Below are 221526 nucleotides of genomic sequence, written 5' to 3' on the forward strand. Positions count from 1 at the left end.
GTCGCGGTCGTGGTCCCCTCACCCCACGAGTAGTTGGCCCACTTGCCCTTGGGCTTGGAGCAACTGACGCTGTCGCGCTCGACCGCAGCCCGGGCAGACGCCGAACCAGCCTGTGCGGAGGCGGCCGTTGCCGGCGCCAGCACCAGGGCGGCCGTGGCGGCGGAGCCGAGGAGAACGGATACGAGCTTGTTGCGAGTCATGCTTCAACCTCATGAAGGTAAATAGATCTTGACAAAATCACCTTACCGGTCATCCGAATCATGAGTGAAGTCGCCCTCTCACCATCCGTAGAACCGCTGGTTACGCAGTGCCGCCGCAAAAGGCGTAACTCTTGATGGCATCAAGAGTTGATGGTATAAAGAGATGTGCGTGAGGAGACGCCGGAGGACACGTTCTTCCGTGAGCTCGGAGGGGCCTGCGCGGAGCTGCGGCAGGCCTTCCCCCGGCATGTGGGCATGAGTCCCCACCGAGTGCAGCTGCTCGTCCGGCTGTGGCGTGACGGCGAGACCAGCCACAGCGACCTGCGCCGGACGCTCGGCATCGACGGCGCGAGCGTTACCCGGCTGGTCAAGGAGTTCGAGGCCGAAGGGCTGGTCGGTCGCCGCCTGGACCCGGCGGACAACCGCTACACCCTGGCCGCGCTGACCCCGGCCGGCGAGCGGGTCGCGGCCGACCTGGAGGGATCACACCAGGCATACCAGGAGCGGCTCCTCGACGGCATCACCCCACGACAACAGGAGATCGTGCTGGGCGTTCTACGCCACGTCCGCGCCAACATGATCGAGCAGGAGAGCCGATGACCGAAGACGTACGGGCCGCCGCCCGGCGCATGTACGCCGCGTTCAACGCCCACGACCACGCCGCCGCTGCGGAGATCTTCACCGCGGACTTCTACAGCCACCCCCTGGCCACGACCGGTTCTGAGAGCGTGACCCGGGCGTGGCAACGGTTCCACGAGGCGTTCCCGGATGCGCAGGTCGTCGTCGAGGACCTGATCGTCGAAGGGGACACGGTCGCCGTCCGTACGAGCGTGCACGGCATCCCCGGCCAGGAACCACCGACCATGCTGGAGATCTTCCGCGTGCGCGACGGACGTGTCGCCGAGCTGTGGGGGCTGTCGTCGCTGCGGCGCGACCCCTGACGGCCACGGCCCGCTCCATTCACTCAGGCGGGGAGCACCTTGAAGCGGCGGTTGGTCAGGCTCGGGTTCTTGGCGGGACCCGTCGTAGGCTGAATCCCGCGTGTGACGGACAGGAGGCTGAGGTGGCCGAGACGACGCTGACCGAGGTGATGGCCGAGCTGGCCGAGCTCGAGGACCCGAGGGCACGCGAGGTGAACGAGAGACACGGTGACGATCACGGTGTGAACCTCGGCAAGCTGCGCGCGCTCGCGAAGCGGCTGAAGACGCAGCAGGAACTCGCCCGTCAGCTCTGGACGACGGACGACACCGCGGCGAGACTGCTGGCGATCCTGGTCTGCCGCCCGAAGGCGTTCGAGCGTGCCGAGTTGGACGCCATGGTGCGCGAGGCCCGCGCCCCCAAGGTGCACGACTGGCTCGTGAACTACGTGGTGAAGAAGAACCCCCACTCCGAAGAACTGCGCCTGGCCTGGTCCGCCGATCCGGATCCGGTGGTCGCGAGCGCCGGCTGGGCGCTGACCACCGAACGCGTGGCGAAGCAGCCCGGCGACCTTGACCTCGCAGGACTGCTCGACGTCATCGAGGCGGAGATGAAAGACGCCCCGGATCGCCTGCAGTGGGCGATGAACCACTGCCTGGCGCAGATCGGGATCGAGCACGCCGAGCACCGAGCCCGGGCGATCGACATCGGCGAGCGCCTTCAGGTGCTCAAGGACTACCCGACTTCGCCGGGCTGCACGTCTCCGTTCGCGCCCGTCTGGATCACCGAGATGGTGCGCCGGCAGCAGGACAAGTAGTAAGGCCCGCGCTCGTGCCGCTGCCCCTCTGGACGCCCGGCCCGGCGACCACCTCCGTCTGATCGGGGAACGAGCGCCGAGGCACGTCAATCCAGATCCTGCTCGCGTGGGCTTGCGGCATGACGCGGCACTGCATATCGTCCGATGTATCAAGTCGATATATCGGAGCTGACGCTTCGCTGTCGGCCCGGCTGGCGCGGGGGAGCTGCGATGAGGCGGATCGACTACGACACGGAGCAGTACCAGGACTACGCACGCGGCCGGGCACTCAACGACCAGCAGCTGCAGACCTGGATCAGCGCCTTCGCAGCGGTGCTGCCCGAGCGGCGTCCGCTGGCGGGGCTGGACGTCGGCTCAGGGACCGGCAGGTTCACTCCCGCGCTGGCGCGAGCGTTCGGTCCGGTGACCGGCGTCGAGCCGTCGGTCCGCATGCGCGAGATAGCGCAGGAGCAGTCCCGGCATCCCGAGGCGCGGTATCTGCCAGGCTCCGCCGAGGACCTGCCGGTGCCGTCCGGCAGCGCCGACTACGCTCTCATGTTCTTGTCCTGGCACCACGTCCAGGACAAGCCGCGGGCGGTCCAGGAGCTGGCCAGAGTGCTCAAGCCCGGCGGGCGGCTGTTGCTGCGCGCGAATTTCAGCGACCACCATCCCAGGCCGTGGTGGCTGGAGCACTTTCCCCGCGGGCTCGAAGTGGACGCCTCGCTGTTTCAGCCGCTGCACGAGGTCATCGCGATGTTCACGTCGGCCGGGTGGCGCGTCGCCGGCTTCGGCACGGTCACCGAGCCGTCCTACGGCACCCGCGCTGACATGCTCGAACGGCTGCGCCTGCGTACCCTTTCGTTCTTCGCCCAGCTCGGCCCCGACGAGCTGGAGACCGGCTTCCGCAACCTGGAGCAGGCCGTCGCCGCGGATCCCGGCGCACCGGCGCCAGTGTTCTCCGAGCCGCTGCTGACGCTCGAACGGTGCCAGTGACGCCTGGGACGAGGAGAAGGACCGCGTCATCTACCTCGACAAGACCACATACGTCTCCGGCGCCCTCGTGGAGAGGCTCCTCGGCCGGCCTGGTCAGCAAGCTGTGGAGTTCGTTCACGGCCAAGGGCGTCCCGGCCGACTCCTCCGATGACGAGGGCAGCACCTTCATCGTCGGCACCCGCTACACCGGCTGGGGAAGCAAGGTGTCAGTCAAGGCGCCGAATCCCAAGACCGTCACCGACAAGCTGACCAGCTGAACAACGCCGGATCCCGCCCCCCATGGCGCGACCGTGTCAAGGGGCGGGCGTCAGCACACCACGAAGATGCTCTTCCAGCCGACACCCGTCGCCTGCTTCGCGTTGGCCCCGGCGGGCAGCTTGAAGTGCACCGCTCCTCTGGCGTTGATCTGGTTGTGCATGCGGCCGGCCTGGCCGGAGCCGTACCACTTGTACGACCCGCGGTAGTAAAGGTTGGTCACGCCGCACTTGTCGATGACCTGTGTCCGGCCGGTGAAGCCCGGCCCTTCGTAGGCCACGTACGTCGAGCCGGGGCCATCGGACGCCGAAGCATTGGCGGCACCGCCCATGACGGTGACCAGGGAGGCAGAGATGGCGGCGACGAGGGCGATCTTCTTGATGCTCTTCACGTCAATCCTCCGGATACGTCTCGACTGATTAGTAGAGAGGCCCCGGACCAGGACCGTCCCTTTCGTAGGTTTTCCTAACGAGAGGAACATATGGACCAGCCCTTGATCATCACTTACGCCCCACTTGCACCACACGTGCCACAAGATGCGTACGGCGACCGGTGAAACCTGGTCGAGGGCGCCGTGAAACCGGCACCGCCGAAAGTGAAGCCATGAGCATCACAGAACTCGGACGTACCGAGGGCGTCCCCGCCCTCGCCGGGGGCGCCGATCTGGCCGTAAGCGCGCAAGGGCTGGTGAAGACCTTCGGCGAGCACCGCGCCGTCGACGGGATCGACCTGCACGTGCGCCCCGGCGAGATCTTCGGCGTCCTCGGCCCGAACGGCGCCGGCAAGACCACCACGATACGGATGCTGGCCACGCTGCTGAGGATCGACGCCGGCCGCGCCGAGATCTTCGGGGTCGACGTGGCCGGCAACCCGCACGTGATCCGCCAGCTGGTCGGCGTCACCGGACAATACGCCTCCGTCGACGAGAACCTGACGGCCCGCGAGAACCTCTGGCTCTTCAGCCGCCTGCAGGGCATCGCCGCGCCGCGCGCCCGGCGCATCGCCACCGAGCTGCTGGGCCAGTTCGCCTTGGAAGAGGCCGCCGACAAACCGATCGCGCAGTTCTCCGGGGGCATGCGCCGGCGCCTCGACCTGGCGGCCAGCCTGATCACCAGGCCACCGCTGATCTTCCTCGACGAGCCGACCACCGGTCTCGATCCGCGTACCCGCGGCCAGATGTGGGACACCATCCGCGGTCTGGTCGCCGACGGCTGCACGGTGCTGCTGACCACGCAATATCTGGACGAGGCCGATCAGCTCGCCGATCGCGTCGCCGTCATCGACCACGGCCGCAAGGTCGCCGAGGGCACTCCCGACGAGCTGAAGAGCGAGGTCGGCAACTCCACGCTCCAGCTGCTGCTCGCCGAGCCGGGCGAGGTGCCCGCCGCCGTGGAGGTCGTACGGCGTGTCCTCGGCTCCGACCCGGTGCTCAGCCCGGAGCGGGGCCGGCTCAACGTCGCCCTCGACCAGGCCGACCTGGCCGCGGACGTCCTGATCGCGCTGCGCACCGCCGGGGTGTCGATCTCCTCGGTGAGCGTGGCCAAGCCCAGCTTGGACGAGGTGTTCCTCGCCCTCACCGGTCATGAGACGAATGAGGACGACGGGACCGCCACGGAGGAGGACCGATGAGCACCGTGATCGCACCGGCCCGCGAGGCGGTACGGGCCGCCGACCGGGTGGCGGCCGCCCGGCGTCGCGTCTCCATGGGGGAGACGATCGGTCAGACCCTGACGATGGCCTGGCGGGCGCTCAAGAAGATGCGCCGCAACCCGGAGCAGTTCTTCGACGTGGCGCTGCAGCCCATCCTGTTCACCGCGATGTTCGCCTTCATCTTCGGCGGCGCCATCGCCGGTGACGTGGACAGCTACCTCCCCTTGATGATCCCCGGCATCCTCGCCCAGACCGTGCTGACGACGTGCATGGCCACGGGCACGCAACTGCGCGAGGACATGGAGAAGGGCGTCTTCGACCGGTTCAAGTCGTTGCCGATCGCCCGGATCGCGCCGCTCGCCGGCCCCATGGTGGCCGACCTGCTGCGCTACACGATCGCGGCCACTCTGACCTTCGGCATGGGTCTGGTGATGGGCTACCGGCCGGGCGGTGGAGCGGGCGGCGTGCTCGCCGCGATCCTGCTGGCGATCTTCACGGGCTGGTCGCTGGCGTGGGTCTTCACCTGGATCGGCACCATAGCCCGCAGCGCCCAGGGGGTGCAGGGCATCTCCATGATGATCTTGTTCCCGCTGACGTTCCTGTCGAACGCGTTCGTCCCCGTCGAGACCCTGCCCGGCTGGCTGGCCGCGTTCGTCCGGTTCAACCCGGTCTCACACCTGGTCACGGCCACCCGCGACCTCGCCAACAGCGGCCTCGCCAGTGGGGAGGTGGCCTGGACGCTGCTGGCGTGCCTGGTCGTCATCGTGATCTTCGCGCCGCTGTCGGTACGCAGCTACAAGCGGCACATGTGACCCGTGCCCGTCACGGCCGGAGACCCGATCGAGGAGACTGCGCGCCTCGTCGAGCAGGTCGGAGCCGCGCCGATCGCCGTAGCCGGCCCGCACGGCGGCGATCATCCCGGGCGCGGCCCGCTCCGCGTACGGTTCGATCCGTTCGAAGGCCATGCTGGGAATGCTGGAGTTGTACGCGAACCGTTCGGCCAGCACCAGCAGCCCGATCGCGTCGCGGACGGCCATGGCTTCGCGCAGCAACCCCCACGCGCCGAGCGCGAAGAGCCTCGAGCCGCACAGCGGATAGTCGAGGATCGGGCTTTCCGCGGCCAGCAGGTCGTAGCCCCGGATGGTGAAGAACAGTTCCTCGCCGTACGGGGCGTCTTCCGGTGGGGCGTGGTACGCGTACGCCGTCAGGGTGACCGACTCCGCCATGATCGTCCACGGCGTGATCTCCGCGCGCAGCCCCCCGGGCAGACGCAGGTTGTGCGCCCGCCGAACGGCCAGGCGGTATTCCGCGAGCGCGGCGGCCGTCCTGCCGCGGGCGAGGGCGAGCTCGGCCGCGCACAAAGAGGCCATCGCCACCCCGCCGAGCACGGTCTCGTTGTCGTTGATCCGGATGATCTCGGCGAGTTCGGCCTCCGCGGCGTCGAGGTCGCCGTCGGCGAGAGAGGAGATCAGCAGCAGCGCGCGGAGCTGAACCTCGTCGTCGGCGGCGCCGATCCGGCTCAGCACCGGGATGGCGGTACGCGCGTGTCCGACCGCCCGCCGCCGGTCGCCGAGCTGCATGACCAAGTGAGCCAGCATGGCGTGCGTGATCGCGGCGAACCACGGCCCCTCGTCCTCGCGGAGCATCGTCAGGGTCCGCTCGGCGGCCTCGATCGCCCCGGTGACGTCTCCCGTGTTCTCCAGGACCTGGGCGCTCATCTGCGTCGCCGCCAGAACCACGTCACGGTCGGTGCTCCGGGACAACTCCTCCAGCCGGCGACACACGTCGGCGACGTCGTCAGCGTCGCACGCGAGCAGCACCGTGGCCATCGCCGCCAACAGGGGATCCGTCGCGTCACCGACGGGCAGCATACGCAGGAGGTCGCGCATCGGACCGCTGCCGCGGTCGGTGAAGTTCAGGCTGTTCATGAGCGTGATCAGCATGGCGGCCCTGGCCACCTCGAAGAGATGCGGCAGCGGCAGCCAGCCGCTGACCACCTGGGCGATCGCGTCCCGGTGAACGAGAATCCGGGAGTGGTCGCCGCGGATCGACCACAGCGCGCCGACGCCGGCCAGCAACTGGACCATCGTGGCGGGGTCGGGCTCGCCGAGAGCCTGCCGGAGCAGATCGGCGAGGTTGCTCTCTTCCGCGTGCAACGCGTCGGCCGCCGCGAACTGCGCCGGGCCGAACAGCTCGGAGCCGTGTTCGAGGGCGTACGCCGTCGCCCAGGCCCGCTGCGCCGCCCGAGCGGACGCCTCTTCGCCGGCCTCCTTCAGGCGCATCCGCCCGAACTCCCTGACGGTCTCCAGCATCCGGTAGCGCAGGCCGTACGCCGTCTCGCGGACGTTCAGCATCGACTGCTCGGTCAGCGCGTTCACCACGTGCAGGGCGTCCGAGCCCAGCACGTGCTCGGCCGCGGCCAGCGTGAAACCGTCGCCGAACAGCGACATCCACCGCAACGCCTGCCGTTCCGGCTCGTCCAGCAGATTCCACGACCACTCGATGACCGCGAGCAGCGTCTGGTGCCGATCGGGAGCCGTACGGTTCCCGCCGCGCAGCAGGGCGAACCGGTCCGCCAGGCGCCGGGCGATCTCCTCCACCGACATCACCCGCACCTTGGCCGCTGCCAGCTCGATCGCCAGTGGCAGCCCGTCGAGGCGGGCGACGATCTCCTCGGCCACACCCTCGCTGATCCGCACACCCGGGCGAGCGGCCGTGGCGCGCTGGCGGAACAACTCCACCGCGTCGCCCGTGGGCAGCTCGCCGAGCGGGTAGACACGTTCGGCCGGGATCGACAAGGGGGCGCGCGAGGTCGTGAGCACCCGCAGGTCGCGGGTCGTCACGGTCAGGAACGCCACCAGGTCGGCGACGGCCTCGATCACGTGCTCGCAGTTGTCCAGGATCAGCAGCGCCGGAGCCTGATCGAGATGCTGGGCGATCCGGGCGCGAACGTCTGAGCGCTGATCGGGGGTCAGGATCCGACGCCCGCTGACCGAATCCCGAACCCCGAGCGCGGAGCCCACCTCGCTCACCACGCCCTCGGGTGAGGACACGCCGACGAGCTCGACGAAGTGAGCCACCGGCTGCGCGACGTCCCTGCCGACGACATGAGCCAGCCGCGTCTTGCCCAGCCCGCCAGGACCGATGATGGAGACCACCCGGTTGGTCTGCAACAGGGCGTGCACCGCACGGATGTCGCCGTCGCGGCCGAGCAGCGAGGAGCCGTCGAACAGGATGCCCGCACGCACCGGCCGATCCGCGATGAGGAGTTCGGCGTACACGCGGGCGAGCTCAGGCCCCGGTTCGGTGCCGAGCCGCGCCACCAGACCCGCGCGATACCGCTCGTAGCGCTCCAGAGCGGCGGCGGCACCTCGTACGGCGGCCTCGCTCCGCAGCAGGCGGGCCAGCAGTTCCTCGTCGTGCGGCCAATCGGCCGCGGCCTCCTCCAGCAGCGGCAGCGCGGCCTCGTGAGCGCCGCTCCGGCCCCGCGCGATCGCCGCCACCCGCCGCGCCTCGGCCACCCACTTCGCCGCCATGCCCCTCAGCTCGGCGACCGCGCCCGTGGCACCGTCCGAGCCGCCGGGAACGAGACCCATGGCCTCTTCGGCGCGGCGACGCGCGAGCGCCACGTCGTCCTCGCCCAGTGCGGCCCGCGCCTCCTTCACCAGCGCGCCGACCAGCAGCGCGTCCACCTGATCGGCGGCCAGCCCGAGCCGGTAACCACGCGGGATCCGCACCACGACATCAGCATGGGTCGCCGCCCTGGTCCGCGAGACGACCACCTGCAGCGCCTTCGTCGGATGGGCCGGCGCCTCATCGGGCCACAGCTCCTCGACCAGGCGCTCGTCACTGATCCCGGCACGCCCGTGCAGGGCGAGCACGGACAGCAGGGTCTGCGCACGATCGCCGATCACACGCACACCCCGCCAGCGGACGCCGTCGAGCAGGACCAGAGCGGGGGACACACCCTCAGCTTACGGACGAGTCGGACGCGTGCGGCGTGACAGCTCAGTCCGAAGCGATCGAGTCGCGGAAGAGGAAGCTGTTCGAGCGATCCGTGTGCAGGTAGTGCTGGAACCGCGTGGCCTTCGCCTGGGCCGTCCTGTCGGCGGCGACGATCGTGAGGATGACGTACCTCTTGGTCGAGGTCACCCGCTGCCTGGCGTAGACGTACGTGTCGAGCATCTTGTCCCGGCGCCACTTCACGGCCCCGGAGGAGCTCGTCAGGCGCATGGCCGTGGCCTTGGCAGCCTTGACGGTGGGGAAGGACATGATGACCTGGACCGCCGTGAGATGCCCTCGGTAGGCCGCATAGGCCAGTTGAACGGCGCGCTCGCACTTGTTCCTGGCCAGCACGCCGTGCCTGTCCACCGGCGCACACGAGCCGTACGTCCAGCCGCCCACCTTCTTCGCCTTGAACGTCACGCTGCCCAACCGGAAGTTCCAGTCGCCGTATCCGTCGGCGTCGATCGGTGAGTCCTGGCGCTCGTTCTCGCCGGTGCTCGGCTCCTTGGGCTCGGGGGTGGGGTCTGCGGTCGGCGAAGCCGCGGCGGTGTTCGGGGCGGGGGCGCTGAGGTACTTGTGCAAGCTGAACGTGAAGCCGCCCGGCAGAAGCACTGCAAGGATCGCGACCAGAGCAGAAGCCACACCGGGGTATTCCCGCGGGCCGGGTTGCCGAGGGTATCCCATGCATTGATTGTGCTGTACTTCATTACCATCTGCCCCAAAACGCCCCGTCACTCGTGATTCGAGAGAGCCCGCATCAACACGACCCCGGTCGTGAACGCCAGCGCCACGCACAACGGGGTGTAGAGCAGCAGGTTGAGCCAGTGGAACGGGGTGCTGGTGTCCGTGCCCAGCCCGAAGGCCCAGGCGAGGCCGAGTTCCGCACGGGCGAGCAGCCCGCCGCCCAGAGCGACGGTGACCGCCTTGGCGAGCCGACCGCCCCGGCCGAGGGAGACGGCGATCACCGAGAGGGCGGCGACAGCGAGCATGACGATCAGGGGTGCGAGGACGCGTGCCGTGAAGGGCGTGTCGAAGTTGAGCAACGCCAGGGAGAGCGCTCGCGGGTCCGCGGCCGGCCATACCCACCAGGAAAGGTGAAGGAACGCGTCGAGCAGCAGGACGGCGGCGACGAAGGCCGCCGGCAGTGAGATTCTCATGCCCGGCAGGAGGAGCGGAAATCGCCGATGGTTCCATGGAACCTTCTCCCCGGTCGACGCCTCTGGATGGATATGACTTGGCCTGTTGCTGATCTGGACCCGGTACGGAGGCTGCGGGTGCTCGCCTCCGCCATCCCCGGGGCGTACATGGCGGAACGCGTCATCGCCGCCCCGTACGAGGACGTCTGGTCCGTGGTGAGCGCCCTGGAAGAGGAGTTCGGCACCTTCGAGCCGGACATGCGCCGCCTGACCATCGTGTCCGGGCACGGGAGCGAGCGCCTGGTGGCCAAGGCGCGAAGCAGGTACGGCATGCGTGCGAGGTTCGACATCGAGCTGCGGCCCGGCTGGTGCTGGATGCAGAGCAGGTTCCTGATCGTCGGCGTCGCGGCGGCCGCCGTACCGGGAGGAACCCTGGTCGCCCAGACGGGAGGTGTCCGCGTTCCCGGCCGGGCGGCGCTGGTGCCGCTGGGCGTGCGGACCGCGGGAGAGAAGGCGCTGGCCAGGCTCGAGGCGAGGGTCGTGCGTCGATGAGCGCCGACCTGGTGCGCGCCGCGCAAGGCGGCGACACGATGGCCATGAACGACCTGCTGAGCGAGCTGACCCCCTACCTCGGCCGGATCTGCGGGCCCATCGCGCTCGACAACGGGTCCGACGCCGTCCAGGAGGCGCTGATCGCGATCTTCCGGAATCTGGGGAGCCTGCGCGATCCGCAGGCGCTTTACGGCTGGGCCCGGGCGATAGCCGTACGGGAAGCAGTCAGGATCGCCAGGCGGCGGCACCACGCGGTGGAGCTCGCCGAACTGCCGTCAAGGCAGGACGTCGAGAGCGCGGTGGACATCCGTGACGTGCTCGAGCGGCTGTCCCCCGAACATCGGGCGGTGCTGGTCCTGCGTGACCTGGAGGGGTTGCCGGAGGAGGAGGCCGCACGGCTCCTGCACGTACCGGAGGGGACGGTCAAATCGCGCCTGCACCGCGCCCGCCGGAGCTTCCGCAGAGCGTGGCAGTCGTGAGGAACCTCCTGAGGCTCGCTCGCCTCCTTCTGGTGGAATCCCACAGAACGGAGAGCATCCATGAGGCCTCGTACGCTCGCGGTCCTGAGCCTGACCCTCACCCTGGCCGTCGGCGCCGCTCTTTACGGCGCGTACGGCTACCGGCCAGCGGTGGCCGGCTACCGGCCGCCGGCGAATGCGCGGTTCCTCGACACCCCGCTCGCTCGCTTCCACTACGTCAAGGAGGGCTCCGGCACACCCGTCGTGCTGCTGTCGCCCGGGGCTTCATGGACGTACGGCTGGCGCCGTCAGGTGCCGGAGCTCGCCCGCGACCACACGGTCTACGTAGTGGACCTCCCCGGTCAGGGATTCACCCGGCTGAAGGACCGCGACTTCACCTGGGACCTGGCGGGGATGACCGCGGCGATCGGCGTGTTCCTGAACGCGGCGGGTGTCGAGCGTCCCGCGCTCGGCGGGCTGTCGTGGAGCGGAGGCTGGGCGCTGGCCTACGCCCAGCGCCACCCCGAACGCGTCAGCAGCCTGCTCCTGCTGGCCCCCTCCGGCGCGAGCACCCGGGATACCTGGGTGTACGAACTCATGAAGTACCCGGTCGTCGGGGAGCTGTGGAACAACTGGTACTACGCCGACAGGTCCAGCTCCCGCGCCGCGCTCGACCGGATCCACGTCAACCGCGGCAGGATCCTCGAGGAGGACGTCGACGCGTTCTGGGCACCCGGCACCTTCCCCGACAACCTGGAGAGCCAGGTCCTGCTCGAACGCGGCCTGGACTGGCGTGAAACCCTGGCCGCCATGCCGTCCACCACCACGCCCACCCTGGTGATCTGGGGCCGCCAGGACACCGTCAACCCGGTGCGGCAGGCCCAGGAGTACGCTCGCCGGATGCCCGCCGTGCAGGTGCGCGAACTCGACGGCTGCGGCCACGCGCTGACCACCGACTGCCCGGAGAAGGTCGCACGCCTGATGACGGACTACCTGGCTTCAGGGCCCGCGGGCCCGCACGCTCGACGTCCTCACCCGTGAGGCACCCTGCGCACCCGGCCACGCGCCGCCACCCGGGAAGGCGACCCGCCCCGGGTTTCTCGGAGACGCGTCCCGGTGCCGGCAACTAATATGCGCGGCATGTCGTCTCTGCCCCGCCATGAGGTACCGGCTATTCGTCCTGCTGCCTGGCGTGTGCGGCCAACTTGGACGAGTCTGCTGCCGAAGGGCGTGAAGTCATGCCCGCCGCTGGGCGCCACCGACGGCCACACCAATTGGGTGTCGCCGGTGACGACCGCGGTCCTCGACGGCCGTGCCGTGGCGGTCACCGGGGGCGGCGACAGAACAGTACGGGTTTGGGACATGGCGACCGGCGAGCAGGTCGGCGCCCCATGGGCTGGTCACACGAACGCGGTGCGGGCGCTGGCGACGTCCGTTCTGGACGGTCGCCCCGTTGTGGTCAGCGGTGGTGACGACGACACCGTACGGGTGTGGGAACTCGCGTCCGGCAGGCCGGTGGGTGAGCCCTTCAACCTTCAGGCCGACAGCGTGGAGGCCCTCGCGATCGCGGAACGCCATGGCCGCCAGGTGGTGGTCACCGGTTGCTACGACACGACGGTACGGGTATGGGACCTGGAAACGCGGCAGGAGGTGATGGCACCGCTCCGCGGCCACACCGGCCCGGTGTACGCCGTGGCGACCGCGGTGCTGGACGGCCGCTGGGTGGCCGTCACGGGCGGCGACCGCGGTGCTGGACGGCCGCTGGGTGGCCGTCACGGGCGGCGACCGAACGGTCCGGGTATGGGACCTGGATACCGGTGATCCGGTGGGTAGCCCGTTCACCGGCCACGGTGGATACGTGGGCGCGGTTGCGGTCGCGGAGCTGGCTGCCGGCCATCTGGTGGTCGTCTCCGGTGGCTACCAGGCGACTACACGCGTATCGGACCTGGCCACCGGACTGCCGGTCGGTGACCTCCCCCGATCCGCGGACCTGGAGGCCGTGACGACCGCGGTCGTACACGGCCGGCTGATGGCGATCACCTGCAACTCCGATGAGCCGACCATCCAGGTGTGGGACCTGGAGACGGCCGAGCTGGTCGGTGAGCTGTCCCCTCAGCATCGCCGCACGCTGCATGGGGTGGCGACGGCGGTGGTGGACGGCCGGCAGGTGGTGGTGTCGAGCTGCGACGGTGGGACGGTCCGGGTGTCCGAGCTGGTCGTCGGCCGACCGGCCGACAAGCCAGTTCGCCACGACGCCGCGATCACGGCGGTGGCCACCACTTCAGTGGCCGGCCGACCGGTGGCGGTCACCGGCAGCGATGACGCAACCGTACGAGTATGGGATCTGGACACCGGTGATCAGGTGTGCCGGCCACTGACGGATCACACCGGCGCCGTCACCGCCGTGGCCGCGACCCAAGTGGACGGTCGCGCGGTGGCGATCACCGGCAGCGATGACGGCAATGTCCACCTCTGGGACCTCGCGCTGGGGAAGGCGGCCGGAGCGCCGTTGACCGCCCACCGCCGCCCGGTAACCGCGGTCGCGGCCGACAGCACGGACGACCCACCCCGGGCCATCACCGCCGGCGACGACAAGACCATCCGGGTATGGGATCTCCGCACCGGCGAAGAGACCGGAAACCCCCGCAAGAGCGACCATCGATGGGTACAAGACCTCACCACCACCACGCTCGACGACCGGCCCGTCGCAGTCCTCGGACGGTGGGGCGGCGGCTTCCGGGTCCGCGACCTCACCGTGAACCGCGACACCGGACTCCAGACCACCGGTGGCAACGGCAAACCGGTACGCCTCGTGGCCGCCACCGTCGTGGACGGACGACCCATCGCCATCACCACGAACGACGCCTGGCGCGAGCCACCGATGCAGGTGTGGGACGTCGCCACCGCTCAGCAGATCGGCCGGCTCGCCATGGGGAGCGTGGTCGCACTCGCCGCCACCACGATCGACGGCCACCCCATCGCCGTTGCCGCCGGCCACAGAACGGTGGCGGCATGGAGCCTCACCACCTTTGACAGGATCAGCCCTGACATCGAATTCCCCGACCCGGTCAACGCCGTCGCCGCCACCCCGCAGGGCCACATCATCGTCTGCTTCGACCGTGACATCGCCGTACTCACCGCAACCCGAACCGGGGCCCTCATCGGCTAGATCAGACTTCGGCGGAAGGCGAGAAAAGGCCGCTTCCCGATCACGGGAAGCGGCCTCTGACCTTGAGTGGAGCCTAGGAGATTCGAACTCCTGACTTCCTGCTTGCAAAACGGCCGGATCTTCAGGCGAAACAGCCCCGAGCTGGAGGACGGGCAGTCCCCGAGTGACCGTGATTGACCACTGTTGACCGCCCTTAATGGCACACTAATGGCATGCCGATCAAGGCTGTTAAATGGTCGCTTCTACACGGTGCGCATCCCGTCCGTCTGATCATCCCGTCTGCTGTCGACCTGCCTGTGCGTTAGAGGGCGTTAATGAAGCGGATGGCCTCATCCTGACCCATACCGGTCTCACCGCGTACGAGAAAGATCGCTTGTTCGATGCGGCCTGCCTGCTTGAGGAGGCGTACGCGGGTGGCGAGGTCGGGCGGGGCGGCGGCATACGTCTGACGACGGCCTGCTTTGCGACCCGGGATCCGATGGGGGGACGCCCAGGCGACGAAGAAGACGACTCCGGCGAAGACGAACATGATGATGATGACAAAAAGAATCTGTAACACCGTGTCCATCACGGGAATCATCGTAGATCACGGCCCCTCTGGTGACGGGCACTAAGTCACACGTTCATCCGGTACCGGATGGGCTGGTGTCATGAATCGCGGTCCGTGGGGGCTCGACCGATCAGGTCTGCGTCATGGCCATCAGATGATGGACAACGGCGGCCTCAAGTGGAAGTTCAAGAAGATCCGCATGGGGGCATGGTTCCTCGTCGATCCATGAGCGGTATGGGCACGTGACGGACGAGATGATCGCGGAGGCGATGGAGCTGTTCACGGTGTGGGAGACCTCGCTCCGGCGCCGGTTCGAGTCGACGCTCCTAGCCGCATCAGTCCCCTGACCTCCGGGGACGGCTCTCGCATGTTCGCTTCCAGGGAAGATCATCCGCGCATATCCCGCGAGGCGGAGGCAGGCGCGATCATCCGTCACGCCACCAGCCTCGACGCCGCCGACGCGTGATTTCAAGATCCAGTAGACGTCTTGAGCATTCTCACCTGCTGGTCTTACCGTCGTGGCCATGCGACAGATCGATGACCCGGACGTGCTCAGGGTCTTGACCAGCCGGTTTCGATGGAAGCTTTTCAGCCTCCTCTATCGGATCGGCCCGGTCACGGTGAGCGAGCTCGCCAGACGGATGGATGCCGACCCCGGCCAGGTGAGCTATCACCTGCGGCAGTTGCAGAAACATGACTTGATCGAGGACGTGCCGGAGCTCGCCCGCGACAGCCGGGAACGCTGGGTGCGGTCAGCCATGGGCGGGTTGGCGGTGGTGAAAGGCTTCGAAGCCCCGCAAGACAGAGCCGTGGTGCAGGCGTGGACTTCACAGTGGGTGATCGACCAGTTCGAGCGGCTGCGCGACTTCGAACGCACCCACATGACGCTTCCCGAGGACTGGCAGAACGCGGGCTTCGGAAGCAGCCGCCAACTACGGCTCACCAAGGATGAGCTCGCGCAGCTCGGCGACCAGCTCAATGCCGTGTTGCAGCCGTGGCGCGAGCTGACCAAATCGCGCGTCGAATCGAGCGAGGCTCCGCCGGACACCCGTCCGATCTTCCTCTTCTACCACGCATTCCCCGAGGAGCCCTGAGGAGCCTTCCATGCATCACATGTATGAAGAGCTCGTCCGTGCGGACCTGGCTGAGCAGCGAGCCGAGGCTGCACGGTTACGCATGGCCCCGCAGCGCTCGCGCCGCCCTGTTCTTCTGCGCCTCCGCGGCCGGTTCGCGATCACCCTCCGCCGCCTCGCCGACCACCTCGAACCTGCCTGATAATCCGTGCTCAGGAAAGGTTGTAAAGCCGCGCGGAATCAGTCTTTCTGCGCTGGTGACCGGTCGTGTTTGTCACCGGAAGGTCCGCAGACTCGCGCGTTCTCCGATCGCGCAGCGGTTACGGCTTGATGGCCCGGGTGGCAAAGTAACCAGGCATGTACCGGGCGGTGGCATCCGCGTGATGCGGGGCTTCGTCCAAGTGGGTCAGGGTGAAGCCTGCCGCGAGCTGGCCGCCGATCTGCCCGGCGAGTGAGTGGCTGTATTCGATCGGCCCGGTCCCGTACGAGCGCTGCCGCTCGGCTTCTGGGAGATCAAGGCTGCTGAACGGGAGCTGATGGCGCACTATGAGCTCACCCCGCTCCTCCAGCGCCGTGATGTCGAAAATGAAGATGTCAGGGTTCATGAATCCGGCCATCAAGATTCCGCCCGGACGCAGCACGCGGAATGACTCCCGCCAGACCGGTGCAAGATCGGGGCAGAACACGTTGGACACCGGGTTGAAGACGACATCGAAGCTGGCATCGGGGAACACGCTCAGGTCGCGCATGTCGCCGAGCACAGTACGGACGGCCAGTCCCTCGCGGGTGGCGACCTCCCGGTCGCGGCCCAGTTGCTGCGGCGAGTTGTCCAGTACCGTCACGGCCGCGCCCGCTGCCGAGAGCACCGGCCCCTGCTGCCCTCCCCCGGAAGCCAGGCACAGCACCTCGGCACCGACCAGTTCAGCCGGAAACCAGCCGCGCGGCACTGCCTGGTAGCCGATCAGGACGACGGACCAATCGCCGGCCCGTGCCCGGGCGATGACCTCCGGCCCGACCGGCCGGGTCCATTCGTTACTGTTCTCCACCTCGCGGTCCCAGGCGGCACGGTTATACGCCACGGGATCAAAGCTGTCCGTCACAACGGCAAAGCTTAGGGGCTGGCACAAGGGCACCCGATGCGGGCTGGGTACCGCAGACGGCGGTGTCCAAGTCGGCAAGATCACAACACAGATGATCCGCGCACGGTGGGCCGAACGCCTGGAGCAGGGCGCGTCGGTCTCGACGGTTGCCAAGGCGCACCGGTTCCTGCGGGCCATTTTGATGACCGCGCAGAAGAGGACAAGTTGATCAGCCGTAACCCGTGCAGGATCAAGGGCGCCGACAACAACACACACCCGAGCGTCCCGTGATCACGGTGTCTCAGGTGTTCGAGCTTGCCGACCGGATGGCGGACAGGCGGTTTCGAGCGCTGATCCTGCTGGCCACGTTCGCAAGCCTGCGGTGGGGCGAGGTGATCGCACTTCGACGGCATGACCTCGACCTGGCGGCGCGCACGGTCCGGGTCCGCGAACAGCTCATCGAACTGGACGGCGGTGAGATGCGTCTGTGCCCGGTCAAGTCCAAGGCCGGCCGCCGTACGGTCGGCATCGCTGCCGCGATCATCTCCACCCTCAGCGAACATCTTGCGTCCTACGTAGGTCCCGAAGAGGACGCGTTCGTGTTCCTCGGCAAGAACGGCGGGTTCCTGCGCGGGAGCAACTTCCGGCGTGCCGCGAAGTGGGCATATGCACTCAAGGAGATGGGGCTCACGGGCCTGCACTTCCACGATCTGCGGCACACCGGCAACACCCTGGCCGCCAGCACGGGCGGCGCGTCCACCCGGGAGCTGATGACCCGCATGGGGCACTCCAGCACCCGGGCAGCGCTCATCTACCAGCACTCCACCGACGAGCGCCAGCGCGAAGTGGCGCGCAAGCTTGACACCCTCGCCCGCGGCGCACTGGCCAAGAAGCCATCGGGCACGTAACGGGCACGGCCCCAAAACCAGCCCCCAGAAAGATCGAAAGCCCAGGCCATTGACCTGGGCTTTCATATGAGTGGAGCCTAGGAGATTCGAACTCCTGACTTCCTGCTTGCAAATGGGGGCCAGGTGCGACGCTGAGAGGTGTTCATCCTGGTCAAGCAGCAGGTGGTGGTTGTCGACGTGCGCTGCTGTACGTCGACGTTGCTGTACTTCTCTGCTGTACGGCGATGGGCGCATGACAGCGTTACTCGATCCATCCCGCTGTCAGATAGAGCGCAGTTTACTCAGTCTAATTTCAGCTCTTATGGTCACAATTGCGACATTTGGGCGAAATGGGCATGCGTCATCGACGCCCGAAGAGGCTGCTCGAGATTCGTTGAAGCAACAAGAGGCTGCTCGTGAGGGGCGGACAACGGCGCTTCAGTTACTCCGGCGCATAGAGGAGACATCGTAGACAGGGGGATAGTTTGGCGATGTTTGTGTCCTCCTGTCTGTGGCTGCAGGGGGTTGACGAGTTGTTGCGGTGGCGCTGGATCCATGGGGCAAGATCGTAAAGGGGGGATTGCAATGATCAACTGATTGGGGAGGGGTAGCGCCCCTGCCCGCGGTCTCCCCTCTCACCCTCCCTTTGCGATCTTGGAGGGGCCTCATAGATCCGGCTCCGAAACAATTCGGCGGCCCTCGGAACCCTTCGTTTTGCCGTGCGGCATCGCATCTTCGGGTATTCAGGCATCAAGGACACTCCCTCTTTTCGCTCCTTGCTGATTATTTGCCCGCTTATAAGCGTACGTGCGTCTTTCATGCTTGACGCTGGGGTATCTCCTTTGTCGCACTATCGCAGCGGTGCGGGCGGATAGGAAAAAGGAACAGATCCGGCATCCGAGCTACCGCGACACCATTCACGAGCTCGATCTGACACAGGTCAACGAGCCTCAGGAAATTATCTGACGTTCTCGCTAGGAACGCTTACCACGGAAAGGAATGCCCTATGCCATTCATTATGCGCAACACACTCCCCAAGCTGGCCGCAGGTACACTTGCCGCCGCCGTCCTCGCCGCAGCAGTCATGACGCCCGCCGTCGCGGCATCCTCTGTCCCCAACCCGGCCGAGGCATACATATCGAGCGTCAGTGCGAACGGAAACGGGTGCCCGCCCGGGACATGGGAGGCGGCGATCAGCCCCGACGGGAAGTCGTTCACCGTTACATTCAGCTCATACGAGACGCTCATCGAACCTGGTGGTGATGCTTCGGATAAGGAATGCACGCTCTCGTTGAACGTGCATACGCCGCCGGGGACCTCGCTTTCCACCGCCAAGTTCTCCTACCAGGGCTACGCGCTCATGGACCAAGCAGAGATGAGCGCGACGCAGAGCGCAAGCTACGACTTCCGCGGTGCTCCCGTCCCGGCTCAGTCGGTTCGCTCGCAGATCTTGGGGCCACACGACGACGCGTACCTCTTCTCCGACCGGATCTTGCTTCACGACGACGTGGCGTCGGCGCAGGGCGCAACCCGCGCGCTAAACGGGAAAACAGGCCTGGTCCTCACCAACAACCCGGCAAAGACCGGCAGCGGCTTCTTCAACACCAACAGTGTCGACGGAACGCTCCAAAACGGACCGGGTTGCACCATCGACCGGCGCACCGCCACCTCGGGGCAGACCATCATCGGCACCTCGGGCGCCGATGTCATCTGCGGGTCACCGTTCGCCGACCGTATCGCCGCGCTGGGCGGCGACGACGTCATCCTCTCCTTCGCGGGCAACGACCGGGTCACCGCCGGTGCCGGCAACGACACCGTCTTCGGCGGCAACGGCGACGACGACATCAGCGGCGACGACGGCAACGACACCCTCGACGGCGAAGCCGGCAACGACCGGATCCTGGGCGGGCCGGGCACCGACACCGCTAACGGCGGGCCGGGCACCGATTCCTGCATAGCCGAGACGACCACCTCCTGCTGAGTCAGGTCGACGCTCCGGTGATGTGGCTTCGGGACGAAGCAGTCGAGGTCGGAGCCGGGCGACCTGCTTTACCCACCTTGGCCGCGCCGGGTCCCGAAGCGAGGGGACCCAGGTCGGACACTTGCGGGCAGGGAGGAACCTGCGCGACCCGCCGGGCCAGCGTACGGGCCCCTCGCTCCCGGCCCGGCCAAGGACACCGGGCGAAAGCCGGCCGCCCTTCACCATCGCCCCGGGAGCCGATCCGGCGCAGGAGTGCCAACCGTGTGCGACCAGCGTGCGATCCGCCGCGGTCAGCTTCGGTGAGCAGTGGCGACCCAGAGTCCAACTTCTGAGCGGGGGCAAAGCCCCGATCAGGGCACTTCCCAAGCTGACATACCCATCACCCAGGTAGGAGGTTGTTCGCTTGCTGCACTACACGTGCATGGCTAGGCCATCGAGCACGCGACCATGGGGACGATGAGCGGCTCGCGGAGGACGATCGCTTCAGGACGGCGGTCACCACAGGCGACAGATGCGTGACCACCGGACGCGGTAGTCACGCAGTTTGTCACTCTCCCTCGCCTCACAGTGATCGGCGAGGGAGAGTCTTCCCAGGTGGAGCCTAGGAGATTCGAACTCCTGACTTCCTGCTTGCAAAGCAGGCGCTCTGCCAACTGAGCTAAGGCCCCTTCGACGAAGATAGCTTACCGGGCGGACGAAGCTACCTGCGTCGTACCAAGGTCATCGCTCAGTACCAAACTGGGGAAGTCGGCGATCGAGTCAAGGATGTGGGTCGCGCCGCCCTTCAGAAGGCGCTCCCGGCTGTGGACCCCGGTCATCACCCCCGCCACGATCGACGCCCCCGCGCGCGTGCCGCAGAGCATGTCGTTTTCGGAGTCGCCGATGACGGCCACCTGGCGGACGTCCTCCACCCCCAGGCGCAGCACCGAGTGCAGGACCATGTCGGGCCAGGGGCGGCCGCGGCCGCCGGCGTCTTCGGGGGAGATGGCGAGGTCGATCTTGTCGTGCCAGCCGAGGACGCTCAGGATGCGGCTCAGGGTGGTGCGGCTGAAGCCGGTGATCAGGGCGAGTTTGATGCCGGTGCCGCGGAGTTTGTCGAGGACCTCCAGAACTCCGGGCATGGGGACGAGACCCGCCCGCTCAAGAGTGCCCTCGTAGGAGCGCTCGAACGTCAGGTTCGCCGCTTGCGCCTGGGCCTCGTTTCCGGGGAAGATCCCACGGAAGACATCGATCTTGGGACAGCCCCGGGACCGGTGCACGTGAACCATGGCACGCGCGTACGCTCCGGTCCCGGGCACTATGCCCTGGGTCGCGATCGCCTCGGCAAAGGCGCGCTCGACCATGGCGATGTCACCGACTGTGGTGCCTGCCAGGTCCAGGCACACCAGCTTGATGGGGACGACGTCACTCATCGCCTCGCCGGTCGGTTAGTTCTCGCTGCCGGTCGCCTCGGTCCAGAGATCGAGCTCGGCGCGGTCGGCCTGCACCTTACGCCAGATCAGCAACCCCCCAAGGGCGATCAGCGCCAGAACGAGCAGCTTCTTCACGGTGTGACCCCACTTCTTCGACGGCCTCACCTGCCGGGGTGAGACCCAACGGTTGACATGCAGCCTAGCAAGGGATGGCTGCGCTCCCTGTGTTGCGCACAGACCAGATGCGCGGAATGTGCGGAGAACGAGTGGTCAGCCCCAGGTGAGGCGCGTTAACCCCATCCCCCACGACATCTCGGATTCCTCTCCGTGTCCATCCCCCTCCACTCAGGGGGCCACCCGTCAGGCAACAGCTCGATCATGCCAAATATCGCGCCCGGGTGCGCATGACTTCGAACTGGACATACCCCTAGGGGGTGTGTTACGTTCCTGGCCGTTCCCAGGGATACCCCCTAGGGGTAGCAAGGAAGGAAGGGGTCACGTCATGGCTGACGAAAGACGCTGGTGGGCGCTCCTCGTGCTCGCGGCGGCACAGTTCATGGTGATCATGGATACCTCCATCATCGGCGTCGCGCTCCCCGACATGCAGCGCGACTTAGGCTTCTCCGACGGCGGACTGCAGTGGGTGTTCAACGCCTACGTGGTCGCCTTCGGCGGGCTGTTGCTGCTCGGCGGGCGGCTGGCCGACCTGTTCGGGGCACGCAGGGTGTTCGTCACGGGGTGGGCGGTCCTGATCGCCGGATCCGTGGTCGCCGCCGCGGCCACCACCGCCTGGGTCGAGGTGGCCGGGCGTGCCGTGCAGGGCATCGGCGGGGCGCTGATCGCGCCCGCCGCCATGGCGCTGCTCATGATGCTCTTCGGCCACAACGCCCGCGAACTGGGCAAGGCCATGGCACTGTACGGCGCCGCCGCCCCGGCGGGTGGCACCGCGGGCGTGTTCCTCGGTGGCGTGATCACCGAATATCTGAGCTGGCCCTGGGTCTTCATCATCTACGTCCCGATCGGCCTGGCCACCCTGGCGGCCACCGGGTTGCTGCCCGCCGTGCGCGGGAAGCGCGGATCCGTCGACCTCGTCGGCGCCGTGTCCGTCACCGCGGGCATCGCGCTCGTCGTGTACGCCATCGTCGCCGCGAACTGGCCGGCCGGACTCGGTGGCGCGGCGCTGCTCGCCCTGTTCCTGGTCGTGCAGCGTACGGTCAGAGAGCCGCTCATGCCCCTGGCCATCTGGCGCACGCCCGGCCTGGCCACCGCCAACCTGGCCATGGCCCTGCTCGGCGCGGCCTGGATCCCCATGTGGTACTTCCTCAACCTCTACCTGCAGCAGGTCCTCGGGTACGGCGCGTTCGCCAGCGGCGCGGCGCTGCTGCCGATGACCGTGGCGATCATGATCTTCATGATCGGCATCACCGCCAGGCTGCTGGGCAGGTTCGGGGCCAAGCCGCTCATCGTGGTCGGGCTGGCGGTGCTGGCGGCCGGGGTGGCCGCGCTCGGGTTCACCGGCGAGTTCGCCACGAACGTGCTCCCCGCGAGCCTGGTCGCGGCGGTCGGTATGTCCCTGGCGTACATCCCGGCAATGATGTCGGCCATGTCGGGCGCCCGTCCGGAGGAGGCCGGGCTCGCCTCGGGCATCGTCAACACGACCTACCAGGTCGGCTCCGCACTCGGCCTGGCCGTCATGACCGCGCTGGCCACCTCCCAGGAGCAGCTCGGCTTCCAGGTCGCCTTCACGGGCGCCGCGGTGGTGGCCGTCCTGGGCGCGGCGCTCACGGCCGCTCTCATGCGCAGGCCGGCCGTACCTGTCAGCTGAAGCTTCAAAAACCCTTCTAGATACCCTAGGGGGGTAGGGTGTTAGACTGTAAAAGAGGAGACGTCATGAGCATCGCCGCCACTTACAGCGTCAAGGGCATGACCTGTGGCCACTGCGTGAGCTCGGTGAAGGAAGAGGTCAGCGGGGTCGCCGGGGTCACCTCCGTGGAGGTGGATCTGGCCGGCGGCCTGCTGACGATCGAAAGCGAAGGCCCGGTGGACCAGGCGGAGATCGCCGCCGCGGTCGAGGAGGCCGGATACGAGCTGGCGGGCCGGGCATGAACGCCGCCGCCAAGCTCGGCGCCTACGTCCTGGGGCTGACCGTCGTTTTCGGCGGCGCCCTGGGCGTGGGCCAGGTGGCCGGCCCGACGGCGGCCCCGGCGCAGGTCGAGGACCACGCCGCGATGGCCCCGGAAGGCAACCACGAACAGACGAAGGTCGATACCCCTAGGGGGCTTCAAGTGTCCGAGAACGGCTACACCCTGAACCCGTTGACCACCGCGAAGGCCGGCGAGCCGACCGATTTCCGCTTCACGGTGACGGGCCCCGACGGCAAGCCGGTGACCGATTACCAGGTTCAGCACGACAAGAAGCTGCATTTCATCGTGGTGCCGCGGGATCTGGCGAGCTTCCAGCACCTGCACCCGGTCCAGGACGGGGACGGGGTGTGGTCGGTGCGGCTGACGCTGGCGAATCCGGGCGCGTACCGGGCGTTCGCGGACTTCGCCCCTGTGGGTGGCGGTAGCCTGACGCTGGGTGCGGATCTGCTGGTGGCGGGGGATTACGCGCCACAGCCCCTTGCCCAGGTGACTCGTACGGCGACGGTGGACGGGTACACAGTGTCCCTGCAGGGCGACCTGGTGCCGGGGCAGGCGAGCAAGCTGACGCTGAGCGTGAGCAAGGACGGCGAACCGGTGACCGATCTCCAGCCGTATCTGGGGGCGTACGGGCATCTGGTGGCGTTGCGGGCCGGTGACCTGGCCTACCTGCACGTGCACCCGGAGGAGAGCGTCAAGGCGGGGCCGGAGATCACCTTCTACGCCGAAGTGCCCAGCGGCGGTGATTACCGGTTGTTCCTGGACTTCCAGCATGACGGCAAGGTCCGTACCGCGGACTTCACCGCCCGGGCGACCGGCGCCGGGCAGGCCCACCCGGGCACCAGCGGTCACGGGCACTGAATCAGGAAAAGGAGGGGTGATGACTTCCCTGGCCCAGGACAGATCCGTCGAGCTGTCGATCGGTGGCATGACGTGCGCGTCGTGCGCCAACCGGATCGAGCGCAAGCTGAACAAACTCGAGGGCGTGAGCGCGACCGTGAACTACGCGACGGAGAAGGCGAAGGTCACCTTCCCCGAAGGCGTGGACCCGAAGGACCTGATCAGCGAGGTGGAGAAGGCGGGCTACTCCGCCGCGCTGCCGGCTCCCCCGGCCCGCAGCGAGGCGCCCCCGGACGAGTTGCGGCCGCTGCGCCAGCGCCTGATCACCGCGGTGGTGCTGAGTGTGCCGGTGGTGGCGATGGCGATGGTGCCGGTGTTGCAGTTCACGAACTGGCAGTGGTTGTCGCTGGTGCTGGCGGCGCCGGTGGTGGTGTACGCGGGCTGGCCGTTCCACAAGGCGGCCTGGACCAACCTGCGGCACGGCGCGGCGACGATGGACACGCTGATCTCGGTCGGTACGCTGGCGGCTTTCGGCTGGTCGGTGTGGGCGTTGTTCTTCGGCAGCGCGGGCACGCCGGGGATGACGCATCCGTTCGTCTTCACGATCGAGCGCAGTGACGGGTCGGGCAACATCTATCTGGAGACCGCGGCGGCGGTGACGGCGTTCATTCTGGCCGGCCGGTATTTCGAGTCCCGTTCCAAGCGGCGGGCGGGGGCGGCGTTGCGGGCGTTGCTGGAGCTGGGTGCCAAGGAGGTGGAGCTGGCCGATGGCCGGCGTGTCCCCACCGGGCAGCTCGAGGTGGGTGACACGTTCGTGGTGCGGCCTGGTGAGAAGATCGCCACCGACGGCGTGATCGTCGAAGGTAGCTCGGCGGTGGACGCCTCGATGCTGACCGGGGAGTCGGTGCCGGTGGAGGTGCGGCCGGGGGACGCGGTGACCGGGGCGACGGTGAACGCGGGTGGCCGGTTGGTCGTCCGGGCCATCCGGGTGGGCGCGGATACGCAGCTGGCGCAGATGGCCAGGCTGGTGGAGGAGGCGCAGACCGGCAAGGCGGCGGTGCAGCGGCTGGCCGACCGGATTTCGGGGATCTTCGTGCCGATCGTGATCGCGCTCGCGGTCGGGACGCTGGGGTTCTGGCTGGGCAGTGGGGACGGGGTGGCGGCGGCGTTCACGGCGGCGGTGGCGGTGTTGATCATCGCGTGCCCGTGCGCGTTGGGGCTGGCCACGCCGACCGCGTTGCTGGTGGGTACCGGGCGGGGCGCCCAGCTGGGCATTTTGATCAAGGGTCCGGAGGTGCTGGAGTCCACGCGTAAGGTCGACACCGTGGTGCTGGACAAGACCGGCACGGTCACCGAGGGCAAGATGACGCTGGTGGCGGTGCATCTGGCCGAGGGGGAGACCCGTGAGGAGGTCCTCGCGCTGGCGGGTGCGCTGGAGCATGCCTCGGAGCACCCGATCGCCCAGGCCGTCGCCCGCGCGGCCCGGTCGGAGGCGAGCGTGGAGGATTTCGCCAACGTCGAGGGGCTGGGCGTGCAGGGGATCGTGGACGGTCACGCGGTGCTGGTCGGCCGCCCTCAGCTGCTGGCGGAGTGGTCGCAGCACCTGCCGGACAGCCTTCGAGATGCGCTGGAAACCGAGCAGGCCAAGGGCCGGACGGCGGTGGCGGTCGGCTGGGATGGCAAGGCGCGGGCCGTCCTGGTGGTGGCCGATGTCATCAAGGCCACCAGCAAGGAGGCGATCGAGCAGCTGCGGGGGCTCGGTCTGCGGCCGGTGCTGTTGACCGGGGACAACGAGGCGGTGGCCCGGACGGTGGCGGCCGAGGTGGGCATCGATGAGGTGATCGCCGAGGTGTTGCCCGCCGACAAGGTCGAGGTGGTCAAGAGGCTGCAGGCCGGGGGTCGGGTGGTGGCCATGGTGGGTGACGGGGTCAACGACGCCGCCGCGCTGGCGCAGGCTGATCTGGGGTTGGCGATGGGTACCGGTACGGACGCGGCGATCGAGGCTTCGGATCTGACGTTGGTGCGGGGTGATCTGCGGGTGGCCGCTGACGCGCTGCGGCTGTCGCGCCGCACGCTGAAGACCATCAAGGGGAATCTGTTCTGGGCGTTCGCCTACAACGTGGCCGCGTTGCCGCTGGCCGCGCTGGGGTTGCTCAACCCGATGATCGCGGGTGCGGCGATGGCGTTCTCAAGCGTGTTCGTGGTGAGCAACAGCCTGCGGCTGCGCCGCTTCAAGTGAGCGCTGCCCCCATCTGACGGCCGGCGCCATCGCGGCGCCGGCCACCGCGAACGCCGCGCCGAGCAGCAGCCAGCCGAGCGTGCCGCCGCCGAGCACCAGCGTGGTGAGCACGACGGGCCCGAGCATCCTGGCCACGGCCACGCCGGTGCCGAAGAAGCCCTGGTACTGGCCCTGCCTGTGGTCGGGGGCGAGCCCGAAGCTGATCTCCCAGGACCCGGAGGCCAGCAGCATCTCGCTGAGGACCTGCAGGCCGGCCGCCACGAGCAGGAACAGCCACCCGTACGGGCTCAGCGCGAACACCGCGCATGCCGCGAACATCACCAGGCCCGCGTAGCGCACCGCCCGGGCGGCGGACGGCAGCCCCTTCACGCGCCGGGCCACCCGCACCTGGAAGAGCAGCACGGCGACGGTGTTGAGCAGCAGCAGGACCGAGACCATCCAGGTGGGCGCACTCGTACGTGAGGCGATCCAGAGCGGCACGACCAGGCTGAGCAGCGGCATGTAGAAGAGCATCACCGCGTTGATCAGCGTGATCAACGCGTACGGCCGGTCTCTGAGCACCGCCAGCCGGGGGCCGGGCGCGGCCGGCGGGACCCGTACGGGAGGCAGCTTGAGCAGCAGCCCGGCGGCGATCAGGAAGCTCAGGGCGTCCAGCGCCAACACCGCCAGATAAGCCGGCCGCGTGCCGAGGTGCAGGGCGAGCCCGCCCAGGGCGGCGCCGACGGCCAGGCCGCCGTTGAGCGTGGACTGCAGGACCGCCCGCACGACCGTGCGCTCCGCGGGGGCGATCAGCCCGGCGAGCAGGGCCTGGCGAGCGGCCGACAGGCCCGTCTGCGCCGTCCCGTACAGGCACGCCACCAGCACGAAGAGTGCGAACGAGCGGACGAAGAGGAACGAGGCGACCGCCGCGGCGGTCGTGAGCGCGAGCAGGACCGCGACGCCGCGCGGCCCGCGCCGGTCGGCCAGGTGGCCGAGCGGCACGCCGGCCACCATGCCGACGGCCCAGCCGAGCGTGAGGCCGAGGCCGATCTCGGTGGCCGACAGGCCGACGATCCTGGCGAAGTAGAACGCTGAGGTGACGAGGTAGACGCCGTCGCCGATGGAGTTCGCGAGCTGGGCCTGAGCCAGGGTGCGCCGGGGTGCCATACCCTCATCTTCGAGCCCCCAATGTCCTGATATAAGCTCCAATTTCCGGCAAAGTGATTGGGCCAAGTTGGACGTTCACATCAGCCTTGAAGGCCGTGGTGACCTGGCCGCACAGGTCTACCGGCAACTGCTCGACGCCATCCTCGACGGACGGCTCAGATCGGGCGAGCGGCTGCCCCCGACCAGGGAGCTGGCACGCAGGCTGGAGATCTCCAGGAACACGGTCGCCGTGGCCTACGACCGCCTGGTCTCCGACGGCTTCCTGGTGGGGCGGGCGGGGGCGGGCACCTTCGTGTCGGGGGCGCCGGTGCGCGGCAGGGCGGCCCCGAAGGGCGTGGTGCGGCCGAGGGCGTTCTGGCAGGGGATCGAGGCCCCGCAGGCCATGCGGGGCGCCCGGTACGACTTCCGCGTCGGCATGCCGGACCCGTGCCTGTTCCCCATGGAGGCGTGGCGCCGGCTGGTGGCTCGCGAGCTGCGGGTGAGCGCCGCCGGGTACAGCAGTCCATCCGGATACGAGCCGCTGAGAGAGGCTATTTCACGTCATATAGGAATCAGCCGCTCGGTCCACGCCGGCCCCGACGACGTGCTGATCACGAACGGCGCCCAGCAGGCGCTCGACCTCATCGGCCGCGTCCTGATCGAGCCGGGCGCCTGCGTGGCCGTCGAGGAGCCCGGCTATCCGCCCGCCCGCCTGCTGTTCCGCTCGCTCGGCGCCCGCGTGGCCGGGGTGCCGGTGGACGCGGAGGGCATCGACGTCTCGGCCATCCCCGGCGCCGCCCGCGTCGTGTACGTCACCCCGTCGCACCAGTTCCCCCTCGGCACGCCCATGTCGCTGGCCCGCCGCGCCGCCCTGCTGGCCTGGGCCGAGCGCCGCAGGGCGGTGGTGATCGAGGACGACTACGACAGCGAGTTCCGCTTCGGCGAGCGCCCGCTCGAACCCCTCCAGAGCCTCGACCGCGCCGGCCGCGTCATCTACGTGGGCTCCTTCTCCAAGACCCTGCTCCCCATGCTCAGGCTCGGCTTCCTCGTCGCCCCGGCCTCGCTGGCCCCGGCGCTGCGCGCCGCCAAGCAGCTGTCCGACTGGCACAGCGACGTGCCCGCGCAGGCCGCTCTTGCCCGCTTCATCGACGAGGGGCTCCTGTCCAGGCACATCAGGAAGGCGACCCGCGAGTACGCCGCCAGGCACGCCATGATCGCCGAAACGCTGGCGGGCGACGAGCGGCTGCGAGTGGTCCCGTCCACCGCGGGCCTGCACCTGTGTGCCCGGCTCGCCCCGGATGTAGAGGTACGTGCCGTGCCGGATCTGGCCGTGGAGCCGCTGGAGGCATACTGCGGTGAGACCCCGGCCCAGCCCGGCGTGGTCCTCGGCTACGGCGGCATCACCAGGGACGACATCCCCGAGGGGCTGCGCCGCCTAAGGATGGCGACGGCTCCAGAACCGGCGGGCCCGCTCCCCTGACAGCTCGGGGTCGTCGGGCGGCGCCGGCTGCTGCACGATCACGACCGTGGTCCGCGCGTGGCGGGCGCAGTACATGCTGGTCGAGGGCAGGAAGATGCGGCTGAGCAGCCCGCGCCGGCTCCGCCCCAGCACCAGCAGGTCGCCCTCGCGGGCCAGGTCGACGAGGTGGTAGCCGGGATCACCGACCCGGCCGATCACCGCCGTCCTGATGTCGTCGGGCACGCCGCCCGCGACGTCGTCGAACACGCCGGCGATCACCTCGCCGCAGCGCGCCTCCTCGCCGGCTCGGAGCGCGTGCTGGACGGGCAGAGCCTCGGGGAATGGGTGGACGGGCGCGCGACTGACGTGTACGGCGATCAGGGCCATCCGGTGCAGCCTGGCCGCACCGATGGCCCAGGCAAGCGCCCAGCGCGAGGCCGGGGACTCGTCCACCCCCACGATCAGCCTCGCACCGCCGGGCAGTTCCTGTTCCACGGTGCCTCCTGTCAAGAAGTACGACCATAGTGCGCCCGCCGGTCTGTTACCGGGAGGTGGCACTTTTCGAACTATGGAGTCCCTCGCGAACCCCGGCGTAGCATGCGGGGGTGGAACGAGGGTGGGTGCGACCCCGTCCCGCCCTCGACCGGCGGCTGGACGGGGCGCTGACGTACAGGCTCACCTCGCTCGTCGCAACTACAGGCTACGGGAAGTCCACTGCTCTGGCGGGCTGGAGCCAGGCCGTCGGCGCGGTGCTGCACCGGCTCGGGCCCGCTGATCGTGATCTTCCCACGCTGGCGGGAGCGGTGGCATCGGCTCTGTCGGAGCGGGTGGCCGGGCTGCCCGCCGACCTGGTGACCGCCGCGGACGCGCCGCTCGGTCCGGACGCCGACGAGCTGTCCAGGGCCGCGGCGCTGGCGGGCGCGCTGGCCGAGGCGTTGGCCAGGCGGCTGCGGCGCGGCCTCGCGCTGGTCTTCGACGGCATCGACGCCATCGCGGGCGCCCCGGGCTCCGTGCGTTACGTGGAGACGCTGGTCCGCGTCGCCCCCAGGCACCTGCACCTGGTCACCGCGTCGCGGGCGCCGCTGCCGTTCCCGACCGCCCGGCTGCGCCAGGATCACGAGGTGCTCGACCTCGACGCGACCGATCTCGCCCTCACCCAAGACGAGACGGCCGCCTGGGCGCGCGACCGGCTGGGCGAGCAGGGTGCGGCCGTCGCCGCCACGCTCCACGACGCCTGCGGCGGCTGGCCCGCCGCCGTGCAGGCGGCGCTCGACGCGCTGGCCCGCGAGGACCCGTCCGGCTGGCCGCGCACGGCCGCCGGCCTGGCCGCCAACTCCGCCACGCTCGAACGCCTCACGCTGGCCGCGTTCAAGGACCTCCCGCCGGCGATGCGCGAGCTGCTGCGTGCCGCCACCGTCCTGCCCGTGCTGACCGCCGGGCTGGCCGCCACGCTCGGCGCGCCGCCCGACACGCTCGACTCGCTCACCAGCCGCGGCCTCTTCCTCGAGGCTGGTCAGGACGGTCACCGCCTGACCCTGACCAGCCGCCACGTGCTGGCCAAGCACGCGCCGCTCGACCGGCACGAGGCCCACGACGTGGCGGCGGTCGCGTCCCGCTGGTACGTCGAGCACGACCAGCCGGAGCTGGCCCTGCGCGCCGCCGTCGCGACCGAGCACCGGGTCCTGGCGGCCGCGCTCCTCGACTCGTACGGCCTGCGCCTGGCCGAGCGCGGGGACGTGGTCGCGGCGCTGGAGCTGCTGCCCGAGCCAGCCAGGAACGCGCCCACCATGATCAAGCTGGCCGGCGTCGCCGAGCAGAACCGCGGCCACTGGACCCGCGCCCGCGACCTGCTCGCCCAGGCGGCCGAGGGCCCGGCGTTCGACGCGTTCGTGGCCAGGCGGCTCGGCCTCATCGACCACCTGCGCGGCGACCTCGACGCGGCCCTGGCCGTGTACGCCAGGGGACACGAGTACGGCCTGCCGCCCGCCGACGCCGCCATGTGCGCCGCGTCCACGGCGTCGGTGCTCTGGCTGAAGGGCGACCGGGCGGGCTGCGCCGAGCTCGCCGACAAGGCGCTCGAGCAGGCCAGCAGCCTGGGCGACCCGAGCGCGCTGGCCATGGCCAACACGGTCCTGGCCATGCTCGCCGCGCTCGACGGCGACCGCCGCGCCAACGACGCCCACTACCTGCGCGCCCTGGAGTACGCGGAACGCGCGGGCGACATCGTGCAGCTCATCCGCATTCACGCCAACCGGGCCTCCCGCCACGTGGACGAGGGCGCCTACGCCGAGGCGCTGTCCGAGACGGAGATCGGGGGCCGGCTGTCCGACCTGGTGTCGTTCGCTCCCTACGCCGCCCTCAACGTCTCCAACCGCGCCAAGGCCCTGATCGGGCTCGGCCGCCTGGAGGAGGCGGCCACCGAGGCCGCCGACGCGGTGGCCAGATGGGAGGCGATGGGCTCCCGCCTGGTCAGCACCGGCCTGAACCGGCTCGCCGAGATCAACGTCCTGCGCGGCGACCGCAGGACGGCGGCGGCGATCTACCGGCGGATCATCGCCGACTCGGCGCCGTCGGGCGAGGTGCAGTCGCTGTCCAACGCGCTCAACGGCCTGGCCGAGCTGCTGGCCGACGACGATCCGGCCGAAGCCGCGCGCGTCGCCGAGCAGGCGCTCGAACACACCGAAGGCATCGCGGGGGTGACCGCCAGGGTCGTGGCCGCCCGCGTGGCGCTGGCGGGCGGGCGGCACGGCGACGCCAGGGCGCTGCTCGACGAGACCGAACCCGTCGCGGTGAGCCGCAGGGACCACGCCGCGCAGGCCGCCATCGCCGAGCTGCGGGCCGAGCTGGACGGCGACACGCGGCGGGCCGACGAGGCCGTGCGCACGTGGACGATGCTCGGCGACCCCGTGGGGCAGGCCAGGGCCGAGCTGGTCAGGGCGGCCCTGGCCGACCCGGCGACCGGCGGCGAGCTGGCGGCCGGGGTGCGCGAGCGCATGCACGCCATCGGCTGCCGGGCGCTCGACGGCCGGATCGACGCGCTGATCGCCCGCGCCGCTCCCGCGCCGGGCGCGAGGGTGATCGTCGAGACCATGGGAACGTTCCGGGTGCTGCGGGGCGGCGTGCCGGTCCCGCGTACGGCCTGGCAGTCGCGCAAGGCGCGTGACCTGCTGAAGATCCTGGTCAGCCGGAGGGGGAGCGGGATCGGCAGGGAGCGGCTGGTCGAGATCCTCTGGCCGGACCAGGAGGGCGAAGCGGTCGGGCTGCGCCGGCTGAACGTCATGGTGTCCACGCTGCGCGCGGTGCTGGATCCGGCGCACGAAAGGCCGGCGGACGAGATCGTGGTGTCGGACGAGGGCGCGTTACGGCTTGACCTGTCCAATGTCGACGTCGATGTCGAGAAATTTCTGGATCTGGTGGCTCAGGCCGTACGGCTGGATCAGGCGGGGCGTACGGCCGAGGCGCTGGAGTGGTGGGCGGCGGCCGAGAGCGCGTACGGCGGGGAGTTCTGCGAGGAGGACCCCTACGCGGACTGGGCCGTGGGGCTGCGCGAGCAGGCCCGGCTGGCCTACACGCAGGCGGCGGCCAGGCTCGCGGCGGCGCGGGCGGGCGAGCGGCGCTACGACGAGTCCGCCCGCTACTGGCTGCGGCTGCTGGAGCGCGACCGCTACGACGAGCGCGCCCACCTGGGCCTGGTGCGGGTGCTCGACCTGGCCGGCCGCCGCGGCGACGCCCGCAGGCGCTACCACCTCTACGCCGAACGCATGCGCGAGCTGGAGGTCGAGCCCGCCCCGTACCCCACCTGAACCAGACCTGAACCGCCCGGCGAGATGGTTTCCAGATGAGAACGGTCATCGTCCGGCTGGTCGAGCCCGAGCAATCCGGCGGCCAGCTCCGCGGGCTGCTCGAAGAGGTGGGAGGGGAGCCGGTGCCGTTCAGCGGCACGGAAGCGCTCCTCGATCTCCTCCGTTCCGCCGCCGGGCTGAGCACCAACCCCACTTGAACCTCGCGCGAACCTCCGTGACGACGATGGGTGTCGAGAGGAGGCGCGATGAGCGAGCAGGGGAGCTGTTGGCCGTTCGTCGGGCGAGGGGGGCCGCTCACGACCGTGCGGGCGGCGCTGCGGTCGGGAGCGGGCGTGATGATCGCCGGTGAGGCCGGGGTCGGGAAGAGCAGGCTGGCGGCGGAGACGCTGGCCGGGTTACCGGGGTATGCGGTGGTGCGCGCGCTCGGCACGGAGACCGCGTCGATGATGCCGTTCGGGGCGTTCGCGCACGTGCTGACGGGGCCGCCCGAGGGCGGGGAGAACCTGCTGCGCTGGGCCGCCCGCCACCTGCGCGACCGCGCGGCGCGCGGCGAGCTGCTGGTCAGCGTGGACGACGCGCACCGGCTGGACCCCGCCTCGGCGGCGCTGGTGCACTACCTGGCGGACAGCGGCGCGGCGCGCGTCCTGGTGACGGTGCGGTCCGGGGAGCCGCAGCCGGCGCCGGTGGCCGCGCTGTGGAAGGACGAGCTGCTCGACCGGATCGAGCTGCCGCCGCTGACGAGGGCCGAGGTCGGGCAGGTGCTCGCGGGCGCGCTCGGCGGCGAGGTGGCCGCGGAGACCGTACGGCACCTCGCGCGGGTCAGCGAGGGGAACGTGCTCTACCTGCGCGAGGTCGTGCAGGCGGGGCGCAACGCAGGCTGCCTGGCCGAGCGGGACGGGCAGTGGCGCTGGCGGGGCGAGCTGTCCATGACGACCAGGCTGCGCGAGCTGGTGGGCGACCGGATCGGCCACCTCGACGAGGACGAGCGCGAGGTGCTGGAGCTGGTGGCGTTCGGGGAGCCGCTGGGCACGGAGCTGCTGGTGTCGCTGACCTCGGCCCGGGCGGTCGAGCGGGTCGAGGACCGCGGCCTGGTCGTGGCCGTCAGCGAGGGCAGGCGCGAGCAGCTGCGGCTCGGCCACCCCCTCTACGGCGAGGTCGTCCGCGGCGGCTGCGGCACGCTGCGGACGCGGCGGCGGCTGCGGATGCTGGCCGACGCGCTGGAGGCCAGCGGGCTGCGGCGGCGCGAGGACGAGCTGCGCGCGGCCGTGTGGCGGCTGGACTCCGGCTCGGTCACGGCCCCCGGGATGCTGGTGTCGGCCGCCCGGCTGGCCTGGGGCAGGCAGGACCCCCACCTGGCCGAACGCCTGGCCAAGGCCGCGATCGACGCGGGTGGGGGCGTGGCCGCGGTCGCGGTGCTCGGCGAGGTGCTCATGGTGCTGGGCGACGCGGACGCGGCGCTGGCGGCGCTGCGGCGGGCGGCGCGCGACGCGGTCACCGAGGCCGATCGCGCCCAGCACTCCTTCAGCCTCGGGATCAACCTGGCGTGGGCGGGCGCGGACGCCGAGGCGTGCGAGGTGCTCGACCTGGCCGCCGCGACGCTGACCGAGCCGGCCTGGCTGCAGGAGGCGCACGTCTACCGCGCCGTGACGGACTGCTTCGCCGGGCGGCTGACCGGGGCGGCCCGCTCGCTGGCGCGCTCCCGTACGTACGGGCCGATGTCTCCCCGCGCCGACGCGCACGCGGCGGCTATGGAGGCGTGGGTCGCGGCGTACGCGGGGCGTACCGGGGAGAGCCTCGCCATCGCCGCGCGCACGCTGGAGAGCGTGGACAGCTGGCGGGACGAGGCGCCGCACGCGCTGCCGAGTTTCCTGGACGCGATGTGCGCCGCCCAGACGTTCGCGGGCCTGCTGGAGGCGGCGGATCGTTCGGCCGAGCAGGGGATGGAGCTGCCGGCCGCCGAGCTGTCGGTGTCGGGCTTCGCGGCGTACCGGGCGATGGTCGGCCGGCTGCGCGGGGACGTCGCGGGGGCGCTGCGCTGGTGCCGCGACGACCTGGCCAGGATGCCCGGGCGGGAGCCCTACCTGGGGCGGGTGCTGGCCGAGCAGGCGCACGCGCTGGCGCTGCTGGGCCGTACGGAACAGGCTCGGGAGGCCCTGGCGGAGGCCGGCGCGACGGCGTCCAGGTGGGCCTTCACCAGGCAGCACGTGCTGCAGGCCGAGGTGTGGGTGGCGGCTTCCGGCGGCGAGCTCGACGAGGCGGTACGGCTGTGCCTCGCGGCGGCCGACCACGCCGAACGGCACGAGCTGCACGCCGGCCTGATGTTCGCGCTGCACGACCTGGTACGGCTCGGCGCCCCGGACCAGTTCGCGAGACTGGCCGGGCGGGTGGACGGCCCCCTGGCCGGGCTCCTGGCCAGGCACGCCCACGCGATCGGCGACCCGGACGAGCTCCGGGCGGTGGCCGGGGAGTTCGAACGGCTCGGGATGCTCCTGTACGCGGCCGAGGCCACGGCCCAGGAGGCGGCGGCGCACCGGGACGCGGGCCGCGGCAGCCTGGCCAAGGGCGCGCAGACCAGGGCGTGGGCGCTGGCCAGGCGCTGCCCCGGCGTGTCGACCCCGGCCCTGGTGGAGCTGGCCACGCCCGAGCTGACGCCACGGCAGCGGGAGATCCTCCAGCTCGCGGCCGCCGGGCTGACGAACCGGCAGATCGCCGACCGGCTCACGCTGTCCACGCGGACGGCCGCCAATCACCTGCAGGCCGCCTACGACAAGCTCGGCGTGAACGACCGCACCCAGGTGGGCCGCCTGCTGGCGGCGCTTTAGATCAGTTTCAGCAGGCCGTCGTACAGCGCCTGCCGCTCGTCCTCGGCCAGGACCTGGTACGGCAGCGCGGCCCGCAGGTTGGTCTCCGCCTCGATCCGCGCGCGGACGGGCCCGTCCCGCAGGCCGACGATCTCGGCCGCGGCCAGGCCCTCCGCCTGCCAGGCCCGGGCGTGGGCGTCCGCCCGGTGGTAGCGCAGGACGGCGAGCCGGTTGAACAGGAGCAGGCCCGGCCCGCTCCCCTCGGGCTCGTAGGGGGGTGCGACGAGTTCCAGGGCGCCGCCCGGCAGCCGCTCGGCCCGGTCGAGCACGCTGCCGGCCAGGTGGGTCAGCCGGGGCAGGTCCTGCCCTGCCCAGACCCGCTCGGCCGTGGCGCCGTGCGCCTCGTACAGCTGCCGGATGAACGCCAGGCCCGAGGCCGTCGCCCTCAGCGCCCCGCCGCCGTCCTCGGCCAGGGTGCCCTCGCTCAGGTGCTCCCGGATCCCGGCCTCTCGCTCGGCCGCGTCGCGGTAGCGGTAGATCGCCGCCAGGCCGGCTCGGGTCAGCGGGCGCAGCGGCAGCACGAACCTCAGGTCGTACAGCAGCCCCGCGCTCACGCCGGCGGTCTCGGCCAGTGCGGTGATCGCTCTGCGGGCGGAGGCGTGCACGTTGACCTGGGCCGCGTCGATGACGGGCGCGATCGCCGCCGCATACTCAGATATTTCCCGCATTTCCGGCATCGGCCGCCATTATGCCCGCGTTCCGGCGATCAGACGGGTGTTCGCTGATCGCCGGTGCACGGCACCACGACCCGGGTCTTAGCCCTTGCTCCAGATCGCCGCGATGGTGCTGCCCTCGGTGTCCAGGACCTCGGGCCGGTAGCCCAGCGCCTTCAGCTCGGTGGCCTTGAGCGTGTAGGTCAGCTTGGACAGGTTCAGGTACTCCTTCAGGCCGGTCGAGCTGCCCTTGCTCCACACGGTGGTGTAGAGCTTGCCGGGCTCGACGGACATGAGGACGGGACGCAGCCCCTCCTTGGCCTTGGCCAGGAGCTCCTTGCCGCGCTGCTCGACCGTCTGGCCGGTGGTCACCTGGACGGTTCCCGCCGCGGCCCCGGCGACCCAGACGGCCGCGTAGAGGGGCTTCTCGACCGTGCCGTACACGTCCAGCGACGCGACGCGGAAGCCCGCGGTCGAGAGCTGGGCGTTGACGGACGCGAAGACGTCCTTGGTCATGTTGAGCTTGGACTGGACCTTCTCCGTGGTCTTCTCGAAGACCGCCGCGAAGATGGCGCCGGTGCCCGTGCCCGTGCCCGTGATCATGGTCGGCTGGAGGCCGTTCTTCGCCTGCTCGGTGATGCGCGTCGGCAGGTCGGTCGCCGACAGGCCCTGCAGGACACTCACCTTGCGGGTGGCGTCCTTGATCCAGACGGACGTGTACTGGGGGTTGGCGGCGTTGGTCACGCTCAACGCCTCGGGAACGTAGCCGGTGCCGAGCAGCTGCTTGACCTTCTTGAGCTGCTCGGCCGGGTTGAGGCTATCGAGGGAGAGCCAGTCCAGGCCGGGAATGCTCTGGACGCTCTTGGTGGTCTCGGTGGACTGCTGGGCGCTCGCCGGGGTCGCGATGGCCAGCAGGGGAGCGACTGTCGCCGCCACAGCCGCAGTGATGGCGACGGTCCTCGGGGTCCTCATGATCCTCCTCGGGTAAAGGGTGTCCGTTTCTGGACAGTGAGTGACCATAACAAAGGATGAGCGAGAGTTCACCAGGTGTGACCACATACGCCGCAATCTGCGTCAGAAAGCTGGAGGCCCAGGTGTCAGGGCGCCTGTCAACTTGGGGACGGCCGGTGGGACGCCCTTGTGCAGGTCCAGTACGGTGCCACGCATGAATGCGGGCATCTTCGGGCAAGCCGCCGGCCTGTTCGCCGTCACCAACATCGACGACATCGTCATCCTGGCGCTCTTCTTCGCCCAGGGGGCCGGGCACCTGCGGATCGTCCTCGGGCAGTACATCGGCTTCGCCGGGATCCTCGTGGTCGCCGTCGCGGCCGCCTTCGGGGCCACGTTCCTGCCCGAGTCCGCCGTCCCGTACCTCGGTCTGCTCCCCCTCGCCCTGGGCCTCAAGGCGGCCTGGCAGGTGTGGCGCGACCGCGACGGCGGCGATGACGACGACCCGCCCGCGCGGGGCGGCGGGCCGAAGGCGCTGGAGGTCGCCGCGGTCACCTTCGCCAACGGCGGCGACAACATCGGGGTCTACGTCCCCGTCTTCGCCACCTCCGGCACCTCGGGCATGACCGTGTACGTGGTCGTCTTCCTGATCCTGGTCGCCGTCTGGTGCCTGGCCGGGAGGTTCTTCGCCACCCGCCCGCTGGTCGCCAAGGCGCTCAGCCGATGGGGGCACATCCTGCTGCCCCTCGTCCTGATCGGGCTCGGCGTGGTCATCCTCGTGGAGGGCGGCGCCTTCGGCCTCTGAGAGGCGAGTCCGCCGAGAGCTGAAGATCGCGATCTCCGGCGGCCCTCGCGGCTACGCTCGCACCATGGCAGAGACCTGGGACCCCACGGCGGCGGGTGTGCTGCGGCTGCCCTCGGGCCGGCTCGTCCGCGGCCGAGGGCTGCGGCATCCGCTCCCCGAGGGCCCGCTCCCCACGTTCGCCCTCTACCTGCTGGGCCGCCGGCCCCCGGCCGTCGACTGGGAGCACCGGTGGGTGCGCTGGCCCGACTTCTGGCTGCCGTCCGACCGGGGCGCGGCCGCCGACGCGTTCCGCGAGGCGTGGGCGCGCGCCGAGTCGGAGCGCGTGGAGGTGGCGTGCGGTGGCGGCCGGGGCCGCACCGGCACGGCCCTGGCCTGCCTGGCCGTGCTCGACGGGGTGCCCGGCGACCGGGCCGTCGCCTACGTACGCGAGCACTACGACTCGCACGCCGTCGAGACCCCCTGGCAACGCCGCTTCGTCGCCCTATTCGACCGTTCTTAGGATCTGCTCGATCGACGTGGCGCGGGCGCGCAGCTCGGCGAGGTCGGCGGCCATCCGCTGCTGGGCGTCCATGGTGTTCTCGGCGAGTTGCTCATACCGGCGCACGAGCTGCCGCAGGTCGTCCGCCTGATGGGCGTCGAGCTTGGCCTTGCGCATCTCGAACATCCCCACGGCGAAAAGGGCGATCAGGAAGCCGACCACGAGCAGCACCCCTAAGGAGAAGATCGCCGCGGGCCAAGAATCGATCATCAGGAGTGCTCCTTGGGTCCTGGACCCTTCCCCGGGTCCGGCCTGGTGAGTGTCCTGGCCGCCTCGGCCAGCGACGACGCGGTCAGGTGCAGGCTGAAGTCGGTGACTTCGTAGTACTTCATGGCCTTGCCGTCGTCGGACAGCTCCAGCGTGCCGACGATCAGCCCGGCCGCTTCGAGCCGTTGCAGGTGCATGTGGAGGAGCGGGCGACTCACCCCGATCTCGCGGGCCAGGTGGCTGACGTAGTCACGCCCGTCGGCCAGCACCGCCATGATGCGCAGCCGCAGCGGGTTGGCCAGCGCCGCGAAGATCTCGACCAGGTCGTCACCTGTCGGCTCCGGCACTGTCATGGCTTCCCGTCACGTGTAATAATTTCCTTACACGTGACCCTAGCACTCAGGTGGTGGTCCGGGAAAGCTCAGGGCCGGGCGTCCCCGCGTGCTCCTGCCGGGACGGTGACCGGGCGCCGAGGGCCAGTCCCACGGCCAGGCAGACGAGCGGGATCGCCGGGATCACGTACCGCACGTCGTAGGCCGCCAGGAACGGCGGCGAGGCGACCAGTGCGAGCGCCGTGACCCCGGGCAGCAGCGCGTCCCACCGCCGCCGCACCAGCGCCGTCGCCAGCGCCCCGACCAGGGCCAGCATGAGCAGCGGGAAGGGCACGTACCCGAACCGCTGGTACGCCCGCAACCATCCCGCGAACGGCTCCACGACCCGGGTGGCGGCCGGTCCGGCCTCGTACGACTCGGCGATGCCCCGTACCGACTCGCTCAGCGGCCGCTCGGCGGCGGGGAACTTGTACGGCGTCTTCTCGTCCACGGCCGTACGCTCCCAGCGCAGCAGCTGCGTGAGATCGGTCGCGACCGCCGCGACGTACTCGCCGGGCTGCGCGAGGATGGCCGCCCTGGCGAACTCCCCGGCGAGCTGGTTGCGATTGGCCGTCCCCGGCACCTTGAGCAGGGGGGAGAAGCTCTCCCACAGCCAGTACGGCGGGTACGGGCGCTGCTCCACCGGCATGTTCGGGCAGAGCACGGCCAGCCGCTCCGAAGGCTTGATCACCGAGCAGTCGGCGAAGCTCATGGTCCTGGACCACAGGAAGTTCCCGTCCGCCTCGGTCAGCGCGAACTTCCCCTTCTCCACCTTCGCCCAGGTGGCGTACGCGCCCAGCGGGATCGCGCCCGCCACCAGCAGCGCCACGAGCGGGCGCCAGCCGTACCGCCTGATCAGCAGGTACGCGGCCGTGAGGATCAGCAGCGGCAGGCCGACCGTCCTGGTGATCCCGGCCAGGCCGAGCAGCAGGCCGCCGACGGCGGCCGTGGCGGGGGTGACGCGCCAGACCACGAGCAGGATCGCGACCGTGACCAGCACGACGAAGACCGCGTCCGCCATGATCATGTGTTCGAGCAGCACCAGGAACTCGTCGTACAGCAGCGGGGTGACCAGCAGCGCGGCTCCCCAGCCCGGCAGGCCGCGCCGCCTGAGCAGCGCGTACACCGCCACGGCCAGCGCCAGCATCAGCAGGTGCTGCAGGACCGTCACCAGCGTGAGGCTGTGCGCGGGGCGCAGCAGCGCCAGCAGCAGCGAGTATCCGGAGGGCCTGGTGGTGCCGGGGGTCAGCTCCTCGCGCAGGAAGGCGAACGAGTCGCCGTAGAAGAGGATCGACGGCGGATATCCGAGCACGGCGAGCGCCCGCAGCGCTATCGCGGGCAGCAGGGCGATGACCAGGGCGCGATGTGCCAAGGTGGATCCGCTTCCTCGTGTGTCCGGGCCCCCACAATAGTGGGTGAACCGGACATCAGCCTGGCCCGAGAGGTCAGTTCTGCTCAGGCAGCGGATCGACGAGGATCGCCGGGTCCAGATTGCGCAGGACGCCGGGGCGGTCGGTCAGGATCGGCCACTGGGTGGTCCGCGCGCATAAAATCACGTGGCCCGCGGTGACGTCGCTCGATCCGTCGAGGATCTCGGCGATGTCGGGGACCTTTCCCGCGGTGAGGTCGTCGACCTGGACGGCGGAGCTGCTGATCAAATCGAAGAGTTCGACCTTGGTGGCGAGCGGGACGATCGAATAGACGAGGGTGAGTGCGGTCGCGGGAATGCACAGACCGCCGCCCCGATAAAGGCACAGCGCCGCGATGCTGCGAGAATGATTCGTTTTCGCGACCGCTATGTCGACGAGCGCTCCCACATCGAGAACGCGCCCAGGAAGCATGGTCAGTCCTCTTGATTCCGATGCAGGCCGAGCCTGAGCATCACATCGTCCGAAATCCGGTCCACCTGAAGGGCGTCGGCCGCTCTGTCGAGGTCGTCGCACTGCAGGTTCCAGCGCTGGATCAAGATGGTCGCGTGCGTCATGTTGCCCACTTCGCGCTCCACCGCCGCGCGAATCACATCGGAAATCATACGGCCATCGGAGCGCGCTTTTTGATGAACCGCATCAAGTGTCGCCTTGTCTAAATTTACGATGATTGATGCTGTTTCCCCGGATTGTGTCTTGGGTTCGGCGGAAAGGCGGGGAGTCGACATCGGCCATGACGGTGGCGCGGGGGTGTCAGGGGTATTGTCGTTGTCCGCGGAATTCCGCCGTGATGGAATGGGGATCGCCATACGCACGACGGTAGTCCCATAACGCCGCCGCCGATAGTCACCCATCGAGATCGGGTGGTCACAAGGGCCTCCGGAGGAGTCACATGTACCGCGTCACGGCGAAAGACGGCACGTCCATCGCGTTCGACCGCCTGGGCGTCGGCCCCGCGATCGTCCTGGTCGGCGGCGCCGCGGTCGACCGCTCGGCGAACGCGCAGCTCGCGCGCGAGCTGGCGGAGCGGTTCACCGTCTACAACTACGACCGGCGCGGCCGGGGCGAGAGCGAGGACACCCTTCCGTACGAGGTCGAACGCGAGATCGAGGACATCGCCGCGCTCATCGCCGAGGCGGGCGGGGCGGCGCACCTGTTCGGGATCTCGTCGGGCGGCGCGCTCGCGCTCGAAGCCGCCGCGACGGGGTTGCCGATCGCGAGGCTGGCCGTGTACGAGGTCCCCTACGACATGGCGCCGGACGGGCCGCGGCGCTCGCGGGAGTACGCCGACCGGCTGCGCGCGCTGCTGGCCGAGGGCCGCCGCGGCGACGCGTTCGCGCTGTTCATGGTGACGGCGGGCGCCACCGAGGAGATGGTGGAGCAGGCCCGCGACTCGCCCATGTGGCCGGGCCTGGAAGCCATCGCGCCCACGCTCGCGTACGACGCCGCCTGCCTGGGCGACGGCCGCCCGCCCGCCGACCGCCTGGCCGGCATCGCCTGCCCCACGCTGGTGGCCACGGGCGGCGCCGGCGCCGACTCGTTCGTGGGCGGGGGCGGCGGGTTCTTCGCCCGGGCCGCCGACGCGATCGCGGAGCTCGTCCCGGGCGCCGTGCGGGAGGTCATCGAGGGCCAGACGCACATGGTGGACCCGAAGGCGCTGGCCCCGGTGCTCACCCGCTTCCTCGGACAGTAGACCCAGCACTACTGCTCAGCCCGCCAACCGGCGGATAGCGTCAGAAAGTGCTCAACCGGACCGCGCTGGAGGCGCTCACCCAGCGGCCGCTGCCTTTCCTGGGCTCCGCGTGGCCCTGGCGGTGCGCGGCGTACCTGCTGGCCAGTGCCGGCCCCGGCGTGGCCGTCGGGGCCGCGGTGTTCGCCACGATCCCGCTCGGCGTGGTCGCGGCCCCGGTCGTGCTGGCGCTGTGCCTGCCCCTCGTCGCCTGGTTCGAGCGGCGCAGGCTGCGGCTGGTGGACGGCGTGCCGCTGCCCGAGGTGCCCGGCGGGCGCGGGCGGGAGGCCGGGCTGGCCGTCATCACGGTGCTCGCGCTGTGGTGGATCGACCTGATCATGCTGGGGTTCACGGTGGGCGGGCCGGTGGTCCTGATGCTGTCGCCGGTCGTGCAGCCCGAGGCGGAGCCCGGGGTCGCCGTCGTGGGCTCGGTGGCGGGCGTGCTGCTGCTGCCCGTCGCCGCGTACACGATCACCGCCTGGGGCGGCGCCCGAGGCGCGATGGTACGCGCGATGCTCGCGCCGCAGGACTCCGAGCTGAACGAGGTGCTGCGGTCGCGGGCGCGGCTGGTGGACGCGTTCGAGATGGAGCGCCGCAGGATCGAAAGAGATCTGCACGACGGCGCGCAGCAGCGGCTGGTCTCCCTGGCGATGGCGCTCGGCATGGCGCGGCTGGACCTGCCGCACGACTCGCCCGCGGGCCGGATGGTCGGGCAGGCCCACGAGGAGGCCAAGCGGGCGCTCGCCGAGCTGCGCGAGCTGATCAGGGGAGTGCACTCGCAGGTGCTCACCGACCGCGGGCTGGGTGCGGCGGTCCGCGACGTCGCCGGGCGCTCGCCCGTGCCGGTGGACGTGGACGTGGAGCCGGTCGGACGGTTGCCCGCGGCCGTGGAGGTGACCGCGTACTACGTGGTCAGCGAGGCTCTCGCGAACCTGGCCAAGCACAGCCGGGCCACCACGGGCGCCGTCACCGGGCGGGTCGAGGGCGGCACGCTGGTCGTGGAGGTGCGCGACGACGGCGTGGGCGGGGCCGACCCGGCCAAGGGCACCGGGCTGACCGGGCTGGCCGACCGGCTGGCCGTGGTGGGCGGGAGACTGTCCCTGTCCAGCCCGATGGGCGGTCCGACCCTGGTGAGAGTGGAGATACCGTGCGCGTAGTGATCGCCGAGGACGCCGTCCTGCTCCGGGAGGGCCTGGTCGGGCTGCTCGAACGCTTCGGCCACACCGTGGCCGCCGCGGTCGGCGACGCGCCCGCCCTGCTCGCCGCCGTCGCCGAGCACCGCCCCGACGCCGTGGTGACCGACGTGCGGATGCCGCCCGGCTTCGCCGACGAGGGGCTGCGGGCGGCGCTGGAGCTGCGCGGGCGGCATCCGGACCTGGCCGTCCTGGTGCTCAGCCAGTACGTCGAGCAGACCTACGCCGCCGAGCTGCTGGAGCCGGGCGCCGGCGCCGGGATCGGCTACCTGCTGAAGGACCGCATCGGCGACGTACGCGAGTTCGTCGACGCGCTCGACCGGGTGGCCGCCGGGGGCACGGTCGTGGACCCGGAGGTGGTCCGCCAGCTGCTGAGGCGGCGGCGCGACCCCCTGGCCCGGCTCACCCCGCGCGAGCAGGAGGTGCTCGCCTTGATCGCCGAGGGGCGGACGAACGCGTCGATCGCCAAGGAGCTGTTCGTCACCGAGGCGGCCGTGGCCAAGCACATCGCGAACATCTTCGCCAAGCTCGACCTCCCGCCCGCCGCGGACGGGCACAGAAGGGTGCTGGCAGTGCTCGAATACCTCAAATGACGCGGCTTAAAAGTAGGGTTCGTTGGCATGAACGAGCAGTGGCAGGAGGTCGGCGACCGGGTCTATGTCCGGCGCCACAAGTCGTACGACATGAACGTGGGTCTGGTCGTGGGCGACGGGCACTGCCTGGTCCTCGACACGCGCAGCTCGCACCGGGAGGCCGCTGACCTGGTCGAGGCGGTCAGGAGCATCACCGCCGGCCCGTGGACGGTCGTCAACAGCCATTCCCACTTCGACCACTACTTCGGCAACGCGATCTTCCGCCCGGCCGAGATCTGGGGTCACGTCAGGTGCGCCGAGGAGATCGAGCAGTACGGCGCGCAGCAGCGCGCCGTGATGATCGAGGGGCGGCCCGAGCGGCGTGAGGAGTTCGAGGAGGTCGCGATCGTGCCGCCGGACCACACGTTCACGAGCGCGGCCAGCCTCGACATCGGCGGCCGGATCGTGCACCTGCAGCATTTCGGGCTCGGGCACAGCAGCAACGACGTGGTCGTGCACGTGCCGGACGCGGGCGTGGTGTTCGCGGGCGACCTGGTGGAGGAGGGGGCGCCGCCGGCGTTCAGCGACTCGTACCCGCTCGACTGGCCGCTCACCATGGCGGCGATGCTGGACGAGCTGACCGACCAGGTGATCGTGCCGGGGCACGGCGCGGTCGTGGACCGGGCGTACGCGCAGGCGCAGCAGGCCGAGCTGGCCCTCGTGGCGGAGCTGGCCAGGCGGGCCCACGTGGAGGGCCTGCGTGACCTGATCAAGCTCTTCCCCTATCCGGAGGACGTGGCCAGGGAGGCGATCGACAGGGCCTTTCTCCAGCTGGATGTCTGAGCTATATTGCAAGTTGCAATATAGCGGGAGGCATCATGGCGCAACGCCACAGCTTGGTCGGCGTGACCGTGCTGGCCCTGCTCACGGTGCGCCCGAGCCACCCGTACGAGCTGCACCGGTTCATCATCGACACGCACAAGGACTACATCACCGGCCTGCCGCGCAGCCTCTACCACGCGGTGGAGCGGCTGGCCAAGGACGAGCTGATCGTCCCCTCGAAGACCGACCGCGAGGGCCGCAGGCCCGAGCGCACGGTCTACGAGATCACCGACGAGGGTCGCAAGGAGCTGGTCACCCGGCTGCGGCAGCTCCTGGAGAAACCCGACCCCGACCGGCGAGCCTTCGTCGCGGCCGTCTCGCTCATGGGCTGCATGCCGCTGCCCGAGGCGCAGCGGGCGCTGCGCGGGCGCGCGGCCACGATCGAGGGTGCCCTCGCCGGAATGGAGGCCCACCTGCGAGCCATGGCCGACAGCGGCCTGCCCGCGATCCTCATGCTGGAGGTGGAGTGCGAGCAGGCGCTCTACACCGCCGAGCTCGGCTGGATCAAGGGGCTGCTCGACCGGCTCGACAGGGGAGAGCTCGACTGGCAGACCACAGTCGAGATGTGAGAAGGCCGCCGAGGTGCGCCAACACCCCGGCGGCCGGAAATCCGAACAAGGCGCCTGCCCTGCCCGAACTCGCATTCACAGGATAGGCGCCGCGACAGAGGGAGCAGTGCCATGTCCACAGAGATCGTTCGGCTGCTCGTGCGGATCGCGGAGACCTGGAACTCCGGGGACGCAGAGGGTTACGCCGGGCTCTTCACCGAGGACGCCGACTACATCACGTTCTTCGGACAGCACCTTGAGGGCCGGCAGGCCATCGAGGAGGCCCACCGCGAGCTGTTCAGGCTCGACATCAAGCTCGAAGGGGGCGGTGTCGAGCCGCTGATCAAGCCGCTCACCGACGACGTCGCGCTCGTGATCGTGGGCGGCGGCTCGTCCGTGAACGGCGCGGCCGACCCGAGCCGCCGGTCCGTCGTCACGCTGACCGCGCTGCGCACGCCCGAGGGCTGGCGTTTCGCCTCCTTCCAGAACACGAGGGTGAGCGCGCAGTGAGCAGGCGGCTCATCACCGAGGTCGCCGGAGTGATCGAGGCTCCGGTCGAGCGGGTGTGGCCGGAGCTCGTACGGGCCATCCCGAGGACGGAGCTGGGCGAGCACGTCCTGGCCTACCAGGGCGGCTGGTGGTACCGCGGCGAGTGGTCGGTCACCCCCGTCCCCGAGGGCACGCGCCTAATCCACCGCGTCTACAACGTGGCCGGCAACCACTGGGCCGTCGCCCTGGCCAACCGGCTGTTCATCGGGTTCCGCGAACGTACGCGCCGGTCGTTCGCCGAGGGCCTGGCCCACATGGGAAACCGGTTGGGGTGCTCCACCAGGCTCGCCTAGGCTGCCGGGCATGGAATGGGGACCGCTGACCGCGGATGACGCCGAGGCTCTGGCCGAGCTCTGGGCCGCCATGGAGGCCGAGGACACGACCGGTGAGGCCCACGGCGTCGAAGAGGCGGCGCAGCAACTCTCCAGCCATCTCATCGATCTGGCCACGGGCACGCTCGCGGCCAGGGACGGCGACCGGCTCGTGGCCTTCGGCTACCTCCCCGTCAGGCAGACCGCCGACGACCTGCACATGATGCGCCTGTCGGGCGGCGTGCACCCCGCCTACCGCAGGCAGGGGCTCGGCAGGCGCATCGTGGACTGGAGCATCCGGACGGCGCCGGGCGTGACCGAGCGGGCTCACCCCGGCGTCCCTCTGGAGCTCCACGTCGACGTCCTCGACGGCCGGCCCGACCTCGCCGCGCTGGTGGAGGGGGCCGGGTTCACGGCCGTACGGTGGTTCGCCCGCATGGAACGCAGCCTGTCGGGCGGCCTGCCCGCGGTGCGGCCGCCGGAGGGCGTCTCCATCGCCGCCTGGTCGCCCGAGCTCGACGAAGGCGCCCGCCAGGTGCGCAACGAGTCGTTCCGCGACCATTGGGGCAGCGTGCGGCACACGTCCGAGAGCTGGCGCGCCATGATCAGCGGCTCCAGGAACTTCCGTCCCGAGTCATCGTTCGTGGCCCTGGCCGGCGGCCGCCCGGTCGGGGTGCTGATCACGCACTTCTTCGAGGCCGGCTCCGCCCGGCGCGGCGAGCGCCAGGCGTGGATCCAGATCATCGGCACGCTGCGGGGGTGGCGCGGAAAGGGCGTGGCGAGCACGCTGATCGGGCACGCCCTTGCCACGTTCGGAGATCAGGGCTATGAGAGTGCCGGGCTCGGGGTGGACGCCGACAACCCCACGGGGGCCGTGAGCGTGTACGCCCGCGCCGGCTTCGAGATCACCAAGCGCAGCACCACCTACGCCTTGCCGATCAAGCCAGCCTGATCTTCCCCTTCGACACCTTGATCTTCTTGCCGGCGAGCGGCTTCTTGGCGGGGCCGTTCACCACCGCGCCCGTCGAGGCGCTGAACTTGCTGCCGTGGCACGGGCAGTTGATCGTGCCACGGCTGACGCTCGCCACGGTGCAGCCCTGGTGGGTGCACTTGGCGCTGAAGCACTTGTAGACGCCCTTCCTCGGCTGGGTGATCACGTACTTGCCCTGGACGATCTTCCCGCCCCCTACCGGGATGCTCTTGGTGGTGGCGAGGACGGGCTTGGCCGCCTCCGCTTCCGCCTCTGCCGGGCGCGGCCACAGGAACACGACTCCTGCGCCCACGGCGCTGCTTCTGGTGATCAATGCGCGGCGTGTGAGCATTGTTGCCTCCTTCAACCACTCACACGTTTGCAGATCATGAGTGGTTCAGAGGAAATTTGGCGATAAATCCTGAATCTTCGTACATGAGGGTGCCGCCGTGCAGGTGCGCGATGTCCCGCGCGATCGGCAGCCCCAGCCCGGCTCCGCCCGCGTCCCTGGCGCGCGCCTCGTCCAGCCTGGTGAACCGGGCGAACACCGCCTCCCGCTGCTCCCGCGGGATCCCGGGCCCGTCGTCCTGCACCTCCAGCACGGCCTGGTCCTCCTCGGCGCGTACGCGTACCCGCACGGCGGAGGCGGCGTGCCGGACCGCGTTGTCGGCCAGGTTCGTCACCAGGCGGTCGAGGTGGGCGCGGGAGCCCTTCATCACCACGTCCGGCTCGATGTCCAGCTCCAGCCGCACCTCGGGCCGGCGCCTGGCGCGTACCGACTCCTCGGCGGCCACCTGGCCCAGGTCCAGCTCGGCCGCGCGCAGCGGCTCGCCCGCGTCCAGCTTGGCCAGGATGAGCAGGTCGGCGGCCAGGGACTGCAGGCGTTCGACGTCGGCCAGCGCCTCCCTGGTCAGCTCGCTGGGCTCGGCCAGCTCCAGGCGGGCGCGCAGGGTGGCGATGGGGCTGCGCAGCTCGTGCGCCGCGTCCGCGACGAACCGCTTGTGGGTGTCCACGGCCGTCTCCAGGCGGTCGAGGGTGCCGTTCACGGTGGAGGCCAGTGCGGCGATCTCGTCCTTCGAGCCGGGTACGGGCACGCGCTGGTGCAAGTCGCGGGCCGTGATGTCGGCGACCTTGGCCCGGATGGCGGCCACCGGGGCCAGCGCGCGGCCCACCGAGAACCACGTCATCCCGGCCACCACGAGCAGCACGGCGGGCACGCCGGGCAGCAGCGCGCCGTAGAGCGTCTGCAGCGCCTTCTCGGTGCCTTCCAGGGGGACCCGCGACCAGACCATGGCGGGGCCGCCCGCGGTGGCCACCTTGACGCCGGCGACGGCGTACTTCCGCGGCGCCGCCCACTCGGTGGTGGAGGCGCTCTTGTCGTCGGTCAGCAGGACGTCGGGGTCGGCGACCGTGGCCGTCGTGCCGTCGCGCAGCTGGACCGTGCCGCTCTTCCCCACGATCGCGAGCGGCTCGCCTTGGGCCTGCTTGGTCAAGGCGACCGAGCCCTCGCCGAGAGCCTCCTCGGGCGCCTTGACGCCGGGCGAGAGCGGCGTGGCGGGTATGAGGTCCAGCCTCTCCGCGTACGGCGCCGCCGCCACGGCCTTCCTGGTGGCCTCGGCGTCGGCGTTGCTCTCCAGCGTGCCGCGCAGCACCGTCACCAGCGCCAGCGCGGCCAGGCCCAGGGCGAGGGCCACCACCAGGGTCGCGGCGGCCGTCGCCCGCAGCCGCACGGACGACAGCGCGGCCGACGCCTTCCACAGGGGGATCATGCCGCCTCCAGCCGGTAGCCGGCGCCGCGGACCGTCATGAGCGTCGTCCGCCCGAAAGGCATGTCGATCTTGCGGCGCAGGGCGCTGATGTAGACCTCGACGATGTTCGGGTCGCCGTCGTAGGAGAAGTCCCAGGCCTGGGCCAGCAGCTCGCTCTTGGACACCACCTCGCCGGCCCGGCGGGCCAGCGCGTGCAGCACCGCGAACTCCTTGGGCGTCAACCCGATCTCCACCTCGCCCCGGCGGCACTTCAGCGCCGCCGGGTCGATCACCAGGTCGCCCACCGTGATCGACACGGGCCGCTCCCGCCCGCCCCGCCGCACCAGCGCCCGTAACCTGGCCAGCAGCACCACGTACGAGAACGGCTTGGCCAGATAGTCGTCGGCCCCGTTGTCGAGCGCCTCGGCCTCGTCGTAGATGCCGTCCTTGGCCGTGAGCATCATGATCGGCGTCCAGTCGCCCGCCTCGCGCAGCTTGGCGCAGACGGCGTAGCCGTTCAGCCTGGGCAGCATCACGTCCAGGACGATCACGTCGTACGTGTTCTCGGTGGCCATCCACAGGCCGTCACGCCCGTCGTGGGCCACGTCCACGGCGAAGCCCTCACCCGCCAGGCCGCCCTTCACCAGGTCGGCCAGCCGCTCCTCGTCCTCCACCAGTAGCACTCGCACACCGACCAGGGTGCCTCAGGGCACCTAAAGCCAACCTGAAGATCATTTAGGGCCTCTTCAGGATCGCTTCAGGTACGCCGGGCCAGTCTCGGAGGCGTTCGACCGATCCCAGTGAGGAGAACCCATGTTCAAGCGACGTCTCGCGCTGCTCGGCGCGGTCGCCGTACTGGCCATCACCGGTCTGACCGGCTCCGCCATGGCCGACGAGACCCCGGGAGCCGCCGGCGCCAAGGTGACCTGCAAGACGGCCGACGGCAAGATCGTCCAGCTGGCCGAGGCCGCGCCGAGAGCCTTTGGCAAGATCGTCGGGCCTGACGGCAAGGTGCGCGAGTTCAAGCCCGGAGACACGGTGAAGGTCGACGCCCTTCCCGACGGCGAAGTCCCGCCGCCGGGCGTGGCCAAGGCCGTGCCCGTCCCGCCGGACGGCGCGGAAGGGACGAAGACGGTGCCCGACCCGTCGGACGGCGTGGAGGTGACCAAGGCCGTGCCCGTCCCCTCGGACGGCGCGGAGGTGGCCGAGGCCGTGCCCCTTCCGGAGGGCGAGCTCCCTGACGCCGTGCGGGCCGTGCCCGCCCAGCCGGCCAAGCCCGGCGAGAAGGTGGACGCGCCGTCGCTCGCCATCAAGGCGATGAAAATCATCTGCGAGAAGGCCGACTAGGTCATTCCGGGAAGGACGGGTGCGGTCCGAGCGCCCAGTACTCGTAGAGGCCGTGGCCGACGAGCCCGTCGTACTCGAAGCGCCCGACGGCGTCCACCATGCCCCACATCCTGGCGGCGTCGTCGGGCAGCCGGTACGTCACGCCCTGCACGACCGGCTCCTCGCCCTGGTACATGCCGTGCTTCCAGTCCGGCTCCAGGCCGTACCCGGTGCCGACCATGAGGTGCACCGGCAGGATCGGGGAGCAGCGCACGTCGAACGGCTTGCCGCCGGGAGGCGAGAAGGTGATCGTGGCCTCCACGACGTCGCGGGTGCCGGGGGCGTAGACCGGGCGGTACTCCGGTCTGCCGAGGTATTCCTCCTCGCGGCCGTCGGACCAGACGCGTACGGCCTCCTCCAGCATCCGGCGGCCGCGCTCGTCCTCCTGGATGATGCAGTGGATGGCGTGGTCGTCGAACTGCATGGGCGTGTAGAGCCAGTAGAACGTGCCTGCGTTCTTGGTCTGGATGCCGGGTGGCTCGGGCTCGCCGACCGGCCTGATGCCCCAGGAGCGGTCCCTGGTCCCCTGCCAGCGGTCGGGTGTGACCGGGATGTCGTCCTCGCCGATCCTGATATTTCCTGACCAGCGCCCCGTCTGTGCCAGGCGTACCGAGTCGAACATGACCCGCTCCTGCCACCGCAGGAAGTGCCGTGGCTCCAGCGTGGCCGGGATCGTGCCCTCCCAGAGCAGGTCGAAGGACAGGCCGTGCTCGTTCGGCTCCAGGACCACCCTGAGGCGCTTGAGCCCTTCGAGCACCTCGACGCGGAACGGGCCGATCTCGGTGTTCATCCGGTCGGTTCCCAGCTCGCGGGAGGCCCGTACGACGCGGTGCAGGTCTCCGTGGCGTACGCAGGCGAAGGCGTCGGTGACGCCCAGGTTGGGGTACTGGCCGAGGCCGACGATCAGCATGAGCTCGTCGGTGCCGGGATGGCAGTTGAAGTAGTAGCGGTCGTAGAAGTTGCGGTCGGAGGTGGCGACGTGCCGCATGACCTGGGCGGCCTGGTGGACGGGATAGTCGTCTAATGGAGACAGCGCCATGCCCGGGTTTGTAGCAAGCGCTTGGTGGACCGTCAATGGGCCCTGGAAAAGGGGAGCGCGCCCTCGGTGTCAACCGAGGACGCGCTCCCCTTCCGGCAGCACCGGATCAGGACATCTTGCGAGATGCCTCATCTGCCTTGTCGGACACCCGGCCCGCCATCCGGTCCGTGGACTCGGCGGTCCTGTCCGCCTTCTCGCTGACCCAGCGTGACGCGTCGGAGGCGGAATCCTTCATGTGCTCGGTCCACTGCTGGGCATTGCGGCGGTAGAACATGTAACCGATCGCCCCCACCGCGAGGCCGCTCAGCAGAACGAGCGTCGGCCATCGACGTGACCGCGTGGGCGTGGGGTCGATCTTGTTGGCCGCCGCGGTCAGCATGGAGCTGACCATGGGAGCGACCTGATCCTCGAACCCGTGCGCCGCGGAGTGGATCCGTGGCGCCGCCCAGTAGCGGGCGTCCTCGATGCGCTGGGCGGCGGCCATCTTGGCCTGGTCCGCCACGGGCGCCATCAGGTGGCCGGTTCGCACGGCCCGGGCCTTCATGCGGCCCGTCCACGTGGTGGGTACCTCTATGACCACGCGGCGTCTCTTCATTGTCAGGGACACGACAACCTCCCCTGTCGTTGGGGCCCCGAGCCTGACCTTCCCTGGACAAGGCGGCTCAATCATGGCCACCGTGGGAGGATGGCCCTGGAGGCCTAGCGGCCATAGTCCTCAAAACATCACAGAACCAACCCTGTACATAGAGGGGGCGGCTGTCTCGTGGCTGAGAAGCTGATCGCAAACCTGCAGACCAACCGTGGAAATATCAAGGTGGAGCTCTTCCCCAACAGAGCCCCGAAAACGGTGCGCAACTTCGTCGAGCTCGCGGAGGGCTCGAAAGAGTGGACGCACCCGGGCACCGGTGAGAAGAGCACCGCACGCTACTACGACGGGACGATCTTCCACCGGGTGATCTCCGGATTCATGATCCAGGGCGGCGACCCGCTCGGCCAGGGCATCGGCGGCCCGGGCTACGAGTTCGACGACGAGATCCACCCGGAGCTGTACTTCAACCGCCCGTACCTGCTGGCCATGGCCAACGCGGGCGTCCGCTTCGGCAAGGGGACCAACGGGTCCCAGTTCTTCATCACGGTCGTGCCGACGCCGCACCTGAACGGCCGGCACACGATCTTCGGTGAGGTGATCGAGGGCCAGGAGGTCGTGGACGCCATCGCCAAGACCCGCACCGACCGCCGGGACCGGCCGGCGGAGGACGTCGTCCTGGAGTCCGTCACCATCGACCGCGTCCCCGCCTGACCCACCACCCACCCCCGCCCCAGCCCACCCACAAGGCCCTGGGGCGGCCCCACCCATGCCCCATCGGCCCCCGGCTCGGGCCACACCACGCCGGGCGCTCCAGAAGCGACTCAGGGCCGCTCCCGCACCCGGGCACTCCGAAGCGGCTCGGGGTCGCCTCCCCACAGGGCCGCTTTCCGGGCGGCTCGGGGTCGCCTCCCCACCGGGCGCTCTGGAGCGGCTCAGAGTCGTCTCCACCACCGGGCCGCTTTCCGGGCGGCTCGGAGAGTCGCCCGTACCGGGTGCTCCCGGAGCGGCACGGGATCGCCGCCTGCGCGGGTGTCCTGGCGGGCGCCCCCACGACTTACGCGGCGCCATGACCGAGCCGGCCCGCTGGCCGCCGCACGAGGGCGCCGCTGCGTCCCACCGACCGCTCTCCACCGCCCGCCGGCCGTCGCCCGCGTTCCGTCGGCTTCGTTCGCCGCCCGCCGACAGTCGCCCGCGTTCCGTCGGCGGCCAGTCGCTGGCCGGCGCGCGTTTCGCCGTCGGTGGGTGCGGTTTCGAGGGGAGGGGTAGGGACACGCGGACAGGGCGTGCAAGCCATAGGCTTTCGGTCATGACCAGCCAGCCGCCCAGCCCGCCCCCGCAGCCCGAGCAGCCCGCTGAGGCGGTGCCCAGGTGCTACCGGCACCCCGAGAAGGAGACCTGGGTCCGGTGTCAGCGGTGTGAGCGCCCCATCTGCCCCGACTGCATGCGCGACGCCGCCGTAGGCTTCCAGTGCCCTGAGTGCGTGGCCGAGGGCAACAGGGACATCCGCCAGGCCAAGTCCACCTTCGGCGGAAGCGTCGTCCGCACGCCGATCGTGACGTACACCATCCTGGTCCTCAACGTCCTGGTCTTCGGCGCCCAGTACCTCACCGGCGAGCGCGTCACCGCGGAGCTGGAGATGTTCCCGGCGCGGGTGGCCGTGCTCGGCGAGTTCTACCGGCTGATCACCGCCGCGTTCGTGCACGGCGGCCTTTTCCACATCCTGTTCAACTGCTGGGCGCTCTACGTCGTCGGCCCCTACCTGGAGCGCGCCTTCGGCCATGTCCGCTACATCGCGATCTACGTCATCAGCGCGCTCGGCGGCTCGGTGCTGAGCCTGTGGGTCGACGCGCCCAACCAGACCACGGTCGGCGCGTCAGGGGCCATCTTCGGCCTGTTCGGCGCCGTGTTCGTGGTCGGGCGCAAGCTCAACATGGACGTGCGCGGCATCGCCGCGCTCATCGCGATCAACCTCGCGATCACCTTCATCGTGCCCGGCATCAGCTGGACGGGCCACATCGGCGGCCTGATCACGGGGTCGGTGCTGGCGGGCGCGCTGGCCTACGCCCCCAAGAACAGCAAGACCCTGTGGCAGGTGCTGGCGATCGCGGGAGCGCTGGCCGTGCTGGCCGTGCTCGTGATGGTCAGGGTGTCGGCCATCATGAGCGCGGTCTGACTTCCCCAGGCTGTGGAAAAGGCTGTGGAAAGAACTAACGCCAGCGGGTGGAAAGAACCACTCCGAAGATGATGAAAACAAACCCGATCAGCAGGTTCCAGTTCTGGAGGTCGCTGAAGAAGGGCGCCCGTGGCGCGACGTAGTAGATCGCGATCCACAGAATGCCGATGATCCATGCCGCGACCATCGTGGGGGCCAGCCAGCGTGGGCTGATCTTGACCTGCTGTGATCTCTGCGGCGGGGTGTAGACCGCCTTCTTGCGAGCCTTGGACTTGGGCACTGGTAACTCCTGCTCAGGGCCTGGGCTTCCGGATCGTCCACAGGCTCTTCGGTAAGCCTAATTGAAGTGTGGCCAAGGATAGCCGCCACGCGCGGGACATGGCGATCCCCGATTGCCGCATCTGACCCGAATACGCTGATCGCATGCGGGCCACGCTGCGGGCCGTGGGAGAGACGAGCATCACCGCGGGCCTGATCATGATGCTGTTCTGCGCGTACCTGCTCTGGGGCACCGGCGCGTACACCCAGAGCCAGCAGCGGCTGCTCCAGCGCGAGCTGGCGGCGCGGAAGGCGGTCAGGCCCGAGCCGGGCAGGCCGATGGCGCTGCTGCGCATCCCCAAGCTGGGCCGCGACTACGAGTACGCCGTGATCGAGGGCGTGGACACCGAGCACCTGAAGAAGGGCCCCGGACACTACCCGGACAGCGCCATGCCGGGCCAGGTCGGCAACTTCGTGGTGTCGGGGCACCGCACCACGTACGCGGCCCCGTTCAACGAGATCGACGAGCTCGAACGCGACGACGAGATCGTGGTGCAGGCCGGCGGCACCACGTACACGTACCGGGTGACCTCTCAGGACATCGTGAAGCCCGACGAGGTGGACGTGTTCGCCCCCGTGCCCGGCAAACCAGACATCCGCCCCATCCGGGCCTTCATCACGCTGTCCACCTGCCACCCCGAATACTCGGCCGCCGAGCGCCTGATCGTCTACGGGGTGCTCAAGGACGCCGTCAAGGACGAGGAGTGACATGTACGCCTGGCTCTGGAGCAAGCTGCCCGGCACCGCCCGGACCAAGCTGCTGACGGCCGCCGTGATGGTCGCCGTCGCGGGGGTCGTACTCTGGTATGTCGTGTTTCCGCTACTCGAGCCCATGGTGACGCTCGACGAGGTGAGCGTGAGGAAATGAGCCGCGTGCTGGTCGTGGACAACCACGACAGCTTCGTCCACACCATCGTGCAGTACCTGCGCGGGCTGGGCGCCGACTGTGACGTACGGCCGCGCGACGACGTACGCGTGAGCGACGCCGACGGCTTCGACGGCGTGCTCATCAGCCCGGGCCCGGGCACCCCCGAGGCGGCCGGGGTGAGCGTGCCCCTGGTCCACCACGCGGCCGAGAGCCGCCGGCCGCTGCTCGGCGTCTGTCTCGGCCACCAGGCCATCGCCGTCGCGTACGGCGCCACCGTGTCCCGCGCGCCCGAGCTCGTCCACGGCATGACCAGCCCTGTCACCCACGACGGCAAGGGCGTGTTCGAGACGCTGCCCTCGCCGGTGCGGATGACCCGCTACCACTCGCTCGCCGTGCTGCCCGAGACCGTCCCCGACGTGCTCGACGTGACGGCCCGCACCGGCGACGGCGTCATCATGGGCCTGCGCCACCGTGCGGCGCCCATCGAGGGCATCCAGTTCCATCCCGAGTCCGTGCTGTCGGAGCACGGTCACCGGCTGCTCCAGAATTGGCTGCGAGGAATCTTGTAACAAATGTCCCCCGGCGAGCGACTACCAAGTGAACGTCCCCGCCGTTGCCCCCGAGCGGCGGGGGCGTTCTCTGTCAGCGACGACATGAAGAAGGGCCGCCCGGGAACGGGCGGCCCTTCTTCATGTCTCAGTTGCCGGGGCCTCCGAGGCCGTCGTCGCCGATCGGGTTGTCGTCGGTCGGCGGGTCGTCGTCGGACGGGAAGTCCGTCTGGTCGTCCGACGGCGTGTCCGTCGGCACCTCCGTGGTGGGCTGCGGGTTGTTCGTTTCCAGGCCGGGACCCGTGGACACCACGATCGTGATGGTCGTGCCCGGTGCCTGCTTGGCGCCCTCACCCGGATTCTGCTGGATGACCGTGCCCTCGGGCTGCTCGTTCGCCTGCTCGACGACCTTGGGCCTGAAGCCGGCGGCCTTGATCTGGGCCGAGGCGTCCTCCTTGGTGAGCCCGATCACGCTGGGCACCTCACCGAGCTCCTTGGGCACGTAGAGGGTGACCGTGCCGCCCTTCTCGATCTCGTCGCCCGCCTTGGGCTTGGTCTCGATGACCGTGCCCTGCGACTTGCTGGAGATCTTGGTCTTGACCGTGCCGCGCAGGCCCGCGTCCTCCAGCGCCTTCATGGCGTCGGCCTGCGACTGGCCGACGAGGCCGTCGGGCACCTTGACCTTCTCCGGGCCCTTCGAGATGACCAGCTTGACCGGGGAGCCCTTGTCGACCTTGGTGCCCTCGGCGGGGTCGGTCTTGATGACGCTGCCCTTGTCGACGTCGTCGCTGGACTCCTGGACCACCTGGACGGTGAGCCCGAGGTTCTTGAGCTGCTCTTCCGCGTACGCGCGTTCCTGGCTGGCCAGCGACGGGATCGTGACCTGCGTGTTGGTCGGCGTGTTCTTCGACCCGAACACCGAGTAGCCGACCCCGACGAACGCACCGATGATCAGCAGCGGGACGATGATCCACAACGCGGTCTTGACGGCGTTGTTGCCGCCGCCGCCGCTCGCCCTGCGCCGCCCGCCGCGACCGCCGCCGTCACCGCCCTCGTACTCGTACGGGGGGACCGCCGTGGTGCGCTGCGTGGCCGGACCCTGCGCCGCCTGGGTCGCGGTCATCATCCGCGTGCCCTGGTTGAAGTTGCCGGTCATGGCCATCGTCTGGGCGTCGGTCGGCATCCCGGACATCGCCCGCTGGATGTCGGCCCGCATCTCGCCCGCGCTCTGGTAGCGGTGGGCCGGGTCCTTGGCCATGGCCTTGAGCACGATCGCGTCGGCCCACGGGGGGATGTCGCGGTCGATCTGCGACGGCGGGATCGGGTCCTCGCGGACGTGCTGGTAGGCGATCGCGACGGGAGAGTCGCCGGTGAAGGGCGGCTGCCCGGTCAGCAGCTCGTAGAGCAGGCAGCCGGTGGAGTAGATGTCGCTGCGCGCGTCGACCCGCTCGCCCCGGGCCTGCTCGGGGGACAGGTACTGGGCGGTGCCGATCACCTGCGCCGTCTGCGTCATCGTGGCCGCGGAGTCGGCCATCGCGCGCGCGATGCCGAAGTCCATCACCTTGACGTCGCCGGCGCGCGTGATCATCACGTTGGCCGGCTTGATGTCGCGGTGCACGATCCCGCCGCGGTGGCTGTAGTCGAGCGCCCGCAGGATGCCGTCGACCAGCTCGACCGCGCGCTCCGGCAGCAACCGCCGGTCCTGGCGCAGCAGGTCGCGCAGCGTCCGGCCGTCGACGTACTCCATCACGATGTACGGCACGGGGGTGCCTTCGGTACCGTCTTCGCCGGTGTCGTAGACAGCGACGACGGCCGGGTGGTTCAGGGAGGCGGCCGATTGCGCCTCGCGGCGGAAGCGGGCCTGGAAGGTGTGGTCGCGCGCCAGGTCGGACCGGAGGGTCTTGATCGCGACTATGCGGTCCAGCCGGATGTCTCGGGCACGATACACCTCGGCCATGCCGCCGCGCCCGACGACACCGTCGAGCTCGTAGCGACCTCCGAGTAGCCGAGGCTGAGTCATTTCCTGCACTGTCCCTTACCGTTCATCTTGGGTACCGGCCTGCTCGGGGGGCCGCCGGTGTCCATCATCGACCCCATGGCGCATCACGTCTCCTCCTTGGGCGGGTTTGTATCACCCGGGTCCGGCGAGGCGGTAGGTGTCGGAGTTTTGGGTGTAGTGGTGGGCGTTGGGGTCGGTGTGGGTGTAGGGGTACGGGTGGTCGGGGTCGGTTTCGGTGTCGGCTTCTTGGTGGGAGTTGCCGACTTGCTTACCGTAGCCGACCGTGAGGGTATAGGCCTCGGTGACTTGACCGGAACCACGGAAGGCCGCTTGGTGCGTCTCTTCGTGGGCGAGGGCGTCGCCCGGTCCGGCGGCGACACCGCCGACTTGGTCGGCTCGGCCACGTCCGGCGTCGGCTGCGTCGGCTGCCGATCGGCGAACGTGATGGCGCTGAGCCCCACCGCGGCCGCGCAGCCCGCGGTCGCGACCAGGGCCAGGGTCTTCCTGTGACGCTTTCGTACGGCCGGCTCCTGCGGCGTGGTGGCCGAGTGGAGGTGGTCCGTCTCCTGCTCGTCCTCCGGAGCCGGCTCGCGTACCCGGAAGCCTCCCGGGTCGGTGAGCATGCTGAGGTCGGCGCTCTGCTCGGCGCTGGCCAGCGACTCGCGCAGGAGGTAGGCCCGGTCGGCCACCTCCAGAGCCGAGGCCGGGCGCCGCTCGGGGTCCTTCGACAGCAGCGACATGACCAGCTCGCGCACCGGCGCGGGCACGTCCACCCCGAGGGGCGGCGGGTGCTCGTTGAGGTGCTGCAGCGCGATCGCCACCTGGCTGTCGCCGCGGAACGGCGTGCGCCCGGCCAGGCACTCGTAGGCCACCACGCCCAGCGAGTAGAGGTCGGTCGCGGGAGTGAGCGGGAATCCCTGGGCCTGCTCGGGGCTGACGTACTGGGCGGTGCCCAGCACGGTGCCCGTCTGCGTGACCGGAGCCGCCTCCAGGGCCCGCGCGATGCCGAAGTCCGTGACCTTGATGGTCCCCTCTGAGGTGACCAGCAGGTTTCCCGGCTTGATGTCGCGGTGGATGATCCCGGAGGTGTGCGCGGCGTGCAGCGCCTTGGCCGTCTGGCCCACCACGTCGAGCGTCACCTCGGGCCCGATGGAGCCGTTGCGCGCCAGGATCGCCGACAGCGGCTCGCCGTGCACCAGCTCCATCACGAGATAGGCCAGGTCGCTCTGCTCGCCGTAGTCGAAGATCTGCGCCACTCCCGGGTCGGCCAGGGCCGCGGTGATGCGCGCCTCGTTCCTGAACCGCTCACGGAAGGTGGGGTCGGCGTAGATGTGGCTGCGCAGGATCTTCACCGCCACCTCGCGCCCGAGCAACTCGTCACGGGCACGCCAGACCTCTCCCATACCGCCTGTGGCGATGCGGGAGATCAGGAGGTAGCGGTTACGGAGCCGCATGACCCAGCAGGTTACCGTCACTCACTTGTTCAGCACCGCCTCCAGCACGGCCTTTGCGATCGGCGCGGCGGTGTGGCCGCCGGTCGCCTCCGCGCCGACGTTGGCAGCACCGGACTCGACGATGACCGCGAGGGCCACCTTCGGGTCCTCGGCGGGCGCGAAGGAGATGAACCAGGCATGCGGGGGCTGGCCGTCGGCCGTCTCCGCGGTGCCCGTCTTACCCGCTACTTGGACGCCTGGGACCTGCGCCAGGTTTGCGGTGCCGTTCTGGACGACGCTGACCATCATCTCACGCAGCTTGCCCGCCGTCTCGGAGCTGACCGCTTCCGACAGCTCCTCGGGGTCGGCCTGCTTGAGTGCGTCGCCCTTGGCGTCGCTGATCTTGTTGACCAGGTACGGCTTCATCACCTTGCCGTCATTGGCGATGCCCGCGGCGATCATGGCCATCTGCATCGGGGTCATGCGGTTGCTGCGCTGCCCGATCGAGGCCATGGCCAGGGCCGCCTTGTCCTCTTCCGGGCCGAAGTCGCTGGCGGTGACCGACATCGGCACGGCGAGCGGCTGGCCCATGCCGAACTTCTCGGTCTGCTCCTTCATCTTGTCGTAGCCCAGCTCCATGCCCATCTTGCCGAACGGCGTGTTGCAGGACTTCTCCAGCGCGAACGTCAGTGTGACCGAGCCGGAGCCGCAGGCCGCGCCGCCGTAGTTGGGCAGGCTGATGTTGGTGTTGGGCAGCGGCAGCCGCTGCGGCGCGTCCACGGTGGTCTGCGGGCCGGCCGAGGAGTTGTCCTCGAGGTAGGCCGCCATGGTCACGACCTTGAACGTCGAGCCGGGCGGGTAGGTCTGCGCGATCGTACGGTTGAGCAGCGGCTGGCTCTTCTCCTTGGCCAGCTCCTCGTACCGGGGGAAGACCTTGCCCTTGTCGGTGGTGGACAGCTCGGTCGGGTCGTAGGTGGGCAGCGAGACCATCGCCAGGATCGCGCCCGTCTTCGGGTCGAGGGCGACGAGGGCGCCGCGCTTGCCGCTCTGCCGCAGCGCGTCGTAGGCCGCCTTCTGCGCCTTGGGGTTGATCGTGAGATCGACGTTGGCGCCCCTGGTCGGCTCGCCGGTGAACAGGTCGATGCTCCGCCGCAGCAGCAGGTCGGCACTGGAGCCGTTGAGCAGCTGGTTCTCGGACCTCTCGATGGCGCTCTCGCTCTCCGGCGAGAAGAAGCCGGTGACGTGAGCGTAGAGCTTGGCATCGGGGTATTGCCTGACGAACTTGAACCGGGGGTCCTTGGTCTCGACGGACTGCGCGAGCACCTTGCCGCCCGCCGTGATCCGGCCGCGCTCGATGGCGTAGCGCTCGTAGAAGTTGCGGGTGTTGCGGGAGTCGCCGCGCAGGCCCTCCGCTTTCACGGCCTGCAGGTAGTTCACGTTGATCATCAGGAGCGCGAACATGGCCAGGCAGGCCACCGCCACGCGCTTCAGAGTGCTGTTCATCGCTGGAACACCTGCGTCAGTCCTTCGTTCTGGATCGCCTGGGGCGGAGGCCGCCGCGCCGCGTCTGACATGCGTACCAATAGCGCGATAAGGATCCAGTTAGCCAGCAACGCCGAGCCACCCTGGGACATGAACGGGGTGACCAGGCCGGTCAGCGGGATGAGATTCGTCACACCGCCGACGATGATGAAGACCTGCCAGGCCAGGATGAACGACAGGCCGCCCGCCAGGAGCTTGGAGAACGGGTCGCGGGCCGCCAGCGAGGTGCGCAGGCCGCGCTCGACCAGCAGGGCGTACATCATGAGCAGTGCCATCAGGCCGGTCAGGCCCAGCTCCTCGCCGGTCGCGGCGAAGATGAAGTCGGAGAACGACAGCGGGATCAGCTGGGGGTTGCCCTCGCCGAGCCCCGTGCCCAGGATGCCCCCCGCGCCGAACCCGAACAGGCCCTGCATGATCTGGAAGCTCTTGCTGCACATCGAGTTGCCCGGCGGATCCTGCAGGCAGACGGGGTCGTTGCCGTAGTAGATCGGGTTGCTCGGATCGAGCCAGGCGTCGAAGCGGGCGCTGACGTGGTCGAAGACCTGCCCGGCGAGGAAGGCGCCGCCGACGAAGAGGAGCACGCCGATCAGCACCCACGAGGTGCGCTGGGTCGCGATGTAGAGCATCGCGATGAACGTGCCGAACAGCAGCAGCGAGGTGCCCAGGTCCTTCTCGAAGACCAGGACGAGCAGGCTGAACCCCCAGGTGATGAGGACGGGACCGAGGTCCCTGGCCCGGGGCAGGTCGATGAAGAGCAGCCGCCGCCCGGCCAGCGCGAGGACGTCGCGCTTGGCCACCAGATAGCCGGCGAAGAAGACGACCAGCGCCAGCTTGGCGAACTCGCCCGGCTGGATGGAGAAGCCGCCGATGCGGATCCAGATCTTGGCGCCCTGCACCTCGCTGAGGCTGCCGGGCAGCACCGCGGGGATGGCGAGCAGGACCAGGCCGACGGCGCCCGCGGTGTAGGTCAGGCGCTGGAGCATGCGGTGGTCACGCAGCACGATCAGCGTGATCGAGAACATGACCACGCCGAGACCCGTCCACATGATCTGGTTGGCGGCGGACGCGCCGCCCATCTTGGCGGCCTCCAGCCGGTAGATCATCACCAGGCCGAGACCGTTGATCAGAGTCACCAGCGGCAGGATCAGCGGGTCCGCCCAGGGGGCGAACTTCGCCAGAACGAGGTAGGCGGCCAGCATCAGGCCGCCCAGACCCAGTCCGTACGCCAGCATGCCCGCGGGGATCTCGCCGTTCACCGCGAGGCCCACGTTGGCGTAGGCGCCCATGATGATCACCACCGCGAGGGCCAGCATGACGAGCTGGGCCACGCGGCGCTTGGCCGGCATCGGGACGGGGGATTCTGCGACTTCGCTCATTTACCGTTGCTTCGTCTTGGTCGCGCTCACGGATGGCGTGGGCGACGAGCTGGCGGTCGTGGCGGGGGTGTCGCCGTCCTTCTCGTCCTCCTGAGCGAACTTCAAAGCGTTGATTTTCGTGATGCCTTCGTCGACGTTGGTGACCGGAATGCCGCTCTTGATCAGCGCCTGGTCGGCATCGGACAGTTTGGAGAGCTGCCGGCCCGTGGCTTTGGAGACCTTGAAGAGCTGGAAGGGACCCAGCTCTTTCTGGACCCCCTGGAACACGACCACTTCGTCGCCCCTAGCACCGACGAAGAACTGGTCCTGGGTCCACTGATATCCAAAATAACCGCCGACGCCGACGGCGACGACGCCTATGCCGAACACGGTGACCAGCACGGGCCACACCCGGCGACGCCTGCGCCGGGGCGCCTCGGCCACCGGCTCATCGAAGTCGTCGTCAGTGAGGACCGGCTGGGGCGCGGTCACCGCGTGGGCTCGCCCCGGCTGGGTGTCCTGGGGATTGCCGCGCAGCCGGTTCATGCCCGCGGCGCCGACGACGGCGGCCTCGGCGGGCACCTGCTGCCCATCGGTGATCTCCAGCACGTCGGCCAGCACACACGTGATGTTGTCCGGCCCGCCGCCTCTGTTCGCCAGGTCGATGAGCTGGCGAACGACCTCTTCCGGGTCGTCGATGTTGGTGAGCGTGGCGTGCAGCGTCTCCGCACTCACCACACCCGACAGGCCGTCGGAACACAGCAGGTAGCGGTCGCCGATCTGCGCCTCCCGGAGGGTCAGGTCGGGATCGACCTCACCGCTGCCGTCGAGCGCGCGCAGCAGGATCGAGCGCTGCGGATGCGTGGCCGCCTCTTCCGGCGTGATGCGCCCGTCGTCGACGAGCTGCTGCACCAGCGTGTGGTCATGGGTGATCTGGTAGAGCTCCCCGCGCCTGAGCAGGTAGGCGCGCGAGTCGCCGACGTGCACCAGAGCGACCTGGGTGCCGTGCCAGAGCATGGCCGTGAGAGTCGTGCCCATGCCTTTGAGGCTGGGATCCCGCCCCACCATTTCGTGCAGCTTGCGGTTGGCGTCGCGTACCGCTGCCTCGATGGTGTTGAGCAGGTCACCCCCCTGTTGGGCCTCTTCCAGAGAGGCCATGGCGGCGATGGCGACTGAGCTCGCCACCTCGCCGTGTGCGTGCCCGCCCATACCGTCTGCGACGGCGAGCAGGCGACCGCTAGCGTACGCCGAGTCCTCGTTCCCTTCGCGGAGGAGGCCGACGTCCGAGCGGGCGGCGTAGCGGAGTGCGATGGTCATTTGCGCAATTCAATGACTGTCTTGCCGACGCGGATCGGAACACCGAGCGGCACCGGGGTCGGGCGGGTGACTTTCGAGCGGTCGAGATACGTGCCGTTGGTGGACCCAAGATCTTCCACGATCCATTGACCGTCCTGGGGAAAGAGCCGGGCATGCCGGCTGGAAGCGTAGTCGTCGGTGACTACCAGCGTGGCGTCATTGGCCCGGCCAATGGTGATGGGCGTCTCCGTGAGATTAATGGTGGTGCCCTGCAAGGGGCCACCGGTAACGATGAGCTGGCGGGGCTCGCCCTTTTTGCTCTTGGGCTTGGCCACCGCTTTGGCGGGTTTCACGCCTTTGCGTGGACCCGCGGGAGCCGTGCGTGAACCGAACAAGTCAGTCCGGATCACGCCGACTGCGGCAATGACGAAGAACCACAGCACCGCCAGGAAGGCGAGCCGGATCAGCAGCAGCGTGAGCTCGGACATGGACCGTTTGTCTACCCCTAATCGCGCCGGAACACCAGGGTCGTACGCCCCAACGTCACTCGCGTGCCGTTCTGGAGCTCGATCCTGCGTACCGGCTGGCCGTTGACGAAAGTGCCGTTGGTGGATCCGAGATCGACGAGGACCACCAACTGGCCCTCGACCCGCAACTCCGCGTGGTGTCGCGAGACACCCGGATCGACCAGACGAAGATCGCAGTCGGTGCCCCTGCCGAGCAAGGTCACCGGAGTGGTGAGCTCGTAGGAACGGTCGCCCTGCGGGTCGTCCTGGGTGGAGACGAGCAGCCTGGGCCGCCCGTTGAACGCGTTCGGCCTCGACGGAGGCAGGTCGCTCGCCGGCTGGCGAATCTCGTCCTGCTCGACCGTCGCGCCGCGGATGACGCCGGACCTGATGCGGAACAGCCCCACAGCCAGATCGCCGGCGGTCTCGAAGCGGACCCGGACCGGTCCCACAAAGGAGTAGCCCTGTTCCTTGGCGTACTCCCTGGCGAGGTTGGCCAGCTCGTGACTGATGCTGTCGGCGTAGACCTCAAGCCGTTCGCTGTCGGTCGTGGACAGCTCAACCACGAAGTCGTTGGGCACGAGCGTGCGACCTTGAGCGACGATCGCCGCACGCTCATCCATCTCCCGCTGAACCGCGCTGGCGACCTCGACCGGCTGAAGGTCAGATTTGAACGCCCGCGCAAAGGCCCCCTCAACCAAGCCTTCGAGCCTTCGCTCGAAGCGCTGAAGGACTCCCACCGGGTACCTCCCTTCCTCCGTGCATATGATCGCGGCCCCCAGACGCGTCCGGCGCCCGGTTTCCGCTCGTTCCACGTGACGGCATCCCTGGCGCTCGTCGGCTGTCGCGCCCAGCTCCTCCGCTCCCGTGTCTTATGCGATCGTATCCGGGTTCAGTACCAGTGGCTGTTCCGTGCTAGTGTTCTTTCCGCACCCACAAGGGCGGGTGGCGGAACGGCAGACGCGCACGGTTCAGGTCCGTGTGTCCGAAAGGACGTGAGGGTTCAAATCCCTCCTCGCCCACCTCGGTGACTGGGGACTCCTGGTCGCAAGCCTTTCAGGCTTGCTCCCTCGGGTCCCCTCGTCATTTCTCCCGGGGGATGACCCCCAGACCCCCAGCGTTTTCCGGGGGAGGTCCCCCGGACCCCCCTATCCGGGAGTGGGCTCCCGGACCCTCCATCGTCGCGCCTGCGGTCTTCTGTCATGGCAGACCCACATTGGCGAAGTGTTTGCTGGATCGCAAGAGGGGCTGTCTCTCTTTTCAAGAACCTGTTGGTAACGGGCGTGCCGTGTTTTGACGGTACGCCCGTTTGGTTGCAACCTGCTTTCGGGTGGCTTGTCGGTGTGTTTTACGTCACAGTCGCCAAGGTTCTGGTGTCCAGGAGTTCGCCCAGGAGGTCTGTGAGGCTCACCATGCCGATGACCTCACCGGCCTGAGCAGTCACCAGGACCAGGTGGGCTCTGGCCTCCTGCAGGGCCGTCACCGCCTCTGGGACCTGGGTCACGCAGGGGAGCTTCGGCAGCGGGCGGCACAGGTCTTCCGCCTTGCTTGCCGGCCGCAGGAGGGCGTCTCTGGCGTGGAGGGCGCCTCTTACGTCGCCCGGGGTGCCTACCAGGAGTCTGAGGTGGCCGCTTCTTGCCGCTGCTTCCTTGATCTCTGCCGCGTTCGCCTGGGGTGGGACCATCACCGCCTTGCTTATCGGGATCATCAGGCGTTCTATGCCTTCGTCGTCCAGGCGGAGGGCGCGGGTCAGGAGGTCGTGTTCGTCGCGGTCCAGGAGGCCCATGCGGCCCGACTCTCCCACCAGCATGGCCAGCTGGCGGGGGGTTCGGGTCGTGGCCAGCTCGTCCCTGGGCTGGACGCCGAACAGGCGCAGGATGAGGTTGGTCAGGCCGTTCAGGGTCGACAGGAGCGGGCGCATGACCCAGGTGAAGGCGCGGAAGGGGACGGTCAGCAGCAGGGCCGAGCGTTCCGGGTGGGTCAGGGCCCACGACTTCGGCGCCATCTCGCCCACCACCATGTGGAGGAAGGTCACCAGGGCCAGGGCGATCGTCAGCGCGATGGGCATGCGCAGGCCCTCCGGGACGCCGAGGGCGGCGAAGACCGGCTCCAGGGTGTGCTCGATCGCGGGCTCCGTCACCTGGCCGAGGCCCAGCGTGCACAGCGTGATGCCCAGCTGGGCGCCCGCCAGCATGAGAGAAAGCTGCTTGGTGCCTCCGACCGCCGACCTGGCCGCCAGCCGGATGAGGCGGTTGTTGCGGGAGGCGATCTCCTCCAGGCGGTGGCGCCGGGCAGAGACGAAGGCGAATTCCGCGGCCACGAAGAGCGCGTTGAAGGCCAGCAGCGCGAGGCTGACGACGATCATGGTCATCGGGCCACCTCCGCGTGCTGGACGGGGGCCACACGGACCCACTCGGGCACTCTGCGGTTGAGAGATATCACGGTCAGTTCTGCCAGGTGTTCCTGTTCGTCCTCTGCGAAGGGGTCGGTGTCCTGTTCGATCGGCACCGTCACGGTGTCGCCCTCGTCGGGCATCCGGCCCAGCTTGGCCAGGACGAGGCCCGCGAGGGTGTCGTAGTCGTCGCTCTCCGGGAGCGCGACGCCCGTGGCGCGCTCGACCTCGTCCAGCCGAAGCCTGCCCGGGACCTCCCAGATGCCGCCCGGGTGCTCCACCACGCCGGCCGGCTCCGGGTCGTTCTCGTCGACCAGCTCGCCGACCAGCTCCTCGGCCAGGTCCTCGACCGTGATCACGCCGGCCAGGCCGCCGTACTCGTCGATGACGCAGGCGATGTCGTCCTTGGCCACGCGCATCCGGTCGAGCACGTTGGAAAGCGGGACCGAGTCCGGGACCAGCAGGGCCGGGCGGGTGATGCTCGCTATCTCGCCCTCCTGCAGACCCGATGAGAGGAACTCTCGTACGCCCGTCACGCCTGTGACGTCGCCGTCCTCGTTGATGACCGGGTAGCGGGAGTGGCCGCAGCTGCGCATGACCTCGATCAGGTCCGAGATGGGCTGTTCGGATCGCAGCACGACGACGCGCGGGCGGGGGACCATGATCTCCTCCGCCGTGCGGTCGCCGAACTCCAGGGCCCGTTCGAGCAGGTCGGAGAGTCTCGGCGGGAGTTCGCCCGCCATGGTGGACTCCTCGATGATGCGGGAGAGCTCCTCCGGAGTCGCGCCGTGCTCCACTTCCTCCACCGGCTCGATGCCCACGCGCCTGAGCAGGCCGGTCGCCGCCGAGTCGAACAGCTTGACCACCGGGCCCACCACGGCCAGGTAGACCAGGGTCGAGCCCGCCAGGAACTTGGCCACCGGCTCCGGTCTGGCGATGCCCAGGTTCTTGGGCGCGAGCTCGCCCAGGACCATCTGGACCACGGCCGCCACGAAGACGCCGATGGCGACCGAGAGTCCGGTGATCACGGTGTCGGACAGTCCGGTGTCCGCCAGCCATGGTCGTACGATCCTGGCGATCGCGGGCTCGGCCAGGAAGCCGACCAGCAGTGCGGTCACGGTGATGCCGAGCTGGGCGCCGGAGAGCATGAAGGAGAGGCGGGACGTCACCTGGAGCGCTTTTTCGGCGGCCTGGTCACCCGCCGCCGCCTGCTCGCGGAGCAGGGCGCGGTCGGCGGCTACGAAGGCGAACTCCTGAGCGACGAAGTAGCCGGTCGCCGCCGTGAGGAGGATGAGGGCCAGCAGGCCCAGATAGGCGCTCACCATGGTGAGCTCTCAGAGGAACCCGTGCCAGCGCACGGGCAAAGACTCCACGGGTCCGGAGCGGACACGATCTTCCCTTCGATAGAGGTCGTCCATAACCGTAACGATGCTGGTGGCATCTATGTTTCCGCGGTGACTCTTCCCTGGTTCCGCGTACTTTTCCATGGGAAAACCTTGGCCGAGTGTCTTCACTGGTGGGGGGTTCGACGTAGCGTTTATGACAAATCGAAGGGAAGAAGGCGAAGTGTCTGAGGACAACCGGACGCGGGCCATGCGCTCGCCGGGCGACGGCCGCCCGCTGCCGCCGAGGCCAGGTGACGGCCTGCGCGCCGGGGGTGCGCCCGCTCACCAGGTCCCGTCCGCGCCCGCCGGGGGGCCGGGTGCGCCCACGCACAAGCTGCCTGTGGCCCCGCAGTACCCCGAGCAGGGGTCAGGCGCCGCCTCTCCCGGGTCCGCCCCCGGCGAGCCGCCCCAGGGCCGTTCGCGCGTGTACGGCCGGGCTCGCTCCGGCAGCAGCCCGGCGGAGCCGCTGCGGTCGAGGCGCGGGCCCTCCGACCCGGACAAGCCCCGCAGGCGGGTGTCCGGCAGGACGATTCTGAAGATCGTCGCCGGGCTCCTGGTCGTGCTGCTGGTGGCGGCCGTGGGCATGTTCTTCTGGATCAACTCCCGGATCGCCGGCATCGACGGCGTGCTCGAGGACTATCAGGGCCGTCCCGCCGACACTCCCGGCACCAACTGGCTGCTCGTCGGCTCCGACAGCCGCAAGGGCCTGTCGGCCGCCGAGCGCAAGAAGCTCGCCACGGGCAGGGCGACCGGCGGGAACCGTACGGACTCGATGATGCTGCTGCACATCCCCGAGGGCAGCGACAAGCCGACGCTGGTCAGCCTTCCCCGCGACCTGGCCGTCGACATCCCGGGCAAGAAGCGCGACAAGCTCAACGCCGCCTACAACGGCGGGCCGCAGCTGCTGGCCCGCACCGTGGAGTCGGTCACGGGCGTGCACATCGACCACTACATGGAGATCGGGTTCGCCGGGTTCGTCGGCATCGTGGACGCCATCGGAGGCGTCGAGATCAACGTACGGGCCGCCGTGGACGACCCGAAGGCCGGGCTCAAGCTGAAGAAGGGCACGCAGGTGCTCAACGGCGCCCAGGCCCTGGGTTACGTACGGACCAGAAAGGGCGGCGCGCTGCCCGACTTCGAGCGGACCAAGCGGCAGCGGCAGTTCCTGGGCGCGGTCGTGAAGAAGGCGGCCAGCCCCGGAGTGCTGATCAACCCGTTCACGTCGATCCCGCTGGCGATGAGCGCCACCGACGCGGTCTCCGTCGACGGCGGCACGGGCGCCTTCGACCTGCTGTCGCTGGGGCTGGCGATGGGCGACAGCCCCGTGACGACGGTGGTGCCGTTCGGCGGCACCGAACGGCTCTCGGACGGCGGCGAGGCGATCAAGTCGGACCGGCCCAAGGCGCTGGCCCTCTTCAACGCCCTGAAGGAGGACAAGCCGGTGCCGAAGGACGTCATCGACACCGGCAACTAGGAGCGGCTCACCCGGTCGTGGAGGTCGTCGCGGCGACGGTCGCCGCGGTGACCGCCGCGATCATGGCCGAGTTGATGGCGGCGATGGTCTGGGCGACCGCGTCGGCCGTCCAGGCGCCCTCCGCGATCTCCTTGACGCGCTGCTTGCTCGCCTCGGGGAAGGCCTTGCGGTCGAGCTTGGCCGCGTGCGCGATGGCGATCAGGACGGCCGTGCGGGCGTCGGGGTCGGCGCCCGCCAGCGCGCTGATCACCCGGTCCCTGACCTCGGCCTCCACGTCAGGGTCGGCCTCCGGCCAGCGCGTCGTGGGGAAGATGCCGAGCACCTTGCCGCGCTGCTCGGTCAGCACGCCCGACTCCGCCAGCCTCGTGAGCAGGCGCTTGCGCAGCTTGGCCGACTGCAGCCGCTGGACCCACCAGGCCGGCTTGCGCTCCTTGCCCTCCTCTGCGATGCGGGCCAGCGTGGCGTCCAGCTCGGCGTCGCCGAGCGGGGACGCGTCCTTGACCGTCACCTTCTTGTCCGACAGCTCCAGCCGGTCGTTGACGGCCAGTTCGGCGAGGAGCGCGCCGGCGAGGGCCGGGTCCAGCTGGGTTCCGGCGACGAGCTGCGTGCCCTTCTCGTCGTTGTAGGCGAGCAGGAGGAGCTCCTCGGCGATCGTCACAGTCATGCTTCGACACTAACCTCCCAGCCATGACTGTCTCGGAGAAGTTGCACGCCGTCGGCCGCCCGCTGCTGCGGGCGCAGCTCGACCATCCGACCGTGGCCGGCATCGCGCGTGGCGACCTGCCCGAGCCGGTGTTCAGGTCGTGGCTGGAGCAGGACTACCTGTTCCTGCTCGACTACGTACGGGTGTTCGCGCGGCTGGCTTGGCAGGCGCCCGACGGGCATCTGGGTGACCTGGTGGACCTGGCGCACACCACGTACCACGACGAGTTGAGCCTGCACAGGTCGCTGTCGGCCGAGTTCGGCGCCGATCTGGAGGGGGCGGTGAAAGGGCCGGCGTGCGCGGCTTACACGGCGTTCCTGCTGGAGTCGGCGGCGTCGTATGGGGAGGGGTTGGCGGCGCTTTATCCGTGTATGTGGGGATATTCGAGTCTCGGGCAGATATTGGCGGAGAATCCGCCCGCTGAGCCGAGATATCGGGCGTGGGTGGACACGTACGCGGATCCGGCGTTCGCGGCGCTCACCGCCCGGATCGGACAGATGATCGACGAGGTCGGACCGGACCCGGCGCGGGCCGAGGAGCTGTTCGCCGAGGGGATGGCGCACGAGCTGGCCTTCTGGAGCGTGCCGTAGCCGTCCACAGGCTGTGGACGGCCGGACGCGCACGTACCCTGGGGACATGCCGGAACTTCCCGAAGTGGAGTCGCTCACCCATTTCCTGCGCGAGCGGGCCGTGGGCCGCACGGTCCTGGGGGTCGACGTGGTGGCCATCCAGGCGCTCAAGACGTTCGATCCGCCGGTGACCGCGCTCGGCGGGCTGACCATCACCGCCGTGGCGCGCCACGGCAAGTTCCTCGACCTCGACTGCGACGGCCTCCACCTGGTCATCCACCTGGCCCGGGCGGGGTGGCTGCGCTGGCGCGACGACCTGTCGGGAGCCAAGCCCGTACGTCCGGGCAAGAGCCCGCTCGCGGTACGGGTCCGGCTGGCGCCCGACGAGGAGGGGCTGGCGCCCGGCTTCGAGCTGACGGAGGCGGGGACGCAGAAGCGCCTGGCCGTCTATGTCACCAAAAATCCGGACGAGGTCCCCGGCATCGCCGCCCTCGGCCCCGACCCCCTCGACGAGTCCTTCACCGTCGAGGCGCTCAAGCGCATCGTGGGCGGCAACCGCATCCAGATCAAGGGGCTGCTGCGCGACCAGAAGATCGTCGCCGGCATCGGGAACGCGTACTCGGACGAGGTGCTGCACGCGGCGAAGATGTCCCCGTTCAAGATCGCGGCCACGCTGACGGACGCGCAGATCGCCGACCTGCACGAGGCCATCGTCACCACCCTGCAGGAGGCAGTGGAGCGGGCGCACGGGCTGGCGGCCAAGGACCTCAAGGCGGAGAAGAAGTCGGGACTGCGGGTCCACAACCGGGCCGGGCAGCCGTGCGACGTCTGCGGCGACACCATCCGCGAGGTGTCCTTCGCGGACTCCTCGCTGCAGTACTGCCCCACCTGCCAGACCGGCGGCAAGCCCCTCGCCGACCGCCGGCTGTCCCGCCTTCTCAAATGAGCCCGATGGAAGAAGACACCGTGGAACCGCTCGACGACTACGACGTGCGCCAGTGGGACACGCGCGAGGACTGCGAAGTGCGCCAGATCCTCGACCGCATCGCCGACAAGTGGTCGCTGCTCGTGATCGCCCTGCTCGACTGCCAGAGCCTGCGCTTCACCCAGCTCCGCCGTGAGATCGACGGTGTCAGCCAGCGCATGCTCAGCGTGACCCTGCGCCAGCTGGAGCGCGACGGCCTGGTCAGCCGCACGGTCCACCCCGTCGTGCCGCCCAGGGTGGACTACGCGCTCACGCCGCTCGGCCGTACTCTGCACGAGACCATCAAGTCCCTGGTCACCTGGACGGAGGCGCACCAGGAGGAGATCGCCGCGGCGCGTGCGGCCTACGACGCCAGGCGCGAGATGATGGAGTCATGACCGTTCCTGAGATAGAGGCCAGTGCCGTTCCCGCAGACGCTTACCTGCTCGACGTCCGCGAGCAGGACGAATGGGTCGCAGGGCACGCCCCGGAGGCCGTGCACATCCCCATGACGCAGATCCAGGGGCGGGTCGACGAGGTGCCCGGCGACCGCACGGTCTACGTCGTCTGCCGGGTGGGCGGCCGGTCCCTGCAGGTCGCGGCCTGGCTCAACCAGCTCGGGCGCGACGCCGTCAACGTGGGCGGCGGCATGCAGTCGTGGGAGTTCGCGCGCCGCCCGATGGTCAGCGAGACCGGGCAGCAGCCGTTCGTGGCGTAGCGGCCGGGCGCGCGACCGGTTGGGGGATGCTTCCGCTACTGCGTTCGGGAACGCACATCGCCCTGTGGGCAGACCTGTGGACAGCCTGTGTGAACTTGCGCCGGGGACCTGCCCGTGCTGTGGATGACGTGTGGACAAGCTGTGGATACAGCGCGGCGACATCTCACGTGCTGGAATGCGGCTCGGGAAGAAGCTGCAGGTCAGGGCGTCGGGTGAGGAGATTCCCGTAAGACACAGGCTGTGGACGGCGAGAAGCCTGATGTCGTGGACGCCCGCGAACGCCTCTCGTCCTCCGTGGTCGCGCCGGCCGGTCTGGCAATTTGGCGTGGGAGTAGGGCATCATGGGGTCGCAAGCTGGGTTGATCCCAGCTTTGCCATACCTGTCAACGCGGGAGCTTGGGGCAACCAGGCTGAGAGGGCGACTGAGGCCGTCGCCGACCGCACGAACCTGTCCGGGTAATGCCGGCGTAGGGAGTGTGCGATGACGCATGTCGTCGACGAAGTTCCGCTGACCCTCGAAGGCAGGCCGCCGAAGACCCTGGGCGTGCTCGACCAGGGTGCGCTCTGGGCGAACCTCGGAGTCAGCCTCCTGGGCTTCTCCGGAGCGTTGCTCCTGCTCAATCCCCTGGGCAACGCTCCGCTCAGCCTGACCGCCGCGCTCCTGGCCACCGTGGTCGGCAGCCTGATCGGCACCGCCATGGTGGGCCTGTCGGCCGTCCCGGGCACCCAGACGGGACAGCCCGCGATGGTGCTGCTGCGGGGCCTGTTCGGGGCGCGGATCTCGTACGTTCCCACGGTGCTGAACATCGTCCAGATGCTCGGCTGGGCCGCGTTCGAGCTGTGGGTGATCGCCAAGGCGGCCAGCGCGATCTTCGGCGCCGTGCCGTACCAGGTGTGGGTGATCGCGGCGGGGGTGCTGACCACCGCGCTCACGATCTGGCCGCTCGGGTCGGTCAGGTTGCTGCGGCGGTACGTCACCATCGGCGTGATCGTGTCGATGGTGTGGTTCGCCTGGTTCTTCCTGACCAGGGCGCCCGCGCACACCGGGGGGTCCTGGACGGCGTTCGCCCCGGCGGTGGACTACGTGATCGCGCTGTCGGTGTCGTGGGTGCCGATGGCGGCCGACTTCGCCCGGCACTCCAGGTCGAGCAGGGCCGCGTTCACCGGCGTGGTCGGGGGCTACACGCTGGCGCAGGTGGCCTGCCTGGGCCTGGGCGTGTTCGCGGTGGCCATGGCGGGGGCGGACAGGGTGGCGGCCGACGGGACGTCGGTGTTCGGCCCGTTCGTGGCGGTGCCGCTGGGCGCGCTGTTCTTCGCGATCCTGGTGCTGCGCGAGACCGACCAGTCGTTCGCCAACGTCTACTCCACCACGGTCTCGCTGCAGAACCTGATGCCGCGGGTCGACCGGCGCCTGTTCTCCGTCGCCATCGGCGTGCTGAGCGTGACGATCGCCCTGGTCGTGGACGTCAACTCGTACGGGGCGTTCCTGGGGGTGATCGGGGCGGTGTTCGTGCCGATGTTCGCGGTGCTGGCCGTGGACTACTTCGTGCTCGGCGGCTCGCGGAGCTGGAACACCGCGGAGAACGCGCCCTCGCGCTGGTCGAGGCTGGTGCCGTGGGCCCTCGGCTTCGTGGCGTACTGGCTGACGACCTCCACGCCCACGGTCAAGCCATGGGACGACTTCTGGCAGGGGATCCGCGACGCCATCGGCTTCACCCGGCAGCCGTGGATGAACGGAGCGCTCGGCGCGGCCATCGCCGCCGCGCTGATCACCCTGCTGATCGGCTGGTCGACGCGCGCTTTTCGACGTTGAGCAGGTGCTGCTTGGCGAGCGCGCCGCCCGCGTAGTCGCCGAGCGCGCCGTCCTCACGCACCACCCGGTGGCACGGCACGATCACGCACACGGGGTTGGAGGCCAGCGCGTTGCCGATCGCCCGCAGCGCGCGCGGCCTGCCGATGCTCGCGCCGATCTCCTCCAGCGTCGTGGTGGTGCCGTACTGGACCGCCATCGTCTTCTGCAGCACCGTGCGGGCGAAGGAGGTCGCCAGGGTCAGGTCGACGGGCGTGGTGAACGCGCGCAGGCGGCCGGAGAAGTAGGCGTCCAGCTCCCTGCGCACCGGGTCGAGCCGGCGCGGGTCCGGCCCGATGAACGTGCCCACGTGCCTCGTGACCAGCTCGAACACGGCGTTTTCCGGCTCGAAGCTGCACGCCGCGATGCCCTTGCCGGTGACCGCGAGCACCAGCCGGCCGACGGCCCCGTCATAGGTGCCGAACGCGATGTCAGGATGGGTTTCACCTCGATAGGTGCTGGAGGTCACGCGCAACAGGGCATCGAGGTCGCCGCTCGACATGCCACCAGCCTCCCGCAGCCGAGAATCACCGTGCCCGCAGCGTATCGGACGGATCGCCCGACGCACTCACCACGCCACGTGCACTATGGAGGAGTGGGGGACGAATGGGCCGGTAGTGACGACGAGATAGCTCGCGCTGCCCTCGCCGGTTCGCCCAACGCCGTCGTGGTCGTCGACCGTGATCAGAGCGTTCTGGTCTGGAACGAGGCGGCAGAGCGGCTGTTCGGGTGGACGGCGGAGGAGATGCTCGGGCGCCGGGCGCCGATCGTGCCGGGCGAGCTGACCGCTGAGCACAACGCCGTGCTCGAACGCGTGCGCACCGGCGGCCAGGTGTCGGTCCGCACCAAGCGCTTACGCGACGACGGGACCCTGCTCGACGTGCGCGTCGACATCAGCGCGCTGCGCCTGGGCAGCGCCGTGGCCGGATATGTCTGCGTGCACCACCTCGCGCGGGCCGACCAGGTGGCCAAGGACCGCATGGCGCGCCGGGCCAGGCTGGTGCGCCGGCTCACCGACGTGGTCGGCGACATCAACTCCGAGCTGGAGCTGTCGGCCGTGCTCGACCGGATCTCGGCCAGCCTCACGGAGCTCACCGGGGCGGACGCGGGCGGGTTCGTGCTGATCGAGGGTGACCGGTTACGGCTGGTCAGCACGTACCAGCTGCCGGAGGCCATCAGGGGCACCACCACGGACCTGCGCACGAGCCTCGTCGACAAGCTCTTACGCACCGGCAAGACCGTCATGCTGGAGTCGAATGGGCTCGAGGACCTGGTGTGGGCCCGGCTGAAGGGGCTGCACACGATCGCGCTGGGCCTGGCCGCCGTCGGAGGGCGCCCGTACGGGGCCCTGTACGCGCTGTTCGCCCAGAGCACACCCGGACACCTCGAACTGGAGCTGCTGGAGCTCCTGGCGGGCCACGCGGGCATCGCCGTCGGCAACGCGGTTGCCTACCAGGAGGCGGTGCGGCAGCGGGCGCACGAGCAGGCCGTCTTCGACGCCAGCGCCGACGGCATCGCCGTGCTCGACGGGTCGGGGCGGGTCGTCCGCTGGAACCCCGCCGCCGCCGAGCTCACCGCGTTCCCGGCCGAGGCCGTCATCGGCGGGCCGCCGCCGTTCCCGCTGCCCAAGCCGGGCGAGAAGGTCACGTTCCAGATGGAGACCGGGCGGTGGCTGGACGTGGTGAGCGCGCAGATCGAGGAGACCGGCGAGGTGGTCATCGACTTCCGCGACGTGACCACGGCCAAGGAACTCGAGGAGGCCAAGGACCTGTTCCTGGCCACGACCAGCCACGAACTGCGGACGCCGATCACGATCGTGCGCGGGTTCGCCAGCACGCTCGACCGGCGTTGGGACAAGATGAGCGACCCCGAACGCCGCTCTGCCGTGCACACGATCGCCGAGCGGTCCAGGTCGCTGGGCGAGCTCATGGACCACCTGCTGCTCGGGGCCAGGGCGGGCGCCGACGAGCTCAAGGTGCGGATCGAGGAGTTCGACCTGGCGGAGCGGATCGACGCGGCCACGCTCGGGCTGCCGGCGCTGTCGGACAAGCACCGGGTCGAGGTGGTCATCCAGGACGGGCTGCCGAACGTCCTGGGGGACGCGCTGGCCACGGACATCGTGCTGGGGCAGCTGCTGGAGAACGCGTTCAAGTACTCGCCCAAGGGCGGCTTGATCAGCGTGGAGGCCTGGCCCGAGGCCGACAACGTCGTCGTGGTGGTGGACGATGAAGGGGTCGGTATCGCACCGACTGACCGAGAACGGATCTTTGAGAGGTTCGTCCAGGTGGACAGCGGCGACCGGAGACGGTTTGGTGGAGTGGGGCTCGGTCTCTACATAGTCCGCAGCCTCGCCAGAGCCCAAGGCGGAGACGTGAGCGCGCATCCGAGACCCGGAGGCGGCACACGAATGCGCCTCGAGTTGAGAGCATCCGGGGGCTAGTTTCACTATCGGATCCGACACACCGAGGCGGTAACGAGGTGGTCACAGTTGAGCTGATCTATCGTCCAATGTGTACAAGCTGTGATCGAGATGCGGTTTCTGGGATCGAGTAACGGGGCATTTCGGTCGTACCGGGGAGTGTTCCCGCGGGGGGCACAGGGAACGGGGAGGTGGGTGTGTCAAGCGTGGTGCTGCTGCCGTACGCGCCGTCCAGCGTCGCCGTCGCCCGCCAGCGCCTCAGCACTGAGCTGCAGGACAGCGGGGTTTTTTCGGCGGCGATCGACGACGCGGTGCTCGTGGTGAGCGAGCTGCTGAGCAACGCGCTGAGGCACGCGCATCCCCTTCCGTCGGGGATGGTGAGAGTGGCGTGGCTGCGGAGTGACGATCACATCGAAGTGGCGGTGAGCGACGGGGGTGCGGCGACCGAGCCGCGCGCGGGCCGCCCGACCCTGTCGTCGCTCGGGGGCCGGGGACTCGGCATCGTGGAGTATGTGGCGGAGAGCTGGGGGGTCCGGCACGACGGCGACACGACCACGGTGTGGGCCATCCTGCCCGCCCCTCGTGCGTCGATGAACGGGCAGGTCACAGCCCTCAGAGAGGCCGGCTAGCCAGCACCGCCCGCTCGGTCGTGGCCCATGCCGTCGACACGAGCAGGTAGAGCCCGGCCGCGAGCGGCATCACCAGCGTGGCCAGCACGGAGCCGTACGGCATCAACGGCAGGAGCCGTCTCATCCAGTCCGGCTGGTCGTCGGTCACCTTGACGTTCCTGGCGGAGAACCAGGCCACCACCACGGCCAGCGCGATGACCAATACAAAGACCAAAACCGGCACGCTGACCAGACCGAAATTGGCCACTACCCCGGCGACCTGCTGGCCCAGCGGAGCGCCGAAAAGGGTCTGGCCGGCCAGGGCGGTCGGATGCGTGGCCACCCGGAACATCAGCCACATGAACGGAAGCTGCGCCAGCATCGGCAAGAACCCGGCGAACGGCGAAGTGCCCTCCTTGGCGAAGAGCGCGGAGGTCTCCCTGGCCAGGCGCTCGGGGTTGCGCGCGTGGCGCTTCTGCAACTCCTGCAGCTTGGGGGCGAGCCGCTGGCGGATCTTCATGGTCCGGGACTGGCGGACGTTCAGGGGCAGCAGCAGGAGGCGTACGGCCAGGGTGAACAGCACGATGCCCAGCGCGGCGCTGCCCCCGGACATGCTGACGACGAACGTGACAAGAGAATCGATCATGAGCCCTACTTGGAGTGAGATGAGGGAAAGGGCTCACTCGTACGAGGAGCCCCGCTTGACGATGAAGCGGGGCTTGCCTAAGGGGCTCGTGGACGCGAGCGACCCGCCGCGTCAGGGTCGCGCTGCCGCTGGAAGGCCGTACGGCGCGCATAACTCAGCGGAAAGCTCGGCGGCTCCCCACTGAGGATGGGCAGGAGCGTGGCTGCCCACGTGGCCAGCAGCAGGATCGCCAGCATGGTGATCCCGACCAGCCACGGGTCGAACAGGAAGAACGTCAATGCGATCGGGAGGACTTGCCCACCACGGCGACCGCGACGAAGACGAGCAGAGCGATCACCCCGATGATCAGAGCGATCTTGATCAGGCCGACCAGCATCGGCAACAGGAAATTGAACAGCACGAAGAGACCCAGCAGGGTCCCCAGCACGAGCATCACAACTCTACCCATGCAGCCACCGTACGTCCTCCGGACATGATCCGCGAGGCTTACGAAGCAATGACGTACATGACACTTACCTGTTCCTCGGCCGTACCGTGAAGTCGTGAACACGCGCATCCTGGTGGTCGATGATGATCCGACCGTTTCCGAGGTCGTCGCTCGCTATCTGGAGCGCGACGGTCACGAGGTCGAGTGCGTCGGCGACGGGGTGGAGGCGCTGCGCCGGGCGCTGGCCCATCCGCCCGACCTCATGGTGCTGGACCTGATGCTGCCCAAGCTCGACGGGCTGCAGGTGTGCAGGAAGCTCAGGGAGCGCTGGCCCGTACCGGTGATCATGCTGACCGCACTCGGTGAGGAGATCGACCGGGTGGTCGGGTTGGAGACGGGGGCCGACGACTACGTCACCAAGCCGTTCAGCCCGCGGGAGCTCGCGCTGCGCGTGCAGTCGGTGCTGCGGCGGGCGCGGGGGGCGTCCGTGACCGGCGGCACCGGGGTGCTGCGCGACGGGGATCTGGTGGTGGACGTGGGGGCTCACGAGGTTCGGTTGCGGGGGGACGAGGTGCTGCTGACGGCGCGGGAGTTCGATCTGCTGGCGCACCTCATGCGCAATCCGCGGCAGGCCTTCAGCCGCTCCGCGCTGCTGAACCAGGTGTGGGGGTGGTCGTTCGGCGACTCCTCCACCGTGACCGTGCATGTCAGGCGGCTGCGGGAGAAGATCGAACCGGATCCGACCGAGCCCCGGAGGATTGTCACGGTGTGGGGGGTCGGATACCGGTATGAGCCGATGGAGGGCGGTTCCTGATGCCACAGCCCGGTGATCTGCCCATGGTCGTGGCGGTGGCGGCCGGGCTCGGGCTCGTGGCGGCGCTGCTGGGCATCGGGGCGATGTGGCGGCTGCGCACCAGGTCCATCGGAGTGATGATGGCCGTGGTCGTGGTGGTCGCCGTGGCGGCCACGCTGGCCGGGGTCGTGGCGATCATCATGAAGATGATCATCGAGGGTCCGGTCAAGGACTTCGTCCTGAGTGTGGTGGCCGTGGGCGGGCTGGTGGGGCTCGGGGTGGCGTTCGTGCTGGCCAGGCGGGTGGTCGCGGAGAGCCGGCGGCTGGTGGCCGCCGTGCGCGCCGTGCCGTTCACCGCGCCCCGGGGGCTGCCGGCCGAGCTCCAGACCATCGCGAACACCCTGGAGGAGGCGTACGCGCGGGAACGGGCCCTCGAAGGGGCGCGGCGGGAGCTCGTCGCCTGGGTGAGCCACGATCTCCGTACGCCGCTGGCCGGGATGCGGGCCATGGTCGAGGCGCTGGAGGACGGGGTGGTGGCCGATCCGGTCACGGTCGCGCGCTACCACGGGCAGATCAAGCTGGAGGTGGAGCGGCTCTCGGCGATGGTGGACGACCTGTTCGAGCTGTCACGGATCCACGCGGGGGCGCTGCGGCTGTCGCGTTCGCGCATCGGGCTGGCCGACCTCGTGGCCGACACCGTCGCCGGGGCCGAGCCGCTCGCCCGGGCCAAGGGGGTGGTCCTCACGGCCGAGGCGTCGGCGTCCCTGCCGGTGGAGGCCGACGCGGGGGCGCTGGGGCGGGCCCTGCGCAACCTCGTGGTCAACGCCATCCGGCACACGCCGTCGGACCGGACCGTGGTGCTGCGGGCCGGGGTGGATGAGGAGGGGATGGCTTGTCTGTCGGTCGCGGACTGCTGCGGGGGCATTCCTGAGGAGGACCTGCCCCGGGTGTTCGAGGTCGCCTTCCGGGGGGAGGCCGCTCGTACGCCCACTGCTGACGGCGGGGCCGGCCTGGGGCTCGCCATCGCGCAAGGGATCGTGGAGGCGCACGACGGCATGATCGGGGTGGTCAACGACGGGCCGGGGTGCCGGTTCGAGATCCGGCTCCCCCTGGTCACCAGCTGACCGCCCCCTCGACGCCGCTCAGGCGCTTTCGGGGAGCTCCGGCTCCGCCGTATCCCTGGAGGTGCCGAACGACTCCGACATCGCGCGAAATGTCGGGCAGGGCCAGCGCCACATGCAGCTCCGGCACCGCAGGATCGGATGGGCGGCGTCGCTGGTGATGCCTCCCGCGTCCCTGGGCTGATGAAGATCGAGCAACCTCAGCCCGAGCTCCAGGAACCTGAGCAGATCCGCCCGGGCACCGCCCAGGAAGTCGAGATCCTCGATCGCGAGCCGGGTGCGGATGGGGACGTAGCCTTCGCGGTTCACCAGGCTGCGGAGGCGTTCTGCTTCGTCATGCCATGACGTGGCCTTCTCCGTGCGGATGAGGATGTTCTCCAGGCGCTCTCGGAGCCCTTGACGCTGAGGGTCTTCAGGTTTTTCTGCTTTCATCGTCGCGGGACCCGTCTGTCGTGCCCCAGCCCCTCCTTCGCCATGAAGCCGTGCTGTGTCCGGTGTCACGCTGTCAAGCTTCGCGTACTCTCCGTTTCCATGGAGCCCAAACGGAGGACAAAAACCTGTGGTTGCCCTATCGGCGTGACAACGTGACCGGAAGCCTCCGCGCCGCTAGCCTGCCCATGTGGAGCTCAAGGTCTCGACTCGATCACATGCCGGGTGCGCACTGGTTGCCATCACCGGGGAAATCGACCTCTATACGGCGCCTCACCTGCAGTCCGAGTTCACTCGGCTGCTGCAGGAAGGGCCCAGCCGAGTGGTCATCGACATGTCCGCCGTGGATTTCTGCGACTCCACGGGGATGAACGTCCTGCTGTCTGCGCTCAAGCGGATGAAGGAGCAGGGAGGGGCGCTCGACGTGGCCGCCCCACGCCCTGCGGTCCGCAAGATTCTGCAGGTCACCGGGCTCGACTCGGTGTTCACCGTGTACGACGAGGTGCCGCAGGAGTTCCTCATAACCGAGGGCTCATGACGGGATCCGTGCTCGGATCCGAGGACGTACAGAGCGGGGTCGCCTCGACCCTGGCCGCAGGGGCGGCGCGCTGGACGGCGGCGCCGCTACTCGCGCATGCAGCACACCGGACGCGTGCGCCGCACTCTGAGGCCGGGTCAGGCAGGATCGCGGCAACGCGACCCGAGGACCCGCCACCGGGCACGACCTCGCGACCTGCGGACATGCGGCGCAGGACTCTGGCAGCGCGACCTGAGGGCGGGTCATGCCGGACCTCGGCAACGCGACCTGAGGACCCACCGCGCAGCGCCGCAGCACCGCCTCCTGAGGACGCGTCACCGTCGCGCGGGACACCAGCGCCGCGGCCTGCCGAGACGTCCTGCGTGACGGCAATGCTTCGGTCCGCACATGGGACATGGACGCGCAGGACGGCAGCGCCCCAGCCCGCGCATGAGACGTCAAGCGCGGCAGCGGTGCCGCAGTGGTCCCTGCATGCGCCCCGGCATCAGGTCTCGCATGAGGTCGTGAACGCGACTCTGCTTGCTGCACGAGGGGTGAACGCCACCTTGCGCGGCACATTGCAGTCGCCTGACAACGTGCGGTGCTGCCGCTGCCGTACCGACCGTGGCTGGAACGTCGGCTACGGTGGCAATAACGGCCCGAGCCGGGTTGCGGGCCACGGCCCGAGTCGGGTCACGGGCCACGGCGCGAGTCGGGTTGCGGGTCACGGCCCGGGTCGAGTCGCGGGCCACGGCCCGAACCCTGACCCTGAGGCTGATCCTGGCCTCGACCTCGGCACTCGGCTGAGGAGGAACGGAAGCGTCGTGTGCGGAGGTGACGCTCGGTGAGCAGCAGCGGCGACACAGCGGTCATCATCCCGGCCGCCAACGAAGCCGACCGCATCGCGGCCACCGTCAAGGCTGCCGCGGCCCTGCCCGGCGTGGACCTGGTCGTGGTCGTGGACGACGGTTCGAGGGACCAGACCGGCAGGGTGGCCCGCGCGGCCGGCGCCAGGGTGGTGCGCCACAGCCGCAACAGGGGCAAGGCCGCCGCGATGGAGACCGGCGCGGAGGCCGTCCGTCTCCTCGACGAGGACGTCGCCACCCCCCGCCACCTGCTCTTCCTCGACGCCGACCTGGGCGAGACGGCTCACGCCGCCGCACCCCTCATCGAGCCCGTACGCGAGGCCAAGGCCGACATGACCATCGCGGTCTTCACGACGAGGGTGAAGCTGGGCGGCCACGGCCTGGTCGTACGCCTGTCGAAGGAAGGCATCCGCCGGGCCACCGGCTTCGATCCCGCCCAGCCGCTCAACGGCCAGCGCTGCCTCACCAGAGCTGCTTTCGAGGCGGCCCGTCCGCTGGCGCACGGGTTCGGGGTGGAGACGGCGCTGACGATCGACCTGCTCCACAAGGGTTACCGGATCGTGGAGGTCGAGGTCGACATGGCCCACCGTGCCACGGGGACGGACTGGCGAGCCCAGCTTCATCGAGCGATCCAACTCCGGGACGTGGCCCTCGCCCTCGCCACTCGAGAGCCGCTTATCGCCCAAAACCTCAACAAAATCCGCCCCAATCGCTGACCATCTCCACACCTGGCAACGACCACAAGGCCGCTTCCCCCTTCAGACCGGGTAGCGGCCTTCCTCATCCACAGGCACCCCCGCCCGACCCCCGGTTATCCACAGGCAGGTCCCGTCCGGCGGAAGCCCCCTCGCGAGTGTGCTGGAATTTGCCGGTGACTTCGGAGAAGCGGCACGAAAAGGCACGGGGCAGGCTCGCAGGGCTGGCCACGGCGGCGATCGGCGCCTCGATCCTGCTGACGATCACCATAGGCCTCCTCGGCCCATCCCCGATGGTGCCCGCGCTGACCGGCCCCAGCTGGCAGCCGCCGTACTCTCTCGACGTCCACCCGAACCCTTACCTGGTGATCGCCCTCGCCGCCGCCGCGATCACCCTGGGCGGCCTCGGCCTCCTGACCGCCCTCATCCTGACCCGCCCCCCAAACCTCCCCCAAGCCCCCACCGCCACCCCTGATGCCATCTACACCCCCAATGCCACCACCCCCTATGCCACCACTACCCGCGCCGCCACCATCACTGCCGACTCCACCACCGCCCAGGACTCCACCACCACCCCCACTGCCACCCCCGATAGCCGACCATCCACCAGCCCGCAGCACACCACCTCCCAACAGACAACTCCGACGCAGCCAGATGGGCCGCAGCCACCCGCGGCAGGGGAAGACCGACCTCGGACCAACACGACGGGGCCGGATGTGCCGCCAACGGCCGCGCCCAGCAAGCGTGGGCCGGTGCCGAGCAAGCGTTGGGCACTGCCGAACGCCCGACTCCTCGTCCTGATCGGCTGCGCAGCCGCCGCGATCCTGGCGTTCCTGCCGCCATCCGGCTCCGGCGACCACCTCAACTACGCCGCCTACGGCCGCATGGTGACACTGGGCCTCAGCCCGTACACCCATGGCGCGGTGGACCTGCCGGGCGACCCCATCGCGGACGCGGTCGAGGAGCCGTGGCGCGAGGAGCCGAGCGTGTACGGCCCGGTGGCCACGGCTGTACAAGCGGCGGCGAGCTGGATCGGCGGCGACTCTCTCCGCCTGACGATATTCGTGCTGGCCCTGTTGAATGCCGCCGCGTTCATAGCGACGGGCCTCCTCATCGACCGTTTCACCAGACACGACCCGACCAGGCGCCTGCGCGCCGCACTCCTGTGGACGGCCAACCCCCTCCTGCTCTACCAGCTGGTGGCAGGAATGCACGTGGACACCCTCGCCATCGCCTGCATGGTCGCCGCCCTCCTGGCCAGAAGCCGCCCTACAGGTTCCGGCGTCCTGCTCGGGCTGGGAGTGGCGATCAAGGTCAATGCCGGCCTGGTGGCTCTCGGCCCCGCCTGGGAGCTACGACGCCGCCCCGCCCGCCTGGCCCTCATGGCGGGCTGCGCACTCGCCGTAGTGGTCATCGGGTACGCGATCGTCGGACCGGAAGCGATCGCCCCCATGACGCGCACCAGCAAGTCGATCTCCCACGCTTCTTTCTGGAAGCTCGTCCAGGGCTGGCTCCAGTCCATCGTCGGCACAGGCAGTGCCTACCGAGGGGAGATCCAGATCGGCTCACTCCTGGTGCTCGCACTCATCGCCTGGTCCCTACTCCGCCTGGCCTCCCGCTCCCGCCAACCCGGCCTCCCTCCAGCACCCACACCGAGCAACGAGCCACCCCCCTTCCGCCCGAACGGGCCTGGCCGCCCCTCGACCACCGCCCCGGAGAGCGGAACGAGCAACGGTCCGGGAAGTGGGACAAGTAACGGCGGAGAACACTGGGCAGCTGGGACAGGCGGCTCCGGCCGGGCCTGCCCGAGGCCAGATAACCGCCGCCGAGCACAGTCACGGTTGAGCCGCTGGGCGGCGTCGCGTGGCGACGGCGGGCTTGAGGCACCGGTTGTGGCGGTCGGGCTGGTGGTCGCTTACGTGTTCGCCACGCCATACATCCTGCCTTGGTATGACGGACTGGCCCTCGGATTGCTGGCGCTGGTGACGGCCTCCGCAGTGGACGGGTTCGTGGTCGCCCACCTGCTGGTCCTGTCGTTGGCGTACCTCCCGGCCAGGGTGAACGGGCAGCCAGAGGATCTCGATTGGCTCAGGGAGGTGGTCCGGCCTCAACTCGCGTGGGCGCTGCTGGCCCTGACGGTGGCATTGGTCCTTTGGGCGTGGCGAACTGCCCGACGCGAACGCCTCCCATCAACGTCGGCTCGGGCCCGGCGCGTCGTGGCGTGAGCGCTGATCGTGCGGGCCTCGAGGGCCAGATTGAGCGCGCCTCCCTGCTCATTCATCCGCCGCAGTGGGATTGCGATTATCGACGTCGACCGGGCCTCCACCTCCCGGTGAGGCGCCGAGCACTGGCAAGCCCCGTTGACAGCAAACCCCCAGGACCACCCGCTACGACACAGCCGCCGTGGCGATCAGCAGACGAGCCCAAGGGCATCCGATCCGGCGTCGGACAGCACCGCCCCCTGCTCACCGGAGCGATGAGCAGGGCATCAGACCGTCCAGGCCGCACGGAAAGCCTGCGGGCGTGAGAAATCCCCGCCTTCGCATCCCCGATCCGGCATCCGCGACCCGGCATCCCGCGACCCGGCATCCCGCGACCCGGCATCCCGCGACCCGGCATCCCCGACCGCCGATCACGGATATGGATCACGGATCACGGACACGATCCATTGGCACCGGACGGGCGTGTACGCGGGCGACCGGAACGCTCAACACCGTTCGGGGCGTTCGGCTGAGCATGTGCCGCTCGCGCTCAGTCCGTAGGAACGGTGGTGAGTTGAAGGGCGCGGACGCAGGCGGCCAGGGTTAGCGGAACGGCCACTGTTAGGGCCATGGCGGGGATGGCGATGCCGGAGTCGTTCATGAGGAAGCCGACGAAAGCGCAGGTGAGTGCGCCGAACAGGCCGGCTCGGAGGGTGGGGGCCAGGCGGTAGGCCTGGCCGAGAGCGGAGGCGCCCCATCGCGAGGGGCGGTCGAGTACCAGGAACAAGAAGGCCAGTGCGACCAGCGAGAGGAGGGTCAGTGACCAGTTCCCGACGGTTACGCCGATCATGGCGCTGAACTTGCGCCCGACGACGGTCCACGCCTGGCCGTCGATGATCTGCTGGACGAAGTTGCCCAGGTGGGTGCGCTGGGTGTCGGGGCGCAGCCAGTCGAACACCGAGAGAGCGCCCACGAGCGCGGCCCCCACAAGGCCGACGAGCAGAAGTCTCAACAGCGATACGCGCTTGCCGGAAAGCAGGATGAGGAAGACCGCCAAGCCGATCACGAATGCCGGTACACCGCCGAAGTCGGCTCCCCACGAAGGCCACCCGTCCGCGAAGACCGCGAGTCCGCCGTACAAGGCGCACACCGCCACGACCACGACCCTGGACACACCTCTGCCGAGCAACCACTGGGCCACGCCCGCGAGTCCGAGGATGGTGCCTGTGGCGTAGACGGCGAAGGCGATGTTGCTGAAGCCGTAGAAGCGGCCCCCGGTCACGGGCTCGTAGCCGGTTACTGCGTTCACCTGGAGCTTGGAGCCGGTCATGACGTCGATGAGGAGTGCGAGAGAGGTGACGGCGGCGACCACGGTGAGGGGGCCCAGCACATGCGCCCGCCACGGACCGGCGAAGGCGAGGGCGGTGATCAGACCGGCGATGGCCACGATCGTCACGATCACCGACAGCATCGGTACGGGCAGGGTCCACCAGGACACCAGTTGGGCCAGGAACGTGGAGACCGGGATGGCTCCGCTGATCACCGCGACGATCTGGACAGATCTGAGGAGCTTGGAGGTGCTCGCGAAATCGCCACCCGGGGTGCCGAGGGCTGAGGCGCCTTCCTGGGTGATGGGTGAGGACTGGATGGGCCGGGGCTCGCTGGACGGGTGTTCGGCGGATGGGTCTTCGGTGGCCGAGGTGCCGCTGGGCGAGGGTTTGGCGGATGCAGGTTCAGTGATCGAAGGGTCGCCGGGCGAGAGTCTGGCCGACGGGTGTCCGGTGGGCGAGGGGTCGCTGGGCGAAGGTCCGGCGGACGGGTGGTGGGTGGGCGAGGGGTCGCTGGGTGACGGCTCGGCGGAGGGGAGTTGGGTGGCCGAGGGATCCGTGGGTGGGAGGTTGGTGGTGGCGGGTTCGGTGGGCGGGAAGTCGGTGGAGGAGGGCTGGGTGCCGGGAGGAGTGGGGGAAGCGGTGTCTCGGCGGCGGCGGAGGGCCAGGGCGGCGAAGGCGTAGAAGAGGAGCTGGACTGTCACGAGTACGGCGAAGAACGGGCCGCGCACTTCCCGGAGCACCTGGCTGGCCAGGTCACCGTCCGCCAGTTCCGCCACCGTTTCGGCCGGTGTGGTGGTGGTCGGACCGTTGGGTTGCCAGGAGCGGCCGACCACTTGGCGTGGGGCGGGGAGGCCCAGGAGCTGGACGGCGGTGGCGGTGAGGTCGGTGATGGTGACCAGGGCGTCCTGGCGGGTGGAGGTGGCCGTGAGGTAGCCGTGGTCGTAAGGCCGGCCGTCCGGCGACGGCCCCTTGGCGATCGCCACGTGGAGGTGGGCGGTCGGGGATACGTCCGAGACGCCTGCCACGAGGGTGGTGGTGTTGGAAGGCAGTTTGGCGATCAGGGCGCCGATCTGCTGGTCCGCCTTGGCCACGGCCGCCTGGCGGGCCGCGACCGGCAGCGGGGTGGGGACGCCGTACTCGTCCAGCGGCTGCGCGGTCCAGGCGGTTGCCAGGTCGGCGGCCTCCATGATGATCAGGTTGTACGGGGTCAGGTCGCCGGCGGCGTCAAGAGTGGGAGTGTATTTGGCGATATTTCCGGACTTGTCGGCACCGGCGAGTGCGGCGCCTGGGCCTATCGCGGCGACCTTGCCTCCGTTGTCCGTCACCAGCTGGCCCAGCGTGCCGAGTTGGGCGTCGAACCCGGTTTCGGACTGGTACGCGGTCAGGGTGGGCCAGTCCGGGATCTTGGCGGCTTCCCCGGTGAGCTGGGGGGCGGGGGGTTGGAGACAGCCCTTGCCTGCCGTACCGGCTCGCTGGCCTGCCGAGATGGTCAGCCAGCCAGCTGCGGGGCAGGTGATGCCGCGGTCCGGGGGTGGGACGGCTCGCGTGGAGAGGGAGGCGGAGGCGCCCTGGCTGATTAGGGCCCACAGGTTGGGGGTTCGGGATGGGTTGAGGTCGCTCCATTCCAGACCTGGCACGCCGATGAGGGCCACGCGGGCTTGATCGAGCCCTCGGGTTGATCGGTGGTCCTGCCGTGCAGCGGTGGTGGATGGGCTTTTGGCTGCTGCTCTGGTCTGCGCGCCCGGTGATGTGGTCGTGGCGGAGGCAGAGGACGGGGTCAGGCAAAGGCCGGCTGCGGCGGCCAGGCTGAGGGCGAGGCTTAGGGCGAGGGCGCGGAGAGTGCCCTTGTTCGCTCGGGTGGCGCGGACGCGCTTGGGTGCTCGTGCCTCGGGGGTGGGCTGGAGCACAGATCTGGCGGAGACGTGCACTGGCATGAGCCTGGTGGCCGCATAGGTGGCTGGGGTGTGGTGATTCGGCGTTGGCGCGTCGGGGTGCGTGGTGGCATGCCGGGCGGCGGTCGCGGCTGTGGTGGGAGTGGCGGCGTGCTGGACGGCGTCTGCGGCGGCATGCCGGGCGGCGTCTGCGGCTGCGTGAGTGGCAGCGTGGGCGGCCGTGCCCGTGGGGGGTTTTGAGCCGAGGGCTGGGGCGGCGTAATCGGCCGTGGGTGTGGTGGTGGGGGTGGGGTGTACGGGGTGGGCGCCGTCCCGACTGGGCGTGGCGTGTGGCATGTACGGACCCCCATTGTTTGCCCTCGATCAACAACAGCCACGGTAACGTGCCACATCGTGACAAGTGGCGAGGTGCGGGTGGTACGGCGGCAGTGGTGGGCGTGGGCGGTCGTGGTGCTCGTGGTCGCGGCGGCCGTGGCGCCCCTGGTGGTCATGTGGCTCACCAATGCGGACGACCAGCGGCTGGTTGACCTGGACGTTTACCGTACCGGGGGCCAGATGCTGCTCGAGGGCCGGCCGGTGTACGACTTTGTCACACCCGCCCCCCAGTTGTTGCCGTTCACGTATCCGCCCGTCGCGGCGATGTTGGCCGTGGCGCTGGCCGAGATGTCGTGGGGGACGGCCCAGTGGGTCTGGACGGCCGGGATATTCGCGGCGCTGGCCGTGACCGTGTGGCTGTCGTTCAGGCAGGCGCTCAGGAAGTACGTGCCCTGGGTGTTCTCGGTGCTCTTGGTGGCCTGCACCTACCTGATGCCGATCAGGGACCAGGTGCGGTTCGGGCAGGTGGACATTCTGCTGGTCGCATTGTGCCTGGCCGACTGCGTGGTGAAGCGGCCCTGGTGGCCCCGGGGGTTCCTGATCGGGCTGGCCACGGCCGTGAAGCTGACGCCGGGCGTCTTCCTGATTTATCTGCTGGTCACGCGGCAGTGGCGGACGTTCTTCATGGCGGCGTTCACGACGGCGGTGCTCACGCTGCTGCCGTTCGCGGTGATCCCGCGGGACGCGTCGCAGTTCTGGTTCTCGGCGCTGCTCGATCCGAACCGCCTCGGCTCGAACGCGGGCACCACCAACCAGTCGATCCGCGGCATGCTGATCCGGCTTTATCTGCCCGAGACGGCGACGTCCGCGATCTGGCTGGTGATCGTGGCGGTGGTCGGGTGGTACGGGTTCCGCGGCGCGCGGGACGCGTACCGGGCGAATGACCATCTCACCGCGGTCGCCCTCGTCGGGCTCATGGCCGTGCTGCTCTCGCCCGTCGCCTGGATCCACCACCTCGCCTGGGTGGTCGTGGTGCTCGGCGCGATCGTGGGCGACGGGCGCGATCCGGTCAGGCTGCGGGTGGCGGCTGGCGTGTGGCTCTATTACGTGCTGCCGATCCCCTGGTGGGGCGTCTCGTTGAAGGCGGCCGACATCCCGGGGGTCAGCCTGGTGCTGGGGAAGATCGTCCAGAACGGGTTCGGGCTCGGGGCGCTGGCCCTCGTGTGGTTGTTGGCGTCCTGGTTGCCGAAACGGCGTCGGATCGCATGACCGAGCCGTTACCCTCTGTGCCGTGCTCGTTACCACATGGGTCATCGTGGGCGTCGTCGCCGGAGTCAGCGGCGTATTCATCGGGTATCTGTCGCTCCGGCAGGCCAGAGCGGCGGTGGAGGAGTGCCAGCGGATGCTCGCCCGGCAGACCAGCGAGGGCATGGGCGATCTCAAGGCCATCAGGGACGTGGCCGTCTGCCGATACGACGCGCTCTCCGAGATGACCGGGCGGCTGTCGTTCTCGGTCGCGATGATCAACGGGCTGGGTGACGGCATCGTGCTCACCTCGATCAACGGGCGCAGCGAGACCCGTACGTACGTGCGGCCCGTGGTGGGCGGGAAAGGGCGGGAGCCGCTGTCGCCCGAGGAGGAGGAGGCGGTGCGGGCGGCCAGGCTGGGGCTCGGGCCGATGATCCTGTCCCGGGCGTCGGGACCGCTGTAAGCGGACACGTCGCGGGCGCGGACGGGCTCGTGCTCGTGCTGGTTCTCGTGCTCGTGCAACAGTCGGGACCGCTGTCAGCGGCCCGGCCCTGGGCGGAGGAGACGCGGGTCCGTGGTGCCGGGAGGCGGGGTGTCCCGTTGGCGCGTTGCTGCGTGAAAGGGGGCGCGGGTTCGTGGCGCTGGGAGGCATCCTCCGATGCGCGTCCCTTGGTGGAAGGGGGCGCGGGTCTGTGGTGCGGGGAGGCGGGGTGTTCCGTCGGCGCGTCCCTGGAGGGAAGGGGCGTGGTGCTGGGAGGCGTTCTCCGATGTACGTCCCTGGCTGAAAGGGGGGCGGGGGCGTCCACCTGCGGATACTCTGGATGCATGCCCAGACTCGCCTATCTCGGACCGGAAGGCACCTTCACCGAAGAGGCCCTGCGGCTCCTCGACCCCACGGCCGAGCGCCTGCCCTGCGCCAACGTGCCCGCCGCGCTCAACGCCGCCCGCAGCGGCGAGGCCGACGGCGCCGTCGTGCCGCTGGAGAACTCCATCGAGGGCGCGATCACCACGACGCTCGACGAGTTCGCGTGGGGCGAGCCGCTGCTGATCACGGCCGAGCTGCTGCTGCCGGTGCAGTTCTCGCTGCTGGCCCGGCCCGGCACCGAGATCCCCCACATCAAGCGGGTCTACACGCATCCCGCGGCCATCACCCAGTGCCGCGCCTTCATCGCGCGCGAGCTGCCCGACGCCGTCGTGGTGGCCGCGCCCTCGACCGCGGCGGCGGCCCAGGAGGTCTCGCTGCCCGGCTCGCCGTACGACGCCGCCATCGCCGCCCGCATCGCCGGCGAGCACTACGGGCTGGTGGAGCTGGCCACGGACATCGGCGACAGGTCCGACACCGTGACGAGGTTCGTGCGGGTGGGCCGGCCCGGTCCGCTGCCCGAGCCGACCGGCTCCGACCGCACCACGCTGGTCGTCTTCCTCGCCGACGACCACCCGGGCGCGCTGCTGGAGATGCTGACGGAGTTCTCCGTACGCGGGGTCAACCTGACGCGCATCGAGTCGCGGCCGACCGGTGACGGCATCGGGCGCTACTTCTTCCACTTCGACTTCGAGGGGCACGTGGCCGACGCCCGGGTCGGGGAGGCCCTCGCCGGGCTCCACCGCATCTGCGGCGAGGTGCGCTTCCTCGGCAGCTACCCGCGTGCCGACGGCATCGCGCCGCAGATCAAGCGGGGTACGTCGGATCCCGAGTTCGCCGAGGCGGGCGGCTGGCTCGCCCGGGTCCGCGCGGGCCAGGTCTGAGGCGACGGCGGGCCGAGCCGGGGTGTTGGTCTGGGGCGGTGACGGATCGAGTCAGCGTGTACGCGGTAATACGGGGGCGGGCTGCTACCCAGCGCCGGTAGCCTTTGGCTTGTGATTGACCTGCGTACTCTTCGTGAGGATCCCGACCGGCTACGGGCGTCGCAGCGTGCCCGCGGTGAGGACGACTCCGTCGTCGACACGCTGCTCGACCTGGACGAGCGCCGCCGATCCGCGCTGACCTCGTTCGAGTCTCTGCGCGCCGAGCAGAAGAGCATGGGCAAGTCGGTCTCCAAGGCGCAGGGCGAGGAGAAGGCCGCGCTGCTCCAGCGGGCCAAGGACCTCGCCGGCCAGGTCAAGGCCGCCGAGGCCGAGGCGGAGAAGCTGACGGGCGAGCTCGACGAGCTCGTCCAGGCGGTGCCCAACATCGTCGAGGAGGGCGCGCCGGAGGGCGGCGAGGACGACTACGTGGTCCTCGAGACCCATGGCGAGCCGCGCCAGTTCGACTTCGAGCCCAAGGACCACCTGGAGCTCGGCGAGGCCCTCGGCGCCATCGACATGGAGCGGGGCGCCAAGGTGTCCGGCTCGCGGTTCTTCTTCCTCAAGGGCGTCGGCGCCCGCCTGCAGCTCGGCCTGCTCAACATGGCCATGCAGCAGGCCATCGAGGCCGGGTTCACCCCGATGATCACGCCGGTGCTCGTCAAGCCGGAGACCATGCAGGGCACCGGCTTCCACGTGGCCCACGACAAGGAGATCTACCGCCTCCCCGAGGACGACCTCTACCTCGTCGGCACCTCGGAGGTCTCGCTGGCCGGCTACCACGCCCAGGAGATCCTCGACGGAGGCGACCTGCCGCTGCGCTACGCGGGCTGGTCGTCGTGCTTCCGCCGCGAGGCCGGCTCGTACGGCAAGGACACCAGGGGCATCATCCGCGTCCACCAGTTCGACAAGGTCGAGATGTTCTCGTACGTGCGCCCTGAAGAGGCCCACGAGGAGCACCTGCGCCTGCTCGCCTGGGAGAAGGAGATGATGGCCAAGATCGAGGTGCCCTACCGGATCATCGACACGGCGGCGGGAGACCTCGGCATGTCGGCGGCCCGCAAGTTCGACTGCGAGGCGTGGATCCCGACCCAGGGCCGCTACCGCGAGCTGACCTCGACCTCCAACTGCACGGAGTTCCAGGCCCGCCGGCTCGCCGTCCGCTACCGCGACAAGGACGGCAAGCCGCAGCACCTGGCCACGCTCAACGGCACGCTCGCCACGACCCGGTGGATCGTGGCGATCCTGGAGAACCACCAGCAGGCCGACGGCTCCGTGGTGGTTCCCAAGGCGCTGCGGCCCTACGTGGGCCTCGACGTGCTGGAGCCGTCCAAGTAGGCGCGGCGGGCGTCGTACCTGACGAGGACGGCGCCCGCGAGCACGACCAGGCCGGTCAGCAGCACGGCCAGGGCGACGGCGGCCCAGTACGCGCCCGGGGCGCCCTTCGACCAGCCGTAGAAGGGCGTGTAGACGGTCATGTACACGAGTGGGGCCGCCAGCACCCCGATGGCCGCGGGAGTGGGCCGCGCCCGGCCGGCCACCGCCAGCACGAGGCACACCACCGCGCCCGCCAGGGTCGCGAGCACCCCGAGCAGGGTCAGGACCACCGCGAGCTCGCTGGAGATCGTATCGGGGGTGCTGAGCGCGGTGAAGAGACCGAGGCCGGCGGCCGCGGCGGAGCCGATGTACCCGCGCTGGTAGCGGTGCAGCCCCGCTGCGGCTCCGCCGAACAGCATGCACACGGCCAGGAAGATCGCCACGTTGCGCTCCGGCGTCAGGTCCACGGCGCCGGCCTCCGGCGAGCCGGGCAGGTCGACGCGCCGCCACTTGCCGGACACGTCGCGGACCAGGATGCCGTCCAGGCCGTTCGCGACGACCACGACGTGCCCGCCCGGCCGGGCCTGCACGGCCAGCGCCATCGAGTGCCGGCCGGCCCAGGACGGGTAGCGCCGGGTGAGCCGCTCGCGGTCGTCCGCGGTGAGCGCCCAGGACGGGCCCCAGGTCTTGCCGCCGTCGTCGGACTGCTCGACGGCCACCCGGTCGGGCACCACCCGATAGCACCGGGTCGCCTGCATGGGGACGCAGGCGGCGCTCTGCAGCGGTCTGCTCTCCCACGCGCCGCCGTCCTCCTCCCAGGTGACCCCGCCGTCGTCGGAGATCTGGGTGAGGCCGTCCCGCACGTGGACGACGATCGAGTCCCCTTCCACGTTGACGGAGCTGGCGGTGGGCCTGGGCGCGGCCGCCGTGGCCGTCACCGCCAGTACGGCCAGCGGCATCGTGACGATCACGCGCCAGCGCGCGGAGTACGACTCCAGGCTGCGGCGGCGTACCCACCAGGCCAGGGCGAGCGCGGGCAGGGCGAGGAGGTCCGTGGGATCGGCCAGGACGCGCGATGGGCCCGCCACGAGGGTCCAGACATGGGAAGCCAGCTCAGCGCCCGTCTCCGTGGCTTTCACGAGCGTGAAGAGCACCCCGGTCAGCACGGTGGCCGCCAGATCGGCCCGCCGCCAGAAGAGCAGGGCCACCAGCGCGGGGGCGACGACCAGTCCCGCGACGTCGCTGAGCTTGCCCGTGACCGGCCCGGGCCAGACCTGTTTGAGCAGGTGGTCGTTGATGAAGAGCACGAACACCCCGGCAACGGTCACGGGGTGACATAACCAGGCGTACCTCATGTAGAGGTGGATGGCCGCGAAGCCCAGAAGGTTCGCGGCCGTGACCAACCCGGAACAAGCAAAAGACCGAGGCCCGCTGGAAGCGAACCCCGGCCTGTCTCGCTGCTACAAGGTCAGATGGCGCGGACCTGGGAGGCCTGCGGCCCCTTCTGGCCCTGCGTGATCTCGAACTCGACCCGCTGACCGTCTTCAAGGCTGCGGTAGCCACTGCCTTGAATCTCGGAGAAGTGCACGAACACGTCCGGCGCACCGCCGTCCGGGGCGATGAAGCCGAAGCCCTTCTCGGCGTTGAACCACTTGACGGTTCCCTGAGCCATAAAAGCTCTCCCTCAGGATGTGAATCTATGGGACCCACACCTCGTGGGTCCCGGTGTGTCGTACAGCAAGCACCCGGGGTGGCTCAGACAAAGTCATGCTGGTTTTCACTACGGGATCAGCTAATACAACGCCATCACATCTAACACCATTCTGGCGCGTTGGTGTTCCCGTAGCTACGAAGATTTCTGTCAGGCGGCATCACCGGGCAAACTGGAACCTGTTATGCAGAGCCTTCCCGCGCCCCGTCTTGTGGCCACCGACCTCGACGGCACCGCGTTGCGTACTGACGGAACGGTGTCTCCCCGCACAGTGGCGGCCTTCGGCAGAGTCGAGGAATCCGGCGCTGTGCTCGTGTTCGTGACGGGGCGGCCGCCCCGGTGGATGGGCGGGGTCGCGGGTGCCGTACGTCACCGTGGGCTCGCAATCTGTGCGAACGGAGCACTGATCTACGACCTCCATACCGAACAGATAGTTGAATCTCACCTGATCACGGTCGATGTGCTCGAGGAAGTCGTGGATCAGCTAAGAGCGAACGTGTCGGATCTCGTATTTTCGGTCGAGTATGAAGCGGGTTTTGCGCATGAGTCCGAATTCCTCCTGGGCGGCCTGGACAGGGGGGCCCTAACGGCATGCGTCGACTCCGTGACGGCGCGTCCGTGCGCCAAGCTGCTGGCCCTGCACCCCGGGATGAACGCGGACGAGCTGCAGGCCACCGTGGAGGCGCTGGTGGGCCATCTGGTGACCGCGACCCACTCCAGTCGCAGGGGCCTGATCGAGATGAGCGCCCAGGGTGTGACGAAGGCCACGGCCCTGGCGGCGCTCGCCGGGCAGCACGAGATCAAGCCCTCGGAGGTGGTCGCGTTCGGTGACATGCCGAACGACCTGCCCATGCTGAGCTGGGCAGGCACGTCGTACGCGGTCGCCAACGCACATCCGGACGTGCTCGCGGCCGTCGACCACGTGACCGCGGCCAACGACGACGACGGCGTCGCCCAGGTGATCGAGCGGCTCTACGGATAGCCGCGGCTGGCGGCTATCCGGAACCACTACAGGTAGGGGCCGGAGCCGCCGGGCGGCCGGTGCTGGTCGTCCCCCTGCGGCACGCCGGGCAGCGCCCTGCGCATCTGCTCCAGCTGGGCCCGCGCCGCCATCTGCTGCGCGAACAGCGTGGTCTGGATGCCGTGGAACAACCCTTCGAGCCAGCCGACCAACTGGGCGTGCGCGATGCGCAGCTCCGCCTCGCTCGGCGGCGCGCCGTTCTCCTCGGTGAACGGCAGGGACAGCCGCTCCAGCTCGTCGACCAGCTCGGGAGCCAGGCCGTCCTCGAGCTCCTTGATGGAGGACGCGTGGATGTCCTTCAGCCGCTTGCGGCTGGCCTCGTCGAGGGGCGCGGCCCTGACCTCGTCGAGGAGCTGCCGGATCATGCTGCCGATGCGCATCACCTTGGCGGGCTGCTCGACCAGGTTGGTGACCGATCGATCCTCTTCGCCGCTATCGCCCTGACCTTGGAAGTCAGGGCCCACCACCACGATGTGAGGGGTGTTGTTGTCCTCAGCATTCATAACACTCACCGTACTAGCAGGATCTTGCCGACGTGCTCCCCCGAATCCAACATTCGGTGGGCTTCGGCGGCCTCGGACATCGGCAGTTTCGCGTGCACCACAGGCCCCACGGCCCCGGCGCTGACCAGGGGCCAGACGTTGTCCACAACACTACGGACGATCGCCCCCTTCTCGTCCACCGGACGGGAGCGGAGCGCGGTCGCGTGCACCGAGGCGCGCTTGGCGAGCAGGGCCCCCAGGTCGATCTCGCCCTTGCGGCCGCCCTGCAGCCCGATGATCACCAGCCGGCCGCCGGTGCGGAGCGCCCGGACGTTTCCGGCCAGGTATTTGGCGCCCATGATGTCGAGGATGACATCCGCGCGTACTTTGTCGGCGAAGTCTTCCTCGCGATAGTTGATGACCTCGTCCGCGCCCAGCTCCCTGACCCGCTCGCCCTTGGCCGCCGAGCCGACCGTCGCGGCGACCTGCGAGCCGAGCGCCTTGGCCAGCTGCACGGCGAACGTGCCGATCCCGCTGGCCCCACCGTGCACCAGCAGCGTCTCGCCCCTGCGCAGTCGCCCGATCATGAACACGTTGGACCACACCGTGCACGCCACCTCCGGCAGACCGGCGGCCTCCACCAGCGGCACACCGTCCGGCACCGGCATGACCTGCTCCCACGGAACCGCTACGCGCTCAGCGTAACCGCCGCCCGCGAGCAGCGCGCACACCTGGTCACCAGGTTTGAACTGCTCGACGTCCGCGCCGACCTCGGCCACCACGCCGGAGACCTCCAGCCCCGGATAGGGCGACGCGCCGGGCGGAGGCTCGTAGAACCCCTGCCGTTGCAGGACATCGGCCCTGTTGACCGCCGAAGCGGCCACGTCGATGAGGACCTCTCCCCGCTCGACCCGGGGGTCGGGCACCTCACGCCACTGAAGCACCTCTGGTCCGCCCGGCTCGGCGATCTCAATGGCTCGCATGCGAACTACGGTAGCCGGGCAAAGAAGTTGTGGGTTGCCGAGCTGTGTGGTTGCCCATGGCGTTAATCTGCAAGGTATTTGCTGCCCCTTTAGACCCACCCGAGGGGGAACACGGTGGCAAGACACGATCGAGAGGAATCGCTCGAGGAGCAGCTGGCGTGGCTCGACGCGATCAAGGAGACGGAAGAGGCTCCCGTCTCTGTCAGCGCCTCGACCGCGGCTGCCGACGAGCCGGTCGCCTCGCCGTACCCCCAGGACCCGTGGCGGATGGTCCCCACGCAGCCCGACACGCCGACGCCGCCGCTGTTCCGCGCGGCCGTCGACTCCGTGTACGGCGCCGCGGCGGCCGAGGACCTGCCCGACGGTGAGATGGAGGCCGCAGAGTGGCTCGGCACGGCCAGCGCGGCCACGAAGGAGCCACCGGCCACTCCACCGAGCTCCGTGCGCGAGGACGACCCGTTCCACGCTCCGTTGAAGCCGCTGCCGCGGCCCGACGACACCGACACGTACGCGCTGTCGTTCACCCCGCCCGAGACGTCGGAGCAGGAGACGCAGGACACGTCCTGGACGTCCGTGCCCGAGTGGGCACGGGCGCCCGAGCCGCCTCGCGACGAGCCGGAGAAGGAGAGCGCCCGGGCGGAGGCGGTGGAAGCCGAGCCTGCCGAGGAGAAGAAGGACGACGAGTCCGTTTCGGCGGCCACCTCTCCGAAGAACGAGCGCCCGCAGTGGCCGGAGCCGTCCGACACCCTCCCGACGATCCAGCCTCCCAAGTGGTCGGAGCCGGCCACCACGCAGGAGCCCGAGCGCCCCGAGCCCCCACGGCCGAAGGACGAGCCCGCGGAGCCCTCGTGGGCGAAGGACGAGCAGGCGGAGCCGTCGTGGTCCAAGGGCGAGCACGCGGAGCCGGCGTGGCTGAAGGACGCGGAGCCGTCGTGGCCGAAGGCCGAGCCCGCGGAGCCTGAGGAGCGGCGTGGGGAACGGACTTCGTGGTCGGAGCCGGTCCAACAGGAGCGCCCTTCGTGGTCCGAGCCGGCCCCGCAGGAACGGTCCTCCTGGTCCGAGCCGGCCCAGCAGGAGCGTCCCCCGTGGTCGGAGCCCGCTCAGCAGGAGCGTCCCTCCTGGTCCGAGCCGGCCCAGCAGGAGGAGCCCGCGCAGTGGAGCGAGCAGCCCGAGTGGCGACCCGCGGAGCGCGAGATCCCGCCGCCCGCGGAGCGGCGGCGCCGCCCTGCCCCGATCCCCGTGTTCACCGCCCCGCCCCGGCCGCCGGTCACCGGCCGCCCGACCGCCGACAGCCTCGACCCGGAGTCCCTGCTACGCGGACGGCGTAACGCCCCCTCCAAGGGCTGGCGCCGCCTGATCTACAAGGCGTCGGGAGGCTGGATCAAGCCGGGCGAGCCCCCGGAGGTCCGCCGCCGCCGCGAACTGGTCAGCAGGGCCCGCACCCCGGTCACCGCCGGCCACCACCGCGTGGCCGTGCTGAGCCTGAAGGGCGGCGTGGGCAAGACCACGACCACGGTCGGCCTCGGCGCCACCCTGGCCCAGGTCCGCGGCGACCGGGTCATCGCCGTGGACGCCAACCCCGATCGCGGCACCCTGTCCGACAAGCTCGTCCTGGAGACCTCGGCCACCGTGCGTGACCTGCTCAACGAGCGTGACCAGGTCAAGCGCTACGTGGACATCAGGGCGTTCACGTCGCAGGCGCCCTCACGGCTGGAGGTGCTCGCCTCCGACCGCGACCCGTCGGTGTCCGAGGCGTTCAGCGGCGCCGACTACCAGGCCGTCTCCCAGGTGCTGGAGAACTTCTACTCGATCTGCATCACCGACTGCGGCACCGGCCTGCTCCATTCCGCGATGGGCGGCGTGCTCGGGCTGGCCGACCAGATCGTGCTGGTCAGCTCCCCGTCCGTGGACGGTGCCAGGGCGGCCTCCGCGACGCTCGACTGGCTGGAGGCGCACCACTACGCCGACCTGGTGAAGAACGCGACCGTGGTGCTGTGCAGCGTGCGGCCGCGCTCGAAGTCGGCGGTGGACATCAAGAAGCTGGAGGCCCACTTCGCCGCCAGGTGCCGCGCGGTGGTCCGGGTGCCGTACGACCCGCATCTGGAGGAGGGCGCGGAGATCGACCTCGACCGGCTGCAGGAGCCGACCAGGGACGCCTATCTGCAGCTCGCCGCCTGCGTGGGCGACGGTTTCGCCGGACAGTGAGCGGAGGGTGTGGGATTCGAACCCACGAGGCCATCGCTGACCTGGCCGCTTTCAAGGCGGCTGCACTCGTCCACTATGCGAACCCTCCTGTGCGGAAACCACGATAGCGGCTGCAGTGACAGGGGTGTACGTTCAGGAGGTGGCGGATCTCAACGTTGAGGTGGAGCGCGGCCGGTCGGCAGCGCTCGTCCGCCTCGACGGTGACCTCGACAAGCTCACCGCGCCGCAGCTCAAGGAGTGTCTGGGCAAGCTGCTCGCCGAGGGTCTCGTGCGGGTCGACATCGACGCGAAGGCGCTGGAGTTCTGCGACTCCAGCGGCCTGTGGGTGCTCGTGGAGCACCAGCGCCGCATTTCCGCCCAGGCCGGTACGTTACGCCTGGTCGGGGTGCACGGCGTGCTTCAGCGCGTGCTCGACGTGACGGGCCTGAAGGCCGCCTTCGACGTCGTGCTCGCCGCCGAACGCTGAAGTCACTGTCAGTCGGTGGGTCAAACCCTGGTCGGAAGCGTTCATCTCCATCATCACTGTCAGTCGGTCAGCTGCGAGAGCAGCCACTTCGGGCCCACGCTCTCGGCGCCCAGCTCGTGCACGCGTTCCTTCAGCGCCCGGTCCGCGGTGACGACGAGCACCCGTTCCCACGGCTTGGCCCCGCGCACCACGTCGACGATCGCGTCGTCGCCGCTCCCGGTGGCCGCGACCACCTGGACCCCCGGCAGCTCCGGCGCGCTCCTGGCGGCGCCCTCCACGACCGCCACGACGCGCGGATACCACTGCGCCAGCACCGGATGCGTGAGCCTGAGCCTCGAGACGGCCTCCAGCAGCCGGGTCGCCGCGCCGAGCCGGTCGCGCCACCAGCCGTGCTCGGCCCGCGCGCCCACGATGTTGGCCACGTCGAGCACGAGGGTCTCCGGACTGATCTCCCCCTGGACCTCGTCCCAGGTGGCGGCGAAACCGGGATGCAGCTTCCGGCCGGTCACCTCCGGTAGCGGGAGCCAGCGCATCTCGCTGCTCTCCCCGTTGGCGGGGGCGGCGGCCAGCAGCTCGGGCGAGGCGGCGATCACCGTCTCGAATGCCCACCCGCCGTGATCGTCGCGGTAGACGCCCTGCACCCGCAGCCCGTCGCCGGCGAGCGCCGCCTCCTCGCGGGCCTCTCGCAAGGCGGAGGCGACGGCGTCCTCGTGGCTGTCGCGCGCCCCGCCGGGCAGCCCCCAGGTGCCGCCGTGGTGGCTCCACCAGGAGCGTTTCTGCATGAGCACGTACGGCGTGCCGAGTTCGTCGTGGTGCACGACGAGCAGCCCCGAGGCGCCGTGCAGCCCCCAGTGCCTGTGGCCTTGGGAGCACTCGATCCAGCCGTCGCCGTCCTTAGCCGCCATGGGGGGATTCTCTCAGCCTCCGCTCTTGCTGAAATGCTGCAGGTCTCTGGCTCCTGACCAGTAGCCGCCCCACTCCCAACCAACCTGGTCAAAGGCCTTAACTACCTTGTCACCAGGATTTATTACTCCCTTTCCCTTCATGGGGCGTTTGGTGAACTTTTTGGATGCTTGGTGCGCTGTGCTACCACTTGCGGTGACATATGGGTTCTGGATGGGATTGACGTCTATCGCCTGCCCGTAGGCGTGCTTGGACCAATGGGTGGATCCGGTCGCTTGACGGCAATTGAAGGCCGAGGTGTTGTTGGCCTCGATCGAGTCGAAGTCGTCACCCTTGTACGCGTCCACCAGCTTCATCCGCTCGATGGGCCAGCGCCAGCCGTACAACTTCCTGAAGACCGTCACGATGTCGTCGGTGACCGCCTTGTTCACCACCAGCTGCCCGGTGTGCGGCCTGTCGTCGAAGCCCCAGTACGTCATCGTGATCAGCCGCAGGTCGCGGTAGTGGACCGGGCAGCCGGGCCGCCACGAGTACGGCAGCTGCTGGCGGGACGGCCGCGAGATCTCGGCGCTGAAGGCCGGCGGCGCGGCCGAGCCGGGCGCGCCCGTGGTGGGCGAGGGCGAGGGCGTGGGCGAGTCGAGGCTCTCGAAAGCCGGAGCGCTCTCCTTGGGGACGGAGCCCGTGGCGGCAGGCTTGCCCGTCCCGCACGAAACGGAAGCGAGCACCACGAACGCCATGGCGGCAGCACGTTTCATCTCGCCACCATATGCGACGTCCGACCAGCTCAGGGCACTATCAGCACAGTACGGCGAGCCCGTTTCGCCAGCCCGACCGCCACCGAGCCGTGCCAGGACGAACGCGAGCGGCCCACCACGATGGCGTCGGCCATGTAGGTGCTGGCCAGCGTCTCCAGCTCGCGCACCGCGTCCCCGCGCATGCTGACGAACTGCCAGGGAACGCCCGCGCCCCTCAGCTCGTCCCGCAGGTCCTCGGTCAGGTCGGCCGCCGCGTCGGGGATGATCGGCGACCCGGCGAAGAACCACAGCGCGGCGCTGTTGAGCGATTCAACGAAGGCGATGAGCAGCGCCGCGTTGTCCCGCCGGGCGAGCCCGGCCGCGTACGCGAGCGCGTTGCGGCTCGGGCCCGATCCGTCGAAGCCCACCACGAGCAGGCCGGCGCCGTCCTTGCCGATCTCGAACTGCCCGGCCGGGAGCCTGCCGGTCAGTGGCTCCCGTCCGGGGTCTGTGTCACCGCCGAACACGGCACTTCTCGCGTTATGAGTCGGCGTGCTTGCCGCGCTGCGCCAGCTCGCGCAGGGCGTCGGCCGCGTAGATCACCAGGGACACGAACGAGACCGCGGCGATCGAGCCGCCGAGCCACAGGTCGTTGACCGTCGCGTCGACGTAGGCCGCGCCCCTCGCCTGGTAGCCGACCGCGAACGGCGCGGCGACCAGCCACAGGCCGGCGAGGAACAGCAGGACGAGGGCGCAGACGCCCAGCTTGGCCTTCATCGGTTGTCCTCCACTCCGACCAGGGGAGCCTTGCCGTTGCGGCGGTGCTCACCCGAGTTGTTCATGTCCTCGCGCAGCGCCTCGACGAGGGGGGCCAGCAGGCTCGCCAGCTCGGCGGACGACGCCTGGGGCGCCGCCGGCACGGGCTCCGGCTCCGGCTCGGGCTGCCGCCGGCGGACGACCACGAGGCCCCGCACCACGAGCTCCTCGTAGATGGCCAGCACGAAGCAGATCGCGCCGATGAGCCCCACGACGGCCACGCCGAGGCCGGTGAAGAACTCCGACTGGGTGGTGTTCGTCCAGTCGGCGTCCTCCGGCTGGGTGCCCAGGGCGAAGGGGGCGATCATCAGCCACAGCCCGGCCAGGACGGCCAGGGCGGCCGCGACGGCGCCCACGAACTTGCGAATCACTGTGAGATTCCTCCTGATACGAGGTCTTTCTGCGGGGGCGCGGCCTGCGCGATGAGGGCTCGCGAGGTCGGCCGCAGCACGTTCTTGGCGACGGACCGGGCCCGCTCGCGTTCCGGGCGGTCGTCCGGTGGCGCCATCTTGGCGACCGCGGTGAGCAGGGCGGACGGCTGGCCGTTGGTCCGCTCGATGCGCTGGGCGATCAGCTCGAGCAGCAGCCCGGCCAGGACCAGGTCGTCCTTGCTCAGCGGATTCGGCGCCGGGGCCGGCGTCGAGGAGCCGCGCAGCGGCAGCTCCTTGAGGAAGATCGTCGCCACGAACCCGAGCAGCGCGATGGGCACGCCCACCATGAACACGGTCTCCAGGCCCCTGGTGAACGCCTCCAGCACGATGTTCTTGATCGGCGCGGGCAGCTGCTGGATGGCGCTCGGGCTGCCGAGCTTGACGTTCGAGCCGCCGGGCAGCACGATGTGCGCCGCCCTGAGCATGTCGGCTATCTCGTCCTTGAGGCGGTTCGTCAGAATCGCGCCGAAGGCCGCCACACCGACGGCGCCGCCCAGCGAGCGGAAGAACGACACGCCGGACGTGGTGGAGGCCATGTCACGCAGTTCGGAGCCGTTCTGGGCGGCCAGGATGAGCATCTGCATGGACAGGCCGAGCCCGGTGCCCAGCACCGCCACGTCGAAGCCGATGAGCCACTCGCTGGAGTCCACGTGCAGCCGGGACAGCAGGAACAGCCCGACCGCCACGACCAGCAGGCCCACGACCGGGAAGATCTTCCACCGGCCGGTCTGGGTGACGATCTTCCCCGAGATCACGCCGGCCAGGAACAGCGCCACCACCATGGGCAGCGTCATCAGGCCGGACTCGGTGGGGCTGAGGCCCTTGACGATCTGCAGGTACTGCGGCAGATAGATCATCGCGCCGAACATCGCCATGCCGACGAACAGCGAGGCGAGGCCGGTGAGCACGAACGTACGGTTGCGGAACAGCCGCGGCGGCAGGATCGGGTTGCGCGCGGTCCGCTCCGACAGCACCGCCAGGGCCAGCATCAGCAGGCTGAGCGCCGCCAGGAGGTACGTCCAGACCGAGTTCCACTCGAACTCGACGCCGCCCAGCGTCAGCAGCAGCATGAGCGCGCTCGCGCTGGCCGTGATCGTCGTCGCGCCCCAGATGTCGATCGAGGTGCTCCGCTTGATCTTCGGCAGCTTCAGCACCTTCTGGATCACGATGAAGGACACCAGGGCGAACGGCACCACGACGTAGAAGCACCAGCGCCATCCGAGCCAGTCGGTGTCCACCAGGAATCCGCCGAGCAGCGGCCCCGCGACCGTGGAGATCCCGAAGACCGCCCCCATGTAGCCGGAGTAGCGGCCGCGCTCGCGCGGGGACACGATGTCTCCCAGGATCACCTGCGCGAGCGCCGACAAACCGCCCACGCCAAGACCCTGTACGGCCCGAGCCGCGATGAGCTGTCCCATGTTCTGCGACAGACCGGCCACCAGAGAGGCCGCGACGAACAGCCCGAGCGCGGTCTGGAAGAGCAGCTTCCGCCCGAACAGGTCGGACAGCTTGCCCCACAACGGCGTGGACACCGTCATGGTCAGCATGGTCGCGGAGGCGACCCATGAGTACTGATCCTGACCGCCCAGCTCGCCCACGATCGTCGGCAGCGCCGTGCCCACCACCGAGGTCGAGATCATCGACGTGAGCATGGCGAGCATGAGCCCGGACATGACCTCGAGGATTTCGCGGTGGGTGTACTGCCGCCTCGCGGGGGCTGCGGCCTGAGCGTGCGCTACCAAGACACCACATCCCCTTACTACAGTTTTGCGAACTTGAGTATACGCCTGTTTACTAGCCGCGCGGCAAGTGGGGGTGTGTTCAGTAGAGTTCAGGGTGTGGAAGCTCAGGTGTCTGAGGCCCGGCCCCGCGACCGCGAGGCCACCCGCGAGCGGATCCTTCGTGCGGCCCGCACGCTCTTCGGCGAGCAGGGATACGAACGGGTGACCGTACGCATGATCGCCGCTGCCGCGGACGCCAACATCGCCCTGGTGGGCCGCTACTTCGGCTCCAAGGCCGGTCTCTTCGGCGCGGTCCTGGACGGGGAGCCGACCATAAGAGACCTGTTCGGCGGCGACCGCGAGAGCCTGCCGCGGCGCCTGGCGGAATACGCGGCAGAGCGCATGGAGCACCCGCCGGAGAGCCCGATCCTGCGCACCCTCGAACGCTCCGCCGGCGATCCGGAGATCCAGGCCGTGGCCCGGGAGCGGCTGATCACGGCGCTGCTCGACCCTCTTGAGGAGCAACTGGGCGGCCCGGACGCCCACGCCAGAGCGCGGATGGCCACGGCGGTCTTCCTCGGCATCGGCGCCATGCGCCGCCGCCTCGGTCCCGAGCCGGCCACCCCGGCCGACGTCGACCGCCTGACCGCGGTCTTCGAGGCCTGCCTGCGCTGAAAGTTTCACCCCCTGTCACGGGTCTGGCCTGCGAAGACGTGGGCGGCAGCGATCGGATGTCTTTGAACGGGCACTGACGGTTACCTACGATCCGAAGAGCCGGTGGGAGCGCTCCCACACGACGGACGGAGTGAAATTCATGTCTCGCAAAAGGCCCGTCTTGGCGGTGCTCCTCTCGACGGCCGCCATGGCCGCGGCGGGGGCGATCGTCCTGTCCTCGTCCACCGCCGAGGCCGCCGACTCCGCTTTCTATGTGGATCCGCAGACGAACGCGGCCAAGTGGGTCGCCGCGAACCCCAACGACAGCCGCACCCCGGTGATCAGGGACCGGATCGCCGCCGTGCCCCAGGGCCGGTGGTTCGCCACGTACAACCCCGCCACCGTGCGCAGCCAGGTCGACGCGTACGTCGGCGCCGCCGCGTCGGCGGGCAAGATCCCGATCATGGTCGTGTACGACATGCCGAACCGCGACTGCGGCGGCGCGAGCGCGGGCGGCGCGCCGGACCACGCGTCGTACCGGGCCTGGATCGACCAGATCGCGGCCGGTCTCGGCGGCCGGCCCGCCACGGTCGTGCTGGAGCCCGACGCGCTGGCCATCATGTCGAACTGCATGAACGCCTCGCAGCAGGCCGAGGTCAAGGCGTCCATGGCGTACGCCGGGAAGAAGCTCAAGGGGACGTTGTCGCGGGTAAAGGTCTATTTCGACATCGGGCACGACGCCTGGCTGTCCGCCTCGGAGGCCGCGTCCAGGCTGAACGGCTCGGACGTGGCCAACAGCGCCGACGGCATCGCCGTCAACACCTCCAACTACCGCTCCACCCCCGGTCTGGTGTCGTACGCGAAGAGCGTCATCGCGGCGACCGGCGTGTCCAGGCTGAAGGCGGTCGTCGACACCAGCCGCAACGGCAACGGGCCGCAGGGCAGCGAGTGGTGCGACCCGGCGGGCCGCGCCACCGGCACCTGGAGCACCACGAACACGGGCGACTCGGCCATTGACGCCTACCTCTGGGTCAAGCCGCCCGGCGAGTCGGACGGGTGCATCGCGACCGCGGGACAGTTCGTGCCGCAGCGGGCCTACGACCTGGCCATCGCCGCCCCGCCGCCCACCGTCACCCCGACCGTGACGCCCACGGTCACCCCCACCGTGACACCCACCACGGGTCCTGCGGGTTGCACGGCTACCTACAAGGTGACCAGCCAGTGGCAGGGCAGCTTCCAGGGTGAGGTCACCGTGAAGAACACGGGCTCGTCCGCCATCGCCGGCTGGAGGGTCGGCTGGACGTTCCCGAACGGGCAGACGATCACGCAGCTCTGGAACGGCAACCTCTCGGGCAGCGGCACCGTCACCGTGACCAACCTCAACTGGAACGGCGCCCTCGGAGCCGGGGCGAGCGCCACGTTCGGCTTCGTCGCCAACTGGAGCGGCCAGAACGGCGTCCCGTCACCGGTGACCTGTTCGACCTCATGAGACTCGATGGGCCCCTGTGCCCGCCCAGGGGCCCATCGGTGAAATAACGGCGCCTTCGCGGCTGTTGTCCACAGCCAGGTCGAACCGCTCTGCGAAAGGCGCGTACTCATGGCTCTGCCGCTGTCCATCCTTGATCTGGCGATCATCGGCGAGGGCGAGACGGCGGCGGAAAGCTTCGCCGCCAGCGTGGCCCTGGCCCAGCGGGCCGAGGAACTGGGCTACCGGCGGATCTGGTACGCCGAGCACCACAACATGGCGAGCATCGCCTCCTCGGCGACCAGCGTGCTCATCGCCCACGTCGCCGCCCACACCCGGACGATCCGTCTCGGGGCGGGCGGCGTCATGCTGCCGAACCATGCCCCGCTCACCATCGCCGAACAGTTCGGCACCCTCGAAACCCTGCATCCGGGCCGTATCGACCTGGGCCTCGGCCGGGCGCCCGGCAGCGACCAGCAGACCCTGCGCGCCCTGCGCCGCACCCCGTCGGTTGCCGACACGTTCCCGCAGGACGTCCTGGAGCTGCAGGGCTACCTCTCGGATGAGTCCCGGATCCCGGGCGTGGAGGCCACGCCGGGCAAGGGCACGAACGTGCCGCTCTACATCCTCGGCTCCTCGCTGTTCGGCGCCCAGCTCGCCGCGGCGCTGGGGCTCCCGTACGCGTTCGCCTCGCACTTCGCCCCGACCGCGCTGGAGGAGGCCGTGGCGCTCTACCGGCGCGACTTCCAGCCGTCGGCGCAGCTCGACCGGCCCCATGTCATCGCCGCGCTCAACGTGATCGCGGCGGACACGTCGGAGGAGGCGCAGGAGCAGTTCCTGGCCTCGAAGCGGCTGAGGGTGAGCAGGTTCCTGGGGCGGGGGCGCACGTTCACGACCGAGGAGGCGGACATGATCCTCGAGTCGCCGGCCGGGCAGCAGATCGTGCAGATGGCCAAGTATTCGGCGGTCGGGGACGCGGCGGAGGTCAAGGAGTATGTGGACCGGTTCGCCAAGCTCGCCGATGCCGACGAGTTGATCGTGGCCTTCTCGGCCACCGACAGGAAGGTGTGGCTGCGCTCGGCCGAGCTGCTGGCCGAGGCACACGGGCTCTGATCGGTCAGGCGGGGCGGGGGGAGCCCGGGCAGCGTCGAGGGTTCTATCCTTCGCCCAGCAGGCGCCTGCGCAAGTAGGGGCCGGTGGCCTCGGACGGGGGCACGGGAGCCATCCCCGCGGCGATGAGCTGGGCGCGCAGGGCGACGACGGTGCGTTCGAGCGCGCGGATCTGGGCCTGGAGCTGGCCGATCTGGTCGCGCATCGCCGTGGCCGTGCTCTGCTCGCTGATCAGGTCGGTGCCGAGCTGGGAGGCTTGATTCTGCACCCTGGTCAGCTGTTTCTCCATCTGGCTGAGCGCGTCCTCGTAGATCGTCTTCGCTCTGAGGAAGGCCTCGGCGTCCACTTTGGAGCGTTCTAACTCGGCTTGGCGCTCGGCCTGGAGGATCGCGGTCTGCTGGGTCTTCTTGTTGGCGTCGGTGGCCGAGCGGAAGGCGAGGTATGCCACGCCGAGCGGGACGATCCCGAGGGCGACCTGGATGAGGATGTCAGTCAGCGTGGCCTCCTTCCACTGGGCGTATCACGCCGGTGTACGTGATGCCGTCGTCGCTGTGCCAGGCGTTGACGGTCAGCGCGATGGCGAACTCCGTGCCGTCGCGACGCAGGCCGACCAGCGGGATGATCCGACCGGCCAGGTCGGAGTGGCCGTTGACGCGGACCTTGGTCAGCCCCATGTCGTGCCTGTCGCGAAAGCGCGCCGGCATGAGCATCGTCAACGGCCGCCCGACCGCCTCGTCGGTGCTCCAGCCGAACATGGTGGCGGCCTGCGGATTCCACGACTGGATGATCCCGGCGGCGTTGGCCACGATCACTGCCGAGCCGGAGCCCGGGAGCCGGTCGAGCGTGACGGCCTCCGGCCAGGTCGCGATCAGCGTGATCCAGCCGCCGAACGCCAGCCACACCGCACCCCCGACCCAGCCGCGCGGATTGTCTCCGGTGAACGTCGAGACCAGGAACACCAGCCCGTACAGGAGGACCAGCGCGGTGGCGGCGGCGAAGGCCATCCGGTCGGAGCGCAGGAACATCTGCACCAGGCACAGCACGCCGGTGGCGAGCCAGAGCACCGCCCAGACGTCCAGCGGCGCGATGGAGGCCAGCACGGCGTAGGAGGGGGTGGCACGCTGGCTCGCCGGCGCGAAGGCCAGCGAGGCGGCGATGGCCAGAGATAACAGGCCGACGAAAGCCAGGGAGGCGCCGCGCCGCCCGATCCGCCGGAGCACTCTGTTACTCACGGTGGCAAGACTAGTGCAGAGGGTTAATCTTTCGCGGGATTGTCAGCCGAGAGCCGAAGCGCGGGCACAATGAGGCCATGCCAGGCTTCGAGCGGCTCACCATCGAAGAAGCACGCGCTCTCACCCGCGCCGAGCTCCTGCCGCGGATCGAGGCGGAGCAGAAGTACTGGTACGAGCGCATCCACCGCTGCCGGATGCAGCCGGGGGACGACGAGGCGTTCAGGACCTTCAACCGGATCCTGCACGTCACCGCCGACCTCGGCCGCACCCGGGACGACACCGAGGCCCTCATCCAGAGCAGGTCCCTCGACGCGGACTACTGGCGCAAACCCCTCGGCGAGCTGGGCCTGCTCTGAGGCTCACGCCGGAGGGCGGCAGACGGTGCCCCGCGCGGGCAGGCGCAGGCTGGTCAGATAGCGGTTGACGTGGGCGATGACGCACGGGACGCCGCTGTTGTAGAGCCCGTGGCCGTACCACTGGTATTGGACCGCCGCCGAGCCCGGCACGCGCCGTACGATGTCCGCGACCCCGTCGAAGTCCGTCCACGAGCCGACGCCCAGATAGGGCGGCAGCCCCTTGGCGGGCAGCGGCGCGGGCGGGTTGGTGACCGGGGCCGGCCAGCCGACGCAGGCGAGCGGGGTCCGCAGCTCGATCCCGGCGAGGTTCGGCAGCAGGCGCTCACCCTCGCGGCGCTTCTCCCGGTACTCCGCGTAGTCGCGGTATCCCAGGCCGTCGGGGCAGTGGGTCATGTTCATCCCGGTGAACGAGGGGACCTTCAGGCTCTTCGTGCTCTGCCTGACATAGTCGGCGAACCCGGAGGCGTCACCGGCGGCGGCCCGCTTGATCGCTTCGGCGAGCTCCTTCCACCGGGGGAACTCGGGCTCCGGACCCGGTGAGATGACGCTGGGGGCGGCGGCCTGCTTGATGTCGAACCCGCTGTAGGCGGCCCGTTCTCCTCTGACCGGCACAGGGGAGCGGTCGGCCCGCGCCACCAGCGCCCGCCAGACCTCGCCGACGTCCTGACCGTGCAGCGCGCAGGTAGTGGTCGCCGCGCACCAGGCGGCGAAGCGGGTGAAGGACTGCTCATGGGTGAGCCTGCCCCGCGCGCGGTCCGCGTACGGGTTGACCGCGCCGTCGAACACCATCGCGCGCACCCGGCCGGGGAACAGCCGGGAGTAGGCGATCGCGGGCATGCCGCCGTAGGAGTTGGCGACGAAGCTCAGCCGCTCCTCTCCCAGCGCGACGCGGATCGCCTCCATGTCCCGCGCCACGGAGGCCGAATCGAGGTGGTCGAAGAACTCGGGATCGGCGGCGCGGCACCGCTCCGCCGCCGCCCGGTTGCGCCTGCCCAGCTCGGCGTACTCGGCGCGGGTGTCGGGCAAGGTGATCCACGGGCCGGAGACGAGGCAGTCGTACGGCAGCACGCCCTTGTCGACGGTGTTGCGGGGCTCGACGCTGACGACGTCGAAACGGTTCCGCAGCTCGGCGAAGCTGCCCGCGGCATTGCTCAGATCCTTGACGCCCGAGCCGCCGGGGCCGCCGGGGACCGCGAACACCGTGCCGATCCGGCGTTCGGCGCCGGTCGCGGGAAGCATGCCGAGGGTCAGCCGGATCTTCCGCCCGGCCGGCCTGGCCCAGTCCAGCGGCACCTCGATCGAGGCGCACCGCATGTCCTTGGCGCCGTCCTTACAGGCCGCCCAGGCCAGCGAGGACGGTCCGGAGCCCGGCGAACCGGACGCGGCGGCGGGCACCGCCGACACCAGGACGGCGGCGGCCGTTCCCACCGCCAGCGCCTTGATCCGGCCTCCCTTGAGCGCGATCGTCACCGCGCCCGCCGTCAGCGCGGCGACCACGTACGCGACCAGCAGTCCCGCCGCCGCGGCAGGCGGCAGGATCCCGCCGCCGACCCCCGCGATCTGGAGCGGCAGGTTCTCGATCATGAACGAGCCGGCCTGGGCGCGCAGCGGCATGGGCAGGGTCCTGGCCACCACCGGCAGCACCACGATGATCACGATCAGCGCGACCAGGGCGCCGGGGGTGGAGCGGACGGCGGCCCCGACACCGAGCCCGATCAGCGCGACCGCCGCCATCGACAGCCCGGCGAGCACCACCGAGGCGAGCACGCCCGGCTCCGACAGCGGCGTGCCCAGCGTCTGCCCGTCGCGGAGCAGCTGCCCGGCCCGGTCGCCGAGCACCACCATGGCCGCCGCGTGCATGCCGAACGCCAGGACCTGACCCGCCACCAGCGCGACCGCGGCCAGCCCCGGGACCTTGGCCAGCAGCAGCACCTGCCGGCGCGGCACGGCCACCAGGCTCGTCTGGATCATCCCGGTGCTGTACTCCGAGGTGATCGCGAGGGCGCCCAGCGCGGCGAACACGAAGTAGGCGACCGCGATCCCGTTGCCCAGGCCGTCCCCGTTACCGGTGAAGGCCACCCGCTCCTGGAGCGGCTGCTGGTCGAAGCCGCGCCCGATCATGAACGCCACCCCGGCGCAGGCCAGGACGGCCGCTACGGAGCAGGCCAGCAGGTAGAGGTTCGAGCGGAGCGAGCGGAGTTTCTGCCACTCGGAAGCGATCACGTCGATCATCGGACGCCTGCCTTGTACTCGGCGCTGTCCTCGGTGAGCCGTACGAACGCCTCCTCCAGGGACGCGGCACGCGGGGACAGCTCCGCGAGCGCGATCCCCGCGGAGAGCGCGAGCACGCCGATCCGGGCCGCGTCCAGGTCCCGCACCGACAGGGCGCCGTTGTCCTCGGGCGACACCGCCGCCCCGTGCGCGCGCAGGACGCCGGCGAGCCGCTCCGGGTCAGGCGTACGCACCAGCACGTCGCGCTGGAAGTGCCCGGCCAGGGCGGCCATGGCGGTGTCGGCGATCAGCCGTCCCCGCCCGATGACGACGACGTGATCGGCGGTGAGCGCCATCTCGTTCATCAGGTGGCTGGACAGCAGCACGGTACGGCCTTCTGCCGCCAGGGAGCGCAGCAGGTCGCGGAGCCAGCGGATGCCCTCCGGGTCCAGCCCGTTCAGCGGCTCGTCGAGCATCAGCACCCCCGGGTCCCCGAGGAGCGCCGTGCCGATCCCCAGGCGCTGCCGCATGCCGAGCGAGAAGCCGCTGATCCGCTTGCCGGCGACGCCGTTCAGGCCGACCTGATCGAGGACGGCGGTCACCCGGGCGCGGCCGATGCCGTTGCTGCGGGCCAGGCAGGCGAGGTGCGCGTACGCGCTGCGGCCCCCGTGCACCGCTCCGGCGTCGAGCAGGGCCCCCATCGAGCGCATGGGCCGGGGCAGCGACGCGTACGGGTGACCGTTCACCAGCGCCTTGCCGGCGGTGGGGACCTCCAGACCGAGGACGGCGCGCATGGTGGTGGACTTGCCCGCGCCGTTCGGGCCGAGGAAGCCGGTCACCAGCCCCGGTTTCACGGTGAACGTCAGGTCGTCGACGGCGAGCTTGGCGCCGTATCTCATGGTCAGCCCGTTCACTTCGATCATGGTCTCCCCCCGCTCGTCCAGTTGACGGCCGACAGCCTTCCGGCCCGGCGGGCGGATCTCGATGGGGATGCGCCCACTACGGAGGTAGGTCTGGACCTACCGCCTGCGCGCCGCGCGTCGGGCAGACTGCAGGCGTGAACGGGATCCGCCGAGCGTTGGCCGCCGGCGGCGGGCTGCTGCTGAACGCCGCCACGGGCGTGGCCGCGCTGGCGCTGATCGCCGTGCTGCTGGTGAGCGCCGCGCTGGTCCCGGTGGCCGGCCTCGGCGTGCCGCTGCTGGTCCGCGTGCTCGCGCTCGTCCGGTCCCTGGCCGGGGTGCAGCGGGCCTGGGCGGGACGCGTGCTCGACCCGGATCCGCGGCCCGCTCCGCACGAGGGCGGACCCCGGTGGCGGGATCTGGCCTGGCTGGCCGTGCACGCCGTCACGTGGCCGGTCCCCGCGCTCGTCATGTGGGGGCTGGTGGCCGCCTTCGACTACATCTTCTTCCGGGTGAACGTGGTCGAGGTCAGCGCGCTGAACACGTTCTCCCTCAGTGTCTCCGCCGCGGCCATCGCGGCGATCATCCTGGTGGCGCTGCCCCTGCTCAGGACCGGGCAGGCCCGGCTGTCGGCGCTGCTGCTCCTTCCGGAGGCGAGCGCGGCCGCGCGGATCAGGCAGCTGACCGAGTCGCGGGCCGTGGTGGTCGACGCGCAGGCGGCCGAGCTGCGCCGGATCGAACGCGACCTGCACGACGGCGCGCAGGCCAAGCTGATCGCGATCCGGATGAACCTGGGGCTGGCCCGCGACCTCCGCGATCCGGCCCAGGCCCGGATGATGATCGACGAGGCCCGGGAGGTCGCCGGCCAGGCCCTGACCGAGCTGCGGGACCTGGTGCGCGGCGTTCATCCTCCGGTGCTGACCGACCGCGGTCTGGCCGGGGCGGTCGAGGCCGCCGCGCTGCTGTGCCCGGTGCCGGTCGAGGTCGAGATCGACCTGCCGGGCCGCCTGGAGGCGCCGGTCGAGTCCGCGGTCTACTTCGCCACCGCCGAGGCGCTGACCAACGTGGCCAAGCACAGCGGCGCGTCGCGTGCGTGGCTGCGGGTGTCCCACACGGGCGGGCTGCTCCGGGTGGCGGTCCGCGACGACGGGCGCGGCGGGGCCGACCGAGCCGCCGGCACCGGCCTGCGCGGCATCGACAGACGCCTGTCCGCCTTCGACGGCCGGCTCGTCCTGCGGAGCCCGTCCGGCGGCCCGACCGAACTCACCATGGAGCTCCCGTGCGCGTTGTCATAGCCGAAGACCTCGCCCTCCTCCGCGACGGCCTGATCCGCCTGCTGGAGGCGAACGGCTTCGAGGTGTCCGCGGCGGTCGACAACGGCCCGATGCTGCTGGACGCGCTCACCCGCAACCGCCCCGACGTGGCCGTGGTCGACGTACGGCTGCCGCCCGGCTACACCGACGAGGGGCTGCGCACCGCGCTGGAGGCCCGCCGCCTGGTGCCGGGGCTGCCGGTGCTGATCCTCTCCCAGTACGTGGAGCAGCTGTACGCCCGCGAGCTGCTCTCCGACCGGTCCGGCGGCGTGGGCTACCTGCTCAAGGACCGGGTCGGCGACGTCGACCGGTTCGTGGACGCGGTACGCCAGGTCGCCGCGGGCGGCACCGTCATGGACCCCGAGGTGGTCTCGCAGCTGCTGACCCGCCGCAGCCGGGACGAGCCGCTGGCCGGGCTCACGCCGCGGGAGCGGGAGGTGCTGGCGCTGATGGCCGAGGGCCTGTCCAACCTCGCGATCGCCGCCCGTTTCCAGGTCACGGACAAGGCGATCGGCAAGCACACGAACAACATCTTCGCCAAGCTGGGCCTCCCGCCGTGCGACGACCACAACCGCCGGGTGATGGCGGTCCTCACCTACCTGCAGGTCACCCCGGCCTCGCCGGAGTGAGGGGCCCTGTCACGGCCGGCCCTGATCCGGTGCTCAACGCCCGCAGGCGCATCAAGGCCCAGGCGGTGTGAGCGATACTGAGCTGGTGGCCATCCTCACCGTTGGCCGGGCGGCCGCGCTCGTCGGGGTCAGCGTGAAGACGCTGCACCACTGGGACACGATCGGCCTCGTACGCCCGAGCGGGCGCACCTGGTCCGGATACCGGGTTTACTCCGACGACGACGTCGCCCGGATCCACAGGGTCCTCGTCTACCGGGAGCTGGGGTTCCCGCTCGCCGAGATCGGCCGGGTCCTCGACGACCCGGACGCCGACGCGCGCGACCACCTGCGCCGGCAGCGGTCAGAGCTCGTGGAGCGCATCTCCCGGCTGCAGAAGATGGTCAGCGCGGTCGATCGCATGCTGGAGGCGTCGAAGGCCGGGATGCGGTTGACCCCGGAGGAGCAGGTCGAGATCTTCGGCGACGACTGGCAGCCCGCCTGGGCCGAGGAGGCCGAGGACCGTTGGGGCGGCAGCGCGCAGTGGGCGCAGTACGCCGAGCGGGCCGCCGGGATGACCGCGGAGGACTGGAAGGGTGTCGTGGCCACGGCAGAAGCTCTCAACGCCGACCTCGCGGCCGCGATGCGCGCCGGCGTCGTGCCCGGCTCCGACGGCGCCAACGCCCTCGCCGAGCGCCACCGCACGCTGATCTCGACGTACTTCGACTGCACGCACTCGATGCAGGCGTGCATGGGGCGGATGTACGTCGCCGATCCCCGGTTCGCCGAGAACTTCGAGGCGGTCGCACCGGGCCTGACCGCCTGGCTGCGCGACGTGATCTTCGCGAACGCGAAGGCGCACGGCGTCGACCCGGAGTCCGCGGTGTGGGAGTGACCGCGCCGCGGCGTCAGCCGCGGGGCCCGTCGGAGGGCGGCTTGATCCGCACCCGCTCCTCAGGGCGGCTGTCGATGTCGTCGAGCTGCTCACGGATCGTCTTGCGCAGGTCGTCGTAGTCGCGGAACCGGTAGTCGTTGAACAGCGTGTAGCCGGTCCACATCAGGTTCGCGCACACCCGCGGCGGCACCTGGCCCGTCGCCGCGCCCATGCCGACCAGCGCGACCGACTTGATGCTGTCCGGCTCCTCGTCGTTCTGCATGTGGATGGCCTGGAAGGCGGCGGCGCAGGCCAGGGCCACGTTCAGCGTCTCGCTCACGTCCTGCGCCGACTGCACCATCGTGGGCGTCGAGATCAGGAACCTCGGGTTGGTCGCCCCGGACGGCACGCACACGGCACTGCCCACCGGCAGCGTCCCGTCGAACTGCTCGCGGATCGCCCGCTGGACGCGCAGCTGGATCCCGGCCCCGAGGTGCCGCTTGATGACGGCGTCGCCGGGCGCGGCAATCGGCGCAGGGGGTGGAGCGGAGCACCCTCGAGCTCGGCCCCGGCGCCGGCCTGATCACCACTTCGCTGACCGGTACGGAGTCCGCGTTCGACCCCGGACCGGCTCGTTGATCACCTCAAGATCCGCACAGTAGAGTCCGCTCATGGCCAACCTGCACACCGCAGTGGTTCCGCCGAGCGCTTCCAGACCTCGATCTCTGGTTCCAGCGATTGCCGGCGTGGCCTTTGTCTCTGTCGTCCTGTGGGCGATGGACTTCTTCGCATGGATGGCAGTGGCCGTCCTGGAGAACAAGGCGTGCGGTCTCGATCCACTGACGGAATACGAGACCAGGGAATGTGCTCCTGTCGGCACATTGGGCACCGTCCTCGTTGACGCATGGTTCTTCGCGCCGATCGGATGCGCCCTGCTGGGTGCGATGATCTCGTTCATTCCGCGACGGCGGCGGGGCGCTCGCCTGGCGGCGCTCTGGCTCATCCCGCTCTGGCCGCTGTCGATCGCGGTAGGAGCGGTGCTGGCCTATGCGCTCTACCGGCCGTTGTCCGAGTGACCGCTTCTGACGCAGCCCGAGCGGCGGGGCCTGACGGATCAAAGAGCCACCCGGTGGTTCCGGGTGGCTCGGAGAACGGATGGGCCGGTCAGAACACCGTCTCGGCGTTGGCGGAGCGTACGGTCCACGGCGGCCCGCACGTGCCGCGCCCGGTGAACCGGTTGCCCGCGAAGATGATCGGGCTGGCGAACTGGTACCCGTCGGAGCAGGTCACCAGGATCCTGATCGCCCCGGTGAACACCGTGCAGTCGATGTCGATGTAGTACGCCGGGATCGGGACGCTCCGGGAGCACGAGTAGGTGGCGGCCAGCGCGGCCCCATCCTTGCCCGGGACGTCCTTGAGCGCCGTGGTCGACTGGTCGGTGAACCCGCGTTCGGGCGCCGCGGCGGCCGAACCCGTGTGAAGCGCGACAGAGAACAGCAGCGCCGCGATCGCGGCCAGCACGCCGACGAGCATTCTTCTCGCATGTACTGCCATGTGATCGAACCTTTCGCTGGATTTCCCTTCCGGCCCGGCCGAGCCTTACCAGAGATACTTTCGCCGAGCCAGGAGCGCCGGTCATCGTCACTTCACGAGAATCCCCCCCATGACACCGATCAGGCGTTTGTCACTAATGTCAAAACGGGCCCCGGAAAGGAAACGAAGATGGTCAGACAAAGCCGTGCTCGTTCCAGGCGCCCGCCAGCAGCCGGGTGACGGTGGTGCTCAGCACCCGGACGCCGTGCGTGGAGCCCGGCTCGATCCCCACCAGCTCCCGCACCCGCCGCAGCCGATAGTCGAGCGTGCGCGGATGGATGTGCAGGGACTCGGCCGTACGCAGCCGGTTCATGTCGTTGCGGTAGTAGGCGTCCAGCGTCGGGACCAGGTCGGGCCCGTCGCCGAGCCGCCGCGCCGTCTCGCGCAACCACTGGTCCACCTGCGGCGTCTCCACCGCACCCAGCTCCGCGAACACGTCGGCCACCCCGTACGGCCGGCGCGGCACCCGCTCGATCGGCGCCACCCGGCTGACCTTCCGCGCCAGCGAGGCCGCCTGGACTAGCGCGCGGCGGCGCCCGTGGGCGGTGCCGACCGAGCACGGCCGCCCCACGACGTCGGCGACCGCCCGCGCCAGCGCCAGCCCGGACCTCTCGGCCGCCGACCGGTGCTCCGGCAGCGTCCCGTGATACGGCACCAGCGCCACGAACTCGTCCGGTTCCTGCCACCCGAACGGCATGCGGTGCCGCTTCAGCAGGGCGTCCACGACCTCCTCCCGGCACTTCTTCGGCGGCTCCGTGGCCACCCGTACCACCGTGACCAGATAGTGCTCGGTCACCGGCATCCCGAGGCTGCCGGCCAGCTCGCCGGCCATCGGGTCGTCGTGCAGCACCATGGTGGCCAGCAGGTGGACGCGCGAGGCCGCCGGCAGGAACCGTTCATACCCCCGGAGATAGCCGCGGGTGTAGCCGGCCTGCGCCGCCGGGCCCTGCGCGGCCAGCCAGTCGATCATGCGCATCGTCTCGGCCAGATCGCCGGGTCCGGCCGCCTCGGAGATCTCCCGCAGCGTGAAGGCGGCGTGCAGCGCGAGCGCGCCCCGCTGGCAGCCCGGTGCCACGCCCTGCTCGCCGCGCTGCTCGCCGACCGACTCGATGAAGGCCAGGTCGCTTTCCAGCAGCGGCTCACCGGAGGCGGCCAGCTCGGCCGTCCGACGCCGTACGACGACCGCGAACTCCATCATCGACGCCCGCGCTCTGGACTCGATCGCCCGGAAACCGGCGATCTCGCCGACGCAGGCGTCCACCACTCTCCTCGCATTGTCGTCGGCCCGGCGTTTGAGCATGCCGAAGAGGTCCCCCATGTCGAATTCTCCCCGTGACGTCGCCTTCGTTCATGTCTCCCTGAAACGCGCAGTGCGATATTCGCCGGCCGGGTGCTTCCGTATCAGTGGGCTCTTCCGATGCTTTTCGGCCACCTGCAGAAAGGGGAACGCGGCCAGGTCCTGAATTTCGGACCGCCGAGGCCCGGTGAAAGTTTCATTTCGCCGAGGCGGCGGTTCTCCGGCCGGTCCTGAGGCGCACCCGATCGAGCCCGGCGCCCACCGTCCTCCTGCGGAGACGTGCGCACCTCGTATTCTTGACCGGGTCGCCGACCGCGCGGCCGTGAAGGGAACGGATGTGCCGCGTTATTCACGGGTCGTAGTCAAACTGAGCGGCGAGGCGCTCGCGGGAGACGCCGGATGGGGTACGGATCCCGCCAGCCTCGCCCAGCTGGCGGACGAGATCCTTTCGGTCCACGAGCTCGGCGTCCAGGTGGCGGTGGTCATCGGCGGCGGCAATTACTTCCGGGGCAGGATGGCCGAGGGATGGGGCATCGGCCGGGCCGAGGCTGACAACATCGGCATGCTCGGCACGGTCATGAACGCGCTGATGCTGCGCGGAGTGCTCACCGCACGCTCCAGAACGGACGTGCGGGTGATGACCGCGATGCCCATGCAGAGCGTGGCGGAGCCCTTTATCCGGCTCCGCGCCGACCGGCATCTTCGTCGCGGGCTGATCGTGCTGCTCGCCGGCGGCATCGGTCAGCCGTACGTCACGACGGACTATCCCGCGGTCCAGCGGGCGCTGGAGCTCGAGGCGGACGCGCTGCTGGTGGCCAAGCGCGGTGTCGACGGCGTGTACGACAGCGACCCCAACGTCAACCCGGACGCGAAGCGGTACACCGGCCTCACCTACCGGGAAGCGCTGGCCGCCGGGGTGAGAGTCATGGATGAGAGCGCCTTCGTGCTCGCCAACGAGCAGAAGCTTCTCATGCACGTGTTCGATGTGGCGGCAACGGGCGTCATGAAGGCGATCTGCCAGGGCGAGGACGTGGGGACGCGGATCACCCCGCAGGGGTGACGAGAGCGGTCCGACACTCAGACGGGCGAGCGGTCTGCCAGGATGCGGTCCAGAGTGCGCCGGCCCATCCGGCTCATGGCCGGGTTGGATTCGAGGTAGTACCAGACGAGGCCCATCGCCTGCTGGAAGGCCCACGCCTTGCCTCGCTCCCATTCAAGGTCGTCGCACCCGAGGTCGAGGCGGAGCGCCTGCCGCGGCCCCGCCTCAAGCAGATGCCAGGCGCTCACGAGATCCAGAGCAGGGTCGGCCGGTCCGAAGCCGCCGACGTCGAGAATCCCGGCCAGCCGGCCATCGGACACGAGCACGTTGCCCGGGATGAGATCAGCGTGGGTCATCACGTCGGCGGCTTTGTGCGGCAGACTTCGGAGGTCTTCCCACATCTGGCGAAGCCGGCGAACGTCGAGGAGTTGTTCGCTGTGCTCGAAACAGGTCTCCATCCACGCGTCATGGGATTGAAGGTCGCCTCCCCGGCCTTCGCCGGCGAACGTGCGGCCACGCGTGTCGATCGCGCGCAGGTCCCTGATGAGATCGGCCAGGTCGTGGGCGAAGGCGACCGATCCGCCCGGGTCCTCGTCGGTGGCCACGGCGCCGGGCAGCCACGTCTGCACCGACCATGGAAGGGGGTATCCCGCGCCGGGCTCACCGAGCGCGACGGGCTCGGGCGTGGGAAACCGCGTGCGACCTGCCAGCTCGCGGGCGGCTTCCGCTTCGGACTCCAGCCGGCGTCGAATCGAGCCGACGTGTCCGGCCTGCAGAGGGAACCGAGCGGTGAAGCGGCCACCGATGCGAAAGATGGCATTGACCGTCCCATGGGACGCGACACCGGTGATCGGCAGGCGCCGCCACTCAGGGAACTGTTCGTCCACCAACGTGCGCACCGTCTCCGGTGACACCGTCAGCTGGTCGGCGTGCATCTTCACGCTGGAAGCGTTCCGTGTCTCAGCGTTCTCCCGCAACGTCTTTTCGGCTCGAGCGGGCGAATGTGTCACACCTGACTGCGATGATCACGGCACTGTTCTCCGAGAAAGGCAGCAGATGAGCTACTGGTTCGACAGCGAAGCCGTGTCCGTCACCTACGTCCGTGATCTGTCCGCGGAGCAGGCCCTTCTCCGCATGGGTGCCACGATCAGCCCCGAAGGCGAGGAAGAAGAGGACGAAGGCGAGATCGCCGCCTTCGAAGTCGATGGCGGAGTCGTGCTGGCCGAGCCGAACGGCTTCGCCGCGACCTTGGACGAGGTGATCGCACGCCTGTCCAAAGACACCACGGTGGCCACCGTGTTCTACAACGTCAACCTGGATCAGCAGTTCGTGTACGCCGAGAACGGCGTGGTCGTCACCGCGTTCGAGCCCGACCGGCCGGACAGCCGCTCCGGCGGCGACCCTGATCGCCTGCTGGAGCGCATGCGCGAACTGGGCATGGAGACGGAGAGTGACCTGGTCAAGGCCGCCGAGCTCGCCCAGATCGTCACCGGCCTGCAATTACCCGACGATGACGCCGATCCCACCTTGATCGGCATCATGCCGGAATACTACTGACGGCCCGCGACCCGGCCTCTCACCCTGCGGCCGAATCCGGACCGTTAGCGGAGCTTGATGTCCGTATGGGACGCTCGCGCCCGTGACCGAACCGGAAGAGGGATCCAAGACCGACTGGCGCCGCTTCGAAACCTCCGAGAACCTCGGACTGGCGGGCCTCATCGCCATCGTTCTGGGCGTGCTGCTCGCCATCGTCCAGGCGAATGCCGACTCGAGAAATTCCTCCTTGTGGGTGATCATCTTCATCGGGGTCGCCCTGGTAGGCGTCGGCCTTCGCATCGAGGCCGCGATCCGCGACCGCTCGCGACGCTGAACCCGGTGGCTCCCGGCGCCGTGGCCGTCAGGCCCTAGAGGGCGATCAGATGCGGTGTCGTGTCAGCGGCCGCGTCAGTACGGCATCGGTCCGATATCAGAGTGCTCGGCGATGGTTGACGCCATGAACGGTTCAGCCATTGCGGCCTCGGGGCTGCGGAAGGCGTACAAAGACAAGGTCGTGCTCGACGGCATCGACCTGAACGTCCGGAGCGGCACGATCTTCGCCCTCCTCGGGCCCAACGGCGCCGGGAAGACCACGACGGTGAACGTGCTGACCACGCTGCTGACCCCCGACGCGGGGAAGGTGGTCGTCGCCGGGCACGACGTGGTCACGGAGACCAAGGCGGTGCGCGCGGCGATCGGGGTCACCGGGCAGTTCGCTTCGGTGGACGACCTGCTCACCGGCGAGGAGAACCTGCTGCTGATGGCGGATCTCCTCCACTTGCCCAAGGGCAGACGCATCGCCGGCCGGCTGCTCGACCGGTTCGATCTGGTCGAAGCGGCGAGCAAACCGGCGGCGTCCTACTCCGGCGGCATGCGCCGCAAGCTGGACCTCGCCATGACGCTGGTCGGCAACCCGCAGATCATCTTCCTGGACGAGCCCACGACGGGACTCGATCCGCGCAGCCGCCGCACCATGTGGGAGATCATCCGGGAACTGGTCGCCGACGGCACGACCATCTTCCTCACCACCCAGTATCTCGAGGAGGCCGATCAGCTCGCCGACCGTATCGCCGTGCTCGACCAGGGCCGGCTGGTCGCCGAGGGCACCGCGGACGAGCTCAAGAGGCAGGTTCCCGGCAGCCACGTCCGACTGCGGTTCACCAGCCGGCACGCGCTCGACCTCGCGGCACAGGTCCTGCACGCGTCCACGAGGGACGACGAAGAGCTGACCCTGCGGGTGCCCGGCGACGGCGGGGTGAGGTCATTGCGCGCGCTGCTCGACCGGCTCGACGCGCATTCCGTAGAGGTCGAGGAACTGTCAGTGCATACACCGGACCTGGACGACGTCTTCCTCGCCCTCACCGGTCACGGCAACAAGGAGGTCAGCGCACGATGAACGTCATCTCAGATTCCGCGACCATGCTGCGGCGCAACTTCCGCCACACGATGCGAAATCCCCTGGCGCTGTTCAACGGCATCGTCATGCCGATCGTCCTGATGTTCCTGATGGTCTACGTGCTCGGCGACGCGTTCAGCGTCGGCGTCAACTACGCCGATTACGCCACGCCAGGGCTGATCCTGACGACCATCTGCTACGGCATCAGCCCCACCGCGATCGCGGTGAATTCCGATATGACGACCGGATTCATCAACCGGCTTCGCGTCATGAGCGTGTCCCGGGCCGCGGTGCTGAACGCGCACGTGATCGGGACCGTGCTACGGGGCCTGTTGGCCATCGCGCTCGTCACCGGCGTCGCGTTTCTGATGGGATTCCGGCCGTCGGCGAGTTTCTCGCAGTGGCTCGGCGTGATCGGCATCGTCGTGCTGACGGTGCTGGCGATCGGCTGGCTGACCGTCGCGTTCGGTCTCGCCGCGAAGTCACCGGAAAGCGCGGGCCTCGTCGGCGTGCCGCTGATGCTCCTGCCCTTCTTGAGCAGCGCATTCGTGCCGGCCGACAAGATGGGGCCGGGTGCGCGGCAATTCGCCGAGTACCAGCCGTTCACCTCGATCATCGAAACCCTGCGCGGGCTGCTGACCGGCGCGCCGTCGACGGGCTCGGCCATCACGGCGATCGCCTGGTGCGTGGCAACCATGTTGATCGGCTACTTCTGGGCGCGCGCGTCCTTCACGAAGCGAGCGTGATCTCGGCCAGCTCCCGCCAATCCCGCCGCTGTCCGTCGCGGGTCGCCTCGGCGAAGACACTTTCGCCGAGGCGATTGCGCGTCTCCGCGGTGATCCTGGAAGCGTCCGGCTGCGAACGATCCGGCGTACCGCGTACGCCGTCGCTTGCCGCGAGCAATCGTACGGCCTGCTCGTAGTGTCCCTGGCGCAGCGCGAGATCCGCGATCCCGATCAACACCTCGGCGGTCGCCGGTGGGAACGCGTGCTCCACGGCCACGTGGAACGCCTCGGTCCGATACGCGCGGGCCTGCTCGAGGTCCTCGGTGAGGTAGCCGTACAGATCCAAGGTCTTGGCATGGATGGAGCCGACCCGTTCCGCGTCGCCCAGCACCGCCCGCACCGTGGCCAGGTGCTCGTGTACCTGGTCCGGCTCGCCGCGCCAGCGCGCCAGCTCCGCCTTCGAAAGCGCCAGCTCGGCAAGCGCGTCCGGCCATGTGATCCCGCCCGCGCACCGCTGCGCCTCTGCCATGGCGGACGTGCTGGATCGCTCATCGCCGAGCAGCCAGTACAGCCGAGCCTGCCGCGCCCGCAGGCCGATCACGTCCTCGGTCGCGCCTATCTCGGTCAGCGCCACAGCCGCCTCTTCGTAGTGCTCACACGCGCGTGCGAACTCGCCGCGCATGGCGAGCCGATCGGCCAGGAAGGACAGCGCCAAAGAGATCCCCCACCGGTCACCCAGCGTGCGGAACTCGGCGAGGGCGCTCTCGGCGTCGATGTCCACGTCGGTCTCGTCGCCGCCGAGCATGAGCCGGAACCGGCCACGAGTGAGCCTGGCCTGGGCGCGCACCCACGGATCGTCGTCGGCGATGAGCGGCTCGATCGCGGGCAGGAACTCCATCGGACCCTGCAGCATCCGCTCCAGCAGCGCGACGAACCCGAGCAGCGGGTGGCGATACCCGCTGCGCTGGGACAGCCGGTGCGCCTCCTCGATCCACTCCCGCGCCTGATACTGATCGCCGCCGACCCCGGAGCTCAAGAAGATCGCCACGACGAACCACGCCAACGCCCGCACCTCGTCGGACACCTCACCGGGCAGCGAGGCCGCCGCGATGCTCAACTCGATGCCCTCGGCCCTGTGCCGACTGAAGTAGTACCAGCCTGCGGCCCCGACCAGCCGCATCGCCTCCTCGGCCCATCCCTCGGCGATCGCCCCGCGCAGGGCAGCGCTGATGTTGTCGTACTCGGCCTCGAGCCTGGACAGCCATTCCAGCTGCTCGGCGCGGCGCAGGTGCGGATCGGCCGTCTCGGCCAGCTCGGTGAAGTACGCGAGGTGCGCCCGGCGCGCCGACTCGCTCTCCCCGGCTTCGGCGAGCCGGTGCGCCGCGTACTCCCTGATGGTGTTGAGCATCCGGTAGCGCGGCGTGTCCTCGCCGTCGGTGAGCAGCAGCGACTTCTCGATCAACGCGGTGAGCACGTCGAACACCTGCTCCCCGGCGAACGACTCGGCCCCGCACACCCGTTCGGCCGCTTCCAGGCTCGCCCCGCCGGAGAACACCGAGAGCCGTCGCAGCACGCCACGTTCGGTCTCGGTCAACAGGTCCCAGCTGTAGTCCACGACCGCGCGCAGCGTCTTGTGCCGGGGAAGCGCCGTACGGCTGCCGCCGGTCAACAGCCGAAAACGGTCATCGAGCCCGCGCGCCAGCTGATCGACGGACATGGTGCGCAGCCGTGCCGCGGCCAGTTCGATCGCCAGCGGCATCCCGTCCAGTGCCCGGCAGATCCGCGCCATGGTCGACACGGTGTGCGCGTCGGAGCCGATGTCCTTGCGCACCAGACCCGCGCGGTCCCGCAGCAGCCGCACCGCGGACGAGGACGCGACCTCGGCGGGGTCGGCTCCCTCCGCGGGCAGCGCGAGTGGCTCGACCCCCCACAGCACTTCCCCGAAGATACCGAGCGGCTCCCTGCTCGTGGCCAGGATCCGCAGCCTTCGGCACTCCCCCAGAAGGCGATCCGCGAAAGCCGCGGCCGCCTCGATCACGTGCTCGCAGTTGTCCAGGATCAGCAGCATCGTGCGCTCCCGGAGCGCGTCGATGAGCCGATCCATCGGGTCCCCACTCCGCGTGCCACCGAGCAGCGCCTGGTCACGCAGGCCGATCGCGGTAAGGACGGCCTGCGCCAGCTCACCGCCTGCCCCCACCGAGGCCAGCTCGACCAGCCACGCCCCGTCCGGCAGCTCGGTGAGCATCGTGCGCGCGGTCTCCGTGGCCAGCCTGGTCTTTCCGGAGCCACCCGCCCCCGTCAAGGTGACCAGCCGGTGCCCGATGGCCAGAACGGCGACCGCGGAGATGTCGTTGTCCTTGCCGACGAAGCTCGTCAGCTCGGCGCGCAGGTTCGTCCTGCGGTTCTCCGCCCGCTCGCCCAGCTCGCCACGGAGCAACGCGGTGTGCAGCGCGGAGAGCTCGGCCGACGGATCGGCGCCCAGCTCCTCGGCGAGCCGCTCGCGCGTCCGCTGGTACAGGGTCAACGCCTCGTTCCCGCGCCCCGCCTCGGCGAGCGCGCGCATCAAGGCTGCCACGAACCCCTCCCGCAGCGGGTACGTGGCGACCAGCTCGGTCAGCTCGGAGAGCAACTCCGAGCCATGGCCGAGGCGGATGTCGGCATCCACCCGATCCCCGAGGGCGGCAACGTAGAGTTCGTTCAGACGCGCGACCGCGGCGTCGAACGCATCGCTGCCCTGCAGCGCGATGTCCGCCATGGCCGTACCGCGCCACAAGGCCAGGGCCGAGCGCAGCAGATCCGCCCGCGCCGCAGGCTCGGCGGCACGGGCCTGACCGACCAGGTGCTCGAACCGGCACACGTCCACGGCCTCAGGAGCCACGGCCAGCCGGTATCCGCCGGAATCCGCCTCGATCACACCGTTCGGCAACACCCTGCGCAGCCGGGACACCAACGCCTGCAAGGCATTCACTTCGTCCGCGGGCGGCTGTTCGCCCCAGATCCAGTCCACCAGCCTCGCCCGGGTGACGATCCGGCCAGGATCGAGGGCGAGCGCGGCCAGCAGCGCGCGCAGCCGAACCCCGGGAACCTCCACCACGGCCCCGTCACCGTTGCGGACCTCGAAGGGTCCGAGCAATTCGACTCGCACATCAGCAATTGTGCCGAACCGTGGCGACGACTATCGCCACTGCCCGCAATCCGCGAACCCCGCCGAACCTCCATCGGACCGTTGCCGCAGGTCGGGCGAGCGTGTTGGATGCCCCTGCGGCGCCACGGACCCGTGACGGCCAGGCTCTCACAGGCTGCCCGTACGGCTGACGCCGCGGGTTGGTGGAGCCGACCTTTGCCTGGTGCACTGGGTGGATGATCGGGATGACACTGTGGGAGCGGCAGCTCCACCAAAGGGGTTCCGCGTACACGTTCGCAGTGGCTGAAGACTGTGTGGTGGTTCATGAGCGGCATACCCGGCTGGTCTGTCTGAATCGCCATGACGGCTCCGTCCGATGGGACATTCCGCTAGGAACTTGGCCGCGTGGCCTCGTCATCGCCGGCGATCGCTGTCTGGCGCTGGCACAGGACAGCGATCAACTGTCCTGCGTCGAGCTCACGACGGGATCCACGGTGTGGCGCGCTGGTTTGCGCCCATTCTCGGGGCATGTCGTAGCCGCCGCGGAGACGGTCATCGTGGGCGGATGGCGAGATTTCACACCCATTGCCGCCTTCAATGTGGAAGACGGACAGCCTCTGTGGAGGACACAGCGGCGTACGCACACGGTGCTTCCTCTGCCGTGGGGCGGCGGTGTGCTGCTGGGGAGCGGCACGAAAGCGTGGCTGATCGATCCACGAAGTGGAAGGGAACTGAACAGCTGGCGACTGCCGGAGCCACTGACTGGCACCGATGATCGCCCGGCGTTCACCATGATTGACCCCGACCGTTGCCTGGCTTCGTGCGGGCCGCGATCCGTTGCGACCCTTCGACTCTCGGGTCTTGTCGACCGGTTCTTCGATCATCATGCCGATCTTCGGCCCTCGGCCGCGGAGTTCGTCGGCGGCGTGCTGTGGCTTCTCGAGCGGCAGGGGGGTTATCTCGCTGTTGACCCCGAAGACGGATCGGCATTGTGGAAGTTCGACATTGGGCAGCCGTTCGCCGATGGGGTGGGGCGAGGCCGCGAGGGGTTCGTGATGGCCAGCCAGGGCGGCGTACTCTTTCACCTCCGGTCCGACGGGCACGTCCTGGAGCGGTCCTCGTCGGTCGCCAGGGTTACCGCACTGCGAGACGTGGGAGCGGGAGAGATGATCATGGTCACCAAGGGCACGTTGAAGATGATCGTCCTCGGCCCGCACCCGAAATCATGAGGTCCGCTGCCGCCCATGCCCTGGGACTGGACACGACTCGACAGCGGGGTGCCGCAGCCCGCCGTCCTGCCACTACGTCAACTTCCTGTGCTTCGCTCTCTTCTTCGTCAACTTCTCGGGCGGCCCGCTTGTGACGTTCTGAGCCGTCAGCCCCGGCGGGTGGACCAGGCTCAGGAGGACGCCGATCTGGGCGGACGACAGCGGCATGCCGCTGAGCAGCTCTTTCATGGGGATCATGGGTCCAGCCTGATGGAGATCGCGACGCGGGGTCCAACACCGGAAAGGCCGGGATCAACGCGGATCTGTTGTTAATGTTGCCGCGTGGACCTGCATCCCCGGCTGCTCAGGGTGTTCGTCACCGTCGCAGAGGAGCTGCACTTCGGCCGCGCCGCCGCCCGCCTGTACGTGGCCCAGCAGGCAATCAGTCGCGACGTGCGGCGGCTGGAGGAGCAACTCGGGGAGGCGCTGTTCGTCAGGTCCACCCGGCGGGTGGAGCTGACTCCGGCGGGAGTGCGGCTGCTGTCCGGGGCCAGGAGGCTGCTCGCGCTGCATGACGAGCTGGTCGCGGAGGTCTCCGGCGCTCGGGGGCCGCTGCTCGTGGACGTCAACATGCAGGGGCACGAGCTGCCACTGCCGCTGGTCAGGGCCAGGGAGCTGGCGCCGGGAGCGGAGATACTCGCCCGTTTCCACGGCGGGCTGGCCTCCGGGGCGGCCGCCATGCGGGAGGGGCGTCTCGACGTGTCGTTCGGCCGGTTCGCCGGACTGCCCGCTCACGTGCGCAAGGGGCTGGCCCAGGTGCCCGTACGGCTGGATCCGCTCGCCGTACTGGTGCCCGAGGACCATCCGCTGGCCGCGCTGGAGGAGGTGCCGCTCGGCGTGCTGGCCGATTTCCCGCTGGACGCGATGGCGGGCAATCCCGCCACCACCGAGTGGGCCGACCTGGGTGAGCGCCTGGCGGAGGAGTTCGGGCTCACCCTGGCCACGCCACACGTGCCACCGGTCGGATCCCACGAGATGGGCCTCTACCTGCAACGGCACCGAGAGCCCGTGCTGGCCACGGCGAAGGTCGGCGGGATCCCCGGCGCCGTGGTGCGGCCGCTGGTCGATCCGGTGCCGCTCGCCCTGGAGAACCTCGTCTTTCCCGAGAGCCTGCGGCACCCGGGCCGGGACGCCCTGCTCCAGGCCGTTACGGAGCTCCGAAGCGTAGGGCACTGGCTGCGCCGGCCGCTGCACTCCTGGTTGCCTGAGGCTGACGAGGCGCTGCTGAGGCGGTCGGGACATGGTGCCGGGAATGACCGTCTTCAGGGCGGGCTCCTGCCAGCCAGAGGGAGGTAGAAGACAGCCGCGTTGACTGCTCGCTGCGGCTTCTTCACACAGCACCTCAATCAAGGCCGCCACCTCGTCGTACACGACGCCGCCGGTCGGGCCTCGCGCTTGGCCGGCGTGTTCCCGCCGCGCCTGTCGGGCCCTCAGCCGTTGGGCTGATCGCCGATCACATAGCGGGTATGGGATCCGTTCATCCACTCCCTGTCGATCTCCCTGCCCGTCACCCTGCCGACCAGGGTCAGGGCCGACGCGAGGCAGGACGCCATAGGCGGGCTGTATCCGCCGGTGGACAGGGCTATGAAGTCCTGCCACTCCTCGGGGATGTCCTCCTCCCCGTAGTCCTCCTGCCCGCTCTCGAGCCGGGCCTCCTCCCACGCGCAGTACTCGAGCCAGCCCGGCGGCAGATCGGGGTCGCTCTTCCAACTGGAGTCGTCCAGGTCGAACTGCAACCCCAGCGCGTAGCGGTCGAGCGCCCGAGGATCGCTGCCCCAGCGCCGGCCGGGGACAGTGACGCTGAAGCCCGTGACGTACTCGCCGTCGACCGCATATTTCAGATCACGCGGCCCGTTCAGGTCCCAGCCCACCAGCAGGGCCCGCCCGCCGTACGAGAGATCCCGCAGAGCCCGGTCGCAATCGAATCCCTGCACCTGAACGATCTGCGTCCAATCCGCCGTCAACCGGCCCGCCCAGACGACCCCCGTATCACCATGAGAGGGCTGCCCGCGCAGGACATCCGCCCAGGTGCACGGGATCGCATCGTCCACCTCCGCGACCGATGCGCCCATTCGCCGGGCGGCCTCCCACACCTCCAGACCCTCCACCCACGCGGCCATGAACCACTCGCCCATGCCGTAGGACCGGACGAGGCGCCAAAGATGCTCAGACCGCCGCATTCCTGCTCCCTGCCCACTCAGCGCTCAGCGCTCGCTCCCGAGGCGACTCGGGCGGCCACCCGAGCAGTCCATGATCGGTGCCGCACCGCGGCTGTAATGTGACACGCGAACTGGCCGCGTGCCCAAAGAGCCGCCCAGTGTGAGATCGCCGTAGCGACGATACTGGCACCGTTGTGAGGCCGAGCAGGCACAGGCGAAGGAGCCGCCGATGATCACCGACCCAACGATCGCCCGGATCGGCGAGGGGGTGACGCTGCACCACCACCAAGGCCAGCGTGAGGCCGCTCGCGACGTGTTCGCGCAGATCTGGGACGACATCGGCGGCGAGCAAGGCGACCCGCTGCACGTCTGCGTCCTCGCCCACGCCATGGCCGACGTGCAGGACGACGCGCACCAAGAGCTGATGTGGGACCTGCGAGCGCTCGCCGCCGCCGATCTGATCACCGATGAGCGGGTGGCGGAAGCCGGGGTGACGCTGTCGGTGGCCGGCCTGTACCCGTCGTTGCACCTCAACCTGAGCGAGTGCTATCGCAAGCTGGACGATCTCGGCCGCGCCCGCGAGCACCTCCAGCAGGCGCAGGCCACGATCGGCGCGCTTGGCGACGACGAGTATGGGCAGCTCATCAAGAGCGGCATGGAGCGGATAGCCGAACAGCTGGGAGGCGAGCCTCTACCGGAAAACGGCCACCTCGAATGACGGCAGGCGACCTGGCATCTGACCGAGGAGAGCGGTGTGCATTCTGCCGTGGAACAGTTGTCCACCGAAACCACACCATCAAGGCAGGTCGTCTCCGCGTGTTCGCCGTACCGGTCCCGATTCCCAAGTGATGAGTGGTACGAGGACGTCGTGCCACTGGGCGACGAGCCCAGCGGCCAGTTCGCGAACATCCTCGACATACCGGGGTGGTGTGCCCGATGCCGCGGTGGCTTCTCATGCCGGGGCTGCCGCACCACCATCGCGTGACGCAGAGGGACCCGATCTTGATAACGATGTCCGGCCCCGCCCCTCAAGGCGGGTCACAGCCGGATCAGGTCGGCCACCTCCTCGGGCAGTCCGGGTGAAGTCATGACATGGCCCATTCCGGGCACGACGTGCAGTACCGCGCCCGGAATCGCGGCAGCCAGGGCCTTGCCGTGACCGATCGGATAGAGCGGATCCTGGTCGCCGTGCACGATCGAGGTCGGCGCGGTGATCGACGACAGCGGGGCGAGCAGGTCAGGGGCGTCCATCCACACGGCCCGGTGATGGTTGGCCGCGGCCGCCGGGTCGGCAGCCCGCGACAGCGCCAGCTCGAGCATCGCCCGGACGGCCGGCTCGTCGAACGGCCGAACCGGCCCGTTGAAGACCCGGAACAAGGCCACGTCGGACTCCACACCCGGCGGCAGTCCAGCGGCCAGATGCGCGAGAAACGCCGGTGACGGCGGCGGCAGATCATCCGGGTCGGCCGGCTCCCCGGCCAGCGCCCGTGCCCGCGCCGGACCCGGATCATGACCCATCGGCGAGCTGGACATCACGGTCAAGGACCGGACCCGGTCCGGCGCGTGCACCCCCAGCCACTGCGCGATCATGCCGCCCAGGGAAGTCCCAGCCACATGAGCGGAGCCCAGTCCATAACCGTCCAGCACAGCCAGGCAGTCGCGAGCCATATCCCCGATCGTGTACGGATGAGCATCGAAGTCGACAACGCTGGACCGACCGGTGTCGCGATGATCGAACCGGATCACCTGAACCCCACGCTCAACAAGCCGGCCAACCAGCGCATCAGGGCAACTGACACCCTGAGCAGCCGACCCCATCACCATCAAAACAGCGGGAAGCCCAGGATCCCCGATCCGCTCAGTCCAAATCCGCAGCGGCCCGGAGGCCACAAATCGCTCGTGCGCATCCAACATGGAGGCACAGTAACGGCTACCTGCTGCCGAACACCGACATTTACCGGTGCCCCGGCCACCGTAGCCAAGCGCTGAAGTCCAGCCGGCGCTCAACATTGTCGACGACGCGTGAATACTGGGTCTGGCACACATTCCGTGATCTTCCGGTGGACTCGGCTCGCGGCTTGTTGATCATATTGAGTGATTGTCTCGGAGCTGCTGGAAGTCTTTCTCCCTCACCTGGCCGGCATCTGTATCGAGCGGGTGTTCCGCTCCGGTAAGTCGGTACGGATCCAGGCCAGAACGGGCACGTGGCAGGCGGTATGTCCCGCGTGCGGAGGGGTGTCGGAGAGGGCGCACAGCCGATACGAACGGCGGCTGTGCGATGCCGCCATCGGTGGTCAGGAAACCTTGATCCATCTGCTGGTGACGCGCTTCTTCTGCCACAACCTGGAATGCGGCAAGCAGACGTTCGTCGAGCAGGTGCCCGGGCTGACCGTGCGCTACGGCCGCCACAGCACTGCCCTGCTGCAGACGTTACGGGTGATAGCGCTGGCGCTGGGTGGCCGGGCCGGTGCCCGGCTCACCGACCGGCTGGCCACGGCGGTGAGCCGGATGACCTTGATCCGAATCATCCGCGCCCTGCCGGAGCCCGCTCTGCAAGCTGGGCCCCAGGTGCTCGGAGTGGATGACTTCGCGCTGCGCCGGGGCCACCGCTACGGCACCATCCTGATCGACATCACCACCCGGCGGCCCATCGACATGCTCGACGAGCGCTCCGCCGACGCGCTGGCCGCTTGGCTGACCGACCACCCCGGCGTCCAGATCATCTGCCGCGACCGCGCCGGCAGCTATGCCGAAGGCGCCGCCCGCGGCGCACCTGAGGCGACCCAGGTCGCTGATCGCTGGCACATGTGGAGAAACCTCGGGGAGGCCGTCGAACGCACCCTGGCCAAGCACCGCACCGTCCTGCGTGAGCTCCCGCCGCTCACTCCACCGACCGAAACCCGCGAAGCCGGCGCCCGGCCAGCCAAGCCAGACACCCAATCACCGGCTCGAACAGGACCGCTGGCCAAGCGGACGCGACAGCGGCATGCTGCCATTCACCACCTGCTCGCCCAGGGACGGGACCTGCGCGCGATCGCCGCCGAGCTCGGCTTGGCCCGCAACACCGTGCGCCGTTTCGCCCGCGCCGCCACTCCCGAGGAACTGCTGGTCAAGGATGGCACCGGACGCCGCCCGCGAGGCTTGGACGCCTTCGAGCCCTACCTGCGCCAGCGCTGGAACGACGGCTGCGCCAACGCCGAACAGCTCTACCAGGAACTGCGCGAACGCGGCTATCGCGGCGCTCCGACCACCGTCCGCCAATATCTACAGCCCTGGCGCTCAGACACCACCAGAAAACCTCCGCTCCCAGCTCCGCCCACAGTACGACAAGCCACCGGATGGCTGCTGCGCAACCCCGCCACCCTCACCGCTGATGAGCAGCGCCACCTGGACGCACTCACCACCGCCTGCCCACCCCTGGCCAGGCTCTACGACCACGTCCGCGCCTTCGCCGACATGATGGTCAACCGGCACGGCCACCACCTCGAACGCTGGATGGCCGCAGCCGACGCCGACGACCTGCCCGAACTACGCTCCTTCATCACGGGCCTGCGCCGCGATCTCGACGCAGCCCGCGCGGGTCTGACCTTGCCCTACAGCTCCGGCCCAGTCGAGGGACACGTCAACCGCATCAAGATGCTCAAGCGACAGATGTATGGACGAGCCAACCCCGATCTCCTGCGCAAACGCGTCCTACTCGCCGACTGAGCCCACCCCTTCACGGAATTCGTGCCAGACCCAGAATTCGGCCGTCGTTGACAAACATCAGAGTGCCTCAGCTAAATAGCAGAAACCACGCCATGCCTCAGACACGCCGGCAATGCCTCACATCAATTTGCAGACGACAGGAATCGTGGCTGCTCAAGCGCCTGAACAGCGCAAGCTTTCGCCCAGGAACCCACTTCAAAGATTGGCTCATCTCGGGAGTGCCCCGGGCAGCGATATTTGGACCGAGTCGGGGATGCCTGATGCCGTTTCCCAGAAGAGGCTAGGCGCGCAAATGACGGCTGACATCGCCGACCAGGTGGATCCGGACGTGGCGTTCCGCGAATCGCCAGCTTCCGTCACGGCGCTCAAAGCGGTCGCTGTAGCGTCCTGCGGCAACGGGCTGCAGCGGAAAGTCGGGCAGGGCCTGAAACACGGTGACGTATGAACGCGCAGCGGCGGTTCCTGCCTCCTCGTCAATGTCGACGGCGAGGTTGGTCGTGACGTGGTGAGTGCGCGGCGTGCCGTCCTCGTAGAGGATCACGGTGTCGCGGAGCATCTTCTCGACGGCTTCCCGGCCATGGACCGGTGCGCCACTGCCGATGAACACCCCGTCGGCGAACAGTTCGCCGACGCCGACGAAGTCTCCGGTGTCGACCCGTTCGGCGTACTTGGCGATCAGATTGGTGATGGCGGCCGTATCCACAGTTGTGCTCATGGCCTGAGGGTATGGGCTCGCGGAGCGAGGTAGCCGGCTTCGTGCTCGTGAACAACCGATCGCTGTGCGCTTCGCCAGGCGTCGGTGATGCAGGACTCCTCGAAGTGCCACCATCCATCCATTCGGCCTCGCGTCAGCAGCGCCCTAATCTGCCCGAAGTCTGCGTCAGCCGGCACGGTGAAGGCGACCAGGGGAAGCTCCGAGCCGAAGGATTCCCCGCCCAGGCCGAACGGTGCCGACCGCTCGTGCACGGCCTGTGCGCTTCGCCCCAACGGTCCATCGGGCACCGGCGGACCGGACGGGTGCAATTGCCCGACGCTTCCACCCGCTCACAGGACCCAGTGAAGGCCGTCGTCGTCGGTGATGAAGCGCACGACGTCGCCCTCGGCGCCCCCGTCCTGCAGAAATGGGACGTTCACACGAGCGCTGATCGTGGATTCGTCGGACGCGGTTGTGGAGTCTGCCTGGAGCACCTGCATGATTGGCACGAGAAGATCACACTGATCTGGCCGACGGCGGGTTACAGGGTTCGTCCTTCTTCGCGCGCTGTCTGCAGAAGACGGGCTGTGTGGGCCCGCGGTGCCGTACGGAGATCAAAAAAGCCCCCTGGGATGATCCCAGAGGGCCTTTGAGCTGAAGCGCGGCCGAGAGGACTCGAACCCCTAACCTTCTGATCCGTAGCCAGTTCGAGATCGTCCACGAACGTCTACCAGTGCCAGAAGTGCCTGCTCAGCGGCTTCTCGGCTTGATCAGCTTCCATGGGCGTACACTGGCGTCCGGGGACGTTGTTAGCAACAGCGTTAGCAAGATCCGGCGGAAGTCTATCCTGACGATTACGCGATCCGGCCACCTACATCGGGGCCTTCGACCTGCGATTCCAGGGTGGAAAGGGTGTAGCGGTATCGGTAGCGTGGAGGCGTACAGCTTGGAGGTCAACGATGTCCACCCCGCATCAGGACGGCGAGGCACTGATCCCTCGCCCGCCATTGACCACCGCTGCCCTTCGGGCGGCAGTCGCTCAGATCGCTCCGGCCTACCTCGGCCAGTTTGTTGACCATCTCGACCAGGCGACAGAGCAGGCGGCGAGGCAGAGCACCGTCGCACCTCTGCAGAACTTCTTGCAGCAATGGGGCGAGTTCGTAGCGATTCAGCGCCATCCTGCCCGAGCGGCCCGCCTACAGGCGTTGGAGGCAGAAGTCGCCACGGCCACCGACAGAGTCAAGTTGGCCACCGCCTTGGCCGAAATCACCGAGATCACGACATCCGCGCGCCGAGAGGCCGTCGGTGAGTGACGCCTGGACCTGGGAGTACAACCCCGACGCCGAGCATGTCATAGCTGGGCTCCCGCCGACCGTCATCCTTGAGGTCGAGCGGCTTGCCGACCAACTCGCAGTCCTCGGAAGGGACGCGATCCGCGCCGGTAGAGGCCCGCTGCATGGGGGAGGTCTTCGAACCCTCGATTTGTTCGGCGGACGTGGGTTCCTCAACTTCATCGTCGCGGAGCATCTGCTGCTTGTGCTGATCGTTCGCGTTACCTGGATAGATTGACGCGACCTCCGTTAGCAAGATCGTCCAACCGTAACGCTCCGCTGGCGTGGCCATCACCTGAGCCGTAGTTGCCCGATGGCAAGACCCGACGAAGGAGGGGCTTGGCGGCGATCGCCCCGACCACGAACGGCGCACAGAAGTAGGCGATCGTCACGGCATCAACTGACTGGCCGGGTTCATCTTGCGATGCTGGGGATTGGCGAAAATCTCCCCCGCGCGTCGCCGCATCCTGTGAAGCCAGACAATTGAGGCGTAGCTGGGGCGAGATCCGAAAAGGGCCAGTATTCGGACCGGTATGCCTCCATGACCTTCGAGACGCCTGTGTTGGGAGAGGGGGTCTTCGTCGGCTCTGTCTCTTTGACCTGCGCAAAGAGTCTGTTCCTCAGGAGTCGCGGCTATGCGTGGCCACATCCAGACTTATTACGACTAAGCGCACAAGAGTGGTTCAGCTTCCTAATAGGAATGTATAACGCGTTTACCCGAGACGCCCGTTGTGCTTGACTTCCGCCGTGTAGCCACACCCTCCGGGAGGGGGCATGGGGGAGTTCGTCGGGATCGACCCTCGCGGCGCGGGTCAACTGATCCGGCAGATGGAGACCGGCAAGGACATCCTGGGCCGCACCCGGCACGGCCTTGAGACGGCCATCGCGGAGGCAGGCGCATCGTGGACCGGTCAGCAGGGAGTGGCCGCCCTGCACCGGTCTTGGGCGTTCTTCGACGACACTCAACGGGACCTCAAATGGCGCATCGACACCCTCAAGCAGATGGTTCCGACCTCGGGGGGCAGCCTGTTGAGCGGCGTCTTGACGTTCGCCAGCGAGACGGAGGCCGCTCGTCAGGGGAAAGCCGATGCGACAGCCATCGCTGGGGCGCTCAAGCAGCATGAGATCGAGAACTCGGTGGAGAGCTGGCGCAAGGTCACTGCCGCGACGGCAGCGACCAAGGCGAAGTTGAACGATCCCGCCTACGCCGCTGCCTTGCTGGCCGCCCTCGGGCCGGACAAATTCCGTGCGCTGTTCATGCACTTCATGAAGAACAGGGGCCCGGCCATGGACAAGGGACTTTCGCCCCACGCGCTCAAGGAGGGGAAGGAGACTCTTGGTCCGTTGGCCGAGGCGTATGCCAACGCCGAACGTGCGGGAAGGCTGGGTGAGGAGTGGGGCGAGAAGTTCATGAAGACGACCCAGCCGGGCGTGTTGACGGCGCTGGTCGGGATGTCCAAACCTTCGACCAGGCTCCTTAACCAGGTGGCGGTGCGGGTGCTCGGTCGTCCACTCACTGCGGATCTGCCGACAAGCGAGAACTGGAACCTGAACGTGCTGGTGGAGGCGTATGACGCCAATCCGCAGGCGTTACAAACGCTGCTGGCCGAGAACAAGGACGCCCCGGGCTGGTTCCTGCATCCGCAGCGCGCCCGGATGAGCGGCATCCCCGACTTCGAGAAGAAGCTGGCCGGCGTTCTGGACAAGGCGTTGAAACCTGGCGCGGGAGTGGACAGCGTGCGTGCTCAGGCGTGGGTCAACATCATTCGGGAGATGGGTGCGGAGGACAGTCCGTGGATCGGCGGCTCGTGGGGGACGTTCAAGGATTCGCCGATCAGCGAGACTCTCGCCAAGAACGTCGCGCCCTACCTCGACCAGCTCGCCCGCGGACAGTCCAAGCGCGACTCGCCAGAGCTGACACGGCTGTATCCAGGGCCGCCCTGGGACGGCGTCGACCCGGAGGCCGCGTCCCGGTTCATGGGCGGGCTCATGCAGGACAAAGACGCGGCGAAAACGTTGATGAAGGCGATGCAGGACTACACCGTGGGCATGGACATCGGCCGGTTCAGGCCGTTTGGGGACGAAGCCACCCAGCACGAGTTCACCTCCCGCGCGGCGCTTGCCGGAGGCGCGGCGAATCTGATGCTGGCCGGCTCGACCTACGCGGAGTGGACCGACGATGAGTACGCGGACTGGCTCGCTGACGTCGCGCTGATTCCCGTCTCCTGGATGTCCAACAGGTTCTGGCCCATCCAAGACGCCACGGCGGCCACAGTCCGAGACGTGGCGCTGGATGAGGCCAAGAATGGCCTCAAGGGAATGATCACGGATTACCTCGACAAGAAGACCCCGGCCGCGGCCGGGGACGTCGCGGACAGCATTGTGCAGCAACAGGCCGCGTTGGTGAACGCATCGCTCGCCCAGCATGGTCAGAAGCCGTTGACCGAAGACCAACGCAATGAGGTGCGGATGGCGATCCGCGGGCGTCTCTACGACGGATTGAAGAAGGCCCTGGAAGCGCGAGGAGGCTGAGCATGACCATCCCCAGCCAAGGCCAGCTGCTTCAGCAGGCCGCCGAGAAGGAACAGGTCGCCGCCGCCCTCACGCGGTACGCCGAAGACTTGGATGAGGTCTTCGCCGGCACGCTGGCCAGGCCGCAAGGTGTTGACGCGTTCTGGAAGGGGCCGGCTGCGGGCCGATTCACCTCTCAGGCCGTGCAGTTGGCCCGCGAGATCGACTTGCTCCGGGAAGACTGCACATCCACGGCCGACCGTCTCCGTAAGCAAGCCCAGGCCGCACGCGCCGAGGCCGCCCAGCTGCCCACCTAGACTGGAGGCTAGCTTTCACGTTCGTAGCAGCTGGTCTTGCCCACGATCATGATGTGCGGCTTCTGCCCGTTGCGCACGGTCACGAAGAAGGTGATGCCGGTCTGCGGATTCCGCAGCACTGCCGCGCCGAGATTCTCATCACGAAGATCGAGGTCATCCACAACCTTGTTGTAGCCGCGTAACCGTAGCCAACTCGCCATCAACCCGACCGCGCTCCCCGGCGTCTGCTTATAGGGCGGCCCAGTGAGGTCACCCTGCGCCCGAAAGAACCGCTGAACATGACCCTTCAAGCACCCTACTTCGCTGTCCCGGTCCGCTCTTTCGGTCGCGGTGGCGGAGCCTGCGGCGGCTAGGTCCTGAGAGGCGAGTAGTTTGTCGCCGTCCGCAATGAGCAGCTTCGCGGCCTCGTCCAACGGGGGTATGTCGGCGTCCCCCGTGCAGCTCGTCACCAGCATGAGCAAGACGAGCATCGCGGCAGTCGATAACTTGCGGGCACCCTGGCGCACGACCCGGACACTACCTAACCCCCGCTCCGGCGTACACCTCTCATGCGTGCGCGCTATGCGTCGGGACTCGGGCACGTATCGGGCACGATCAACCGCAAACGATCAGTGATAGCCGGACAGCGCCGGACACACGAAGAAGCCCCTGACCCGCATTTCTACTGGTCAAGGGCACTTAACTTCAGTTGAGCCCGGCGCCTCCGGCAGGATTCGACCTGTGGCGCCCGGTTTAGGAGAGCGGAGACGTCATGGCCGGTTCGCATCGCCTGAGCTGGGCAAAGCTATGCATAGAACATCTCGCTACGAAGATCATCCCGCACATGTCCCTGACCCGGCGAGTCTTCACATGGGAAAGGTTCCCTGTGGGTCCCACCGCAGATCCCGGTTGCCAGCCCGTTACTATGCCGCTGGTTCACCTCGGCTGCTGCGATCTCGGAGGCGCGTCGGATGATGTCGGCCTCCATTTTGGCCTGGATGAACGTGACGAAGACCAGGGACAGTGTTGCCGCGTTGGCGGATCGAGAGACCCTTCAGAGAGACCTAGAACGATCTTCCCGGTAATTGGATCGTATGGTGTCGGGAACCACCAAAGCTGGTCATGCGTTTGTCTCCATCGACGGCAGCGTTAACGAGCGGCAAGAAGGAAAGCAGTGTCCGAATTGTGCTCGCTTGTTAATGGATCGAGCCCAATCGGATTTCACCTATTTTCGGATTGTGGGCATTATGGGCACTCTTCTCTCGGTCGACAGGCGCCCAAACGGCCTATCCGCAAAAATGCTGAATACCCGTCATGTTCACGTCAAATCTTCTTAATAGCGGACATTATGGACGGAAAGGATGGCAGTAGTAGGCATGCCCCCCTCGCCCGCGCCTCAGAGCATGTCACGAAGATCATTCGTTGCCCGCGTGTCCCTTTTGCCCTTCTGTGCAACTGTGATCACTACCTATGCAATCACAGGGGACACGGCACGCCCTGGCACACCGCACTGCCCATCCTGGCCTCAACCCGTTCGACAGGCCACGCCATCGCGATGGCCTCTGCGCTTACCCGGTAAGTCGCACTCCCTCGTTCTCCTAGATAACTGGCTGTACGGAGCGGGAGACGATCGAACCGCATGGTTGCGAGAGTCGCGCAATGGGCACCTAGTTTGGCGCAAAACCGTAAAATTCACGCCCTTCTCCCCGAATATATCCGAGTCCTCGCGAATCATTGTCGAATCGCGACAGGTCTTCATCGGCGGACAAACCAAAGATCAAGGGGATGAACTCACGGCCTTATGTGCCGCAGACGGGCGCCACATGTGGCAGCACACATTCCCCGAAGGCGGCCTGGCCGCCGTACCCCTTCCTGATGGGATCCTGGCGGTAACCAATACGGCCGTATATGGAATGTCGAAACTGACGGGTGAAGTCCGCTGGCAAACCAAGATCAACGGGAGTGGGCAAAGCTCAGCATTGCGGCTCGGTGACACACTCCTGATAGCGAACACTCACAGCGGGGTGGTAGCACTAGACGCGAGAACCGGGCAAGTACGATGGTCGACCAATTTCCCGGGAGCGGACCAGCTGGCGTTGAAGACATCCGGCGACAGCGTGCACATGATTGCCCACAGGAGCGTCGAGAAAACCATCCACAAAAAGGGAGTCGGCACTGCGAGAGTCTTCGAGCCCGTCAACACGGAGGTGCGGACCGTATCGGCCACCACGGGCCATACACGGTGGTCCCGCTTCCTGCCACCTCTCGGCAGCACCGCACTTGCGGCCGAAGGTCTACTTTACGTGCCAGCCGAGCATCGGCTCCTCGCCCTGAACTCCGACACGGGGAAGATGGTGTGGTCTACGCCCTTGCCGCAGAAGAACCTGTCGCCCGAACTTCACCTCCACGATGGTTTCCTCCTCGTTAACCCGACCGTATCCGATGACACGGGCCTGTATCCCCTGGGCGCATTTGATCCCCAGACAGGCAAGAGACGGTGGCTTACAGGGCTCAAAATGCCGTACAGCGTCGGCACTGGTACCCCCGGGATGGCGTTGACCCACGGCATCGAACTGACGGCCATCGCCACAGACGCCGGCGAGGTGATCTGGTCCACTCCCGTGCCCAAAGACTCGAATCTGCTGGTGGGCCGCGAGTTGGCATACATCTATGACGTGTACACGGCGCAGCTCAACGCCTACGACATCGGCACCGGCACCGAACTGGTCGTTTGACCACTCGACGTTACCGAAAGGAACGAGAAGGCCGTGACAGGCAACGAGTCGTGGCGCACACCCAGCAACAAGCTCGCTCTCACTGGGACCATGATCGCCTTCGCGTCGCTGATAGTGAGCGCCTTCGCTCTAGTCGTCTCGTGGGAGGCGAACGAGACGACGAAAAAGGAGGCCGAACATAGGGGGCAGCTGGACCTGTCTGTGGTCTCCGCGCACCTCACCAAGCCATCGAAGGGGGCGGCGCAGGAGAGAGACGCTTCGACCAAGACAGCAGAGGTTAGCGTGCCCGCAATCGACATCACGCTTAGTAACCGTGGAAGTGGGCCAGCAATCGTGAATAAAGTCAGAGTCACCGTATTGCGCTCGGAAAACCTTGGAAGTTGCTGGGCCGTAGGTGGCCCTGTGAGGAGCTCCGCCACTTACCAGTTCAGCGTTCCCGTCTCCAAAAAGACGCCGTTCACCATGACGAAGAATACCAACTTCGAGGTCGAGTCAGCGAAAGTCCAGCGGTTCACCGTGACTATCGGTCCTAGCGGGCAAGAAGCAATGCTGACTCCCTGGATAGGCGTCACCGCCATCGAACTTCACGACACAGATGATGGTTACATTAACATCGGGACATTCGCCCTGGTTAATCATGGAGAGGATCCCCACATCCAGCCCCAAGGATCTTCATGGAAGATCGACCAGCCGGATAACGCGGGCTGCATGCGCTTGAACGCCAGAAGCGTGGACGCCATCATGCAGACTCCCGGAATCATGCCGTCCACAGAGTTCGCCGCGCTGAACCGCGCCTTGAAGCGCTTCAGGTAGAGGGGGAATACAGGAGCAGATGCTGCGCAAATACTCGTCAGCCTGACTCGGTTGATTGGGAGTTGGGGGTCGAGTAACTATCGCCGGTGCTGCCGCCTACACCTGTCAGGCCCGGTAAGGGGCTGACAGGGAGAGAACAGGTCGTTGCCCCTGGTACGTCACGCCTGGACCGTCTCACGCCCGACAACACCAGCCGCGTGTACTGCAACCCGATATCCAGCCTCCGCTTGGGTCTGAGCCTCGCCATGATTCGAGGCCGCGCACCCGCTGTAGGAGGGCGGTGGCTGTAGGACTCACGTGCCTAGCCTCGATCTTTCTCGACCTTGAGTTGGTCGGCTGAGAGGTTCGGCTGGAGGTCGATTTTCCCGCTGTGGTCAGCGTGGGTGCCCGGCTGTCGCGCCGGGTGGGCGGGGTTCCACGGGCCCGCGGGGTTTCCTTTCCTGGTCGTGGAGCGGGTTGGTGCTGGTCAGGTTGGTGCCGGCAGGGCGTGCAGGCGTGCCAGGGCAGTAAGGATCTGGCCGGCCCAGGGCCATCGCGTGGGGATGCGGAGACGCAGGCGGCGGCCTCCGTGCACCAGGCGGCCGGCGACGGCGAGCAGGCGGAGCCGCAGGCGTTTGGGCTCGTAGCGGCGGGCGTCGGTGTCGTGCAGGGCGAGCATTTGCATCCACGCGAGCAGTTCGCAGGCCAGAGCGACGATCTCGAGCCAGATCTGGTTCTGGGTGAAGTCGTGCAGGGGCAGGTTGCGCAGGCCGGTGTCCTTGGCGGCGCGGATGCGGTCTTCGGCGCGGGCGCGGCGGCGGTGACGTAGTTCCAGATCGGCGAGCTGACAGCCGGGGGTGCCGGTGACGAAGCAGGTGAAACGGTGTCCGTCGAGGTCGGTGAAGCGCAGTTGGGCGCCGGGGTGCGGGCGTTCTTTGCGGACGATGACGCGCATGCCCTTGGGCCAGCCGGTCAGGTCGAGCAGGCCGGTGAGTTCGGCGACCCAGGCGCGGGGCCGTGGTTGGCGGTCGGCGTTGTAGGCGGGGGTCCAGGCGGTGGCGGGCAGTTTGAGGATGGCAGCGGCGATGTCGTCGGTGATGGTGAAGCCGATGGAGTACTTCAGCCAGCGTCCGGGGCGGGTGAGCCAGTTCAGGAATTCGTGGGTGCCGCCACCGGAATCGGTGCGGATGAGGACGTTGCATCGCTGGACGCGCGGTAGCTGGGCCAGGGCGAGCCGGGTGGTCTCGATGTGGTCGGCGGCGGTGTTGAAGCCGGCGTTGCCGGGCCGCAGCAGCAGGGTCAGCGGTTCGCCGCCGCCGCCGCCGCCGTCGCCGTCGCCGTGATGGTCGGCGAAGGCGGTCATCGGGTGGAAGCCGTAGCTTTTCTTCCAGGTCGGTGCCGCGTGCTGCTTGTCGGAGTGAGAGATCACAATGGTGGCGTCGAGGTCGACGATCACGGGCTGGCCGTCGGTTCCGGGGGCGTGATGACCGGCCAGCTGCCAAGCGCGTTCACGCGCGGTGGCGCGGGCGGCGCGGATGGCCTTCAGCGCGCGGACCTCATCGGCGGCGAGCCGGTCGATCAGGCGTGAGACGGTCGGGTCGGAGGCGACGGGGCCGAACAGTTCGGGCTGGGAGCGCAGCATGGCGATATCGGCCAAGCAGTCTCCGCCGAGCGCCAGGGTAAGGGCCAGATCAGTGATGATCTTTGCGGGGTCGTGGACGGCGCGGCTGGGCCGCCACCGCTCCAGCCGCTCGGATAGGGCTTTTTCCACTCCGGTGATGCGCAGCATCTGCACCAGCAGCAGACCCCCGCCGTGTGAGACCAGCCCACGGCCGTCGGCGGACACAGTGATCTTGCTGCGGGAAGCGGTAGAGTTCACTCGGAAAGTGCCTTCTGATCTGGGGTGGACGGGGCCTTAGACAAGTCCGATCCTCCCAGTTCAAGGGCACTTTTCTTATGTGAACGATCAGGTCGGCTCAAATTCGCCGTGAAAGCCGCAGGCTAGCGTGACCTGCATGAATACCGATGGAGCTGACACAGCAAGCAAGAAGGTCGACCACTACGACCGCGCCACCGGCCAACTCCTTCACCGCTACACCACCCGCCACGAACCCGACGGCGTCCTTCGCCTGCCGTGCAAGACCCGCCGCGCCTCTCGCTGCCCGGCCTGCGCCGAGGTCTACCGCGCCGACACCTACCACCTCATCCGCGCAGGGCTGATCGGCGGCAAGGGCGTGCCCGAGTGTCACCGCGCATCCCACGCTGTTCGTCACCCTCACCGCACCCAATTTTTGGAACGGTCCATGTTCGACGCGAGCAAAACGACAAGGTCCTGCCCTGCCACGCCCGCCGCAACGCCGGAACCTGCCCACACGGGCGCATCATGTCCTGCACAGCCAAGCACAGCCCTGATGATCCACACCTTGGCGAGCCGCTGTGCCCAGACTGCTACGACTACACCGGCTCTGTCCTCTTCAACGCCCTGGCGCCGCTGCTGTGGAAGCGCCTCGCCGACTCCCTACGCCGCCGCCTGGCCAAGCTCGGCGGCCTGACCCTCAAGGAGCTCCGCGAACACCTCACGGTTTCCTTTGCCAAGGTCGCCGAATATCAGCGGCGCGGCGTCGTCCACTTCCACGCAGTCATCCGCCTCGACGGCCCAGGTGGCCCTACCGCGCCACCACCGCCTTGGGCCACCACCGACGCCCTGACGCAAGCCGTACGACACGCAGCCCAGGTCGTCAGCGCCCTCGTGCCTGCCATCGACGACCAACCCGCCAGCCTCCTCAAGTGGGGCCAACAGATCGACACCCGCCCCATCACTCTGAACGGCGACCTCACCGAACAAGCCGTCGCTGGTTACATCGCCAAGTACGCGACCAAGGCGGCCGAGTGCGTCGGCACCCTCGACCGCCGCATCAATCCCCTCGACAACCTCGACGCCTACAACCTCCGTGAACACCCCAAGCGACTGATTGCCGAATGCCTCCGCCTCGCCGCCATAGAGGACCTGGCCGACCTCCGCCTCGCCAACTGGGCCCACATGCTTGGCTTCCGCGGGCACTTCTCGACCCGATCCCGCCGCTACTCCACCACCCTCGGCGAACTCCGCGCCGCCCGTGAGCAGCACGCCCGCGACCACGAGATCACGACAGGCCGTCTGCCCTTCTTTGACGAGGACATCGTTCTCGTGATCAGCGAATGGACCTACGCAGGAAAGGGCTACAGCGCCGGAGACCAGCTACTTGCGGCGGCCATCACCAACACGCCCCTGGCGGGGGGCTGCCCATGACGCGGCTACTCCTCACGGTCCCCGAGGCAGCTGAAGCCCTGGCCATATCGCGCAGCAAGCTCTACCAACTGCTCGCCACCGGCGCGGTCGACTCCGTCCGCATCGACGGCTCCCGCCGCATCCCCGTCTCCGCCCTCACCGACTACATCACCCACCTGACCAGGAAGGAGATCGCCGTATGACCAAGACACTCGTCGGCGCCCCGGACCAGCAACCGCGCAAGAAGAAGACACCCAAACTGCGCGACGGCGTCATGAAGCGCGGCACCACCTGGTCATACGTGATCAGAGTCCGCGACCCCGAAACGGGGGAGAGCAAGCCTCGATGGGTGGGCGGCTTCGTCACCGAGGACGACGCCAAGGCCGCTCGCGATGAAGCACGGGTCAAGGCCCGCCGCGGCGAGTACGTCGACCGCAGCACCATCACGGTCCGCGAGTATCTCGACGAGTGGTTCGAGGCCCACGCGGTCGAGATCAAGCCCAAGACGCTCGCCGACTACCGGCACATGATCACCCGGTACATCAAGCCCAACATCGGCACCCTGCGACTGCAGGCCGTCCGGGCGTCCACGATCACGAAGCTGTACCGGGACCTCATGGCCGGCGGCGGCAAGAACGGACGACCCCTGTCCTCCCGCACGGTCGACTACGTCCACGCCATCCTCCGGAAGGCCTTCCGCGACGCGGTGAACGTCGACGAGTTGCTCTCGTCCAGCCCGGTCGAGAAGGCCAAGCGTCCCCGCCGAGAGATCAGGGAACCGGGCACCGTCTGGACCGCGGAACAGCTCAAGGCGTTCCTTCGGTACTCCCGCGATCATCGCCTCTGGTCCTTCTTCCACTTGGCGGCCTACACCGGCGCACGTCGTGGCGAGCTCCTTCACCTCCGGTGGTCGGACGTGGACCTCGACGCCAAACAGCTCGTCATCAGAGGCTCGGCGTCCTTCATCGACGGCGCGCGCATCGAGGGGACCACCAAGAGCGACAGGAAGCGCATCGTCAGCCTCGACGACGGCACCGTCACCGTCCTGCGCAACCAGCACAAGATGCAGGCCGCCGACAAGCTCAAGGTCGGCCCTGAGTGGCGAGGTGGTGGCGACTACGTGTTCACGACCGGCTGGGGTGAGCCCGTCCACCCGGACACGCTCAGCTCGCTGTTCCCGATCCTCACCAAGCGCTACAACAAGGCCCACCCGGATGACCTGCTACCGCATGCCCGCTTGCACGACCTTCGCCACGTCCACGCGACCACGCTCCTCCTGGCCGGCGTGCCGGTCCACGTCGTCGCGGCCCGCCTCGGCCACGCCGATCCCTCGATCACCCTCAGGGTCTACGCTCACGTGATCCGCGCGGCGGAAGCCTCGGCGGCGGACATCTTCGCCCAGTCGATCAACGGCCAGGAGCCCGGTGTAGCAGCCCTGTTAGCAAGATCCCGAGATTGTCCTGACAAATGCAAAGGCCCGCTCCAGGATGTCCCTGGTGGCGGGCCTTGATGCTGTGCGCGGCCGACAGGAGTCGAACCCGTAACCTTCTGATCCGTAGTCAGATGCTCTATCCATTGAGCTACGGCCGCTCGCTGCGTAAGCAAGCATAGCGGGTTCTGAGGAGTACCTCGAACCAGATATCGCAATCATGGGCCCACCTCCTCCATCTCGCCCGGCCGTCACGGCCACGCGGGCCCCCGACCGGAGGGTGATCTCGCTGGTCGGCCGGGAGTGGCGGTACATCGAAGGGTGTATCCACAGGCGGGTCCCGCGCAGGAGGGAACCGGGTGAGCGGGATGGTGAGATGGGGGCATGAAGCGGGTGGCGTTGGGGGCCGGGGTGGCCTTTGCGATGGGGGTGGTTCTCATCGCGGGTGGGGCCGCGCTCCAGCGGGGCGTGCCCGTGTGGCTGCTGGGCGTGCCGCTGGCGATCACCTGTGCCGGGGTGCTGGTGCGGCAGCGGGCGCCCCTTGCCTCGCTGGGGCTGGGGGTCGTCGCGATCACGATCGACGCGTTCGTGGGGCCTTCTCTGGCGACGGTGCTGATTTTCACGGACAACCTCTATGCCGCGGCGCTTTACGGGCCGGCTCGGTTTGCTCGGTGGCTGCTGGGGATCACCGCTGTGCTGGCGGTCGCGGCCGGGGCCGTGGCCGGGTTCCTGGCCGAGGACTGGCGGATGCTCGCCGTCATGGGGGTGCAGGCGGGGCTGGTGCTGGTGACGCCTGTCACCACGGCGCTGCTGCTGCGGGAGCATCGGGATCGGGCGGCGGCGGAGCGGGAACGGGCCGAGCAGGTGGCTCATCTGGCCGAGCTCGACCGGCAGGCGGCCGTCGCGGCGGAGCGTACGCGGATGGCTCGGGAGCTGCACGACATGATCGCGAACCATTTCAGCGCCATCGCCATCCAGTCCACCGCCGCGCTTTCGCGCAAGGATCTCGATCGGGAGACTGTTCGGAGGGTCATGGAGTCCGTACGGGAGAACAGCGTGAAGGGGCTGGCCGAGATGCGGACGATGATCGGGCTGCTGCGGCAGGAGGGTGACGATCCCGCTGAGGCCATGCGGCCCCGGCTGGCCGATGCCGAGACGTTGGTGGAACGGGTCACGCGGGCCGGGTCGGTCGCCGAGCTGCGGGTCGAGGGGGAGTCGCGGGAGCTGCCCGCACCCGTCGACCTCGCCGGATACCGGATTCTGCAGGAGGCGCTCACCAACGCGCTCAAGCATGGGCAACCGCCTGTCCGGGTCGTCATCACGTACGAGGCGGGGCGGGTTCTGATGAGTGTCGAGAACGCGGTCGGCGGGCGTGGGGCGCGGCTGCCTGGTGCTGGGGCAGGGTTGATCGGGATGCGGGAGCGGGTCTTGTTGGTGGGCGGTTCTTTCGAGGCTGGGGCTTCGGCGGACGGTGATCTGTGGCGGATGTCGGCTGAGTTGCCCACCGGTGATGAGCAGGCGGTGCCGTACACGGCCGTCCTGGGCTTCGGGTCCCGGGAAAGGGAACCCGGGGCCGAGACGCGGCCGGAGGGGGCGCGGTGACGATCAAGGTGCTGGTGGCCGACGATCACGCGGCGGTCCGGGCGGGGATCGTGCTGATTCTGGACGGGGTCGAGGACATCGAGGTCGTCGGCGAGGCGGCGGACGGGGAGCAGGCCGTGGCCATGGCCCGGGAGGCGCGCCCGGACGTGGTGTTGATGGATGTGCGGATGCCGCGGCTCGACGGCATATCGGCCACCCGGGAGCTGGCGGGGGTCAGCGATGTGCTGATCCTGACCACGTTCGATCTTGACGAGTACGTCTTCGGGGCGCTGCGGGCGGGGGCCGCCGGGTTCCTGCTGAAGAACACCGATGCCGAATCACTGGTCGAGGCCGTGCGGCTGGTGGCGCGCGGGGATGGGCTGATCTCGCCCGGGGTCACGCGGAAGCTGATCGCGGCGTTCGCCGGGCAGGCGCCGCGCAGGGAGCCGGTGACCGATCCGGGGAGTTTGACGCCTCGGGAGCGGGAGGTGCTGGCCTGCATCGGGCGGGGGCTGTCGAACGCCGAGATCGCCAGAGAGCTGGACATGGCGGAGGCCACGACGAAGACGCATGTCAGCCGGGTGCTGAACAAGCTGGGGCTGAAGAGCCGGGTGCAGGCGGCGATCTACTACTCGGGAGAAGGAGGGTAGGGGCTCGATCCGGACGTTGCCGGGCGCCTGACCCCCACCCTGGCGGCAGCGCGTCCCGTTCGAGGCGGCCGTGGAGGGGAGTCACCGGGGGATGGCCGCCACGTTCAGGACGATGTACTCCTTGGCGTCCTGCACCCTCGACCCGGTCCACCAGAAGGGCGCGGTCGAAGGCGAGGTCGAGTATCCGTACCCTACCGAGCCGTCCCCGGCGGCGAACGGCCTCTCCCCGAGCTTGGCCATCGCCCCCGTCTCGAGGTCGTACACGACGCCCAGCGGCACCCCCCGCTTCATCGGCTCGTCCCGCACGCCGAAGATCGCATAACGGTCGCCCAGCAGCCCAAGTCTGGCGCTTGTGATCGGCCGCAGCTGCTCAGGCAGGATCTGCCGCTCGGACCCGTCCACGCGCTGCACGATCGCGCGCTGCCCCTGCGCTCCGACACACCACTCCGGATGGCACTGCATCGACCGCACTCCGTCGGGCAGGGAGACCTCGGTCGACTCGTCGGTCTCCAGGTTGACGATCCGGTTCCGAATCGCGCCGGCAGCCCAGGGCCAGTAGGTCAGCCGGAGCCCGTCGGTGCCGGGCAGGAGCTGAGGAGTCCCGCCGGTCACGGGCATGCGGTAGACGCCGCCTCCTCTGACCGACCACACAAGGGCGTCCTCCGTGACCCCGAACGAGTCGACATCCTGCGCGACCTGGCTGACGCGCCTGGCCGCGCCGCCCGCTCGTGGCATGATCCAGAAATTGACCGGCCCGCCGCCGAGCGGGCCCGTGTACCAGGCGATGTACCGCGTTCCCACCGCCACGTATCGCAGGTCCCGGGCCTCGGGGATGGAGCCCAGGATCCGGATCGTGCCGCGCGCCGAGTCGTACACCTCCAGCCGCCGCTCCTTCTTGGACGTCGCCAGCAGCAGCACCTCGGTCACGCTCATGCTGGTCGCCACCTGCGTTCGCCACCCCTCGGAGTCGTAGGCGGGCACTCTGACCACGGCCCGCGGCCACAGCTCGGCGGCCGACCTGATCGAGTCCCAGCCGTGCAGGACCGTCGCGGGCTCGGCCCGGCGGTGGTCGTCCGAGCGTGAGACGATCGCGGCCGTGCCCGCCACGACCGCCACCACCGCCGCGGCGGCGAGCACCACCCGCACGCGCTGCCTGGTACGCCGGGCGCGGCGGCGGCGGGCCACGCCGGCCGCGAGGTCGTGGTGTTCCATCTGGACGGCCGCCGCCCGCAGGGTCCGGACCAGATCGCGCTCGTCCCTCACCGCGTCACCACGCCTTCCCGAAGCCCCGCTCATCGCGCCTCCTGCAGCACTCGCTTGATCCGGAGCTTGTCCAGGGCGCGGGCCGCCTGGCTGCGCACGGTGCCGCGGGAGACGCCGAGGATCTCGGCGATCTCCTTGTCGGAGAGGTCCTCGTAGTACCGGAGCACGAGTACGGCTCGCTGCTTGCGGGGGAGTTCCTGGAGCTCGGCCCAGAGGTCGGCGTCGCCGTACCGATCGGGTTCGCCGCGCTCGGGGACGGCGGCCACCAGGTCCTCCCGGCGCCTGCGGCGCCACGACCTGATGTGGAGCCTGACCATGGTCGTGCGGACGTACCCCTCAGGGTCGTGCTTCTTGCGCACGCGGGGCCAGGCGTCACCCAGCCGGGCCAGAGCCTCCTGTACGAGATCGGCCGCGTCCTCGGCATTTCCGGCCAGCACGAAGCCGTACCGGAGCAGCGCGTCGCCCCGGGCTCGGACGAACTCGTCGAAATCCTCCACGAACCCAGGGATCACACGGGACGCGCTTCTGTTGCAAACTACTCGGCGGGAACGTACAGGCTCAGCGTCTCGGCGATGCAGGCGGGCCGCTTCTCGCCCTCGATCTCGATCGTCATCTTCAGGTTGGCCAGGTAGCCGGCCGGGGTGCCCTTGACGTCCGTCAGCTCGCCCACGGCCCTGATCCGGGCGCCGACCATGATCGGCCGGGGGAAGCGGACCTTGTTGAGGCCGTAGTTGACGCCCATGGCGATGCCCTCGACCTTGACCATCGAGAACATGAACGACGGCAGCAGCGACAGGCTCAGGTAGCCGTGGGCGATCGTGCCCCCGAACGGCCCCTCCTTGGCCCGCTCCACGTCGACGTGGATCCACTGGTGGTCGTCGGTGGCGTCGGCGAAGAGGTTGACCTGGTCCTGGGTGACGGTGCGCCACTCGGTCGGGCCGAACTTCTCACCGACGGCCGCCTTGAGCTCCTGAACATTCGCGAAGGTCCGCATGGATCCGAACGCTATTGCGCGGGCGGGACACCTGCCAAGTTCAGGACTCGCCGGGCCCACCACGGGTTACGAAGATCTTTACTCGAAACCATCGCATAGGTGTTCGAGTCCGCGCTACAGTTCTGTGTACCGCAATCGAACAAGGGTTCGGCCTGGTGAGAGGGGGTGTGTCCGATGACGGTGCTCGCGACCGCCCCTGCTCGGACACGCCGTAGCACTTTCTTCCCAAATCTAAGACGGCCGCTATATCCGGCAATAAAGTCCGAGAGCGTGGACCCTGTGCGAAACCCCTACGCCCCCGGTGCCGGCCAGCGTCCCCCGGAGCTCGCCGGGCGCGACCGAGAGCTGCAACAGTTCGAGGTCGTGCTGGAGCGGGTGGCCCGCGGCCGTCCCGAGCGCAGCATGGTCGTCACCGGCCTGCGGGGGGTCGGGAAGACCGTTCTGCTCAACACGTTCAAGTCCATGGCCATGCAGCGGCTGTGGGGCACGGGCAAGATCGAGGCCCGGCCCGACCAGTCGATCCGGCGCCCCGTGGCGGCCGCGCTGCACATGGCCATCCGGGAACTGGCGCCGCGCCACCGCGCCCCCGAGCGCATCGAGGAGTTCCTCGGCGTGCTCAAGGCGTTCGCCATGCGCGATCCGGCGGCGGCCAAAGGCACCTCCCACTGGTCGCCCGGCATCGAGGTGCCCGCCAGCCGCGGGCGCGCCGACTCCGGCGACCTGGAGATCGACCTCACCGAGCTGTTCGTCGACGCCGCGAGCGTGGCCACCGACCTGGCCGTGGGCATCGCGCTCTTCATCGACGAGATGCAGGACGTCCCGGCCGCCGACGTCTCGGCGCTCTGCGCCGCCTGCCACGAGCTCTCCCAGACGGGCGGGCCGCTGATCGTGGTGGGGGCCGGGCTGCCGCACCTGCCGAGCGTGCTGTCGGCCAGCAAGAGCTATTCCGAGCGGCTCTTCCGCTACGCGCGCATCGACAAGCTCGACCGCGAGGCGGCCGATCTCGCGTTGATCCTGCCGGCGCGGGAGGAAGAGGTGGAGTTCACCCAGGAGGCCCTCGACGCCCTTTACGAGGCGGCCGACGGCTACCCCTACTTCGTGCAGGCGTACGGCAAGGTCGCCTGGGACCTGGCGCCGCGCAGCCCGATCACCATCGAAGACGTCAAGGTCTCCGCGCCGGAGGCCGAGGAGGAGCTTGCGGTCGGGTTCTTCGGCAGCCGCTACGAGCGGGCCACCCCGGCCGAGCGCGACTACATGCACGCCATGGCGCAGATCGGCGACGAGCCGGTCGCCACCGCGGAGGTGGCCGACGCCCTCGGGCGAAAGCCGTCCAGCCTCTCGCCCGCCCGTGACAGCCTCATCAAGAAAGGGCTCATCTACAGCGCCGAGCGCGGTCTGATCGCGTTCACGGTGCCGCACTTCGGGAAGTTCCTGCGCGCTCAGCCGATCTGAGCGACGCCCCTAGACCTCTATTGGGCTGTCTAGTGGGGAAGCTAGACAGCCCAATAGAGCTATATCGCCATGCCTGTCGAGCGGAATCTAACGCTTTCTAGCGTCAGGCCGATACTGGCGTATATTCCGGCAGAGATCCGCTGTCCGCCGCGCCGACCACGGCCATCCGCACCGCCGGGCGCCGGCCGCTGAGGTAGACGGCGAAGACGACGTCGTCCGCGTCGTGGTTGCGGAAGGCGTAGAAGCGCCAGCACAGCTCGCGCCAGCTGTCGTACGGCTCGGGTGAGGTCAGCTCGCCCGCGTGGGCCCGCCAGGTGCCGCTCGACCGGAGCCTGGCCAGCGTGACCGACTCGGCGGGGCCGCGGCGCTGTTCGCAGGGGGCGCGGAACCGTACGCGGTCGATCAGTTCCTCGATCTCCGGGGAGAGGAGCGCGAGCACGGCCACGCCCGCGACCGTCAGCCACGACGGGTGGATCACGGCCGCCCATCCCGGCACCGGCGCCCACACCGACAATCCGGCCATCCCGGTCAGCGCGACCGTCCGGCCGACCGAACGCAGTCCGACCGGCGCCGAGCTCACCTCGCCGAAGCAGCCGCAGCCCGCATCCGGCCGGCGCCTGCGCAGCTCCAGCAGCACGTACGTGGACAGGGCGAAGAAGGCGACCGTACCCCACCGGAAGAACGGATGCGTCGTGACCAGCAGCCCCGTGGCCAGGAACAGCTCGCCCGCCGCGCAGACCAGCAGCGCGATGGCCTGCATCCGCCCCGGAACCAGGACCGCGGGCCCCAGTCTGGACAGCGAACCGGGTTCGCCGCCGGTGCGCACGGTGATCAACTTCGCCACCATGCCCAGGAGGAGCAGCCCGATCAGAAGCGGCAGCTGCGATTCGAGCACGTAACCGTCACCCCAATCCGATCTGAGCGTTGAAACAGCCTTTGATCAGGTCGCCGCCGAGCTCCACATAGGAGAACGGCGACAGCTCCACGACCCGCCCGCGCGGCGAGGTGTCGCACTCGACGCAGCGGTCGCAGAAGCGCCCCGCGACGCATCCGCACGCCACCACGGGCACGTTGGCGTTCCGCTGCGAACACAGGTTCCTGACCTGGAGCAGCGACCCTACGGCGAGGTACGGCAGCCCGGTGCACGACACCCCGGCGTCGGGGCAGCCGGTGTCGGAGCGCTCCAGCATCGGGTACGCGGCGCCGCGCTCTTCCTCGTCGAACGTGTCCGACCAGGTGGCGGGGCCCGAGATGCGGGACTGCAGCCCGGCGTACGCGGGCGGCGGGGCCGGCACCGCGCGGGCCGGATAAGGAGGCTGCGAGGTCGCGGGCAACATGGCCAGGCTCGTCCCCTCCTGCCTGATCCCGATCGCGTCGAACAGGTAACCGGGCTCGAACTTGGGATGCCGCACCTGCAGTCGCCCCGACGCCCGGTAGGGGATGACGACCGTGCGGTGGCCCCGGTGCGGCCCGCAGTCGAGCTCGACCGTCAGGTCCCTGCGCCCGCTGATCGACAGGATCGTCCCGGTGATGCGGGTGGTGTCCGCCCAGATGCGCTCCACCACGCGGCCGTCGCGCGTACGCATGATGACCATGGAACCCGCGGGGAGGTCGGCGGGCGCGGCGTCCTTCCCGTGCCAGGCGGTGGCCCAGGGGGCGATCACCAGCCGCTCCTCGGCGCCGGCGGGGGTCTCGATGATGATCAGATGCGGGCTCACGTCCCTGATCTCGCCGGCGACGGCGCGTAAAGGCTCCCCATTGTCCGGGTCAGGGCCGGGAACGCCGGATTCGCGACCGAGTGCGGCCGCGGCGAGCACCCGGCGGCGCTCAACGCTCGGATACCCCATCGGCCCCTCCCTCGTCGGTACTAGATTCACACGACTTGGGCGTAGCTCACACCGTAGCGACGCAGACGGGATCAAAATACGCATCCCCGGGGAAGTGAGAAGACACCCGGCGTCGAACAAACCGCCACCGACCTTGACCTACCTTTATCGTCGGCGGACCGAAACCTGAATTCTGGTTCAAGCCCAATAGAGCATCAGGCTGCGATTCTGGCCACGATGCAGACCACCGGTTGGGAAGACGAGTTCCGCGAGTACGTGAGGGCGCGCGGTCCTGCTCTGCTGCGCGCGGCCCACCAGCTCACCGGACACCCGCTGGACGCGGAGGATCTGCTGCAGAACGCGCTGACCAAGACGTACCTGGCCTGGGACCGCATCGAGGACCGGGGGGCGCTCGACGGCTATGTGCGGCGGGCCATGGTGAACATCAACATCTCGCAGTGGCGGCGGCGCAGGCTGGAGGAGTATCCCTCGGACGAGCTGCCCGAGGTGTGCTGTACCTCCGAGGAGCCGCACGGGGACGTGCACGAGCAGCTGGAACAGGCCCTGGAGGAGCTGCCGGAGCGGATGCGGGCGGCGATCGTGCTGCGGTATTACGAGGACATGACCGAGCCGGAGATCGCCAGGACGCTGGGGATCAGTGTGGGCACGGTCAAGAGCACGGTGTCACGGGCGATGGCCAAGCTCAGGAACGCGCTGGGCCTCCCGTCCCACCACGGGCGCGGCTCATGAGCTCCGGCCCTGCGGCCTCCACCTAAGTCGCGACTCCCGCCTGGCTTGCGGCCTTCCCTGCGCATGCGGCGGCGGCCTGCGCCTCGGATGCCCCAGCCGCCCCCGCGGTGGCGCAGGGCCGTACCACGTCTCTGATCCTTCGCAACGTGGCCAGGAACGCCTCCAGCTCCTCCGCGCCCAGCAGCCCGGTGAACCAGTCGTCGATGTCCTGCACGTGCTGCGGCAGCACGGACTCCAGCCGCGCCCGCCCGGTCTCGGTGAGTACGGCGTAGGAGGCCCTGCGGTCGCTGGGGCACGCCTGCCGGGTCACCAGCCCTTCCCGCTCCAGCCTGTCGACGACCCTGGTCACCCCGCTCGTCGACAGCTCGGTCTGCGCGGCCAGATCGCTCATCCGCAGCCGCTGCCCCGGGGACCGGGCCAGCCGGATGACCGTCTCGAAATCGATCTCCGACAACCCCGCAGCGCTGAGCACCGGCTGGAATCTGGCCATCAGGCCGCCATGGACCTCCGCCAGAAGCCCTACGGCGGTCAGCCGGTGGTCGTCAAAGTTCATCACCCTCATAGCGTAGCTGACGATAGTTGACGCGCGGAATATTCCTCGTGTAGAAATTTGTTGCCGCAGACATCCGCACAGCAACGAACCCCTATCGAGGAGAACCCCGATGACCACCACCCGCACCTGGGAGTCCCTGACCATCCCCGCCGTCGGCACCTACAACTTGGATGTGGCGCACACCCGCATCGGTTTCATGGTCAAGCACATGATGGTCAGCAAGGTCCGTGGCCACTTCGGCTCCTTCAGCGGCTCGGTCACGATCGCCGAGAACCCGCTCGAGTCGACCGCCGAGCTCACGATCCAGGCCGACAGCATCGACACCGGGGTCGCCGACCGCGACGGCCACCTGCGCAGCGACGACTTCCTGGCCACGGAGAAGTTCCCGACGATCACCTTCAGGAGCACCCGCGTGGTCGGCCACTCCGGCGACGAGTTCACCGTCGTCGGTGACCTGACCGTCCGTGACGTCACCAAGGAGGTCGAGCTCACGGTCGAGTACGGCGGCGCCGGCACCAACCCGTGGGGCGCGCCGGTCTGGGGCTTCTCGATCACCACGGAGTTCGACCGCGAGGAGTTCGGCCTGACCTGGAACCAGGCCCTGGAGACCGGCGGCGTCCTGGTCGGCAAGAAGGTAAAGATTGAGATCGAGGGCGAGGCCAACCCGGCCGCGTAACCTGGTTATCCACAGCCCCGAAGCCCGTCCACGCTCTGGGCGGGCTTCATCCACAGGCAGTTACCCACAGGCTGTTGATAACTCTTGGCGAAGGACGGGGAGCAATCACTTTGCCGCCTCGCCAGAAGGCCGGTACGCTGTCCTGAGCCGCGAAGGCTTCCAGGAGGATTCGCCTAGTCAGGTCTATGGCGCCGCACTGCTAATGCGGTTTGGGTTTACCGCCCATCCGGGGTTCAAATCCCCGATCCTCCGCAGGTGAGAGCCCTGCCCCAAGATCACGGGGCAGGGCTCTTTGATCTTGGCTGACCCGATGCCGGACCATTGCGCTAACGACAGGCCCTGGCATCATCAAGTGGGTCTGGACTCACACGGGCACGAAGCCATCTCCTTTGATCCCGACCTCGGTGTGGTCAAGGCGGAACTCAGCCTCGGCATCGAGGGGCCCACGTGCGCGGTCCGCCTGCATGGCAAGGGCTGCGTGGTGACCTTCAATCGCTATAAGTGCGACGGATTCGACACGATCGTCATGGAACTGCTGGACTGACCGGCGCTGTTCTATTGTGAGTACGGCGTCTAAGAGGCCCGCGCAGGAACTCCGATTCGACGAGCGCCTGCGCCGGGACGTGCTGACGGCCTGCTGCCGACATGGATGGCCGGTACCCCAGGGATGCGGTCGCACAACCCGGACCCGCACGGCGGCCCGTACCGAGCGCGTTGGGGCGCCGCACCGGTGTTTCCCTGACCGGCATCGATCGTGTGCGGTACGGTCTTACCAGGATCTGCTGTGGAACGTACGCGAGCGAGGGGCTCCCTCCCCGTCGGCGGAACCCCTCACATGCCATCGCGCCAAGCATTAGGCGCAGCCGCGCGCCTTCACGGAGAACGCTGGGATGGTCACACTGCCTCTGCTGAAATGCCGCGTGACCCAGACCGTGGCACCCTCGAACCGCAGCTCGTACTCGCCGTTTCCACGGCACGCGTAGTGGTCGGTGTAGGTGCTGGTGTTGCCGTTGCGGGCGATGTACACGCTGTTGCTCCGCTCCTCGGTCCAGGCGCGGACGCCGTCCTTCGACAGGGTCAGCTTCGAGTCCATCGAGCAGTCGGAGTTAGACCACAGGACGACGCCGTGCCAGCACTCCAGGGTGACGGTGTCGGTCGGCTCCAGCGTGGGACCGCCGAAGGCGTGCTTCTTCCAGGTCTCGGTGAGGCAGATCGTGACTCTGGCGGAGTAATTGCCGGAGGCGGCCTCCTTGTTGGCGCAGCCGCGGGGAGGGTTCTGCGAGGGCGCGTGCGCGGAGGCGGCGTGCGGGATGGCGGTGAGGGCTACAGCAGCGGTGAGCAGCACGGTCAAGCTGCGGAACGGTTTCCTCATCCACCGGATGCTACACAAAGTAGCGATACAGATGCAGTAAGTAACTGGCGATCTCTCACGGCCACATCATCACGAGGTCGACGCATCCGTGGCCGATCAAGAGCTCCGCTTCCACGAGCGCCTGCGCCGGGACGCGCGTTCACCACACCCGAAAGTAGGACGATGACGCCTCACTGCCTGATCGCCACCGTCACCCAGTCGAAGCTCCTCAGAGGGCCGGCGAGCGGCGGTGAGAACGGGCTTGCAGCACCGGCTTGACGGTAGGCCAGTCGGTGGCGACCACTGCGAACATGGCCGAGTCGCGGACCTTGCCCTCCTCGCCGCGCGCCCACGACATGGACCAGGCGCGCAGCACGCCCTCAAAGGGGATGCCGAGCCGCTCCAAGGCCCGGCGGCAGCGGTGGTTGCGGGCGTCGGTCTTCAGGTCGACGCGGGCGACGCCGAGCGTTTCGAACGCGTACGACAGCAGCAACAGCTTCGCCTCGGCATTGATCCCGGTCCCCTGGGCCGAGGCGGCCAGCCAGGTGAAGCCGATCTCGATCGCTCGCAGGCCAGGCCGATCCGGCCACCTGCGAGGATCCCAGAGGCCGGTGCAGCCCACCGCCTTGCCGTCGGTGAGCCGAACCTGGGCGAACGGGGTCAGCCCGTCGCGGGCGAGTTGGGTCGCCAGGTAGTCCGGCATCTCGCGACCGCGAGGCACCAGCGTGAAGTCGTAGGACGATCGATCCTCCTCGGCCGCCTCCGCGAGATCCGCCGCGTGCCGCATCGCCAGCGGCTCCAACCGCACCAGATCGCCGGCAAGGACAGGAACATCAAGGCGTACGCTCATCAGCTCTCCCTCATCGTTCCTGGCATTGGCACCTTTCCCGCGGATTCCCGCCGGGGAGGTTGCCGGACCGTCACAGGGCCAGGTCCCTCAGATCCTCTGGATGAACTACCGAGTCGAGATCATGCCTGCACGGGCGGACGCCGTCAATTCGCCGCAGAGGGCCTATTCCATGGACGGCGCTTGAACCCAGGAGTCGGGAGTGCTCACCACCAGCGGCTACCAAGAACCGAGTTTGCCCGACCGCACCGGCGCGGTCTCTTCCATCAGGCGTTGATCGACTTGCCGAGGGCGCTGCCCGCGACCCAGTCGTCCCACGACTTCGCCCACGGCGTCGGCCCGTTGCCGAACTGGAGCTTCCGCGATGTCCCCGTGACCTCGATGATGTCTCCCCGCTGCGTGAAGTTGTAGAACCAGCGGGCGTTGGCCATGCTGGCGTTCACGCAGCCGTGGCTGACGTTGCGGCTGCCCTGCGCGCCGGTCGACCAGGGCGCGGCGTGGAAGAACATGCCGCTGTAGGTCATCCTGACATTCCACTTGGTACGGGCGTAGTACTCACCGGGCCTGCCGATGGTGGCCGAGTCCATGAGGGTCTCCGCGGCCTTCTCCTGGGCGATCATGATGCCGGACCAGCTTTCGTCGCCCTTCTTGCCCAGGCTGACCGGGATGGTCTTGACGACCTCGCCGTTCTCCCGCACGACTGCCCGGTGGGTGCCATTGCGGATCTTGGTGATGTGCTCGTCACCGACGGTGAACGTCAGGCTGCGGTCCCTGGTGCCCCACACGTCCTGCCCCGCCCGCAGGCCGGCCAGGTGCGCGACCACCGTGACCTTCTCGCCGACCGGCCAGTACTCGCGCGGCCTGAACTGGACCTCGCGGTCGCTCACCCAGCTCCACGCACCCTCGACCGGCTTGGACATCCGCACCTCCAGCGACCGCTCGACCGCGGCCCGGTCGCTCCTGGCGGTCACGGGGCGCGACAGCAGGAGCTGGACGGGCATGCCGACGCCGACCCTCTCGCCGTCCAGGGGGGACATGCCGCTCTCCAGCACCCGCTTCGGCTTGAGCGTGGTGAACGTGGCCCGCGCGGTGACGGGCTTGCCGTCCGTGCCGGTCGCCTGCACGCTCACCGTGTACGCCGTCGAGGGCCGCAACGGCCACGTGGGACGCCACGTCCCGTCCGCGCCCAAGGTCCCGCGCACCTCGCTCCCCTTGGCGTCGGCGACGGTCACCTTGGTGACCTTGCCGTCGGTGGCCTTGACGCCGACGGCGGTGTCCGGGGGCACCCTCTTCGTGCCGTTCGCCGGTGTGATCGCCAGCTTGGCTGTGAGGGCCCGCTCCTGCGGGTCGGCGGGCGCTGGTGGATTCGAGGCACCCGAGGTGCAGCTTGCGGTCAGCAGCAGCGCAGCCATGAACGTGCTGACGAGTATGGTCCGGCCGTTCCGCATCGTCGATGCCTCCACTCCCCGACAAATAGGCATCTTTCAGACAAGACGGCCTATTGATGATACGGAGAGCTATATGCCCATAACTGTGGGTAACAATACAAAGGTGCCTTGATCGATGCGGCAGGTTGCGAGGCAGGCGTATCCAGAGGGCTTCTGCGAGATCGAGGAGCGGGACTTCCGTGGTGGGCGGTCCTGAGCACGTCCGCCATGCTTCTGGGAGACTGGGTGCCTGTGACGCGCTCTGACCTCGCTCGCCGGATTCATGCCGCAGCCCACCTCGCCGGCCACTTCGTGCTCCGTTCAGGACGTACCGCCACCGAGTACTTCGACAAGTACAAGTTCGAAGGCGACCCCGTTCTGCTGGACGACATCGCTCGGGCGATGGCTCCCCTGGTCTCGGGGGACGTCGAGGTGTTGGCCGGGCTTGAGATGGGCGGGATCCCGGTGGTCACCGCCCTCGGCCGGCACACCGGTCTGCCGTGTGCGTTCGTTCGTAAGCAGGCCAAGACGTACGGAACCGGTCGTCTGGCCGAAGGCGCGGAGGTGGAGGGACGGCGGGTGCTGGTGGTCGAGGACGTCGTCACCAGCGGTGGCCAGATCGTCCTGTCCACTGCTGAGCTGCGGAGCCTAGGGGCGCAGGTCAGCGAGGCATTGTGCGTCATCGATCGCGAGCAGGGAGGTACGGCAGCGCTGGCCGCAGAAAACATCAGCCTTTCATCGTTGTTGACCGCGACCGACCTGCGCATGACGAACTGATCCGCCGGGCCTGTCGACCAGCTCACCGTGCGCGGGCGCCCAGACGCAGCGTCCTTTCTCGCCCTGGCTCACGGAGCAACGGGGCTGATCTACGAGCCCCCACCTGGTCGAACCAGGGGTACGACGCCTGAAACGTCACAAGCGCCCTCTCTACGATCATCACCCGTTCGGAGCAGGCAGAACAAGACTGTTTCTTTGGCCGGTGCCGTCGCCATGCTGTAACCGTGAACGCCACAAGTAGCGAGGTCTGGGATCCGTTCGGCACCTTGCACAACGCCCTGTGGATCGGAGGGGGACAATGGGCCGGCAAATCCACCGTCGCCAGGCTGCTGGCCATCCGGTACGGGCTGACCGCCTACCACTACGACTACCACGACGCACGTGCGCACAATGACCGTCGGATCGCCCGTCGCCTGCGGCTCGGCGAGCCCATCGCGGATCCTGACCCGGACGCCGTCTGGGTGAACACCAGCCCTCAAGAGATGGCCGACGAGACCCTGGCCGGCTTTCCCACGCGGTTCGAATGGGCCTTGGATGACCTGCGCGGCCTGGTTTCGGGGCGGCCTGTCATCGCCGAAGGCTGGGGACTGCGTCCGGAACTGGTCGCTCCCATCATCGACTCACCCTGGCGAATGATCGTCATGGTGCCGAGTGAGGAATTCCGCCGGCGCCAGGTCCGCGAACTGCCCCGTGCCGCCGCCGTCTCTCGCCGAGTCAGCGACCCCGATCGAGCACAGCGCAACCGACTCGCCCGAGACCGACTCGTCGCCGACGAGGCCGTCCGTTCGGCTCGCCGCTTGGGCATCCGAGTCCTGGAGGTGGACGGGTCCGACGATGCGGAGGCTGTCGCCGACATCGTGGCTGACCACTTCAGCTCCTACCTGCCGGTGACGAACGTCTACAGGTCCTGATCACGCGGGCCCCTGCAGCCGGACGAGCGCCGGCACCGTCGCCCCGCCCGCGGGCCAAACGGACCGCGCAGGAGTGGCGCGGCCCTGCTCACCAGCTCAGCGCCTTCGGCCGACCGGTCGTGGTGGGCAGCCGGTCACGGAGCAGTTGGATGCCCAGCGGGACGAGGGCCACGCAGAGCAGGCCGGTGACCAGCACGTCGGGGGTGGAGGCGCCCTTCAGCACGCCCATCCACGTCCCTCCTGCCAGCAGCAACATCACGGCGCGGGCGGTGCCGAAGAGGCCCGAGCGCCAGGCGGCGACGGCCAGGAGGAGCGAGCCCGCGAACTGGCCGACCGAGGCCCAGACCGGTACCCGCCACGGTCCGTAGGAGATGTCGACGTACTCCTTCATGATCGCGCTCGTCGCCCGGTCCAGGCCGAGAACCTCGGTGAGCTGGAAGGCGGTCTGGTCGGCGCCGGCGAAGTACAGGCGGGCGAACAGGCCGATGACCAGCAACGTGGCGCCCCAGTAGGCGAGGTGGCCGCCCACCTGCTGGGCCAGGGTGATGAAGGCGGGGAAGAGCAGCAGCGCTCCCAGGGCGAAGACCGCGTAGGGGAGGGTGAGCAGGGCGGGTGCCGACGTGTAGGCGAGAAGCTGACCGTAGGCGGCGAACGGCTGCGCCTCGGCCCAGGCCTGCTGCTGAGGGGTGAGAGCGGTGACCGTGCTCAGGTGACGCAGCAGGTATCCGGCGCACATGATCACCGGCCCCGCGATGAGCGTCACGCCGCCGATCCAGCGTCCAGGGAAGGGGAAGGGGGTGTTCATGAGGGCGAGCCTGGCACCGGTGAGGTGGGCTGGTCATCGGCCGATGGTCAACCGGCGCCCCTGTCGAAAGTCAGGGGCGCCGGGCAAGCCGCCTCCCCGCCGGTGGTCGGGCGGGCCGCCTCCCCCGGCCGATGGCGGGGAAGGCGGCCGAAAATCGAAGGCGGCCGGAAACCGAAGGGGACCGAAGGCGAAGGTCAGTCGAGGATGTGGGTGGTGGCGCGGGCGTACCGGTCGCGGATCGACGGGACGGCATCCCCTTCGTACGTCTCCGTCTCCTCCGACCGCCACTCCGGCGTGGTGACCAGCGTGGCGGCCTGGTACGCGGCCCCGTTGGCGACGTACTCCGCCGGCGGCGGCACCGTGATCGGGACGCCGAAGATCGTCGGGGCGATGCGGCGGACCGCCTCGGAGCGGGCCGCGCCGCCGATCAGCAGCACCCGCTCCGGCTTGGTGCCCAGCGCGTCGAGGGCGTCGGCGAGGCCGCACAGCATGCCCTCGATGGCAGCCCGCGCCAGGTGGGCGGGGGTCGAGGTGGCCAGGGTCAGCCCGTGGACGGAGCCCGTCGCGGTCGGGCGGTTGGGGGTGCGCTCGCCCTCCAGGTACGGCACCAGCGTCAGCCCGTCCGCCCCCGGCGGGGCCTGGAGCGCCAGATCGCTCAGGGCGTCCAGGCTCACCCCGACGATGCGGGCGGCGGCGTCCATGACGCGGGCGGCGTTGAGCGTGCACACCAGCGGCAGGAACCGTCCCGTCGCGTCGGCGAAGCCGGCCACCGCGCCCGTCGGGTCGGCGCTGGGCGAGTCCGCGACCGCGAACGCGGTGCCGGAGGTGCCCAGCGACACCACGACGTCGCCCGGACGGGCGCCCACACCGAGCGCCGCCGCCATGTTGTCGCCCGTGCCCGGGGCGATCAGCGCCGCACCCCCTTCGTACGCCGCTTCGGCCGGCCCCAGCACCCGGGGCAGCAGGGGGATCGAGCCGAACGCCAGCTTCAGCAGATCCGTCCGGTACGCGCCCGTGGACGGCGACCAGTAACCCGTGCCCGAGGCGTCCCCCCGGTCCGTGGCGAGCTGGCCGAGCGGCGGCACCGGGGAGTCGGCGGAGAAGACCCCCGAGGCGAACGCCCCGGCCAGGCGCCAGGAGAGCCAGTCGTGCGGCAGGCAGACGGCCGCCGTACGGGCCGCGTTGTCCGGCTCGTGCTCGGCCAGCCAGCGCAGCTTGGTCACCGTGAACGAGGCGACCGGCACCGAGCCGACGGCGGTGGCCCAGGCCTCCGGTCCGCCCAGCTCCGCGACCAGGTCGGTGGCGGCCTGGGCGGAGCGGGTGTCGTTCCACAACAGGGCGTCACGTACGACATTTCCGGACTCGTCCAGGCAGACCATGCCATGCTGCTGCCCGCCCACACTGATGGCGGTCACGCCCTCCAGCCCGCCGGCCTCCTCGATGGCCCGCAACAACGCGTCCCACCAGTGCGACGGATGCACCTCCGTGCCGTCGGGATGTGGCGCGCGGCCCTGCCGGACCAGCGCGCCCGTCTCGGCGTCACGAATGACAATCTTGCAACTCTGCGTCGAAGAATCGACCCCAGCGACCAGCGTCACCCACGAACTCCTAACAAGTGCTCCAGCGCAAGCTGGTTGAGATGCGTGAAATGGTATCCGCGCGCGGCGGCGACATCCGGATCGAAGTCGTCGGAAGCGAGATCGGCCAGCGTCTCACCGCGGTTGAGCGTGGGCAGGCCGAGCTCCTCGACACGGGAGGCCCGCAGGGCGTCGCGCACCTCGGGGTCGGCCCTGAAGGCACGTGCCTTCTCCCGCAGGATCAGGTACGTACGCATGTTCGCGGCGGCCGACACCCACACGTCCGAAGCATCCTCCGTACGCAGTGGCTTGTAGTCGAAGTGCCGCGGCCCGTCGTAGCCGCCGTGCTCCAGCAGGTCGACCAGGAAGAACGCGCTCATCACATCACCGTGGCCGAAGACCAGGTCCTGGTCGAACCGCGGGCCGTGCTGGCCGTTGAGGTCGATGTGGAAGAGCTTGCCGTGCCACAGCGCCTGGGCGATGCCGTGCACGAAGTTGAGCCCGGCCATCTGCTCGTGGCCGACCTCGGGGTTGAGGCCCACCATCTCAGGGTGCTCCAGCGCGCCGATGAACGCCAGGGCGTGGCCGATCGTGGGCAGCAGGATGTCGCCGCGCGGCTCGTTCGGCTTGGGCTCGAGGGCGAACCGGATGCCGTAGCCGCGCTCGCGCACATAGTCGCAGAGCAGGTCGATGGCCTCCTTGTAGCGCCCGAGGGCCGCGCGCACGTCCTTGGCCGCGTCGGACTCGGATCCCTCCCTGCCGCCCCAGCACACGTACGTGGTGGCGCCCAGCGAGGCGGCCAGGTCGAGGTTGCGCATGACCTTGCGCAGGGCGTGTCGCCGCACGTCACGGTCGTTGCTGGTGAAGGCGCCGTCGCGGAAGACGGGGTGGGTGAACAGGTTGGTGGTCGCCATGGGCACTTTGAGCCCGGTTTCGGCAAGCGCTTTCCTGAAGGCCGTGATCGCCCGGTCGCGATCGGGCTGGACGGCCAGCAGGTCGTCGTCGTGGAAGGTGACGCCGTAGGCCCCCAGCTCGGCCAGCCGATGCACGCTCTCCACCGGATCGAGCGGCGTCCGCGAGGCGTCCCCGAACGGATCGCGCGCCTGCCAGCCGACCGTCCACAGACCGAACGTGAATCGATCTTCAGGGGTTGGCTCGTACATGTCTCGATGCTCCCCTGGCGATCAGCTGTTCACAAGCCCGAGGGATCCCGTCCCACGCTGATCTCCTCGGCGATCTTGCGAATCTCCGCCACCTCGAGGCCGGGAGCCTTGGGCAGGTGGCGCAGCAACGCCTCCATCACCACGGGCACGGGCTGGCCGGCGAACCGCCCCGCGATGCCGTGGACCGCCCTGAACAGCGCCTCTTCGGTGTCGTGCATCGGCCTCTCCTTGTTCGGGTACCCGGAGAAACCTACGGCCTCGGCATGACAGTTCGCTCGCTACCCCTCCAGCGTGTTCCGCACTGCGACGCAAATCTCGTCGAGCCGGCGCACCTGCTCGGGCGTCAGCACGTCGAAGAGGCTCCGCCGTACCTCCTCGACGTGTCCCGGCGCGGCGGCGGCCAGCGCGGCGAACCCGGCGTCGGTGAGCACCGCGAAGCTGCCGCGCCCGTCGTCGGGGCAGCGCTCGCGGCGGACCCACCCGCGCTCCTCCAGGCGCGCCACGGCGTGCGACAGACGGCTCTGCGAGCTCTGCGCCCTGGCGGCCAGCTCGCTCATCCGCATCGACCGCCCGGGCGCCTCCGAGAGCGCCACGAGGATCATGTAGTACGTGTGCGGCATGCTCGCGTCCCGCTGGAGCTGGCGGTCGAGCGCTTCGTTGAGGAGCTGGGTCGCCGCCAGGAAGTTCCGCCAGGTGTGCTGTTCGTCCGCATCCAGCCATCTCGTCACGGTCCCAATTTAGTTGAACTCTCATATACTTGAGACGGAACCCGGCCCGGAAAGGGGCACATCATGCCTGTTCAGCGACTCAACCACGCGGTCCTTTACGTCCGCGACGTGGAACGCAGCGTCGCCTTTTACCGCGAGGCCCTCGGCTTCGACGTCGTGATGGGCATGCCGGGCGCCGCCTTCCTGCAGGCTCCCGGCTCGACGAACGACCACGACCTGGGCCTGTTCCAGATCGGTCCCGACGCCGGCCCGTCGCCGGCCGGCCGCACGTCCGTGGGCCTCTACCACCTGGCGTGGGAGGTCGACACCCTCGACGAGCTGGAGCGGGTCGCGGTCAAGCTGAGCGAGCTCGGCGCGCTGGTCGGCTCCTCCGACCACGGCACGACCAAGGCGCTGTACGCGAAGGACCCCGACGGGCTGGAGTTCGAGGTGTCGTGGCTGGTGCCGGCCTCGCTGATCACCGAGGAGGTCCTCGCCGCGCGCGCCGGGATCCGCCCGCTCGACCTGGCCGCCGACAAGGAGAGGTACGGCGCTCAGACCCGAGGCGGAGTGGGCGTGTCCATCCCCGTCTGAAGTACCGTAGTGATGATACGACCCTTCTTCCACGGGGAACGGTCATGCCAAGCGATCCTGATCACGTGCTCGACGCCATCGACGGCGTCGTCGACGAGTGGGAGACGCTGAGCGCTGACTCCATGCGCTGGTCGCCTCCCGAAACCAAGAGTCCCGATTTCATGACCGAGATGACGGAGATCTTCGGTCCGCTGGTCAACGCGTTCGCGCAGGCGCTGCGTCCCGTCAGCGACGCGTTCGAGCGGGTGCTGCACACCTTCGACGACGACGACCACTAGCCGGTGCGCCGGCGCCGTGCCCGCCGCGGGTAGGCCTTGGCCGTCTCGGCCAGCCGTACGGCGTGTTCGGCCTGCTTGCGCCAGTGCCCGTAGGCGTCGCCGCGCTGTGCCAGCCGGTCCAGCTCGCTCATGGTCGTCAGCGGGATGAACGCGGGCTCGGCGTCCCGCCACGGCGTGCCCGGCAGCGGCATGAAGGTGTGGGTGTGGATGCGGGCCCCCAGCTCGGCCAGGTCGGAGGCCAGCTTCAGCGACTGCTCCTGGTCCTCCTCGGTCTCGCCCGGCATGCCGAAGATGAAGTCGACGTTGGGCCGGAAGCCGTGCTCGACCGCGATCCTGACGGCGTCGCGCACCGGTGAGGTGTCGTGGCCCCGCCCCGAGGCGGCCAGCACCCTGTCGGAGCCGGACTGGGCGCCGATGATCAGATTGTCGTTGGCCACGTAGCGCTTGAGCATGCGCATGGCCTCGGGGCTGACGTGCTCGGGCCGCACCTCCGAAGGGAAGCTCCCGAAGAAGACCCGGCCGCGCGGCGGCAGCTCCTCCTTGATCCCGGCCAGCAGCTCCTCCACCTTGCCCAGGTCGGCATCGGGCCCGGGGGAGCCGTAGGAGAGCGAGGTCGGCGTGATGAAGCGGATGTCGCGCAGGCCCCTGTCGACCATCCCGCGCACGTGCTCGCGCACGCTGGCGACCGAGCGGTGGCGGAACTGCCCGCCGAACATGAACGGCGTCTGGCAGAAGCGGCAGGTGTAGCGGCAGCCGCGGGTGATCTCGATCGGCCCGTTCCGGCCCACGAAGGAGGGGAACGCGTCGAGCGGCAGCTGCGGCGCCGGCCTGGTGCGCAGGGCGACGCCGTCGGCGTCCTTGATCGCCAGCCCCGGCACCGAGGTGAGCGGTTCGTCCTGCTGGAGCGCCCGGACGAGGGAGATGATCGTGGACTCGCCCTCGCCGATCCCCGCCAGGTCCCAGCCCGCGTCGATGACCTGCTGCGGCTCGGCCGTGGCGTGCACGCCGCCCGCGATGTGCAGCCCCCGGCCGTCGCTCAGCGACCTGACCGTGGCCAGCTCGGCCGCCATGGCCTCGGCGTCGGGCGAGTAGAACGACCAGAGCACGAGCACGCGGTCGGCCTGGCTGGCCGTGATGTGCTCCGCGGTCTCCTCAGGGGTGGTGCCGAGTCTCAGCTCGTGCTCGACCCCGGCGGTCTCCAGCGCGGCGAGCAGCGCGTGCACGCCGTACGTCACCGCCTTGCGGTAACGGACCACCACACATACAGCCAGTGCCACGTCCGGCAGCGTAGCTCAGGCGGCGCGCATCGAGCGCAGCGCGCCGGTCAGCCTGGCCAGCTCGGCGAGCATGGCGTCGGCGGCGGAGTCCATGACGTCGTTGGCGTGCACCTTGCCGTCCTCGCCGAGGAACTGCGTGTAGAACGGGATGTTCACCGCCTCCAGCACCGGGATCATCCTCAGCGTGCTGGTGACCTGGCGCAAGCTGTTGGCGGCGCGGGTGCCGCCGGAGACGCCGCCGTAGCTGACGAACCCGGCCGCCTTGTGCTGCCACTCGTGGTGCAGGTAGTCGAGGGCGTTCTTCAGCACGGCGTTGAAGCTGTGGTTGTACTCGGGGGTCACGAACACGTACGCGTCGCCCCGCTCGACGGTGGCGCTCCACTCCTTGGTGTGCGCGTTCACGTACTGCTTGAGCCGGGGGTGGTTGGGCTCGTCCAGGAACGGCAGGGCGACCTCCGCCAGGTCGATCAGCTCGACCTCGAACAGTCCCGACTCCACGGCCTTGCCGTGGAACCACTCGGCGATGGGACGCCCGGCGCGGCCGGGACGGGTGCTGGCGACGACGATCTGCAGGACCGGCTTGCCCATGACATGCTCCTTCACTCAGGCGGTGTAGCTACTCAACATTATTGAGCTGCTACATATTTCTGAGCAAACGCTGGTAGGATTTGTGGCATGAGTCTCAATTCGGTCTGCGTGCGCTTCCACATCGCCTTAGAGCTGATCGGGGCGCGATGGTCGGGCGCGGTGATCCACATGATCTTCAAGGGCGCCCACCGGTACGCCGACCTCAAGGCGGCCATCCCCGGCATCAACGACACGATGCTGGCCCGGCGGCTGCGCGAGCTGGAGGGCGCCGGGCTCATCGAGCGCCGCGTGCTGCCCACGTCGCCGGTGCGCGTGGAATACCACCTGACCGAGATGGGGCAGGAGCTGCGGCCGGTGCTGGACGAGCTGGTGACGTGGGCGCACAAGTGGATCCCGCTGCCGGAGGCCAAGTCCGCTTAGGGGCCCCGGGTCCTCAGTGGCGGGAGGACGGGATCCGCTTGGGCAGCGGCGGCGGCTGCGGGGCCTCCTGCGCAGGCGGCGGGGGCGGGTCGGCCTTGGCCGCCCGCCAGCGCGAGGGGAAGAGCGAGGCGGTCAGCAGGATGCATCCCGTGGGGAGCGACCAGGTGTAGAGCAGGGCCGTGTAGCCCTCGAGAAACTGGCTCGGCACGTCGTCGAACCCCATCCGGTGGTCACCGCCCAGGGCGATGCGCACCAGCGCCGCCCCGATGAAGCCGAGGAAGGCCAGGCCGGGCAGCAGCGAGGCGAGCGGTGAGATCCTCGACCCGGCCAGGACCCCGATCAGGGCCACCGTGCCGACGTACACGGCCAGCGTGACCCAGTCGACGGTCATGGCCGCCGTGTGGCGATAACGCTCGATCCCCACGATGAAACCGGTTGCGATGAGTGGGGTGGCCAGCAGTCCTGCGCCGGCGCCGAGCAGATGACGAACACCATTTCGCAAAGAGAACACCTCCAGCCACGGGACCATACCGACCCGCCCGCCCGCCCACCTTTAAGGCGATAAATCGGCCCACAGGGCCTGCGTCCGAAAAGCCCCTATAACACCGAAATAGAGGCTCTTTGGCATGCTGGCAGGCGCCGAAGCAACCGTTAGCTTGACAGCACCCCCACCCGAGGAGTGCACATGTTGAGTAAACGCTGTGCGTTGGTGGGCGGCGTCATCCTCGCCGCCTGCCTGGCCGCCCCCCTCAGCCCCGCAGCAGCTGACCCGGCGCCTCAATCCGCCTCCCCGTCCCTTCCCCCGTCCGTGGTCGACGCGCTCGAACGGGACCTGGGACTCTCCGAGCAGCAGGTCAACGCCCGGCTGGCCAACGAGGAGCGTGCCGCGGCCGCGCAGGCCACGCTCACCTCCCAGCTCGGCGCGTCGTTCGGCGGTGCCTGGCTGAACGACGACGCCTCCAAGCTCCTGGTCGCCACCACCGACCCCAACGCCACCGCCACCATCCAGGCGCAGGGCGCCGAGCCGGTCGTGGTCGGGCGCTCGCTCGCCCAGCTCGACGCGATCGTGCAGCAGCTCGACCAGGCGCCGAGGCGTGCCCAGGCCGGGGCGGCGCTCTGGTTCGTGGACGTGAAGACCAACAGCGTCGCCATCCAGGCGCCCACGGTGGAGGCCGCTGAGGCCCTGGCCAAGGCCGCGGGCGTGGACAGGAACGCGGTCAGCGTGTCGGCGACCGCCGAGCGGCCCGTGCCGCTCATCAACATCATCGGCGGCGCCCCGTACTACATCGGCTCCAGCCGCTGCAGCGTCGGCTTCTCCGTCACCAAGGGCAGCACCCCCGGGTTCGTCACCGCCGGGCACTGCCGCGTGGCCAACAACACCACCAACCCGACGGGCACCTTCCAGGGCGCCTCCTTCCCGGGTAACGACTACGCGTGGGTCGCCGCTCCCGGCAACACCGCGCAGCCCTGGGTACGCGGCTCCGGCGGCGCGAACGTGATCGTCCGCGGCTCCACCCAGGCCGCGGTGGGCGCGTCCATCTGCCGCTCCGGCTCGACCACCGGCTGGCGCTGCGGCACCATCCAGCAGCACAACGCCACCGTCAGGTACTCGCAGGGGACCGTCACCGGCCTGACCCGCACCAGCGCCTGCGCCGAGCCCGGCGACTCCGGCGGCTCGTTCATCTCGGGCAGCCAGGCCCAGGGCGTCACCTCGGGCGGCTCGGGCAACTGCTCCGTCGGCGGGACCACGTACCACCAGCCCGTCAACGAGATCCTGAGCGTCTACGGGCTCACCCTCCGCACGGGCTGACCCCCGGCGCCTGACTCCGCGCGGCACGCCCGGCTGGGCGTGCCGCGCGGAATCTTTTTTGCCCCGCGGCGATGAGTTTCCCCGCCCCGTCCGGTCTGTCTGATGGAAAGCACGTCAACACCATCGGAGGAGCTTGCGATGAGGCGACCCGTTCTCGGCAGCCTGCTGCTCGCCAGCACGAACCCCGAGCGTCTGCGCACCTGGTACGTCAACGCCCTCGACCCGGAGGACAACTCCGACGTCGGCGGGTACGGGGTGCTCAAGTTCGGGGAGTTCTACCTGTTCATCGACACGCGGACGGACGTGTCGGACAAGAATCCGGAGCCCGGAAGGGTGATCCTGAACTTCGACGTGGCCGACGCCCGCGCGGTCGCCGCGCGCATGGACAGCGCGGGCGTGACGTGGCTGGCGGAGCTGGAGGAGCGCGACGGCAGCCTGTTCGCCACCGCGATCGATCCGGACGGCAACTACGTCCAGATCATCCAGCTCAGCGAGGCCCATCGGGCAGGCATGTGACGTCGGGGAAGGCGATCATGTTCGGGACGACGAAGGCGTTCAGCGGTTTCGCGGTGAACGACATAGCGGCGGCCAGGCAGTTCTACGGGGAGACCCTGGGACTGCGCGTATCGGAGGAGCACGGGATGTTGACGCTCCACATCGCGGGGGGCACCGACATCCTGATCTACCCGAAGGAGAATCACACCCCGGCCACGTTCACGATCCTCAACTTCCCGGTCGAGGACATCGACAAGGCGGTGGACGAGCTGGCGGGGCGGGGAGTGCGTTTCGAGCACTACGAGGGCTTCCCGCAGGACGCGAAGGGCGTTCTCCGCGCCGAGGGCGGCCCGCCCATCGCCTGGTTCACGGACCCGGCTGGCAACGTCCTGTCGGTCATCCAGCCGTAACCCTCTCCTCAGGGTCGGGTCAGGGTCGGGTCGGGGGTGGAGCCGGATGCGAGAGGGCTGTCCCCGGCGGGACAGTTGCCTCATGACCGCAGTGAAGAGGTTCTCCCCCCTGATCGCCTGCGCCGCGATCCTGTTCTCGGTGGTCGCCGTGCTGGTCGGGCAGTTCGGCCCCGACCCGCAGCTCGACCCCATGAACGTGACCGTCAGCGAATACGCCGTGTCCGACCGCGGGGGCGTCACGGAGGTCGCCATGGCGGTGCTCGGGTTGGGGTCCCTGGCGCTGCTCCTGGGGTTGCGGGCGGCCGGGGCGCCGGTGCGGGGGATGCCTCAGTGGTTGCTGGGGGTGTGGTCCGGGGCTCTGGTGGTGGCCGCCCTGGTCCCGACCACACCCCTCGGGGCGGATCTCGACCTCGCGGCCCAGGTCCACCGGTACGTGTCCGTCGCGGCGTTCGTGAGCCTGCCCGCCGCCGGTGCGCTGATGGTGCCCCGGCTGGGCTCAGACGCCCGCTGGAAGCCCGTGGCGCGGGTGGTGGAGTGGGTGACCCTGGCCGGCGGGTTCGGGCTGCTGGCGATCACGTACGTGGCCCTGCCCGGCGAGCGGGTGATGATCGGGCTCGTCGAGCGGTTGCTGCTGGGCGCTGAGGTGACCTTGCTGGGCGTGCTGGCCGCGTGGCTGGCGTGGCTGACCTGGCGTCCGGTCAGTGGGCGGACCGGTGCGCAAGGTGCGAATTTCCTGACATATCACAGATTTATCGCAAGTCGATCTTAAAACCACCTGTTTCGATGCTATTCTCTCCCGCGATCTTCTATCCGGGAGCAGGTGTCATGGCATCGGGCAGATCCATCAGATTCAAGATCTCGACGCTGCTCGTCATCCCCTTGGTCTCCCTGGTCGCACTCTGGGGCTTCGCCGCGAGCACCACGTCGGGAGACGCGCTCAACCTGCTCAAGGTCGAGACGATCTGGACGGGCGTCATCAACCACGCCGACGGCCTGATCTCCAACCTCCAGACCGAGCGCCTGGCCTCGGCCGAGCGGATCGCCGGCTCGATCACGGACCCCGACGCGCTGAACAAGGCGCGCGCCAAGGTCGACAACAACCGCAAGACGCTGCGCGAGCGCGCCATGTCCGAGGACGTGCAGTCGGCGCTCACGCAGGACATGAAGACCCAGCTCCAGAACGTCTTCGAGGCGATCAACCGGATCCCGGACATCCGCCGCAAGGTGGACGACCGCAAGCTCACCCCCGGCACCCTCGTCACCGAGTACGCGAAGGTCTCCGACGAGATCCACCTGCTGTACTCCAGGATGATGGTCAGCACCGACCTCCAGATGGCACTCCAGGCGCAGGGCCTGATCGCCGCCGACGAGGTACGCGAGCTGCTGAGCCGGGAGCACGCGCTGATCGTCGCCGGGAACGGCCGGATGACCATGCACTCCGACCTCCACCTGCTGGCCGGCCTGGACAACACCAGGACGTACCTGTTCCCCAAGGCCCTGGCCAACCTCGACACCGAGCTGCGGGCCCCGTTCGAGAAGCTGTACTACTCCCCGCGCTACGGCACCATGGAGAACCTGCTGGAGAGCTACATCTCCGGCCAGCCGGTGGACGTCGAGCTGTGGCGGGGCGTGTCCGAGCAGGTGCAGAAGGAATTCCGCGAGGCCGTCTGGCGCACCGGCGACAAGCTGCTGGCCAGGATGGAGCCCGCGGGCGTGGGCATCGTGGTGCGGGCCGCCGTCGCGGGCGCGCTCGGCCTCATCGCCGTCATCTTCTCCATCGTCATCTCGATCAGGGTCGGCCGCAGGCTCACCCGCGAGATGCGGACGCTGCGCCGTACCGCGCTGGACCTGGCCGAGATCAGGCTGCCGGACGTCGTGACGAAGCTGCGCAAGGGCGAGAGCGTCGACATCGCCACCGAGGCGCCGCCCATCACGGTGGGCCGCGGCTCGACCAGCGAGGTCACCGACCTGGCCACGGCGTTCGACAGCGTGCAGAGCACGGCCGTGGACGCGGCCGTCGAGCAGGCCCGGCTGCGCGAGGGCGTGTCGCAGGCGCTGCGCAACCTCGCCCGGCGCAGCCAGTCGCTGCTGCAGCGCCAGCTCAAGATGCTCGACGAGATGCAGCGCCAGACGGAGGACCCGGAGGCGCTGGAGCGCCTGTTCAGGCTCGACCACCTGACCACCCGCATGCGCCGCCACGCCGAGGGCCTGGTGCTGCTCTCGGGCGGCGCGGCGGGCCGCAGGTGGCGCGGCGTCATCCCGATCGAGGACGTGCTGAGCGGCGCGGCGGCCCAGGTCGAGGAGTACACCCGGGTACGCGTCTACCCGATGACCGAGTGCGGCGTCTCGGGCGCGGCGGTGGCCGACCTCATGCACCTGTTCGCCGAGCTGATCGAGAACGCGGCCTCCTTCTCCTCGCCCAGCAACGAGGTCTCCGTACGCGGCGAGATGGTCGGCAGGGGCTTCGCCGTCGAGATCGAGGACCGCGGCCTGGGCATGGACGAGGCCACGCGCAGGGGCATCAACGCGCGCCTGGCCAGCCCGCAGGAGTTCGACCCCTCCCAGACCGAACGGCTGGGCTTCGCGGTGGTCGGCATGCTCGCGGCCAGGCACGGCGTCAAGGTGACGCTCAAGCCCTCGCCGTACGGCGGCACCACCGCCATCGTGCTCGTGCCCGGCTCCCTGGTGGAGCCCATGGTGACCCCGGTGCAGCCGCTGGAGTTCGAGTCCGTCTCGGTCTCGGTGCTGGGCCGCGGTGAAGCCCGGCAGGAGCCCACGGGGCCGGGTGAGCTGCCGCGCCGGGTCCGTACCAGCAAGCGGGGCCAGCAGACGGGCGCCGGCGGCCCCGTGGCCGTGCCCCAGCAGGCGGGCAGCGGCCCGGTGGCCGTGCCCCAGCAACTGCCCCAGCAGCAACAGGAGCCCGACCTGCCGCGCCGCCAGCGGCAGAGGGAGACCGGGCTGCCGCAGCGCGAGCGCCAGCGGGAGACCGGCCTGCCGCAGCGCGAGCGGCAGGCGGGCCTGCCGCAGCGGCTCAAGCAGACGCCGCCACCGGCGCCACCGGCCGAGGAGCGCTCACCAGAGGAGGCCAGGGCGCTGCTCTCCTCGCTCCAGTCGGGCTGGCAGCGCGGGCGGCAGGACGCCAGTGACCAGGATGGGGGATCTCAATCGTGAGCGGCGAGCACGAGTGGGTCGATGAGGAGGCGGGTCCCGTCGTGCGGCCGTACGCGGTCGCGCGCGGGCGCACCAGGCCCACTTCCTCCAACGCGCTCGACCTGCTGGCGACCGTCGCCGGGACGGGGCTGCCCGTCCCGGCCAAGGCGGAGCTCAGCGCTCAGCACCGGCGGCTGCTGGGCATCGTGGCAGGTCAGACCAGGCCCGTAGCCGAGGTCGCCTCGGATCTGGGCCTGCCCGTCGGTGTCGTGAGAGTGCTGCTGGGCGACCTGCTCGACCACGGACTGGTCACGGTACGCCCGCCGCGCGACAAGGCCACGACGCCCACGGAGAGCCTGCTCCGTGAGGTGATCAACGGCCTCAGGGCGCTCTAGTTCGCTGAGGTCAGCGTCCGCAGGGAGTGCTCCACGAGGGCGATCATGACTTCCTTGGCGGAGGTGCGCCGCCGCACGTCGCACAGCATGACCGGCACGTCGTCGTCCAGGTCGAGCGCGATGCGCACGTCCTCGACGCTGTGCCGTGCCGCCCCGTCGAAGCAGTTGACGGCCACCACGAACGGCGTGCCCCGCTGCTCGAAGTAGTCGACGGACGGGAAGCAGTCGGTCAGCCGCCGCGTGTCCGCGATCACGACGGCGCCCAGCGCGCCGTAGGACAGCTCGTCCCACATGAACCAGAACCGCTCCTGCCCGGGCGTCCCGAACAGGTAGACGACCAGCCCGTCGCGGATCGTGATGCGGCCGAAGTCCATCGCCACGGTCGTGGTGTTCTTGGCCTCCACGCCGTCGAGGTCGTCGATCCCGATCCCACGGTCGGAGAGCACCTCTTCCGTGCGCAGCGGCTTGATCTCGCTGACCGCTCCGACCAGTGTGGTCTTGCCGACGCCGAACCCCCCTGCGATGAGAATCTTCAGCGCGACGGGGTCCTCAGAGAGCACGGAGTCCATTGATCACTTCCTTGAGAATGCGCTCATTCGACCGCGACCCTCCGGATGAGGGCGACGACACCGAGATGAGGCCGTGGTCACGCATGTCGCCCAGCAGGACCCGGACGACGCCGACGGGCAGGTCGAGCTCGACGGCCAGGTCGGCCACCGAGATCGGATTACGTGCTGCCCGCAGGATGAGTTGCTGTTCGGGGCCGAGCTCGCCAGGCGGGTCGCCGATGGCGCGCACGGTTGCCACGAGGTCGAACGTGTCCCCTGAGGAACGCGTACGGCCGCGGATGAGAGCATAGGGCCGGACGACGGGCCCCGCGTCCTCATCGAACCACTGCGGGCTATCGCTCATGACGCTCCAGCGCGCGGATTGGTGGTGATGTGCTGGCCCACCCGCTTGACCAGCATCGCCATCTCGTAGGCGATGTGGCCGACGTCCACGTTCGCATCGGCGATCACGGCCAGGCACGTTCCCTGTCCCGCCGCCGTCACGAACAGGAAGGCGGATTCCATCTCCACAATGGTCTGACGCACGTCGCCGCCGCCGAAATGGCGTCCGGTGCCACGGGCCAGGCTCTGGAACCCGGCCGCCACCGCCGACAGATGCTCGGCGTCCTCCCGGGTCAAACCCTTCGAGTAACCCACCGCGAGACCGTCGGTCGACAAGATGACGGCCTGACGCACGGCGGCGACCCTGGTGGCAAGATCGTCCAGCAGCCAGTTGAGCTCACCGGTGTTGGTGGTCGGCAAAGTCATGCATCCCCCTTACTCATGGCCCCTCCTCAGAGGCTTCTTCTCGGGCGCGTTGGGTCCCCCGCTGGAAAGCGGAGAACAAGTCCCTTACCTCGTCCGGAGAGCGTTCGGGCGGCGGCTCCTGCCCACGCGGCTCCTGTCCACGGGGCTCCTGCCCACGCGGCTCCTGCTCGGGAGCCCGCTCCTGTCCGAGCGGCGGGCTCTCCTTGAGCTGCGGCACCAGATTGGCCTGGCGCACCCGTCTGGGCAGTCCCGCATGGGTGCCCGAGGTCACGACAGCGAGCGCCTTCTTCCGCGTACGGCTCGGCAGATCGGCCTTGCCGTCGACATCGCCCGCCTCCAGCGCCGCCGGCTCGGTCACCATCGAACGCGGAACGAGCACGATGGCCGTCGTCCCGCCGAAGGGCGAGGCCCGCAGCAGCACCTTGATCCCGTACTGTTGCGCCAGCTTGGCCACCACGAACAGGCCCAGCCTGTCGCTGTCGGCCAGGTCGAACTCCGGCGGCGCGGCCATCCGCGTGTTGAACGCCGAGTACTCGGCGACCGACAGCCCGAGCCCTCGGTCCTCGACCTCGATGACGTATCCGTTGCTCACCAGGTCGCCGCGGACCTGGACCGTGGTGTCCGGCGGCGAGTAGATGGTGGCGTTCTCGACCAGCTCGGCCACCAGGTGGGTGAGGTCGGCGGCGGCGGTGCCGTCGACCGCGGCGACCGGCATGCCCTCGACGGTGACCCTGGTGTAGTCCTCGATCTCGGCGATGGCCGCGCGGACGATGTCGATCACGGGCACCGGCTTGCGCCAGGCCCGTCCCGGCGCGGCCCCCGACAGGATCATCAGACTCTCGGCGTGCCGGCGCATGCGGGTGGTCAGGTGGTCGAGGCGGAAGAGCTCCTCGAGCCGGTCGGGGTCGTGCGTACGGCGCTGCATGGCGTCCAGCAGCGACAGCTGCCGGTGCAGCAGGCCCTGCTTGCGCCGGGCGAGGTTGAGGAAGACCTGGCCGACCCCGCGCCGCATCGCGGCCTGGCCGACCGCCGCCGTCACGGCGGTGCGCTGCACGGAGCCGAAGGCCCTGGCGACGTCGGTGATCTCAGCGGAACCGTGCACCTTGATCGCCTTGGCCTCCTTCCGCACGTCGACGTCCTCGCCCTTGCGCAGCCGCTCGACGATGTCGGGCAGCCGGCTCTGCGACAGCTCGATCGCGGCGGTACGCAGCCCGGCCAGCTCGCCGGCCAGGCGGCGGCCGAAGCGTACAGAGATGATGATCGACGCGAGCACGGCGATCAAGCCGAGGCCGCCGGCGATGGAGATCTTGACGATGGTGGAGGTCGCGGCCTCGGACGTGCGCGCGGCCAGCACGCCCGCCGAGGAGGAGCCGAGCTGGTCGAGCCGTGAGGTGAGCTTGTCGACGGCCTCGGTCCACCCTTCGGCGGTGGGGGGCGGGCTGCCGGTCTTGATGATCCGCGCCTCCATGGTGGCGAAGGTCTGGAACGGCTCGCTGGCGAAGACCTGCTCGTACGGCCGGCGCAGCGTCACGTCGAGCCCGGCCAGGCCGCGCGCGTGCAGGAACTTCCTGGAGGCCGCGTACTCGGTGAAGGCGGAGACCTCGGGAGCGGTGAGCCGGCGGTCGGCCAGCGCCCCGATGACGAGCGCGTGCTCCCTGGCGATGTACTCCCTGGCCATGCCCATGGCCTGCAGCGAGGACGCCTGCTGGAAGATCGTCAGATCGGAGACGGAGACCAGGTGGTCGTAGAGGGTGAAGATCGAGTCGAGGATGCGGTTGTACTCGTCCAGCCCGGCCAGCCGGGAGCCGAGGCCGCCGTCGATGTCGGCCCTGATCGCCCCGAGACGGCCGAGGGCGGATTCGAGGGTGTCGAGCGACAGTCGCAGATCGTCGCCGACCGAACCGCCGGCCTCCATGACGGCCAGCTTGAAGTCGGTGACCGACCTGTCGGTGCGGGCGCGCTGGGCGCTGAGCACCGAGGTGAGCTTACGCGTAGTGAGCGTCTCCGCGGAGCGCACCCGTTCGGCCTGAAGCTGTAATCCCAGGTCGGTGGAGGTGACGCCGAGAGTCCGATAGAGCGTGTTCGCGCGGAGCAGTGACTGGGCGTCGCCCATGGTGAGGTTGAGGACGAAACCCCAGAGCGCGCTCAGAGACAGAAGGGGTAGCAGCAACAATAAGAAGATCTTGAACCGAATTGACCGGTTTCGCGAGCCCATGTCCCAACCTCGAGTCGGGGGCATTTCCACACCTTGTGTAAATACACCTCCGGAAGATCGCATAGGAGACTAGCATCGTTTATGGTTCCGGCGCAGTGGGAGGAACACGTTCATTACCGTGATTATTGGGACAAGATCTCCCGCTCGTGACGCGCCTTGGCGGCGATCGTCCGCAGCCACAGCAGCGCTACCAGCGAGATCGTGATGAGTCCGGCCCAGTTGACCATGGTGTACACGTGCACCTGCCACGCGGTCACGTTCGGGACCCGGCCGATGCGCAGAAGCTCCCACTGCCACGGCTGGCCGGTCAGCACCAGCGTGATCGCGATCGCGATGGCGGTCATGGAGTCCCAGAGGGCGTGCAGCAACGAGACGCCGAGGTAGGCCAGGACGACGGAGCCGGTGATCCGGCCACGCGCCGCGAACAGCACGCCGCCCAGGACGGCCGTCCACAGCCCGTGCCCTACGGGCGACAGGATGCCGCGCAGCACCTCGGTCTCGACGAGCTGGGACAGCGACAGGCCGTCGGCGGTGAAGAGGGCGTTGAAGGCGTACCCGGCGCTCTCGAACGCGGCGAAGCCGAAGCCGACGGTGGCGCCGAGCACGATGCCGTCCCGGGCGGAACGCCGCTCCATCCTCCTGGTGACGAACATCAGCGCGCCGAGCTTCACGCCCTCCTCGATGAGGCCGACGAGGACGTACATGATGATCGACGGCCGGATCAGCAGGCTCTCCAGCAGGGACGCGCCGAGCACGCCCAGCACGCCGCCCACCACGAACGCCACGAACAGCAGCTCGACCGTCACCCGCGGCGAGCGGTCGCGCCCGTAGGCCCAGACCACGAACGTCACGGGCACCAGGAAGCTGCCGAACAGCACCACGGTCGGCACGAGGTTGGAGTTGCCCGTCCAGCCGGTGACCGCGACGCTGGCCAGCCACAAGACGAACCCGATCAGGAAGACCCGCAGCCACAGCTTCACAGCGCCTTCACCTCCACAGCGCGGAGGGCTGCCGTGACGGCGCCGCCAGGTCCAGCCCAAACCGTCGAACCGCGAATACCCCCGTTCCTCACGCGTCAATCGTCGTCTCAGGCGTCAATCGTCCCGAATGTCCGAACGCTCGCCCGCCGGGGCGCGTGCCGCCGGAATCTTTCGTACGGCCTATTACCGCGAATCCTCCTTTGGAGTAGCGTCCGGGATATCGCGAGCGGGGGGAGTCCGGTGGTCGGCAAGCAGGGCAGGGTCACGGGGAAGATCGGCCCAGGGCTCGTCGGCGAGGTCATGATCCCGGTCAGAGGCGGCGTGGAGGCGTTCTACGCACATCCCAGCGTGCCCGACGAGGAGTTCCAGACCGGATCCATCGTGGTCGTGGTCGAGTACTTCCCCCCGCGGACCGTCTACGTGGCCAGGGCACTCATCTAAGGGAGGCCGCTCCGATGTCCCCCGAGTTCTACATCGCCGCCGGCGGCATCGTCGCCGCCGCGGTCGTCATCATCCTGCTGTTCAAGGCCGTGTGGCGGGTCGCGGAGCCCAACGAGGCCCTGATCATCTCCGGGCTGGGCGCCCGCCGCCGTGGCGAGGGCGTGGACAGCCTGGGCTTCAAGATCATCACAGGCAAGGGTGCGGCGGTGCTGCCGGGGTTCCAGGCGGCCAGGCGGCTGCGGCTGGACACGAGGGCCGCCAACCTCCAGGTCTCCTGCGTCACCCAGCAGGGCATCCCCGTGCACATCCGCGGCGTGGTCATCTACAAGGTCGGCGACGACCTGTCCTCCATCGCCAACGCCGCCCGCCGCTTCCTCGACCAGCAGGACTTCATGACGAGCGCCATCCACGAGCTGTTCACCGGCCACCTGCGCTCGATCATCGGCAACCTCACCATCGAGGACCTCATACTCAACCGCGAGCGCCTGACCAGCGAGACCAGGGCCTCGGCCGCCGACGAGATGAGCAAGCTGGGCCTGATCGTCGACTCCCTGCAGATCCAGGAGATCGACGACGAGACCGGCTACATCGTCAACCTCGGCAAGCCGCACGCCGCCAAGGTCGCCTCCACCGCCCGCATCGCCCAGGCCCAGCGCGACCAGGAGGCCACCGAGGCCGAGCAGATCGCCGCCGCCAACATGGCCGCCGCCCGCCGCGACTCCCGCATCAAGGAGGCCTCCTACCAGGCCGAGATCGACCAGGCCCAGGCCACCGCCCGCCAGGCGGGCCCGCTGTCGGAGGCGACCGCCCGCCAGGAGGTGGTGGTCCAGGAGACGAGGGCCGCCGAGCTGGAGGCCAAGCTCGCCGAGCAGCGGCTGCAGTCGCAGGTGCGCAAGCCCGCCGACGCCAAGGCGTACGAGACCGTCACGCTCTCCCAGGCCGAGCGCGACGCCCGCATCGCGCAGGCGGAGGCCGAGGCCAGGGAGACCGAGCTGCGCGCCGCCGCGCAGGCCTCCCAGGTCAAGCTGGCCGCCGCGGCGGACGCCGAGTCGGTACGGCTGCGCGGCGAGGCCTCCGGCGCCGCCACGAAGATCGCCGGCGAGGCCGAGGCCGAGGCCCAGGCCGCCCGGGCCCGCGGTCTGGCCCAGGCCGAGGCCGCCAAGGCGCTGGGCCTGGCCGAGGCCGAGGCGTCGGAGGCCAAGGGTCTGGCGGAGGCGCAGGCGATCAGGGCGCGCGCCGAGGCGCTGAAGGAGAACCAGGAGGCGGTCATCGCCCAGCAGCTCGCCGAGCGCTGGCCGGAGGTCGTGGAGGCGGGCGCGAAGGCGTTCGGGAACGTGGACCACATGGTGGTGCTGAACGGCGCCCAGGGCGTCGAGGAATTGCTGGCCAAGGCCCTCACGCTCGGCGGCGCCGGGATCGGCCTGGCCAGGGCCCTGCTCAACGGCGCCACCCCCAATGGGACAGAGCCGGAGATACCTAGTAAAGCGCCTTGATCGGGCGTACCTTTTCATTGGGGCGAGCCGGGAAGTCTGGTCGGCAACTCATACGACCACGTCCTCCCGGGAGCAGGTCATGGACTTAGTGCGCGGCGGTCGCCCAGGCGCAGGCCGAGGCCGAGGGCATCAGGCTGCGCGGCGAGGCGGAGTCGGAGGCGACCAGGCTGCGCGGCAGGGCCGAGGCCGCGGCCGCGCGGGCCAAGGGGCTGGCGCAGGCCGAGGCCATCAAGGCCCGCGCGGAGGCGCTGGCGAGCAACCAGGAGGTGGTCGTCGCGCAGCAACTCGCCGAGCGCTGGCCGGAAATCGTCGAGGCCGGCTCGAAGGCGTTCGGAAACGTCGATCACATGGTGGTGCTGAACGGCGCCCAGGGCGTCGAGGAAATGCTCGCCAAGGCGCTCACGCTCGGGGGCGCCGGATTGGGCCTGGCCAGAGCCTTGCTCAACGGCGGATCGCCAAACGGCGCCGAACCGGAAATCGTTCGTAAAACCACTGAATCCCGCGAATAGCGACGTTACTCGGCTGTCCGGTCTTCCATTCCTCTAGCGTTTTGAACAATGCCGCTGGAGCGAATTGGAGGACGAATGCTGAAGCCCATTTCCGGCATATTCCTGAGTATGTTGGCAATTGCCGGATGTTCCGCCGACAACGCCCCGTCGGCGGCGCCCGCGGCCGCGGCGCCGTCCGCGCAGCAGGCGTCCGCCGAGACGGCCAGGCTGCGCGCCGCCCTGCTGCCGGTGCCCAAGGGCATGCACGTCGCGTACGGGCCCGAGCTGGGCGCGTTCGGCTCGCTCAAGTCCACCCAGCAGGGCCTCGCGGCCGTCCGCGCGGCCAAGCTGCAGCGGCCGGAGTGCGCGGGCGCGGCCCAGCTCGACGCCGAGAAGCCCGACGTCGCCCAGGCGCCGGCGGCCGTGATCGCCTTCGCCGCCGACCGCGGCTCGATCACGCAGGCCGTGGTGTCGCTGCCCAGGGCGGCCTTCCCCGCGCCGCTGCCCAAGGAGTGCGCCTCGTACACCGCGAACGTGAGCGGTACGCAGGTGACCTACAAGACGCGCACCCTCGCGATGCCGGCCAAGGGCGACGAGTCGCGGGCCTACCTCACGACGGCGGCGGGGGACCAGAAGAACGCGCAGATCGGATCGGTCATCATCCGGCGGGGGACGCTGATCATGAGCATGCTGGTGGTGGGGCAGCGGGTGAAGCCGCAGGGGCTCTACGAGCTCGCCCGCCTCGCCGACCAGAACCTCGCCCAGGTCACCCGCTGACTCACCGCACACTTCGGCCGGGGTCCCTTGGACGACGCGGGCCGCCGACCTCCTGCCGCTCCCCCGAAGGGACGCCGGTCGGCGGGGCGCATCGGGCGGTGCGCAGAGCTTCTCTCAAAGGGACGCCCGCCGATGCGCCGCCGGGAAGGGGCGTCGGGCCTCAGATGAGGACGTGGTCGTCCGGGCGGCCGACGAAGGAGAACTGGGCGTTGCGGGTCAGCTTGATGTGGTCCGCCTGCCAGGTGTGCATCGACGCGTCCGCGCTGCGCCAGTAGACGAAGTTGAAGCGGTCCGCCGAGTAGATCTTGACGGAGTCCTCCTTCAGCCGCCGCACTAGGTGGGTGTCCTCACCACGGGTGATGTCCGCGAAGCCGTACGAGCGGAACATGTCCGCCTTGCCGAGGAAAGTGCCGCCCTGGACCAGGAAGGAGTAGCGGTGCTCCAGCCCCGGCAGGCGGAGCATGGTGGTGTTGCTGCCCTCGAAGTACGCGTAGTGCGCGCCCTTGCCGACCAGTTCGGCGTCGGAGTAGTCGAACGCGCGCACCAGGTCCGACAGGTAGTGCTCCCCGTACAGGTTGTCGTCGTCCATCTTGGCGATCAGGTCGCCCTCGGCGGCCGCGATGCCCAGGTTCATGCAGGCGCCGAGCGACAGGGAGGAGTCGGCGGGCAGGACGACGACGTCCGAGATGCCCGCCATGCGAGCCTTGTCGGCGACCACGACCGGGTCGATGTCCAGCCCGTGCAGCACCATGACGAGCTGGAGCGGCCGGTGGATCTGGCGGGCCACGGAGGAGATGGCGTGCTCGATCTGGGAGGCGCGGTTGGTGGGCAGCACGACCGAGATCGAGCGCGACCTGGGCTGCACCTGGTGCCCGAGGTCCTGCAGGATCTGGTCCACGCGGTGCGAGAACAGGTGCTTGTCGAAGACCTCGCGCATCGCCAGGTGCCCCATCCTGGCCCGCAGCTCGGGGCTGTTGATCAGGTGCAGGACCTGGTTGTACGACTCGACCGGCTCGCGCGCGATCGGGATGAGGTCGCCGAAGGTCTCCTCGACGGCCCGTGACCACCCCGACACGACAGGAGTGGCGCAGGCGGACAGCTCGAAGACCCGGCGGGCGCACATGGTCGGCGAGTCGAGCACCGAGTTGACGTTGAGGAAGACCTTGTACATCCGGTACGCGGCCAGCATCTGGTCGTAGGGGAGCTCGCCCACGATGTGCGGCCGGTACTTCTCCGGCCAGGCGTACTTCTCGTCCACCTCGCCGTTGCGCGCGAAGATGTGCAGCCCCAGCTCCCGGACCGGGTCGATGACGGTCTCCATCTGCTCGCGGCGCTCGGGGTGCTTGTCGCGGAAGTACATCCCGGCGAAGACCACGTCGTGCAGGCGGCCCTGCCGCTGCTGGATCGGGTTGTGGACGCGGGGCTGGGCGGCGAACTGCAGCACATCAACCCGATCATGTCCCAAAATTTCCCGATATTTCGGCAGCATGTCACCGTCGCAGGTGAACACGTAGTCGAACAGCTTGGCCGTGTCGATGAAGAAGTCGAAGTTCGGCGGGTCCTCCTTGTTCCAGAAGACCGTCGGGATGCCCTCCCGCTTGCACCAGGCCACGAGATCGCGCAGCGGCTCCTTGGGCGCGTTGGTGCCGGTCATCTGGTAGCGCCAGCGGCCCTGGTTCCCGTGCCAGGCCGACTCGCAGAACAGCAGGTCGGGCCGCTTCTCGGCGAAGATCTCCGGCCAGTCCTTGAGCCCGAACTCGATCTGGTCCCACTCGTACTGGAAGGCCATCCGGGAGAAGTCGTCCAGGATCACCGCGACCTTCAGGTCCGGCCGGTTGACCGGCCCCTTCGGCCACTTCACCGCCGGCACCTCGACCAGCGGCGGCCGGTGGTTGGCGAGCTCGGTCGCCTCGGAGACCGGGACGGGCGGCTTCGGCGCCTTCTCCTTCGACCGGACCGCCTCGACGATCCTCCCCGGGCTCTTCGAGCCCAGGGCCTCGCCCAGCTTGTACGTCCGCTTCGCCTGCGTGGCCTCCAGCTTCCAGCTCGCGTACGCGGCCTTGGCCTCGGCGATCTCCAGCCGCCGCCGCAGCTCCCTGACCTCGGCCTCGAAGCGCTCGACGAGCTTGCGCTCCTCGGGCAGCCAGTTGACGGGCCCGAGCCGCTGGTACGTGGGCTCTTCAGGGGTTTCGGCCATGGTGATACGCCTATCGCTCGGGGGAACCGATGAGAAACCTGCTCATCAGAGTGCCGCCCCGCTGTCGTGCCTGGTCAAGGCCGTAGCGGCAGTCCACTTAGCAGGTTTCTCATCGGACGTCATGCTACGGGGGATAAGGCCGCTATTCGGGGCGTTTGGCCTGAGAGGCGGGGGCGAGGTTGTCGCCCTTCAGCCAGGCGGAGATCACCCGCGCGATCCGCGGCCCGGCCTGGCCGTCCCAGAGCACCGGCAGCTCGCCCGCCGGCGTGGCGGCGCCGTCGGCCAGCGCCTTCTCCGCGGCGGCCGGCAGGAGGGCGGGCGTGATCAGGCGGTTCGTGCCGTGCGTGATCGTGATCGGCCGCTCGGTGTTGGGCCGCAGGGTCAGGCAGGGGACGCCCAGCACGGTCGTCTCCTCCTGGACGCCGCCGGAGTCCGTGACCACCAGCGCGGCGCCGCGTACGAGTGAGAGAAAGTCCACATAGCCGAGCGGGTCGACCACCTTGATCGACTCCCCGTCGACCAGGCCCGCCTCGGCCAGCCGCGCCTTGCCGCGCGGGTGGATCGGCACCACGATCGGGATCTGCCGCGAGACCTGCAGCACCGCGTCCACGAGCTCCTTGGCGGCCTCGGGGGTGTCCACGTTCGCGGGCCGGTGCAGGGTCGCCACGGCATAGCGAGCCGGTATGGCCAGCCGCTCCACGACCGGCGCCGGGTCCAGCGACGGCAGCGCCGCGTACAGGCTGTCGATCATGGGGTTGCCCACCAGGTGCACCTTGGACGCGGGCACGCCCTCGTTCGCGAGGTAGGCGAGGGCCTCGGGGGAGGTGGCGAAGAGCAGGTCGGCCAGCGCGTCCGTGACGACCCGGTTGACCTCCTCCGGCATGCCCCGGTCGAACGAGCGCAGCCCCGCCTCCACGTGCGCGGTCCTGACGCCCAGCTTGGCGCAGACGAGGATCGCGGCCAGCGTCGAGTTCACGTCTCCGTAGACGACGACCAGGTCAGGGTCCTGCTCCTGGACGACCTCCTCCAGGCCGACGAGGAGCGCCGCGGTCTGCTTGGCGTGGCTGCCCGAGCCGACCCCCAGGTTCGCGACGGGCTCGGGGAGACCGAGGTCGGCGAAGAAGACGTCCGACATCAGCGCGTCATAGTGCTGACCAGTGTGGATGATGCCCTGCCGCACGCCGAGTTCACCGAGTGCCCGCACCACCGGGGCCGCTTTCACGAAATTGGGGCGAGCGCCCAATACGTGCAGGACCAGGGGGTTCTCCCTCATTGACCTCGCCTTTCATAGCGGAAGGGGAAAAACGTTGCCTATGGTACGGTCACCGCGTGGCATCCGACGCCAGTCGTCAAGACTCCTCCAAGGTTTCCGCGAAGTCCGCCCGAGCCGGCGTCGGTGGACTTCTCAAAGGTTTCGTTCAGCACCCGATCATCGTTTCCCGCGTCGTCGTGACGAAGGTCAAGTCCGACCCCGTCCGGGTGGCCCAGGCCGCCGCCGACGCGCTTCCGCCCCGGCTGCGCCCCGTCGTCGGCAGCGTCGCCTGGCCCGTCGCGCGGCGTGCCCGGCGCGTCGTGCGCAAGTTCGGCATGCGCGTGGTCAAGGGGCCATGGAACGAGGCCAAGGACCTGTGGAACGCCGGCAGGGTGACCGAGGCCGCCGAGGTGCTCGAAGCCCACACCAAGTACCCGTTCGTCAAGCGCAGGGCCGCCTATTACCGGGGCGAGCTGGCCGCGATCAGCCCTGACCCGATTCCGCCCGGGCCGAAGGTGGCCATCACCGACCGCGTCGCGGGCCGGGTGCTGCACATGGTCACGAACGCGCTGCCGTACACGCAGGCCGGGTACACGGTGCGCACGCACCGTATTGTCACCTCGCAGAAAGCCGCCGGGCTCGACCCGCACGTGGTCACCAGCTGGGGCTGGCCGATGCTGCAGGGGCACGCGGACGCGGCGCCGTTCGAGGAGATCGACGGCATCCCCTACTACCGGCTGCTGCCCGACGGCCACGGGGAGATGCCGTTCGAGACGCGCGGGCGCATCATCAGGGGCGCCGACGCGGTCACCAAGCTCGTCACCGAGCTCAAGCCGCAGGTGCTGCACGCCGCCACCGACCACCGCAACGGCTCCATGGCCCACGCGGTGCGCGACAGGACGGGCACGCCGTTCGTCTACGAAGTGCGCGGCTTCCTGGAGGAGACCTGGGCCTCGCGCGACCCGATCCGGGTGGGCAGCGAGCGGCAGGTGCTCCAGCGCGAGCGCGAGGCGTTCCTCATGCGCGCGGCCGACGCCGTGGTCACGCTGGCCGAGACCATGGCCACGGAGATCGTCGAGCGCGGCGTGCCGCGGGAGAAGATCCACCTGGCGCCCAACGCGGTGGACGACTCGCTGCTGACCGCCCATTACGACGGCGCCTCGTTCAGGAACGCGTACGGCATCGCCCCCGGCGAGATCGTCGTCGGCTCGGTGTCCAGCATCGTGGCCTACGAGGGCTTCGCCACCCTGCTGCGGGCCGCCGCGCTGCTGCGTGACGGCGGCACGCCCGTGCGGGTGCTCATCGTGGGCGACGGCACCGAGCGCGAGAACCTCCTGACGCTGGTCGACGAGCTCGGTCTCACCGACGCCATCCTCCCGGGCCGGGTCGGCCCCGACGAGGCGTTGCAGGCGCAGGACGCCATCGACATCTTCGCCTGCCCGCGAGAGGACCTGCGGGTGTGCCGACTTGTTACGCCATTGAAACCCGTCGAGGCGATGGCGCTCGGAAAGCCCGTCGTACTCAGCGATCTGCCTGCCCTGTCCGAGCTCGTGGGCTCCGACGGCGCCGGGCTGCTCGTCCCTCCGGGCGACCCGGCCGAGCTCGCCAAGGCCATCGCCGGGCTCCGGGAGGACCCGGCCCGGCGCGCTGAGATGGGTGAGGCAGGACGGGCGGAAGTGGCGGCGAAGCGGACTTGGAGCCGCGTTGCCGAGACTTATCAAGCGCTATACCGGTCGCTTGCCTAATGTTGACCTTCGCGTTGGCTGTCACTTGTGACGTGTTCGGTCGCATTAGGCGTGAGCTAGGTGGACTTGAGATAACCTTTGCGACCATGAAGTGTTGTTTCCGGCTCTCTAAGGCGCTGCTGTGACAGAAATCGACTTGGCTGTCATCGGCCTGGGCTATGTCGGCATGCCGCTGGCCAAGGAGGCGGTCGCCGCCGGCCTGCGGGTCGTCGGCCTCGACGTCGACCCCGCCAAGGTCGACGCGCTCAACGCCGGGCAGTCGTACATCGATGACCTGGCCGACGCCGACCTCGAGCACATGCTGGCCAACGGGTTCAGCGCCACGCTCGACGAGACCGTGCTGGCCAGAAGCAACACGATCGTGATCTGCGTGCCCACCCCGCTGGACGAGGACCACCGACCGGACCTGTCCGCCGTGGAGGGCGCCACCAAGGCCGTCGGCCGCAACCTGACCAAGGGCACGCTCGTCGTGCTCGAGTCCACCACCTGGCCCGGCACCACCGACGAGGTGGCCAGGCCGCTGCTGGAGAGCTCGGGGCTCGTCGCGGGCAAGGACTTCCACCTCGCCTTCTCCCCCGAGCGCATCGACCCCGGCAACCCCAAGTTCGGCCTGCGGAACACCCCCAAGGTCGTGGGCGGCTACACGCCGACCTGCCGCGACCGGGCCACGGCGTTCTACGGGCAGTTCATCGAGCAGGTGGTGCCGGTCAGCGGCACCCGCGAGGCCGAGATGGCCAAGCTGCTGGAGAACACTTACCGGCACGTCAACATCGCCCTCGTCAACGAGATGGCGATCTTCTGCGACGAGCTCGGCATAAACCTGTGGGAGTCGATCGAGGCCGCGGCGACCAAGCCGTTCGGCTTCCAGAAGTTCCTGCCGGGTCCGGGCGTCGGTGGGCACTGCATCCCCGTCGACCCCTCGTACCTGTCGTACACCGTGCGCAAGCTCGGCTACCCGTTCAGGTTCGTGGAGCTCGCGCAGGAGATCAACGAGCGGATGCCGTCCTACGTGGTGGCCCGCGTCCAGCGACTGCTGAACCGGCATAAGAAGGCCGTGAACGGCGCCCGGGTCGTTATGCTCGGCGTCACCTACAAACCGGACATCGCCGACGAGCGCGAGACCCCGGCGCTCCCGGTGGCGCGTGCGCTGCTGGAGCTGGGCGCCGAGCTCTCGTTCGCGGATCCCTACGTCAAGGAGTGGGCGGTAGACGGCACCCTGGTGCCGCGTGAGGAGGATCTGGCCAAGGCCGTGATCGACGCGGACGTGACGCTGCTGCTGCAGCAGCACGCCGCGTTCGACCTCGACATGGTCGAGGACAAGGCCCGGCTCGTGCTCGACACCCGCGGTGTTCTCACCGAGGGTGAACGCGTCGAGCGGCTGTAGCGACGGAGGGCAGCGCGCAGTGCACGTGCTCGTCATGACGGTGGTGCATAACCCCGAGGATGCTCGAATTCTGCACAGGCAGATTCGTGCCCTTGTGGATGCCGGTCATGAGGTCACGTACGCCGCCTCGTTCACCGCTCACGGAGTCGTACCGCGACCCTGGGTGACCGGCGTCGACCTCCCCCGCGCCGCGCAACGCAAGCGGATGGCGGCCGTGTGGGCCGCCCGGCGGCTGTTCAAGCGCATGCGCGACAAGGTCGATCTCGTCCTCATCCACGACCCCGAGCTGCTGTTCGCCATCTGGGGCGTGCGCAACCGGCCGCCCGTGGTGTGGGACGTGCACGAGGACACCCCCGCCACGCTCTCGCTCAAGCCGTGGCTGCCGGCGCCGCTGCGGCCTCCCGTGCGGTTCTTCGCCCGCATGCTGGAGGGCACCGCGGAGCGCCACATGCACCTGCTGCTGGCCGAGACGGCGTACGCGGGCAGGTTCAAGCACGCCCATCTGATCGTCCCGAACGAGACCTGGGTGCCCGACTCCGTGACACCTCCCGGCGACGACCGGGTGGTCTACCTCGGCTGGCTGTCCAGGGCCAGGGGCGTGTACGAGGCCGTCGAGGTGGCGAAGCTGCTGCAGCCGTACCGGGTGGCCGTGGAGCTGATCGGGTACGCCGACCCGCAGAGCCGTCCGATGCTCAACCAGGCCGTCACCGAGGGCCTGCTGGAGTGGCGCGACTTCATGCCCAACGACGAGGCGCTCAAGCGGCTCGACGGGGCGCTGGCCGGGCTGTCGCTGCTGCACGACGAGCCCAACTACCGCCACTCGATGCCCACGAAGATCGTGGAGTACATGGCGCACGGCATCCCCGTCATCACGACCCCGTCGCCGCGCGCCGTCGAGCTGGTGGAGCGCTACGACAGCGGGGTCGTGGTGCCCTGGGAGGACCCCAAGGCCGTGGCGCAGGCCGTCCTGACCCTGCGGGACGACGTGCGGGAGCGGCGGGCGCAGGGCGCGCGCGGTTACGCGGCGGCCCGGGCGAACCACCACTGGCCCAACTCGGCCAAACGCTTCGTGACCCAGCTGGAGTCCTGGGCCGGGGTCAAGCGGGGGTAGGTTCCTGAACGTGCGCTGGCTCTTACTCGTTGTGGGCGCAGCGATCCTGGCAGTGATCGCCGCCGTGGTCATCGTCATGCCACCGTCCGACGAGCCGGCGCCCACGGCCGCGTCCTCGACGCCCAAGCCGTCGCAGACCGATCCCACGCCGAAGGTGCCCGAGTTCACCGACAACTGTGGAACGTTCGAGACCAGAGAGCGGGCCCCGTACGCCGTCACCGGCTACTGGATCACCCCCAAGTCCAACCCCTGCACCTGGCGCAGCCAGCTGGAGGAGATCCACAGCGTGGGCGGCGACACGATCATCAGGATCGGGTACGGCCTGCAGTTCCGCACCGTCTCCGACTCGGGCGAGATCCTGACGAGGGACGGGGAGCTCGACTCGCTCTACAAGGCGTGCGAGGAGGACGGGCTCACCTGCCACGACGCGGCCGAGCGGGACCTGCGCGAGGCCAATCCCGGCAACCGGGTCGGCCGCACGTACGTCTACCGCACGGACGAGTCGTTCGGCCCCAACCTGTTCCGCTGCCCGCAGATGGAGCACCCCGTCAAGGCGGGCAAGCGGATCTACTACCGGCTCCTCACCCAGCCGGACGGTTCCGACGACGCCACGTGCGACTTCTCCGGCAAGGCCACCTCCTACGACATGATCCTGGTGGCCGGGTCGGAGGAGGACAGCCTGGCCAAGCTCCTCGACCTGGGCGACCAGTTCGGCATGCGGATCTTCCCGGCGCTGCCGCTGGCGCCGCGCGACCCCAAGACGCCCACCAGGGCGTACAAGAAGCATCTCGGCACGCTGACCACGCTGACGCGGCGCATCCTGCAGGACTACGGCGTGCGGTTCGCCGGCCGCGACTCGCTCGGTGGCGTCTACCAGCCGTTCGAGGTCCAGATGGCGGACACCCTGGCCACGAACCCGACGCTGGAGGTGTACGCCGACCAGCACACGATCGTGGAGCAGGAGCTCGACAAACCCATCCTCATCAGCCCCTACATGGACGCGCGCAAGAGGGTGCCCTTCGGGCAGACGCCCAAGCAGGTGGCCGAGGCGTTCAAGGCGCTGGCGAAGACCGGGGTCGGCATCATCGCGCCCCAGGACAGCCGGGGGACCGGCAAGGTCGGGCTGTTCTGGCCGGACCAGCGCGACGACGAGGTGGACGAGCGGCTGCGACCGGTGGTGGGAGAGTCGACGTACGGGACGGCCTACCACGGCTCCACGCGCGACTACTACCGGGAGATGGCGGCGGCCCGCGCGGAGATGGTCGCGGCCGGCTTCCAGGTGGACCTGTGGGCGAACGTCGAGGCGTTCGAGCCCTCGGGCAAGGAGCCGTGCGCCCCGCAGGGCACTCGCGGCAAGACGGACAAGAAGCGCCTGGACCAGGCCGTGACCATGGCGGGGCGTTACGTACAGAAGGTCGTCTCCTACATGTGGAGCGACTTCATGACATGCGGCACGCCGTCGCTCGAGAAGGAGATCACCACCGACTGGCGGCGGCCGATCGCGGTGGACGCGATCAGGAAGGCCCGCGACATCCAGGACGGGGTGGAGGTTCGCGGGTACAACTTCAGGGACAGCACCGTCACGATCACGTGGTCCGGGGGGACGAAGGACCTGTCGGTGCCGGCCGTCGGCTGGCTGGACGAGGCCCGGCAGGAAGGGCTGGCCGAAGGCATGGTCACGGCCTGGGTGCCGTTCGACTGGACGCAGGTGCCGGCCGGGGACTGGGTGCGGATCACCGTCAAGGGTCCGTCGGGTCAGGTCACGACGGAGCCCTTACACGTTCGGATTGTCACGTAGGCACGGTTACCTGCCGACTACTGACAGCGTGTAGCGTGCCTCCATGGTCCCGAGCATCCCGGTCAGCGTCGACCTGGTCGTGCTCACCGTGCGAAACCACGCCCTGAGCGCCCTGGTGTGGCGCCGTGACAATCCCCCCTTCCTGCGCCGCTGGTCCCTGTCCGGCGGCTTCATCCAGCTCGACGAGGACCTCCCGGCCGCCGCCCACCGCATCCTCGCCGAGCGGGCCGGCCTCCCGGGCGCGCCGGTCCACCTGGAGCAGCTCCAGACGTACGGCTATCCCGACCGCGACCCCCGCCAGCGCGTCCTGAGCGTCGCCTACCTGGGCCTGGCCCCCGACCTGCCGGCCTCGGAGAAGGCCCACATGAGCTGGCAGCCGGTCGACTCGCTCACGGTCATGGCCTTCGACCACCGCCGCATCATGCAGGACGGGATCGAGCGGGCGCGGGCCAAGCTGGAGTACACGTCGCTGGGGGCGGCCTTCTGCCCGCCCGACTTCACGGTGGCGGATCTGCGCCGCGTGTACGAGATCGTCTGGGGCCGGCCTTTGGACCCACGCAACTTCCACCGGAAGGTCACCAAGGCCGAGGGCTTCCTGGTGGAGACGGGCGCCACGACGACCAGGGACGGGGGCCGCCCGGCCAAGCTCTACCGCCGCGGCCCCGCCGAGCTCCTTCACCCGCCGATGCTCCGCAGCCTCAAGGAGTAGGGCTCCTCAGCACGGCCGCGGTCATGGGGGTGTGCAGGCTCCAACCGAGGGTTTCGTAGAGGGCCTGGCCTTCCGCGGTGGCCACCAGGACGCCCGTGCGGGCCCCCAGCGACGCCGCCGTGCTCGCCAGCGTACGCATGATCACGGTGCCGAGCCCGCGGCGGCGGTGGTTGCCCGCCGTCTCCACCTGGTCCACCACGGCCGTGCGGCCCGCCAGGGCGAACTGGCCCCGGGCGGCGACCTCGCCCGCGGCCGTCAGCAGGCGGGCCGCCGTGACCCCGGCGCGGGTCGTGACGGCCAGCGTGTAGCCGGGGGGAGCCTGGAAGGGCCCGCGGTTCAGCCACGCCGTCATCATGAACTCCGGGTCCTGCACGGCCCATCGCTCCGGCAGGAAGGGGCTGACTTCCGAGGCCGGGGCGCACAGCTTCAGCCAGGTCCCGGGCGTCGTGAGGGTGTCGGTCAGGCGGTGGAGGGTCTCCGGCGTCGGTGCGGCGACGATGTGGCGGGACACGTGGCCGGGCAGGCCCACGTCCACCCGCAGGCCCCACGGCTCCGGTACGGGTCGGGGGGCGTTGCGGGAGATCACCCAGCCGTCCACCCAGGCCCGAACTGTTGCGGTATGGGCAGTTTTGAGAACCTCCGTCATGATGTCCAGCTTATGGTCTGCCCTCCACCGCCGACCGGGGCGTAGCAGGATAAAAAGGACACGGCGTGGCACCGCCGAGTCGTGACCCGGGCCAGGTAGGGTCCCCGGTGTGCGCGTTGAGATACATGGTCACAGGGGAGCTCGGGGCCTCTGGCCGGAGAACACCCTGCCGGGGATGAGCCGCACGATGGAGCTCGGCGTCCACGCGCTCGAGCTCGACGTCGCCCTCACCGCCGATCGGCGGCTCGTGCTCACGCACGACCTCACGGTCTCGGCCGTGACCAGTGCCGACCGGCGGCCGCTCAGGGCCGACGATCCGCTCTACCCGTACGTCGGCAAGCCGATCAACGCCCTCACGCTGGCGCAGCTGCGCATGCTCGACGTGGGCGTGCGGCTGCCGCGCCACCCCGACGACCCGTTCGCGCTGACGCAGGTCGCCATGCCCGAGACCAGGATGCCGACGCTCGGCGCGGTGCTGGGGCTGGTGAACGCCTACGAGGCGGAGGGCGTACGGCTGCACGTCGAGCTGAAGTCCGACCCCACCAGGCCCCACCTGACGGCCGACCCCGAGCTGTTCACCGAGCTGGTCGTCGAGGAGCTCGACCGGCACGGCAGGCTGGACAACGTGGCCATCCTCAGCTTCGACTGGCGGATCGTCACCCATGCCGCCAGGCTCGCCCCGGGCTCCCGGCGGTTCGCGCTGATCGAGCTGGACACCCTCCACTGGCACGACGACCTGGGCGACGACATACCCGCCGCCGCCCGCGACGCCGGGGCGACCACGCTCTCGCCCGAGCACGCCATGGTGGACGAGGCGCTGATGGCCCAGGCCAGGGCCGCCGGCCTCGACGTGGCGGTCTGGACCGTCAACGAGACCGGCCTGGCGGCGAGAATGCTGGATCTGGGGGTGGCCGGGATCGTCACCGACTATCCCGATCGGATGCGGGAGCTCTGGCGGGAGCGGGGGATGGAGCTGCCCGAGCCCGTGGGCCCGCTGAAGCCGGTGGGGGTCTAGAGCCAGCCGTTCCTGCGGAAGCCCCGATGCAGGAGCACGCAGGCGGCGACCATGACGGACAGCACCGCGGGGTAGCCCCAGACCGAGTGGATCTCCGGCATGAAGTCGAAGTTCATGCCGTAGACGCCGGCGATCATGGTCGGCACGGCCATGATGGCGACCCAGGACGAGATCTTGCGCATGTCCTCGTTGGCCAGGGCGTTGGAGCGGGCCAGGGCGGCCTGCAGGATCGAGCTGCACAGCTCGTTGGAGGACTCCACCTGCTCGCAGACCCGGGAGAGGTGGTCGCCGACGTCGCGGAAGTATTCGCGCATGTCCGAGGGGATGACGCGACGCTGCGGCAGCGCGGCCATGGGGGACTGCAGCGGGGTGATGGCCCGCTTCATCTCCAGCATCTCCCGCTTGAGCTGGTAGATCCGGTTGATGTCGCGGGAGCTGACGTCGGCGAACACCGTCGCCTCGACCTCTTCCAGCTCCAGCTGCATGAGGTCGGCGACCTGGAGGTACTGGTCGACGACGTGGTCGGAGATGGCGTGCAGGACGCCGGCCGGGCCGCGGTTCATCAGCTTGGGCTTGTCCTCAAGACGCTCGCGGACCACGGTGAGCGGGCAGTGGTCGCCGTGCCGCACCGTCACCACGAAGTCCGGGCCGAGGAACACCATGATCTCGCCGGTGGCGATGATCTCGCTGGTGGCGGTCAGCTCGTCGTGGTCGAGGTAGGCGATGGTCTTGAGCACCATGAACAGCGACTCGCCGTACCGCTCGACCTTGGGGCGCTGGTGGGCCTTGACGGCGTCCTCGACGGCCAGCGGGTGGAGGTCGAACACCTCCGCCAGCCACTCGACCTCGGGGGCCTCGGGCTCGTGGAGTCCCACCCAGACGAACCCGTTGGCGCCGTCGGAGTCCTTGTTGCGCTCGCGGACGAGGTTGAGCGCCTCCACGATGCCGGTGGCGGCGACCTTCCTGCCCTGGACGTAGGCGCCGTACTCGACGATGGAGTCGACGGGGGGCACGCACATGTCACGCACCGGCTCTGCGAGCTGGAGCGCGGTGCGCGTCGAAAGAGGGTGACGGTTGATGCGACGGAAAAGCGTGGACGAGCGCATGGCAGTCCCTTTCCGCCCGACCTGGCACGCTCCACGCGCGATGAAACTTCACCTCACAGAATGCGTGGAGGCACGATCAGGCTGCCGGATTGGAGTGGTCGGGGGTATACGGGGTGTACGTGTGCGAGCACGTACTGCTGGGATCACCAGGATTCATCCCGGACCACCTCCAATCACATTGGGACGCCGCGAAGCCGCCCTAACTTACCACAGCCGGGTGAACTTCTTTGACGATACTCGCCAGGACAGTCTCGACTCAGGTAGAACTCCACAAAGTTCTGGCCCTGTTCCGGCGATTGGTGTGGCCGAGGCCCCAGCCTGTGCCAGGCTGCGGGCCTGCGACAATGGACCACGTGCGCGTTCTAGTCATTGGTTCCGGAGGGCGTGAGCACGCCCTGTGCCGTTCCCTCAGCCTCGATCCCCAGGTCAGCGAGCTCCACTGCGCCCCGGGCAACCCGGGCGTCGAGGAGGTGGCGACCCTTCATCCCGTCGATCCGCTCGACCCCGGGCAGGTGGCCGAGCTGGCCGTGCGGCTGCGGGTCGATCTCGTGGTCGTGGGGCCGGAGGCGCCGCTCGTGGCGGGGGTGTCCGACGCCGTGCGCGACGCGGGCATCGCGTGCTTCGGGCCGTCGAAGGACGCCGCCATGATCGAGGGCTCCAAGACGTTCGCCAAGGAGGTCATGAGGGCGGCCGACGTGCCGACCGCGCGGGCCAGGACGTGCGTCACCGAGGAGGAGGCGGCCGCCGCGCTCGACGAGTTCGGGGCCCCGTACGTGGTCAAGGACGACGGGCTCGCGGCCGGCAAGGGCGTGGTCGTCACCGACGACAGGGACAAGGCCCTCGCGCACGCGCGCGCGTGCGAGCGCGTGGTGATCGAGGAGTTCCTCGACGGGCCGGAGGTGTCGCTGTTCGCGCTGTGCGACGGCAGCACGGCGGTGCCGCTGCAGCTCGCCCAGGACTTCAAGCGGGCCTACGACGGCGACGAGGGCCCCAACACCGGCGGCATGGGCGCCTACACGCCGCTGCCGTGGGCGCCCGAAGGGCTGACCGAGCAGGTCATGCGGGAGATCGTGCACCCGACGATCGGCGAGCTGACCCGGCGCGGGCTGCCCTTCCAGGGCGTGCTCTTCGTGGGGCTGGCGCTGACCTCGAAGGGGCCGAAGGTCGTGGAGTTCAACGCGCGCTTCGGCGACCCGGAGACGGAGGTGCTGCTCGACCGGCTGGAGACGCCGCTGGGCGGGCTGCTGATGGCGTGCGCGACGGGCGAGCTGGGGCTCGACCCGGTGTTCAAGGACGGCTCGGCCGTGACCGTGGTGATCGCTTCCGAGGGCTACCCCGAGGCGCCGGTCAAGGGCGACGCCATCAAGGGGCTGCAGGAGACCGGCACCGCGTACGTCCTGCACGCGGGGACCGCGCGGCAGGGCGACGACGTGGTCTCCGCCGGCGGGCGGGTGCTCGCCGTGGTCGGCCACGGGCCCGACCAGGAGAGCGCGCGCCAGGCGGCCTATGACCTCGTCGGCCGGATCGAGCTGCGGGGCTCCCACCACAGGACGGACATCGCCCGATGAAGCACGTGCACTCCGGCAAGGTACGCGACCTCTACCGGACCGACGACGGCAACCTGCTGATGGTCGCCTCCGACCGCCTGTCGGCCTTCGACTACGTGCTGGAGCCCGAGATCCCCGACAAGGGGGCCATTCTCACGCAGATGTCGTTGTGGTGGTTCGACCAGCTCGAGGACGTCGTGCCCAACCACATCCTGGGCAAGGGCGACGACGCCCGCAGCGTGCTGTGCAGGCCGCTGACGATGGTGCAGGTCGAGTGCATCGCGCGGGGCTACCTCACCGGCGGCGGGCTGAACGAGTACCGCGCCGACGGCACGGTCTCCGGGATCCGGCTGCCGGAGGGGCTCGAGGACGGCTCTCGGCTGCCCGAGCCGATCTTCACGCCGACCACCAAGGCGCCCATGGGGCAGCACGACGAGCCGATCTCGTACGAGCAGGTCGTCCAGGAGGTCGGTAAGGAGACCGCCGAGGAGCTGCGGCGGATCACCCTGGCCGTCTACGCGCGCGGCGCCGAGATCGCCAGGGAGCGCGGCATCATCGTGGCCGACACCAAGATCGAGCTCGGCTATGACGCCGACGGGGTGCTGACCCTGGGCGACGAGGTGCTGACACCTGACTCCTCGCGGTTCTGGCCGGCCGACGAGTGGCAGCCGGGCCGCGCGCAGCCCTCTTTCGACAAGCAATTTGTACGTGATTGGCTGCTATCGCCCGAATCCGGATGGGACAAATCCTCCGGAAACCCCCCGCCTGCGCTTCCTGACCACATCGTGGAGCGCACGAGGCAGCGATACCTAGAAGCATATGAGCGCATCACGGGGGCTTCCTTTAGCGGATGATTCGGCTGGGCCAGTTGGTGTAACCGACTACTGTTGGCCCGATCGAGCCTCACCGTTGATTTCAAGGAGCCGCACGAATGGTCCGTTACCGCGTGCGCGGTGGCAACGCACTGCGTGGAACCGCGTTCATCCAGGGCGCGAAGAACGCCGTGCTCCCCATGATCGGTGCGGCTCTGCTCGCCGCCAAGGGCCGCACCGTTCTACGCAACGTGCCGATCATCGAGGACGTCCGCCGCGCGGTCGAGCTGGCCGAGGCGGTCGGCGCGTACGTCGAGCTGCACGAGTCCGAGCGCACGCTGGTCATCGACGCCTCCAGGCTGACCAGCGCCGTTCTGCCGGCAGAGATCGCCAGGCGCTTCCGCGGTTCCGTCCTGTTCACCCCCGCCCTGCTCCACCGGCTGGGCGAGGCGATCATCGAGGGCGTCGGCGGCTGCAATCTCGGCAGCCGCAACCTCGACTTCCACTACCTCGGCTACAAGCGGCTGGGCGCGCTCGTGGACGAGGGCGAGACCGTCATCCACGTCAAGGCGTCCGGCCTGACCGGCGCGACCCTCTACCTCGACACCCCGTCCCACACCGGCACCGAGAACCTCATCATGGCCGCCGCCCTGGCCAAGGGCACGACGGTGATCGAGAACGCGGCCCTGGAGCCCGAGGTGCTCGACGTCATCGACATGCTGACCAAGATGGGCGCGCGGATCAGCGGCGGCGGCACGGGGTTCATCACCGTGGAGGGCGTGGAGGAGCTGCACGCCGTCGAGCACACGGTGATGCCCGACCGGCTCGACGCGGGCGTGTTCGCGATGGCCGCGGCGATCACCGGGGGCGAGCTGAGCCTGGTGGGCACGGGCCTCGACCTCGGCGTCGTCCGCTACAAGCTGGAGCAGATGGGCGTCGAGTTCGCCCGGCAGGGCGCCGTCCTGCATGTGCGGTGCGAGGGCCCGCTGCGCCCGATCAACATCATCACCGACACCTACCCCGGCTTCGCCACCGACCTGCAGTCGCCGATGATGACCGTCGCGGCGCTCGCCGACGGCACCAGCTACATCCACGAGCGCATCTTCGACGGCAGGTTCGCCCTGGCCGGAGAGCTGAACAAGATGGGCGCCAACGTCGAGGTCGAGGGCAGCCGGGCCGTCGTGCGCGGCCGCACGCCGCTGATCGGCACCCAGGTGACGGCCCACGATCTTCGCTCCGGCATCGCCCTGGTGCTCGCCGGCCTCGCCGCAGAGGGTGAGACCCAGATCGACTCGGGATACCTCATCGATCGCGGCCACGCGCATCTCGCCGCCCGAATGCGCGCTCTCGGCGCGGACATTACACGAGAGATTTCAGAGCGCTAAAAAACGCCAGAAAAACCTCGTTGAGCTGCTAGGACATCTTGTCGGGCGGTCAACCTGAACGACTTTCCGGAAAAGTCGGGCGTGACATTACGGCCCCCGCGAGCGATCGTTCCAAAAGAGAGCACTGCAACGGACGGCAGGATGGGACGAACATTGGTCGAGAGGGCCGAAGAAACTCCCCGAGTGTCACGCCCGGGCGCTATGACACCGGACCTCACCATCGGCGTGGTCGGACCCCACGACCTGGTCGAGCGAGTCATGCTGATGGGTCATGCCGCGGCTCCGCTGCCGTGTCGCCTGGTCGCGGCCGCATACCGCGACGAACAGGAGGCGCCCGACAAGGTGACGCGGCTCGGTCCCGGAGTCGACGCATGCTTGTTCGCCAGCCCGGTCCCTTATGACCTGGCCAGGCGTTCCGGTGTGCTGACGATGCCGGCGACGTACGTTCAACTCGGCGGAGCAGCATTGGTGGCGGCGTTGGCCAAGGCCGCGCTCGACACTCGCATCGACCCCCAGCGGGTCAGCATCGACGTGGTGAGCAGGGCCGATGTCGAGGAGGCGTACACCGACCTCGGCATCCCCGCGACGGATGTGCACAGCCGCGACGAGCCGGGTGCCACCGGCACGATCGCGGCCTACCACGAACGTCTGGCCAGGCAGGGGGCCACCTCGGGGGCGCTGACGTGCCTGCCCGCGGTGGCCGAACGCCTGCACGGCGCGGGCGTGCCGGTCATCAGGATCAGGCCGACCTCGGCGGCGGTCCGCACGGCGCTGCACACCGCGGCGCTGCTGGGGGCACACCACCGGCTGGAGGAGTCACAGCTCACCGTGGTGCTGGTGGAGGTGCCGACGCTGCGCGAACCCGTGCGCCGCGCGGCCCCCCGATACTGGCGCGACGAGTTGCGGCTGTCGCTGCACCGGCTCCTGGTCCAGGAGGCGAACCGGATCAACGCCACCGTCTGGCCGATCGACGATCACAGCTATCTGGTTACCGCTACCAGAGGCTCGATCGCGGCGGCCACGGACGGGTTCAGGGTGTTGCCGTTCGCGGCCAGGATCAGGGACGAGCTGGGACTGGCGGTCGAGGTCGGCGTGGGCATGGGGCGAACGACGCACGACGCGGAGTCGCACGCCCGGGCGGCACTGGCCCGCACGCAGGCGGGCAAACAGGCACAGGGATTCGCGGTGGACCGCGAGGGTCGGGCTCTCATCCCGGCTCCGCGGATGCCACCGACCGGGTCCAACGCACTCAAACCGAAGGGGGTGGAAGTACTGGCCCGGCTGGCGGCCAAGCTCGAAGGCGGAGACACCGTGGTGGACGCCGAGGGCGCGGGCAAGATGCTGGGAGTGACGCCGCGTACGGCTCGGCGGTTGCTGCGCACGTTGGTTGACGAGGGACTCGCGTGGCCGCTACCGCCGAACCGCACACCGCAGCCTGGCCGTCCGCGCCAGCTGTACCGGCTGATCGTGGAGAAGCTCGGGCCCCGATGAGGGTCTCCCGGGACTGAGCGTTTCGGTGCCGGGCCGCCTCTCGGCACCGAGCGTCATGGGCGGAGGTCCGCGCCCGCGGGGCACCTCGTGCTGCCTGCCGTACGGGCCTGAGGCGTCTCTTGAGGCTGGAAACGCTCCCGGGGCTACTCTGAGGCCCGGCCGGGAGCCGCCGCCCCTCTGTGTGCATTACGGAGTCGTGTGTGACTCCTGAGGGCTTTCGCATGGCCTGGGGAAGAGGATGGCATTGACAATAGATGTCATCTTTGCGAACTCACGCATTGACTCTTGTGAACTTATTGGTTGACCCGTGTAGATCCGGGTATGTTCTCGGGTGCCCCCGATCGACGGGATTCGGACGGGGGCGCCAATTCTTTCAGGCGTCGATCATCGGCCCCCGCGCGTCGCGTCCCCCGTTCTGGCTGAGCGTTTCTGGCCGAGGCGTCGAGGTTTCGTCCAACACCCACGTGGCTCGGCGGGTTTCCGCAGGTCGGAGGCCGGGAGCCGTGGTAGGGAAGCGGCCGGTTTCGGGCTGATTCGTCCGGCTTTGCGGGCCGTGCGTCGTCAGCAGGCGCAGGCGATGCCGGACACCGGCGCCGTGAGGGCGTCCACGGGGCGCCGGGTGACGCCCGAGGCGGTCTCCACGGGGAAGCCCTCCCTCGCCCAGTACTCGAAGCCGCCGATCATCTCCTTGACCCGGTAGCCCAGCTTCGCGAACTCCAGGGCCGCCCTGGTGGCGCCGTTGCATCCCGGGCCCCAGCAGTACGTCACGACCGTGGCCTCCCTCGGGACCAGGCCGGGCGCCCTCGTGGCGATCTCGGCGGTCGGGAGGTGCACGGCGCCCTCGATGTGGCCCTGGTCCCAGCTCTCCCGGCTGCGCGAGTCGACGACCACGACGCCGGGGACCCCGGCGGCCAGGTCGGCGGCCACGTCCGAGACGTCGGTCTCGAAGGCGAGGCGGGCGGCGAAGTGGGCGAGCGCGGCGGCGTTGTCGGCGGCCGGGACGGCGGTGACGGACATCGGGGGATCGTTCCCTTCGTCGCAGGTGGGTGACGCGAAAAATCCTGTCATTCGCCGCAGGTGGCAGGACAGTGGCGTGAAAGCCGCTGATCGCTAATATCCCGCCAGAGTGCGAGGTCTGATACCTGCGAGAGTTCTGTCAGGGGCGGCCGGTACAGTCATGAGCCATGCGTACGGACACCACTGACAGTCGCCCCACCGTCCTCGTCTGGGGCGCCCTGGCGGTCGTCTACGTGGTCTGGGGTTCGACGTACCTCGGCATCGGCGTCGCGATCGAGTCGATCCCGCCCATGCTCAGCGGGGCCCTGCGGTTCATCACCGCCGCCGCCCTGCTCGCCGGCTTCCTGCTGATCAGGTCGGGGCCGTCGGCCTTCAGGATGACGCGCCGGCAGTTCCTGGGCGCGGCCGTCGTGGGCGTGCTGCTGCTGACCACCGGCAACGGGCTGCTGGCGGTGGCCGAGCAGTACATCTCCACGGGCCTGGCGGCGCTCCTGGTGGCGTCGGTGCCGCTGTGGCTGGTCGTGTTCAGGTTCGCCGTACGCGACCGCCCCAAGACGCTCACGCTCGCGGGCGTGCTGGTCGGGCTCGGCGGGGTCGCGGCGCTGTCGCTGACCGGCGCCGACGGCGGCAGCGGCGTCGGGATCGTGGTGGTCCTGCTCGCCTCGGTGTCCTGGGCCGTGGGCTCGTTCCTGTCGAGCAGGATCCAGATGCCCGCCAACGCGCTGGCCACCAGCGCGGTCGAGATGGTCGTGGGCGGCGCCGGGCTGCTGGTGCTCGGGACCGGGGTCGGCGAGCGGCTCGACGTGTCGGCCGTCACTACCCGATCGTGGGTGGCGCTGGCCTACCTGATCCTGGTGGGGTCGCTGATCGGGTTCACCGCGTTCTCGTGGCTGCTCGGCAACGCCCCCATCTCGCTGGTGTCCACCTACGCCTACGTCAACCCGGCCGTGGCCGTCGCGCTCGGCGCGCTCCTGCTGGACGAGCCGATCACGACGCAGGTGGTCGTCGGCGGCCTGGTCATCCTGGCCGGCGTGGCGCTGGTGATCTCAACCGAGCGGAAGGGATCGAAGCGCGTCCTCGAAGACGTCGACGGTGGCGGCGACGTCGGCCTCGGTGTGAGCGGTGGACAGGAACCACAGCCCGCGCGGCACCATGTTGACCCCCCGGTCGAGCAGCGCGGCGTGTAGGCGGGCCATCATGGCGCGGTCGGTCCTGGCGAAGTCGCGGTAGTCGCGCACCGCCGGCGCGTCGGTGAAGTACGTCTGGAAGACCGGCCCCGGCCCGTCCACCAGCACCGGGACCCCCACCCGGGCGGCGGCCTCGCGCAGGCCGGTCATGAGCTGCCGCCCCCGCGCGTAGAGGGTGCCGTAGACCTCCTCGCGCTGCTCGTCCAGGATGCGCAGGGTGGCCTCGGCGGCGGCGATGCCGACGGGCTGGGAGTTGAACGTCCCGGCGTGGGCGACCTTGCCCGAGGAGATGGCGTCCATCACTGCCGCCCGCCCCGCCAGCGCGGACACCTGCATGCCGCCCGCCATCGCCTTGCCGAAGACCGACAGGTCGGGGCTGACGCCGAGGTACTCCTGGGCGCCGCCGGGGGCCAGCCGGAAACCGGTGATGATCTCGTCGAAGATCAGCAGGCTGCCGTGGCGGTCGCACAGCGCCCGCACCCCCTGCAGGTAGCCGGGATCCGGCTCGATGGCGCCGGTGTTGCAGAGCACCGGCTCCGTGACGACGGCGGCGATCTGCCCCGCGTGCTCGTCCATGAGGCGGCTGAGCGCGTCCAGGTCGTTCCAGGGGCAGATCACCAGGTCGGCGGCGGGCGGCTGGCCCGCGGTGCCGGGGACGGCGCGCGGGTGGTCCTGCGGTCCCGCGTCGTCCAGGGACGGGTGCACGCTGTAGAGGACCGGGTCGAGCCAGCCGTGGTAGTGGCCCTCGAACTTGAGGATCTTGGGCCGTCCCGTGAAGCCGCGCGCCAGGCGCCAGGCGGCGTGCGCGGCCTCGGAGCCGACGGTGTTGAAGCGGACGCGCTCCGCCGAGGGCACCATCGCGCACAGCCGCTCGGCGACCCGGGTCTCCGCCGCGTGCTGGGCGGAGTAGACGATGCCGCGGGCCACCTGCGCGGCGACGGCCTCCACCACGGCGGGCGGGCAGTGGCCGAGCAGCGCGGGGCCCTGGCCGAGCACGTAGTCGGTGTAGACGTTGCCGTCGACGTCCCAGAGTTTGGCTCCCGATGCCCTGTCCACGTAGAGCGGCACGCCCGCGGTGCGGCGGGCGTCGCTGGAGACGCCGCCCGCGATGTAGCGCCGGGCAGTGGTGTAGAGGTCGCGGCTGACGTCCAGAGTGCGGGTCATGCCGACCATCAAACGGCGGCACCGCGCCCGGCCACAAGAAAGAGAGCAAGAAGCGGGTCTAAGCGCAAATTTCGGTGCTTGTGGAGGTCACAGGGCCTTGATGGGCTTACGGACATGTTTCTTGGACGCATTCGGCGCACCCCGTCCGATCCGGTCGAGCTGGTGGCCCGGCGCGCGCCCGGCGAGCTCGTGAGCCTGGCAGGCGTGGGATCGGACCCGGTGGCGGCCCTGGACTCGTACGGGCTCGACCGCCTGGCCGAGCTGGCGGCCGGCCACGACGGTCCCACGCTGGACGAGAGCGCGGTGATCTTCGAGCCGCCCGTCGCCACCTGTACGAAGATCTGCTGCCTGGCGCTGAACTACCAGGAGCACGCGGACGAGAGCGGCCTGGAGGTGCCGCCGGAACCGGTGCTGTTCTTCAAGCCGCCGTCCGCGCTCGTCGGCCACGGGCAGCCGGTCGTCGCCCCCGCCCGCACCCGCCACCTGGAGCACGAGGTGGAGCTGGCCTTGGTCATCGGCAAGGTGACCAGGGACCTGCCGGCCGAGCGGTGGCGCGAGGCCGTCGCCGGATACACCGTGATCAACGACATGACGGCCCGCGACCTCCAGCTGGCCAACATCGCCCGCAACGTGCCGTGGGACCAGTCGAAGGGGTTCGACACCTTCGCGCCCGCGGGCCCGTACCTGGCGACGGTGGACGAGGTGCCCGACCCGCAGGCACTGGAGCTGACCCTGGAGGTGGACGGCGAGGTCAGGCAGCGGGCCAACACCCGGCAGATGGTCTTCGGGCTGCCCCGGCTCATCGCCGACCTGTCCGACGGGATGACGCTGATGCCCGGTGACCTCGTCGCGACGGGCACCATCGCCGGGATCGCCCCGCTCAAGGACGGCGACACCATGCGGGCCACGGTGGAGGGAATCGGGACGCTGGTGAATACGGTCAAATTTCGGTCCGCCTAAAGTAGAGGCATGACCTACGCCGTGGCTGCCCTGGTGGACATCGACGACTTCATGGTTTCCGAGAAGACCCGTGGCCGGCCATGGGCGCTGCGCCAGCTCCAGCGCGCCGACCACGCGGTGCGCGCCGCCGCGAGCGCCCGCCGCGACGCCACCTGCCACTCCCGGCCGCCGGAGGAGTGGCTGATCGTGTTGTCGGGCGCCGATCCGGGCGCGCTGATGTCCGACGCGGAGGAGCTGGCCGAGGAGCTGCGGGCCAGGATCGTCCGCGAGACGGCGTGGACGGCCACGGTCAGCCTGGGCGCGCCCAGCCTCGAACACGTCGCGGCGGAGCGGGACGCGCGGCGGGTCAACGACTACAAGCTCGTGCTCGGCGGCGACCGGGTGATCGCGCCGCCCGCGCACGAGAGCGCGGCGCCGGCGCCTCCGGTGCGCATCGAGCAGGAGCTGACCAGGCGGGTCCGCGCCGGTGACCGCAACGGCGCGGCGGGCCTGCTGGCCGGGTGGGTCGACAGGTGCGCCCGGCAGCCCGGGGTCGACCCGCGCACGCTGCGCAACTGGCTCATCGGCCAGCTGCTGTTCGTGGTGGACGTGGCCAACCGGACCAGGCTCGCCGACGGGTCCACGGACTGGGTGGAGGCCTGCGCCCGGCTGCCGATCGAGGACATCGTCATGGTCGGAGACATCCACGAGCGCTCCTACCTGCACATCTGGCTGCGGGAGACGCTGGGCCGGCTCATGCCGGCCACTCCCCGCCGTGACGTGCTCGCGCTGGCCGAGGCGTACCTGGCGCAGCACTACACCGATCCCGGGTTGCGCCTGGCGACCGTGGCGGAGGCCGTGAGCGCTAGCCCGTACTACATCTCGCACCTGTTCGCGGAGGAGCGGCGGACGACGTTCCTGCGGCACCTGACCGGGCTGCGGCTGCGGCACGCCCGCCGGTTGCTGTCCACCTCGGCGCTGCCGGTGGACGTGATCGCCGCGCACACCGGCTACCCGACCGCCAAGGCCCTGCGCAGCGCGTTCAGGCGGTACGTCGGCTGCTCCCCCACGGAATACCGCAGGGCCGGGCTCCGGCCCGAATCGTGACCAGGAGGACGTGCATGGACCTGGCGATCGACGGCGGGCAGACGGGCCTGCGGATCGGCCTGGCCGAGTCGGGGCGGATCCGGGAGGTCCGCGAGCTGCCCGGCCTGTCGTACGCGGAGGGCTCCCCGGTCGAGGCCGTGCTGGAGCGGATCGGGACGGGCTGGGGACCACTCGGCACCGTCTGCCTCGGGCTGACCACGATCCTGGACGATCCGGACAAGCTGGCCGGCCGGCTGCTCTCCATGGCCCGCCGCGTGCTGATCACGACCGACGTGGTCACCTCGCACGCGGGGGCGTTCGCGGGCGGCGAGGGCGTGGTGCTGGCCGCCGGCACCGGAGCGATCGCCCTGGGCGTGGGTGACGGCATCCGGCAGGTGGACGGCTGGGGCTACCTCTACGGCGACGCGGGCAGCGGTTTCTGGATCGGCCGCCGCGGCCTCGACGCCGCCTTCCGGGGCTTCGACGGGCGCGCGGAGCCCGGCCCGCTCACCGAGCGCGCGCAGGCCGTGTTCGGCGACCTGGCCGGCCTGCCCGGGCGCCTCTACCTCGCCCCCGACGCGGTGGCGCGGATCGCGCGCTTCGCCGTCCACGTGCTGGAGCTGGCAGGAGAGCCGGGCCGCGTTCCGGAGCCGTTAGGAGAGCCGGGCCGCGTCCTGGAGCCGGCAGGAGAGCCGGGCCGCCCGGACCCCACGGCCCGCGCCATCGCCGAGGAGGCGGCCCGCGAGCTGGCGGGCACGGTGGCGGCGGCGGCCCGCTGCTTCGCGAAGGGGGCGGCGGTGCCCGTCGCGTGGACCGGCCGCCTGCTGCGCGACCCCGGACTCCGCGCCGGCTTCGAGGCGGAGCTGACCCGGTCACTCCCGCAAGCGGCACTCCGGCCCCCCATGGGCGACAGCCTCGCGGGCGCCGCCCTGCTGGCCGCCTCCACGGGGCGGAGCCGCTACCGGACGATGATCAGAACGGCGGAACGATGAGAGTGGGACACGGCACCGCCGATCTGCCCGTGCCGGACGGCACGCCGATGGGCGGTTACATCGACCGGCCGGGGCCGTCCACGGGCCTGGCCGACCCGCTGTCGGTCAGCGCGGTGACCTGGTCGGACGGCGGGAGGCGGTTCGCGCTGGCGATCGCCGACGTCATCTGCGTCAACGAGGACCTCGCAGCGCGGGCCAGGCAGGCGGCCGGATGCGAGCTGTGGCTGGCGGCGAGCCACACCCACGCGGGACCCGAGACCGGCTGCGTACCGGGCGGCGGGCCGACGCCGGAGCCGTGGCTCGGCCTGCTCACCGAGGCGGTCAGCACGGCCGTGCGGCGGGCGATCGACGCCGAGCGGCCGTGCGAGGGCATGGTGCACCGCGGGGAGCTGCACGGGATCGGCGCCGATCGGAGCAGGCCGGGGGCGCCGGCGGTGGTGCCGATCGACCTGGTCACGGTGCGCGACGGCGGGCTCGCCGGGGCGCTGGTGGTGCTTCCCGTGCACCCCACCGTGCTGCCCGCGGCCAACCGCCTGGTCAGCGCAGACCTGGTCGGAGCCGTACGCCGGAGCTTGAGGCGACGGCTGGGCGAGGACGTCTGGGTGGCGGTCGCGACCGGCGCGGCCGGCGACATCAGCACCCGCCACACCCGGCGCGGCCAGGACGCGGCGGAGCTGGGACGCCTGGGCGAGCTCGTCGCGGACCGCTGCGCCGAGCTGCTGGCGGGTCCGGGGACCCCGCTCTGGCACGACGGACCCACCGGCATCTCCTGGGCCACGCGACGGCTGACGCTCGAACCCGCCGCCACGACGGCCGACGGGGCGGCGCTCCTCGCCGGGTACGAGCGGGCCGCGGCGTCGGGTGACCCGGTCGCCACCCGCCTGGCCCGCAGCAGGCTCGAAGGGCTGCGGGCGCGCACCGCACCGCCCGTCCGGACGGGCGTCGACGTCAACGTGGCCCGCCTCGGCGGGCTCGCCCTGGCCGGGCTCCCCGGCGAGCCCTTCCTCGCCGTCGCCGAGCGCGTCGCCGACCGGCCCGGCGAGCCGACCGTGGTCCTGGGCTACGTCAACGGCTACCCCGGATACCTGCCCACGGCCGCCGCCTACCGGCGGGCCGAGTACGAGGTCCTGGCCAGCCAGGTGGCCCCGGGCAGCGCCGAACTCATCGCCGAGACCGCACGAAACCTGCTGGAGGACCTGTGATCGACCAGAGCTCGTACGCGCTGATCGCCGGAGCGGCGGTGGACCGGCTGCTCACCGCCGAACGCGACGCGATCGAGCGGGCCGGCGCGCTGGTCCACGCCTCGCTGCGGGCGGGCGGGGTGCTCCAGGCGTTCGGCACCGGCCATTCGAGGTCGGTCGCGCTGGAGCTCACCGGCCGGGCGGGCGGCCTGGTGCCGGCCAACCAGCTCGGCATCCGCGACCTCGCCTACTACGGCGACGCCTCGCCGCGCGACATCCTCGACCCGAAGATCGAGCGCGAGCCCGGCCTCGCCGCGCGCGTCTGGCAGCTGGCCGACATCCGGCCCGAGGACGTCTTCGTGATCATCTCCAACTCCGGCGGCAACGCGGCGATCGTCGAGATGGCCCGCCTCGCGGTGCGGCACGGGCACCCGCTGATCGCCATCACCTCCCGCGCGCACACCGCCGCGCTGGCCGTCGAGGAGCGGCTGGCCGACCTGGCCCAGGTGGTCATCGACAACGGGGCGCCGTACGGTGACGCCACGCTGCCGCTGCCGAGCGGCGGCGGCGCCTGCGGCGTCTCCACCCTCACCGGCGTGCTGGCCGCGCAGCTCCTGGTCGCCGAGGTCGTCGGCCGCTTCCTCGCGGCCGGCGAGCCGCCGCCCGTCTTCAAGTCGGCCAACACCCCGGGCGGCGACGCGCACAACGCCCGGCTGCTGGAGAGGTACGGCCGGCGCGTGCGCCTCGGCGACGCCTAACTCCGCACGAGCCGGTACGGCTGGCGGGGCCGGCCGGCCTGGGCGCCCTTGACCGGGGGCATCGGCCAGGCCAGCCCCTCCTCCGCGAGGCTCTGGAGGACCCGGCGGGCGCTGCGCGGGGAGATCGACAGCACGTCCGCGACGATCTCGGCGTCGACCACCATCGAGTCGCCGTCGTGGAGGCCCTCCACCAGGCGTTCGAGCAGCTTGGCCGCCTTGGTGGCGACGATCGGCTCGTTGTCCTGCCGCTTTCGCCGGCGTACCGGCAGCGACAGCACGGTGCCGTCGCCCCCGACCAGATAGGCGGCGGTCGCCCCCGCGTTGCGGGCCTTATCGACGGCCGCCACCGCGTTGGCGTCGGCGTCGCGGGCCGTGCTGCCGAGCCCGATGCCGACCTCGACGTCGACCCCCACGTCGGAGCGGATCCGGTCCATGAACGGCGCCATCCTGAACCCCTCGGTGGCCTGGCCGAGAGCGCCGACGGTGGCGGTGACGACGTAGCCGTTCTCGTCGCGGGGCGCCACGGTGGCGCCCATCAGCCGCGCGTCGGCGAGCAGCGAGCGGTGCAGCGACAGCTTCAGCTCCTGCTGCCAGTAGTTGCCGGGCCCGGAGTAGCTGGGCTTGGCGGAGGCGGCGAGCTCGACGACCACGATGGCGATCTGCGCGTCCTCCAGCCTGCTGCCGGTGCCGAGCAGGGCGGCGGTGTTGAGCGCGAGGCGCAGCGTGTGGGAGGTCGGCAGCAGGCGCAGCACGGGCACGCCGGCGGCGCTCAGCTTGTTGGCGACGCTCCTTATCGTGGTCAGCGCCGCGGTGGTCTCGCCCGCGCGGTAGAGCTCCTCGTGGAAGGCGCTGAAGCCGCGCGCCGACTCCGGCCGGTCGTACTCGGAGAGGTGCACGCCGGCCGTGCTCACGCCGATCTCGCCGTACGCCTCGTCCACGTCGGCGGCGGGCAGCGAGTCGATGCTCACCCTGGCCGGGTCGATCTCGTGGCTGAGCACCCCGCGCAGCAGGCTGGCGTACAGGCTGGCCCCGCTCATGGGCACGAACGTGGCGGGGACGGTCAGCTCGCCCGCCTGCCTGGCCAGGTCGTGCTGGAGGGGCCCGGTGAACAGCACCACGTCGATGCTGTCGGCGATCCTCGAGAACTTGTCGTAGGTCTCGTGCTCCTCGGCATGAGGCGCGCCGACCAGCCGCCAGTCGGCCGCGGCCGGCAGGCCGGCGCCGATCATCATGATCTGTTCGACGAGATCGTGCGGTCCCACGACTCCGATCGTCACCCTGGGCCGCGACTCCGAACGCAGCCGGTCCATGATCTTGATCACCCCAGTCCGGATCTCCACTGAAGCAAGCGGGTCATCGTCGCACCGAGCACCGCGGCCTGGTCCCCCTCTGCGAGGCCACTGAAGATTACCCTCCCCAGCGAGATCCGAAGATCGATGAAGGGGAAGTCGGACCCGTAGACGACCCGTCCGGCCCCGAGCTCCCGCACCATCCTGGCGATGTCGGGCCCGGTGTTGAAGGACCCGCACACCTCCAGGATGACCCCTGGACGCCGCTGCGCCACCTCGATGGCCCGCTCGATGCCCAGCGGGGTCGCGCCCGCGTGCCCCGCGATGATCACCACGTCGGGGTGCTCCGACGCGACCGCGTCCACCGCGGCCAGGTCGTTGTAGGGGGAGCCGTCGTAGGTGTGGGTGAGCACCGGGCAGCCGGTGCGCTGCGCGAACTCCCACACGCCGGTGTAACGCCTGCCGGTGAGGGGATAGTCGTGCAGGTCGGGATGGAGCTTGATGCCGCCGAAGCGCGGGTCGGCGCTCCATTTGGCCAGCTCGCCGTCGGGGTCCTGCCAGGGGTTGATGGTCAGGTATCCGGTGAAGCGGTCCGGCGCGCGCTCCACCGCCTCGGCGGTCGCGGCGTTCCCCGCCGCCGCGTCGAGCTGGATCGCCAGGTGGCTGGAGATGACGGCGTGCGCCACGCCGCACCTGTCCATCACCCTGGCCATCGCGTCAGGGGACGCCTCGGGGATGAAGAACAGGCTGTAGGGGCCGGCGTGCGCGTGCGCGTCGACGATCCGGACGCTGGTCTGCGGGCGGCGCTGCCACAGCGCCGAGGTGATCGCGTTCACATCGCCCCTACGGGCAGCAGTTCCAGCAGGGTGCCGGCGCCGATGGCGGCCACGGCCGCGTCGTCGAGCTCCGCCCACAGCAGCCGGGTGACCGCCTCGGCGGGGTCCCTGAGCGGCGCTCCCGTGCCGAAGACGAGGCGGCGCTCGCCGTACCGCTCGACGAGCCATTCGAGCCCGCAGTGCGAGGACAGGTTGGCCAGCCCCAGGTAGACGTTGCCGGTGCGGGAGAGCACGCCGGCCGCCTGCCTGAGCTGGCGGTAGCCGATCGCGCCGACCACGACCCGCAGGTTGGGGTGCGCGCCGGCGACGGACTCCACGGCGGCCCAACCGGTCTGGGCCGCGTCCACGAGCAGCGGCAGCCCGGCCTCCGCGACGGCGGCGAGCATGGCCGCGCAGTCGCGGCCGGCGAGGTCGTAGCCGTGGTCGGCGGGGTAGGCGCGGACGGCGCACACGCCGCCCTCCAGGGCCCCGGTCACGAACTCGTCCGGCGTGCCGGTCTCGCCGCAGGTGCCGGGCAGCATCACCCAGCAGGGGCGCAGCCTGGGCCGGCCGGCGACCAGGTCGAGCAGTTCCCTGTTGCCCGTCGCGGGGTCGTGCAGCCATGACAGGGTGTGGCTCACCACGGCCTCCGCGATGCCGAAGCGGTCCATCCTGTCCAGCGCCTCCGTGATCGAGCCCGTGCCGACGTCCCTGCGGGGGTAGCGGCCGAGCATCGCGTCAGCGTCGATCAGCATGAACCGTCCAATCTTCGGGGCCAATCCTCGGGGACAGAGGGTGGTTCGTCGCGGTAGGGGAAGATGCCGACGGTGAACCTGCCGTCGGCGCGCCGCAGGCCGAGCGAGTGGATCTCGCCGTACTCGGCGGTCCTGGTGACGGGGTCGGGGATCCTGGCCGGGCCCGTCCCGTACAGCACCTCGTCGGGTGGCTCCAGCGGCACCACCAGGATTCCCGGGCCACGGGTGCCCGCGAACCCGCCGTCGCGCCCGGCCCACGGCGACAGGCCGTGGATCTGCCAGATCGCCTCCGCGTCGATCCGGTCGGTGACGATCCAGTACGGTGAGTCGCCCTTGACGAAGACGATCTCGCGGTCGTGCCGCGCGCTGTAGCCGTGGTGGTGCCCCGCGAAGACGTCGGCCTGCGCGGAGACGGAGAACAGGTCACAGGCGGCGCGGCGGTCCTCGGTGTAGCCCTCGCCCGGGACGAGCAGCGTGTTGTGCGCCCTGGTCGCCTGGTACCAGTCGTAGTAGCCGGGGTCGTCGTAGGACGGCGGTCCGCCCCCTTCCCAGGCCAGCGGCACGCCCCAGCCCGACAGCACGAAGTCGAGCGCCGCGTGGTGGCTGTGCGGTTCGAGCTCGTGCCCGACGTAGGGGCCGTAGTTGACGACGGTGTGGAAGTCGCCGTGGCGGAAGGTGGCGTAGCCGCTGGCCTCAAGGTTGTGCGAGCCCTCGGCCGGCCCGACGTCCTGCGGCCAGATCAGGCCGCTGTCCTGCAGGTGCGGCACCCAGCCGCCGGACGTCATCAGGACGCTCAGCCAGTGGTACATGGCCTGGCGGCGCGGATGCCGCGCGAGCGAGGGCTCGACGGCCACGGCCCGTTCGAGGTTGTCCAGGCACATGAGGTGGTAGCTGGGCGAGCGCTCATGGTGGCCGCCGTCGGCGCGCACGTCCTGTTCGAGGTGCTCCAGGACGCGGGCCAGGGCGACCTCGGCCCACTGCCCCGCCTCCGGGAGGTCCGCGAACACCCTGGCCGTGTGCAGCAGCTCGCACGCGTTGACGAACTGCCAGTTGCCGTGGCGGAACTCGTCGTGCTCCTCGGCCGACCACCGGGCGCCGCCGACGACCGTCTTCATCATCCGCAGCCAGCACCCGTCGCTCAGCGCGGGCTCGTCCGCGAAGACGGCCAGCGCCTCGGTGACGTACATGGCGCGGGCGCGGACGCCGAGCGAGTACCAGACCACGTCGAGCCCCGGCCAGTCGCCCTCGACCCGGTCGCGGTCGTCGTACCACTGGCGGAACAGCCGGTCCCACTCGCGGGCGTAGCGGGGGTCCGCGGTCTCGGCGTAGGCCGTGATCAGCGGGGACATCCAGCGCAGGTAGTGGAAGCCGTACAGCAGCGAGCGGCCGTGGCCCTTGTCCAGGAAGTCGACCTCGATGCCGAGCAGGGCGTCCGCGCCCTCCGCGCCGAGGGCGGCCGGGACCGGCCGCCGCCGGCGCCAGGTCCTGGCCTCGGCGACGCCGCCCGCCCCGAGCGCTTCCAGCAGCGCCTCGTCGGTGATGTGCCGCATGCGCGTGGGATGCACGTGCGGCGCCTTCTCGACGGACATCACAGCTTCACCGGCTGACCGGTGCGGGCGGACTCGTGCGCGGCGGCGAGCACGGCGGTCACGTGCCGCGAGCTCTCCACGCTGACCAGCGGCTCGGCGCCGGTGCGGGCGCAGTCGACGAAGTGGTGGATCGCGTCGCGGTAGGCGCCCGCAGGGATGCCGTGCACGACCCGCTGGAGCATGTTGCGCGGGTAGGAGTAGGACTTCTCGGTGGCGAGCTGGATGTTCTCCTTCTGGCGGTCGAGCTGGATGACGCCCGACTCGCCGGCCACGGTGATGTAGCTGTCGACCATGGTCGGGAAGGTGTTCGGGTAGATCCAGGCCGACTCGAAGGTGGCCACGGCGCCCCGGCTGAAGCGGGCCTGGATCTGCATCGCGTCGGGGGTGTCGATGCCCATCCCGCGCAGCTTGCCGTGGCGGGCGGTGGCGAACACCTCCACCACGTGGTCGTCGTAGAGCCAGGTGACCAGGTCGATGTCGTGGCTCGACAGGAACCAGGCGCAGGTCGTCCGGTCGGCCCAGCCGATCATCTCGGTGGGCACGTGGATCGTGTCGTCCTTGCGGGCGTAGCCCACGACCGGCTCGCCGATCAGCTCCATCTGCTGCTTGGCCTGCGCGTACGCGGGCACCCAGCGGTGGTTGAACAGGCACATCGCGGTGACGCCCGCCTGCCGGATCGCGGCCACGGAGCGGTCGGCGTCCTCGACCGTGGTCGTGAACGGCTTCTCCACCAGGATGTGCAGCCCGGCCTTCGCGGCCGCCACCATCACGTCCGCGTGCAGGTGGTCGGGGGTGGTGATCGACACGGCGTCCACCGTGCCGGAGGCGATCAGTTCGCGGTAGCCGGGGTGGACGGCCGCCTGCGGGGCGGCGTCGAGGGGACGGCGCGCGACGGCGGTGACCTCGGCGTCCGGGTGGGCGGACAGGACCGCGGCGTGGCCGCGACCCATGATCCCGGCGCCGATGATCCCGACTCTGAGCTTAGGCAAGTGCGTCATTCCATTGCTTCTCTGCGGCGTCGAGCGCCTCCTTGGCGCTCTTGGATCCCTGGAGGAAGGCCCTGATCTCCTCCGACAGCGACTCTCCGAGCTCGGCGTCCTTGGCCGTGCCCAGCGGGACGTACTCCAGCTTCGGCAGGCCCTTGACGATCACCCGGCGGGCGACGTCCATCGGCGAGTCGCCGGTGACGTCCGAGAAGAAGGCGTCCTTGGTGGAGGAGATCGTCGAGGGGTAGATCGGCACCAGCTTGCAGAACGCGAGCTGGTTGGCGCCATTGGTGAAGAACTTGACGAACTCGGCCGCCGCCCGCTGGTGCTTCGACGCCTTGGGGATGGCCACGGTCTGCTGGGCGAGCAGCAGGTATCCGCCGGTCTTGGTCTGGACGGGCTCGGTGACGAGCAGGTCCTTGTAGATGTCGGGAGCGTTCTTCTCGACGTTGACCAGCGTCGCCGCCGACGCGCTCGCCGCCATCGCGATCTGGCCGTTCTCCAGGGTCTGCGGGTAGTTGCGGACGTCCTTGGAGACCGATCCCGGCGCGATGCCGTGCTTGTCGTAGCTCGCCTTGAACGTGTCCAGCAGCTTGGCGACCTCGGGCGTGTTGAACGTCGCCTTCTTCCTGTCGGCGCTCAGCAGTTCGACGCCGTAGTAGCGCAGCACCGAGGCGGCGTTGACGCCGGGGATGTCGTTGCTGCCGTAGACCTTGGTCTCGGCGTAGACCTTGTCGGCCAGGGCGAGGGCCTCGGCGTACGACTTCGGCGGGGCCTTCTCGTCGAAGCCCGCCTTGGTGACGACGGACTTGCGGTAGATGGCCACGGGGGTGCCGCCGTTGTACCAGGGCACGGCGTACAGCTTGCCCGACACGCGCAGCGAGTCGACCAGGTTCGGCTGGAAGTCGGCGAGGTCGGCGGGCTTGAGCAGCTCGTCGAGCGGGGCCAGCGACGGGGTGAAGCGGCCGAGGTCGGAGGAGGCGATGTTGACGGCGTCGGGGACGTCGCCGCTGGCGACCGCCGCGAGCAGCTTGGTCGCGATGTCCTGGCCGGGCACGTCGACCCACTTGACGGTGACCTTGGGGTGGTCCTTCTGGTACTGGGCGATCAGCCCGTCGATGTAGGCGCCGAAGTTCTTCTTCAGGTTGATCGTCCAGAACTCGACCTCCCCCTCGAACGGCTGGTCGTCCGCCTGTCCCCCCGACGTGCTGCCCGACGTTCCGGCGACGCAGCCGGACGACATGAGAGCCAGCGCGAGCGCGCCTGCCCCCAACGCTCTTCTTCTCAACATCGGGGGACCTCCTGAGAATTATGGCCGTCCTTAATAATTCTTTCGGCACAATGACACTCTGGCGGCGGCGTCGTCAAGGGTCCCTGCTCAGATCCGCTCTTGACGGTCGAGATCGGCCGTCTATAGTCTGCGTCCAAATTCTGGCCAACTCTTATCGAGGCTTTGGGCGTCACTATTAAACACTGAAGGATGTGAGGCCGGTGGCCACCAGCCGGATCCCGGGGCAGCGCTGGTACACGCCGTACCTCTTTCCCCTGCCGGCCCTCGTGCTGTTCGGGGTGTTCTTCGCCTGGCCCGCCGTCACCGCGATCCAGCTCTCCTTCACCGACTACGACGGCGTCAGCCCGCCCGTCTTCTCCGGGCTGGACAACTTCGTCAAGATCGTCGGCGACGCGCGGTTCTGGACCGCCCTGCGCAACTCGGTGGTGTTCCTCGTGGGCCTGTTCCCGCTGCTCGTCGTGCTCCCGCTGCCGCTGGCCGTGCTGGTGAACCAGAAGCTGCCCGGCATCAGGACGTTCCGGATGCTCTACTACCTGCCGGTCGTGACCTCGATGGTCGCGGTCGCGGTGGCCTGGAACTACGTCTTCCACCAGCAGGGCGTCGTCAACTGGCTGCTGACCGGCATGGGCGTCCTGGACGAGCCCATCCAGTACCTCCTCGACCCCGTCTGGGCGCTGCCCGCGCTGATCCTGGTCGAGGGCTGGAAGAACATGGGCGTCTACATGATGGTCTACCTCGCCGGCCTCCAGACGATCCCGTCGGACCTCTACGAGGCCGCCAAGATAGACGGCGCCAACGGCTGGCACCGGATGCGGCGCATCACCGTCCCGCTGATGGTCCCCTACATCGCGGTCACCATCACGATGGCCATGCTCGACGCGATGCAGGCGTTCACCACCGTCTTCGTGATGACCAAGGGCGGCCCGCAGGACGCCACCCTGATGCTCGGCTACTACATCTGGGCCGAGGCGTTCGAGAAGTACGACATGGGCTACGCCAGCGCCGTCGGCCTCGTCCTGTGGGTCCTGCTGATCGTGATGGCCCTGCTCAACCATCGGCTCACCAGCGGAAGGAAGGACGAGCGGTGACTCGGAGGCTCAGCTGGTGGGTACGCCGCGCAGGCATGTACGTGCTGCTCACCGCGATCGCCCTGGTGTTCGTCGGCCCCTTTCTCATCCTGCTGTCGGCGGCGTTGAAACCGGCCGGCCAGGCCGTCTTCTCCTTCCCGCCGGACATCATCCCCCGGCCCCCGGTGCTCACCTGGGCCAAGGAGGCGTGGACGGCCATCCCGTTCCCGCGCTACCTGCTCAACTCCGCGTTCCTCGTGATCGTGATGGTGCCGCTCTACATCCTGGTGTCGGCACTGTGCGCGTACCCGCTGGCGCAGATGGTCTTCCGCGGCCGGAACCTGATCTTCTTCGCGATCCTCGCCACCATGTTCCTGCCCGGCGAGGTGATGCTGCTGCCGAGGTTCCTGGTGGTCTCCCAGATCGGGATGGCCGACAGCTACCTGGGCGTGATCCTGCCCGGCCTGCTGTCGGCGTTCGGGATCTTCCTGCTCCGGCAGACCTTCGCCGGGGTGCCGCGCGAGGTGGTGGACGCCGCCAGGACCGACGGCTGCCACGAACTGCGCATCTTCTGGCACGTCATGCTGCCGGCCGCCCGCCCCACCCTGGCGATCCTCGGCGTCTTCGGCTTCATCTCGGTCTGGAACAGCTTCATCTGGCCGATGGTCGTGCTGAAGGACTCCTCCCTGTATCCCATCTCGCTGGGGATCGCCTACCTGGCCGGAATCACCGGCACCGACATCCGCAGCCTGGCGGCGGGCACGATCATCTCGATCCTGCCCGTGGTCGTCTTCTTCATGATCATGCAACGACACGTCCTCGAAGGCATGCGCGGCGCGGTGAAGAGCTGATCGCCGCCCCCCGTTGTGAAAGGGTCACCCATGCTCACTCGCCGCCAATTCGGCCTGGGCGCGCTCTCCCTCGGCGCTCTGGCCGCACTGCCCGGCACGGCACGCGCCGCGGCCGGCTACGACTACACCAAGCGCGAGACGTTCGACCTGTTCGACAAGGTGTTCCACGAGAGCGGCACCGTCGGCCAGCCCACCGACACCAACGAGGCGGGCGGTCTCGGCTGGGGGGCCTCCTACGTGCTGGCCGCCTACATCAGGATGTACGAGGCCTACCACGCCACCACCTACCTGGACCGGCTCATCCACAACGCCGACCTCGTGCTGGGCAACCGCGACTCCGAGCGCGGCGTCACCGACTACCGCGGCCTGTCGCTGCCCGCCTGGCGCAGCATCGTCTACAGCGCGGGCGGCGTGATCCTGCTCGACGCGTCGGGGCAGCCGCTCCTGGAGGTACGCAGCGCGCTCGTCAACGTCAACGACGCGGTGGCGACCGTACGGGCGGGCACCTCGGAGGGCCGGTTCACGCTGGAGGTGAGCAACCCGGTCAAGAACAAGGTGTCCACCTTCACCGACCTGACGATGGACCCCGCGAGCCCCGACTACGCCGTGAAGCGGATCCTCGACGCCTACCCGTCGCCGACCATGGTGACGGCCAAGGACCTGCGCCCCTCGCCGTCGGGGGCGACGACGCCGGCCCTGGGGACGTTCAAGCTGGCCGCCGCACCGGTGATCTTCTCGGTGCACACCGGCATGATCACCTACCCGCTCGCGTCGTTCGTCCGGATCGTCCGCCGGGACCCGCGCCTGCTGCGCAACGCCCGCTACCGGGCCAAGGCCGCCGAATACCTCCAGGCGTGCCGGGACGCCGCGGCCGTGCACGACCCCGAATGGGTGGCGGACGGCTACTACATCTGGCCCAAGGGCATGCCCGTCCCCTACGACGGCGTCGAACAGCCGATCAACCAGAGCGTCGCCCTCGGCCAGACGTACGCGGAGCTGGCGGCGGCCACCCGCGACCCGTTCTACCGCGACCGCACCAGCCGGCTCGCCGCCACGTTCGCCCGCGACCTCAAGGCCAACGTCAAGGACGCCTACTACTGGCCGTACTGGCCCAGCTTCGGCAAGCTCTACAGCGGCTACACCAAAGCCGACGGCGTCTCCGAGTGGACCCCGTCCTACGGCACCCCGCCCAAGGGCGGGCAGCAGATCGAGGACCTCAGCCACGGCGGGATCGACGTCGAGTTCGCCGCCGCCGCGCACCGATTCGGCCTCGGCTTCACCGACGCCGACATGGGCCGCTTCGCCCGCAGCTACACCAGGAACATGGCCACCACCGACAACGGCGTGGCGACGACCTTCCTGAGAGTGGACGGCACCGGCGGCCTGGCCGCCGCCGGGCAGTACCTCCAGGCGCCGCGCTACATGCCGGTGGCCAAGTGGGACCCGGCCCTGTTCACGCACGCGCAGGCGGTTTACGTCGACCACGCCGTCGAGTCGCAGTACGGCTCCACGCTGCTGTCGGTCGCCTACCTCAACTGGCAGGCCAACCGCTGATCAGGCCGCTGATCAGGCTGCTGATCAGCCGCGGAAGGCCGCGGCGGCGGTGAGGAAGGCGTCGTTCGCCTCGGGGGAGCCGATGGACACCCGCGCGCCCTCCCCGGCGAACGGCCGCACCGCCACGCCCTCCACGGCGCAGGCGGCCGCGAAGTCGAGGGTGCGCTCACCGAGCCTGAGCCAGACGAAGTTGGCCTCGGTGGGCGGCACCGTCCAGCCCTGGGAGATGAGCGCCTCGCGGACCCTCGTACGCTCCTTGACCACGTGCTCGACCCGCTCCAGCAGCTCGTCCTCGGCCTTGAGGGAGGCGATGGCCGCGACCTGGGCGAGGTGGTTGACCGCGAACGGGATGATCGTCTTGCGGATCGCCGTCGCCACGGGCTCGTGCGCGACCAGGTAGCCGACCCGCAGGCCCGCCAGCCCGTACGCCTTGGAGAACGTGCGCAGCACGCAGACGTTCGGCCGGTCGCGGTAGAGCGTGAGGCCGTCGGGGACGTCCTCGTCGCGCACGTACTCCCGGTAGGCCTCGTCCAGCACCACCAGCACGTGCTCGGGCACCCGCTCCAGGAACGCCTCCAGCGCGCCCCGGCGGATCGAGGTGCCGGTCGGGTTGTTGGGGTTGCACACGAACACCATGCGCGTGCGCTCGTTGATCGCCTCCGCCATGGCGTCCAGGTCGTGGTCCTCCCCGGCCAGCGGCACCATGACCGACTTCACCCCGGCGAGGTCGGCCAGCAGCGGGTACGCCTCGAACGACCGCCACGCGTAGACGACCTCGACCCCTGGCTCCCCGATCGACTCGAACAGCTGCTGCGCCACCGTGACGGACCCCGCGCCGAGCGCGATGTTGTCGGCCGGCACGCCGAACCGCTCCGCGATGGCCTCCGTCAGCCCGACGGCGCCGGGGTCGGGGTAGCGGTTGATCTGCTTTGCCCCTTCGGCGATCGCCTCGACCACGGACGGCAGCGGGTCGTACGGGGATTCGTTGGAGGACAGCTTGTACGACCGGCCGTCGGGGGTCGCTACGACCTTGCCCGGCTTGTAGGCGGCCATGGTGTCCAGGATGTGGCGGAAACGAGGCATACCCCAACCATATGAGGCCGGGCAGGCCGAGGCATCACCTGCCCGGCGCCGCCGCGGCACCGGGCAGAGAGCGGAAGCGGTCAGACGAGCGAGCGCACCACCACGGTCTGGTCGCGGCCCGGGCCCACGCCGATGGCCGAGACCGGGGCGCCGCTCATCTCCTCCAGCGCCCGCACGTACGCCTGCGCGTTGGGCGGCAGGTCGTCGAACGACTTCGCGCTCGTGATGTCCTCCTGCCACCCCGGCAGCTCTTCGTAGATCGGCACGGCGTGGTGGAAGTCCGTCTGCGTCATCGGGATCTCGTCGTGCCGCACCCCGTCCACGTCGTACGCCACGCATACCGGGATCCGCTCCAGCCCGGACAGCACGTCCAGCTTGGTGAGGAAGTAGTCGGTGATCCCGTTGATCCGGGTCGCGTAGCGGGCGATGACCGCGTCGAACCAGCCGCAGCGCCGGTTGCGGCCCGTGGTGACGCCGTACTCGCCGCCCGTCTGGCGCAGCCACTCGCCGACCTCGTCGGTGAGCTCGGTGGGGAAGGGGCCGGAGCCGACCCGGGTCGTGTACGCCTTGAGGATGCCGATGATCTTGGTCAGTCGGTTCGGCGGGATCCCGGCCCCGGCGCAGGCGCCCCCGGAGGTCGGCGAGGAGGACGTGACGAAGGGGTAGGTGCCGTGGTCGATGTCCAGCAGCGTGCCCTGGCCGCCCTCCAGCAGCACGAACTTGCCCTCGTCCAGCGCCTTGGACAGCACCAGCGAGGTGTCGGCGATATGCGGCTTGAGGCGCTCGGCGTAGGCGAGGTACTCGTCCAGGACCGCCGTGGGCTCGATGCCGCGCCGGTTGTAGACCTTGGTCAGCACCTGGTTCTTCTCGCCCAGGGCGACCTCGATCTTCTTGGCCAGGATGCCGGGGTCGAGCAGGTCCTGGACGCGCACGCCCATGCGGGCGATCTTGTCGCCGTACGCCGGCCCGATGCCGCGGCCCGTGGTCCCGATCCTGGCCTTGCCGAGGTAGCGCTCGGTGACCTTGTCCAGGGCCTTGTGGTGGGGCATGATCAGGTGCGCGTTCGAGGAGATCAGCAGGCGCTCGGCGGAGATGCCCCGCGCGGCCAGCCCGTCGATCTCGCTCAGCAGCACGCCGGGGTCGATGACCACGCCGTTGCCGATCACGGGGACCACGTCAGGCGACAGGATCCCCGTCGGTAGAAGGTGCAGCGCGTATTTCTGGTCCCCGATGACCACGGTGTGTCCCGCGTTGTTGCCACCCTGATAGCGGACGACGTAGTCGACGTCGCCACCGAGCAGGTCGGTGGCCTTGCCCTTGCCCTCATCGCCCCACTGGGCGCCAACGAGAACGGCAGCCGGCATGGTTCAGTCTCCCGTGCACAAAACGAAACCCCTGGCGCAAGCGCGACAGGGGCTCTTGCGTAGAGAGACTACCCGAACGTGCCT

The 221526-nt window shown here is 69.4% G+C and carries 225 protein-coding genes, 5 tRNA genes, 4 pseudogenes and 2 riboswitches (1 of these 236 cut by a window edge); of the genes and pseudogenes, 128 read left to right on the top strand and 106 right to left on the bottom strand.

What is annotated here, in order from left to right:
* Positions 1–200 carry the 5' portion of a hypothetical protein gene (locus ACFKCF_RS17055; protein ID WP_394494620.1) on the bottom strand. Its footprint begins 190 nt before the window's first position, so only the first 200 of its 390 coding nucleotides appear in the window; it begins with the start codon at positions 198–200; its stop codon lies beyond the left edge, outside the window.
* Positions 201–365: 165 nt separating this feature from the next.
* Here ACFKCF_RS17055 and ACFKCF_RS17060 point away from each other — a divergent pair, with 165 nt between their 5' ends.
* The 5 genes from ACFKCF_RS17060 (at position 366) to ACFKCF_RS17080 (ending at position 3164) form a co-directional block, all read left to right on the top strand.
* Positions 366–800: a MarR family winged helix-turn-helix transcriptional regulator gene (locus tag ACFKCF_RS17060; RefSeq protein ID WP_394494621.1), complete on the top strand. Its 435-nt coding sequence runs from the start codon at positions 366–368 to the stop codon at positions 798–800.
* Positions 797–1141, top strand: a complete 345-nt coding sequence (locus tag ACFKCF_RS17065) for an ester cyclase (protein WP_394494623.1) — start codon at positions 797–799, stop codon at positions 1139–1141. Before ACFKCF_RS17060 ends, ACFKCF_RS17065 begins: the two co-directional genes overlap by 4 nt.
* Before the next feature lie 149 nt (positions 1142–1290).
* Positions 1291–1935 carry a DNA alkylation repair protein gene (locus ACFKCF_RS17070; RefSeq protein WP_394494624.1) on the top strand — a complete coding sequence of 215 codons (645 nt, stop codon included), beginning with the start codon at positions 1291–1293 and terminating at the stop codon, positions 1933–1935.
* A gap of 210 nt (positions 1936–2145) precedes the next feature.
* Positions 2146–2907: a class I SAM-dependent methyltransferase gene (locus ACFKCF_RS17075; protein WP_394494626.1), complete on the top strand. Its 762-nt coding sequence runs from the start codon at positions 2146–2148 to the stop codon at positions 2905–2907.
* On the top strand, positions 2898–3164 hold the full coding sequence (locus tag ACFKCF_RS17080; RefSeq protein ID WP_394494628.1) for a hypothetical protein: 267 nt from the start codon (positions 2898–2900) through the stop codon (positions 3162–3164). The genes ACFKCF_RS17075 and ACFKCF_RS17080 overlap by 10 nt, the downstream gene beginning before the upstream one ends.
* 50 nt (positions 3165–3214) lie before the next feature.
* Here the strand turns inward: ACFKCF_RS17080 and ACFKCF_RS17085 are convergent, their stop codons facing one another.
* A complete protein-coding gene (locus ACFKCF_RS17085; protein WP_394494629.1) occupies positions 3215–3553 on the bottom strand; it encodes a MiAMP1 family antimicrobial peptide in 339 nt (112 codons plus the stop codon).
* 212 nt (positions 3554–3765) lie between these two features.
* Here ACFKCF_RS17085 and ACFKCF_RS17090 point away from each other — a divergent pair, with 212 nt between their 5' ends.
* Positions 3766–4791, top strand: coding sequence for an ATP-binding cassette domain-containing protein (locus ACFKCF_RS17090; RefSeq protein WP_394494631.1), 1026 nt, complete (start codon positions 3766–3768; stop codon positions 4789–4791).
* Entirely contained in the window at positions 4788–5624 is an 837-nt protein-coding gene (locus ACFKCF_RS17095) for an ABC transporter permease (RefSeq protein WP_394494633.1), read from the top strand. Before ACFKCF_RS17090 ends, ACFKCF_RS17095 begins: the two co-directional genes overlap by 4 nt.
* A gap of 1686 nt (positions 5625–7310) precedes the next feature.
* Here ACFKCF_RS17095 and ACFKCF_RS17100 read toward each other — a convergent pair.
* The 3 genes and pseudogenes from ACFKCF_RS17100 to ACFKCF_RS17110 form a co-directional block, all read right to left on the bottom strand.
* Positions 7311–8777 (bottom strand): annotated as a pseudogene (locus tag ACFKCF_RS17100) (ATP-binding protein); the annotation flags it as partial.
* 43 nt (positions 8778–8820) lie between these two features.
* Entirely contained in the window at positions 8821–9429 is a 609-nt protein-coding gene (locus ACFKCF_RS17105) for a hypothetical protein (protein WP_394494635.1), read from the bottom strand.
* A gap of 119 nt (positions 9430–9548) precedes the next feature.
* Positions 9549–9974, bottom strand: a complete 426-nt coding sequence (locus tag ACFKCF_RS17110) for a hypothetical protein (RefSeq protein ID WP_394494636.1) — start codon at positions 9972–9974, stop codon at positions 9549–9551.
* A gap of 72 nt (positions 9975–10046) precedes the next feature.
* Here ACFKCF_RS17110 and ACFKCF_RS17115 point away from each other — a divergent pair, with 72 nt between their 5' ends.
* The 5 genes and pseudogenes from ACFKCF_RS17115 to ACFKCF_RS17135 all read left to right on the top strand — a co-directional run bounded on the left by ACFKCF_RS17115 (position 10047) and on the right by ACFKCF_RS17135 (position 14132).
* Positions 10047–10505 carry a hypothetical protein gene (locus ACFKCF_RS17115; RefSeq protein WP_394494637.1) on the top strand — a complete coding sequence of 153 codons (459 nt, stop codon included), beginning with the start codon at positions 10047–10049 and terminating at the stop codon, positions 10503–10505.
* Positions 10502–10984: an RNA polymerase sigma factor gene (locus tag ACFKCF_RS17120; RefSeq protein WP_394494638.1), complete on the top strand. Its 483-nt coding sequence runs from the start codon at positions 10502–10504 to the stop codon at positions 10982–10984. Before ACFKCF_RS17115 ends, ACFKCF_RS17120 begins: the two co-directional genes overlap by 4 nt.
* A gap of 60 nt (positions 10985–11044) precedes the next feature.
* Entirely contained in the window at positions 11045–12004 is a 960-nt protein-coding gene (locus tag ACFKCF_RS17125; protein ID WP_394494640.1) for an alpha/beta fold hydrolase, read from the top strand.
* Positions 12005–12103: 99 nt separating this feature from the next.
* A pseudogene (locus ACFKCF_RS17130) lies at positions 12104–12595 on the top strand (WD40 repeat domain-containing protein); the annotation flags it as partial.
* Between the two features lie 193 nt (positions 12596–12788).
* Positions 12789–14132 (top strand): WD40 repeat domain-containing protein, encoded by a 1344-nt coding sequence (locus ACFKCF_RS17135; protein ID WP_394495100.1) that lies wholly within the window; start codon positions 12789–12791, stop codon positions 14130–14132.
* Positions 14133–14433: 301 nt separating this feature from the next.
* Here the strand turns inward: ACFKCF_RS17135 and ACFKCF_RS17140 are convergent, their stop codons facing one another.
* Positions 14434–14703 carry a hypothetical protein gene (locus ACFKCF_RS17140; RefSeq protein ID WP_394494641.1) on the bottom strand — a complete coding sequence of 90 codons (270 nt, stop codon included), beginning with the start codon at positions 14701–14703 and terminating at the stop codon, positions 14434–14436.
* A 503-nt stretch (positions 14704–15206) separates the two neighbouring features.
* Here ACFKCF_RS17140 and ACFKCF_RS17145 point away from each other — a divergent pair.
* Positions 15207–15776 (top strand): ArsR/SmtB family transcription factor, encoded by a 570-nt coding sequence (locus ACFKCF_RS17145; RefSeq protein ID WP_394494642.1) that lies wholly within the window; start codon positions 15207–15209, stop codon positions 15774–15776.
* 299 nt (positions 15777–16075) lie between these two features.
* Here ACFKCF_RS17145 and ACFKCF_RS17150 read toward each other — a convergent pair whose 3' ends face one another.
* Positions 16076–16855 carry a class I SAM-dependent methyltransferase gene (locus ACFKCF_RS17150; protein WP_394494644.1) on the bottom strand — a complete coding sequence of 260 codons (780 nt, stop codon included), beginning with the start codon at positions 16853–16855 and terminating at the stop codon, positions 16076–16078.
* A 284-nt stretch (positions 16856–17139) separates the two neighbouring features.
* Between ACFKCF_RS17150 and ACFKCF_RS17155 the strand changes: the two genes are divergently transcribed.
* Both ACFKCF_RS17155 and ACFKCF_RS17160 read left to right on the top strand, forming a co-directional pair.
* Positions 17140–17742, top strand: a complete 603-nt coding sequence (locus tag ACFKCF_RS17155) for a tyrosine-type recombinase/integrase (RefSeq protein ID WP_394494645.1) — start codon at positions 17140–17142, stop codon at positions 17740–17742.
* Between the two features lie 997 nt (positions 17743–18739).
* Positions 18740–19702, top strand: coding sequence for a DUF4360 domain-containing protein (locus tag ACFKCF_RS17160; protein WP_394494647.1), 963 nt, complete (start codon positions 18740–18742; stop codon positions 19700–19702).
* 595 nt (positions 19703–20297) lie between these two features.
* Here the strand turns inward: ACFKCF_RS17160 and ACFKCF_RS17165 are convergent.
* The 3 genes from ACFKCF_RS17165 to ACFKCF_RS17175 all read right to left on the bottom strand — a co-directional run bounded on the left by ACFKCF_RS17165 (position 20298) and on the right by ACFKCF_RS17175 (position 21249).
* Positions 20298–20370 (bottom strand) — tRNA-Ala (locus ACFKCF_RS17165).
* Positions 20371–20385: 15 nt separating this feature from the next.
* Complete coding sequence (locus tag ACFKCF_RS17170; protein ID WP_394494649.1) at positions 20386–21087, bottom strand: HAD family hydrolase; 702 nt, start codon at positions 21085–21087, stop codon at positions 20386–20388.
* 42 nt (positions 21088–21129) lie between these two features.
* Positions 21130–21249, bottom strand: a complete 120-nt coding sequence (locus ACFKCF_RS17175; protein ID WP_020542320.1) for a DLW-39 family protein — start codon at positions 21247–21249, stop codon at positions 21130–21132.
* 367 nt (positions 21250–21616) lie between these two features.
* Between ACFKCF_RS17175 and ACFKCF_RS17180 the strand changes: the two genes are divergently transcribed.
* The 4 genes from ACFKCF_RS17180 to ACFKCF_RS17195 all read left to right on the top strand — a co-directional run bounded on the left by ACFKCF_RS17180 (position 21617) and on the right by ACFKCF_RS17195 (position 26334).
* Entirely contained in the window at positions 21617–22939 is a 1323-nt protein-coding gene (locus ACFKCF_RS17180; protein ID WP_394494651.1) for an MFS transporter, read from the top strand.
* 65 nt (positions 22940–23004) lie between these two features.
* Positions 23005–23220, top strand: a complete 216-nt coding sequence (locus ACFKCF_RS17185) for a heavy-metal-associated domain-containing protein (RefSeq protein WP_394494653.1) — start codon at positions 23005–23007, stop codon at positions 23218–23220.
* The gene (locus ACFKCF_RS17190; protein WP_394494655.1) at positions 23217–24116 is read left to right on the top strand and encodes a hypothetical protein; all 900 of its coding nucleotides are present in this window, start codon (positions 23217–23219) and stop codon (positions 24114–24116) included. The genes ACFKCF_RS17185 and ACFKCF_RS17190 overlap by 4 nt, the downstream gene beginning before the upstream one ends.
* A 19-nt stretch (positions 24117–24135) precedes the next feature.
* Complete coding sequence (locus ACFKCF_RS17195) at positions 24136–26334, top strand: heavy metal translocating P-type ATPase (RefSeq protein ID WP_394494657.1); 2199 nt, start codon at positions 24136–24138, stop codon at positions 26332–26334.
* Here ACFKCF_RS17195 and ACFKCF_RS17200 read toward each other — a convergent pair.
* On the bottom strand, positions 26284–27480 hold the full coding sequence (locus ACFKCF_RS17200) for an MFS transporter (RefSeq protein WP_394494659.1): 1197 nt from the start codon (positions 27478–27480) through the stop codon (positions 26284–26286). The genes ACFKCF_RS17195 and ACFKCF_RS17200 overlap by 51 nt on opposite strands.
* Positions 27481–27547: 67 nt before the next feature.
* On the opposite strand from ACFKCF_RS17200, the gene ACFKCF_RS17205 reads away from it, so the two are divergent.
* A complete protein-coding gene (locus ACFKCF_RS17205) occupies positions 27548–28939 on the top strand; it encodes a PLP-dependent aminotransferase family protein (RefSeq protein ID WP_394494661.1) in 1392 nt (463 codons plus the stop codon).
* Here the strand turns inward: ACFKCF_RS17205 and ACFKCF_RS17210 are convergent.
* Entirely contained in the window at positions 28895–29413 is a 519-nt protein-coding gene (locus tag ACFKCF_RS17210; RefSeq protein WP_394494663.1) for a universal stress protein, read from the bottom strand. The two genes, ACFKCF_RS17205 and ACFKCF_RS17210, sit on opposite strands and share 45 nt — an antisense overlap.
* Positions 29414–29538: 125 nt before the next feature.
* Between ACFKCF_RS17210 and ACFKCF_RS17215 the strand changes: the two genes are divergently transcribed.
* From ACFKCF_RS17215 to ACFKCF_RS17225, 3 genes are read left to right on the top strand one after another with little or no spacing between them, the layout of a single operon-like run.
* Positions 29539–32721, top strand: a complete 3183-nt coding sequence (locus ACFKCF_RS17215) for a BTAD domain-containing putative transcriptional regulator (protein WP_394494665.1) — start codon at positions 29539–29541, stop codon at positions 32719–32721.
* A 35-nt stretch (positions 32722–32756) separates the two neighbouring features.
* On the top strand, positions 32757–32918 hold the full coding sequence (locus ACFKCF_RS17220) for a hypothetical protein (protein ID WP_364843858.1): 162 nt from the start codon (positions 32757–32759) through the stop codon (positions 32916–32918).
* 48 nt (positions 32919–32966) lie between these two features.
* Positions 32967–35543 (top strand): LuxR C-terminal-related transcriptional regulator, encoded by a 2577-nt coding sequence (locus tag ACFKCF_RS17225; protein WP_394494667.1) that lies wholly within the window; start codon positions 32967–32969, stop codon positions 35541–35543.
* On the opposite strand, the gene ACFKCF_RS17230 is transcribed toward ACFKCF_RS17225, so the two are convergent.
* Together ACFKCF_RS17230 and ACFKCF_RS17235 are read right to left on the bottom strand one after the other, a co-directional pair.
* Positions 35540–36250, bottom strand: coding sequence for a hypothetical protein (locus ACFKCF_RS17230; RefSeq protein ID WP_394494668.1), 711 nt, complete (start codon positions 36248–36250; stop codon positions 35540–35542). The two genes, ACFKCF_RS17225 and ACFKCF_RS17230, sit on opposite strands and share 4 nt — an antisense overlap.
* 87 nt (positions 36251–36337) lie before the next feature.
* Positions 36338–37207 (bottom strand): hypothetical protein, encoded by an 870-nt coding sequence (locus ACFKCF_RS17235; RefSeq protein WP_394494670.1) that lies wholly within the window; start codon positions 37205–37207, stop codon positions 36338–36340.
* Between the two features lie 193 nt (positions 37208–37400).
* Between ACFKCF_RS17235 and ACFKCF_RS17240 the strand changes: the two genes are divergently transcribed.
* The gene (locus ACFKCF_RS17240) at positions 37401–37988 is read left to right on the top strand and encodes a cadmium resistance transporter (protein WP_394494672.1); all 588 of its coding nucleotides are present in this window, start codon (positions 37401–37403) and stop codon (positions 37986–37988) included.
* Between the two features lie 64 nt (positions 37989–38052).
* Positions 38053–38487, top strand: a complete 435-nt coding sequence (locus tag ACFKCF_RS17245; RefSeq protein WP_394494674.1) for a protein phosphatase — start codon at positions 38053–38055, stop codon at positions 38485–38487.
* Here the strand turns inward: ACFKCF_RS17245 and ACFKCF_RS17250 are convergent.
* The 5 genes from ACFKCF_RS17250 to ACFKCF_RS17270 all read right to left on the bottom strand — a co-directional run bounded on the left by ACFKCF_RS17250 (position 38470) and on the right by ACFKCF_RS17270 (position 41340).
* Positions 38470–38736, bottom strand: coding sequence for a hypothetical protein (locus ACFKCF_RS17250; protein ID WP_394494675.1), 267 nt, complete (start codon positions 38734–38736; stop codon positions 38470–38472). The genes ACFKCF_RS17245 and ACFKCF_RS17250 overlap by 18 nt on opposite strands.
* Complete coding sequence (locus ACFKCF_RS17255) at positions 38736–39086, bottom strand: ArsR/SmtB family transcription factor (protein WP_394494677.1); 351 nt, start codon at positions 39084–39086, stop codon at positions 38736–38738. The genes ACFKCF_RS17250 and ACFKCF_RS17255 overlap by 1 nt, the downstream gene beginning before the upstream one ends.
* 46 nt (positions 39087–39132) lie before the next feature.
* Positions 39133–40476 (bottom strand): hypothetical protein, encoded by a 1344-nt coding sequence (locus tag ACFKCF_RS17260; protein ID WP_394494679.1) that lies wholly within the window; start codon positions 40474–40476, stop codon positions 39133–39135.
* 73 nt (positions 40477–40549) lie between these two features.
* A complete protein-coding gene (locus ACFKCF_RS17265; RefSeq protein ID WP_394494680.1) occupies positions 40550–40945 on the bottom strand; it encodes a hypothetical protein in 396 nt (131 codons plus the stop codon).
* Positions 40946–40947: 2 nt separating this feature from the next.
* Complete coding sequence (locus ACFKCF_RS17270) at positions 40948–41340, bottom strand: hypothetical protein (RefSeq protein ID WP_394494682.1); 393 nt, start codon at positions 41338–41340, stop codon at positions 40948–40950.
* Between the two features lie 83 nt (positions 41341–41423).
* On the opposite strand from ACFKCF_RS17270, the gene ACFKCF_RS17275 reads away from it, so the two are divergent.
* From ACFKCF_RS17275 to ACFKCF_RS17310, 8 genes are all read left to right on the top strand, one after another.
* Positions 41424–42224, top strand: a complete 801-nt coding sequence (locus tag ACFKCF_RS17275; protein ID WP_394494683.1) for an alpha/beta fold hydrolase — start codon at positions 41424–41426, stop codon at positions 42222–42224.
* Positions 42225–42271: 47 nt separating this feature from the next.
* Positions 42272–43417 (top strand): sensor histidine kinase, encoded by a 1146-nt coding sequence (locus tag ACFKCF_RS17280; protein WP_394494685.1) that lies wholly within the window; start codon positions 42272–42274, stop codon positions 43415–43417.
* Positions 43408–44046, top strand: a complete 639-nt coding sequence (locus ACFKCF_RS17285; RefSeq protein ID WP_394494687.1) for a response regulator — start codon at positions 43408–43410, stop codon at positions 44044–44046. Before ACFKCF_RS17280 ends, ACFKCF_RS17285 begins: the two co-directional genes overlap by 10 nt.
* Before the next feature lie 27 nt (positions 44047–44073).
* A complete protein-coding gene (locus ACFKCF_RS17290; RefSeq protein WP_394494688.1) occupies positions 44074–44868 on the top strand; it encodes an MBL fold metallo-hydrolase in 795 nt (264 codons plus the stop codon).
* 35 nt (positions 44869–44903) lie between these two features.
* Positions 44904–45476 carry a PadR family transcriptional regulator gene (locus tag ACFKCF_RS17295; RefSeq protein ID WP_394494690.1) on the top strand — a complete coding sequence of 191 codons (573 nt, stop codon included), beginning with the start codon at positions 44904–44906 and terminating at the stop codon, positions 45474–45476.
* Between the two features lie 111 nt (positions 45477–45587).
* Positions 45588–45965, top strand: a complete 378-nt coding sequence (locus tag ACFKCF_RS17300) for an SgcJ/EcaC family oxidoreductase (protein WP_394494692.1) — start codon at positions 45588–45590, stop codon at positions 45963–45965.
* Positions 45962–46297 (top strand): hypothetical protein, encoded by a 336-nt coding sequence (locus tag ACFKCF_RS17305; protein WP_394494693.1) that lies wholly within the window; start codon positions 45962–45964, stop codon positions 46295–46297. The genes ACFKCF_RS17300 and ACFKCF_RS17305 overlap by 4 nt, the downstream gene beginning before the upstream one ends.
* A gap of 10 nt (positions 46298–46307) precedes the next feature.
* Entirely contained in the window at positions 46308–47267 is a 960-nt protein-coding gene (locus ACFKCF_RS17310; protein ID WP_394494695.1) for a GNAT family N-acetyltransferase, read from the top strand.
* Here ACFKCF_RS17310 and ACFKCF_RS17315 read toward each other — a convergent pair.
* From ACFKCF_RS17315 to ACFKCF_RS17325, 3 genes are read right to left on the bottom strand one after another with little or no spacing between them, the layout of a single operon-like run.
* Positions 47254–47637, bottom strand: a complete 384-nt coding sequence (locus tag ACFKCF_RS17315; protein ID WP_394494697.1) for a Rieske (2Fe-2S) protein — start codon at positions 47635–47637, stop codon at positions 47254–47256. The two genes, ACFKCF_RS17310 and ACFKCF_RS17315, sit on opposite strands and share 14 nt — an antisense overlap.
* A 34-nt stretch (positions 47638–47671) precedes the next feature.
* The gene (locus ACFKCF_RS17320) at positions 47672–49054 is read right to left on the bottom strand and encodes an ATP-binding protein (RefSeq protein ID WP_394494698.1); all 1383 of its coding nucleotides are present in this window, start codon (positions 49052–49054) and stop codon (positions 47672–47674) included.
* A complete protein-coding gene (locus ACFKCF_RS17325) occupies positions 49051–49722 on the bottom strand; it encodes a response regulator transcription factor (protein WP_394494700.1) in 672 nt (223 codons plus the stop codon). The genes ACFKCF_RS17320 and ACFKCF_RS17325 overlap by 4 nt, the downstream gene beginning before the upstream one ends.
* A gap of 124 nt (positions 49723–49846) precedes the next feature.
* Here ACFKCF_RS17325 and ACFKCF_RS17330 point away from each other — a divergent pair, with 124 nt between their 5' ends.
* Positions 49847–50380: a hypothetical protein gene (locus ACFKCF_RS17330; RefSeq protein WP_394494701.1), complete on the top strand. Its 534-nt coding sequence runs from the start codon at positions 49847–49849 to the stop codon at positions 50378–50380.
* Between the two features lies 1 nt (position 50381).
* Here the strand turns inward: ACFKCF_RS17330 and ACFKCF_RS17335 are convergent, their stop codons facing one another.
* Together ACFKCF_RS17335 and ACFKCF_RS17340 are read right to left on the bottom strand one after the other, a co-directional pair.
* A complete protein-coding gene (locus ACFKCF_RS17335; RefSeq protein WP_394494703.1) occupies positions 50382–51458 on the bottom strand; it encodes a hypothetical protein in 1077 nt (358 codons plus the stop codon).
* A gap of 106 nt (positions 51459–51564) precedes the next feature.
* Positions 51565–52038: a hypothetical protein gene (locus tag ACFKCF_RS17340; RefSeq protein ID WP_394494705.1), complete on the bottom strand. Its 474-nt coding sequence runs from the start codon at positions 52036–52038 to the stop codon at positions 51565–51567.
* A 183-nt stretch (positions 52039–52221) separates the two neighbouring features.
* On the opposite strand from ACFKCF_RS17340, the gene ACFKCF_RS17345 reads away from it, so the two are divergent.
* A complete protein-coding gene (locus tag ACFKCF_RS17345; protein ID WP_394494707.1) occupies positions 52222–52758 on the top strand; it encodes a peptidylprolyl isomerase in 537 nt (178 codons plus the stop codon).
* 595 nt (positions 52759–53353) lie between these two features.
* Positions 53354–54220 (top strand): rhomboid family intramembrane serine protease, encoded by an 867-nt coding sequence (locus ACFKCF_RS17350; RefSeq protein ID WP_394494709.1) that lies wholly within the window; start codon positions 53354–53356, stop codon positions 54218–54220.
* Between the two features lie 34 nt (positions 54221–54254).
* Here the strand turns inward: ACFKCF_RS17350 and ACFKCF_RS17355 are convergent, their stop codons facing one another.
* Positions 54255–54500 (bottom strand): cell division protein CrgA, encoded by a 246-nt coding sequence (locus ACFKCF_RS17355; RefSeq protein WP_394494710.1) that lies wholly within the window; start codon positions 54498–54500, stop codon positions 54255–54257.
* A gap of 143 nt (positions 54501–54643) precedes the next feature.
* Between ACFKCF_RS17355 and ACFKCF_RS17360 the strand changes: the two genes are divergently transcribed.
* The 3 genes from ACFKCF_RS17360 to ACFKCF_RS17370 are packed head-to-tail and all read left to right on the top strand — an operon-like array spanning position 54644 to position 55975.
* Positions 54644–55246 (top strand): class E sortase, encoded by a 603-nt coding sequence (locus ACFKCF_RS17360; protein WP_394494711.1) that lies wholly within the window; start codon positions 54644–54646, stop codon positions 55244–55246.
* A gap of 1 nt (position 55247) precedes the next feature.
* Positions 55248–55406, top strand: a complete 159-nt coding sequence (locus ACFKCF_RS17365; RefSeq protein ID WP_394494712.1) for a hypothetical protein — start codon at positions 55248–55250, stop codon at positions 55404–55406.
* Positions 55403–55975: an anthranilate synthase component II gene (locus ACFKCF_RS17370; RefSeq protein WP_394494714.1), complete on the top strand. Its 573-nt coding sequence runs from the start codon at positions 55403–55405 to the stop codon at positions 55973–55975. Before ACFKCF_RS17365 ends, ACFKCF_RS17370 begins: the two co-directional genes overlap by 4 nt.
* A gap of 127 nt (positions 55976–56102) precedes the next feature.
* Here ACFKCF_RS17370 and pknB read toward each other — a convergent pair whose 3' ends face one another.
* The 7 genes from pknB to ACFKCF_RS17405 all read right to left on the bottom strand — a co-directional run bounded on the left by pknB (position 56103) and on the right by ACFKCF_RS17405 (position 64825).
* A complete protein-coding gene (gene pknB, locus ACFKCF_RS17375) occupies positions 56103–57974 on the bottom strand; it encodes a Stk1 family PASTA domain-containing Ser/Thr kinase (RefSeq protein ID WP_394494716.1) in 1872 nt (623 codons plus the stop codon).
* Positions 57975–58057: 83 nt separating this feature from the next.
* The gene (locus ACFKCF_RS17380) at positions 58058–59407 is read right to left on the bottom strand and encodes a serine/threonine-protein kinase (RefSeq protein WP_394494718.1); all 1350 of its coding nucleotides are present in this window, start codon (positions 59405–59407) and stop codon (positions 58058–58060) included.
* A gap of 21 nt (positions 59408–59428) precedes the next feature.
* Positions 59429–60889, bottom strand: coding sequence for a peptidoglycan D,D-transpeptidase FtsI family protein (locus tag ACFKCF_RS17385; protein WP_394494719.1), 1461 nt, complete (start codon positions 60887–60889; stop codon positions 59429–59431).
* Positions 60886–62304, bottom strand: a complete 1419-nt coding sequence (locus ACFKCF_RS17390) for an FtsW/RodA/SpoVE family cell cycle protein (RefSeq protein WP_394494720.1) — start codon at positions 62302–62304, stop codon at positions 60886–60888. The genes ACFKCF_RS17385 and ACFKCF_RS17390 overlap by 4 nt, the downstream gene beginning before the upstream one ends.
* Complete coding sequence (locus tag ACFKCF_RS17395; protein WP_394494721.1) at positions 62305–63600, bottom strand: Stp1/IreP family PP2C-type Ser/Thr phosphatase; 1296 nt, start codon at positions 63598–63600, stop codon at positions 62305–62307. It lies immediately after the preceding gene.
* Complete coding sequence (locus tag ACFKCF_RS17400) at positions 63597–64067, bottom strand: FHA domain-containing protein (protein WP_394494723.1); 471 nt, start codon at positions 64065–64067, stop codon at positions 63597–63599. The genes ACFKCF_RS17395 and ACFKCF_RS17400 overlap by 4 nt, the downstream gene beginning before the upstream one ends.
* A 17-nt stretch (positions 64068–64084) precedes the next feature.
* Positions 64085–64825 (bottom strand): DUF3662 and FHA domain-containing protein, encoded by a 741-nt coding sequence (locus ACFKCF_RS17405; RefSeq protein ID WP_090946111.1) that lies wholly within the window; start codon positions 64823–64825, stop codon positions 64085–64087.
* A gap of 199 nt (positions 64826–65024) precedes the next feature.
* Between ACFKCF_RS17405 and ACFKCF_RS17410 the strand changes: the two genes are divergently transcribed.
* Positions 65025–65107: transfer RNA gene (locus tag ACFKCF_RS17410), tRNA-Leu, on the top strand.
* 326 nt (positions 65108–65433) lie between these two features.
* Here the strand turns inward: ACFKCF_RS17410 and ACFKCF_RS17415 are convergent.
* Positions 65434–66456, bottom strand: a complete 1023-nt coding sequence (locus ACFKCF_RS17415; RefSeq protein WP_394494724.1) for a hemolysin family protein — start codon at positions 66454–66456, stop codon at positions 65434–65436.
* Positions 66453–67802: a hemolysin family protein gene (locus ACFKCF_RS17420; protein WP_394494726.1), complete on the bottom strand. Its 1350-nt coding sequence runs from the start codon at positions 67800–67802 to the stop codon at positions 66453–66455. Before ACFKCF_RS17420 ends, ACFKCF_RS17415 begins: the two co-directional genes overlap by 4 nt.
* A gap of 241 nt (positions 67803–68043) precedes the next feature.
* On the opposite strand from ACFKCF_RS17420, the gene ACFKCF_RS17425 reads away from it, so the two are divergent.
* Positions 68044–69336 (top strand): LCP family protein, encoded by a 1293-nt coding sequence (locus ACFKCF_RS17425; protein WP_394494727.1) that lies wholly within the window; start codon positions 68044–68046, stop codon positions 69334–69336.
* A 7-nt stretch (positions 69337–69343) separates the two neighbouring features.
* Here ACFKCF_RS17425 and ACFKCF_RS17430 read toward each other — a convergent pair whose 3' ends face one another.
* Positions 69344–70000 carry a GPP34 family phosphoprotein gene (locus tag ACFKCF_RS17430; protein WP_394494728.1) on the bottom strand — a complete coding sequence of 219 codons (657 nt, stop codon included), beginning with the start codon at positions 69998–70000 and terminating at the stop codon, positions 69344–69346.
* A 23-nt stretch (positions 70001–70023) separates the two neighbouring features.
* Between ACFKCF_RS17430 and ACFKCF_RS17435 the strand changes: the two genes are divergently transcribed.
* The 5 genes from ACFKCF_RS17435 (at position 70024) to ACFKCF_RS17455 (ending at position 74103) form a co-directional block, all read left to right on the top strand.
* The gene (locus ACFKCF_RS17435) at positions 70024–70629 is read left to right on the top strand and encodes a TenA family protein (RefSeq protein WP_394494729.1); all 606 of its coding nucleotides are present in this window, start codon (positions 70024–70026) and stop codon (positions 70627–70629) included.
* Between the two features lie 46 nt (positions 70630–70675).
* Complete coding sequence (locus tag ACFKCF_RS17440) at positions 70676–71554, top strand: Fpg/Nei family DNA glycosylase (RefSeq protein ID WP_394494730.1); 879 nt, start codon at positions 70676–70678, stop codon at positions 71552–71554.
* Positions 71555–71559: 5 nt separating this feature from the next.
* Positions 71560–71970 (top strand): winged helix-turn-helix transcriptional regulator, encoded by a 411-nt coding sequence (locus ACFKCF_RS17445; RefSeq protein WP_394494732.1) that lies wholly within the window; start codon positions 71560–71562, stop codon positions 71968–71970.
* The gene (locus ACFKCF_RS17450) at positions 71967–72290 is read left to right on the top strand and encodes a rhodanese-like domain-containing protein (RefSeq protein WP_185069715.1); all 324 of its coding nucleotides are present in this window, start codon (positions 71967–71969) and stop codon (positions 72288–72290) included. Before ACFKCF_RS17445 ends, ACFKCF_RS17450 begins: the two co-directional genes overlap by 4 nt.
* 378 nt (positions 72291–72668) lie before the next feature.
* Positions 72669–72781, top strand: a riboswitch (TPP riboswitch).
* The gene (locus ACFKCF_RS17455; RefSeq protein WP_394494733.1) at positions 72772–74103 is read left to right on the top strand and encodes a purine-cytosine permease family protein; all 1332 of its coding nucleotides are present in this window, start codon (positions 72772–72774) and stop codon (positions 74101–74103) included. (Overlaps the previous riboswitch by 10 nt.)
* Here the strand turns inward: ACFKCF_RS17455 and ACFKCF_RS17460 are convergent.
* The gene (locus ACFKCF_RS17460; protein ID WP_394494735.1) at positions 74060–74641 is read right to left on the bottom strand and encodes a methylated-DNA--[protein]-cysteine S-methyltransferase; all 582 of its coding nucleotides are present in this window, start codon (positions 74639–74641) and stop codon (positions 74060–74062) included. The two genes, ACFKCF_RS17455 and ACFKCF_RS17460, sit on opposite strands and share 44 nt — an antisense overlap.
* A gap of 93 nt (positions 74642–74734) precedes the next feature.
* On the opposite strand from ACFKCF_RS17460, the gene ACFKCF_RS17465 reads away from it, so the two are divergent.
* Positions 74735–76579: an ATP-binding protein gene (locus ACFKCF_RS17465; RefSeq protein WP_394494737.1), complete on the top strand. Its 1845-nt coding sequence runs from the start codon at positions 74735–74737 to the stop codon at positions 76577–76579.
* A 176-nt stretch (positions 76580–76755) separates the two neighbouring features.
* The gene (locus ACFKCF_RS17470) at positions 76756–77187 is read left to right on the top strand and encodes an ATP-binding protein (RefSeq protein ID WP_394494738.1); all 432 of its coding nucleotides are present in this window, start codon (positions 76756–76758) and stop codon (positions 77185–77187) included.
* Here the strand turns inward: ACFKCF_RS17470 and ACFKCF_RS17475 are convergent.
* The 3 genes from ACFKCF_RS17475 to ACFKCF_RS17485 all read right to left on the bottom strand — a co-directional run bounded on the left by ACFKCF_RS17475 (position 77171) and on the right by ACFKCF_RS17485 (position 78260).
* Entirely contained in the window at positions 77171–77812 is a 642-nt protein-coding gene (locus ACFKCF_RS17475) for a YidC/Oxa1 family membrane protein insertase (protein WP_394494740.1), read from the bottom strand. The two genes, ACFKCF_RS17470 and ACFKCF_RS17475, sit on opposite strands and share 17 nt — an antisense overlap.
* Positions 77813–77889: 77 nt before the next feature.
* Positions 77890–78090 carry a DUF6412 domain-containing protein gene (locus tag ACFKCF_RS17480; protein ID WP_394494742.1) on the bottom strand — a complete coding sequence of 67 codons (201 nt, stop codon included), beginning with the start codon at positions 78088–78090 and terminating at the stop codon, positions 77890–77892.
* The gene (locus tag ACFKCF_RS17485) at positions 78087–78260 is read right to left on the bottom strand and encodes a hypothetical protein (RefSeq protein WP_394494744.1); all 174 of its coding nucleotides are present in this window, start codon (positions 78258–78260) and stop codon (positions 78087–78089) included. Before ACFKCF_RS17485 ends, ACFKCF_RS17480 begins: the two co-directional genes overlap by 4 nt.
* A 94-nt stretch (positions 78261–78354) precedes the next feature.
* On the opposite strand from ACFKCF_RS17485, the gene ACFKCF_RS17490 reads away from it, so the two are divergent.
* Both ACFKCF_RS17490 and ACFKCF_RS17495 read left to right on the top strand, forming a co-directional pair.
* Positions 78355–79053: a response regulator transcription factor gene (locus tag ACFKCF_RS17490; RefSeq protein ID WP_394494745.1), complete on the top strand. Its 699-nt coding sequence runs from the start codon at positions 78355–78357 to the stop codon at positions 79051–79053.
* Positions 79053–80156 carry a sensor histidine kinase gene (locus ACFKCF_RS17495; protein ID WP_394494746.1) on the top strand — a complete coding sequence of 368 codons (1104 nt, stop codon included), beginning with the start codon at positions 79053–79055 and terminating at the stop codon, positions 80154–80156. Before ACFKCF_RS17490 ends, ACFKCF_RS17495 begins: the two co-directional genes overlap by 1 nt.
* 18 nt (positions 80157–80174) lie before the next feature.
* Here ACFKCF_RS17495 and ACFKCF_RS17500 read toward each other — a convergent pair whose 3' ends face one another.
* Entirely contained in the window at positions 80175–80654 is a 480-nt protein-coding gene (locus ACFKCF_RS17500) for a hypothetical protein (protein ID WP_394494747.1), read from the bottom strand.
* Between the two features lie 118 nt (positions 80655–80772).
* Between ACFKCF_RS17500 and ACFKCF_RS17505 the strand changes: the two genes are divergently transcribed.
* The 3 genes from ACFKCF_RS17505 (at position 80773) to mptB (ending at position 84885) form a co-directional block, all read left to right on the top strand.
* Positions 80773–81120 (top strand): STAS domain-containing protein, encoded by a 348-nt coding sequence (locus ACFKCF_RS17505; RefSeq protein ID WP_185069723.1) that lies wholly within the window; start codon positions 80773–80775, stop codon positions 81118–81120.
* 823 nt (positions 81121–81943) lie between these two features.
* Positions 81944–82681 carry a glycosyltransferase family 2 protein gene (locus tag ACFKCF_RS17510; protein ID WP_394494748.1) on the top strand — a complete coding sequence of 246 codons (738 nt, stop codon included), beginning with the start codon at positions 81944–81946 and terminating at the stop codon, positions 82679–82681.
* 155 nt (positions 82682–82836) lie between these two features.
* Positions 82837–84885: a polyprenol phosphomannose-dependent alpha 1,6 mannosyltransferase MptB gene (gene mptB / locus ACFKCF_RS17515; protein ID WP_394494749.1), complete on the top strand. Its 2049-nt coding sequence runs from the start codon at positions 82837–82839 to the stop codon at positions 84883–84885.
* Positions 84886–85411: 526 nt separating this feature from the next.
* Here the strand turns inward: mptB and ACFKCF_RS17520 are convergent.
* On the bottom strand, positions 85412–87844 hold the full coding sequence (locus tag ACFKCF_RS17520) for a hypothetical protein (protein ID WP_394494751.1): 2433 nt from the start codon (positions 87842–87844) through the stop codon (positions 85412–85414).
* Between the two features lie 633 nt (positions 87845–88477).
* Here ACFKCF_RS17520 and ACFKCF_RS17525 point away from each other — a divergent pair.
* The 4 genes from ACFKCF_RS17525 to serS all read left to right on the top strand — a co-directional run bounded on the left by ACFKCF_RS17525 (position 88478) and on the right by serS (position 92767).
* On the top strand, positions 88478–89668 hold the full coding sequence (locus ACFKCF_RS17525) for a glycosyltransferase 87 family protein (protein WP_394494752.1): 1191 nt from the start codon (positions 88478–88480) through the stop codon (positions 89666–89668).
* Positions 89669–89690: 22 nt separating this feature from the next.
* Positions 89691–90110 (top strand): DUF4446 family protein, encoded by a 420-nt coding sequence (locus tag ACFKCF_RS17530; RefSeq protein WP_394494753.1) that lies wholly within the window; start codon positions 89691–89693, stop codon positions 90108–90110.
* Positions 90111–90472: 362 nt separating this feature from the next.
* Entirely contained in the window at positions 90473–91393 is a 921-nt protein-coding gene (pheA, locus tag ACFKCF_RS17535; RefSeq protein WP_394494755.1) for a prephenate dehydratase, read from the top strand.
* A gap of 111 nt (positions 91394–91504) precedes the next feature.
* Positions 91505–92767 (top strand): serine--tRNA ligase, encoded by a 1263-nt coding sequence (gene serS, locus ACFKCF_RS17540; protein ID WP_394494757.1) that lies wholly within the window; start codon positions 91505–91507, stop codon positions 92765–92767.
* Here serS and ACFKCF_RS17545 read toward each other — a convergent pair.
* Together ACFKCF_RS17545 and ACFKCF_RS17550 are read right to left on the bottom strand one after the other, a co-directional pair.
* Positions 92731–94074 (bottom strand): hypothetical protein, encoded by a 1344-nt coding sequence (locus tag ACFKCF_RS17545; RefSeq protein ID WP_394494759.1) that lies wholly within the window; start codon positions 94072–94074, stop codon positions 92731–92733. The two genes, serS and ACFKCF_RS17545, sit on opposite strands and share 37 nt — an antisense overlap.
* Positions 94075–94214: 140 nt before the next feature.
* A complete protein-coding gene (locus tag ACFKCF_RS17550) occupies positions 94215–94418 on the bottom strand; it encodes a cold-shock protein (protein WP_093173019.1) in 204 nt (67 codons plus the stop codon).
* A gap of 223 nt (positions 94419–94641) precedes the next feature.
* On the opposite strand from ACFKCF_RS17550, the gene ACFKCF_RS17555 reads away from it, so the two are divergent.
* Positions 94642–95439, top strand: coding sequence for an HAD family hydrolase (locus ACFKCF_RS17555; RefSeq protein WP_394494761.1), 798 nt, complete (start codon positions 94642–94644; stop codon positions 95437–95439).
* Positions 95440–95465: 26 nt separating this feature from the next.
* Here the strand turns inward: ACFKCF_RS17555 and ACFKCF_RS17560 are convergent, their stop codons facing one another.
* Positions 95466–95981: a bacterial proteasome activator family protein gene (locus tag ACFKCF_RS17560; protein WP_192789222.1), complete on the bottom strand. Its 516-nt coding sequence runs from the start codon at positions 95979–95981 to the stop codon at positions 95466–95468.
* Positions 95982–95986: 5 nt separating this feature from the next.
* A complete protein-coding gene (locus ACFKCF_RS17565) occupies positions 95987–96943 on the bottom strand; it encodes an NAD(P)H-quinone oxidoreductase (protein ID WP_394494762.1) in 957 nt (318 codons plus the stop codon).
* A gap of 114 nt (positions 96944–97057) precedes the next feature.
* On the opposite strand from ACFKCF_RS17565, the gene ACFKCF_RS17570 reads away from it, so the two are divergent.
* The gene (locus tag ACFKCF_RS17570; RefSeq protein ID WP_394494764.1) at positions 97058–99148 is read left to right on the top strand and encodes an AAA family ATPase; all 2091 of its coding nucleotides are present in this window, start codon (positions 97058–97060) and stop codon (positions 99146–99148) included.
* Position 99149: 1 nt separating this feature from the next.
* Here the strand turns inward: ACFKCF_RS17570 and ACFKCF_RS17575 are convergent.
* Positions 99150–99236, bottom strand: a tRNA-Ser gene (locus tag ACFKCF_RS17575).
* 51 nt (positions 99237–99287) lie between these two features.
* Between ACFKCF_RS17575 and ACFKCF_RS17580 the strand changes: the two genes are divergently transcribed.
* Positions 99288–99614 (top strand): STAS domain-containing protein, encoded by a 327-nt coding sequence (locus tag ACFKCF_RS17580; protein ID WP_394494766.1) that lies wholly within the window; start codon positions 99288–99290, stop codon positions 99612–99614.
* A gap of 59 nt (positions 99615–99673) precedes the next feature.
* On the opposite strand, the gene ACFKCF_RS17585 is transcribed toward ACFKCF_RS17580, so the two are convergent.
* From ACFKCF_RS17585 to ACFKCF_RS17610, 6 genes are read right to left on the bottom strand one after another with little or no spacing between them, the layout of a single operon-like run.
* Positions 99674–100519 (bottom strand): NUDIX domain-containing protein, encoded by an 846-nt coding sequence (locus tag ACFKCF_RS17585; protein WP_394494767.1) that lies wholly within the window; start codon positions 100517–100519, stop codon positions 99674–99676.
* A gap of 12 nt (positions 100520–100531) precedes the next feature.
* Positions 100532–101272, bottom strand: coding sequence for a M15 family metallopeptidase (locus ACFKCF_RS17590; protein WP_394494769.1), 741 nt, complete (start codon positions 101270–101272; stop codon positions 100532–100534).
* Positions 101273–101301: 29 nt separating this feature from the next.
* Entirely contained in the window at positions 101302–101778 is a 477-nt protein-coding gene (locus tag ACFKCF_RS17595; RefSeq protein WP_394494771.1) for a universal stress protein, read from the bottom strand.
* 13 nt (positions 101779–101791) lie between these two features.
* The gene (locus ACFKCF_RS17600; RefSeq protein WP_394494773.1) at positions 101792–102028 is read right to left on the bottom strand and encodes a hypothetical protein; all 237 of its coding nucleotides are present in this window, start codon (positions 102026–102028) and stop codon (positions 101792–101794) included.
* Positions 102025–102438, bottom strand: a complete 414-nt coding sequence (locus ACFKCF_RS17605; RefSeq protein ID WP_394494774.1) for a hypothetical protein — start codon at positions 102436–102438, stop codon at positions 102025–102027. The genes ACFKCF_RS17600 and ACFKCF_RS17605 overlap by 4 nt, the downstream gene beginning before the upstream one ends.
* On the bottom strand, positions 102435–104171 hold the full coding sequence (locus tag ACFKCF_RS17610; protein ID WP_394494775.1) for an MDR family MFS transporter: 1737 nt from the start codon (positions 104169–104171) through the stop codon (positions 102435–102437). Before ACFKCF_RS17610 ends, ACFKCF_RS17605 begins: the two co-directional genes overlap by 4 nt.
* Before the next feature lie 165 nt (positions 104172–104336).
* Between ACFKCF_RS17610 and ACFKCF_RS17615 the strand changes: the two genes are divergently transcribed.
* From ACFKCF_RS17615 to ACFKCF_RS17625, 3 genes are all read left to right on the top strand, one after another.
* Positions 104337–104894: a TetR family transcriptional regulator gene (locus ACFKCF_RS17615; RefSeq protein WP_394494777.1), complete on the top strand. Its 558-nt coding sequence runs from the start codon at positions 104337–104339 to the stop codon at positions 104892–104894.
* Positions 104895–105033: 139 nt separating this feature from the next.
* Positions 105034–106362, top strand: a complete 1329-nt coding sequence (locus tag ACFKCF_RS17620) for a glycoside hydrolase family 6 protein (RefSeq protein WP_394494779.1) — start codon at positions 105034–105036, stop codon at positions 106360–106362.
* A gap of 108 nt (positions 106363–106470) precedes the next feature.
* Complete coding sequence (locus tag ACFKCF_RS17625) at positions 106471–107451, top strand: LLM class flavin-dependent oxidoreductase (RefSeq protein WP_394494781.1); 981 nt, start codon at positions 106471–106473, stop codon at positions 107449–107451.
* Between the two features lie 43 nt (positions 107452–107494).
* Here the strand turns inward: ACFKCF_RS17625 and ACFKCF_RS17630 are convergent, their stop codons facing one another.
* Positions 107495–107896, bottom strand: coding sequence for a hypothetical protein (locus ACFKCF_RS17630; RefSeq protein WP_394494783.1), 402 nt, complete (start codon positions 107894–107896; stop codon positions 107495–107497).
* Positions 107897–107936: 40 nt separating this feature from the next.
* Positions 107937–108680: a PAS domain S-box protein gene (locus ACFKCF_RS17635; RefSeq protein ID WP_394494785.1), complete on the bottom strand. Its 744-nt coding sequence runs from the start codon at positions 108678–108680 to the stop codon at positions 107937–107939.
* Between the two features lie 77 nt (positions 108681–108757).
* Here ACFKCF_RS17635 and ACFKCF_RS17640 point away from each other — a divergent pair, with 77 nt between their 5' ends.
* Entirely contained in the window at positions 108758–109036 is a 279-nt protein-coding gene (locus ACFKCF_RS17640; protein WP_394494787.1) for a hypothetical protein, read from the top strand.
* 3 nt (positions 109037–109039) lie between these two features.
* On the opposite strand, the gene ACFKCF_RS17645 is transcribed toward ACFKCF_RS17640, so the two are convergent.
* Together ACFKCF_RS17645 and ACFKCF_RS17650 are read right to left on the bottom strand one after the other, a co-directional pair.
* Complete coding sequence (locus ACFKCF_RS17645; protein WP_394494789.1) at positions 109040–111268, bottom strand: alpha/beta fold hydrolase; 2229 nt, start codon at positions 111266–111268, stop codon at positions 109040–109042.
* On the bottom strand, positions 111265–112170 hold the full coding sequence (locus tag ACFKCF_RS17650; RefSeq protein ID WP_394494791.1) for an ABC transporter ATP-binding protein: 906 nt from the start codon (positions 112168–112170) through the stop codon (positions 111265–111267). The genes ACFKCF_RS17645 and ACFKCF_RS17650 overlap by 4 nt, the downstream gene beginning before the upstream one ends.
* A gap of 134 nt (positions 112171–112304) precedes the next feature.
* Here ACFKCF_RS17650 and ACFKCF_RS17655 point away from each other — a divergent pair, with 134 nt between their 5' ends.
* From ACFKCF_RS17655 to ACFKCF_RS17665, 3 genes are all read left to right on the top strand, one after another.
* On the top strand, positions 112305–113441 hold the full coding sequence (locus ACFKCF_RS17655; protein WP_394494793.1) for a histidine kinase: 1137 nt from the start codon (positions 112305–112307) through the stop codon (positions 113439–113441).
* Positions 113426–114088 (top strand): response regulator, encoded by a 663-nt coding sequence (locus ACFKCF_RS17660; RefSeq protein WP_394494795.1) that lies wholly within the window; start codon positions 113426–113428, stop codon positions 114086–114088. Before ACFKCF_RS17655 ends, ACFKCF_RS17660 begins: the two co-directional genes overlap by 16 nt.
* A 67-nt stretch (positions 114089–114155) precedes the next feature.
* On the top strand, positions 114156–114959 hold the full coding sequence (locus tag ACFKCF_RS17665) for a MerR family transcriptional regulator (RefSeq protein ID WP_394494797.1): 804 nt from the start codon (positions 114156–114158) through the stop codon (positions 114957–114959).
* A gap of 13 nt (positions 114960–114972) precedes the next feature.
* On the opposite strand, the gene ACFKCF_RS17670 is transcribed toward ACFKCF_RS17665, so the two are convergent.
* Positions 114973–115467 carry a macro domain-containing protein gene (locus ACFKCF_RS17670; protein ID WP_394495101.1) on the bottom strand — a complete coding sequence of 165 codons (495 nt, stop codon included), beginning with the start codon at positions 115465–115467 and terminating at the stop codon, positions 114973–114975.
* Between the two features lie 142 nt (positions 115468–115609).
* On the opposite strand from ACFKCF_RS17670, the gene ACFKCF_RS17675 reads away from it, so the two are divergent.
* Positions 115610–116014 (top strand): hypothetical protein, encoded by a 405-nt coding sequence (locus ACFKCF_RS17675; RefSeq protein WP_394494798.1) that lies wholly within the window; start codon positions 115610–115612, stop codon positions 116012–116014.
* Between the two features lie 88 nt (positions 116015–116102).
* Here the strand turns inward: ACFKCF_RS17675 and ACFKCF_RS17680 are convergent, their stop codons facing one another.
* Both ACFKCF_RS17680 and ACFKCF_RS17685 read right to left on the bottom strand, forming a co-directional pair.
* Complete coding sequence (locus tag ACFKCF_RS17680) at positions 116103–116492, bottom strand: hypothetical protein (protein WP_394494800.1); 390 nt, start codon at positions 116490–116492, stop codon at positions 116103–116105.
* A 172-nt stretch (positions 116493–116664) separates the two neighbouring features.
* Positions 116665–117849, bottom strand: a complete 1185-nt coding sequence (locus ACFKCF_RS17685; RefSeq protein ID WP_394494802.1) for a PucR family transcriptional regulator — start codon at positions 117847–117849, stop codon at positions 116665–116667.
* 316 nt (positions 117850–118165) lie between these two features.
* Here ACFKCF_RS17685 and pyrH point away from each other — a divergent pair, with 316 nt between their 5' ends.
* On the top strand, positions 118166–118888 hold the full coding sequence (gene pyrH, locus ACFKCF_RS17690; protein ID WP_394494804.1) for a UMP kinase: 723 nt from the start codon (positions 118166–118168) through the stop codon (positions 118886–118888).
* Positions 118889–118905: 17 nt separating this feature from the next.
* Here the strand turns inward: pyrH and ACFKCF_RS17695 are convergent, their stop codons facing one another.
* Positions 118906–119802, bottom strand: a complete 897-nt coding sequence (locus ACFKCF_RS17695) for an aminoglycoside phosphotransferase family protein (RefSeq protein ID WP_394495102.1) — start codon at positions 119800–119802, stop codon at positions 118906–118908.
* On the opposite strand from ACFKCF_RS17695, the gene ACFKCF_RS17700 reads away from it, so the two are divergent.
* The 4 genes from ACFKCF_RS17700 (at position 119759) to ACFKCF_RS17715 (ending at position 122545) form a co-directional block, all read left to right on the top strand.
* Positions 119759–120424, top strand: coding sequence for a DUF6461 domain-containing protein (locus tag ACFKCF_RS17700; RefSeq protein WP_394494806.1), 666 nt, complete (start codon positions 119759–119761; stop codon positions 120422–120424). The genes ACFKCF_RS17695 and ACFKCF_RS17700 overlap by 44 nt on opposite strands.
* An 82-nt stretch (positions 120425–120506) precedes the next feature.
* On the top strand, positions 120507–120737 hold the full coding sequence (locus ACFKCF_RS17705) for a hypothetical protein (protein WP_394494808.1): 231 nt from the start codon (positions 120507–120509) through the stop codon (positions 120735–120737).
* 123 nt (positions 120738–120860) lie between these two features.
* Complete coding sequence (locus tag ACFKCF_RS17710; protein WP_394494810.1) at positions 120861–121799, top strand: ATP-binding cassette domain-containing protein; 939 nt, start codon at positions 120861–120863, stop codon at positions 121797–121799.
* A complete protein-coding gene (locus ACFKCF_RS17715; protein ID WP_394494812.1) occupies positions 121796–122545 on the top strand; it encodes an ABC transporter permease in 750 nt (249 codons plus the stop codon). Before ACFKCF_RS17710 ends, ACFKCF_RS17715 begins: the two co-directional genes overlap by 4 nt.
* Here the strand turns inward: ACFKCF_RS17715 and ACFKCF_RS17720 are convergent.
* Complete coding sequence (locus ACFKCF_RS17720) at positions 122529–125669, bottom strand: BTAD domain-containing putative transcriptional regulator (RefSeq protein ID WP_394494813.1); 3141 nt, start codon at positions 125667–125669, stop codon at positions 122529–122531. The genes ACFKCF_RS17715 and ACFKCF_RS17720 overlap by 17 nt on opposite strands.
* Positions 125670–125884: 215 nt before the next feature.
* Here ACFKCF_RS17720 and ACFKCF_RS17725 point away from each other — a divergent pair, with 215 nt between their 5' ends.
* Positions 125885–126877, top strand: a complete 993-nt coding sequence (locus ACFKCF_RS17725; RefSeq protein WP_394494815.1) for a PQQ-binding-like beta-propeller repeat protein — start codon at positions 125885–125887, stop codon at positions 126875–126877.
* A gap of 72 nt (positions 126878–126949) precedes the next feature.
* Here ACFKCF_RS17725 and ACFKCF_RS17730 read toward each other — a convergent pair whose 3' ends face one another.
* Positions 126950–127114, bottom strand: a complete 165-nt coding sequence (locus ACFKCF_RS17730; protein ID WP_394494817.1) for a hypothetical protein — start codon at positions 127112–127114, stop codon at positions 126950–126952.
* An 84-nt stretch (positions 127115–127198) separates the two neighbouring features.
* On the opposite strand from ACFKCF_RS17730, the gene ACFKCF_RS17735 reads away from it, so the two are divergent.
* Positions 127199–128212 carry a LysR family transcriptional regulator gene (locus ACFKCF_RS17735; RefSeq protein ID WP_394494819.1) on the top strand — a complete coding sequence of 338 codons (1014 nt, stop codon included), beginning with the start codon at positions 127199–127201 and terminating at the stop codon, positions 128210–128212.
* Positions 128213–128346: 134 nt separating this feature from the next.
* On the opposite strand, the gene ACFKCF_RS17740 is transcribed toward ACFKCF_RS17735, so the two are convergent.
* The gene (locus tag ACFKCF_RS17740) at positions 128347–129096 is read right to left on the bottom strand and encodes a DUF6461 domain-containing protein (protein ID WP_394494821.1); all 750 of its coding nucleotides are present in this window, start codon (positions 129094–129096) and stop codon (positions 128347–128349) included.
* A gap of 208 nt (positions 129097–129304) precedes the next feature.
* Here ACFKCF_RS17740 and ACFKCF_RS17745 point away from each other — a divergent pair, with 208 nt between their 5' ends.
* The gene (locus tag ACFKCF_RS17745) at positions 129305–129793 is read left to right on the top strand and encodes a hypothetical protein (protein ID WP_394494822.1); all 489 of its coding nucleotides are present in this window, start codon (positions 129305–129307) and stop codon (positions 129791–129793) included.
* Between the two features lie 320 nt (positions 129794–130113).
* On the opposite strand, the gene ACFKCF_RS17750 is transcribed toward ACFKCF_RS17745, so the two are convergent.
* Positions 130114–130989: an alpha/beta fold hydrolase gene (locus tag ACFKCF_RS17750; protein ID WP_394494823.1), complete on the bottom strand. Its 876-nt coding sequence runs from the start codon at positions 130987–130989 to the stop codon at positions 130114–130116.
* A gap of 243 nt (positions 130990–131232) precedes the next feature.
* On the opposite strand from ACFKCF_RS17750, the gene ACFKCF_RS17755 reads away from it, so the two are divergent.
* On the top strand, positions 131233–132783 hold the full coding sequence (locus ACFKCF_RS17755; protein WP_394495104.1) for an ISL3 family transposase: 1551 nt from the start codon (positions 131233–131235) through the stop codon (positions 132781–132783).
* A gap of 280 nt (positions 132784–133063) precedes the next feature.
* Here the strand turns inward: ACFKCF_RS17755 and ACFKCF_RS17760 are convergent, their stop codons facing one another.
* The 3 genes from ACFKCF_RS17760 to ACFKCF_RS17770 are packed head-to-tail and all read right to left on the bottom strand — an operon-like array spanning position 133064 to position 133977.
* Entirely contained in the window at positions 133064–133498 is a 435-nt protein-coding gene (locus ACFKCF_RS17760) for a nuclear transport factor 2 family protein (protein ID WP_394494825.1), read from the bottom strand.
* The gene (locus ACFKCF_RS17765; protein WP_394494827.1) at positions 133495–133785 is read right to left on the bottom strand and encodes a DUF4265 domain-containing protein; all 291 of its coding nucleotides are present in this window, start codon (positions 133783–133785) and stop codon (positions 133495–133497) included. Before ACFKCF_RS17765 ends, ACFKCF_RS17760 begins: the two co-directional genes overlap by 4 nt.
* Before the next feature lie 42 nt (positions 133786–133827).
* A complete protein-coding gene (locus ACFKCF_RS17770; RefSeq protein WP_394494828.1) occupies positions 133828–133977 on the bottom strand; it encodes a hypothetical protein in 150 nt (49 codons plus the stop codon).
* A gap of 459 nt (positions 133978–134436) precedes the next feature.
* Between ACFKCF_RS17770 and ACFKCF_RS17775 the strand changes: the two genes are divergently transcribed.
* The 4 genes from ACFKCF_RS17775 to ACFKCF_RS17790 all read left to right on the top strand — a co-directional run bounded on the left by ACFKCF_RS17775 (position 134437) and on the right by ACFKCF_RS17790 (position 137636).
* Positions 134437–134790, top strand: coding sequence for a hypothetical protein (locus ACFKCF_RS17775; RefSeq protein WP_394494830.1), 354 nt, complete (start codon positions 134437–134439; stop codon positions 134788–134790).
* The gene (locus tag ACFKCF_RS17780) at positions 134783–135046 is read left to right on the top strand and encodes a hypothetical protein (RefSeq protein ID WP_394494831.1); all 264 of its coding nucleotides are present in this window, start codon (positions 134783–134785) and stop codon (positions 135044–135046) included. Before ACFKCF_RS17775 ends, ACFKCF_RS17780 begins: the two co-directional genes overlap by 8 nt.
* 536 nt (positions 135047–135582) lie before the next feature.
* Positions 135583–137340: a hypothetical protein gene (locus tag ACFKCF_RS17785; RefSeq protein ID WP_394494833.1), complete on the top strand. Its 1758-nt coding sequence runs from the start codon at positions 135583–135585 to the stop codon at positions 137338–137340.
* A 2-nt stretch (positions 137341–137342) separates the two neighbouring features.
* The gene (locus tag ACFKCF_RS17790) at positions 137343–137636 is read left to right on the top strand and encodes a hypothetical protein (RefSeq protein ID WP_394494835.1); all 294 of its coding nucleotides are present in this window, start codon (positions 137343–137345) and stop codon (positions 137634–137636) included.
* Between the two features lie 8 nt (positions 137637–137644).
* Here the strand turns inward: ACFKCF_RS17790 and ACFKCF_RS17795 are convergent, their stop codons facing one another.
* Positions 137645–138106, bottom strand: coding sequence for a hypothetical protein (locus ACFKCF_RS17795; RefSeq protein WP_394494837.1), 462 nt, complete (start codon positions 138104–138106; stop codon positions 137645–137647).
* Between the two features lie 912 nt (positions 138107–139018).
* On the opposite strand from ACFKCF_RS17795, the gene ACFKCF_RS17800 reads away from it, so the two are divergent.
* Both ACFKCF_RS17800 and ACFKCF_RS17805 read left to right on the top strand, forming a co-directional pair.
* Entirely contained in the window at positions 139019–140350 is a 1332-nt protein-coding gene (locus ACFKCF_RS17800; protein ID WP_394494839.1) for a PQQ-binding-like beta-propeller repeat protein, read from the top strand.
* 33 nt (positions 140351–140383) lie between these two features.
* Positions 140384–141163, top strand: a complete 780-nt coding sequence (locus ACFKCF_RS17805) for a hypothetical protein (RefSeq protein WP_394494841.1) — start codon at positions 140384–140386, stop codon at positions 141161–141163.
* Between the two features lie 466 nt (positions 141164–141629).
* Here the strand turns inward: ACFKCF_RS17805 and ACFKCF_RS17810 are convergent, their stop codons facing one another.
* Positions 141630–143021 carry an IS1380 family transposase gene (locus ACFKCF_RS17810; RefSeq protein ID WP_394494842.1) on the bottom strand — a complete coding sequence of 464 codons (1392 nt, stop codon included), beginning with the start codon at positions 143019–143021 and terminating at the stop codon, positions 141630–141632.
* Between the two features lie 136 nt (positions 143022–143157).
* Here ACFKCF_RS17810 and ACFKCF_RS17815 point away from each other — a divergent pair.
* The 4 genes and pseudogenes from ACFKCF_RS17815 to ACFKCF_RS17830 all read left to right on the top strand — a co-directional run.
* Positions 143158–143352: pseudogene (locus ACFKCF_RS17815) on the top strand (replication initiator); the annotation flags it as partial.
* A gap of 32 nt (positions 143353–143384) precedes the next feature.
* Complete coding sequence (locus tag ACFKCF_RS17820; protein ID WP_394494844.1) at positions 143385–144431, top strand: replication initiator; 1047 nt, start codon at positions 143385–143387, stop codon at positions 144429–144431.
* A complete protein-coding gene (locus ACFKCF_RS17825; protein ID WP_394494846.1) occupies positions 144428–144613 on the top strand; it encodes a helix-turn-helix domain-containing protein in 186 nt (61 codons plus the stop codon). Before ACFKCF_RS17820 ends, ACFKCF_RS17825 begins: the two co-directional genes overlap by 4 nt.
* Positions 144610–145920, top strand: a complete 1311-nt coding sequence (locus ACFKCF_RS17830; RefSeq protein ID WP_394494848.1) for a tyrosine-type recombinase/integrase — start codon at positions 144610–144612, stop codon at positions 145918–145920. The genes ACFKCF_RS17825 and ACFKCF_RS17830 overlap by 4 nt, the downstream gene beginning before the upstream one ends.
* Before the next feature lie 7 nt (positions 145921–145927).
* On the opposite strand, the gene ACFKCF_RS17835 is transcribed toward ACFKCF_RS17830, so the two are convergent.
* A tRNA-Arg gene (locus tag ACFKCF_RS17835) sits at positions 145928–146000 on the bottom strand.
* 223 nt (positions 146001–146223) lie between these two features.
* On the opposite strand from ACFKCF_RS17835, the gene ACFKCF_RS17840 reads away from it, so the two are divergent.
* On the top strand, positions 146224–147441 hold the full coding sequence (locus ACFKCF_RS17840; protein WP_394494850.1) for a sensor histidine kinase: 1218 nt from the start codon (positions 146224–146226) through the stop codon (positions 147439–147441).
* A complete protein-coding gene (locus ACFKCF_RS17845) occupies positions 147438–148070 on the top strand; it encodes a response regulator (protein WP_394494852.1) in 633 nt (210 codons plus the stop codon). The genes ACFKCF_RS17840 and ACFKCF_RS17845 overlap by 4 nt, the downstream gene beginning before the upstream one ends.
* A gap of 81 nt (positions 148071–148151) precedes the next feature.
* On the opposite strand, the gene ACFKCF_RS17850 is transcribed toward ACFKCF_RS17845, so the two are convergent.
* The 3 genes from ACFKCF_RS17850 to ACFKCF_RS17860 are packed head-to-tail and all read right to left on the bottom strand — an operon-like array spanning position 148152 to position 150327.
* Entirely contained in the window at positions 148152–149333 is a 1182-nt protein-coding gene (locus ACFKCF_RS17850; protein ID WP_394494854.1) for a hypothetical protein, read from the bottom strand.
* 29 nt (positions 149334–149362) lie between these two features.
* Positions 149363–149830, bottom strand: coding sequence for a SigE family RNA polymerase sigma factor (locus ACFKCF_RS17855; RefSeq protein WP_394494855.1), 468 nt, complete (start codon positions 149828–149830; stop codon positions 149363–149365).
* A gap of 38 nt (positions 149831–149868) precedes the next feature.
* A complete protein-coding gene (locus tag ACFKCF_RS17860) occupies positions 149869–150327 on the bottom strand; it encodes a MaoC family dehydratase (RefSeq protein ID WP_394494857.1) in 459 nt (152 codons plus the stop codon).
* 270 nt (positions 150328–150597) lie between these two features.
* Between ACFKCF_RS17860 and ACFKCF_RS17865 the strand changes: the two genes are divergently transcribed.
* Entirely contained in the window at positions 150598–151779 is a 1182-nt protein-coding gene (locus ACFKCF_RS17865) for an ATP-binding protein (protein ID WP_185069755.1), read from the top strand.
* Positions 151780–151882: 103 nt separating this feature from the next.
* On the opposite strand, the gene ACFKCF_RS17870 is transcribed toward ACFKCF_RS17865, so the two are convergent.
* Together ACFKCF_RS17870 and ACFKCF_RS17875 are read right to left on the bottom strand one after the other, a co-directional pair.
* Positions 151883–152674: a MauE/DoxX family redox-associated membrane protein gene (locus tag ACFKCF_RS17870; protein ID WP_394494858.1), complete on the bottom strand. Its 792-nt coding sequence runs from the start codon at positions 152672–152674 to the stop codon at positions 151883–151885.
* 7 nt (positions 152675–152681) lie between these two features.
* A complete protein-coding gene (locus tag ACFKCF_RS17875) occupies positions 152682–153626 on the bottom strand; it encodes a hypothetical protein (RefSeq protein ID WP_394494860.1) in 945 nt (314 codons plus the stop codon).
* 216 nt (positions 153627–153842) lie between these two features.
* Between ACFKCF_RS17875 and ACFKCF_RS17880 the strand changes: the two genes are divergently transcribed.
* Positions 153843–154355 (top strand): SigE family RNA polymerase sigma factor, encoded by a 513-nt coding sequence (locus ACFKCF_RS17880; protein WP_394494861.1) that lies wholly within the window; start codon positions 153843–153845, stop codon positions 154353–154355.
* 22 nt (positions 154356–154377) lie between these two features.
* Here the strand turns inward: ACFKCF_RS17880 and ACFKCF_RS17885 are convergent, their stop codons facing one another.
* On the bottom strand, positions 154378–154908 hold the full coding sequence (locus ACFKCF_RS17885; RefSeq protein WP_394494863.1) for a MarR family winged helix-turn-helix transcriptional regulator: 531 nt from the start codon (positions 154906–154908) through the stop codon (positions 154378–154380).
* A 109-nt stretch (positions 154909–155017) separates the two neighbouring features.
* On the opposite strand from ACFKCF_RS17885, the gene ACFKCF_RS17890 reads away from it, so the two are divergent.
* From ACFKCF_RS17890 to ACFKCF_RS17900, 3 genes are all read left to right on the top strand, one after another.
* Positions 155018–155584 carry a YceI family protein gene (locus ACFKCF_RS17890; protein WP_192789254.1) on the top strand — a complete coding sequence of 189 codons (567 nt, stop codon included), beginning with the start codon at positions 155018–155020 and terminating at the stop codon, positions 155582–155584.
* Positions 155585–155746: 162 nt separating this feature from the next.
* A tRNA-Ser gene (locus ACFKCF_RS17895) sits at positions 155747–155836 on the top strand.
* 100 nt (positions 155837–155936) lie between these two features.
* On the top strand, positions 155937–156128 hold the full coding sequence (locus tag ACFKCF_RS17900) for a hypothetical protein (protein WP_394494865.1): 192 nt from the start codon (positions 155937–155939) through the stop codon (positions 156126–156128).
* A 309-nt stretch (positions 156129–156437) separates the two neighbouring features.
* Here the strand turns inward: ACFKCF_RS17900 and ACFKCF_RS17905 are convergent, their stop codons facing one another.
* The 3 genes from ACFKCF_RS17905 to ACFKCF_RS17915 form a co-directional block, all read right to left on the bottom strand.
* Positions 156438–156956, bottom strand: a complete 519-nt coding sequence (locus ACFKCF_RS17905; protein ID WP_394494866.1) for a hypothetical protein — start codon at positions 156954–156956, stop codon at positions 156438–156440.
* A 208-nt stretch (positions 156957–157164) separates the two neighbouring features.
* Entirely contained in the window at positions 157165–157785 is a 621-nt protein-coding gene (locus ACFKCF_RS17910) for a GNAT family N-acetyltransferase (protein ID WP_394494867.1), read from the bottom strand.
* Between the two features lie 7 nt (positions 157786–157792).
* A riboswitch (SAM riboswitch) is annotated at positions 157793–157892 on the bottom strand.
* A gap of 156 nt (positions 157893–158048) precedes the next feature.
* Positions 158049–159230, bottom strand: coding sequence for an Ig-like domain-containing protein (locus tag ACFKCF_RS17915; protein WP_394494868.1), 1182 nt, complete (start codon positions 159228–159230; stop codon positions 158049–158051).
* A 207-nt stretch (positions 159231–159437) separates the two neighbouring features.
* Between ACFKCF_RS17915 and pyrE the strand changes: the two genes are divergently transcribed.
* Complete coding sequence (gene pyrE, locus ACFKCF_RS17920; RefSeq protein WP_394494870.1) at positions 159438–159986, top strand: orotate phosphoribosyltransferase; 549 nt, start codon at positions 159438–159440, stop codon at positions 159984–159986.
* Between the two features lie 224 nt (positions 159987–160210).
* The gene (locus tag ACFKCF_RS17925; protein WP_394494872.1) at positions 160211–160897 is read left to right on the top strand and encodes a hypothetical protein; all 687 of its coding nucleotides are present in this window, start codon (positions 160211–160213) and stop codon (positions 160895–160897) included.
* 88 nt (positions 160898–160985) lie between these two features.
* Here the strand turns inward: ACFKCF_RS17925 and ACFKCF_RS17930 are convergent, their stop codons facing one another.
* From ACFKCF_RS17930 to ACFKCF_RS17950, 5 genes are all read right to left on the bottom strand, one after another.
* Positions 160986–161702 (bottom strand): hypothetical protein, encoded by a 717-nt coding sequence (locus tag ACFKCF_RS17930; RefSeq protein ID WP_394494873.1) that lies wholly within the window; start codon positions 161700–161702, stop codon positions 160986–160988.
* Positions 161703–161896: 194 nt separating this feature from the next.
* Entirely contained in the window at positions 161897–163300 is a 1404-nt protein-coding gene (locus tag ACFKCF_RS17935) for a xylulokinase (protein WP_394494874.1), read from the bottom strand.
* A complete protein-coding gene (xylA, locus tag ACFKCF_RS17940; RefSeq protein WP_394494875.1) occupies positions 163297–164442 on the bottom strand; it encodes a xylose isomerase in 1146 nt (381 codons plus the stop codon). Before xylA ends, ACFKCF_RS17935 begins: the two co-directional genes overlap by 4 nt.
* A gap of 29 nt (positions 164443–164471) precedes the next feature.
* On the bottom strand, positions 164472–164660 hold the full coding sequence (locus tag ACFKCF_RS17945; protein WP_349453729.1) for a hypothetical protein: 189 nt from the start codon (positions 164658–164660) through the stop codon (positions 164472–164474).
* Between the two features lie 60 nt (positions 164661–164720).
* On the bottom strand, positions 164721–165170 hold the full coding sequence (locus ACFKCF_RS17950; protein WP_394494877.1) for a MarR family winged helix-turn-helix transcriptional regulator: 450 nt from the start codon (positions 165168–165170) through the stop codon (positions 164721–164723).
* A gap of 63 nt (positions 165171–165233) precedes the next feature.
* Here ACFKCF_RS17950 and ACFKCF_RS17955 point away from each other — a divergent pair, with 63 nt between their 5' ends.
* Positions 165234–165743, top strand: coding sequence for a VOC family protein (locus ACFKCF_RS17955; RefSeq protein ID WP_394494879.1), 510 nt, complete (start codon positions 165234–165236; stop codon positions 165741–165743).
* A 44-nt stretch (positions 165744–165787) separates the two neighbouring features.
* On the top strand, positions 165788–166021 hold the full coding sequence (locus ACFKCF_RS17960; RefSeq protein WP_394494880.1) for a hypothetical protein: 234 nt from the start codon (positions 165788–165790) through the stop codon (positions 166019–166021).
* On the opposite strand, the gene ACFKCF_RS17965 is transcribed toward ACFKCF_RS17960, so the two are convergent.
* Together ACFKCF_RS17965 and ACFKCF_RS17970 are read right to left on the bottom strand one after the other, a co-directional pair.
* Positions 166018–167298 (bottom strand): TIGR04013 family B12-binding domain/radical SAM domain-containing protein, encoded by a 1281-nt coding sequence (locus ACFKCF_RS17965; protein ID WP_394494882.1) that lies wholly within the window; start codon positions 167296–167298, stop codon positions 166018–166020. The two genes, ACFKCF_RS17960 and ACFKCF_RS17965, sit on opposite strands and share 4 nt — an antisense overlap.
* A gap of 15 nt (positions 167299–167313) precedes the next feature.
* Positions 167314–167886: an NADPH-dependent FMN reductase gene (locus ACFKCF_RS17970; protein WP_394494883.1), complete on the bottom strand. Its 573-nt coding sequence runs from the start codon at positions 167884–167886 to the stop codon at positions 167314–167316.
* An 87-nt stretch (positions 167887–167973) separates the two neighbouring features.
* On the opposite strand from ACFKCF_RS17970, the gene ACFKCF_RS17975 reads away from it, so the two are divergent.
* Positions 167974–168306 carry a winged helix-turn-helix transcriptional regulator gene (locus ACFKCF_RS17975; protein WP_394494884.1) on the top strand — a complete coding sequence of 111 codons (333 nt, stop codon included), beginning with the start codon at positions 167974–167976 and terminating at the stop codon, positions 168304–168306.
* A 13-nt stretch (positions 168307–168319) separates the two neighbouring features.
* Here the strand turns inward: ACFKCF_RS17975 and ACFKCF_RS17980 are convergent, their stop codons facing one another.
* On the bottom strand, positions 168320–168808 hold the full coding sequence (locus ACFKCF_RS17980) for a hypothetical protein (protein WP_394494886.1): 489 nt from the start codon (positions 168806–168808) through the stop codon (positions 168320–168322).
* A 183-nt stretch (positions 168809–168991) separates the two neighbouring features.
* On the opposite strand from ACFKCF_RS17980, the gene ACFKCF_RS17985 reads away from it, so the two are divergent.
* The 6 genes from ACFKCF_RS17985 (at position 168992) to ACFKCF_RS18010 (ending at position 174566) form a co-directional block, all read left to right on the top strand.
* Positions 168992–170116 (top strand): S1 family peptidase, encoded by a 1125-nt coding sequence (locus tag ACFKCF_RS17985; RefSeq protein WP_394494887.1) that lies wholly within the window; start codon positions 168992–168994, stop codon positions 170114–170116.
* A gap of 138 nt (positions 170117–170254) precedes the next feature.
* Positions 170255–170632, top strand: coding sequence for a VOC family protein (locus ACFKCF_RS17990; protein WP_394494889.1), 378 nt, complete (start codon positions 170255–170257; stop codon positions 170630–170632).
* A gap of 17 nt (positions 170633–170649) precedes the next feature.
* Positions 170650–171021, top strand: coding sequence for a VOC family protein (locus ACFKCF_RS17995; protein ID WP_394494890.1), 372 nt, complete (start codon positions 170650–170652; stop codon positions 171019–171021).
* 82 nt (positions 171022–171103) lie between these two features.
* Complete coding sequence (locus ACFKCF_RS18000) at positions 171104–171790, top strand: DUF998 domain-containing protein (protein WP_394494892.1); 687 nt, start codon at positions 171104–171106, stop codon at positions 171788–171790.
* A 56-nt stretch (positions 171791–171846) separates the two neighbouring features.
* Positions 171847–174192, top strand: coding sequence for a nitrate- and nitrite sensing domain-containing protein (locus ACFKCF_RS18005; protein WP_394494894.1), 2346 nt, complete (start codon positions 171847–171849; stop codon positions 174190–174192).
* Positions 174189–174566 (top strand): DUF742 domain-containing protein, encoded by a 378-nt coding sequence (locus ACFKCF_RS18010; RefSeq protein WP_394494896.1) that lies wholly within the window; start codon positions 174189–174191, stop codon positions 174564–174566. The genes ACFKCF_RS18005 and ACFKCF_RS18010 overlap by 4 nt, the downstream gene beginning before the upstream one ends.
* Here the strand turns inward: ACFKCF_RS18010 and ACFKCF_RS18015 are convergent.
* The 5 genes from ACFKCF_RS18015 to ACFKCF_RS18035 form a co-directional block, all read right to left on the bottom strand.
* A complete protein-coding gene (locus ACFKCF_RS18015) occupies positions 174563–175135 on the bottom strand; it encodes an ATP/GTP-binding protein (protein ID WP_185069805.1) in 573 nt (190 codons plus the stop codon). The two genes, ACFKCF_RS18010 and ACFKCF_RS18015, sit on opposite strands and share 4 nt — an antisense overlap.
* A complete protein-coding gene (locus ACFKCF_RS18020) occupies positions 175116–175478 on the bottom strand; it encodes a DUF742 domain-containing protein (RefSeq protein ID WP_394494897.1) in 363 nt (120 codons plus the stop codon). The genes ACFKCF_RS18015 and ACFKCF_RS18020 overlap by 20 nt, the downstream gene beginning before the upstream one ends.
* Entirely contained in the window at positions 175475–175882 is a 408-nt protein-coding gene (locus tag ACFKCF_RS18025; protein ID WP_319707425.1) for a roadblock/LC7 domain-containing protein, read from the bottom strand. Before ACFKCF_RS18025 ends, ACFKCF_RS18020 begins: the two co-directional genes overlap by 4 nt.
* A 13-nt stretch (positions 175883–175895) precedes the next feature.
* Positions 175896–178052 carry a nitrate- and nitrite sensing domain-containing protein gene (locus ACFKCF_RS18030; protein WP_394494899.1) on the bottom strand — a complete coding sequence of 719 codons (2157 nt, stop codon included), beginning with the start codon at positions 178050–178052 and terminating at the stop codon, positions 175896–175898.
* Between the two features lie 167 nt (positions 178053–178219).
* Positions 178220–179077 carry a PrsW family intramembrane metalloprotease gene (locus ACFKCF_RS18035; RefSeq protein WP_394494901.1) on the bottom strand — a complete coding sequence of 286 codons (858 nt, stop codon included), beginning with the start codon at positions 179075–179077 and terminating at the stop codon, positions 178220–178222.
* A 240-nt stretch (positions 179078–179317) separates the two neighbouring features.
* On the opposite strand from ACFKCF_RS18035, the gene ACFKCF_RS18040 reads away from it, so the two are divergent.
* The 4 genes from ACFKCF_RS18040 (at position 179318) to ACFKCF_RS18055 (ending at position 182276) form a co-directional block, all read left to right on the top strand.
* Positions 179318–179518: a hypothetical protein gene (locus ACFKCF_RS18040; protein ID WP_394494903.1), complete on the top strand. Its 201-nt coding sequence runs from the start codon at positions 179318–179320 to the stop codon at positions 179516–179518.
* Positions 179519–179532: 14 nt separating this feature from the next.
* Positions 179533–181011, top strand: coding sequence for an SPFH domain-containing protein (locus ACFKCF_RS18045; protein ID WP_394494905.1), 1479 nt, complete (start codon positions 179533–179535; stop codon positions 181009–181011).
* 167 nt (positions 181012–181178) lie between these two features.
* A complete protein-coding gene (locus tag ACFKCF_RS18050) occupies positions 181179–181520 on the top strand; it encodes a flotillin domain-containing protein (protein WP_394495106.1) in 342 nt (113 codons plus the stop codon).
* Positions 181521–181628: 108 nt separating this feature from the next.
* Complete coding sequence (locus ACFKCF_RS18055) at positions 181629–182276, top strand: hypothetical protein (RefSeq protein ID WP_394494907.1); 648 nt, start codon at positions 181629–181631, stop codon at positions 182274–182276.
* Positions 182277–182436: 160 nt separating this feature from the next.
* Here ACFKCF_RS18055 and ACFKCF_RS18060 read toward each other — a convergent pair whose 3' ends face one another.
* Both ACFKCF_RS18060 and wecB read right to left on the bottom strand, forming a co-directional pair.
* Positions 182437–184473 (bottom strand): glycosyltransferase, encoded by a 2037-nt coding sequence (locus ACFKCF_RS18060; protein WP_394494909.1) that lies wholly within the window; start codon positions 184471–184473, stop codon positions 182437–182439.
* 142 nt (positions 184474–184615) lie between these two features.
* Positions 184616–185746, bottom strand: coding sequence for a non-hydrolyzing UDP-N-acetylglucosamine 2-epimerase (wecB, locus tag ACFKCF_RS18065; RefSeq protein WP_394494911.1), 1131 nt, complete (start codon positions 185744–185746; stop codon positions 184616–184618).
* 176 nt (positions 185747–185922) lie between these two features.
* Here wecB and ACFKCF_RS18070 point away from each other — a divergent pair, with 176 nt between their 5' ends.
* The 5 genes from ACFKCF_RS18070 (at position 185923) to ACFKCF_RS18090 (ending at position 192472) form a co-directional block, all read left to right on the top strand.
* Positions 185923–187470 carry a glycosyltransferase family 4 protein gene (locus ACFKCF_RS18070; RefSeq protein ID WP_394494913.1) on the top strand — a complete coding sequence of 516 codons (1548 nt, stop codon included), beginning with the start codon at positions 185923–185925 and terminating at the stop codon, positions 187468–187470.
* Positions 187471–187591: 121 nt separating this feature from the next.
* Positions 187592–188854: a nucleotide sugar dehydrogenase gene (locus ACFKCF_RS18075; protein WP_394494915.1), complete on the top strand. Its 1263-nt coding sequence runs from the start codon at positions 187592–187594 to the stop codon at positions 188852–188854.
* Between the two features lie 19 nt (positions 188855–188873).
* On the top strand, positions 188874–189965 hold the full coding sequence (locus ACFKCF_RS18080) for a glycosyltransferase (RefSeq protein ID WP_394494917.1): 1092 nt from the start codon (positions 188874–188876) through the stop codon (positions 189963–189965).
* A 10-nt stretch (positions 189966–189975) separates the two neighbouring features.
* Entirely contained in the window at positions 189976–191763 is a 1788-nt protein-coding gene (locus ACFKCF_RS18085; protein WP_394494919.1) for a DUF4434 domain-containing protein, read from the top strand.
* Positions 191764–191806: 43 nt separating this feature from the next.
* Entirely contained in the window at positions 191807–192472 is a 666-nt protein-coding gene (locus tag ACFKCF_RS18090) for an NUDIX domain-containing protein (protein ID WP_394494920.1), read from the top strand.
* On the opposite strand, the gene ACFKCF_RS18095 is transcribed toward ACFKCF_RS18090, so the two are convergent.
* A complete protein-coding gene (locus tag ACFKCF_RS18095) occupies positions 192462–193118 on the bottom strand; it encodes a GNAT family N-acetyltransferase (RefSeq protein WP_394494922.1) in 657 nt (218 codons plus the stop codon). The genes ACFKCF_RS18090 and ACFKCF_RS18095 overlap by 11 nt on opposite strands.
* 109 nt (positions 193119–193227) lie before the next feature.
* On the opposite strand from ACFKCF_RS18095, the gene ACFKCF_RS18100 reads away from it, so the two are divergent.
* Complete coding sequence (locus ACFKCF_RS18100) at positions 193228–194133, top strand: glycerophosphodiester phosphodiesterase family protein (RefSeq protein WP_394494924.1); 906 nt, start codon at positions 193228–193230, stop codon at positions 194131–194133.
* On the opposite strand, the gene corA is transcribed toward ACFKCF_RS18100, so the two are convergent.
* Entirely contained in the window at positions 194130–195152 is a 1023-nt protein-coding gene (gene corA / locus ACFKCF_RS18105; protein WP_394494926.1) for a magnesium/cobalt transporter CorA, read from the bottom strand. The genes ACFKCF_RS18100 and corA overlap by 4 nt on opposite strands.
* Before the next feature lie 440 nt (positions 195153–195592).
* Here corA and purD point away from each other — a divergent pair, with 440 nt between their 5' ends.
* From purD to ACFKCF_RS18125, 4 genes are all read left to right on the top strand, one after another.
* Entirely contained in the window at positions 195593–196807 is a 1215-nt protein-coding gene (gene purD, locus ACFKCF_RS18110; RefSeq protein ID WP_394494928.1) for a phosphoribosylamine--glycine ligase, read from the top strand.
* Positions 196804–197640, top strand: a complete 837-nt coding sequence (locus ACFKCF_RS18115; RefSeq protein ID WP_394494930.1) for a phosphoribosylaminoimidazolesuccinocarboxamide synthase — start codon at positions 196804–196806, stop codon at positions 197638–197640. The genes purD and ACFKCF_RS18115 overlap by 4 nt, the downstream gene beginning before the upstream one ends.
* A 77-nt stretch (positions 197641–197717) precedes the next feature.
* The gene (gene murA / locus ACFKCF_RS18120; protein ID WP_394494931.1) at positions 197718–198983 is read left to right on the top strand and encodes a UDP-N-acetylglucosamine 1-carboxyvinyltransferase; all 1266 of its coding nucleotides are present in this window, start codon (positions 197718–197720) and stop codon (positions 198981–198983) included.
* Between the two features lie 201 nt (positions 198984–199184).
* Complete coding sequence (locus ACFKCF_RS18125) at positions 199185–200474, top strand: GTP cyclohydrolase IIa (RefSeq protein WP_394494933.1); 1290 nt, start codon at positions 199185–199187, stop codon at positions 200472–200474.
* A 561-nt stretch (positions 200475–201035) separates the two neighbouring features.
* On the opposite strand, the gene ACFKCF_RS18130 is transcribed toward ACFKCF_RS18125, so the two are convergent.
* The gene (locus ACFKCF_RS18130) at positions 201036–201491 is read right to left on the bottom strand and encodes a rhodanese-like domain-containing protein (protein WP_394494935.1); all 456 of its coding nucleotides are present in this window, start codon (positions 201489–201491) and stop codon (positions 201036–201038) included.
* A gap of 167 nt (positions 201492–201658) precedes the next feature.
* On the opposite strand from ACFKCF_RS18130, the gene ACFKCF_RS18135 reads away from it, so the two are divergent.
* Positions 201659–202678, top strand: coding sequence for an EamA family transporter (locus ACFKCF_RS18135; RefSeq protein ID WP_394494937.1), 1020 nt, complete (start codon positions 201659–201661; stop codon positions 202676–202678).
* On the opposite strand, the pseudogene ACFKCF_RS18140 reads toward ACFKCF_RS18135, so the two are convergent.
* Positions 202613–203851 (bottom strand): annotated as a pseudogene (locus ACFKCF_RS18140) (aspartate aminotransferase family protein); the annotation flags it as partial. The gene ACFKCF_RS18135 and the pseudogene ACFKCF_RS18140 sit on opposite strands and share 66 nt — an antisense overlap.
* 105 nt (positions 203852–203956) lie before the next feature.
* Between ACFKCF_RS18140 and ACFKCF_RS18145 the strand changes: the two are divergent.
* The 5 genes from ACFKCF_RS18145 to ACFKCF_RS18165 are packed head-to-tail and all read left to right on the top strand — an operon-like array spanning position 203957 to position 208798.
* Positions 203957–204802, top strand: coding sequence for a fumarylacetoacetate hydrolase family protein (locus ACFKCF_RS18145; protein WP_394494938.1), 846 nt, complete (start codon positions 203957–203959; stop codon positions 204800–204802).
* Between the two features lie 9 nt (positions 204803–204811).
* Complete coding sequence (locus tag ACFKCF_RS18150) at positions 204812–205888, top strand: helix-turn-helix domain-containing protein (protein WP_394494940.1); 1077 nt, start codon at positions 204812–204814, stop codon at positions 205886–205888.
* A gap of 14 nt (positions 205889–205902) precedes the next feature.
* Positions 205903–206859, top strand: a complete 957-nt coding sequence (locus ACFKCF_RS18155; RefSeq protein ID WP_394494942.1) for a BadF/BadG/BcrA/BcrD ATPase family protein — start codon at positions 205903–205905, stop codon at positions 206857–206859.
* Entirely contained in the window at positions 206856–208061 is a 1206-nt protein-coding gene (locus tag ACFKCF_RS18160) for a hypothetical protein (RefSeq protein WP_394494944.1), read from the top strand. The genes ACFKCF_RS18155 and ACFKCF_RS18160 overlap by 4 nt, the downstream gene beginning before the upstream one ends.
* Complete coding sequence (locus tag ACFKCF_RS18165) at positions 208058–208798, top strand: sugar isomerase domain-containing protein (protein ID WP_394494946.1); 741 nt, start codon at positions 208058–208060, stop codon at positions 208796–208798. Before ACFKCF_RS18160 ends, ACFKCF_RS18165 begins: the two co-directional genes overlap by 4 nt.
* Here ACFKCF_RS18165 and ACFKCF_RS18170 read toward each other — a convergent pair.
* Genes ACFKCF_RS18170 through ACFKCF_RS18195 form a run of 6 tightly spaced genes read right to left on the bottom strand, consistent with a single transcriptional unit; the run spans position 208795 to position 215523 of the window.
* Complete coding sequence (locus tag ACFKCF_RS18170) at positions 208795–210138, bottom strand: GTP cyclohydrolase IIa (protein WP_394494947.1); 1344 nt, start codon at positions 210136–210138, stop codon at positions 208795–208797. The genes ACFKCF_RS18165 and ACFKCF_RS18170 overlap by 4 nt on opposite strands.
* Positions 210117–210923: an amidohydrolase family protein gene (locus ACFKCF_RS18175; RefSeq protein WP_394494949.1), complete on the bottom strand. Its 807-nt coding sequence runs from the start codon at positions 210921–210923 to the stop codon at positions 210117–210119. The genes ACFKCF_RS18170 and ACFKCF_RS18175 overlap by 22 nt, the downstream gene beginning before the upstream one ends.
* Positions 210920–211657, bottom strand: a complete 738-nt coding sequence (locus ACFKCF_RS18180) for an amidohydrolase family protein (protein ID WP_394494951.1) — start codon at positions 211655–211657, stop codon at positions 210920–210922. The genes ACFKCF_RS18175 and ACFKCF_RS18180 overlap by 4 nt, the downstream gene beginning before the upstream one ends.
* The gene (locus tag ACFKCF_RS18185; protein WP_394494953.1) at positions 211651–213246 is read right to left on the bottom strand and encodes a heparinase II/III family protein; all 1596 of its coding nucleotides are present in this window, start codon (positions 213244–213246) and stop codon (positions 211651–211653) included. The genes ACFKCF_RS18180 and ACFKCF_RS18185 overlap by 7 nt, the downstream gene beginning before the upstream one ends.
* A complete protein-coding gene (locus tag ACFKCF_RS18190) occupies positions 213246–214244 on the bottom strand; it encodes a Gfo/Idh/MocA family protein (protein ID WP_394494955.1) in 999 nt (332 codons plus the stop codon). The genes ACFKCF_RS18185 and ACFKCF_RS18190 overlap by 1 nt, the downstream gene beginning before the upstream one ends.
* The gene (locus ACFKCF_RS18195) at positions 214228–215523 is read right to left on the bottom strand and encodes an ABC transporter substrate-binding protein (protein WP_394494957.1); all 1296 of its coding nucleotides are present in this window, start codon (positions 215521–215523) and stop codon (positions 214228–214230) included. The genes ACFKCF_RS18190 and ACFKCF_RS18195 overlap by 17 nt, the downstream gene beginning before the upstream one ends.
* 200 nt (positions 215524–215723) lie before the next feature.
* Between ACFKCF_RS18195 and ACFKCF_RS18200 the strand changes: the two genes are divergently transcribed.
* From ACFKCF_RS18200 to ACFKCF_RS18210, 3 genes are read left to right on the top strand one after another with little or no spacing between them, the layout of a single operon-like run.
* Positions 215724–216611: a carbohydrate ABC transporter permease gene (locus tag ACFKCF_RS18200; RefSeq protein WP_394494958.1), complete on the top strand. Its 888-nt coding sequence runs from the start codon at positions 215724–215726 to the stop codon at positions 216609–216611.
* Entirely contained in the window at positions 216608–217441 is an 834-nt protein-coding gene (locus tag ACFKCF_RS18205) for a carbohydrate ABC transporter permease (RefSeq protein ID WP_394494960.1), read from the top strand. Before ACFKCF_RS18200 ends, ACFKCF_RS18205 begins: the two co-directional genes overlap by 4 nt.
* Positions 217442–217471: 30 nt before the next feature.
* A complete protein-coding gene (locus ACFKCF_RS18210; protein WP_394494962.1) occupies positions 217472–218995 on the top strand; it encodes a hypothetical protein in 1524 nt (507 codons plus the stop codon).
* Positions 218996–219019: 24 nt separating this feature from the next.
* On the opposite strand, the gene hisC is transcribed toward ACFKCF_RS18210, so the two are convergent.
* Both hisC and ACFKCF_RS18220 read right to left on the bottom strand, forming a co-directional pair.
* The gene (hisC, locus tag ACFKCF_RS18215) at positions 219020–220078 is read right to left on the bottom strand and encodes a histidinol-phosphate transaminase (RefSeq protein WP_394494964.1); all 1059 of its coding nucleotides are present in this window, start codon (positions 220076–220078) and stop codon (positions 219020–219022) included.
* 80 nt (positions 220079–220158) lie between these two features.
* Positions 220159–221442: an adenylosuccinate synthase gene (locus ACFKCF_RS18220; protein ID WP_394494965.1), complete on the bottom strand. Its 1284-nt coding sequence runs from the start codon at positions 221440–221442 to the stop codon at positions 220159–220161.
* Positions 221443–221526: the final 84 nt, after the last annotated feature.

The organism is Nonomuraea sp. JJY05 (assembly GCF_043496855.1).
Classification (GTDB): Bacteria; Actinomycetota; Actinomycetes; order Streptosporangiales; family Streptosporangiaceae; genus Nonomuraea.

Coding starts and splice junctions, on each gene's coding strand:
- ACFKCF_RS17435 (WP_394494729.1), top strand. CDS start 70,024: ATGACTGTCTCGGAGAAGTTGCACGCCGTCGGCCGCCCGCTGCTGCGG.
- ACFKCF_RS17710 (WP_394494810.1), top strand. CDS start 120,861: ATGAACGGTTCAGCCATTGCGGCCTCGGGGCTGCGGAAGGCGTACAAA.
- ACFKCF_RS17475 (WP_394494740.1), bottom strand. CDS start 77,812: ATGATCGATTCTCTTGTCACGTTCGTCGTCAGCATGTCCGGGGGCAGC.
- ACFKCF_RS18220 (WP_394494965.1), bottom strand. CDS start 221,442: ATGCCGGCTGCCGTTCTCGTTGGCGCCCAGTGGGGCGATGAGGGCAAG.
- ACFKCF_RS17495 (WP_394494746.1), top strand. CDS start 79,053: ATGCCACAGCCCGGTGATCTGCCCATGGTCGTGGCGGTGGCGGCCGGG.
- ACFKCF_RS17975 (WP_394494884.1), top strand. CDS start 167,974: ATGAGTCTCAATTCGGTCTGCGTGCGCTTCCACATCGCCTTAGAGCTG.
- ACFKCF_RS17620 (WP_394494779.1), top strand. CDS start 105,034: ATGTCTCGCAAAAGGCCCGTCTTGGCGGTGCTCCTCTCGACGGCCGCC.
- ACFKCF_RS18155 (WP_394494942.1), top strand. CDS start 205,903: ATGGACCTGGCGATCGACGGCGGGCAGACGGGCCTGCGGATCGGCCTG.
- ACFKCF_RS18095 (WP_394494922.1), bottom strand. CDS start 193,118: ATGACGGAGGTTCTCAAAACTGCCCATACCGCAACAGTTCGGGCCTGG.
- ACFKCF_RS18000 (WP_394494892.1), top strand. CDS start 171,104: ATGACCGCAGTGAAGAGGTTCTCCCCCCTGATCGCCTGCGCCGCGATC.
- ACFKCF_RS17290 (WP_394494688.1), top strand. CDS start 44,074: ATGAACGAGCAGTGGCAGGAGGTCGGCGACCGGGTCTATGTCCGGCGC.
- ACFKCF_RS17610 (WP_394494775.1), bottom strand. CDS start 104,171: ATGTCCGGGCTCATGCTCGCCATGCTCACGTCGATGATCTCGACCTCG.
- ACFKCF_RS17715 (WP_394494812.1), top strand. CDS start 121,796: ATGAACGTCATCTCAGATTCCGCGACCATGCTGCGGCGCAACTTCCGC.
- ACFKCF_RS17115 (WP_394494637.1), top strand. CDS start 10,047: ATGACTTGGCCTGTTGCTGATCTGGACCCGGTACGGAGGCTGCGGGTG.
- ACFKCF_RS17625 (WP_394494781.1), top strand. CDS start 106,471: ATGGCTCTGCCGCTGTCCATCCTTGATCTGGCGATCATCGGCGAGGGC.
- ACFKCF_RS17785 (WP_394494833.1), top strand. CDS start 135,583: ATGGGGGAGTTCGTCGGGATCGACCCTCGCGGCGCGGGTCAACTGATC.
- ACFKCF_RS18090 (WP_394494920.1), top strand. CDS start 191,807: ATGGTCCCGAGCATCCCGGTCAGCGTCGACCTGGTCGTGCTCACCGTG.
- ACFKCF_RS17360 (WP_394494711.1), top strand. CDS start 54,644: ATGCGGGCCACGCTGCGGGCCGTGGGAGAGACGAGCATCACCGCGGGC.
- ACFKCF_RS17390 (WP_394494720.1), bottom strand. CDS start 62,304: ATGAGCGAAGTCGCAGAATCCCCCGTCCCGATGCCGGCCAAGCGCCGC.
- ACFKCF_RS17730 (WP_394494817.1), bottom strand. CDS start 127,114: ATGATCCCCATGAAAGAGCTGCTCAGCGGCATGCCGCTGTCGTCCGCC.
- ACFKCF_RS18150 (WP_394494940.1), top strand. CDS start 204,812: ATGACCTACGCCGTGGCTGCCCTGGTGGACATCGACGACTTCATGGTT.
- ACFKCF_RS17450 (WP_185069715.1), top strand. CDS start 71,967: ATGACCGTTCCTGAGATAGAGGCCAGTGCCGTTCCCGCAGACGCTTAC.
- ACFKCF_RS18025 (WP_319707425.1), bottom strand. CDS start 175,882: ATGACTTTGCCGACCACCAACACCGGTGAGCTCAACTGGCTGCTGGAC.
- ACFKCF_RS17915 (WP_394494868.1), bottom strand. CDS start 159,230: ATGCGGAACGGCCGGACCATACTCGTCAGCACGTTCATGGCTGCGCTG.
- ACFKCF_RS17640 (WP_394494787.1), top strand. CDS start 108,758: ATGCCAGGCTTCGAGCGGCTCACCATCGAAGAAGCACGCGCTCTCACC.
- ACFKCF_RS17990 (WP_394494889.1), top strand. CDS start 170,255: ATGAGGCGACCCGTTCTCGGCAGCCTGCTGCTCGCCAGCACGAACCCC.
- ACFKCF_RS17250 (WP_394494675.1), bottom strand. CDS start 38,736: ATGATCGATTCTTGGCCCGCGGCGATCTTCTCCTTAGGGGTGCTGCTC.
- pheA (WP_394494755.1), top strand. CDS start 90,473: ATGCCCAGACTCGCCTATCTCGGACCGGAAGGCACCTTCACCGAAGAG.
- ACFKCF_RS17350 (WP_394494709.1), top strand. CDS start 53,354: ATGACCAGCCAGCCGCCCAGCCCGCCCCCGCAGCCCGAGCAGCCCGCT.
- ACFKCF_RS17790 (WP_394494835.1), top strand. CDS start 137,343: ATGACCATCCCCAGCCAAGGCCAGCTGCTTCAGCAGGCCGCCGAGAAG.
- ACFKCF_RS17295 (WP_394494690.1), top strand. CDS start 44,904: ATGGCGCAACGCCACAGCTTGGTCGGCGTGACCGTGCTGGCCCTGCTC.
- ACFKCF_RS17275 (WP_394494683.1), top strand. CDS start 41,424: ATGTACCGCGTCACGGCGAAAGACGGCACGTCCATCGCGTTCGACCGC.
- ACFKCF_RS17725 (WP_394494815.1), top strand. CDS start 125,885: ATGATCGGGATGACACTGTGGGAGCGGCAGCTCCACCAAAGGGGTTCC.
- ACFKCF_RS17860 (WP_394494857.1), bottom strand. CDS start 150,327: ATGCGGACCTTCGCGAATGTTCAGGAGCTCAAGGCGGCCGTCGGTGAG.
- ACFKCF_RS17775 (WP_394494830.1), top strand. CDS start 134,437: ATGTCCACCCCGCATCAGGACGGCGAGGCACTGATCCCTCGCCCGCCA.
- ACFKCF_RS17365 (WP_394494712.1), top strand. CDS start 55,248: ATGTACGCCTGGCTCTGGAGCAAGCTGCCCGGCACCGCCCGGACCAAG.
- wecB (WP_394494911.1), bottom strand. CDS start 185,746: ATGAGGGAGAACCCCCTGGTCCTGCACGTATTGGGCGCTCGCCCCAAT.
- ACFKCF_RS17230 (WP_394494668.1), bottom strand. CDS start 36,250: ATGCGGGAAATATCTGAGTATGCGGCGGCGATCGCGCCCGTCATCGAC.
- ACFKCF_RS17960 (WP_394494880.1), top strand. CDS start 165,788: ATGCCAAGCGATCCTGATCACGTGCTCGACGCCATCGACGGCGTCGTC.
- ACFKCF_RS17200 (WP_394494659.1), bottom strand. CDS start 27,480: ATGGCACCCCGGCGCACCCTGGCTCAGGCCCAGCTCGCGAACTCCATC.
- ACFKCF_RS17385 (WP_394494719.1), bottom strand. CDS start 60,889: ATGAACAGCACTCTGAAGCGCGTGGCGGTGGCCTGCCTGGCCATGTTC.
- ACFKCF_RS17825 (WP_394494846.1), top strand. CDS start 144,428: ATGACGCGGCTACTCCTCACGGTCCCCGAGGCAGCTGAAGCCCTGGCC.
- ACFKCF_RS17485 (WP_394494744.1), bottom strand. CDS start 78,260: ATGGGTAGAGTTGTGATGCTCGTGCTGGGGACCCTGCTGGGTCTCTTC.
- ACFKCF_RS18160 (WP_394494944.1), top strand. CDS start 206,856: ATGAGAGTGGGACACGGCACCGCCGATCTGCCCGTGCCGGACGGCACG.
- ACFKCF_RS17800 (WP_394494839.1), top strand. CDS start 139,019: ATGTCACGAAGATCATTCGTTGCCCGCGTGTCCCTTTTGCCCTTCTGT.
- ACFKCF_RS17600 (WP_394494773.1), bottom strand. CDS start 102,028: ATGAAGGCCAAGCTGGGCGTCTGCGCCCTCGTCCTGCTGTTCCTCGCC.
- ACFKCF_RS17890 (WP_192789254.1), top strand. CDS start 155,018: ATGACCACCACCCGCACCTGGGAGTCCCTGACCATCCCCGCCGTCGGC.
- ACFKCF_RS17650 (WP_394494791.1), bottom strand. CDS start 112,170: ATGATCGAAGTGAACGGGCTGACCATGAGATACGGCGCCAAGCTCGCC.
- ACFKCF_RS18145 (WP_394494938.1), top strand. CDS start 203,957: ATGTTTCTTGGACGCATTCGGCGCACCCCGTCCGATCCGGTCGAGCTG.
- ACFKCF_RS18125 (WP_394494933.1), top strand. CDS start 199,185: ATGACACCGGACCTCACCATCGGCGTGGTCGGACCCCACGACCTGGTC.
- ACFKCF_RS17645 (WP_394494789.1), bottom strand. CDS start 111,268: ATGATCGACGTGATCGCTTCCGAGTGGCAGAAACTCCGCTCGCTCCGC.
- ACFKCF_RS17380 (WP_394494718.1), bottom strand. CDS start 59,407: ATGCGGCTCCGTAACCGCTACCTCCTGATCTCCCGCATCGCCACAGGC.
- ACFKCF_RS17065 (WP_394494623.1), top strand. CDS start 797: ATGACCGAAGACGTACGGGCCGCCGCCCGGCGCATGTACGCCGCGTTC.
- hisC (WP_394494964.1), bottom strand. CDS start 220,078: ATGCCTCGTTTCCGCCACATCCTGGACACCATGGCCGCCTACAAGCCG.
- ACFKCF_RS17680 (WP_394494800.1), bottom strand. CDS start 116,492: ATGGCAGTACATGCGAGAAGAATGCTCGTCGGCGTGCTGGCCGCGATC.
- ACFKCF_RS17090 (WP_394494631.1), top strand. CDS start 3,766: ATGAGCATCACAGAACTCGGACGTACCGAGGGCGTCCCCGCCCTCGCC.
- ACFKCF_RS17740 (WP_394494821.1), bottom strand. CDS start 129,096: ATGCGGCGGTCTGAGCATCTTTGGCGCCTCGTCCGGTCCTACGGCATG.
- pyrE (WP_394494870.1), top strand. CDS start 159,438: ATGCTTCTGGGAGACTGGGTGCCTGTGACGCGCTCTGACCTCGCTCGC.
- ACFKCF_RS17110 (WP_394494636.1), bottom strand. CDS start 9,974: ATGAGAATCTCACTGCCGGCGGCCTTCGTCGCCGCCGTCCTGCTGCTC.
- ACFKCF_RS18185 (WP_394494953.1), bottom strand. CDS start 213,246: ATGTCCGTCGAGAAGGCGCCGCACGTGCATCCCACGCGCATGCGGCAC.
- ACFKCF_RS17145 (WP_394494642.1), top strand. CDS start 15,207: ATGCGACAGATCGATGACCCGGACGTGCTCAGGGTCTTGACCAGCCGG.
- ACFKCF_RS17955 (WP_394494879.1), top strand. CDS start 165,234: ATGCCTGTTCAGCGACTCAACCACGCGGTCCTTTACGTCCGCGACGTG.
- ACFKCF_RS17905 (WP_394494866.1), bottom strand. CDS start 156,956: ATGAGGAAACCGTTCCGCAGCTTGACCGTGCTGCTCACCGCTGCTGTA.
- ACFKCF_RS17095 (WP_394494633.1), top strand. CDS start 4,788: ATGAGCACCGTGATCGCACCGGCCCGCGAGGCGGTACGGGCCGCCGAC.
- ACFKCF_RS17330 (WP_394494701.1), top strand. CDS start 49,847: ATGTTCAAGCGACGTCTCGCGCTGCTCGGCGCGGTCGCCGTACTGGCC.
- ACFKCF_RS18055 (WP_394494907.1), top strand. CDS start 181,629: ATGTTGGCAATTGCCGGATGTTCCGCCGACAACGCCCCGTCGGCGGCG.
- ACFKCF_RS18020 (WP_394494897.1), bottom strand. CDS start 175,478: ATGAGCGATAGCCCGCAGTGGTTCGATGAGGACGCGGGGCCCGTCGTC.
- ACFKCF_RS17315 (WP_394494697.1), bottom strand. CDS start 47,637: ATGCTCACACGCCGCGCATTGATCACCAGAAGCAGCGCCGTGGGCGCA.
- ACFKCF_RS18195 (WP_394494957.1), bottom strand. CDS start 215,523: ATGTTGAGAAGAAGAGCGTTGGGGGCAGGCGCGCTCGCGCTGGCTCTC.
- ACFKCF_RS18005 (WP_394494894.1), top strand. CDS start 171,847: ATGGCATCGGGCAGATCCATCAGATTCAAGATCTCGACGCTGCTCGTC.
- ACFKCF_RS18115 (WP_394494930.1), top strand. CDS start 196,804: ATGAAGCACGTGCACTCCGGCAAGGTACGCGACCTCTACCGGACCGAC.
- ACFKCF_RS17590 (WP_394494769.1), bottom strand. CDS start 101,272: ATGAAACGTGCTGCCGCCATGGCGTTCGTGGTGCTCGCTTCCGTTTCG.
- ACFKCF_RS18210 (WP_394494962.1), top strand. CDS start 217,472: ATGCTCACTCGCCGCCAATTCGGCCTGGGCGCGCTCTCCCTCGGCGCT.
- ACFKCF_RS17160 (WP_394494647.1), top strand. CDS start 18,740: ATGCGCAACACACTCCCCAAGCTGGCCGCAGGTACACTTGCCGCCGCC.
- ACFKCF_RS17120 (WP_394494638.1), top strand. CDS start 10,502: ATGAGCGCCGACCTGGTGCGCGCCGCGCAAGGCGGCGACACGATGGCC.
- ACFKCF_RS17430 (WP_394494728.1), bottom strand. CDS start 70,000: ATGACTGTGACGATCGCCGAGGAGCTCCTCCTGCTCGCCTACAACGAC.
- ACFKCF_RS17415 (WP_394494724.1), bottom strand. CDS start 66,456: ATGACCATGATCGTCGTCAGCCTCGCGCTGCTGGCCTTCAACGCGCTC.
- corA (WP_394494926.1), bottom strand. CDS start 195,152: ATGTGCGTGCCCCCCGTCGACTCCATCGTCGAGTACGGCGCCTACGTC.
- xylA (WP_394494875.1), bottom strand. CDS start 164,442: ATGTACGAGCCAACCCCTGAAGATCGATTCACGTTCGGTCTGTGGACG.
- ACFKCF_RS17910 (WP_394494867.1), bottom strand. CDS start 157,785: ATGAGCGTACGCCTTGATGTTCCTGTCCTTGCCGGCGATCTGGTGCGG.
- ACFKCF_RS17840 (WP_394494850.1), top strand. CDS start 146,224: ATGAAGCGGGTGGCGTTGGGGGCCGGGGTGGCCTTTGCGATGGGGGTG.
- ACFKCF_RS17695 (WP_394495102.1), bottom strand. CDS start 119,802: ATGCACGCCGACCAGCTGACGGTGTCACCGGAGACGGTGCGCACGTTG.
- ACFKCF_RS18130 (WP_394494935.1), bottom strand. CDS start 201,491: ATGTCCGTCACCGCCGTCCCGGCCGCCGACAACGCCGCCGCGCTCGCC.
- ACFKCF_RS17300 (WP_394494692.1), top strand. CDS start 45,588: ATGTCCACAGAGATCGTTCGGCTGCTCGTGCGGATCGCGGAGACCTGG.
- pknB (WP_394494716.1), bottom strand. CDS start 57,974: ATGACTCAGCCTCGGCTACTCGGAGGTCGCTACGAGCTCGACGGTGTC.
- ACFKCF_RS18180 (WP_394494951.1), bottom strand. CDS start 211,657: ATGCTGATCGACGCTGACGCGATGCTCGGCCGCTACCCCCGCAGGGAC.
- ACFKCF_RS17190 (WP_394494655.1), top strand. CDS start 23,217: ATGAACGCCGCCGCCAAGCTCGGCGCCTACGTCCTGGGGCTGACCGTC.
- ACFKCF_RS17945 (WP_349453729.1), bottom strand. CDS start 164,660: ATGCACGACACCGAAGAGGCGCTGTTCAGGGCGGTCCACGGCATCGCG.
- ACFKCF_RS17560 (WP_192789222.1), bottom strand. CDS start 95,981: ATGAATGCTGAGGACAACAACACCCCTCACATCGTGGTGGTGGGCCCT.
- ACFKCF_RS17930 (WP_394494873.1), bottom strand. CDS start 161,702: ATGAACACCCCCTTCCCCTTCCCTGGACGCTGGATCGGCGGCGTGACG.
- ACFKCF_RS17770 (WP_394494828.1), bottom strand. CDS start 133,977: ATGCAGGTGCTCCAGGCAGACTCCACAACCGCGTCCGACGAATCCACG.
- ACFKCF_RS17400 (WP_394494723.1), bottom strand. CDS start 64,067: ATGTCCGAGCTCACGCTGCTGCTGATCCGGCTCGCCTTCCTGGCGGTG.
- ACFKCF_RS17565 (WP_394494762.1), bottom strand. CDS start 96,943: ATGCGAGCCATTGAGATCGCCGAGCCGGGCGGACCAGAGGTGCTTCAG.
- ACFKCF_RS17995 (WP_394494890.1), top strand. CDS start 170,650: ATGTTCGGGACGACGAAGGCGTTCAGCGGTTTCGCGGTGAACGACATA.
- ACFKCF_RS17750 (WP_394494823.1), bottom strand. CDS start 130,989: ATGTTGGATGCGCACGAGCGATTTGTGGCCTCCGGGCCGCTGCGGATT.
- ACFKCF_RS17875 (WP_394494860.1), bottom strand. CDS start 153,626: ATGGGGTATCCGAGCGTTGAGCGCCGCCGGGTGCTCGCCGCGGCCGCA.
- ACFKCF_RS17075 (WP_394494626.1), top strand. CDS start 2,146: ATGAGGCGGATCGACTACGACACGGAGCAGTACCAGGACTACGCACGC.
- ACFKCF_RS17585 (WP_394494767.1), bottom strand. CDS start 100,519: ATGGCGGCTAAGGACGGCGACGGCTGGATCGAGTGCTCCCAAGGCCAC.
- ACFKCF_RS17070 (WP_394494624.1), top strand. CDS start 1,291: ATGGCCGAGCTGGCCGAGCTCGAGGACCCGAGGGCACGCGAGGTGAAC.
- ACFKCF_RS17420 (WP_394494726.1), bottom strand. CDS start 67,802: ATGGTGAGCGCCTATCTGGGCCTGCTGGCCCTCATCCTCCTCACGGCG.
- ACFKCF_RS17685 (WP_394494802.1), bottom strand. CDS start 117,849: ATGGGGGACCTCTTCGGCATGCTCAAACGCCGGGCCGACGACAATGCG.
- ACFKCF_RS17880 (WP_394494861.1), top strand. CDS start 153,843: ATGCAGACCACCGGTTGGGAAGACGAGTTCCGCGAGTACGTGAGGGCG.
- ACFKCF_RS18190 (WP_394494955.1), bottom strand. CDS start 214,244: ATGACGCACTTGCCTAAGCTCAGAGTCGGGATCATCGGCGCCGGGATC.
- ACFKCF_RS17225 (WP_394494667.1), top strand. CDS start 32,967: ATGAGCGAGCAGGGGAGCTGTTGGCCGTTCGTCGGGCGAGGGGGGCCG.
- ACFKCF_RS17335 (WP_394494703.1), bottom strand. CDS start 51,458: ATGGCGCTGTCTCCATTAGACGACTATCCCGTCCACCAGGCCGCCCAG.
- ACFKCF_RS17985 (WP_394494887.1), top strand. CDS start 168,992: ATGTTGAGTAAACGCTGTGCGTTGGTGGGCGGCGTCATCCTCGCCGCC.
- ACFKCF_RS17320 (WP_394494698.1), bottom strand. CDS start 49,054: ATGATCCCCCTGTGGAAGGCGTCGGCCGCGCTGTCGTCCGTGCGGCTG.
- ACFKCF_RS17550 (WP_093173019.1), bottom strand. CDS start 94,418: ATGGCTCAGGGAACCGTCAAGTGGTTCAACGCCGAGAAGGGCTTCGGC.
- ACFKCF_RS17240 (WP_394494672.1), top strand. CDS start 37,401: ATGAATGCGGGCATCTTCGGGCAAGCCGCCGGCCTGTTCGCCGTCACC.
- ACFKCF_RS17310 (WP_394494695.1), top strand. CDS start 46,308: ATGGAATGGGGACCGCTGACCGCGGATGACGCCGAGGCTCTGGCCGAG.
- ACFKCF_RS17440 (WP_394494730.1), top strand. CDS start 70,676: ATGCCGGAACTTCCCGAAGTGGAGTCGCTCACCCATTTCCTGCGCGAG.
- ACFKCF_RS17270 (WP_394494682.1), bottom strand. CDS start 41,340: ATGGCGATCCCCATTCCATCACGGCGGAATTCCGCGGACAACGACAAT.
- ACFKCF_RS17235 (WP_394494670.1), bottom strand. CDS start 37,207: ATGAGGACCCCGAGGACCGTCGCCATCACTGCGGCTGTGGCGGCGACA.
- murA (WP_394494931.1), top strand. CDS start 197,718: ATGGTCCGTTACCGCGTGCGCGGTGGCAACGCACTGCGTGGAACCGCG.
- ACFKCF_RS18135 (WP_394494937.1), top strand. CDS start 201,659: ATGCGTACGGACACCACTGACAGTCGCCCCACCGTCCTCGTCTGGGGC.
- ACFKCF_RS17460 (WP_394494735.1), bottom strand. CDS start 74,641: ATGTCGAGCGGCGACCTCGATGCCCTGTTGCGCGTGACCTCCAGCACC.
- ACFKCF_RS18060 (WP_394494909.1), bottom strand. CDS start 184,473: ATGGCCGAAACCCCTGAAGAGCCCACGTACCAGCGGCTCGGGCCCGTC.
- ACFKCF_RS17970 (WP_394494883.1), bottom strand. CDS start 167,886: ATGGGCAAGCCGGTCCTGCAGATCGTCGTCGCCAGCACCCGTCCCGGC.
- ACFKCF_RS17885 (WP_394494863.1), bottom strand. CDS start 154,908: ATGAACTTTGACGACCACCGGCTGACCGCCGTAGGGCTTCTGGCGGAG.
- ACFKCF_RS18015 (WP_185069805.1), bottom strand. CDS start 175,135: ATGGACTCCGTGCTCTCTGAGGACCCCGTCGCGCTGAAGATTCTCATC.
- ACFKCF_RS17245 (WP_394494674.1), top strand. CDS start 38,053: ATGGCAGAGACCTGGGACCCCACGGCGGCGGGTGTGCTGCGGCTGCCC.
- ACFKCF_RS17745 (WP_394494822.1), top strand. CDS start 129,305: ATGATCACCGACCCAACGATCGCCCGGATCGGCGAGGGGGTGACGCTG.
- ACFKCF_RS17445 (WP_394494732.1), top strand. CDS start 71,560: ATGGAAGAAGACACCGTGGAACCGCTCGACGACTACGACGTGCGCCAG.
- ACFKCF_RS17265 (WP_394494680.1), bottom strand. CDS start 40,945: ATGCTTCCTGGGCGCGTTCTCGATGTGGGAGCGCTCGTCGACATAGCG.
- ACFKCF_RS17830 (WP_394494848.1), top strand. CDS start 144,610: ATGACCAAGACACTCGTCGGCGCCCCGGACCAGCAACCGCGCAAGAAG.
- ACFKCF_RS17395 (WP_394494721.1), bottom strand. CDS start 63,600: ATGACCATCGCACTCCGCTACGCCGCCCGCTCGGACGTCGGCCTCCTC.
- ACFKCF_RS17185 (WP_394494653.1), top strand. CDS start 23,005: ATGAGCATCGCCGCCACTTACAGCGTCAAGGGCATGACCTGTGGCCAC.
- ACFKCF_RS17455 (WP_394494733.1), top strand. CDS start 72,772: ATGACGCATGTCGTCGACGAAGTTCCGCTGACCCTCGAAGGCAGGCCG.
- ACFKCF_RS17195 (WP_394494657.1), top strand. CDS start 24,136: ATGACTTCCCTGGCCCAGGACAGATCCGTCGAGCTGTCGATCGGTGGC.
- ACFKCF_RS17255 (WP_394494677.1), bottom strand. CDS start 39,086: ATGACAGTGCCGGAGCCGACAGGTGACGACCTGGTCGAGATCTTCGCG.
- ACFKCF_RS17370 (WP_394494714.1), top strand. CDS start 55,403: ATGAGCCGCGTGCTGGTCGTGGACAACCACGACAGCTTCGTCCACACC.
- ACFKCF_RS17555 (WP_394494761.1), top strand. CDS start 94,642: ATGCAGAGCCTTCCCGCGCCCCGTCTTGTGGCCACCGACCTCGACGGC.
- ACFKCF_RS17180 (WP_394494651.1), top strand. CDS start 21,617: ATGGCTGACGAAAGACGCTGGTGGGCGCTCCTCGTGCTCGCGGCGGCA.
- ACFKCF_RS17220 (WP_364843858.1), top strand. CDS start 32,757: ATGAGAACGGTCATCGTCCGGCTGGTCGAGCCCGAGCAATCCGGCGGC.
- ACFKCF_RS17795 (WP_394494837.1), bottom strand. CDS start 138,106: ATGCTCGTCTTGCTCATGCTGGTGACGAGCTGCACGGGGGACGCCGAC.
- ACFKCF_RS17760 (WP_394494825.1), bottom strand. CDS start 133,498: ATGAGCACAACTGTGGATACGGCCGCCATCACCAATCTGATCGCCAAG.
- ACFKCF_RS17125 (WP_394494640.1), top strand. CDS start 11,045: ATGAGGCCTCGTACGCTCGCGGTCCTGAGCCTGACCCTCACCCTGGCC.
- ACFKCF_RS18045 (WP_394494905.1), top strand. CDS start 179,533: ATGTCCCCCGAGTTCTACATCGCCGCCGGCGGCATCGTCGCCGCCGCG.
- ACFKCF_RS17675 (WP_394494798.1), top strand. CDS start 115,610: ATGGCCAACCTGCACACCGCAGTGGTTCCGCCGAGCGCTTCCAGACCT.